Below are 230,686 nucleotides of genomic sequence, written 5' to 3' on the forward strand. Positions count from 1 at the left end.
CTGACTCCGTATGACCTCGGATAGCAACGCTACCGCGGCTTCCATACCGCGCATATTCGCCGGGCTGTGCAGGCGGGCAAGCTGATGCTCCAGCGCATCTTCACTATGGACGCCGCGGCCCAACAGGACGCGCTGGAGAATTTCGGGGGTAGAAGACGTAAAACGGCCAGAGGAAAAATCCACTGGCCGTCGTCGAATAATCGCGTTCATCGCATCCGGTCGCTCAGGTTCCTGGAGGGCCGGAATTACTCCGGCAGGCTACCCCCATTCTACCCGGACGCGGGCACCGCTCAAGCGGCGGTTAACCGAGTGCGTGAGAGATGAAATCGTGTACCGCAGAAAGTTCGTTTGGCAGGATTTGTAACCGCTCTTCCCGCTCCATCAGATCCGCCATATGGTGCGGCAATGGCACCTTGGTACCCGGCAGCGCCTTGTCGACGGCTTCGCTGAACTTGGCCGGGTGCGCGGTGGCCAGGCAAACCATGGGCTCAGCCTGGGATTTGCGCGCCTTGCGCGCCGCTTCCACGCCAATGGCGGTATGCGGATCGAGCAGGTACTCGGTGGATTCAAACACCTGGCGAATCACCTCAACCGTACGCTCATCACCCACGCGCTCGGAGGCAAACAGGGTACGCGCCTTCTCCAGAACACTTTCATCCAGCTTGAGCGGTGCACTGCGATCTGCCAGCAAACGGGCTACCGCCGCACCATCGCGACCATGCAGGTCAAACAACAGGCGCTCAAAGTTACTGGAAACCATAATGTCCATGCTTGGGGACAGGCTGTGCACCAATGGCTGCGGCGAGTGATCGTTGGCACTGATACAACGGTGCAGGATGTCATTCGCATTGGTAGCAATCACCAGCTGGTTAATCGGCAGCCCCATACCGCGCGCCAGATAACCGGCAAAAATATCGCCAAAGTTACCGGTGGGCACAGAGAAGTTGACCGCACGATGCGGTCCACCAAGGCTCAGCGCCGCGTGGAAGTAGTAGACGATCTGGGCCATGATCCGCGCCCAGTTAATCGAATTCACGGCTACCAGACGGCGACCGTCCGGCAGGAACGACTGGTCCGCGAAGCTCGCCTTCACCATGTTCTGGCAATCGTCAAAATTACCCTCTAGGGCAAGGTTGAACACATTATCTGAGAGCACCGAGGTCATCTGCTTGCGCTGTACCTCGGACACACGATTGTGCGGGTGCATGATGAAAATATCGATGTTTTCGCAGTGACGGCAACCCTCAATGGCCGCAGAACCGGTGTCACCGGAAGTCGCCCCGAGTACCACGACCTTTTCACCGCGCTTCTTCAACAGCAGATCAAACAGCTGACCAAGGAACTGCAGGGCAAAATCTTTGAACGCCAGGGTCGGCCCCTGAAACAGTTCCATCACCCATTCGTTGTGACCGGTCTGAATCAACGGGGCAATAGCGGAGTGACGGAAGCTGCTGTAGGCACGCTCAATCACGCCACGCATTTCCTCTTCACTCAGATCCTCGGAAACAAACGGCCACATAATGCGGAAGGCCAGTTCCTCATAGCTGAGACCAGCCATTTCCGCGATTTCCTCGCGGCTGAAGGTGGGCAATTTTTCCGGCACATACAGACCGCCATCACTGGCAAGACCAGTCAGAACGGTATCGGCAAAACTCAAGGACGGCGCGCGGCCGCGGGTACTGATAAATTTCACGGTAATTCGATTTGGCGTAATAGCTTAATGAATAGAGCACCGGCGAACGGAAAATCCTCTCGCCGGCGTTTGAGTTGTCGCGGCGGGGTTAGCCCAGCGGCTCTACGCGAATGCGCACCACAGGCCCCTGAATCGTATCCAGAGCCTCGATCTGGCTAACCGCTTCCTGCAGCTGGGCCTCACGTGCGCGACTGGTCAGCAACACCACCGGCACCAGCTCTTCGCCTTCTGCGGGCTCGTGCTGGATCAGCGCTTCAATACTGATGCCCTGCTCGCTACAGATGGTTGCCACTTTGGACATCACACCCGGCTTATCGAACGCGGATATGCGCATGTAGTAACTGGTTTCCGCGTCGTCCATGGACAGGACTTCATCCAGGTCACCCTGGCTTTCCTGGGTCACACCGGCGAGCGGTACACGCTGGTCGGGGCGCACATTCAGGGTACGCGCGACATCCACAATATCGGCAATCACCGCAGAGGCCGTCGCCTCGGCACCGGCACCGGCACCGTAATACAAGGTTGGGCCAACAGCGTCGCCATTGACCAGCACCGCATTCATTACCCCGTTTACATTGGCAATCAGGCGGCGCTCTGGAATAAGGGTTGGATGCACACGCAGCTCCACACCTTCACCGGTGCGACGCGCAATACCGAGATGCTTGATGCGGTAACCCAGCTCGTCGGCATACTGGATATCGTCCTTGGCGACGCCACTGATCCCCTCGGTGAATACCTTGTCGAACGCAAGCGGCATTCCAAAGGCGAGAGACGCCATAATCACCAGTTTGTGTGCCGCGTCGATACCTTCCACATCGAAGGTTGGGTCAGCCTCGGCGTAACCCAGTGCCTGCGCCTGGGATAAAGCCTCTTCAAAGCTGCGACCTTTCTCGCGCATTTCAGTCAGGATGTAGTTGCCGGTGCCGTTGATAATGCCCGCCAACCACTCAATACGGTTGCCGGCCAGACCTTCCCGCAGGGATTTGATAATGGGGATACCGCCTGCCACTGCGGCTTCGTAGGCGATGGTCACACCCTTGGCTGCGGCCGCAGCAAATAACTCGTTGCCGTGCTCGGCGATCAGTGCCTTGTTTGCGGTCACCACGTGTTTACCGTTGGCAATTGCGGTCAATACCAGCTCGCGGGCCACGGTAGTACCGCCGATCAGCTCCACCAGAACATCCACGTCCGGATTGTTGGCGACATCAAAAATTTCGCGGGAAACATTGATATTGCTGGTATCGCAATCCGGGTTATCCCGGCGTGCACCAACCTGCACGATCTCGACCGAGCGGCCACAACGTGCAGCGATTTCCGCGCTGTTGCGCGTCATAACATTGACTGTCCCGCCACCAACGGTGCCGAGACCGCAGATACCAATTTTCACTGCGGCAGGCGCAGGGGTATCTGAGGCGGATTCACGGCCCGCAAATGTAGAATTTTCTGAGACCTTGGTGGCTTCGTCGGCGAATGCGCTCACAACTTCCCTCCGCGCATGACTACTACCAACTACAAACTAGCTGGTACACAGCGCAATAACTGGCGTAAAAATCGAAAAAAGGTCGACAACCTTACTGAGATATGGGGGAAAATGTCAATTAAATTGCGCCAGGCGATCACTAAACCAGCAATCCGTTTAGACATTAGCCCACCTCGCGTCGCTAGACAGGAGAACCGGAAACTAAAAAGGGCCAGCAAAAGCTGGCCCTTCTCGCACCCTGAGGCAAACACCCCAAAGACTTCAATCGGAAACGATCCTAGCGGATCAGATACCCAGCGCTTTGGCCAGGGTTTCAGGCGGCACATAACCCGGCACTACGGTGCCGTCTTCCATCACGATGGTCGGGGTTCCGCGCACATCGATGGCTTCGTTACCAAGTTTGTACTGAGCGGCCACAGGGTTGTCGTTACACACCTTCAGCGGCACGTTTTTACGGTTTTTCAGATCGGTAAGAGTCTTGTTCGGGTCTTCCGCACACCAAGCCGTGGCCACCTTGCGGTAACCCACGGAATTGAGTCCTGCGCGCGGGAACGCCAAGTAGCGCACCTCAATGCCACGGCGATTCAGCTCGGGCACGTCGTCGTGCAGCTTGCGGCAGTATCCGCAATCTACGTCCGTAAACACATAAACATGGGCCTTGGTCTCACCCTTGGGTGAAAACACGATCATTTCACCCAGGTCCTGCGCGTCCATCACCTTAGCGCGATTCTTACCGCGACGCTGCTCGGAGATGTTAACCACACGCTGAGGAGTCACCTCAAACAGGTCGCCGGCAATAAAGTGACCGCCATCCTTGGATACAAATAAGACATTGCCGCCATTGACCTCCACCTCGTAGAGCCCCGGCATCGCACTCTCGCGCACCTCACCGAAATTGGCTCCTGGATTACCCGCAGTCAACTTGGCTTTAATCTGCTTCGCCACGGCGTCATCAACAGCAGTGGCAGACTGCGCCAGCAACAATGCGGCGGTGGCAGCCAATGCGGCGAGGGGCTTCAGTGGCTTGGCTAGAAAATTCATGATGGAGCTACTCCGGTGTTATTCGTCACGGTTAACCCGCGCCAGATCCTTTACTCTGACCATCCAGACGGGGGCAGGTTCCAGCCCAGTATGGCATTCAACCGATCAAACGTTATCGCTTTTATGGGCGTTTGACGCGTTTTACTACACAATCACCGCAAACGCCAATCCCTAGCAGAAGCCTCTACAGGAAAGTCAAAACAGCGGGCATAAAAAAACCGGAGCCAGGCTCCGGTTTTTTTTCGAACAAGAAAAACTTACTTAGCCAGTTTTTCTTTGATTCGAGCAGCTTTACCAGTCAGGTTGCGCAGGTAGTACAGCTTAGCCTGACGAACGTCACCGCGACGCTTCACAGAAATGCTGTCAACCAGCGGGCTGTGTGTCTGGAAGGTACGCTCAACGCCAACGCCGTGAGAAATTTTACGCACGGTGAAGGAAGAGTTCAGGCCGCGGTTACGCTTGCCGATCACAACACCTTCAAACGCCTGCAGACGCTCACGGTTACCTTCTTTTACTTTTACCTGAACAACGATGGTGTCGCCCGGTGCAAAAGCTGGCAGTTCGGATTTCAGCTGTTCTTGTTCCAGCTGCTGAATGATTTTGTTGGTCATTTGGAGTTCTCCAAAAGGGTTTTGTGTAGCCTCTCGGCTAGATCGCCGAATTACTCTCGCCTCACGGCGAATTCGACATTAATCCTGTGCATCCGGTGCAGATTCCTGGAGAAATTCCTCCAGCAATTGCGCCTGCTCCGGAGACAGCGCCAACGCTTCGAGCAAGTCTGGGCGGCGCTTCTGCGTCCGACCCAGCGCCTGCTTAAGGCGCCAGCGGCGAATCTTTTCATGGTTACCGGAGAGCAACACTTCCGGTACCGACCTGCCCGCAAATTCTTCCGGGCGGGTATAGTGCGGGCAATCCAACAAGCCCTGCGCGAAAGAGTCTTCCACCGCAGACAGGTTGTGCCCCAGCGCACCTGGAATCAACCGCGTAACCGCATCCACCAATACCATGGCTGCCAGTTCGCCGCCGCTCAGCACGTAATCACCGATCGACCATTCTTCATCGATCAGGGACTCGACTATGCGCTCATCAATCCCCTCGTAGCGACCGGCCAATAAAACCAGGTTGCCCGATTGGGAGAGCTGCTCCACACCCTGCTGATCCAACTGCCGCCCCTGCGGGGACAGGTAGATAGACCTGGCGGGTCCAGTCTCTTCAGCCCAACGACGCGCCTCACCCAAAGCCTGGGACAAAGGCTCGGCCAGCATCACCATGCCTGGACCACCACCGTAAGGGCGATCATCCACGGTGCGATGCCTGTCACTGGTGAAATCCCGTGGATTCCAGCAGCGAACCTCCAACAGACCGTCTTTTACTGCCCGACCGGTAATACCGTAATCAGTCAGTGCTGCGAACATCTCGGGGAAGATGCTCACCAGCGCTACGCGCTTGGCCGCCATCAGAACTCTGGGTCCCAATTGACGGTAATCACGCCGGCCTCGAGGTCGACCTCGGTGATGAACTCACCGGGAATGTACGGAATCAGGCGCTCTCGCCCGTCGTCACCCCCGCGCACCACCATCACATCATTGGCGCCTGTTTCCATCAGCCGAGCGACTTCACCGAAGCGAGTCTCCTGGCCTTCAAACGTACTTACCACCTGCAGCCCGTGTAACTGGTGCCAGTAGTACTCGCCATCATCCAGTTGTGGCATTTCACCACCGACGACCGCGATATCTCTCTGACAAAACTGCGCGGCGATATCCCGATCATCCACACCTTTGATGCGAATAATCAGCCCCTTGCCGTGACGCTTGCCAGCATCAATCTCAAGAGGCTGCCACTGAGAAACCCCCTTAGCGGGATTAGCGGCAGGATTTTGCAGCCACCAGCGCGAGTACTGCAGTATGTTTTCCATTGGCTCAGTATAGGAATGCACCTTCACCCAGCCACGGATTCCGTAAACCGAGGTAATGCGCCCTACTGTGACCAATTCTTCGCTATTTACCGAATGCTCAGCCACTGGCACACCCCGGAGTACAGATGATCAGGGATCAAAGAATCAGGCAGATTCTTTCAGCAGCTTGCTGACGCGGTCAGACAGCTGGGCGCCTTGGCCTACCCAGAACTCAACGCGATCACGGTCGATGCGCAGACGCTCTTCCTGACCACGTGCAACCGGGTTGAAGAAGCCAACACGCTCAATGAAACGACCGTCGCGAGATTTGCGGCTGTCGGTCACAGTCAGGTGATAAAACGGGCGCTTCTTCGCACCGCCACGAGCCAAACGAATGGTTACCATGTAGCTATCCTGTAGTTTCAACACTAACCGGTCAGAAAAGCTGACCGGAACATCCCGCCTCTCGGCGGTAATTCAGACACCACCGAAGCGGAAATCTGCTTTTAAATCAATGTTCAACGAGTCGGAGCCCGCTGAAAGGCGGCGTATTCTAATGTACACAACCGGGTTTGTATAGCGGCGAATCCGCTGCCAGCGCCAACTATTCTTGTGACGCCCACATCAGATCACTTTTTCTTGAAGCCCGGGGGCAGGCCACCCGGCAAACCGCCCATACCACCGGGCATTCCGCCGCCACCCATGCCGCCCATACCGGGCAAGCCACCGAGGCCGCGCATCAGCTTGCCCATGCCGCCGCCCTTGAGCTTCTTCATCATCTTGCCCATCTGCTTGTGTTGCTTGAGCAGGCGATTCAGATCCTGGATCTGAGTACCGGAACCCGCGGTGATGCGACGCTTGCGCGAGCCACTCAAAATATCCGGGTTGCGGCGCTCTTCCGGCGTCATGGAGCTGATAAGCGCATCCATACGGCCGAATTCTTTACCCATATCTGCCTGCTGTGCAGCCTGAGCGAGCCCCCCCATCCCGGGCATCTTGTCCATCAGCGCACCCAAGCCGCCCATATTCTGCATCTGCTGCAACTGGTCGCGCAGATCTTCCAGGTCGAAGCCCTTGCCCTTCTGAACCTTCTTGACCAGTTTTTCGGCTTTCGCCTTATCAATGGTCTGCTCGGCCTGCTCGATCAGGGACAGGATGTCACCCATACCGAGAATCCGGGAAGCGATACGGTCCGGGTGGAAGGTTTCCAGCGCGTCAGTTTTCTCACCAACACCAATGAATTTAATCGGCTTACCAGTCACGTGGCGTACAGACAGCGCCGCACCACCACGGGCGTCACCATCCGCTTTGGTCAGAATCACACCGGTCAGTGGCAGCGCGTCATTGAAGGCACTCGCGGTATTCACCGCATCCTGACCGATCATGGCGTCGATTACGAACAGAGTTTCCGCCGGGTCCAGGAAGTCGTGCAGTTCGCGAATCTCACCCATCAACTCTTCGTCGACGTGCAGGCGACCGGCAGTATCCACGATCAGCACATCGGCAAACTGCTTGCGCGCTGCGTCCATCGCTTGGCGGGCGATATCGACGGGCTTTTGCTCTGGCTGTGAGGGCTGGAAGATTGCGTCCACTTCGCCAGCGAGGGTTTCCAACTGCTTAATGGCCGCCGGACGGTACACGTCCGCACTCACCACCATCACCTTTTTCTTTTCCCGCTCCTGCAGGTATTTTGCGAGCTTGGCAACGCTGGTGGTTTTACCAGCCCCCTGCAGACCCGCCATCAGGATCACAGCCGGCGGTTTCACGGCGAGGTTCAGCGGGGTCGCCGCCTCACCCATTACCTTGACCAGCTCATCCTGTACGATTTTGACGAACTGCTGCCCAGGGTTCAGCGCCTTGCTGACCTTCTGACCCACAGCCGCGGCCCGCACCTGCTGTACGAATGCCTTGACCACCGGCAACGCCACATCCGCCTCCAACAGCGCCTTGCGCACCTCGCGCAGCGTGTCCCGGATATTGTCATCCGTTAGACGGGCTTTACCTGTGACTTTCTTCAGTGCCGACGATAATCGGTCGCTCAGGTTATCGAACATATCACCTTCTCAAATCGTATACGCCTCGGTACCGCGCGCGCCTTCTCATCACGCCTCACAACACATCGGAGGCGAGCAACTGGGTACCGGAACCCCAAAAACGCGGCAGTATAGCCCAGCCGGGCTTTCCAGCACAGGCGCGCTGTGACACACTGCCCGCCCAGACAAATAAAGAAACAGCAAAACGGACACACCCCAATGGCGGCATTCGCCCACTGGATGGCAATAGCACTTTATATCGCCACTACAGGTGTAGCGGCTGCCACCCTGTATCGACAACCGCAGAACGACAAACAGCCACTTTTACTGGGCCTGTTTGCAGGAGCCCTGATCGCCCACGGACTCTCTCTCAGCCATACCCTGCTGGCCAGCGATGGCTTTCGTTTCGACTTACTGGCGGTAATGTCGTTGATTACCTGGACGGTGGGACTGTTATTGCTCCTGTTGTCACTCCGTCACAAATTGACCCTACTGATTCTAGTGATCGCGCCACTCGCGGCCCTGGCACTCATCGGCGCCCAACACGCCTGGAGTGGCCCAACTCCCCGAGCGGAAATATCCCCCGGCATCGCCGCCCATGCGTTTTTCTCGATTGCCGCTTACTCGCTGCTGACCCTGGCGACACTTCAGGCCATCTACCTCTACTGGCTCAATCAGCAGCTGCACAACCACCGCCCCGGCGGTATCAGCCGTTTTTTGCCGCCACTGCAAACCATGGAGAGCCTGCTGTTTGGCCTGATCGCTTTCGGCCAGCTGCTGCTCACCGCCGCACTGATTACCGGTGCACTGTTCGTCGATGATCTATTCGGGCAGCAACTGGTACACAAAACCACCCTGTCCATCTTTGCCTGGATTCTGTATAGCATCCTGCTGTGGGGGCACTGGAAAAGAGGCTGGCGTGGCAACACCGCTGTGCGCTGGACCCTGTCGGCATTTGCCGTATTGATGCTGGCCTTTTTTGGCAGCAAGTTGGCGCTAGAAGTGTTTCTTCCCCAGCAGTAATCCACCCCGATTTACACCACCTGGGCCCGCACAGTTGCGGGCCCAGGCGTTCTGATTCAATATCGGCCTATTCCAATAGAAAGAGCTCTCCCTTGAACGACCTGCCGCCCGGCCTACTCTTTGCCCTGATAGGCCTGCTGATCATTATTTCCGCGTTTTTCTCCAGCTCCGAAACCAGCATGATGGCGCTCAATCGCTATCGCCTGCGACATCAGGCCAGAACCGGTCACCGCGGCGCCAAACGCGCCATGGAGCTTCTCGCCCGTCCGGACAAACTGATCGGGGTAATCCTGATCGGCAACAATATCGTCAACATTCTGGCGTCCGTCATTGCGGGAGCGGTATTTACCCGGCTCTACGGCGAAGCCGGAGTCTGGTACGCGACCGCCGCCCTCACCCTTGTGGTGCTCATTTTTGCTGAAGTCACCCCAAAAACCATCGCCGCACTGCACCCGGAGAAAATCGCCTTTCCCGCCAGCGTCATACTGCGCCCCCTTCTCTGGCTGCTCACCCCGCTGGTACGACTCGTCGGCAGTGTTTCCAACGGCTTGGCCCGTCTGGTCGGCGTAGAAGCGGGCAAAGAATCTGAGGCCGAGCACCTGGCACCGGAAGAGCTGCGCTCCGTCGTATTTGAATCCGGCGCACTGCTGCCCACCAAACACAAAGGTATGCTGCTCAACGTACTGGATCTGGATCAGGCGACCGTCGAGGACATCATGATCCCTCGCAACGAGGTCAAGGGAGTGGACCTTGACGACAGCGCCCAGGAAATCCTGCAGCAACTGGCCGAGAGCAGCTTTACCCGCCTGCCAGTTTACCGTGGCGACATCAACAAGATCGTCGGTATTCTGCACCTGCGCCGCGCCGCGCAGCTACTCCGCGACGGCCCGGAGAGACTGACTGCAGAAAGCCTCAAAACACACCTGATCGAACCCTACTTTGTACCGGAGGCCACCCCGCTGCCCACCCTGCTGATGAACTTTCAGAAGCGCAAGCATCGTATGGGGCTGGTGGTAGACGAGTACGGCGAGGTCATGGGTATCGTGACCCTGGAAGATCTGCTGGAAGAAATTGTCGGTGACTTTACCGCAAGCCCAGTGCCCAGCGATGATGAGGAAATCGTCGAGCAGGGTGATGGCTGGTACTTGGTAGACGGCGGTACATCCATTCGCGAGATCAACCGCACGCTGCACTGGGGACTACCGACCGACGGCCCCAAGACATTCAACGGCCTGATTATGGAGCACCTGGAAAGCATCCCGGAAGGCAATATCAGCCTTTACATCCAGGAGTATCTGATTGAGATCGTCGAAGTTTCCGACAAGATGATCACCAGCGCACGGGTCAAGAAAGAGCGCTAGATCAGCTCCAGCTGGCGTCTAACCGGCGCGAAGCTTTTTCTGTGCACAGGGGTTGCCCCCAGGCGCGCCAGCGCTTCCATATGCGCCTTGGTGGGGTAACCCTTGTGCCCTGCAAGCCCATACCCGGGATAGACGCGATCCAGCTCTACCATTTCACGGTCGCGGGTCACCTTGGCTAGAATCGACGCCGCAGCGATGGCCGCAACCCGGTCATCGCCTTTTACCACGGTATCGCACTGATAATGCCATTGCGGTTTGCGATTCCCATCCACCAGTACAAACTCTGGCTGCACTGATAACTTCTCAACCGCCCGCTTCATCGCCAGCAGGCTCGCATGTAAAATATTGAGCTGGTCAATTTCTTCGACCGTAGCGCGGGCGATAGCGAAGCTCATGGCTTTCCGCTGAATTTCTTCGAACAACCCCTCGCGCTTCTTCTCACTCAACTTCTTTGAGTCCGCAAGGCCCTCGATCGGGTTTTGCGGATCGAGAATCACCGCCGCCGCAACAACATCGCCAGCGAGCGGACCACGCCCAACTTCATCCACGCCGGCCAGCAGCGTGCCGGTGTAGGGAGAGACATAGGGAGGCAAAGGAGACTTGGGCATAACGAAAAAGAAACCGGACTTTAAAACTTATTTCTGCAGCAATGTGCACACGGCATCTGCCGCCTTTTCGGACGCATTGCGGCGCAATTCCTGATGCATCTCGCTGAACTCGCGACGCAAACGATCACCGAGCAACGGATCGTCAAAGTAATTCAGCACAGCGCCGCCCAGGGCCTCCGGCGTCGCGTCATCTTGCAGAATTTCTGGCACCAGCTCGCGCTGCGCCAGCAGGTTTGGTAGCGAAACCCAGGGCGTGTGCAACATACGGGAAAAAATGGCATAGGACAGTGTTGCCATTTTATAGGCCACGACCATGGGCTTGTTCATAAGCATGGTTTCGAGCGTCGCGGTACCCGACGCAATCAGTACCGCATCTGCAGCTGTGAGCGCTTGCTGGGAATTCCCATCGAGCACAGTCAGCGACAACTCGCTGGCCCCGGGCAACTCGGCAATCTGCTGCTCGAGCTGCTGTCGACGCTCGGGATTGGCGGCAGGCAACACAAACTTCAACGCAGGGCGCCGCTGCTGACACCAGATGGCCGCCTGCAGAAAAAGCGGCCCAAGCAAGCGCACTTCCCCACCGCGGCTTCCCGGCAACAAGGCAACCACCTGATCTTCCGGTGCAAACCCCAGAGACTGTCGAGCAGCTTCTACGTCGACTTCAAGCGGGATTTCATCGGCGAGTGGGTGCCCCACAAAACTCACCGGAACATCGTGCTCGCGGTAAAAGTCTGCCTCGAACGGCAGCAGCGTGAGCATATGATCCACAGCGCGGGCAATTTTCTTGATACGCCCGCGGCGCCATGCCCACACCGATGGGCTGACATAGTGCACCGTAGGAATACCGGCGCCGCGCAGCGCCTCTTCCAGGCCGAGATTGAAATCTGGGGAATCAATGCCGATAAAAACATCGGGAGGATTGGCGATGAAATGTTCACGCAGGGTGCGACGAATTTTGAGCAGCTCAGGCAGGCGCTTTAGCGGCTCCACCAGTCCCATCACCGACAATCGCTCCATGGGAAACAGTGATTCAGCACCCAGCGCCTGCATACGTGGCCCTGCGATACCGACAACCTCCAGGTTATCGAATCGCTTTTGCAGTGCCTGAATCAATCCAGCGCCGAGAATGTCTCCAGAAGCCTCACCGGCAAGCATGCCGACACGCAACGTTCCACCGTGCGGTTTTAAAGGCTTGTTACTCAACGGACAATCCCGCGGGTGGAATTTTGCAGGGAATCAATCCACGGCTGAATGGCCTCGGACTCCTGTCGCAGCTGCGCCAGCGACTCCAGCGCCTCGTCCGCGGTCAGCCCGCGGCGATAGACAATTTTGTAGGCTTTGTTGATCAGGGCGATGTCTTCACGACTGAATCCGCGGCGACGCAAACCTTCCGCATTAATGGTTTTCGCTTCAGCAGGATTGCCTGCAACCATCACGTAGGCCGGTACATCTTTACCGATACCAGCGCCCATCCCGGTAAATGCGTGCTCACCAATAGTGCAATGCTGGTGCACCAGGGTATAACCACTCAGGATGGCCCAATCGCGTACATACACGTGGCCCGCCAATGCAACGTTGTTTACCAGGATCGTGTTGTTACCGATCACACTGTCGTGACCAATATGCGCGTACGCCATCAGCAGGTTATCGTTGCCAATGGTAGTTTCCCCACGGTCCTGCACGGTCCCGCGATGAATGGTGACACCTTCGCGAATCACATTGTTATCGCCCATTACCAGGGTGGTTGGCTCGTCCCTGTATTTTTTATCCGGGGTATCCTGGCCGACACTGGAAAACTGGTAGATGCGGTTGTTTTTTCCCAGTTTGGTAGGGCCTGTCAGCACCACGTGGGAGGCGATCTCACAGCCATCGCCGATCTCCACATCGGGCCCAACGACGCTGTATGGGCCAATCTGCACGCCTTCTCCTATCACCGCCGAATCATCGACAATGGCAGTTGGGTGAATATTGGTCTGCATGCTGTGGCTTTCTCCTCACCGGCTCGATACTTGATCGACTGCACACCAGGTAACGAATATTTATCCGTACTCTGGCGCCAGAAACTACGGCGATACTTTACCCGCGAATCGCGAATATAAAAATCAATTTAGTCACATTGGAGCCAGCCCAAGCTGGCCATGGTCTGCGCTACTTCAGTAGATCGACGTGGATCGATTAAATTTTCTTCACCGCGCAAAGGATATTGGCGGACGCTGCAAGCTCACCATCTACGCTGGCTTTACCTGCGAACTTCCAGATGCCACGGCGCTCGGACACAACTTCCGACTCGAGCTGCAGACGATCGCCCGGTACAACCTGACGCTTGAAACGCACATTGTCGATACCTGCAAACAGGTACAAATAGCCGTCTTCCGGTTTCTGCCCCAGGGTTTTAAAGCCGAGAATACCGGATACCTGCGCCAATGCTTCAACGATCATCACACCTGGAAATATAGGTACCTCGGGGAAGTGGCCGTTAAACACCTCTTCGTTGATCGAGATATTTTTGTAACCCTTGATCGACTTCCCTTCTTCCAGTTCGACCACACGATCTACCAGTAGGAAAGGATAGCGGTGCGGAAGGTATTGACGAATTTCCTGTACGTCCATCATGGCGAATTGTCCCCAGAAACCACTTCGGGGCGCCAAACGCCCCGAAACTTCGAATGAATCTTGTGATAATGCCCAGCAAGCAGGTTTAACCTAATCCGGCGCCTGCTCCTGTTGCTTGAATGCTGTCTCCAACGCCTTCAGGCGTCGGGCCATTTGATCGAGTTGCCCATAGCGCACCGCATTGCGACGCCAGCTACGACTATCCATAAAGGGCGCACCACTGGAATAGGAGCCTGCCTCTTCAATAGATTTCGTAACAAGAGTACGTGCCGTCACATGGCTGCGATCCGCAATGGTGACGTGACCAACAATACCGACACCACCAGCAATGGTGCAGTGTTTGCCGATAATAGCGCTGCCCGCCACCGCCGAACATGCGGCCATGGCTGAGTAGTCACCAATCTGCACATTGTGCGCGATTTGCACCATATTGTCGATCTTGACACCGCGTCCAATCACCGTATTGCCAAGTGCTCCACGATCAATACAGGTACAAGCACCAATCTCCACTTCATCGGCAATTTCGACACTACCCAACTGATGGATCTTGGTCCACTGCCCATCGGCAGGGGCAAAACCGAAACCATCGCCCCCAATAACCGTGTTGCTGTGAACGGTACAGTTGGCACCAATCGCGCAACCATGGTAGACCACTACGTTGGGGAACAATCGGGTATTTGCACCGATTTCACTGCCTTCCCCTACGACACAGCCCGATCCAATGATCACACCCGATGCGATGTGAGTATTGGCCTCAATTACGGCCCCGGGGCCGATATACACATCGCCCCCGATGTCCGCAGTACTATCAATACTGGCGGAGGGATGGATACCCGCCGCGGGCGTGGGGGTTTGATCGTAAATCGCAGTCGCTTTCGCAAAAGCGAGATAGGGGTTGGGCACGATTAATGTGCTGACCGGACAAGCCTCTGCGTCTTTGGCGGAAACCAATACTGCAGAGGCCTTGGTATCTTCGAGGAAGCGACGGTAGTTGGCACTGGCAAGAAAGCTCACCTCGCCAGCAACCGCGTCTTGCAGGGTGTTCAACCCGGCAGGCACTTGCTCACTACTGGCGCCAGGCGCCAGGCGCAATTCTGCTCCCAGCACCTCAGCCAACTGCGCCAGAGTTGGCTGCTTGTTAGTCATCACTGAACCTTATTCGAAGCCGAAGAACGCTGTTTACTTGCCAGCGTTAAGACGCTTAACCAGCTCTTCGGTCAGGTTGGCGGACTTGCCTGCATATACCGCAGCGCTCGCGTCCAGCACCAGATCCAGTTTCTGCTCTTTGATCACCTCTTCCAATGCGGTCTTGGCTTTCGGCAACAGCTCTTTCTGCAGTTCCTGAACCGCTTGACCTTCCATCGCGCGCAGCTTTTTCACGGTAGTCTCGAAATCGGAGCGCTTGAAGTTAATTTTGCGTTGCTGCTCAGCTTTCTTCTCTTCAGACCAGGTAACGCCATTTTTCTGCGCATCTTCCGCCAGCTTCTGCATTTCCGCGCGGATGCTCTCGGCACCGTTCTGCAGCTGGGAGTACTCAGAGCTGGTTTTCAGCGCATTGATTTTGGAAGTCGCTTTTTCAGTGCTCATGATAGCAGCCTGGATATTTACCACAGCTACTTTGGTCTGTGCACTGGCGGCACCCGCGAACAACAGGCCGGCCAGCAAAATCGCACTTGCTTTAACAAATTTGAACACTTTCTTATTCTCCATCTTTCTTTAGATTTTCGGTTCCTTCCACAGGAGCCGTTTACGTCAGATAAACCACTTCGGGTAGCTGGGGCTCAACCCTAAACACTCCCGAAGCCAATTTCCAGTGGTTAGAAGCTATTACCCAGCGAGAACTGGAATACTTCCACATCGTCGTCTTCGTTCTGCTCAAGCGCCTTGGACAGGCTGAAAGTAAGCGGGCCGAAACCGGTGATCCAGGTCAGGCCCACACCAGCGGACACGTTCAAGTTTTCAACCGCAATGTCATAACAGTTCAACTGGGTCACCCCACAGCTGTTGCTAAACACGTTACCCGCATCAATAAAGAACGCGGACTGCATAGAGCGCTGATCCTTAACAAACGGAATTGGGAAGATCACCTCGGCACTACCTTCGACCAGAATGTTACCGCCGAAAGGCTGCGGGTTCCGGCCGGTAGAAGTCGTAACCAGCTCGCCAGTATTTTGGTCAAGCAGGTAACAATTCTTGGTGACATTACCCTCGGCATCTACAGCACACGCAGTGGTTGAATAGAACTCCGCGGGCGTGGAACGCGGCCCAAGAGTATTGCGCTCGAAACCGCGCACGGAGCCAAATCCACCGCCGTAGAAGTTTTCGAAGAACGGCAATTGCTCCAGATCACCATAGCCATCGGCGTAGCCGAGACGGGTGCGCAGGCGCAAGGTAAGACTTTTAGTCAGCGGGCGGAAATACTGACCGGTATATATAAATTTGTAGTACTCAAGATCACCACCAGGCAATGCCACCTCAACAGATGCACGCTGGGAGGCACCGCGGGTCGCCAGAATACCCCGGTTCAGGGTGGAGCGCGCATAAGAGCCCGTCACCGACCAGGTATCGAATTCATCACCGTACAGGTCTACAAAACCATCCAAGTCGGTGTTCAGCAGACTGTCATCCAGCGGCATACTGAGATCCAGCGCCACCCCATCCGCTACCGCCTGCTCCAATTCTTCCAATACAACACCCTGATCGGAGGCAAGAATATCACTATCAATGCCGCTAATAGGGCGTGGGCTATCGATAATCTCCTGTACGGAGTTACTACTTGTGCTCAGCTCGAGGTGGTTGAAACCAATATTCAAGCCAATGCGGGAAATTTCAGAGACCGGATAACCAAAGCTCAAGCCCGCACCATAGGTCGTGGTGTTGTAGCTCGACAGGTTAATTTCCGAGTAATCCCGCTCCTGATAAAAAATATTGAAACCACGGCTCACACCGTCAGGCGTGAAGTAAGGATCTGTGTAAGAGAAATTCAGTACCGACTGATAGGTGGAGGTGTTTATCGCAAAGCCCACGGACTTGCCTGTGCCCATCCAGTTGTTTTCCTGCACGTTGGCACCCAGCACCAGACCACTGCCCTGGGCATAACCAACTGTGCCGCCAATGGTACCCGAGGGCTGCTCTTCCACCGTATATTCCACATCGATCTGATCGGAGGTACCGGGCACTTCAGTGGTTTCTACCTGCACTTCCTTAAAGAAGCCAAGGCGTTCAAGGCGTACTTTGGACTGTTCAATGCGTGCGGATGAGGCAGAGGATGCTTCCATCTGACGCATCTCACGACGCAACACATCGTCCGACGTGCGTGTATTACCGCGGAAATTGATTCGGCGCACATAGGCGCGCTTGCCCGGATCAATAAAGAAGGTGACCTTTACGGTTTTATCTTCTTCATTCGCTTCCGGCATACCGTTCACCTCGGCGAAGGTATACCCCTCGTTACCCAGGCGCTTGGTAATGTAATCGGAGGTGGTGGTCATCAGCACTTGGGAAAAGGTCTGCCCCTTGCGCACCAGCAGCAAACGGCGAATTTCTTCTTCGGAAACGACCGGGTCGCCAGCCAGCTCCACTTCGGAAACCTTGTAAACATCACCCTCGCTGATGTTGACGGTGATAAAGACACTTTGCTTGTCCGGGCTCAGGGAAACCTGCGTGGAATCAATTTTGAATTCCAGATAACCGCGGTCAAGGTAATAAGACTCAAGACGCTCCAGGTCGCCGGTGAGCTTTTCGCGAGAGTATTTGTCGTCGCTGTTCAGCCAGGACAACCAGCCAGTGGTTTGCAGTTCAAAAATTTCCGCCAGCTCATCGTCGGAAAATGCGCGGTTACCAACGATATTGATATGCTTAATCGCGGCGACGGAGCCCTCGTCCACAATAACTTTCAGCTCAACCTGGTTGCGCGGCAGCTCTTTCACTTCCGTAGTTACGCTGGCGCCATAGCGGCCCTGGGCCACATACTGACGCTCAAGTTCCTGCGCCAAACCTTCCAAAGTCGCACGTTTAAAGATCTGTCCTTCCGCAAGACCGTTGTCATTCATGCCCTTAAGCAGGTCTTCGGTCTTGATCGCTTTGTTACCGGTAATCTCAATCTTTGAAATCGCCGGACGCTCACGCACAGTGATTACCAGGACGCCATTTTCGCGGCCGATCTGGATATCCTGAAAATACCCGGTGCGGAACAACGCGCGCGTGGCACTCTGAATCTCCACGCTCTCAATCTGATCACCGACTCGGACAGGCAAGGCCGCAAACACGGTACCCGCAGAGACACGCTGCAATCCCTCAACGCGAATATCGTTGACCTCAAACGACTGGGCGTAAGCGGCAATGGGCAGAGCTAGGCCGAGCGAAGCCGCTTTCAGGAAATTTTTCATCTACTAATTCCGAGTGTTTATTCGCAATTCCATGAGGGCGTAACGCCCAATTCACTGGGATCAAGGTCCCTATCAAGTCCACTCACCGCGAGGGCTAAAGTGGTGCCTGACCGTCTAGAAAGCCCAAAAAGAGGACCTTTGCCCTCAATGAGACCCGAGATACAGGCAAAAAATTCACTACAGACGCAAAATGTCGTTATAAAGCGCCAAAGCCATAATACCGAGCACCATGGCCATCCCCACTTGCAGGCCAATCATCTGCACTCTTTCCGAAACGGGCGATCCCTTAATCGCCTCAATACCGTAGTAGAGGAGATGACCGCCGTCGAGAACAGGAATCGGCAACAGGTTCAACACACCGAGACTGATACTCAACAGGGCAAGCAGCGACAGGAAAGACTGCCAGCCTGCGTCAGCAGAAGTGCCGGCCACTTTAGCAATGGTGATCGGACCGCTCAAGTTGCGGGTAGAAAGCTCGCCAAACAGTAGCTTTTTGAGGCTGTTCAGGGTAAATACCGTCTTGCTCCAGGTCTCTTCCAGGCCCTTGCTCAAGGCCCCCAAGACACCATAGTGATAGCGCCGCACCCGCTCCTCGGGCCAGGATGCCGCAACCGGCAAGACACCAATTCGGCCTATTTTTTCACCGCTATCTAGCGTGACTTCTTCTGGCGTAATCGAAACTGCCTGCTCGGCACCATCGCGCACCACCGTAACCATTACCTGCTGCTCCGGGCGCGCCTTGATATAGGAGGTCCACTCCTCCCAACCACTGAAATCGCGCCCGTCAGTGGCGATGATTTCATCACCAGCCTTCAAGCCACCTTTCGCAGCGGGACTGCCATCGACCACCTGGGCAAGCTGCATGCTGACTTCTGGGATCCACAGCTTTACGCCAACCTCGGCCAGGGGGTCGGCAACCTCCTGCCCCGCCAACCAGCGGTCAATATCCGCATACATGTGGTACTCAAGCGGAGAATCCGGATAGCGCACGGAAAACTTAATATGGCCTGAGTCCCCCAGGCGATTCGCCAAGCGCCAGTTCAGTGCCTGCCAGGTAGGAGTTGGCTGGTCGTCGATGGCGATGATTTCCTGGCCTTCTTCCAGTCCTGCGTACGCAGCTAGGCTCCCCTGCTCTACATCATCGACAATCGGGACAGGGCCAGAAGTGCCCCCCATAAACACACCCCAGAAGAGCACAATCGCCAGCAGGAAATTGGCAAGCGGGCCGGCAGCCGCAATCGCAATACGCTGCCAAACATTCTTGCGATTGAAGGCTCGGTCCAAATCCTCCGGGGCAACCGCACTTTCGCGCTCATCGAGAAACTTGACGTAACCACCCAGGGGAATTGCGGATACCGTGAACTCGGTGCCATGACGGTCATAACGCGACACAAGTCGCTTGCCAAAGCCAATCGAGAAGCGCAGTACTTTTACACCACACCAGCGCGCAACGATAAAGTGGCCAAACTCGTGAAAGCTCACCAGCACACCGAGAGCGACCAGCGCCCAGATTGCAGTCTGTAGAAAATCTAACATGGGGTCAGCTTACTATGATCTCGTTAATGGCTTACGCCCTTTATCTTATGCCTTACAGCCGGCCTACCGTTTCGCCATATCTCAGACGCCGCAGAGTTCTCCCAAAATCTGATGAGCCTGCGTACGCGCCTCCCGATCAGCCTGTTCGACTGTCTCAAGGTCTTTCAGTTCAACCACGACCGTGATCTCCATGACCTTTTCAATCAACTGTGCGATACCGGTAAATGGGAGCTCTCCCGCCAGGAAGGCCTCCACGGCCACTTCGTTGGCCGCATTGAGGATAGTGGGTGCACTCCCCCCCGCCAATATGGCTTCGCGCGCAAGACGCAGACACGGAAAGCGCGACTCATCTGGCGCCTCAAAGTCCAGCCGCCCGGCGCTGATCAGATCCAACGCGTTTACACCGCTTTCCACCCTCTGAGGGAATGCCAGCGCATGTGCGATTGGCGTACGCATGTCCGGGTTACCCATCTGCGCCAGCAAGGAGCCATCGCGGTACTGCACCATGGAGTGCACGATACTTTGCGGGTGCACGACTACCTGAATATCACTCGGCACAGCGTGAAACAGATAACAGGCCTCGATGAACTCCAGGCCTTTGTTCATCATGGTGGCGGAATCTACCGAAATTTTCCGCCCCATGGACCAGTTCGGGTGATTACAGGCCTCGTCTGGTGTAACCCGGTGCAAGCTCTCAGGGTCTGCAGTACGGAAAGGCCCGCCCGACCCTGTCAGCAGAATATGCTCTACACCGGCCTCGCTCAGGCTATCACAGGGGTATGGCAGACATTGAAAAATGGCGTTGTGCTCGCTGTCGATCGGTAGCAGCGATGCATCACTTTCAGCCAGAGCGGCCATAAAGACCGGGCCCGCCATTACCAGCGACTCTTTGTTCGCCAGCAGGACCTTTTTGCCCGCCTGCACGGCGGCAAGTGTTGGGCGCAAACCGGCGGCGCCGACAATAGCCGCCATCACAATCGCAACCTCGGGGTCTGACGCCACCTGACACAAGCCGTCGACGCCGCTCAACACCTCGGTAGCCAACTCCTCAGCCGCCAGAGTCGCGCGCAGCTGCGCAGCCTTACTTTCTTCAAGTACAACTGCGTAGCGTGGCGCAAAGCGCCGGCACTGCTGTGCCAGCTCTTCAATACGGTCACGCGCAGTCAGCGCATATACGGAATAACTTTCAGGGTGGCGGGCAAGCACATCCAGCGTACTCACCCCGATGGAACCGGTGGACCCGAGCACACAGACAGATTGTGGGGTCATGGTTTGCATGAAATCGAACTACCTCTGCGCCCAAGAAATTCAGAGATACTTGGGCAATTCGCTGGCGAGCGCCGCCATAGTGAAAACCGGTAACGCCGCCGTGAGGCTATCCAATCGGTCAAGAATACCGCCATGCCCCGGCAAAATTCGGCTGCTGTCCTTAATGCCGCGGTGACGCTTGAACATACTCTCGACCAGGTCACCAATAACGGAGGCAAGCGCCGTCACCAGTACACCGACAGTAAACAGCACTGTATTTTTGGTCGGCAGATCGAACGCCACCGACACACCCAACGCGAGAACCAGACAGGCCGCAAGCCCACCGAAAAAGCCTTCCCAGGATTTTCCCGGGCTCACTTCTCGCGCCAACTTATGCTTGCCGAACTTACGTCCGACAAAGTAGGCACCCACGTCGGCGGCAACCACAACGGCCACCACAAACAGCACCAGCCAGGCGCCATGTTCGAGCCCCTGCAAAATCACCACCGACAACCATGCCGGTACCAGTACTACCAGGCCAATAAACCCACGCGCCCAGCGGTTACCCCACAACATGGCACTGGCCGGATAGCCCTGTACCCACAGGAACGCCAGCGCCCACCAGCCACAGGCCACCGCCAGAATCTGGCGCGCGCGGTCGGTGTCGGGTGAGGAGAAGTCAAAATCGAATACATAATGTGCTGTGAGCACCAGCGCACCGCCCAAAGCGGCGAGAAACACGAACCGCAGTGCGCGATTCAAGTTGGATAAGTTGGCCCATTCCCAGCCACCGAGCAGAATAACGCCGGCAATCACAATGGAGAACCACTGCAGTGGCACGAAGAACAGCAGCCCCAGAAAAAGAGCAACCAACACCAGCGCGGTAATTATTCTTTGTTTTAGCACCGTTAAACCCTTAAAACCTTCTAATTTGCTAACCCGAATCCCCAAAACGGTCGGCCCCTGCGACTCAGGCCTGGGCTTCCAGCCCGTCTTCGCTGCGCCCACCGTAGCGGCGGTCACGCTGACGAAACGTATCCAGCGCCAAATCAAGCGCCTCAACGTCGAAATCCGGCCACAGCGTATCCGTAAAATAGAACTCGCTGTATGCCGCCTGCCACAAGATAAAGTTACTGATGCGCTGCTCACCGCTGGAGCGAATCACCAGGTCCACTGCTGGCAGATCCGACAACAGGATATGCTCGCCGAGCGACGCCTCATCGATAGAGTCCAGAGCACGCTCGCCTCTCGCCACTTCTTCAGCCAGCGCGCGCGCAGCCTGGGCGATATCCCACTGACCACCGTAATCTGCGGCAATCACCAGAGTACCGTTTTCACCATCTCGTGTAAGGCTTTCAGCCTCCACAATGGCGCGCTGCACGCGGGGAGAGAACCGGTCGCGGCGACCAATCACGCGCAACTGAACCCCCTGCTCCTGCATGCGCCGGGCTTCCCGGCGCAAGTAGGAGTGGAACAGGGTCATCAGCAACTCCACCTCTTTTGGTGGCCGCTGCCAGTTCTCACTGGAAAAGGCGAACAGCGTGAGCACCTCAATCTGGCGCTCCTTACAAGCCTCAATCAGATCTCGAATCCGCTCGACACCTGCTTTATGACCGGCGGAAGGTGACAGGCCACGGCGCGCCGCCCAGCGGCCGTTTCCATCCATAATGATGGCGACATGTCGCGGGCCCGCCTGCATATGTGTTGCCACACCAGTACCGCCGGCAGACATCAGATTTCCATCAAGTCTTTTTCTTTTGTTGCCAGTGCCTTTTCCACCTCGGCAACGTATTTGTCGGTCAGCTTCTGGATATCATCCGCTGCACGACGCTCGTCGTCCTCGGAGATTTCCTTATCCTTAACCAACGCCTTCACCTCTGCCAGCGCATCGCGACGGTTATTGCGGATGGACACGCGCGCGCTTTCCGCTTCACCTTTCGCCTGTTTGATGAAGTTTTTACGGGTTTCTTCGGTCAACATCGGCATCGGAATACGAATCACCGCACCGGCTGTAGCCGGGTTCAGGCCCAGATCAGACTTCATAATGGCCTTTTCAATGTCTGGAACCAGGTTTTTCTCCCAAGGTGTTACAGACAAGGTACGCGCATCTTCAACGGTAACGTTGGCAACCTGAGAAAGAGGTGTGTCAGATCCGTAGTACGACACGTGGATACCGTCGAGAATGCTCGGATGGGCACGGCCAGTACGGATTTTGTTGAAGTTGCTACCAAGCGCTTCGATGGCTTTCCCCATGCGCGCTTCAGCTTGTTTTTTGATATCGTCAATCACGATTCACTTCCTCTTCGATCAGTGTGCCCTCTTCACCACCCACAACGATATTGAGCAGTGCGCCGGTTTTATCCATGCGGAAGACCCGCACTGGCATATTGTGTTCGCGGCAGAGGCAGATTGCGGTTAGATCCATTACACCGAGCTTCTTGTCGAGAACCTCGTCATACGTCAGACGGTCATAGCGGGTAGCATCAGGCACCAGCACGGGGTCGGCAGAATAAACGCCATCCACTTTCGTGGCCTTCAAAACCATTTCCGCTTCAATTTCGATTCCGCGCAAGCAGGCAGCGGAATCCGTGGTAAAGAATGGGTTACCGGTGCCGGCGGCAAAAATCAGCACCTCACCCCGTTCCAGATAACGGATGGCTGCGCGGCGATCGTAGTGATCGACGATACCGCTCATCTGAATAGCAGACATCACGCGGGAGGAGATGTTGGAGCGCTCGAGCGCATCGCGCAGCGCCAGCGCGTTCATCACTGTGGCCAGCATACCCATGTGGTCACCAGTCACCCGATCGAGTCCGGCTGCATTCAGTGCAGCACCGCGGAACAGGTTACCGCCACCGACCACCAGACCGACTTGAACACCAATACCCACCAGCTGGCCAATTTCCAGGGCCATTTTGTCGAGCACTTTGGGGCTGATACCAAACCCCTGTTCGCCCATCAGCTCTTCTCCGCTGAGCTTTAACAGGATTCGCTTGTACTTGCGGTCTTTAATACCTGGCATCCCTTGTTCCTCAACTGTTACGGGCTAAATTCTGTGTTGAGACGCAACCGGAATTCCGATTCGCGCCCGCCGAACATTACAACAAATTCGGCGCTATACCTATGGCTACACCTATCTGGCCGGGCCCAAATAGCGAGTTTGCATCGCTTTCCTGCCCAATAGCTCAGATATTGAACAGAATTTTCCCCTGAGCCAGATACTACAGCGGGGTGCCCCGGAAGTATTCTAATGAACACACCGGGAGCACCCCGCTGGTACCGGCGACCCGGAGGTCACCGGCTGAGTCGAGCATCAAGAGCTGGATTTCACCTGAGCGGCTACTTCCGCTGCGAAATCCACTTCTTCCTTCTCGATACCTTCACCAACTTCGAAACGCAGGAAGCTGGATACGTCGCCACCAGCGTCTTTCGCCAACTTGGCTACAGTAACGTCAGGATTCTTAACAAAAGGCTGCTCTACCAAGCTGTTCTCTTTCAGGAACTTCTTGATACGACCACCCATCATCTTCTCTACGATCTCGGCAGGCTTGCCTTCCATATCCGGCTGAGCCTTGATGATGTCCTTCTCTTTCTCCAGCACGTCAGACGGCATATCTTCCGGCTTAACAACCTGCGGATTAACCGCAGTTACGTGCATGGCAATATCGCGCGCAGTTTCAACGTCGCCGCCGCTCAGAGCAACGATCGCAGCAATACGGTTGTTGGAGTGAACGTAAGCACCAACCACCGGCGCTTCCACCAGCTCGATACGACGCACACCGATGTTCTCGCCGATCTTCTGTACCAGCGCTTCACGAGCATTTTCCAGCTCACCTTCCATCAGCGCAGCAACGTCCGCCTGACGATCCGCGAATGCCTTATCAACCACTTTGGCAACGAATGCCTGGAAGTTTTCGTCGCGTGCAACGAAGTCAGTCTCGGAGTTTACTTCTACCAGAACACCGTAGCTGCCGCCTTCTGCAACTTTTGCAGCAACAACGCCGTCAGCAGCGGTTCGACCTGCTTTCTTAGCGGCCTTCAGGCCAGACGCCTTGCGCAGATCTTCAATCGCTTTTTCGATGTCACCATCGGCCGCGGTCAGTGCCTTTTTGCACTCCATCATCGGCAGCCCGGTGCGCTCGCGCAGTTCTTTTACCATTGACGCAGTAATCGCCATGATTCAATCCTCGGGTTCAGATTCAAATTCTTTGTTGGATTTGAAAAAAAGGGGCCGGATAGATGGCCCCTTTTCCCTGCAGCGTAACTAAAAACTGTTACACCGCCAGTAGCCTGCAGCGACAACCCCGAATTAGGAGTCCGCAGCCTGCTGATTGTCGTTAGCTTCTACGTATTCGCTCTGAGCAGCAGCGCCACCAGCTTCCGCAGTACCAGCCAGTACAGCGTCTGCTACCGCAGTGGTGTACAGCTTGATCGCGCGGATGGCGTCGTCGTTACCAGGGATTACGTAGTCAACACCTTCCGGGCTGCTGTTGGTATCAACGATACCGATAACAGGGATACCCAGCTTGTTGGCTTCTTGAATGGCGATACGCTCGTGCTCAACGTCGATCACGAACAGTACGTCCGGCAGACCACCCATGTCTTTGATACCACCGATGGAGCGCTCAAGCTTCTCCATGGTACGGGTGCGCATCAGAGCTTCTTTCTTGGTCAGCTTCTCGAAGGTACCGTCCTGAGACTGCGCTTCAAGATCGCGGAAACGCTTGATGGAAGCGCGAATGGTTTTGTAGTTGGTGAGCATACCACCCAGCCAGCGGTTGCTGACGTAAGGCTGACCTGCACGCTCGGCCTGCTCTTTGATGGACTTCTGCGCTGCGCGCTTGGTGCCAACAAAAAGGATCTTCTTCTTCTGTGCAGCCATGCCTTTGATGACTTGCAGAGCTTCGTTGAAGGCCGGAACAGTGTGCTCCAGGTTGATGATGTGAATCTTGTTGCGAGCACCAAAGATGTATTCACCCATCTTCGGGTTCCAGTAGCGAGTCTGGTGACCAAAATGGACACCAGCCTGCAGCATATCGCGCATGCTGACTTGCGGCATAATAAACCTCAAATTCAATAGCGGAGGCAGACGACCAGATTAAAAGGATCGAATGCTTCCCGGGTTTTATCCTCCATATACCCCATTTACCAATCCTTGAGAGCACGTTAGGTCACTCAAAGACACCCAGGTGAATGTGCCGGTATATGTGCGGCGTTTGTTAAGAGCAGCGAAACTCACCACTCTTTGTTTAGTTTCACTTCAGGCACTGCCCAAAGCGGCGCGCTTTATACCATATAACTGGGACAGCGGGAAGTGTGACTGGCGCCACAAAAGTGGCTACCAAGGTGTATCAGGTCACACGCACAATTAACGGCCACTGGGTCACCTAATGCCCCACACCTGTAATTCCGCTACAATATCGCGCCGCTTCTAGGCTGAACCTAGATCAGCCCGCCCTGTTGCAGCGCAACCCGAGTGGCCTGCGACAATGGAAGCACTAGGAAATATATGGTCGACGCCGCCCTATTTTAGCGTCGAACTGGCGCCAAAATTGCCACAAACTGCTACAAACACCCTGGAAAGATTCATGACCAATCCTGTAAAGACACCCGAACAAATCGCCAAAATGCGCACCGCCGGCCGCCTGGCTGCGGAAGTATTGGAGATGATCGGTGAATACGTGGTTCCGGGTGTCACCACAGAAGAGTTGGATCGCCGTTGTCATGACTACATCGTCAATGTGCAGGACGCCATCCCCGCCTGCCTCGGCTATCGCGGTTTCCCCAAGTCTATCTGCACCTCGGTCAACGAAGTGATCTGTCACGGCATCCCCTCAGACTCCAAGGTCCTGAAAAAGGGCGACATCATTAATATTGATGTCACGGTCATCAAAGACGGCTGGTATGGCGACACCTCCAAGATGTATTTCGTCGGTAAACCCGCAGCCCACGCCGAGCGCCTGGTCAAGGTGACTCAGGAGTGCCTGTACAAGGCCATCGAGATCGTAAAACCCGGCACGACTCTCGGGGACATTGGCCACGTGATCCAGCAACACGCAGAGAAAAATTATTACTCCGTGGTGAAAGACTTCTGCGGCCACGGTATCGGCGATGTGTTCCACGAAGACCCGCAAGTTCTGCACTACGGCAAGCCCGGTACCGGCCAGGTGCTGGAAGAAGGCATGACCTTTACCATCGAACCTATGATAAACGCCGGCAAGCCAGGCAGCCGCGTTTTGCGCGATGGCTGGACCGCTGTCACCGTCGACCGCCGCCTGTCCGCACAGTGGGAACACACCATGGCTGTAACCAGCGATGGCGTGGAAGTATTCACCGCGCGTAAAGAAGAGTCTTTTTGACGCAGCGGCACAGATTTTCCCCAAGGTAAGGCATCAACAGGGTTAAACGGATTCCTCGCACATGAACTCTCCGCAGCTGGCTGAAATACCGCACTTTGAAAAACCCCTGTTCTTTTTCGACCAGTCCCGCTTCCGGCGGGATCTCGCGGAGGGCGCACGCCCACTGCTGGAAATCTTCAAAGATGCGGTCGGCGCCGCGGACACCCATATGGCACGGCGCTTCCGTGAGGGCGAGGATGTCCGCACTCTGGTGTACGAGCGCGCGCTCTTCGTCGACTGTCTGCTGCATTACGCCTGGTACCAGTACCAGTGGCCCGAGACCATTAGCCTGCTCGCCGTAGGCGGTTATGGACGCGGCGAACTGCATCCTCGGTCGGACATTGACCTGCTGATCCTGACCACGGAAAAACCCAGCGCCACCGTCGTCGACAATATTGAACGGCTCGTGGCGTTCCTGTGGGATTTGAAACTCGATATCGGTCACTCCGTGCGAAGCATCGATGACTGCATCGAAATGGCGGAGGAAGATATTACCGTCGCCACCAATCTGATGGAGTGCCGCACGGTCGTCGGCAATCCGGCGCTACACGAAGCGCTGGCCAAGCGAATGACCCCGGAATGCCTGTGGCCCGCGGATAAATTCTTCAGCGCCAAATACGCCGAACAGCAAGCCCGCCACAGCAAGCAGCAGGGAGCCGAGTACAACCTCGAGCCCAACATCAAAAATGCCCCCGGCGGACTGCGGGATATCCAGACCATCAACTGGGTAGCCAAACGCTACTTCCAGGTACGCACCCTCAAACAACTTCAAGGTAAAGGCTTCTTCACCGAAGAAGAGTTCGCCATCCTGCAATCCGGCGAAGACTTCCTGTGGCGTGTGCGCTACGGCCTCCACCTGCTGGCGGGACGCCCCGAGGAGCGCCTGCTGTTCGATTACCAGCGCGAACTCGCCCGCGAATTTGGCTACAAGGACAACGACACCCACCTTGCGGTGGAGCAGTTCATGCACACCTACTACCGCATCGTGATGGCGCTGCGGGAACTGAACGATGTATTGCTGCAATTCCTGGACGAGGTAATCCTGCAGCGCGGCAAGCACCTGCCGGTTACGCCCATCAATGAGCGCTTCCAGCTACGTGGCAATACCATCGAAGCCGCGGTCACTCGCACCTTTACCGAATATCCTTCCGCGCTGCTGGAAATATTTGTGTTGATGGCGGAAAACCCGCAGATCGACGGTGTGCGTGCATCCACTATCCGCTTAATTCGCGAACATCGACACCTGATCGACGACCGCTTCCGCGCTGACCCGGTCAATGCACAACTATTTATGCAGCTGGTGCGCAGCCCTCGCGGCCTCTCCAAACAGCTCACACGGATGACACGCTACGGCATTCTCGGCCGCTACCTGCCAGAATTTGGCCGGGTCACCGGGCAAATGCAGCACGACCTGTTCCACATCTACACGGTCGACGCACATACACTGCAGGTCGTGCGCAACATGCGCAGCTTCCGCAGCAAAGAGGCCTGGGAAAAATTCCCCCTGGCCGCAGAGATACTCTCGCGCATGCGCAAACCCGAGCTGCTGTATATCGCGGGCCTCTACCACGATATTGCCAAAGGTCGCGGCGGCGACCACTCCAAACTGGGGGTCGCCGACGCAGACGCCTTCTGCCGCCGGCACGACCTCTCAGCGCGTGACCGACGCCTGGTGTGCTGGCTGGTAGAAAAGCACCTGCTGATGAGTGCGGTGTCGCAAAAGCAGGACATTACCGACCCGGAGGTGGTGCACAGTTTCGCCGCTGAAGTCGGCGATCGCGAACATCTGGACTACCTCTACGCGCTGACAGTTGCAGACATCAACGCGACAAATCCGGACCTGTGGAACAGCTGGCGCGCGAGCCTGATGCGCCAGCTCTACCAATACACCCAGCGCGCCCTGCGCCGCGGACTGGAAAACCCCATCGACCGCGACGAGATTTACGAAGAGACTCAGGCTCAGGCACGCAACATGCTGCGTGCCATGGGTATTCCAAGTAACTCCGTGGAAGACATCTGGTGTGAAATGGGTGAGGACTACTTCGTACGCGAAAGCGCCGACAGTATCACCTGGCACACCGCGGCGATTTATCAACTGCAAAAGGACCCGGAGCGGGACGAAGACAGCGATACCCTAGTCCTTACCCGCAACTCCGGCCCCGGCGAGCACGACGGTGCCACTGAAGTGTTTGTGTACACGCCCGACCGACCCAACGTATTTGCCGCTGTGGTAACCGGTCTGGACATGCTCAACCTGAACATTCACGACGCGCGCCTGTACAGCTCCGCCGCCGGCTACACACTGGACACTTTTTACGTGCTGGATGAATCGGGCCAGCCCCTGCTGGACGAACCCCATCGCCTCGAACAGATTCGCAACACCCTGCAGGAAGAGCTCAAGCTGGTAGAGGATTACTCCAAGGTCATCAAACGGCGAACACCCCGCCGCCTGAAAATGTTCCACCTGGCCAGCCAGGCCCACATTTCCACCGAGCCCGGCGACACCTACAGTACGCTCGAGATCACCAGCGCTGACCGACCCGGACTACTCGCGCGCATCGCGCGGATCTTCATTACCCATGATCTGCGCCTGCACAATGCGAAGATTTCCACCCTTGGTGAACGGGTGGAAGATATCTTCCACATCACCGACAGCGAGGACCAACCTCTGGCCGACAACGCGCTCATCGAAACGCTGCAACAGGCCATTTGTCAGGAACTGGATGCTCATCAGGCGACATTGCCACCGCAACCCTGAGGGTGGCGATGGCAAGGAACCGATCCGACGCCGGATCAGCAAGGAATTAGCTCTGTAAACAGACCGATAATATGAATCCAAACTTGTCCCAGCTGCAGCCATACCCATTCGCCAAACTTGCGAGGCTAAAAGAGGGTATCGAAGCCCCGGCCACGCTTGGCCATATCCCGTTGTCCATTGGTGAGCCCAAGCACACGCCCCCCGCCTTTGTTCGCGACGAGCTGATTGACAACCTGGCAACGCTGGCCAACTACCCGGTCACCAAGGGCTTGCCAGCATTGCGTGAAACCATTGCCAACTGGCTGCGCAACCGTTTCAAGCTTTCTTCCCTGAACGCAGAAACCGAGGTGATACCGGTAAACGGTACACGAGAGGCCCTGTTTGCCTTCGCCCAGGCGGTGGTAACGCCGGGTTCCAAGGTGCTGATGCCGAACCCCTTCTACCAGATATACGAAGGCGCCGCGTTTCTGGCCGGAGCCTCGCCCTATTTCATAAACTGCACGGCGGAAAACGCATTCAAACCAGACTTTGCTTCCGTACCCGAAAGTGTCTGGCAGGATTGCAGCCTGCTTTACCTGTGCACGCCCGGTAATCCAACCGGCGCCCTTCTGGCACTGGAGGATTTAAAGCAGCTTATTGCGCTCGCCGACCGCTATGACTTCATCATCGCATCCGACGAATGCTACTCAGAACTCTATTTCGATGAGGCAACCCCTCCCGCCGGCCTCCTGCAAGCTTGCGCGGAACTCGGGCGAGACGATTACCAGCGCTGTGTGGTATTCCACAGTCTGTCGAAACGCTCCAACCTGCCCGGCTTGCGCTCTGGTTTTGTCGCCGGCGATGGCAAGATTCTGGAGCAGTTCCTGCTGTACCGCACCTATCACGGCTGCGCCATGCCGGTGCCAACCCAATACGCCTCAATTGCCGCATGGCAAGACGAACAGCACGTAAAAGAAAATCGCGATCTGTATCGACAAAAGTTTGATGCAGTGCTGGATATTCTCGACGGTTGTATCGATGTACAAAAACCCCACGCCAGCTTTTACCTGTGGCCGCGTGTGGGCGACGGAGAGGCCTTCGCACGGGAGCTCTTCCGCCAACAACACATCACCGTGTTGCCCGGTGCCTACTTGGCCCGCGAGAGTAACGGGATAAACCCGGGGGCGGAATATGTCCGCATGGCACTGGTCGCCACCCTGGATGAATGTATTGAAGCGGCGCAACGCATCCGCACGTTTTGCCAGTAAGAAGCACCCATGAGCGATGTCATGACAGCCAAAAACCTGCTCAAACAAGAGCGCGTAGATTTTATTCTCCAGCGGCTGGAAGAGCTGTACCCGGAAACCCCGGTCCCTCTTGATCACTTCGATGCCTACTCCCTGCTGGTGGCGGTATTGCTCTCCGCCCAGTGCACCGATGAACGCGTAAACCAAATTACCCCCGCCCTGTGGGAGCTGGCAGACAATCCCTATGACATGGCCAAGGTGCCGGTCGAGAAAATACAGGCAGTCATTCGCCCCTGCGGTCTGTCGCCGCAAAAGTCCAAAGCGATCCAGAAACTGTCAGAAATTTTGGTCAACGAATATCACGGCCAGGTCCCGGAAAATATGGCCGCACTGGAGACGCTTCCCGGTGTAGGCCACAAAACTGCCAGCGTGGTGATGGCCCAATCCTTTGGGCACCCCGCATTCCCGGTAGACACCCACATTCACCGTCTAGCCCAGCGCTGGGGCCTGACCTCCGGCAAAAATGTGACGCAGACAGAGAAAGACCTGAAGCGGGTTTTCCCACGGGAAAAATGGAACAAGCTGCACCTGCAGATCATTTTTTACGGCCGCGAGTTCTGCTCCGCGCGCGGCTGCGACGGCACTGTGTGTGAAATTTGCACCACCTGCTATCCGTCGAGAAAACACCCCAAAAAAACCAAGAAGGCCTGATCCATCGGGTTCGGCGCGACAAACACAGGATTTGAAATGATTACCCTGTACGGCATTAAAAATTGTGACACCGTAAAGAAAGCCCGCAAATGGCTCGAGCAAAATGCAGTGGAATATCGCTTCCACGACTTCCGTGAAGACGGTATGAACACAGTACCCCTGACAAGCTGGCTGGAACAATTCGGCTGGGAGCAGGTACTGAATCGCCGCTCCACCAGCTGGCGTGCCTTAGATGATGCGCAGAAAGACGCTATGGATAACACCAGCGCAGCGGCTCTGGCAAACGAGACACCGACGTTAATCAAACGTCCGGTCCTCACCAAGGGCGGCGACATCCTGTTTGGCTTCAAGGCCGACACCTACGCCAGCATCGCCAAATAAGCGCATCGCACCTCATCCACAAAAAAATCAGACTCAGTACAAGGAAACTATCATGAGCAACGTGTACAGCATTGGCTTCGGCATTGGCACCTGCAACAGCAAGGACGAGTGGCTGGAAGTCTACTTCCCGCAGCCTCTGCTAAATCCGTCCGACGATATCGCCAAGGCGGTAACCAACACCCTCGATATCGAAGGCGGCAATGTCGCGATTGCTCTGGAAGAAGCGCAACTGCAGCCACTCGCAGAATGCCTGGCAAGTGCCGGTGCCAAGGAGCAGGCAGCTATTCTGCGTCAATTCGCCAGCAGCCAGCGCCCTCTGGTTGCGGTGGTACTGCACAGTGACGACGCCCCGCAGTCCGTGCCCGAGTCCTACCTGAAGCTGCACCTGCTGTCTCACCGACTGGTAAAGCCGCACGGCACCAAGCTGGACGGTATCTTCGGCCAGCTGGCCAACGTGGCCTGGACCAATCAGGGGGCAATCGATCTCGCAGAGCTTCCCCAGCGCCAACTGGAAGCGCGCGTCAAAGGCGAACTGCTGGAAGTTTCCTGCGTAGACAAGTTCCCGAAAATGACCAACTACGTGGTGCCGACTGGTGTACGCATCGCTCACACCGCACGCGTACGTCTGGGTGCTTACCTAGGTGAAGGCACCACCATCATGCACGAAGGTTTTGTAAACTTTAATGCGGGCACCGAAGGCCCGGGCATGATCGAAGGCCGTATTTCTGCCGGCGTATTCGTTGGTGCCGGCTCTGACCTCGGCGGCGGCAGCTCCACCATGGGCACCCTGTCCGGCGGCGGCAATATCGTGATCTCCCTGGGCGAAGGCTGTCTGCTCGGCGCCAACGCCGGCACCGGTATTCCACTGGGTGACCGCTGCACGATCGAGTCTGGCCTGTACATCACTTCCGGCACAAAGGTTGCCGTGCTCGATGACAAAGGCGAGGTTGCCGAATCAGTAAAAGCACGCGACCTCGCGGGCAAGTCTGACCTGCTGTTCCGTCGCAACTCAGCGACCGGTGCGGTTGAGTGCCTGACCAACAAAAGTGCCGTTGAGCTGAACGCGGAGTTGCACAGCAACTAATTTGTCTCGCTCTGGCTGCTGCCGGACCTCCCTCGGAGTGACGGCAGCCGCCCGCCCAAATACAGGAACAACGCTCCACATATCTCGGAGCTAGAAGCACCCTATGACCCCGACAGTACAATTAACCTGCGACCTGATTAGTCGCCGTTCAGTAACTCCCGAAGATGCCGGCTGCATGCAGCTCATGCTGGAACGCCTGGAAAAAATTGGCTTCAAAACCGAACACCTGCGCTTCGGTGATACCGACAACTTCTGGTCTGTGCGCGGCGAAGAAGGCCCACTATTTGCCTTCGCCGGCCACACCGACGTAGTCCCCACCGGTCCGGAAGAAAATTGGAAGATCCCGCCATTCGAGCCACAAATCGTCGACGGTATGCTCTACGGCCGTGGCGCCGCCGATATGAAAGGTTCTCTCGCCGCCATGGTAGTGGCCTGTGAAGAGTTTGTTGCCGCACACCCTGACCACAAAGGTCGCATCGCTTTATTGATTACCAGCGACGAAGAAGGCCCCGCAAAACACGGCACCGTGAAAGTGGTGGAGTGGCTGGAACAACGCAACGAGAAAATCGACTGGTGCCTGGTGGGCGAGCCATCCAGTACCGCGCTCGCCGGTGACGTTATCAAAAACGGCCGCCGCGGTTCGCTGGGTCTGGAGCTGACTGTGTTCGGTATTCAGGGCCATGTGGCCTACCCACACCTGGCAGAAAACCCGGTACACAAGCTGGCCCCAGCACTGGCAGAGCTCGCTGGCGAAGAGTGGGATCAGGGCAATGATTTCTTCCCGGCCACCAGTTTCCAGGTTTCCAATATCAACGGCGGCACCGGCGCTACCAACGTGATTCCTGGCGAAGTGAAGGTTGTTTGCAACTGGCGCTTTTCTACCGAAAACACCGCGGAAGAACTGGAAAGCCGCGCCCGCGCTATTTTCGATAAGCACGGGCTCAAATATGACGCCAACTTCAACCTGAGTGGACAGCCCTTCCTGACCGCCGCCGGTCCGCTGGTAGAATCCGCGCAGGCTGCGATTCGCAAAGTAACCGGGCGAGAAACCCAACTGTCTACTGCCGGCGGCACATCCGATGGCCGCTTTATTGCGCCAACGGGTGCACAGGTTGTGGAGCTGGGCCCAGTGAATGCCACCATCCACAAAGTGGATGAGTGCGTAAAAGCGGAAGATTTAGATCTGGTAAAAGATATGTACCGGGAAGTCTTGCGCGGCCTACTGGCCTGATTACAGTCGGCCCGGCAGGTTTAGAGACTTCGGCAAGAAGTTAATGCAACCTGCCGTGCCGCACGGTAGGTTCCGGCTCCGCATGACCGTCGTAGCCGTGAGCCATTACAAAGTAATACATCACCTGCTCCTCGCCATCCGCTTCGGCCATCAGGTCAAAAATCACTTCATCTTTATCGCCCGGAGTCATCCGAACGGCGGAAACCAGGTCCGGCTCAATAAACACCTCGCCGATGAGACGCTTGCCACGTACCAGCTGAACCAGCAGCGTGCGCGGATTTTCCTGGGTGAAACGCCAGTGGAAGTCATCGTGATCGTACATGATGACGTCCGGTGTACCGGCACGCAGAATACAGTTGCAGTGATCAGAGAGCCACGGCCAGAAATCTTGCAGTGCGAGCGTGCCGGAGTCAGATGGCTTCGCCATTTCGGAATGATCCATTGACCTGTCAGTCCTCGAGTTGGGCGACGCTCTCGGCACCACCCTCCAGATCAAACTCGACGGCAATCTGCTGACACCATTCATTCAGGCGCCCGCCGGTCAGCTCTTCCTGCTGATCCTCGTCAATGGCCAGCCCCATAAACAGCTTTTGCCCAGGGATTTCAGCCTTGGATGCTTCGAACTCATACCCTTCCGTAGACCAGTAGCCGATCACAGTGGCTCCGTTGGCAACGATGACATCGTGCAACATACCCATGGCATCCAGGAAATAGTCGCCGTAGCCAAACTGATCGCCAAGGCCAAACAGCGCTACAGTCTTACCGGAGAAGTCGATCTCCTGGACATCTTCCCAAAAGTCTTCCCAGTCAGACTGGATCTGGCCGAAATCCCAGGTTGGGATGCCCAGGATCAGCTGCGCGTAGTGGGCGATCTCCAACTGTGTGACATCCGCGATATCGTGGATGTCTACCCGGTCCTCTCCCAGGCGCGCGGCGATTCTCTGGGCCACCCCTTCGGTATTGCCCTCGTCGCTACCGTAAAACAGGCCGATCTTACTCACAGTGTCTCCTCAACTACTCAAAACCACCCTGCCGCTTGGGCGGGCGTCTATGGGGCGGGCATTTTCCCAACAATAGCCGGGTTCAGCAAGGCGCAGAGACAATCTTGGAGGCACATTCTCAGGCAAAAAAAAGCCCCTGCAAGACAGGGGCATCAGGATGAGGACTCCGCCGGCGGTTGGGGTTGTGGCCGGCAAGTCCAATGCTGGGGGACCGATAAGTCCAACAGCGAGAGAGTATGACTGACTGAAAACTGAGGGAGGCGAAGCGCTTAGTCTGACTGCTTGCTCGCACGACGCTCTTTGCGCTGCTCCCAGCGGGCTTTGCGTTCGGCCTTCATTTGCTCCATTTTGGCCTTCTGGTCATCCGTGAGAATCGCCTCGAACTGTTTGCGCATCTCGGCTCTGTGTTGCATCTTGCGGACTTCCAGCTCACCGAGCTTGGCGCCCAGGCCGTTCAGTGTGGCTTGATCTGCACCGGATTCGATGGCTTCTTTCAGTTGCTTGCGGACGTCGTGCATTGCCTTGCGATCCGCCTCGCGCGCCGCTTTACCCGCATCACGATTCGCCTTCACCTGCGCCTTCTGGCCTTCGGTCAGCTCCAGCTTTTCCGCCAGCCGCTCAAACATGCGCTCGTGGTGGTCGCCACCCTTGTGATGGCTTGCCTTGTGGTAGCCGTATCCTTTACCACCCTCAGGGAACGCCATGACCATTCCAGAGGTCGCCAGTGCGCTGCCGACAATCACAGTACCGGCCAGAGCTTTCCATTTGTTTATAACGAGATGTTTCATATTCGATTCCTCAAATTTCGCTGTGCTGTAAGGCAAACTTGGATTTCGGCTTAATCGGTTGGCCTGTGAGTTTGCGTGTTTCCCGAGTCGGTAGGTGCATACTAGGCTCGAGCAGTGTAAATAGGGGATAAAGCAGGTAAACATTTGTTAAGAACGGTAAAACACGGGATACCATTTCCCGACGAGCCCCGGCAGTATGCATATAATTCCTCCGGTAATTCAGCGCCCGCGCGCAAGTAAAGAGACACCGCCCCATGAGCCATATCCTGCTGGTCGACGACGATATTGAACTCACCGATCTACTCGAAGAGTTTCTGGTAGGTGAAGGGTTTCAGGTGACCGTCGCCAATGACGGCGGCAGCGGCCTGGAGCTGGCTCGCAGCGAGGCCTTTGACGCTCTGGTACTGGATGTGATGCTGCCCGTGCACAACGGTTTTGAGGTACTGCGCAAGCTGCGCGAGGATGCGAATAACCCGGGGCACTCCCTGCCGGTGGTAATGCTGACAGCAAAAGGCGACACCGTTGACCGCATCGTGGGTCTGGAAATGGGCGCCGACGACTACCTACCCAAACCCTGCAATCCACGTGAACTGGCGGCACGACTGCGTGCCATATTGCGGCGCGGGCGCGGGGGAGAAAAAGAAGCCAGTGACGATGTACTCAGCAGTGGACCTCTGCGCCTGCTGCCCCGAGAGCACCAGTGCCAGTGGAACGAACAACCGGTCAACCTGACCGGTGCGGAATTCTCAGTGCTCAAGGTATTAGTGGAAAATGCCGGCCAGGTTGTCAGCAAAGAAATTATCACCGAGCAGGCACTGGGACGAAAATTAATGCCCTACGACCGCTCGATCGATGTGCACGTCAGCAATATCCGCAAGAAGCTCAGCGAACAGGGAGCCAGCCGCGATCTAATCATCAATATCCGTGGAGCGGGATACATGCTCACCCGCTCCCAGGGTTAAACCATGCGCAGCCTGTTTGGACGAATCTTTTTCGGGGCCTGGTTGACCGCAGTCATTATGGTATTGGCTGCGGTTTACATCACCCATATCCGCGAATTTGGCGACCCCGCCCAGCAGGATCGCTGGGAAGGCGTTGAGCTATTCCGGGAAGTGACCCATAACCTGCGCATGACCCGCCGACATGGCACAGAGCACTTTGATCACTGGCTGGGACAACAACCGAAAGAGATCCAACAACGCATATATGCCATCGACGAGTTCGGCCAGGAAGTACTGCAGCGTCCCATCCCACGAAACATGGCCCCTCTTTTTGCCACCCTGAATTACCGTAACCGCGAAACCCGCGGACTCGTGGATAAAAAACCCAGTATCGGTTTTTTCGTGCAGCGACGTGGAGGCGAAACTCTGCGCGTGGTATTCATGGCAGGCAAAAGCAAAGAAGAGCTCGTACTGCGATTTATCCTGCGTAGCTTCTGGCCAATCCTGGTACTTGCCACGCTGGCTTCCGGAATCGCCTGCTATCTGCTGGCACGCTATCTGAGCAAGCCTCTCGACAACCTGCGCGTGGCAACACGGCGAGTGGCGGCGGGCGACCTCAGCTACCGCGTGACACCCTCGCTACACGGCCACGGCCGCGAACTGGGTGAGCTGGCAGCTGATTTCGACTCGATGACGGCACAACTGCAGGAGTCGATGGCCGAGCAGCGTCGGCTCATCAAGGATGTTTCCCACGAGTTACGCTCGCCGCTCGCACGCCTCCAGGTAGCGCTCGCCATTGCCCGGCAAAAACATGTCCAGGCCCTGGATCCAGAATTGGACAAAATAGGCAAAGCTGCGGACTACCTGGAAGACATCATTGCCGACATACTTTCCCTCCCTGTCAGTGGCGACAACCAACGTCCATTGGACGACGTGGTGGAAATCAACAGCCTACTCTCGGCCCTGTGCGACGAGCTCAAAGATGAGGCGCATCACAAGCAGGTCTTCATCAATCTGCATCTCGATGACACGGAGCTATTAGTAGCCACACGCGGCAGTTCGCTCACTGCTGCCCTCGAAAACATTCTGCGTAACGCCATTAAATACAGCCCCCAAGGTGGTCATGCCACGGTGACCGTAACCGGCATTCCGGCGAGAACAACTGCGCAGGCTAGCGACACCGCCGCGCAGGGCCACTGTCAAATTCAGGTCACCGACTCCGGCAATGGCGTGCCCGCATCCGAGCTGGAAGCGATCTTCCGCCCCTTTTATCGCACCGACGAGGCACGCAGTCGCGAGAGTGGAGGGTTTGGCTTGGGACTCGCCATCGCGCAGCGCACCGTGGCCCAGCATCAGGGTAATATTGAGGCATTCAATGCCGAGTACGGCGGCTTGACGGTGAAAATCACCCTGCCCACCTTAGACAGCGGTTTCTAAATACAGTCTCTGCCAGGAAAATATTCGCGTCAGACCATGACTGGCGAACCGCAATTCTAACCAGTACACTTTGTCGAGCTATTGGCCACCCGCACATCATCATACTTGCCACCGCCAGTCGCCGACACAGATACCTTGTTCCTATCCTATCGGGAGTCCGCCATGCGCTGGTTACTGTATCTTCTGATTTTCCTGGCCCTGCTGGTACTGGCCGGTTTTCTCTTCCCGCGCGAGGCGACTACTGAGCGCAGCGTGTATATCGCACAACCTCCGCAAGTGGTGTTCCCCTACCTGAACAACTTCCAGAACTTCAACAAATGGTCGCCCTGGTACCAGATCGACCCGAGCACCGAATACACCTATAGCGGAAGCCCCGAAGGTAAAGGCGCGGAGATGCACTGGAAAAGCGAGGACCCCAACGTGGGCAATGGTACCCAGACCATTACCGCCAGTGAGCCTTACTCCCGTATTGCGACCGACCTCGACTTCGGCGCTCAAGGACAAGCCAAAGCAGAGTTGACCCTCAAACCGCAGGGTAGCGGTACCAACGTTACTTGGTCATTCAGTTCCGACATGGGCGGCAGCCCCATTGCGCGCTGGATGGGACTGATGGTTTCAAGAATGGTGGGCGAGTCTTATGCCGAAGGACTCGACAAGCTCAAGGCGCTGGTGGAATCCGAGGCTAATGCGGGTGCTCCACCGGTAGACACTCGCGATGCGCTGCCGTCAGAGGGCAGCAATATTGAGCCGGAGGATATCGATCCGGGTATGCAAAACGAGATTATTGAGGGCGACGATGTTGAGTCCCCAGATAGTAGCGGCGACGAACTGGGAGAGCCGAAACAAGAGATTCAACCCTGATACTGTGCAAATTGCGGACTTAAAAACCAAAAAAGGCAGCCATTGGCTGCCTTTTTGTTTCTGTGAGCCTCGAATCACCGGCTCTTACGTTTGGGCGCACGCCCTCCCGCTGGCACAGGTGACTTGCGCAGCTTGCGGCGCTGACGCTGCAGAATCTCTTTCTCCGACTGAGTCAGTGAGCGCTGGCCAAGCTTCGGCAAACCCGCTGTAACACACAGGTCGTCGATTTCCTTGGGCTCCATTTCGATCCACTGGCCCACACGTACATGCGACGGAATAAACACGCTGCCGTAACGCACCCGCTTCAGGCGACTGACGCGCACACCCTGCGATTCCCACAAACGACGAACTTCGCGGTTACGCCCCTCCATCACGACACAGTAGAACCAGCGGTTGGTGCCTTCACCACCGCTTTCCACAATATCGGTAAAGCGCGCCTCTCCGTCATCCAGTGAAACACCTTTGGTAAGGCGCTTTTTCATGTCGTCATCCACGTCACCCTGAATGCGGACCAGGTACTCACGGTCAATGACCGATGACGGGTGCATCAATTTGTTGGCCAACTCACCACTGTTCGTGAACAGCAATAGACCACTGGTATTGAAGTCCAGACGCCCAACAGAAATCCAGCGCCCACTCTTCAGGCGCGGCAAGCGGTCGTACACCGTTGGACGGCCTTCCGGGTCGTGACGGGAGCAGATTTCTCCTGTGGGCTTGTTGTACAAAATCACGCGTACGCGGTTTTCATCGCCACCGGAGATGCGCTTGCCGTCGAATTCAATCTGATCGTCTTCGCTGACCCGCTCACCCAATCCGGCGACTTCGCCGTTTACGGTGACCCGGCCTGCCTCAATGGCTCGCTCCATCTCCCGGCGCGAACCCATGCCAGCCCTGGCCAATACTTTTTGCAGTTTTTCGCCCAATGGCGCTGCTTCATTACTCATGAATGGAGGTTTTCCGGGGATTGTTGTTCATCTTCATCCTGCGCGTCGCCTTCGGCAACACTCTGCAGATTCTCTTCCACCTGCGCATCTTGCTGCAGATCGTCTTCGTCGGGCACCTCTTCTGTAACTGACACCTCTGACAGATCCTGCTCTGCACTCTCCTCTTCCGCGGAAAGCACATTTTCGTCTGCTTCCGCCTCTTCAGGGTAGACCTCGCTGCCGTCCTCTGCGATTTCTACTTGTGAGGAAGCGGCTTCGTCAGCCGCAGCGAACAGGCCTTTACTTTGCGCACCCTCGTAGAACGTTGCTACGGCTTCTTCGTCGGTTTCTTCGCCAGAGTCTTCGTTGATGTTGTGATCGATGTCTTCGTCCGCAACCTCACCCACAATCTCGTCCGAGCTCTCATCCGCGTCTTGAGCGGTAGCTTCACCAGCCTCTTCCGCCACAGTCTCGTCTGCGACTTCCGTTTCTGCGGCATCTTCTGCGCCCGCCTCGGCAGCTTGCGCGTCACCCTCGGGGGCTTGCGCGCCATCACCCAAATCCAGCGCCGCGTTCAGGCTTTCAATATCACGAATTTCCGCCAGCGTCGGCAGATCGTCGAGGCTCTTCAAATTGAAGTAGTCGAGGAACTCCCGGGTGGTGGCGTACAGCGAGGGTTTACCAGGCACATCTCTCTGGCCCACAACCTTGATCCAGCCGCGCTCGGAGAGGCTTTTAACAATGTGCGAGCTTACCGCAACACCGCGGATTTCCTCGATGTCACCACGGGTAATTGGCTGCCGGTAGGCAATAATGGCGAGGGTCTCCAGAGTCGCACGAGAGTACTTCTGTGGCTTTTCCTCCCACAATTTGTTCACCCAGGGCGCGAGTTCCTCGGGCACCTGAAAGCGCCAACCACTAGCCACCTGCTTGAGCTCAAAACCGCGCTCGGCGCAGGTTTCGGCAATTTCTTCCAGCACCTGTTTAAGTTCCGACTTTTCAGGGCGCTCCCCTTCGTCAATCAGGGAGAGCAGTCGATCTTCCGACAGTGGCTGGCCCGCTGCCATCAGCGCGCCTTCCACGATCCGGCGCAATAATTCCGGGGCGATACTCATGTTATTCGCTTCACTCACTCTTCGCTGAACAGCGATATAGGACGTACTCGAGCTGTGCTGCTCGATTCTTGTTCCGGTTCGACATCACCACTGGCACCCGGGGTGTCTACAGGTTCCGATACCTGTGACGCGAACTCTTGTGCGTCGGCTTCGGAGGCAAACGAAAACTCATAGCTGTAGCGGCCGTCTTTGGTTTCCGCGCGGTTGTCCGCGGGGATTTCGGTTTCCAGTGCATCTTCAGTGTCTGCGCCAGCGCCAAACTCGGCTTCCGCCTCATCCACTTCTGGCTCAGTTCCATCGGCAGCCTCACCGCGGGCACGCACGTGGATAGGGCCGAAGGATTCATTCTGAACCAGCTCTACCAGGGATTCCTTCACCAGCTCCATAACGGCCAGGAAGGTAACTACCACCCCCAGTCGCCCCTCTTCCACCCGGAACAGGTTTACAAATGGAACAAACTGACGGTGTTTAATCGAATCCAGTACCTGCGTCATTCGCTCACGGGTGGACAGTTTTTCCTTTTCCACCTGGTGGCTTTCAAACATGTCCGCGCGACGCAACACGTCGGCCAGGGCCACCAATACCTCTTTCAGGTCAACCTCGGGTTCGGGTCGAGTCAGCTTACGATCCGGCGCACTGGCGCTAGCCTGATGGATATCACGACCCACACGGGGTAGCTCGTCGATATCCTCGGCGGCGGTCTTGAAACGCTCGTACTCCTGCAGACGGCGAATCAACGCGGCACGCGGATCTTCGCCCTCTTCCTCTTCCGCCTCTGGCGGACGCGGCAGCAGCATGCGGGACTTGATCTCCGCCAGCATCGCCGCCATCACCAGATACTCCGCGGCCAGCTCAAAGCGAATGGAGGACATCATCTCCACATAGCCCATGTACTGACGGGTAATTTCGGCCACGTTGATCTCGAGAATGTCGAGGTTCTGACGGCGAATAAGATACAAAAGCAGGTCGAGAGGCCCCTCAAAGGCCTCGAGAATGACTTCCAGTGCATCTGGCGGGATATACAGATCGCTGGGCAGATCGGTGAAGGCCTTGCCTTCCACCATGGCAAACGGCATCTCGCCCTGGCGCGGTCCAGCATCGGAAACGGCAGAATCCGTGTTCGCAGACTGCTCCGCAGAGGGTTCCTCAGACGACTCTTCGGAAATTTCCGTAGAGGGCTCTTTAGCTACTTGCGCTGAGGGCTCGGCAACGGGCTCAGACGCGACTGCAGGCGCCTCGGCGGCCTCACCCTCGACGGGGGCGACTTCTACCGTTTCTTGCATATCTTCAATAGACACTGTTTCACCGAACCCAGCTTGACCGACTAACTGACCACCTTTCGGACAGGCCAAACGAGCGATTATACATCAGTGTCAGCCGAGAATTTCATCTATTGCACCGCATCCCTGACGCACCAGTACTGGATCGTCGCCGGTGAGATCCACCACGGTCGTCGCCTCAAAGCCGCAGAAACCGCCATCGATCACTAGCTCCACCTGATGCTCGAGGGTATCGCGAATGTCGTAGGGGTCTGTCAGTGGCTGCTCTTCGCCCGGCATAATCAAGCTACAGCTCATCAGTGGCTCACCGAGTGTACTGACGAGTGCCTGCACAATGGGGTTATCTGGCACGCGCAAACCAATGGTCTTGCGTTTAGCATGAGCCAGGCGGCGGGGCACTTCGGACGTTGCCGGCATAATAAAGGTGTAGGGGCCGGGGGTATGGTTCTTCAACAGCCGGAACATTTGATTGTCCACCTTGGCATAAGAGGCGAGCTCGGAAAGATCGCGACACATCAGGGTGAAATTGTGATTCTTGTCCAGTTGACGCAGCGCGCGAATGCGCTCTACCGCCATTTTTTCTCCCAATCGACAGCCGATCGCATACGCGGAGTCCGTGGGGAACACGATAACACCGCCCGATAACACGATATCCGCGGCCTGATTGATCAGCCGCGCCTGCGGGTTCTCCGGATGAATCTGGAAGAATTGCGCCATTAATATCCCCTTTGCCAATGTGAACAGGGCGCTCCCTGCCCGAATACTATTTACTGGCGCCAGTTTGCCACAGATTCCAGACGGGCTCGACGTCCGCCGGCAGTCGTACGCAACCCAGTGCTCGCCAGGGCTGGTCAGGCTGGTGGAAATCGCTTCCCAACGAAGCGAGCAGAGGGCCTTCACCGTGGCTCGCCTGAACCAACAGCTGCAAAATTTCACGGGTCTGCACTGGGTTTTGCTGCCCACATACCACTTCCGCCGCAGTGCCACCTGCCTGCTGGAAATCGCGTAACAACGCCTGCAGGCGAGTGCGTGTCAGGCCGTACTTGAGCGGATGCGCCAGTACCGCCGCCCCACCCGCAGCCTCAATACTCGCGACCGTTTCCGCGAGATCCGGCCAAGGGACCATGACGTCACCGATCTTGCCAGCTCCCAAGTATCGCTTGAACGCCTTGGCCGTGTCCGTCACGTGCCCTTCCGCCACCATCCAGCGGGCAAAATGCGGACGACCGATTTCATCGCCGCTGGCCAGGCGTCGAGCCCCTTCAAACGCACCCACAAACCCCCGTTTTTCCAGTCGACACGCGATCTCCATCGCTCGCTCGCGGCGCAGCGCCGCGCGTACAGACACCGCTTCAACTAACGCTGCGGACATACAGTCAACATTCAACCCGACAATATGCACCACCCGTCGCCCCCAGCGTGCGGTAAACTCCACACCCGGCAACAGGGTAACCCCCTGCTCGGCCGCAGCTTCGGCGGCTTCCGCAATCCCGCTTACGGTATCGTGGTCGGTTAACGCCAACAGTGTCACACCAGCGGATTTGGCCCTCGACACCAGCGCCGAAGGACTTAAAATACCGTCTGACGCAGTGCTGTGGCAGTGCAGGTCGACCTGACCAGATATAGCATCGTCGGTCACAACAGATCGGGCAGTGTACATAGCAAGGTCCATACTTTTGCGATATCGGGTGGTCTCCTTCAAACGGAACCACCAACAACGGATGCTGTCACAGATAGTTGCAGGTTTGGAATCCTGCGCAGGCCATGTGGTGGCGAAGTAAGCGCCGCCGACCGACGGGTTTTCAGACCTGCCGGGTTAACCGGATTGCCGGTTTCAGGGATAAGGCCCCTCGAGGGGAAAGCAACTTCGCCACTGACAGCTGTATCGTCAGCCAGCGGGCATTATCACCGGAACAGAACATGACCGATAGTAAACAAGCGCACTCAGACACGACGAACGCTGTCACTCAGTCCCAAACTGCGGGCGAGACCTCTACGCAGCAAGCGCAGAAACCTGCACAAAAGGAAAGCCTGCTCGGCAACCTGCTGCTCAATATCGTGATCCCCACCCTGATTCTGACCAAGCTGTCTGGTGATGACTGGCTGGGCACCAAGTGGGCGATCGTCGTGGCACTGGCCTTCCCCCTCGTATATGGACTGCGTGACTTGCTGCGCTCCGGCAAGGTCAACTTCTTCTCCGCCCTGGGTGTCATCAGCATCCTGCTGACTGGCGGCATCAGCCTGCTGGAACTGGACGCCAAGTACATTGCCATTAAAGAGGCGGCTATTCCCGGCTTACTGGGTGTGGCCACGATCGTCAGCCTGTACACCCGCTGGCCGCTGGTGCGCACACTGATCTACAACGATCGCATTCTCGATACCGGCAAGATCGCCAATCGCCTTTCCGCGAAGGGTAATGAAACTGCCTTCGAGCGAACCCTGCAGCAAGCATCCTGGATGATTGCCGGTTCCTTTTTCCTTTCGTCCACGCTGAATTACATTTTGGCCGAAGTGCTTCTGCAAAGCCCTCCCGGTACCGAAGCGTTCAACGAGGAGCTGGGTAAAATGACCGCGCTCAGCTTCCCCGTGATCGCCCTGCCGGCCACCATTATCTTGATGCTGGTGCTGGTATTTCTGTTCCGCCGCATCGGCAAACTGACCGGGCTCTCACTGGAAGAAATTATGGTGCAGCAGTAAATAGGGCGAAGTGCCTGCCGCGCACTGTATACGGACCGATCAGCCACTCAACAACATAAAAAAACTAAGGAACACGACACAGCTTATGTGGTACGCAATTATCAGTCAGGATGTACAAAACAGCTTACCCTTGCGTAAAACCGCGCGCGCCGCGCATATAGCACGACTCACTGCGCTAAAAGACGAGGGACGTCTACTGATTGCCGGGCCACACCCCGCCATCGACAGCGAAGAGCCGGGCGAAGCCGGTTTTACTGGCAGCCTGGTGGTTGCCGAGTTTCCGTCGTTGGCTGATGCACAGAGCTGGGCCGACGACGACCCGTACATGAGTGCCGGCGTATACGCTTCGGTCACCGTTAAGCCCTACAAGCTGGTTTTGCCTTGAGCAAACCGGTTGAACCAAAACAAGATTCTTAAGTTCGATTTTTACTGGCCATGAAAAAACTGTTTACCACTGCCGTTACCGCAACCCTGATCGCCATCGCCGCCAGTCCAGCACTGGCCATTAGCTCCGAGCGCTATATTACCGACGAGCTGCACGTCCCGATGCGTTCCGGCCAAGGTAACGAATTCCGCATTCTGCACCGGGGTTTGCCCAGCGGTACCAAACTTACCCTGCTGCAAGATTCGCCGGACACAGGCTGGGCGCAAGTGCGCACACCCGGCGGTGAAGAGGGCTGGATACGCCGTCAGTATCTGGAGTCTGAGCCGGTGGCCAAAATTAAACTGGCACAAGCCGAGCAACGACTGCAGCACATCGAAAGTTTGCAGGGCGATCTCGGAGGTGAGGTACGTCGCCTGGAAGAGGACAACACCAAGCTATCCACCGCCCTCAAGATTGAGCAAGAGCGCGCCCAATCACTAGCCAAGGAATTAAAAGACCTGAAGGCTCTATCCTCGGACGCTGTTGCCCTTAACCAGCGTCACCAGAAACTGCTTAACCAACATGAGCTCCTGAAACAGAAACAGTCGATGGATCAGGCAGAAATCCAGCGCTTATCGTCCAGCGATTCGCACAAAACCTATATGTACGGAGCCTTCTCTGTAGCAATGGGTGCTTTCATCGCAATGATTGCCCCGCATTTGCGCCGCCGCAAGCGTCACTCCGAGTGGGCAAACTGATTCCACTTTCCCCTACACGCGAGTTCCCCTACACGCGAGGCTACGGGTAGAATCCCTAGTCGGCTCTCTGGGCCTGGTCACCGACCGGGCCTTTTTGTGTTCGCTAATGGAAGAGATTATGAAACGCCTTACGCCCTTTCGCGCCCTGCTCCACACCGTTCTCGCCACACTGTTACTGGGCCTCTCCAGCCTGGCTCTTGCGGTTACCAACAACCCGCGAGTGGAATTGCAAACGGACCTCGGCACCATTGAGCTGGTTCTGTACGCCGACAAGGCGCCCGTTACCGTGGAAAATTTCCTGAAGTACGTCGACAGTGGATTTTACGACGGCACCATTTTTCACCGTGTAATCCCCGGCTTTATGGCCCAGGGCGGCGGTTTCACCTTCGATTTCCAGGAAAAGCCCACCGACGACCCGATCAAGAATGAATCGGACAATGGGCTTTCCAATCAGCGCGGCACCATCGCCATGGCCCGTACCAGCGTTCCCGACAGCGCCACCTCCCAGTTCTTTATTAACCTGGTAGACAACAGCCGCCTCGACGGCAGCGCCGATAAACCCGGCTACACCGTATTTGGCAAGGTATTGCTGGGGATGGGTGTAGTACAGCAAATCGCCGCGGAACCGCGCGGGCAACACCGCGCACATCCCGACGCACCCAACATGGCGGTGCGTATACTGAAAGCGAAACGAAAAGATTCAGACAGCGGAGAAAACGCCCAGTGATTGCACTCAGCGTCAACCTGAACAAAATCGCCCTGATTCGCAATTCCCGCGAGGGGAACTATCCAGATGTGGTCTCTCATGGCCGCACCTGCCTGGACGCCGGTGCTCACGGCGTCACTGTGCACCCGCGCCCGGACCAACGCCACATTCGCCCCGATGATGTGCGAAACCTGGCCGCGCTGTGCGCCGCCCGCTCGGTAGAATTCAACGTAGAGGGTAACCCGTTCGCAGGCCCCATGGGCAGCTACCCAGGCCTGTTGCCGCTGGTCTTCGAAACCAAACCACAACAATGCACATTGGTGCCCGACAGTAACGATCAGCTTACCTCCGATCATGGCTTTGACCTCACCCGCGACGGCGAACGCCTGGTACCCATGATTCAGCAACTCAAAGACGCTGGCATCCGGGTTAGTCTGTTTATGGACCCGGACAAAAGTCAGATCAGCCTGGCCAAAGAAGTGGGCGCCGATCGTATTGAACTGTATACGGGTCCTTTCGCGGAGGCCGTCACCAACCAATCCGGTGAAGTTGAGAAGATCTTTGCCGAACACTGTGCCGCAGCGGAGCACGCACTCCACCTCGGGCTCGGTGTGAACGCCGGCCATGACCTGAACCTGATCAACCTGCGCCGCTATCGCACGCTGCCCGGCTTGCAAGAGGTATCTATTGGTCACGCATTGACGGTTGATGCCATCCAAATGGGCCTCGCGGATGCCACCGCTGCCTATGTGACCTGTCTGGCGGGTAATTAATTGCTATCCCTGAACGTTGTCGGTGCGGGTAAACTCGGACGCACACTGGCCGCTCTTTGGCACGAAAACAGCGTGTTCGAGATAGCCGGACTGTTCAACCGCAGCGCGGCAAACGCCCGCGAGGCCCAAGATTTTATCGGTGCGGGCACTGCCGTCTCAGACCTGAACAAGCTGCCCCCCGCACAAGTCTGGTTGCTGGCGGTACCGGACGATCAGATTGCAACCACTGCCGCAGACCTGGCGCCAATCATCGCGCAACATCACCCTCTGTCAGGCAAGTCCCCAATACTATTCCACTGTAGCGGCGCCCTCCCCGCTTCTGTGCTTGCCGCCAGTGGGGCAGATCTGCTCGCCAGCGCGCATCCGGTACACAGCTTTGCGGACCCCAAACGCTCGTTCACGGACCTTCCCGGCTCCACTGTGGCCCTGGAAGGCAATGAAGAAGTGATCGATGTGCTTGAGCCCGCTTTCACGGCATTGAGCTGCAACTGTATTCACCTGAGCCCATCACAAAAGGTGCTGTACCACACGGGCTCAGTAATGGCCTGTAACTATCTCACCGTACTTATGGATTTGAGCCTGCAGGTCTTTCAGGCCGCCGGTATCGATAACAAAAGTGCAATGGCGCTACTCGAACCTATTGTGGTGCAGACGGTAAACAACAATTTTGCATTGGGGCCGACCAAGGCCCTTACCGGCCCACTGGTGCGTGGCGACGTCGCCACGGTGGCGCGACAGACCCAAGCGTTACACCAGCTTGCAGAATCAAGTGGCACAACCGGTGCCGGTTCTGACACCACTTCTGGGGCCCAAGCCGTGACGCTCGTAGAACTGTATCGCGCACTCGGAAAAGCCGCATTACCTCTGGCGGAAAAAGCCGGCCTGAGCCAAGATGCACGCCGGCAACTGCAATCCATTTTTGACGAATCGTAACCGTGACCGACTCCCCCGAATACCTGAAAAAACGCGCATTCTTTGACAGTCTGCTCACCATCTATGGACGCAAGCCGGTGCTCGAAGCACTGGAGGACAGCAGCCTGCCCGTGCACAAGCTGCACCTGGCGGAAAGTAACCGCAAGGACCAGCTGATTTCCCGTATCGAGCAACTGGCCGAAGAACGCAATATTCAGGTCGCCCACTGGGACCGCAAAGGCCTGTCCCGCATTTCAAAAAATGCCAAGCAGGACCAGGGCGTAGCACTGGACTTGGCGCTACCGAAATACGGCAGTGCCGATACTTTCCTCAAAGAATGCCGAGGCAAACACTTTGAGTTACTCGCACTGGACGGCATCACCAATCCGCAAAACCTGGGCATGATTGTTCGCTCGGCGTGTGCAGGCGGCATCGATGGCATCTTGTTGCCGAAAAAAGGCTGTGCGCAAATAGACCCTCTGGTAATCAAGGCCAGTGTGGGCACTCTGTTTAAGACCCGTATTTTACGCTGTGACCAGCTGGCACCCGTGCTACAAAAATTCGCTGAACAGGGTGCGCGTGTCTGCGCACTTTCCTCACACGCACAAGATACCCTGGGTACGCTGGATACCAGTGCACCCACGGTCTTCGTGTTGGGCAACGAAACCCACGGCGTAAGCTCCGCCGTGGAAAAATCCTGCACGCACAAAATTCGAATCCCAATGAAGAACGACGTGGAAAGCCTGAATGTGGCAATCACCGCAGCGCTCATCAGTTTCCGTCATCAGTTCTGATACACCGCAATAGCACGCCTCACAACACTCCATAAACACTTGTCGCACCGAATTCGGCGCGACAAGCGCGCCTGCTACTCGATTCACATCTAGTCAACTTTTCGCACACCAAGACCGTAATTCGTCAAACAGTCGCGCAAAAGCCCGCCAATTACCGCCGTTACCCTGGCCGCCACATTGGCAAAGTCGTGGCTATCAACTAAAAGTAAGCACGGGAGTATAAATACGACACATAAACAGACCTCCCAATTTCGAGCAACAAGACCAGGGACCGAGTCTATGCCTTTCAAACTTTCGAGCAAGTGCCTCTCAGCACTAGCCACTCTGACCTTCGCCGCCAGTGCTGCCATGCCACTCTATGCGCAGGAAACCAGTTATATCGATGTAATGGGCGTGATGATCCGGGTGGACAAGGACCGCTATACAGAACGTCAGGGGGCCGGCACTCGCGCAACCTTTGGCTGGCAGACCAGCGGCAACTGGTTTACCGAAGTGCAATTGTTTGGGGTAAAGGTGGATCGGGACAGCAATTTAGCACTCTATCCGCAACTAGACACCACCCAGGTTGGCACCCCTACCGCGATTATTGATTCGACTAATTTCAACCCCGGGCTCGTGTCTGGAACAATGGGTGCTGCTACAAGCCCATACATTTACACCGACGCCCTCAAACCCTCCGGCGACCTGGAACTGTCAGGACTGGGCGTTGATGTGGTCTATCACTTCAGCGGACGCGAGGGGTACTCGCCTTTTGTACTCGCTGGTATTGGCGCATCAAATAACAATACCGAGTACGACTATGGCCCAAGAGAGACCAACGGCTTTCTGAACGTCGGCGCAGGTATTGTAAGTGGCGCACTCTCTTCCCGGGGTTTGAAAGTGCGCGCAGAAGTGCGCTACCTACGCGACTTTTTCGCCACCGATATGAGCGATTACCAGTTCGGTATCGGCATCAGTATTCCCTTGCGCTGCCCACCCGCGCCAGCACCCGCGGTGGCCTACATGCCACCCGCCGAGCCAGAGCAGGTTGTCGCGGTTGATCTGGACGACGATGGTGATGGCGTGCTCAACCAGAAAGATCGCTGCCCCAACACGCTACCCGGAGCAAGAGTGGACGAATATGGCTGCGTGATCGCCGACCAGACAATTACTCTGGAAAACATACAGTTTGAATTTAACTCGGCCACGTTAACGGCCCGCGCAGAAGCATCACTCGAAGCCGTGGTGCAATCCCTGCTCAGCCAACCGGATAGTCTTATCGAAGTTGCCGGTCACACCGACAGCCGCGGCAACGACGACTACAACCTACGCTTGTCTGCGCAGCGTGCTGAGTCGGTACGCCGCCATATGGTGTCACGTGGTGTGGATGCCACCCGCATATCGTCCAAGGGGTTTGGCGAGACCCAGCCAGTGGCATCGAACGCGACCGAATCTGGCCGTGCGCAAAACCGCCGCGTCGAACTGACCTTCCGCTGATCAGACCAATTTTCGCGCTTGGAGCCACATTCCAGGCGCGGAATTCTCTTGCTAGCACAATTGCCGACAGCTGCCGGCTTTTTTTATTCACAATCCACAGAATCTGTGGATATCTCTGTTAACAACACCCGGGAAAACGCCGCCAGCCCCCATGATCCGTTGTAACCAGTTTGTGAAGAAAATTTAACCAAATAAATTTTCTGCTTATAAATCAGTAAGTTACAAAAAACTTCAAAACAGGATTGACAAATTTCGTTCGTAACTATCTAGCCTCATTCGTTCACGTCCCGCTGTGGAAAGCTTTTCCCTCTAGCCCCAAAGGGCTAAAAGTTTTTGGCATTTAATTAGTTAACTGGCGAAAAGTAAGCGGCTTGCCCACTTACTGCACAGGCACCCAACACTGGTCAACCAGTGGACACCAAGCAAGAGCGTACAAGCGAAATTAGGCGCCGGGAGGGTACAGATTCCACCGCGTGGCGCTCATGCTAATGAGCGTCGGCAGAAATAAGTTGAGAGAAGAGATTGAGGGAAACTATCTGGAAAACGCGGCCAGCGGGTGGGTAGTGGTGATCCCCATTTGCACGCGCGCACCGGGCTCCGCTTGGACTTCGTGGCTGGTGCGTACCTTGAGCTGCACGCCGTCACCAACTTGCACCGCATACAGGCGCGAGCAGCCCTCGTAGCGCACCCAATCCACCACACCATTGCCAATTTCAGATGGCACCAGAGACAAATCATCTGGCCGCAACAGTAGATCAACCGCCCCACGGGCGTCATCGATCGGTATACCCGGTGCCGGGCCAAGTTCGGTGGTTACCTGGCGCCCATCGAGCACGCCCGGGAGAAAGCTTGCCTCCCCCAGAAATCGAGCGACAAAACGGCTGGCGGGTTCGGCGAAGCATTTCTCCGGAGAGTCCAGCTGCTCCAACTTGCCACCATTGAGAATTCCCACCCGGTCACCAATTGAAAGTGCCTCTTCCTGATCGTGGGTCACCCAGATCGCGGGGATACCTGCAGCTTTGAGCGCCTCGCGGATTTCCCAGCGCAGGCTGTCTTTCAGCGCCGCATCCAAGTTGGACAGCGGCTCATCGAGGAGAATAAACGCCGGCTGGTGCGCAATGGTTCGAGCCAGCGCGACGCGCTGCTTCTGCCCACCGGACAGGCTGGCGGGCTTGGCCTGACGGAACGCTTCCAACCCCAACAGCTTCAACCAGTGGTCTGCCAGCGAAGTGTCTTTCAGGCGAAAGCACACATTTTCCTGCACGGTGAGGTGGGGAAACAGAGCGAAATCCTGAAACACCATGCCGACATTGCGTTTCTCTGGCGGTACCGGGCGCTTGGGGGTTGAGCTCCAGTTACCCAGTGAAATCTCACCCTCGGTTACCGGGATCAAACCTGCCAGCGCCTGCAGAATGGTGGTTTTGCCGCAGCCGGTCGGGCCGACAAGCATCAACACCTCATCCTTTCCCAGGGCGAGATTGAGATTGTCCACCACGCGCGTGGAACCGTAATCAACAGACAGGTTGCGAACGTTCAGCATTATCGCGACTATTTTCCAGAAACTTCGAGTTCGGCCCGGCGCTCACCGGACAACATCAGCGCCAGCCCCAGTGCTGACATCAATACCAGTAACAGGCCGGGAATGGCTGCGCGGCCAAAATACCCCGCTTCGTATACACGCCACAAGTAGGTAGCCAGGGTTTCGAACCCGGTGGGCCCCAACATCAGCGTGGCGGGCAGCTCCCGCATAGCCTCAAGGAACACCAGTGCGGCGCCGGCAATCATACCGCGCATGGTCAGCGGTAACGTAACCCGCTGAAACGCTTCCCGGGGGCTGGCCCCCAGTACACGCGCTGCCTTTACCAGGCTTGAATCCAAACCCTCGGCGGTTGAGCGCACAGAACTAACCGCCAGCGGCAAGAATCGCAATACGTAACACAGCACCAGCAAACCCAGAGTCTGGTACAGAAACGGCAGCTTCAGGCCGACATACACCAGTGCGGTACCCATTACGATACCCGGCACACCAAATCCAAAGTACGTCACTCGCTCCATGATACGGCCCGCGCGACCGGCAATGGCCGCGTGCGCGACCGGAATCGCGAGCACCACCGCACATGCCGCAGCCAGGAACGAAGCGTGTACAGAGTTCCACGCATAGCGCAGGTCAAAACCAGCGTTGCCCTCGCGCGCAAGCCACACCGCGAAAATGGCGAGAGGCAACACTACCGCCAGCAGAATCACCGGGGAAACGGCCACACCAATCATCCAGCGCTGCCAGCTATTGGGCCAAAGCGTGAGGTGGCGGCCGGGTTTCTCACGGCTACCACGCACTCGGGATTCCAAAAACAGCACTAACCCGACAATTGCCAGCAGCTGTAACGACAGCATCGCCGCCTGGCTCAAACCAAATGCGTTGTACTCGACAAAGATCACCCTGGTGAAAGTATCCAGCCGCATAATCGCCGGCGTACCAAAATCAGACAGGGTATACAGGGCCACCAGTAATCCGCCGGCGGCAATTCCGGTGGCAACACGGGGCAACACCACCTTGAGCAGGCTCATTTCGAGAGACATGCCCAACGTGCGCGCCGCGTTCACCAGGCTCGCATCCAGGCTCAGTAGAGAAGCGCGGGTGGTCAGCATCACGAACGGGTAAGAGTAGAGAATCATTACCAGCGAGGCGCCGAGCAAACCGTCCATAGCAGGCAGCGGAATACCCAGCAAATTGTGAATTTCACCACCACGGCCAAACGCCGCATAGATGGTAAACGCACCGATATAACTGGGGATAGCGAGCGGTGCGGCGAGAATCACCAGCCACAACCTGCGCATGGGAAATTGCACGTAAGCGGTTACAAACGCCAATGGTACGCCGATCAGCACCGAGCCAAGTACGGTAAACACCATCAGCAGCAGTGTGTTGGTGAGAACGCGCAAGTTGTGCGCGTCAAAAAACTGCGCCTCGCTCGCCGCGAGGTCGAACAACACTCCGATGGGCAGGATAGCCAGCAACGCAATCAGCGCGGCCAGCGGATAGGACCGGGGCCAGTGGGTCATAACACCCCGGTACGACGCATCAGATTCAGGGTAGGACGCAAATCAGCCAGCTTGGTGAGATCCAGCTTGGGCGGAGAAATCTCACTCAGGGGAGGCAAGCCTTGCGGCGGCTGCACGCCATTGACGAGAGGAATCTCGTAGGCCTCACGCGCCAAGTAGGACTGCACTTCCCGCGTCAGCAAATAGCGGATGAAGTTGATCGGTAGATCCCCCTCGCTTAATGCCAGAATACCGGAGGCATTCACCAGGCAACCTGCGTCATTCTTGGTAAATGCCAAGTCTACATTCGCATCGGGTTTGCCGGCTTTCAGGCGCAGGGTGTAATAGTGGTTGGCAAAACCGATATCCACTTCGCCGCGCTCCACGCCCATTACCACGCCCAGCTCACCCGCATAGCTCTTGGCACGCTGGTTTACTCCGCGCAGCCAATCCGCCGTGGCTTTTTCGCCCTCAAGCAAACGCATGGCAGTGACAAAGGATTGGAAGGAGGCATAAGCCGGCGCCCAGCCAATAGAAAAATCGCTATCCGCCAGCGCCATAACACTGTCCGGAATTTGCGCGCGCGTCACCCGCTCGGTGTTGTATGGAATGGTGCGGATGCGGCCAGTCACCGGTGCCCATTGCGGGTACTGGAATCCCGGGCGCAATTCTTCGGTAATATCAGCCGGCAGTGGTCGCGCTAGTCCCGCATCGGCGACAAGGCCAATGGCTCCGGAGTCTACCGCCCAAAACACATCTGCCCGCCGCACGCCCGCTTTGGACTCGGCAACAATCGTATTGGCCAGCGCCGCAGTCACGCCGCGGCGGACCTGTAAATTAAACTTGGGGTTGCGCTTGCGAATAGCATCGAGGACGTTTTCGTAAAGGCCGCCCTCCCCCCGCCCCAGGTACAGGGTGAGATCCCCTTCCAAAGGCGGCAGTTGATCGACGGACACCGCATCCGGCCTTACACCTGCTACTTCAGATGCAAATGCAGGAAACGGCAGGGCCCCCAGGGCACCTGCCGCAGCAAAACTATTTAAACAGGCACTACGTAAAAAAGCTCTGCGCTGCACGGATAATCCTTAATCGAAAATTCACAAGCTCGGCAAGGGGCCATGAGCCCCCTGCGTTTCCGTGGTGGAAAGAATTGTCGCTTCTATTCTAATAGTGGCTTCTATGAAGACCTTAAAAAACGTCCTTGCGTTTTTTCTCTGCGGCAGCCACCAGGTCCTTCGCACGATCCAGTTTCGCTTGCATGGATTCAACCACCTTGCGCACATCATCAACACTGGACTTACCATCAATGGCCTGCGGCAAGGTTACGTTGAAGTCTTTTTCCAGGTCTTCCACCAGATCCGCATCCTGTTCGATCAGAACACCTTCAACACCTTCAAAGCGATGCAGGTAAGTGTCGTGAACGATACTGGTGGCGGCTTCCGGCAGTTTCTCTGCGTATTTGGCGACCACGCGATCCAGGCGGTGTTTAATGTCGTCCAGGGTCTCAGGCACCGTGCTGGGCTCGGCTTCAGTGGTTTGGACCTTGGCTACCAGTCCTTTTTCCTGATACTGGGAAGCCAACTTAACTGCGCCCAGCGCCTGCCAAAGGGCCTGATTCAGCTTGCTTTGCTCTTCACGCACTTTGGCAATCGGTGCGCCGGCATCAATTGCCTGTTTTACACCGAAAATACCCTGCCAGATATTGGCATATACCGGTACATAGCTGGTTTCGATGGCGGAGTGGAAATCAACCTCTTCCCAGTACTCGAGCATCGCATTGGTATTGGTGCCCTTTTGTCCTTTCTCTTCGTAAGTGTCGACGACAGCGCCAAACTTACCGACCAGCCAGTTCACTTCTTCGGAGTACTGCCCGAGGTGCGACTTCAGATCATTCACGTGATCGCCGATTTCCCCGTTCGCGGAAACCTGGCCGGCACCTAGCAGTGCCACAAGACCCAAAACCATGCCGAAATTGCGAGGCTGGCGGAAAAAAGATTTAGCTTGCATGAATTCCCACTCTCTTTTGCGTTTCTTTATTACAGACTGTGCGCAAATGATACTCATTATCAAAAACGGAATAAAGTAGTCCGAAGTAAAGACTCGGAGTTCAACCTACATCCGAGGCGCTGTTTGGAACACTCTTCTAACATTGCCGCCAGAAAACGGCGCATCGGATCAAACTGGTGCCATATCGGGCGCCCAACAGCGTGAATAGCGACGAGATACTATCAGTCCGAGCCGGCTTTTTCATCTTCACCAGCGCCGATCCGAGCCTCTACTGGGCCGAATTGGGCTAGATTCTCAGATGGAGACCGGCTGTACACCGCAAAGGAGCGGGGAGCTAACAGCAAAGAGCTGGTATAGTCTGTGTCCCGGCTCCCAGAGTCACACGACCAACAAGTATTAACTAGAGCGCGTCCGTTGATCACCAAGACCAAAGACAACTTGCGAATACTCGTCCGCGGTCTGCAGGTGCGCCTGGCTCGGCTGTTGCCGCGCCATGTCCCCATCGCGCTCAAGCTGGCACTGGTCATGACGCTTCTTCTGGTGGTGGGAATGACCGGCCTGGGCCTGGTCATTAGCGACAATCAAAATCAACTGATCCGCACCCAGCTGGACGAATTTGGCAACGCCATGGCGCTACAACTCGCCAAGCAGGCCAGCGAACCCATTCTCTCCGAGAATGGACTCAACCTGCAGATGCTCACCAGTAACCTGGGGCAAGAAGAAAAGATTCTGGGCGCCGCCATTTATTCCCACGACGGCCAACCGCTCTCTGGTACCGGACGCCTGCCGGACCTGGGCAAAACACTATTTGAATCCAGCACCGTGATCGCCCACCCGTGGTTTGGCGCGGATGAAAATGGCAACAGCGAGCGGCTAATCAGCTTTATCGCGCCCGCCACCTATCAGGGCGTTCGGGCCGGCTCGGTAGTTATTACCCTGTCTGCCTCGCTGATGGACCAGGCTGCGACCGAGGCCCGCAACGCCGTTATTTACGCCACACTGGCGATGACTCTGCTGGCCTCCCTTTTCTCCTACTGGCTCAGCCGCAGACTCTCCCTGCCGATTCACCATTTAATGAAGGCCACAGAGGCGATCGGCCGTGGCGACCTTGCCACGCGCATTGATCAGCGCCGCAATGATGAACTCGGCTACCTGTTCGAGGGCTTCAACAACATGGCCGCGGGATTGCTGAAGAAATCCCAGGTGGAGCAGGTATTTTCCCGCTACGTATCAAAAAGTGTCGCCGACAAGGTACTGGCCAACCTGGACGAAGTCCGCTTGGTGGACCGCCCCATCGAGGCAACCGTACTGTTTGCCGACATCAGCGGCTTCACCGCGATGTCGGAAAAGCTGGAACCGAGCCAGGTCTCTAGTCTACTTAACGAATACTTCTCTCATATTTCCCACGCCTGTGCGTTACACGGCGGTGTGGTCGATAAATTTATCGGCGACTGCGCCATGCTGGTGTTCGGCGTTGGCGAAGATGATTCAGACCACGCATTTAACGCGGTGAGCTGTGGTGTACTGATTCAGCAATTGGCGGCAGAGTTAAATGAGCAACGTGCTGCAGATGGCAAGCCAGGGGTGCACTTCCGTATCGGCATCAATTCCGGCACTATGCTGGCCGGTAATCTGGGTTCTGATGATCGGATGGAATACACCGTTGTCGGTGATGCGGTGAATCTGGCCTCTCGCCTGTGCAGTGAGGCCGAGCCCGATCAGGTCATTATTCGCGAGCAACTGCACGATAGCCTGCAACCCCGGATTGTGGCTCAAGCGGGCCAGTGTATTAAGATCCGCGGCAAATCGACACCGGTGCAAATCTACACCGTGGATGATCTATCTAAAGAAGGGAAATCGCAGCTGCGCAGTCATTTAAATACATTGCGCAACAGCTGTAACACACAGCAGGATGAAAAAAACGTCGCCCATGCTTAACCCGCGAATAACACTCAAGCGGTTATTCCTTCGCCTCTCGATAGCGGCACTACTCCCTGCCTGCAGCCTGGTACCGACCTCTCAACCAACACTCGAAAGTTTTCCTGCGGAAACCGCACAGCTCGTTCGCCAGCAATCGGCCGAGCTCGAACAGCTGCAAAGCCTCAACTCCCCTTCACCGTCTCAACAGACTCAAGAGCGACAATTGCGCCGCGCGCTGCAGCGTTTTGAACGAGAGGTATTGGAATCTGCAAGCCGGCTCGAGAAAAAAAATGAATGGTATCGCGCAGCTCAGCAGTTCGAAGGTGCTATCAGTGTCTTACCCAACAGTCCGGTGCTCACGGCCGCCTATGGTGAATTTCAAGAGCGCCGCAAACTGCGAGGAGAACGTGTCCGCATGGAAATCGCGATCCACCAGGGTGAGCAACTGTTAAAAGACATTGATGCATACAAACGCTTGCAACAACTGCAAGGGCGCGATGTATTGACCTGGGTGGAGCTAAAGAATTTCAACCGCAAGCGACGCGCCTCTGCCGAGGAACTGCAAAAGTACGCAGAACTGGCGTTACTGAGAAAAGATTACGGTTTGGCCCAGAGCGGCCTGAAAGTAGCCAAAGCCTTGTACAGCGACGATCTTGCACAAGATGATGAAAGCCAAGAACGGCTGGAACAAAACCTCGCCGAAGCCAACCGCCAACTGCGTAAGCGAAACCCTCGGCGTACAAAAGTAGTAGCACGCAAACCGTCGCCCCCCACAAAAGTGCAGCCCATCCCTACAGATGAGTTAGAGCGGACACTGGCTAACGGCGACCTCCCCAGCGCACGCCAACAGCTCACAGAGCTGGAACAACAGGCTCCTGATCACCCGCAACTTGAAGCTCTACAGGCACGCTTTGATTTCATGTTGAACGCACGGCTGGAGTCCGCTCTACAGCGGGGCAACGAGCTGTACAGTCAGGGGGACATCGAACAGGCACTGGCCGTATGGCGAGAGGCGCACAACTTCGCGCCAGAAAACATGGAGTTGCGCGGCAACATCAGCCGCGCGGAAAGAGTGCTGGAAAATCTGAGAGCGCTGACCACCCCCAACGGTGCCAAACCCTAATCGGCCCTGATCTTCCCTAACCTACCGAGCCAACACTAACCCGGGACCCGAAGGCCCCAGATTAATCGTTCAAGCCTTATTCCCACTCAATGGTGGCAGGCGGCTTGCTGGATACGTCGTAGGCCACGCGCGAGATATGCTCGATCTCGTTGATGATACGGTTGGAGACTTTCTCGATAAGCTCGTAAGGCAGGTGCGCCCAACGCGCGGTCATAAAGTCCACGGTTTCTACCGCACGCAGTGCAACCACGTACTCGTAGCGACGGCCATCACCAACCACACCCACAGATTTCACCGGCAGGAACACCACAAACGCCTGGCTGGTTTTGTGGTACCAATCGGCGTTGTGCAGCTCTTCAATGAAGATCGCGTCGGCTTCACGCAGGATATCCGCGTACTCTTTTTTTACTTCACCCAGGATACGCACACCCAGTCCCGGCCCCGGGAACGGATGACGGTAGACCATGTCATACGGCAGACCCAGTTCCAGGCCGATCTTGCGCACTTCATCTTTGAACAGCTCGCGCAGTGGCTCAACCAGCTCAAACGCCATATCTTCCGGCAAACCGCCCACATTGTGGTGCGACTTGATCACGTGCGCCTTCCCGGTTTTGGCGGCGGCAGATTCGATCACGTCCGGGTAAATGGTGCCCTGAGCAAGGAACTTCACATCCTTGAGCTTGGTGGCTTCCTTGTCGAAGATTTCGATAAAGGTATTGCCGATAATCTTGCGCTTGGCTTCCGGCTCATCCACACCGGCAAGGCGGGACAAAAATGCTTCTTCCGCATCGCTGCGAATCACACGTACGCCCATATTGTCGGCGAACATCTGCATAACCTGGTCGCCTTCGTTTTTACGCAGCAGGCCGTTATCCACGAATACACAGGTCAGCTGATCACCGATGGCTTTATGCAGCAGAGCCGCAACAACCGAACTGTCGACGCCGCCAGACAGGCCCAACAGCACTTTTGAATCGCCTACCTGCTCACGCACCTTGGCGATGGAGTCCTCGATAATATTTTCCGGCGTCCACAGCTTTTCACAGCCACACAGGCCGATTACGAAATGTTCGTAGATGCGGGTACCCTGCAGAGTGTGGGTAACTTCCGGGTGGAACTGCACACCGAAAAATTTTTTCTCCGCGTTGTACATGCCAGCAATCGGGCAGGATGGGGTCGATGCCATCAGCTCAAAGCCCTCCGGCATTTTTACCACTTTGTCACCGTGGCTCATCCACACGTCCAGCAGCGCGCTGCCGGCATCGTCCAGGTGATCTTTTATGTCGTGCAGCAGCGCAGACTCACCTTCCACTTTTACCTGCGCGTAACCAAATTCACGCACTTCACTGCCTTCCACAGCGCCACCCAACTGGTGTGCCATGGTTTGCATGCCGTAGCAAATTCCCAGTACCGGCACACCCAGCTCATACACCGCCTGCGGCGCACGCGGTGAGCCCTCTTCCGGTACCGACTCGGGGCCACCGGCGAGAATAACGCCCTTGGGGTTGTACTCGCGAATCTCTTCGTCGGTCATGTCGAACGCGCGAATCTCGGAGAAAACGCCCAGCTCACGCACACGACGGGCGATCAGCTGGGTGTACTGAGATCCAAAGTCGAGGATCAGAATTCGGCTGGAATGGATGTCTTGGCTCATGACTTACTCGTAACGGTTATATAAACGGCAAACGGACCTTGAGAGGTCCGTTTGCGGTTCACTTAAAGTGCACTTCTATTTTTCAGGACACAAAATTTGCGTACAGGACTTAACGTCCGCCTACCGGGTAGTTCGGCGCTTCCTTGGTAATCTGCACATCGTGTACATGGGATTCGCCCATGCCCGCAGCAGTTACCCGCACAAACTCAGGCTGGGTGCGCATAATTTCCATATCCAGACTGCCGGTATAGCCCATTGCGGAGCGCAGGCCACCCATCATCTGGTGCACGATCGCAGAAATCGGGCCTTTGTAAGGCACGCGACCTTCAATGCCTTCCGGTACCAGCTTTTCCGCGCCCTTGCTGGCGTCCTGGAAATAGCGGTCGGAAGAGCCCTGGGTACGCGACATCGCGCCGAGGGAACCCATACCACGGTATGACTTGTAGGTACGGCCTTGATACAGCTCAACTTCGCCCGGTGCCTCTTCGGTACCGGCGAACATGGAACCCATCATGACCGAATAAGCACCGGCAGCAATCGCCTTGGAAATATCGCCAGAGAAACGAATACCGCCGTCGGCGATCAGCGGCACACCGCTATCGGCAAGTGCGGCCGCTACTTCGGCAATCGCGGTCACCTGAGGAACACCGATACCGGTCACGATACGAGTGGTACAGATGGAACCGGGGCCAATGCCCACTTTCACCGCATCAGCGCCTGCTTCTACCAGAGCCTTCGCCGCTGCACCGGTGGCAATGTTGCCGCCGATTACGTCGACTTGCGGATGCATTTCCTTGATGCGACGTACGCGATCGATCACGTTTTTGCTGTGGCCGTGGGCAGTATCTACTACCAACACGTCAACACCGGCTTCCACCAGCGCCGCAACACGGTCATCGGTATCCGGGCTAGTGCCTACAGAGGCGCCTACACGCAGGCGGCCGTCGGCATCTTTACAGGAGTTCGGGTACTGCTCCGCCTTGTTGTAGTCGGTAACAGTAATCAGGCCGCGCAGCTGGAAATTGCTATTTACCACCAGCACCTTTTCGATGCGGTGTTTGTGTAGCAGTTCGCGTACTTCTTCCGGTGATGCGCCTTCGTCGCAGGTCACCAGACGCTCTTTCGGTGTCATGACCTGAGCGACGGGCAATTCCAGATTAGTCTGGAAGCGCACATCGCGGCTAGTCACGATACCTACCAAGTCACCCTTCTCCATAACCGGAACACCGGAAATGTTGTGGTGGCTGGTGAGCGCTATCAGTTCACGTAGAGTGGCGTCGGATTCGATGGTGATCGGATCCTTTACTACACCGGCTTCAAATTTTTTCACCGCGCGTACCGCCAGAGCCTGTTCTTCAATAGACATGCTCTTGTGAATAATGCCGATACCGCCTTCCTGGGCCAAAGCAATGGCCAGACGCGACTCGGTCACGGTATCCATAGCGGCGGACACCAGCGGAATATTCAGGGTGATGTTACGAGACAGTTTTGTCTTCAGGGAAACGTCTTTCGCCGTAACCTCGGAATATCCGGGCACAAGTAGGACGTCGTCAAAAGTGAGGGCTTCGCGTGCTATACGCAGAGATTCAGACATGGACACTCAAACCTCAAAGGAGCGGGAATGGGTATCGGCGCGATTATAGCCGCAACCTTCGCGGAAACAAAAGACTATTTACGCAGGAATGGCAAATCCCTTTACCTGGCGGCACATCCCTGCAATATTGGCCGCCCTGATGCCCCCAACAGAGACCGAAATGCTCAACAATCCGCCCGGCGCACCCAACCCGCTCCCCACAGACGGCCGTCCGGTCATGACCGTCAGCGAACTGAACCGGGAAGTGAAGCAGCTGCTAGAAGGCAGTGTCCCGCTGCTATGGGTAGGTGGTGAAATTTCTAATTTTGCCGCGCCGAGCTCGGGCCACTGGTATTTCACGCTGAAAGACGCACGCGCCCAGGTGCGCTGCGCCATGTTCCGTGGGCGCAACCGCAACGTGCGTTTCCAGCCCGGCAACGGACGCGAAGTTTTGGCCCGCGCGCGAGTGAGTCTGTATGAAGGGCGCGGCGAATTTCAGCTAATCATTGAGCATCTGGAAGAAGCAGGCTTCGGCGCACTGATGCGCCGACTGGAAGAACTGAAGGCCAAGTTACAGGCAGAGGGGCTGTTCGAGCTTACTCGGAAAAAGCCCCTGCCCTTCCTGCCTGCCACCATCGGAATCATCACCTCGCCTACCGGTGCCGCCGTGCGGGATATGATCCAGGTACTCGGTCGCCGCTACCCCGCAGCGACAGTCGAGCTAATCCCGGTAGCGGTCCAAGGCCAGGGTGCAGCCCAGCAGATTGCCAACGCGATCGCGCTCGCCGGGCGCCTGCAGCGACACGACCTGCTCATCGTGGGTCGCGGTGGCGGCTCATTGGAAGACCTGTGGGCATTCAATGAAGAAGTCGTCGCTCGCGCGCTAGCCGCTTGCCCAATACCGACTATCTCAGCAGTCGGTCATGAGACCGACAACACCATCGCGGACCTGGTAGCCGATGTACGTGCACCAACCCCTTCCGCCGCCGCGGAAGTTGCCAGCGCCAACGCCGCTACTTTGCTGGACACGACCGCGGCCATCAGCCGTCGGCTGAAACGCGCCATGCAGCAACAACTCCGCCATGTGGGCCAACGCCTTCAGATTACCCGCAACCGACTGCGCCATCCGCGCGAGCAGCTACATAACCGCGCTCAGCAACTGGACCACCTGGAGTTGCGCCTGAAAGCAGCAATGGATAATCAGGTAGAACGTCGCCAACAAATGCTTTCTTCCAGCTTGCGCGGCTTTGCGCGAGTTCACCCCGAACAGCAGATCTCAGCCGAGCGCCAGCGGATCGCGACCGCAACCCAAAATCTTCAACGCAGCTGCAAAGAACTGATTACGCGTCGACATGACCGCCTACAGCACGCTGCGGCAATGCTGAACAATGTCAGCCCGCTCTCAGTGCTTCAACGCGGTTACGCCATCAGCCGCAATGCTGACGGTGAGGTCATCAAGAGCGTCCAGCAAGTCACCCCGGGTGAGCAGGTTTCGGTCATTCTCGCGAGTGGCGAGTTCGAAGCCACGGTAGACACGATTCACCCAGCGCGGGAGTGAGGCCCCTCACCCCGCACGTGAAGTATCACGAGCGGCCGTTCGTGCCCCTAATTTCCGCACTTCCATTCCGCACCTTACTATTGTCAGCCTACTCCCTGAGAGGCCGTCGCCTGTGCCTGTTTGCCTTAGCCTTTCTTGTCGACCGAGCCCATCGAGGAATGCGCTTCTTACCCTCATCGCCGCGCTGATACTGTTTGTTGCGGGTTGCGAAAAGACGCGCAAATCTCCAGAACCCAAAGACGCAGCGCCAGAGCTCGAGAGCCAGGAAATCGTCGCTACCACGAGCGCTTACACAGAAACGGGAGATCTCGATGCGATTCGCAAACGCGGCTATATCCGTTTTGCGAATGTAACCGGCGGCTATCCTGAAATGCTGCCACGCGACAGTATTATCAACCAGCGCACGCGATTTCTCGCAAACGAGTTTGCCAAGCGATTGGGTGTGAAGCCCACGTGGATCATCGCGCGCAGCCCACAGGCCGCAATCGATATGATCGAGGCCGGAGAGGCTGATATCGTCGCCGACTACATCACCTTGAGCCTCGCTCAAGGTGATGCGGTTACCCTGAGCGTTCCCCTGACGCAAACCTATCGCGCTTTACTCTCCACCACAGATGGCCCAGATGTCTCGAACATCAACAAACTAAAAGGCTCCACCATCTACCTGTGGGAAGGCACCGCACACTTACAGTTTGGCAAGCAGCTGCAGAAGGACTACCCCGAGGCATTTGCCCGAATCCAAATTGACCCGACACCGGGCGACGACACCGACCACTTTCTCGATCAGATGGCCAGCTACCCAAACGCGGTTACTATCGGCAGCCTGGCCCTTGCGAATGAAGTAGCCAGTTATCGAAGTGATCTCAAGATCGGCCAGAAAGTTGGGGACGAAATCAACGTAAGCTGGGCGGTACGCGAAGCATCGCCGGACCTGCTAAACCGCCTCAATACGTTCCTCACTCGGCAACTGATCCAGGATACCGCAGACCGCGCTCCCAACTGGCGTGCGATCAAAAAATCCGGTGTCATTCGATTCGCGACCTATAACAAAGCGACCAGCTACTTCATCTGGCGCGGTGCGCTGATGGGGTTCGACTACGAACTCGCCAAACTCTTCGCCGACGAACACCACCTGCAGTTGAATGTCATCGTAGTACCCACTCATGAACCTCTTACCAAGTGGGTGGCAGAAGGACTGGCCGACTTTGCCGGTGCGTCAACCACGATTACAACCAAGCGCAAAGCCGAAGGTGTCGACTTTACCAATACACACTTTGAATCAGGCATTCGCGTTATCAGTAGCGAAAACGATAGCCCTATCGAAACCCTGGCAGATCTTAACGGCCGCACCCTGACAGTCAGGGCACACTCCATTTACATTGACACAGCCAAGCAACTGAGGGAACGCGGCATTGATGTCAAAGTCGAAGAGGCCCCGGAAGAAGTTTCCCAGGCGCAGATCATTAACGGTGTCGCCGAGGGCAAATACGATGCGACGCTGGAGGATACCCATCGAGTTGAGATACGGGCCGCCTACAACCCCAATTTACGCGTGGGTATTCAAGTGGAAGAACCGCTACCGCAGGGCTGGATGGTCATCAGGGGAAACCGCAGCCTACTCAGGAGACTGAATAGGTTCGTAAAAAAATACAAGAACGACCCCGAAGCCGACGCTATTTTTAAGCGCTACTTCCAGCCGAACGATGCTTTATTTAAAAAAGCTACTGCAAAAATCAAACCTGGCGAACCGCTTTCACCGTTTGACGAATTGGTAAAAGATGCCGCGCAAACCCATGACTTTGACTGGCGCATGATCGTCGCGCAGATGTGGGCCGAGAGCAGTTTCAACCCCAAAGCGGTATCGTCCACCGGCGCCCAGGGACTCATGCAGGTCATGCCCGGAACCGCCCGCGACATGGGATTTCCGCCACCGGTTTTCGAGCCTGAGAGAGGTATCGACGCCGGAGTAAAATATCTCAACTGGGTACGCGACCGCTTTGAAGAAAACCTACCGGCGACTGAAAGACTCTGGTTTACGCTGGCCTCTTACAACGCCGGCTTCGGTCACGTCCGCGACGCGCGCCGACTGGCGACCAAACTGGGACTAGACTCCGACAAGTGGTTCGACAATGTGGAAGTCGCCATACGTAAATTGTCAGAGCCGCGTTATTTCGAAAAGGCGCGGTACGGCTTTGTTCATGGGGATGAACCGGTAGCCTATGTACGCAAGATCAGTCACCTGTACCAATCGTATACACAAATCACCAGCGGTGACGTAAGCTGGCACCCGCCAATGAAAACGCCCCATCATTGGTTCGTCAGTCTCTTCAAACAGTCAGTACAATTTTGCCAATATGGCTGCTCGACTCCATCAACCGATGCGCTTCCGCCACATCAGCCAGTGGGAAACTAGCGGCGATCAGCGGGCGAATTTTACCCGCCTCAACCAACGGCCAGATCTGCTCACTTAAATCACTCGCGATCGCGGCCTTCACTTCTGGTGGCTGGGGCCGCAGCGTGGAACCGGTAAGGGTCAGGCGCTTCAGCATCACCGGCAGCATATTGACCTCAACTTTCGCGCCCTGCAGGAATGCGATATTCACGATGCGGCCGTCGCGCGCGGCACACTGGATATTGCGATCCACATAGTCGCCACCAACCATATCGAGAATGACGTCTGCACCTTTACCGTCAGTTGCCACTATTACCGCTTCCACGAAATCCTGCTCTCGGTAATTAATTGCGAGCTCCGCCCCAAGCTGCTCACAGGCAGTACACTTTTCCGCGCTACCCGCGGTGGCAATCACTCGTACGCCCAGGTTTACCGCAATTTGAATGGCGGTTGTTCCAATGCCCGACGATCCGCCATGCACCAGCAAAATTTCGCCTTCTCGCAAATTGGCACGATGTATCAGGTTGCTCCATACGGTAAAGAAGGTTTCCGGCAATGCCGCAGCCTCTGTATCACTCACTCCATTGGGTATCGGCAGGCACTGCCCTTCTGGTGCTACTGCGTATTCCGCATAACCTCCACCATTGGTGAGTGCGCATACTTGGTCACCGACTTTCCAGCGCTGCACACCCGCGCCAACGGAAATGACTTCCCCCGCCACTTCCAACCCGAGTACGGGCGAAGCACCTGGCGGAGGTGGATAGAATCCTGCGCGCTGCACGATATCCGGGCGGTTAACACCAGCGGCTGCGACGCGGATCAATACCTCGCCCTCCCCCGCCGCAGGCGCATCCCCCTGCGCGAGCACCATCTTCTCGGGGCCGCCATGTTCCGTCAGATCAATAAAACGCATGCACTTTCCTTACATTTCAAATAAAAAAAGCCCGGCAATGCCGGGCTTTTGACTTCAGGCTGATTACAGCTCGTAGGTCAGCTCCACCCCAATCACACGGCCCTTATTGAGCGGCGTAAAGCTGGCACCCACTCCACCGAGGGTGGCAGGCAACTGTGTATTGTTGCCCTCGGTGACCTCATCCAAGATGTTTTTGCCAAACATCGATACGCGATAGCTGCCGGAGTCCGGCACAAAGCCGAAGCTCAGATCCAGCATATCCGCTTCTGACAACATACCGAGGTTATTGTCAGTATACGGGGATGCATCACGATGGTTGAAGTTTATGCGTGAGGTGAGCACACCGAGGTTACCCAACTGCAAGTCGTGTACAACACCCACACCGTAAGTCCAAGGTGCGAGGCGCGGGATATCCAATCCCAGATCGATGGCGTCTACCACGCCGTCGCCGCTGATATCACCGCGCACGGAATCATACTCGCCATCCACATAACCAACGTTCATGGTGAACAGCAGGTTGTCGGTGGCCGCAGCCATGGCCTCAAACTCAGCACCCTGAATGGTTGCGTCAGCTGTGTTGCGAATGTACTGAACAACAGAAAAAACCGGGTCGGCCAGGTTTTCCTCACGCTGCATATCGTCGATGGTGTTGTGGAACAGTGCAAAGTTGGTGCGTACACGCCCATCAAACCAGTCGGCTTTACCACCGATTTCGAAGCTGGTCTGCTCTTCCTGATCAGTTGGGCCCGGCTGATACAGCAGGCCAGTGTTACGCATATTGTAACCACCACTGCGGAAGCCTTTGGTCCAGTAGCTATAGAGCTGGGCATTGTCCGCCAGGTTCCACTGCAGGCCGACCTTCGGGGTGAAGGCATTCCACTCTTCACTGTCGTTGAAATCGTATACCGCACAGCCGCCGAGCTGACACATGGTAGTCGCGGCCACAACTGGATTGATGGTTGCTACCTGAGCATCCTTTTCTTCCATTGAGTAGCGGCCACCCAATGTCAGAATCCAGTCTTCGTTGAGGTCAATATCCGCCTGAGCGAAGATACCCATGGCCTCATGATCCTGCAGGCCACCGCCGGTAATATCCAAACCGTTCAACGGCAACAGACGATTTTCAAAATACTCCAGATCCTGGCTAAACCAGTAAAGACCGGTGGTAATAGCAGTGGAGCCAAAGCGGCCGGCGTAGCGCAGTTCATTGGAGAGCTGGCTTTGGTCGACGCTGGTGTTGGCGTGGAAGGCGGTAATCGGCAGGGAGTCGATATCGCCGAGGCCAATTGCGCTGTATTCACGCCAGGCAAGAATATTGGTAATGGTACCGCTGCCGAACGCCACATCGTGATTGTATTCGGCAATCACCTGCGACCACTCGTCGTTTTGGAAACCCTCTTCGTTCTGGGCAATCTCAAACGAATCATCGCTGTTATCCCAGTCCGACACATCGATGCCAAACAGTCCGGGCAAGAGCGGTGCATCGGCACCCAGGTTTTGTGCTACTACACCGTCGGAATCCATTTTGCCGTGCTCCATGCGCACCAGCAGCTCCGAGGATTCACTCAGGTCAACGCTGAAACTCGGACGGATAAACCAACTCTGAGAGGCACCGGCGTTATCGTTGCCGGTAAAGACGTTCTCAAACCAGCCCTGATCATCGTTGTAATAAACGGTGACACGGCCGTTGACGGTGTCGGAAATCGCACCGTTTACATTGGCAGCCACTACCGTATCGAGGTTGTCGGTGGTGGAGACTTTGAACTTGCTGGAGAACTCTTCTGTTGGGCGCGCAGTCTTGATTACTACTGCACCACCGGTCACGTTGCGACCAAACAGCAGGCCCTGGGGCCCGCGCAGGACCTCAATGCCCTCGAGGTCAAACATGTCCGTCACAACCCCGGCGTTGATACCCATGTACATACCATCGACAAACACGCCGACAGTAGGGTCAATGGAGGGGATGGAACTGTTCACACCGAGGCCGCGCACGGTGAAGTTTGCGGTGTTCTTAACGGTACCGATATCGTCCAGCTGAACATTCGGCATTTTGAAAGCGAGGCTTTGCAGATCACGAGTCTGCAGAGCGTCCAGCTGATCGCCAGAATAGGCTGTAGCGGCTACGGGCACTTCCTGCAGCATTTCAGCCTCCGCACGCTTACGTGCAGTAACCTGGACTTCTTCCATTAACGTACTGACAGAACCTTCCGCTGCGGCAGCATGCACGCTACCCACACCACAAGCTAATGACAGAGCAGCCAGCGAGCAGGCCGAAGCCAGCACCAGGTTCTTGCTCTTGCCACTAGCAGTGTTCAGACGAAAGGAATTGGACGCGATACCGTCAGTTTGACTTCCCATGTTTTCTCTCCATTGCACTGAGTTATTTTTATGTAATTTGCAGCAACAGAACCACAGCGACCTCTCCAGAAACCACCGCTAGCAGAGGTCAGCAACCGTGCTCAAAATGGTCACACCTGAAAAACAAGCGCGGACAAACAAAAGACTACAAGAGGTTGGGCTATTGCAAAACCCCTAACATATCGAGAAATTCATTCTATCTATCGCAAAATTGGCAAATACAAAGTAACGGCAATCAGCCCAACAAAATGACCAGCTCGTCACGCGATTGACAGGACGAAAAACTGTTTCGTTATTTCTCCAATGTGCTGTTCAGGTAGCAACCTAAAAAAATATGAGTCTCTGGGTAACGTTTCCCAAAGTTCGCCCATCGCCGGCATCAATAGTAAAAATTACCTATGCGAATGCACAGTCGACTTCACAAAGCGCATCCCTTTGGCAGAATCGGCGAAAACATGCACCCGATGCAGATCAATGGGCCTTGTGCATTCAGGGACTTAGCCGCTCCACCTGCCACTCACCACCACCCAACGCGCGGTAAATGAGACGATCGTGCAGGCGAGATGCCCGCCCTTGCCAGAATTCCACAGCGTGGGGCACGATTCGGTAACCACCCCAGAACTCCGGCCGCGGCACTTCAGCGCCGTCGAACTTTTTCTCACATGCGGCGAACTGTTCCTCCAGCACCTCGCGCGAGACGATCGCATCACTTTGGTGTGAGGCCCATGCAGCAATCTGACTGTCGCGCGGACGGCTGGCAAAGTAGGCATCCGCCTCTGCATCCGCCAACTGCCGGGCTTCCCCGCGTACGATTACCTGGCGCTCTAGAAAATGCCAGGGGAACAGCAGCGAAACCTTCGGATTGGCAGTAATATCCCACGCCTTCTGACTTTTCAGATTGGTATAGAAAACAAAACCGGACTCGTCGAACCCTTTCAACAACACAATCCGCTGGGAAGGCTGCCCACTGGCATCAGCGGTACTCAGGCACATGGCACTGGGGTCGGAGATATCCGCCTTCACCGCCTCTTCAAGCCAATTGCGAAACTGGCTGATCGGGCCGTCTGCCAGATCGCCCCGCTCAAGGCCACCCTGCAAATATTCTCTACGCCACTGATCGATTTCCATCGCTGTCATGTCCTTTACAACTATTTACTGGATCAAGTTCTCTCTGGATCACTTGGTACAAAAAACTCTGGCAAGTGTACGCTGTTTGTAAAGCCATCCCCACTCACACTACGCCCAGCCTATTCTCAAGCTATCAGAGGAGCACATACCGGCATTACTTCGCCACGGGTGACCACCGGAGCCGCTTTTTACAAATATCCTGCCGCCAAAGGTGCCCTTTCTCAATTTTCCTGCGTTTTTTGCCACTGGGAAGCAGACTCTGCGGACGCTTGCGGACCGCTCGGCGCGAGACTAGGCTCGCTGCATTCGATAGCGATTCCGGGGACCGGTTGCCCAGTTAAAAACTGTTTAATCACGACTAACACACGCTATCAAAGCACCTGCAATACAAGTAAAGAAGAACAGGAAAAAAGAATGTCTTCCGCTGCTTCACAAACTACTTCTTCGCCATCAACTGCTCAGCAGCCCTTGCCCAGTTGTGCCCAGGTACTGATGTACCTGCTTCGCCAATATGACGTAGACACAGTATTTGGAATCCCCGGTGTGCACACCATCGAACTATACCGAGGTCTCCCGGGCAGTGGCCTGATCCATATCACGCCGCGTCATGAACAAGGTGCCGCATTTATGGCCGACGGCTATGCACGTGCGAGCGGCAAGCCCGGTGTATGTTTTCTGATCACGGGCCCCGGGGTAACCAACGCCGCCACAGCCATGGCACAGGCGTTTTCCGACTCTATCCCGATGCTCGTGATCAGTGCGGTAAACCGCCGCGAGGACCTCGGTACCGGCCGCGGCCGCCTGCACGAGTTGCCGCGCCAACAAGACGTAACCCGCGGCTTCTGTGTCTGGCAGCACGCGGTGACGAGCGCGGAGCAGTTACCAGAGACCCTGGCGCGCGCGTTTCAGGTCATGCACGCCCCGCGCCCAGGCCCGGTGCATATCGAGATCCCCATCGACCTGTTCCCTGCCCCCATGCAGCGTCCTCTCGCGGACTATCGCGCGGTAGCGCCGACGGCATTACCTGCAGCCGCCGCCGATACTGTAGCAACAGCAGCCAAATGGCTTGGCGCTGCGAAAAACCCGGTTATCCTGCTTGGCGGTGGTGCCCAGGAAGCGGGTAAAGAGGCCACCGCGCTGACAGAGAAATTGGCAGCACCGGTATTCCAGTCCCTCGCCGCCAAAGGCATCGTGGATGAACGCCACCCGCTATGTGGTGGCGCCAACCTGAGCTTCTCCAATGTGCGCGAGCGTATCGAAAATGCGGATGTGGTACTGGCAGTTGCGACGGAACTGGCGGAGACCGACCGCAACCTGGTACGGGATAACTATGCCTTCAACGGTAAAGTGATTCGCGTGGATCTGGACCCGGCCCAGCTGGTATGCAACGCCAACCCAGACCTGGCCATCTGCGCCGACGCGAAAGCAACCCTGGAACAATTGCTGGACGCTTTGCCGACAAAGGACAACACAAAAGCGCAACAGCAAACCGCTACGGAGGTAGAAGAACTGCTGCGCGGCTGCCGCAACGAATGGTGGCCGGGATCCGAAGGCCGCTACCCCTGGGTGCAGGCGCTGCGTGATGCACTGCCGGAAAACGGTATTTTTGTTACCGACTCCACCCAGCTCGCGTATAACACCAACCACGCTCTGCGCCTGTTCCAGCCACGCAGCCACATCACCTGCACCACTGGCTACGGCACCCTGGGCTTTGCCCTGCCCGCCGCAATCGGCGCTGCGCTGGCCAGCCCGCGTCCGGTGATCGGCTTGATTGGTGACGGTGGCATCATGTTTACTCTGGGAGAACTGGCCGCCGCCGTTGAGCAGAAGCTGTCACTGCCGATACTGGTATGGAACAACAGTGGCTACGGCGAAATCCGCGATTTTATGGATGAGGCTGCGGTTGAACAGGAAGGCGTCAACCTGCACGCGCCGGACTTTGTCGGCCTCGCACGTTCCTTTGGCGCGGAAGGCTGTCGCATCGATAGCCCGGAACAACTGAGCGAAGCGGTAGCCGATGCCTTTGCGCGCAAGGGACCGACGCTGATCGAGATTACTGCACCGTCCTGACGGCGGGCACGCAGAAAAATTCAGGGATTTACTAGGACTGCGAACACAACATGACAGATCTGAAAGCATTACCGACTCAAAAACTCTACATCAATGGCGAGTGGCGCGATTCAGAGGGTGGCAGCCTGCACCCGGTGATCAACCCGGCCACCGAAGAGACCCTGTGCGAAGTCATCCAGGGCTCCATGGAAGATGTGGACGACGCCGTAGCGGCAGCCAAAGCTGCGTTTAAAGAATGGCGCCACAGCCGCGCGGCCAAACGCCAGGCACTGATGCATGCCATTGCCGACGGCATGGAAGCACGCAAGCAGGATCTGGTTGCCGCGGTTTCCGAGGCACTGGGTTGCCCGGCGCATATCGCCGAATGGCTGCACGTGGATGGTCCCATTTACTCCATGCGCTATTACGCGGATCGCGCCGCGTTGATGGAGGAAACCGAAAAAGCCGCGCACTCAGTGGTAATGAAAGATCCCGTGGGTGTATGCGGGTTTATCACCCCGTGGAACTACCCCCTGCATCAGTTCGTGGGCAAGGTAGCCCCCGCGCTGGCCGCCGGCTGCGCCATGATCCAGAAGCCATCAGAGATGACGCCGCTGCAGGATTACGTGATGGCAGAAATCATCGACGCCGCGGGCGTGCCGGCCGGTGTATTCAACCTGGTGCCCGGTGCTGGCCCCATCGTGGGCGCGGCCTTGTCCAGCCACGTGGATATCGACATGGTCTCGTTTACCGGCTCCACCCGTGCCGGTATCGAAGTGGCGAAAAGTGCCGCGCCGACCGTGAAGCGTGTTACTCAGGAATTGGGCGGCAAATCGCCGTTCATCATCACTCCCGACGCCGACCTGGAGGCCGCGGTGCGCTGGGGCTGTGAGGATGTATTCATCAACACCGGGCAGACCTGTACCGCATTGACCCGCATGCTGGTCCCCGCGGAACGCTATGAAGAAGCGGTTGCCATTGCCAAGCAGGTCGCGGAAGAAGTCGCGATCGGCACCGGCGAAAATGCCTTTATGGGCCCGCTGTCCTCTTCCCGCCAGCGAGAGATTGTGCGCGGCTATATCGACAAGGGCATCGCCGAAGGCGCCCGCCTGGTGACCGGAGGCAGCGAAGCACCGGAAGGTCTGGCGCAAGGCTTTTACGTGAAGCCCACCGTCTTTGCCGATGTGAACAACGACATGGCAATCGCCCGCGAAGAGATCTTCGGCCCGGTGACCTGCATGATCCCGTACAAGGACATGGATGAAGCCATCGCCATCGCCAACGATTCCGAATACGGGCTCTCCAGCGGCGTATGGGCCAAGGACGCGGAAGCGGCAATGCCGGTGGTGCGACGCCTCGAAGCCGGCCTGTGCTTCGTCAACGGCGGCGAGTTCAACTACGACGCGCCATTTGGCGGTGTGAAGCGTTCCGGCAATGGCCGCGAATTTGGCAATGCCGGCCTGGACGAGTTTATTGAACTGAAATCCGTGCAGCTGCCCGCATAAAAATCTGCAGGCGCCCAGACAGTGGCGACGTGGTTGACGAGTCGCAATCACGTCGCTATCTTTGCCCCCGAACATCAAGAGAGTGGCTGACGCCAACGCCAACCTGCCTACCGGGGCAAGGTGGTTTCTCTTCGCAGCAATGCACTTGTGCAGGGCTGTGTAGGGGATGGGGCTGTCGCTGGAACATTTAGGTTTCAGCACTGCAATCCAACCGGGATGCGATTTCTTTACTGACGAATCGCCGCTTCCGCCGTCAGCCCTCCAGAACTTTTGGAGGGAACATGTCCGAATTCAAGCTTACCAGTACCGACGTTATCGAAATCCAGATTGCCTCCCAGCGCTGCCGCACTGCAGTCCGGGCGGTCAAACGCAGTGATCGACAACTGCTGTGGCAATTGCTGTTCGACACAACGGAAGAGGCGCTGGCCTTCGCTACCCATTGCCGCGCCAGCGAAACGCCCGTCACGGCCCACAAGGCCTGTGAACTGGCGGTATAAACACGACTGAATACAGCGCTGGGGAGAATCGTCATCAATGACTCCCCGGCCTACACTTACGGCTATTCACGCGCGCCGATTTACCGCGGCTATTCACTCGCGAGTCACATGCGAGATGTCCACGTGCGTGACGCTGCGGCCGTTAATTGGGAAGACCTCCCCGAAAAATAGCCCTACTGCCAAAAGCACAACAGGAGCCAATAACAACGTCATGTCCAAGCCCGAGCAATTTTTCCAGCACCTGCGCGACGAACTGAAGCAGATTGAGGCCGACGGTCTCTACAAGCGCGAGCGCATCATCACCTCTCAGCAAAGCGCCGAGATTCAGGTAAACAATGACTCCCAGGTACTGAACTTCTGCGCCAACAACTATTTGGGGCTGGCCAATGACCCGCAGTTGATCCAGGCAGCCAAAGAAGGGCTCGACCAGTACGGCTTCGGCATGGCCTCCGTGCGCTTTATCTGCGGCACCCAGGACATCCACAAAGCGCTGGAGTCCCGCCTGTCTGAATTCCTGCAGACCGAAGACACCATCCTCTACACCTCCTGCTTCGATGCCAATGGCGGTTTGTTTGAAACAATACTCGGCCCGGACGATGCCATCATCTCCGACGCCCTGAACCACGCCTCCATTATCGACGGTGTGCGCCTATGCAAGGCCAAGCGCTTCCGCTACGCCAATAACGATCTGAACGATCTGGAAGAGCAGCTGAAAGCGGCCGACGCTGCTGGCGCCAAAACCAAGCTGATCGCCACCGATGGCGTCTTCTCCATGGACGGTGTAATCGCCGACCTGAAAGGCATCTGCGACCTGGCCGACAAATACAATGCCCTGGTGATGGTGGACGACTCCCACGCCGTCGGCTTCCTCGGCCAGCACGGCCGTGGCACCCATGAATACTGCGATGTTGTCGAACGCGTCGACATCATTACCGGTACGCTCGGCAAGGCACTGGGCGGTGCGTCCGGTGGTTTCACTTCTGGCCGCAAAGAGATCATTGACCTGCTGCGCCAGCGCTCACGCCCTTACCTGTTCTCCAACTCCGTTGCCCCCGCCATCGTCACCGCATCCCTCAAGGTGCTGGACATGCTGGTGGAAGGTGGCGAGCTGCGGGAAAAGGTGCAGGCGAACTCCGAGTACTTCCGCAAGCGCATGAGCGAAGCCGGCTTCACCCTCGCCGGCGCCGACCACGCGATCATTCCAGTAATGATTGGCGACGCCGCACTGGCCCAGAAAATGGCCGACAAGATGCTGGAGAAAGGCATCTATGTGGTGGGCTTCTTCTACCCGGTAGTCCCCAAAGGCCAGGCACGTATCCGCACCCAGATGTCTGCCGCGCACACCCGCGAGCAACTGGACCGCTGCATCGATGCCTTTATCGAAGTCGGCAAAGAGCTGGAAATTATTTGAGCTGGGAGTTTTGAGTCGAATTATGAAAGCACTATCCAAGCTCAAGTCCGAACCCGGCATCTGGATGACCGATGTCGACGTGCCGGAACCGGGGCACAACGACCTGCTGATTAAAATCCGCAAGACCGCAATTTGCGGCACCGACATGCACATCTACAACTGGGACGAATGGTCGCAAAAAACCATTCCGGTACCCATGGTAGTGGGCCACGAATATGTGGGTGAAGTAGTCGGTATGGGGCAGGAAGTCGCCGGCTTTAACGTGGGCGACCGCGTTTCCGGCGAAGGCCACATTACCTGTGGCCACTGCCGCAACTGTCGCGCCGGCCGACGCCACCTGTGCCGCAACACCTACGGTGTTGGCGTGGACCGTCAGGGCGCGTTTGCCGAATACTTGGTAATCCCTGCGCTGAATGCGTTCAAGATTCCCGACAATATTTCCGATGAACTGGCATCGATCTTCGACCCATTTGGCAACGCGGTACATACCGCACTGTCATTTGATCTGGTGGGCGAAGACGTACTGATCACCGGCGCCGGCCCGATCGGCATCATGGCCGCGGCGGTGGCCCGCCACGTGGGTGCCCGTCACGTGGTGGTGACCGATATCAACGATTATCGCCTGGAGCTGGCGGCAAAGATGGGCGCAACCCGCACCGTCAACGTCAGCAAGGAAAACCTGCCGGATGTGATAAAAGACATCGGTATGACCGAAGGATTCGACGTGGGCCTGGAAATGTCCGGCGTCGCCGTTGCCTTCCGCGATATGCTGTCGGCAATGAACCACGGCGGCAAGATTGCGATGCTGGGTATTCCCCCGGGCGAAATGGCCATCGACTGGAGCCAGGTGATTTTTAAAGGCCTGGTGTTAAAAGGTATTTATGGCCGGGAGATGTTCGAGACCTGGTACAAGATGGCGAGCCTGATTCAATCGGGACTCGACCTGTCACCCATCATTACCCACCAGTTTTCCGTGGATCAGTTCCAGCAGGGCTTTGACACCATGGGCTCCGGGGAGTCCGGTAAAGTCATTCTCAACTGGTCATAGTCGCACGCGTGTTTTACGGGAGAGGTATCCTCTCCCGTATTACCCACCCATGCTAAACCCATCGCAATTACCCTAATTAAGATACTAACGATGAGCCGACTGCCGGTACGTTGTTGGTGAAAGGCCCGTCACTTTTTTGAAGGTCCGCGAGAAATACAGCGGGTCCTCAAAGCCCAGCTGAAACGAAATCTCACCAATGCTCAGCTCTGAGCTATCCAACAGAAAACAGGCATGCTCGACCTTCAGATGAGTGAAATGCTGAAGTGGCGCGTAGCCGGTCAGCTCTTTATATTTTCTCGCAAAATGGTATTTGGACAGGTTGCACACTGAAGCCAGCGTTTCCAGAGTGAGCGGCAAATCAATATTGTCGAGCATATAGGTATGCACGACCTCATAATCGAAATTTTTCTGAACGCGTTCCCGCCTCTTTCGCAAGCGAGCCAGCAGTGTAAGAATCTGGCGTAACTGATTTGCTGCGTGAACAAAAGCGGTTTTGCCATAGCCGGTGCGCGCAATACTAAGTAGTGATTTAAAACTGGATTGCAATGCCGGGTCAGCAATACCTTTCAGCACCGAAGTTTCACTATTCAGGCCAACGTGTTGAAAGAAAACATCGGCTAAAGCACCACGGAAATGGCACCAGTAAATAGTCCAGGGGGCATCCCCGTCAGCGCTATATTGATGCGCCAACCCCGGTGGCAATATCAGCACATCACCGCGGCCAATCCCCCCATCGAATGCACCTGCACTCAGGTGACCCGCGCCACTATCACAATACAACAACAGATAATCATCGTGGCTGGCGCGACGCATTGAATGTCCCTTCGCCGAAGGATAGTAACCCAATGCCGTGGGGTAGCACTCACGCGTGAGCGGGTTCTCGCTCAAGTGATCGAGAATAAATTTGGGGGCGAGATAGCGCAGTCCGCTACTGGGTAGGGGCCAGGAAGATGGTTCGCTCATAGGTATCCATTCTAAACCCGCCGGCGCAATTTCAGCAATATCGTCCATGCATGCCGCAATTTCGTCAATGGTAGCGAGGACTGATCACAGTAAAGTTTACTGATTAAGCGCAATCGTCCTTCCCAAGGCTTCCCGCTCAATCACAGGCACAATTGAAAGAACAGCAGTAAACCGTAATGCCTAGAGCGCAAAGCTGACGGATGGGAGAACACACTACCGACGCAACTAGGGCAGCAACCATGACCACACAAGTACCGATGCTGATCAATGGCGAGTTCATTGAGAGTCAATCCTCAGACAAGCAAGATGTGATAAACCCGGCCACACAAGCGGTACTGGCCCATGTCCCCTTTTCCACCCCCGAGGAAATCGATCAGGCCGTTGCCGGAGCCAAAGCCGCTTTTCAGGAGTGGCGCAACACGCCCGTGCCAAAGCGCGCGCGCCTAATGCTCGAGTATCAGCACCTACTCAAGGCACATCAACGCGAAATTGCAGAGATTCTCGCTGAAGACAACGGCAAGAACCTCGAAGATGCCATGGGTGATGTGTGGCGCGGCATCGAGGTCGTGGAGCATGCATGCAATATTCCAACGCTACTGATGGGCGAAACTGTCGAGAATGTCGCCTCAGGTGTGGATACCTATAGCCTGGTACAGCCACTGGGCGTCACCCTGGGTATCACCCCATTTAACTTTCCGGCAATGATTCCCCTGTGGATGTTCCCGATGGCGGTGGCCTGCGGCAACGCAATGATCCTGAAGCCCTCAGAGCAGGTCCCCCTGGCCACCGTGCGCCTTCTGGAACTGTTCCAGCAAGCCGGCGCGCCTGCAGGTATCGTACAGATGATTCACGGCGGCAAGGAACAGGTCGACCAGTTGATCAATCACCCAGATATCGTGGCCTCCTCATTCGTAGGTTCCGTTCCGGTTGCCGAACATGTGTACCGCTCCACCACCAACCTCCTGAAGCGATCCCAATGTTTCGCCGGTGCGAAAAACCATATGGTGGTTATGCCGGATGCCGATAAAGAAACCGTTATGAATACCCTTGTCGGCTCCACCGTTGGTGCCGCCGGGCAGAGATGCATGGCCATCAGTGTGATTGTGTTTGTCGGCGATACGATCGAATGGGCTGGGGAGCTGGCAGATCGCCTGAAGCGCATACGTCCAGGCGTGTGGAATGACCCCGAAGCGGCCTTTGGCCCCCTTGTCAGCAAGACTGCGACACAGCGAGTAAAGGGACTGATTCAATCCGGGATCGACCAGGGAGCAACCTGTGTCATCGATGGTCGCGATATCAAAGTCGAGGGCTATCCCGACGGTAACTGGGTTGGTCCGACCCTGTTTACCGACGTCACCACAGACATGGATATTTACCGGGAAGAAATTTTCGGCCCCGTGGTTTGCTGTATCAATGCCGATGATCTCGATGACGCATTACGGATTGTGAACAACAGCCCCTATGGTAATGGCACCTCCATCTTTACTACCTCCGGGGTAAACGCGCGTCGCTACCAGCATGAGGTAGAAGTGGGTCAGGTGGGTGTAAATATTCCAATTCCAGTACCCCTGCCCTTCTTCTCATTCACCGGCTGGAAAAAATCGTTTATGGGCGATCTGCATGCCTATGGCAAACAAGCGGTGCGCTTCTACAGCGAGACCAAGACGGTAACCACCGCATGGAAGGAGACTCGAGTCTCTGCACCAAATATGAGTATCGCACTCAAGTAAACCAACCTTTCGTCTAGCGTCGCGCGCAGGGACTCCCGCGCGCTTAACGCCGTGAGCAACGAGACTCCCATGAACTACGAACTCAATGAAGATCAGATTGCGTTCCAGGAAACTGCGCGCAAGTTTGCGGAAACCTCCATGGCACCACACGCGGCGAGGTGGGACGCAGAACATATTTTTCCTACCGAATTATTTGTCGAAGCCGGCGCATTGGGATTCATGTCCCTCTATGTGCCGGAAGAGGATGGGGGCATTGGCCTGTGCCGACTGGATAGCACACTGGTAATTGAAGAGCTGGCAACGGGATGTACCTCCACCGCCGCCTATATCAGTATCCATAATATGGCACTGAACATGCTTGCCCGCTATGGCAGTGCCGCACTCAAGGCCTATTGGTGCGAGGCCCTCGCTTCCGGGCAACGGCTTGCGAGCTACTGCCTGACAGAGCCGGGCTCTGGGTCTGATGCCGCATCCCTGTCCACTCGAGCCGACCGGGATGGGGATCAATACATTATCAATGGCAGCAAGTGCTTTATTTCCGGCGCAGGTGACACCGACCTGCTAATCACCATGGTACGCACCGGTGAACCGGGTCCCCGCGGCATCACCTGTGTAGCCATTCCCGCCGACACTGCCGGGATTCACTACGGCAAAGCCGAAGAAAAAATGGGCTGGAACAGCCAGCCTACCCGAACCGTCACGTTCGAAAACGTAAAAGTGCCGGTTGAAAACCGGCTCGCCGAGGAGGGACAGGGATTCAAACTGGCAATGGAAGCCCTCGATGGAGGTCGAATTAATATCGCAGCCTGTTCGGTAGGCGCAGCCAGAGCTTCTGTGGAACTCTCCAGCGCCTACGTGCAAGAGCGCAAACAGTTCGATCGCCCTGTCGCTGACTTCCAGAACACGCAATTCAAGCTTGCCGACATGGCCACCCAGCTGGTTGCGTCACGGCAAATGATCCGACTGGCCGCCGCCAAGCTGGACCAGGGCTCACCCGATCGCGCGAGCTTTTGTGCGATGGCCAAGCGGTTTGCAACCGATACCTGTTTCTCCATTTGTGATGAAGCGATCCAACTCCACGGTGGCTACGGCTACATCCGCGAGTACCCGATCGAGCGCTACTTTCGGGATACACGAGTACACAGGATTCTTGAAGGCACTAACGAGATCATGCGCTTGGTCATTGCGCGACAACTGTTATCCGAGCGACGCGGTACCTTGATTGAATAGCCTCTGCGAATGTTTTACCGCTCACAGGAAAGCAAACGAGTAAATAGGGAATACATGATGAAAGCAATCAGTCCGACCGAAAAGCTGCTGGTCGAGGTGCGTGATCACTTTGCAGTCCTGACGATCAACAACCCGCCCGCCAACACCTGGGATAGGGAAAGCCTCGCGGGGCTCAAAACGATCATTCACCGTCTAGATAACATGCGCGACATCACGGCTCTCGTAATCCACGGTCAAGGAGAAAAGTTCTTCTCAGCCGGTGCGGACCTGAAGCAGTTTGCTTCCGGAGACAAGGTGACAGCTGCTGAAGTCGCGCGACTGTTCGGGGAGGCCTTTGAAGCACTGGCGCAATTTGAAGGGGTAGCGATTGCTGCGGTGAACGGCTATGCCATGGGCGGTGGACTCGAGTGCGCCCTCGCCTGTGACATTCGCATCTTCGAAGCACATGCCCAGGCAGCGCTGCCCGAAGCTAAGGTCGGGCTACTGCCCTGTGCCGGGGGTACCCAACGCCTGAGCTGGCTCGTCGGCGAAGGCTGGACCTCCCGTTTAATCCTGTGTGGCGAACGCATCAGTGCAGACACAGCAGAAAAAATAGGGCTCGCTCAGGAAATCGTCCCGAAAGGGCAGGCCCTGGAACAGGCGATCTTGCTGGCAACGCAAGTCGTCCAGCAGAGTCCGGATGCGATCCGCAGCTGTAAAAGCTTGATGATACAAGCTCGCGAACATGCGATTTCAGCGGGTTTGAAATCCGAGCGCACGCATTTTGTCGACCTTATCGGCGAACAAAACCAGCTCGAAGGCACCAACGCGTTTCTCGAAAAGCGCAGTCCAGTCTGGCAATAGAACAAAAGCACGACCATAAACTACTCATGGAAGACGTATGAACGAAGAGATCATCGCAGAGGTCCGGCCAGCTCAGGGCGGCGCTATTGGTATCCTCACTCTGAATGCCAGCCAGAGGTTAAACAGCTTGTCACTGGACATGGTACGGGCACTGTCCAAACAACTGCGCGCGTGGCAAACAGACGACTCCATTGCTGCGGTATTCCTGCAGGGCGCCGGTGAAAAAGCATTGTGTGCAGGGGGAGATGTACAAAAGCTCTACCGCTCAGCGGTGGCGGCAAACGGTGGGCCCAACACCTACGCAGAAACGTTCTTTCACGAAGAGTATCGCCTGGACTATTTGATCCACACGTTTGGCAAACCGGTCATTTGTTGGGGACATGGCATCGTCATGGGCGGGGGACTCGGCCTGATGGCCGGTGCCAGCCATAAGATAGGCACCGAGCGCACACGTATTGCCATGCCGGAAATTACCATCGGCCTCTACCCTGACGTTGGCGGCAGCTACTTTCTCAACCGCATGCCCCACCAAATCGGCCTGTTTCTGGGGCTCACGGCAACTTCGCTGAACCTCACCGATGCCCTGTTTGTCGGCCTCGTGGACTACACGGCGCCGTCACAGAAGCGCGAAGAAATACTCGCGCAATTGTGTAGCCAAGTTTGGCTCCCCGGTACAGAAGAGAAGATTAATCATGCAATCGCGAGCGAGATCGTATCGGCCTACCAACTCGACACAATGCCCCCAGGCCAATTGCAACCTTATTGCCAGCAAATTGAGAGTGCCTGTAGTGAGGACACGCTCACCAATATAATCAACGCCATCTTGGATTTACCTGACGATGCTCCATGGCTGCAAAAAGCCAAGGCCGCACTCAGGGCCGGATCGCCACTGTCGGCGAGACTGATTCACGAACAACTGCAGCGCTGCGCAGACATGTCCCTCGCCGAGGTTTTCAGGGCAGAGTTGCTGCTCTCCACCCACGCGGTGCGTCAACCGGACCTTGCCGAGGGTGTACGAGCACTACTCATCGACAAAGACAACAAGCCCCGATGGCAATTCGACAGTATCGAGCAGATCCCACAAACACTGATCGAAACCTGCTTCACACCACCCTGGGCAAGAAATCCCCTTTCAGATCTGTAACCGCATCCTCAAGAGGAAACAGCAATGACGACGATCGCATTTATCGGACTGGGTAATATGGGCGGCCCTATGGCAGCGAACCTTGTAGCAGCAGGGCACGACGTTCGAGTGTTTGACCTGTCAGATACCGCCATGCAATCCCTGGTTAAACTTGGCGCAAAGGCCGCAAAGAGCCCGTTCGACGCCGCTGAAAATGCCCAGGTAGTGATCTCCATGTTACCCGCGGGGCAACATGTGGCAGGCCTGTATCTGGGCGACGACCGTGCAGCGGGACTGCTCGATACCATAAACACGGATTGCCTGGTATTGGATTGCTCAACCATCGATGTTGATACGGTCCGAAGGGTACAACAGAAGGCCGGCGAACGCGGGCTACAGTTCCTCGATGCGCCCGTTTCCGGCGGTGTCGCTGCAGCTCAAGCTGGCACACTCACATTTATGTGCGGTGGCGAAAAAACCGGGTTCGAACAGGCAAAATCTGTTTTGTCTGCAATGGGTCAGAATATCTTCCATGCTGGTAGCCACGGCGCAGGACAAGTTGCCAAAATGTGCAACAACATGTTGCTTGCCATTCATATGATTGGCACCAGCGAAGCGCTGAAGATGGGGGCAAATAGCGGGCTGGACCCAAGTATTCTCTCCGAGATTATGCTGAAGAGTTCCGGGCGCAACTGGTCTCTGGAGCTGTACAACCCCTATCCGGGCGTCATGGATAGCCCGGCATCACGAGGCTACCAACCAGGCTTTATGGTGGACCTTATGACCAAGGATCTGGGGCTTGCGATTGCCAACGCCAAGGAAACCAACAGCAAGGTTCCGCTGGGGCAGCACGCCGAGGCGCTCTATCGCGAAAAACAATTGGCAGGTGATGGCAAGAAAGATTTCTCCAGTATTCTGGAAATCCTAGAGCACGCCTGATACCCCAAAAAGCATTTCAGGTAGTAAATACGCAACTCAGTATGCTTCCAATGGATTAAAAAAAGGGCTCTTAATCGAGCCCTATAAACCCAACACAAATTTGGAAACAATGTTGCGCTGAACTTCCTGCGACCCGCCAAAAATGGAGGCGGCGCGATTGTTCAGGTATCTCGGGACGATAGAGCTGATATAGTCTGGCCGTTCGTCGCTGCCATCTTCGACAGGATCCATTGCAATGCCCTGGTATCCGATCACTTCAACTGCCAGCTCATTAACCGCCTGCTCAATACGGGTATAGGTGAGCTTCATCACCGACGACTCCGGTCCCGGCGTCCCCCCACTACTGAGTGACGATAAAATACGCAGCTCGATTATTTCCAACGCCTTCAAATCAATATCTATTCTCGCCACTTTACGCCCAATCGACCCGGAACGATCGAACCCCGGGGTAGACTTTTGCACATCGGCAATGAGGCCTTTCAGCTGATTCAGCTCGTGGCGAATTCGGTCACCACTGAAACCACCGCCCCGCTCAAACTCAAGAAGATATTTGGCATAAGTCCACCCCTTGTTTTCCTCGCCAATGCGGTTGGACTGCGGAACCCGTACATTATCGAAGAAGACCTGGTTCACCTCATGGTCACCCGCCATGGTGATAATCGGGTCAACGGTAATTCCGGGGGTGCGCATATCCACCAGCAGGAAGCTGATACCGTGCTGAGGCTTGCATTGACTATCGGTACGAACCAGACAAAAAATATGATCCGCAAGGTGCGCATGTGTTGTCCAGATCTTGGAGCCGTTCAGGAGGTAATCGTCGCCATCGGCCTCAGCCTTCAGCTTCAGACTGGCCAGATCAGACCCAGCACCCGGTTCGGAGTACCCCTGGCACCAGTAGTGTTCACCGTTCAGCATCTTGGGCAGGTATTCCGCCTTTTGCGCCTCCGAGCCAAATGCCATGATGACAGGCGCGAGCATGAGTAGGCCAAGAGGAATCAGCATCGGTGCACCTGCGTGGTAGCACTCTTTACTAAAGAGGTACTTCTGGGTCGCCGTCCACCCGGTGCCACCATGCTCTACCGGCCATTGCGGTACCGCCCAGCCTTTTTCTGCCAGAATCCCCTGCCACTCCAGTGCAATGTCCTTGTCTACGAAAACACCACTACCATTGCGCGTCGCTTCGACAATGTGTGCCGGCAAATTTTCCTGCAAAAATGCACGTACTTCCTGCTGAAATACCAGCTCTTCCTGGCTAAACGATAGGTCCATACTCACCGTTCCCTATGATTGATTCTCTAACGGCCCACTCTGATCTGTCTGCGAGCAACATCTACTGTGAAATAGGATCCATCGCCCAACAGATACCTCTACGAAGCAGTTCATAGAACTCTTCGGTTCGCCAGGCGCCCTCCTCGGGTTCAGGATACTCCTCAATCGCCGGCTGCATATCGTATTTGCCACGGCAATGGCCTAGCGTGAGATACAAAACCTGTCCCTCGCCGTAGGGGTGGATATAGAGTACCGGCTGTATATCATCCTCTTTCACCCAGTCGTTGCTAGTGAAATTTTCAACCGGGTCATTCCAGTGGGTATGCAGTAAAGTCTGGTATTCGCCGTGAAATTTACTCAGGTACAGTTCGTCATCGACCTTGAATGATGGAATGCCCTTCACCAGGGGGTGTTCAGGCTCCGTAGCCTTCACCTCATATTCGTGAATCGGCGGGTGCGCCATAAACTGGCTGCCGAGCATTTGCATAAAGGGAACATTGTCTTCCGGGCAATCGACAGTGAAATCACCATCGTTCACGAGAAAACGGAGAATCGAGTTGGTACCGTGCAACGCGAACCATTTTTTCCCCGAGCGGACGTACTCACATAAGCGTGTGGTTTGCTCTGGAGTCGGGATCACATCACAGGTGTAGGTAATGATGAAATCAGATTCGCAGATTGCATCAATATCACTGTAATCAGCGCCCACCTTGACCTTGACTCTGGGCTGCTCTGCAAGCAGCTTCAATAATTCAACGCGCGCGTGGTCAATATTGTGGTATTTACCACCGGCAACGAGATAGACATCAATACGATCACTTTTACCCATAGCGCCCTCCGGTCATTCGCGAAGAAAGTAACGGGACGCAATCGTCCTTGCGCCCCGTGTGACACAGCCACTGCTTCAGATTACAGCTGTACCCGTTTGGTAAAGCCGCCATCAGCTACCAGATTTACACCGGTGATGAGACTCGCTGCCGGACTTGCCAGGAAAGTCACCGCATTGGCAATCTCCTCAGGACTGCCCATACGACCCTGTGGAATTTGCGCCAGAGTTCCTTCATACAGGTCCGTCATATTTTCTTTGATGAAATCCCAGGCTCCCCCCTCGACAAATACAGGACCGGGGGACACACAATTCACGCGTACACCCTGCTCTGCAACGGCTTGGCTCAATTGCTTACCGTAAATTACCAGAGCCCCCTTCAGCGCGTTATAGGGCTGCGGCCCCATAAAGGTCTCGACACCGGCGGTACTCGCGATAATTACGATAGAAGCTGCTTTGGAATGCTCGAGGAAAGGCATCGCCGCTTCTACGCCACGGGTTGTACCAAGGACATCGACATTCAGATTATTGATCCAGCCCTCATCCCCCATGTTGCCGCCGCCAGCACTTACATTGGGTACGAAGATATCGATACCGCCGAGCTCATCCCCAGCACTCGCCACCCATGACTGATAGGCATCTTTGTCAGCAACATCCACCACCGCACCGATGACTTTGACACCCTTTCCACTCAGTGCCTTTACCGCCGTATCAACTTCTTCTTGATTTCTGGAGCATATGGCGAGGTCAACACCTTCGTTGGCCAATTGTTCTGCTATCGCACGCCCGATACCGCGGGTTGCACCTGTAATGACTGCCTTTTTTCCGGAAAGCCCGAGATCCATAACAATCTCCTAGTGTGTTGGTAGCTGCCCGGTTAGATAGGGAGTCCTTACCGGGGCAGTGTTGTTGGTTATTTAGCGACCATCTAACAGCAGGGTAACAAACCTGAAAATTAAAAACAATCAGTGTTGACTGTTTGTTTTTGCTTGGATAGGCTGTCTGTAAGAATTGAGATTCAGGCGCTCTACCAGTGATGGCAGTGATCGAAAGGCGCTTTGCATCTCCCTGTCAGCCGTACATAACAGCCACGTAAACCATTGGGATACCACTATGAAAGCAGCGGTGTTTAAAGAGGTTGGCCAGCCATTGAGCGTTGAAACCGTTGAGGATCCAACGCCCTCCTCCGGCGAACTGGTTATGAAGGTCGCTTACTGCGGCGTTTGTGGCACAGATCTCCACGCCACCCGCGAAGGCTTGACCACAGCCTGCTGCGGACAAATCCTCGGGCATGAGTTTGTCGGTGAGATTGCCGAGGTAGGTAAACACGCTGAGGGTAATTGGGCGGTTGGCGACCGGGTTTGCTCAATACCGTTTATCGGTTGTGGGAAGTGTGCAGCCTGTGCAACCGGGCAATTCTTCCAGTGCGAGGAAAAGAAGATATCTGGCGTAAATGATCAGGGCGGCTTTGCCGAATATGTCACCGCTGGCGCACGCGAAACCATCCTCATCCCAGACAGTCTGGACCTCAAAACCGCAGCCCTGATTGAGCCGCTGGCTGTCGGGCTGCACGCAGTACGTGTCGCCAATCTAAAAGCCGGCGACCGAGTACTGATCACCGGCGCAGGCCCCATTGGGCTCACGGTCGCGCTTTGGGCCAAATTCTTTGGGGCTCGGGACGTTGTTGTCAGTGAGCTTGCCGAGTCCCGTGCAGAACTGGCTAAGAAGATGGGAGCCAATCACGTGGTTCAACCGGACGTCAGTGCCGGTGCCATGGGGCTGCTCGAGCAATTTAGTGACCTTACTGGTTCAGCACCGGACATCATTTTTGAATGCGTCGGCGCTCCCGGCCTGCTGCAGCAGTGTATGGAAATTGCCCCTTATGGCGGCAAGATTGTACCGGTGGGGGTATGTGAGCAACCGGACAACATCATGCCCTTCCTGGGCCTGGTCAAAGAACTCAACCTGCAATTCGCCATCGCCTACACCAAGGACGACTTTGAGACATCAATCGCCATGCTCGCAGAACGACGCATTGATATCGAGCCAATGATTACCGATGTGGTGAGTCTCGATGACTTACCCGGTGTTTTTGAGGCGCTGAGAACGCCAACGCACCAATGCAAGGTGCTTACGCAAATCAGCCAGTAGCCTTACGGACTTTATCGCACCCCTGAATGCCTCGAGGAGGCCAGGTTTGGGCCCACACATGTGGGCCCTTTTTTTGTTGCTTTGTGTGGCATTGCGCAACTAAGCAACTAAGTGGTTGCTATCAGTTCTTCCTGCACGCGCGCACTGGAACGTACCAATGCCCGCTTCGGCCCACAACTCCGTTTTCTGGTGCTTACTGGAGTATTAACAACTTCCCGGAGAGGCACTGCAACAAACGAAGCACGCACCCGCTCTGTAGGCACCTCACCGTATGCGGTGGTACGTTGCTCTGGTGCTCGCCCCATACGTTGAATCAGCGCTTCCATACAGGTGGGTGTCTTTTCCTGCCCGTGCGCCGCCCCGGCAGAACGGGTAATGGTTTCGTTCATCAGGGTTCCCCCCAAATCATTGGCACCACTATTGAGGCAAGCGGCAATCCCCGCCTCGCCCATTTTTACCCAAGACGTCTGAATATTGACGATGGAACCGTGCAAGGCCAGCCGGGCAACCGCATGCATCAGCAGGGTTTCCCTGAACGTCGGTCCCATCCTTGCCCTTCCCTTCAGATAAATCGGCGATTCCTGGGCCACAAACGGCAGGGGAACAAATTCAGTAAAACCGCCGGTACGCGACTGAACATCACGCACACGCAACAGGTGACGAGCCCAGTGAATCGGGCGGTCAACATGACCAAACATAATTGTGGCGGTGGTCCGGAGCCCCACTTCGTGGGCTGTTTCAATCACTTCAAGCCATTCGCTGGTGTTCAATTTGTCCGCACAAATTATCTGGCGCACTTCATCGTCCAACACTTCCGCCGCAGTGCCTGGCAGACTACTTAAACCCGCACCCTTTAACGCCTGTAGAAACTCCCGTACAGGAACCCCCACGGTCTTCGCACCTTGCCATACCTCAAGTGGGGAGAATGCATGGACATGCATACCCGGTGTCGCTGACTTAATCGCCTTCAGAATAGCCAGATAGGTTTCACCGGTATAATCCGGGTGAATACCGCCCTGCATACATACCTCGGTCGCCCCGCGCTCCCACGCCTCTGTAGATCTCCGCTGGATTTCTTCCAGCGATAAGTCATAGGGAAGACCACGTAAGTTCTCACTCAATTTTCCTTTGGAAAACGCGCAAAACTGACACTTGAAATAGCAGATGTTGGTGTAGTTAATATTTCGGTTCACCACATACCGAACCGTATCACCGTTCACCGCTTGGCGCAGACGGTTTGCCTCCGCGCAAACAAAAGACACTTCTGGCCCCCGCGCCAAAAATAACCGCTCTACTTCTCGCTCTGACAGAGTCTCACCACGACACGCCTTGGCCACGATCGATTTTAGTGTTTCGCTCACACACTGGTCGTCGCTCACATCGCTCAGGGCACGCAACGCAGTCGCAGGGGCACCCGTACTCTGCCCAGAGACCCAGTCATCAGTTCGAGGGTAACCGTCACTGTCCAGCATCTTCAAAATTGGCTGCTGTAGTGCCGCGTCCAACCATTCTGGCCCCGCGAGCGCATATTCTGGATAGATGGTAAGACGCTGCTGAAGAAACTTGCCACAGAGTGCTGACTCGCGTGCCAGTTTCTCCACGTGCGGCCACGGTGCCTCGGGATTGACGAAATCCGGGGTAACAGGAGAAACACCACCCCAATCGTTGATTCCTGCATCAATCAATCTGGGCAACACACCAGGACTTAGATTTGGCGGAGCCTGAATACTCATCTCCGCGCCAAATATGATCCTTGCCACGGCAATGGTCCACACCAGATCCTCGAGATCTGGCTCCGGCGCCTCGGCCATCTTGGTGCCCGGTTTCGCACGGAAATTCTGAATAATCACTTCCTGAATATGGCCATAGCGTGCATGCACTTCGCGTATCGCCAGTAACGACTCGATCCGCTCCCGCCGAGTTTCACCAATCCCAATCAGGATGCCGGTGGTAAAAGGTACCTTGGCCTCACCTGCGAGACGCAACGTTTCCAGGCGGCGTTCAGGTTGCTTGTCGGGAGAGCCATAATGCGGCATGCCCTTTTCACACAATCGCGAGGATACCGACTCCAACATAATGCCCATGGAAGCAGACACCGGGCGCAACATCTCGATTTCAGCACGATCCATACACCCCGCATTGATATGCGGTAATACTCCGGTATGTTCGATAACCTGCCCCGCCACATGCGCGACATATTCCAGCGTGGACTTGAAGCCCATTTCCTCCAAAGTCCGTTGCGCCACACTGTAACGATCTTCCGGACGCTCTCCGAGTGTAAACAAAGCTTCTCGACAGCCCATTGCCTCCGCGTCACGAACGGACGCTAACACCTCACCAACCGACATATACGGAGAATCAATCTTGTTCGGTGTCTGGGCGAAAGTGCAGTAGTGACAGACATCACGACACAATTGCGTCAAAGGAATAAATACTTTGCGTGAATAAGTCACCAGATTGCGATAATGACTATCACGCAGCTTCCGCGCTTGCTGCATGAGCGCAGCAGTATCACTGTACTCGGCAAGTGCGAGCGCCTGCTCATCTGAGGGTAAAGCCGCATCCGAATTGAAAGTCGCCATTGATACTCCTGTCATCAGCTCACCCTGTAATACTGCTCGTCCAAATCCTGCGTAACCGCCGCACTGCTGCCGCGCAGCCGCGCAGCAATCCCAGCAGCATGTAAATAATGCATCGTATTCACCGCCCGATCGTCACCCGCAATCCGCAGTAGCGCTTGCAGATCTTCAGGAGTATCGATATCCCGCGAGGCACCCGGTAAGGAGATCGCTTGCAACTGCAGACCTGCACGAAAAGCGGATTTGGAATGCGCAGCAAAGCTATTGCTGCCATAGAAAAAGGTCATATCAGCATCGGTTGGGCAGATCAAACAGTTGGTGCCGAGTGCCAGCTTGTCGGGGGCTATCGTCACCACAGAGGACTGGCCTTCCTGGCAGTGCGTATCCAGTAGTTCGCTCACTTCTGCATGCGTGATCAAAGGCAGGTCGCCATGCAAGACCATCACCTGCTTGATACCGCGAAGCGCAAGAGTCCGAATACCGGCATATACCGCTTCATTGAGCCCGACTACAGCCAGACTCGACTCGCTCAGGAAGTCGGCATCGAACCGACTGGCAAGGTCACGTGCCGCAAAATCCTGCCCAACGACGAGTACCCCTTTAATTCCCTGGTGTGACTGTAGGACGGTCAACACATCACTGACCATTGCCCGAAATAGCCCACGACGTTCGCCCGGCGCAAGTACTCCAGACAACCGTTGCTTGGCCTCACTAAATCGCTTCAGGGGTAGCAATGCCCACATAACGGAATCCCCTACACCACAAGATCTTGTCGCGCGAAGCACGTGGCATATTGAATAACTTGATCCGCCAGCTCGATCCGATCTTGCAGCGACTGCATCACCGTCGGAGTTACTAACGTATCGATACCCATTGCCTGGATCGCATAGGATTCGCTCGCATCAGCGTCGTCGAGCACGAAGCAATCGAGAACATCCCCATAGTACTTCGCCACTGCCGTTGCAGAGGTTGGCATAGAAAGTTCTTGCATCATTTTTGCCGTCGGACCTTTAATGGCTCGTCCTCCGACGATAGGGGAAACGGCTATAATCGGCGCGTGACATTTAGAAAGTGCTTCTCGCACACCATTCAAAGCCAGTAATGGCTCGACGCTAACAAACGGATTAGAAGGACAAATAACAACGCCAGCAAGACTCTCGTCGCGCAACAGAGACAGAAACTCCGGATGCGCCGCAGCGACATCCACGCCCGCAAAACGAAATCCACTGACTTTCGGTTCGCAGCGTTCCTTAACAAAGTACTGCTGGAAACCAATTTCGCCGCGCTCAGTCACGACCATGGTTCGGACCGGATCGTCAGACATCGGCAAAACCCTGGCCGAAACCCCCAGCTGACGGCACAAATAAGCCGTCGCTTCTGAAAGACTTTTTCCCGAAGTCCGTAATTGCGTACGAATAAGATGTGTTGCAAGGTCCTGGTCGCCCAATTGGAACCAGGTGTCGCCACCAAGCCGTTCCAGAGCAGCAAGATTCGTCCAGGATTCGCCGGAAATTCCCCAGCCCCTTTCCTGATCATTGATGCCAGCCAGGGTGTACATCACCGTATCCAGGTCAGGAGAAATACTGAGACCCAGGTGCTCAAAATCGTCGGCCGTATTGGTTACCACTGTAAGCTGATGAGCCGATAAGCAATGACTAAGCCCCAACGCCAACTTAGCGCCACCAACCCCTCCGGAGAGAGCGAGGATTTTCTTACCTTTAGGAAGCAACTGCATATACTCCTGCATATCGACTAACGAAATAAGTCTTGGCTACGCTCTCGAATTAAGCTGCCAGACCCCAGTTCGGCCTGAGGCAAATTAGCCCCGCGAATCAGTACTGCCGGGACCGCTTCCGCGGCCTGCCCCATCAAAAACGAGGCGGCCGCAGCCAACTCGTCGGCGACGGCCACGGTCGTCGTCTCCAGCGCCCTGCCGAAAAGATCGTTCCTACCCACTAAATCCATAACGGGCTGCAGACCAGCAGTGCCAATCGCAAATCCAATAGTGCCGTTCCGCCACGCCCTGCCGGCGCTATCGTTCATAATGACCGCAACTTCTACCCCAGATGCAGCGCGGAGATTGCTTCGCAAGGCGGCTGCGCTGCGATCCGGGTCTTCCGGCAGTAGTAAAACGCGCTCATCCGCTAGATTGGACTCAATATTGGACTGGTCTATGCCTGCATTAGCGTGCACATAGCCAAGACGGTGCTCGACGATGATAGCCCCCGGCCGGTGCCTGAGAACTTCAACGGATTCGTCCAGAATGAGTTGTACCAGGCGAGGATCTTTATCGGTCTTATCAGCCAACTTGCGGGCTTCCGGTGTGATCTGTACCTGATTCAGATAGGCGTAGCGGTTTTCCGCTTTCGAAAATACTTTCTGTGCAAGGACCAGAACATCCCCATCTACCAGGGAGATATCCGCAAGACGGAGAGATCGCCGGACAAGCACTGCCAAGTCATCCCCCGGTTCTACCAGAGGAAAATCGGGCAAGGCAATCAGTTCCATTCGCTGCACCATAGTGAAGACTCCGTCCTAAAAACTAGGCTTCAACACCAGTAACGCGTACACCAGCGTGCGATTTGTACTGTTTATTGATAAAAATCAATACAGACGTCATTGCTTCAACTGCGGCGGCGTTATTAATTGGCCCGGCATGGAGCCCACGCATTCCTACCGCATTTGCCAACTCAATGACCTTTGCGCGCGCTTCTTTGCTATTGCCACAAACGAGCGCATCGCAATCAAGGTCGTCGCCTTCCTGCAAATGAATCGCTGGCACGTTCTGAAAGGCAGATACAACGTGAACTTCGTCACCAAGGAGGGTCTGAGCGATCTGGCCGGCAGAGCCTTGCTCAGGGAGTTGCACACGCGCAACCTTCGGGGGAACCAGTGGCACCGTAACATCAACGAGGATTTTTCCCTGTAGCGAATGCTTCAGAGGCTCCAGGGTACTGGAATGATGGCTAAACGGTACAGTAAGCACGACTACCTCACCCTTTGAGGCAGCTTCGGAATTGTCCATGGCTTCGACAGATGGGCTACTCACACCCCGCTGCTGCAAGATGTCCCGCAGGTCATCCACCGCGGTAGCAGCCTTCTCGGCAGTACGAGACCCGATAATGACTTTGTAACCGGCTTGTAGCCAGCGACGCGCCAACCCGGTTCCCAGTGCTCCAGTCCCACCAATAATGGCTATTACAGGTTTTTGCTCACTCATCGTCATTCCTATTAACTCTGCATTCGCAGCGTCTTTCGAATTGACCTCCAGAGCTTACAACGATTACCACACGCTCATTTCGAAACGCTGTGACTGCGCAACAACCTAGAAAGTAATATTTATTTCCTTCAAAGGTATCAGATTAAATTAAAACAATCACTCAAAAAATCAGGGGGCATTAAGCCCCCCAAAAGCTACATCTCAGGTCAAAAAAGTCACGCTCAAAAATTACTCTGCGGTATTGATGTTATAGACCCGGGTATAGTGCTCACCATTCCCATTAATACTGGCCGCATAGTAGTTATTAAACATTGCATGCAAGGTCGTTTCAGTGACATTAACGAACTGCGTCCAGTTGGATCCATCGTTAACATTGGTCATCTTCAGGCGCATATTGTGCATAGGGAATGTTGTTCCACGCACACCGGCATTTAGCCACTTAGGATCCTCAAAGGTCCAGGCACTGTCGTTTACCATACTGAGAACGCCGCCGGTACAACCCGGCGCATTGTAGGCCACGGTCTTATTGACCCGAACGCCATCACGAATCGCAAGCAATTCCCGCGTATTGTCAGCGGTACACTCATTGTTCAACCAAAGTCCGTTCAGGCCCGCGTAGTCAATGCGCTCACGAATAAACAGCCCTCTGGGCTCTGGGTCGCCCTCTTCCGCGTTTGCCAACTGATCGCCTTCAATTGCAATAACATCTTCCGCAATGGTGCCGTCAGGCTTCGTATAAGTGACATTATGCGATAGGTATCCTCGTGAATTAGTGAACGAACTACCGACAGCCATCTCCCAGGAGAGACCGTGACCTGGGTTCTTAACCCGTTCCGTATCAAACACCTCACAGTTGGCGTCGCTGTAGTACTTAACCAGCAAATCCATGCGCTTGCCCTTGGCAAACGTCAAATTCACTATCTGTGACTTACCGTTATTAAGTGTGTGACAAGGACCATCCCACTGACCGTTATATCTATTTCCAACATTTCGAGTGGTGGCAAAGGTTTCGATAAATGCCTTCAGGTCTGCTTTATCTTGAGCATTGAAGTAGCAACCGAATTCATGGCCTTGATTGGAAAACTGAGTATCGGGCTGAGTTGCATCACTGACACGACCATCTGCACAAGTGAATAGTTCATTGAGGCCGCGAACAGAACCATTGTGGAGTAGTCGTTCATTATCCCACATTGAAATGAAACGGGGAGACTTAACTTGCCTGGTATAAATACCGGTCTCACCGGCAGGGAAGCGATCACGTATGGGAGCGATATTAGTCTCCCAACCGCCTATACCACCAAACAAAGCATCATCCCAATATAGATCCATAATATTGGCATGACCGTCTTCCACTTCGATCTCAGCATGATCATATGGACGACTGGTTTCCCCACCCGGTCCGTTATGACAACTGGCACATTGGTTATCAAAGATCGACTCCCCCCTCTTCGCGCTAACCAGGTCGAAGGTCCGATCCACAGGAAGATTAGGCTCTTCAAATGATTCGATATATCGCACTATCGGCATATAGCGATATTCATTTACCCAATAATTATACTCAGCACGTGAACCGGGATTGTCGATATCACTTGGAGTAAGTGTAATGAATGAACGTACAAAATTTATCAAGTCAAACGAACCGCCATGCCAACCAAGACCCGCTTGATACTCGAATCCATGTTGTTTCTGAACATTCACATCCGAAACGACATTAGGTAAGTTGAGAATACGAGTAATCGTGAACTGTCCATCGTCCTGCATTGGAGGAACAAGGAAGTCCATCACTCCCGACCACGTCGCCCAACCTTGCCTCTGTTGATCTAAGGTGGAGGCTATTGACGCCCGATCTTCCGCAGTAGAACCCTCATTTAGTTCTGCATCCAGGGCAAACCACTCGTCCACAGCACCCGGCGTTGCGCGTGCGGCAGCAACAGGCGCTGACAATTCAACCTGCACTTCCGGTATTACATAAGCATTCAATAGTGATTCGGCAACCTCATCCGTCCCACCTACCAAATTCGGCGCTTGAAATAGAAAAGCGTATGGAAGCTGACCTTGAGCGGCGATCATCTTCGCATAGTCGTAACGCGTGTTACCGATGCCGACGGCAAAATTTTCGTCTCCCATCTTACTGAAGTGGCATGCCGCACACGTAAAGGCATATACGGGCACGGATGACCCGAAATCACCAGAACTAGAAGCAATACCAACTGGCATTTGCTTGCTACCAATATCGGGGTTATATGGAGATGGAGGAATCGCCGCTACAGGGTTAGGATCTTCATACATCCCATAGTTTTCGAAGCCTGGACCAAAATACTCTTCGAAGTTACGCAGCATAAAGTGCATCATCGATTTGGGTGGACCAGTAGTATCGAAGGTCTCGTAAAAGTATTGATACTTACCACATTTGAGCAAGGTAGCTTCATCATAGGTATCCACAAAGTTATCTACGATGTACTGCTCTTGCTCGGAGAGTACAGCCATGCTTGTTTCTAAATCACTTAGCTGGCTCAAGATAGCGTCATTATCTATGAGGTACTGATCCAGATCAGATTGGTACTGATCGCATGCGGCTTTCGTCGCGTCGTACTCAATTACGGTAGCCAGATCCGGTCCGACGTCATTAGTTACACCGTTATATGACTGATAGCCAGGTAAAGGCTGTGCCTGACTGCCTGTGGCAATTGATAGCGACACTATCGCTAATAGGAGTAGTGTATTTCTAATTATCATTCTCTCATCCTTTATTATGTTGTGTTTCTAGCTTGAATCTAAATGCATCTACTGCCCTTACTGCTTTACTACCTACTACTATGAAAACCGCTCCCACCAACGTGGGAGCACTACAAAATCCCCCACCGAGGCGGGAGCGTATTACTTAGAAATCTGCGGCAAATGCGACACCGTAGTGCCGTGGAGGGGTGTATTGACCAAAGTTGGATACGGGCGGAATCAGGATCACCCGCGCATAGCGCTCATCGGTGAGGTTGCGGCCATAAAGGCTAACCTCATACTTCTCGTCGATATTGAGACCAAGACTCAGATTGTGGAATGCTGTCGTATCCACCAATCCGAGCGGATCATTACCGAAGATCGTTTGATACTCATCGCGCCAGCGATAATTGTAATTTGCGGTGAAGGCACCAAAGCTGAGATCCCGAACGTAATCCGCACCGATACCCAGAGTCTTCTCTGGTGCATTGCGGATCACGAGACCGGAGTTGTCGGTCGCAATACCATCGCCACTAATATCTGCGAAGAACTCGTTATATTCCGTATCCAGCAGCCCCACATTCATAAACAGGCTGAGATTTGCGGTAACCACTGCGGTCAGTTCAACTTCAAGTCCCTGGATATCCACGTCAGATGCATTTCTCACCACAGTGCTAACGGACCCGGTTGAGTCAGGAACAATCACATCTTCCTGCTTATCGGAATAGTCGCTGACAAATGCGGTCGCATTGAGACGCACACGGTTGTTCAGCCACTCGCTCTTAACGCCCGCTTCCAATGTATCCACATATTCTGGGTCATAGGACTGCATTCCGTAGACATCTTGGGTTCGCGCAAAGAAACCACCGCTCTTAAAGCCTTTTGCATAGGATCCAAACAACATAACGTCCGGATTGAGTGCATATTGAAGGGCGATGCGCGGAGAGAATTCATTCCAGTCGTCTTTCATGGCGGTAATCGGGCCGGCCGGGACGACTACCATATCGGCAGGCACATAAGTTAGCTCACCGCTGCTACCGCGGAATGACTTCTCTTCTTGGGTATATCGCCCACCGAGATTTAGTATCAACGCGTCTGTCAGCTGCCAGTCGACACTGGCAAATAGCGAATAGGCAGTATTGTCTCCTTCACCGGTCAGATCCTGAGAAATGTCACCCGGATTGTCACCGACACCGAAGAAGTACCACATATCGTAGCTTTCCTGCGTCTGCCAGTAGTCCGACTCCCAGTAATACACACCGGCTGTCAGGTTAATGCTATCGGTCAGATCACCGTTGATTCGGAACTCCTGGCTCGTTTGAGAGTACCGATGGGCGGCCTCGACATGCAGGAACGGGTTGCGATTCGCATCGTATTCCACGCGAAAATCTTCTTCGCGGTCCACGTGCCCGGTGATAGCGGTCATCTGCCAGTCGCTAACCATCCAGTTCATCGTCAGGTTCGCGTAGTCGTTTGTGACGGTGGATGTATTCGGCGCATTTACCGAACTTTTTCCCTCGCCACTTTCGTCGTCAAACTCCATGCACCCGGAACCGAATGGCACATCGGCCACAGGAATGCCAGGTACGGCTCCCCCCAACGTCGACCAGCAGGCAATACTGTCGGTAGTTCGACTGAAGTTAGACCAGGCACCCACTTCGGAATAATCCTCAAGGCGCTCAAGTGTCAACGCCACGTCGAATGCCTCAGTGACATCGTATGCAAATGTTGCCCCTAGCTGTTGATAGTCGACGTCACCCAGGTCTTCGTTGATGATATTGTTTTCCACATATCCATCGTGTTCGGTCTTGTTTGAGTAGATTTTGACACCACCACTCTCACCGACAGGCGCATTTAATACGGCACTGATTTCCCGCTTATCCCAGTCACCTGCACCCACTTTCACGCGCGCGCCCCATTCTTTGGTGGGTGCGGTACGGATCACGTTTACGGCACCGGCAATGGTATTCTTGCCAAACAAGGTTCCCTGTGGCCCCCGCAAGACTTCGACACGCTCGATGTCGAAGTTGTGCAACAGCTGTCCAGCGGCAACCCCAAGGTAAACACCATCGAGAATCACACCGGCCGGGGGATCCAGACTCTTGTCTGTTTCCTGAAAGCTAATACCGCGAATGGAAATAGATGCGCCATTGTTTCCCGGTATTTGGTCAATGGAGACATTGGGTACATAGTCCTGGACATCCTGCAGGCTTTGGACTGCGGGGTTATCCAGTTGAGTAGAAATTGCGGTAACCGAAACCGGTACATCCTGCATGGATTCAGCGCGTTTTCGGGCAGTAACTGTAACTTCTTCAAGCGCTATTTTTTCCTCTTGCGCAAACGCTGCACTCGAAAAACCTGACACCACAGAAATAGAACCCACTGCGGCCACGGCAGCCGCAATCTTATTCATTTTTATCATGGATTTCTCCGTAGAAATTTCGTAATCCCGAAACGCCCGATCTGCCGAACACCTTGCCCCCGGCATTCAGATATTGCTGTTTTCAGCCTGAGCAGACGAAACGATTTTCATTGATTACCACTGAACCACCTTCACCAAAATACCATTCATGCACACAAAACAATCAGGATGTACGGTTTATAATATAGCCATATCTATTTTTGTTGCAATACAAATTGCTAGCGTATTTCACAAGCGAGTTGTGCGGAAACTGGGGCTTAATTTGGATGTGAAAAAGATGGCCGAATCAAAGAGATTCGGTAGTAGCTAGTGGATTAATTTATTGGTTTACCAAAACTTCCCTACCCCCATCTCGAGTGCAACTATTTCTCGAGGATGCGAAAAAGGTGTAGAAAGCTGGTAAAAAGAAAGCGTGGGTGAAGAACTTCCAGAGATTAGAAAGTCCTTCACCGCATCGACCAGAGCGCTCTAGAAATCAGCAGTAAACTGCAGTCCGTATGTGCGAGGAGCGTTGTACATACCCATCTGGGAGAGCCCGCCGATCTTCACCAAACGTGCGTAGCGTTCGTTCGTCAAATTTCGGCCATAGAGACTGATCTGATAGGACTCGTCGATCGTGAGATTTGTGCTCAGGCTATGCAGCCCCATCGAGTCAATATGCCCGCGAGGATCATTGAAGAACTCGCTCTCATATTCATCGGACCAGCGGTAGCTATAGTTCACTGACAACTCGCCAAGTGGCGTTTCACGATAATAATCGAAACCTGCACCGAAAGTACTATCCGGAGTATTGCGTAGTTTCAAGTAAGTGTTATCGGTCGGAATCGCGCCTTCACCCGGGAATGCCTCACCATCAACATCCGCAAAGAACTCATTGTATTCAGCATCTAGAATACCGGCCATCATGTAGATGCTCAGGTCGGTAGTAAGTGCCGCCTGCAGCTCGAGCTCTAGCCCTGAAATTTCCACATCACCGGCGTTACGTACAATCGTATTTACCTGGCCACCTTCTTCCGGAACAAGAATCTCTTCCTGCTTGTCCGTGTAGTCGGTCATAAATGCGGTCGCGTTGAAGCGAACACGGCTATCAAGCCATTCGCTCTTGAGACCGGCTTCATACGTATCGACATACTCTGGGTCAAATGATGCAATCGCTGCGACATTTTGCGTTCGAGCAAAGAAGCCACCGCTCTTGAATCCTTTGGCATAGGACGCAAAGGTCATTACATCATCAGTCAGGTTGTATTGCAGGGCGATACGCGGAGAAAACTCGTTCCAATCATCCGCCAAATTGCGTACAGGTCCAGGGGGAACAAACCCCTGCCCCAGAATTTGAGAATCCCAACCACCGGCTCCGCCGGTAAAACTCTTCTCTTCCCAGGTATATCGACCACCAAGGTTCAACGAGAGATCGTCCGTTAGCGCCCAGTCCAAGCTAGCGAATAGCGCACTGGCTTCACTGTCAACGGAGCCATCGAGATTTGCACTCACATCGTCAATGGGGAGTGGGAAAGGCACCACGCCGCCCATACCATCAGGGATAGCAAAGCCGGGACCAAAGCCTAGGTAGTACCACATATTGAAGCTATCCTGATGCTGCCTCGCATCGGACTCGAAATAGTAGACACCAGCGGTAAGGTTTACATTTTCGTTGAACTGGCCGTTGATGCGCAGCTCCTGGCTCAACTGAGAGTATTCATGGCCACCCGTAACCGTCAGAAGCTGTACCGGGCTCGAATCCCACTCATAGTTGTACGCTTCCTGACGGTCCTGATAACCGGTGACAGACGTCAACTGCCAATCGCCCAGACCCCAGTTCATGGTCAGCGTTACGAAGTCTTCCTCGATCGCACCAGTGTTCGGGCCATTTGTGGATACACGATCCTCATCGCTTCCCTGGTCCATACTCATACATCCGGAACCAAACTCAGGGTTGGTAGGATCCGCGGGTATATCCACAATACCAGGAATAAACAGGCCACCTACACTGACCAGGCAAGCAATACTGTCATCTGCATTGAAGTTCGAGAATGCGCCACGCTCGGAATCATCATCAATTCGATCATAAGAGAACAATACGTCGAAGTTCTCTGTCACATCGAACGCGACAGCGACGCCCAACTTGAGAGAGTCCAACCCCCCAGCATCTTTGCCGGTGGTGGTATTTTTCCAGTAACCGTCACTTTGTTTTTTGTTAACAGAAAGCTTGAGACCACCAGATTCGGTAAGCGGTGTATTTACTATCGCCTTGGTTTCCAGAAGACCGAAGTCGCCGACTCCCAATTGAAGCTTCGCGCCATACTCTTTGGTCGGCTTTGAGCGAATAACGTTCACCGCGCCGCCAGTCGTATTCTTACCAAACAGGGTCCCCTGGGGACCACGCAAAACCTCAACCCGCTCCAGATCAAAGCTGTCCATCAGTTGGCCAGCGGTGGTGCCCATAAACACGCCGTCCACGATCACGCCGACCGGGGCTTCCATACTCTTATCGGGATCCTGATGGCTAATACCACGGATGGAAATTGCAGCACCATTGGCACTCGCAGGACCAAAGTCGAAATTCACATTAGGGGAGTAATTATTGATATCTTGCAGACTTTTCACTGCCGCATTTTTCAGCTGTGTCGAGATCGCGGTAACCGAGACCGCAACATCCTGCAGGGATTCTGTCCGCTTGCGTGCGGTAACCGTAACTTCCTCGAGAGCAACCTTCTCTTCTTGAGCATGCCCCAAAAGTGGCATCGCCATGAGGGTGGACACTGAGCCTGCCAAAGCCATCCCAGCGGTAATCTTGTTTAGTTTCCTTGTAGCGCGCATTTGTCTCTCCCATCGCTTTTCGTGGTTCCCCACCGGGTTGCAGTCCTTCCCTTGGGAAGATCAGCCCCTTGACCCCGGTGGCACTTGAACAACTCGATATTGGTCAGCGGTTTAATTTTTATGCTGTGTAACCAATATCAGCCCTACCACAAAACAATCAGGACGTACTGTTTATGCTATACAGCGAATTGGTCCCATGGCAAGCGGCTTTTTACTTTAATTTCAAGAAAAATGGTCTGGCGCAAAGTCCGGTGCGCAAAAAAACAACCACGGCATGTGAATAAAATATTACCAATGCGTGCCCATCCATTTGATTTTTATCAAGATTTTATTGCGCGTTGAGCGTAAACAGTGAAGGAAGCAGAGGCACACCACGCGCTGGAAATTAAGACGATTCTTCCCACATAAGAGAAGAAAAAATCCAGGATTTGGATGATAGGAAAAGAAAATTCTCTCGAGATGAAATGAGGGGGGATAGAACTGTGCTTTCGTAGAGTAGGAAATGACCCTTCAACCTGTGACACTTGATCTATAGAAAGATCGCGCCTCTAAAGAATCTCGCAAAATCTCACAAATAGAGCGAATGGACTCTCAAATAATCAAAAGTCCTTTCTAAGTAGCGCTCACGTTGAAACCGCTATCTTGAATAAGCCGAGAGCACTCAAAGACTTACCGTAGATCCGGGTTCTTTTCGAATGCAGGCAGCTCACTATCCACTGGGGACCAATGCGCAGCAGAAGAGCTCCAACAACTGGTGCCCACCTGCACCCAACTGCTATCGTCGAGTGAACCTGCTTTGATGAATGTGACCGTATCCAGCTCCTCGACATTGCTGAGAACCTGAGACCCACAGGTCGGACAAAAGCCCCGCGACACATGGGAGCCGTCCGTGCCTTCTGTGGTATAGCTGTTGAGACTACCACGCTTGGTCAAAGCTTCTGAGGAGATAAGGACAATCGTCACTTTGCCGCTACCACTCACTCTTTGACAGTCTTTGCAGTGGCAATGCAGCGCCGTTAACACATGCTCCCGCGGAAATTCGTAACGAATCTCTCCACAAAGACATCCGCCTTTCACAATACTTGTCATAACTAACTACTCCATTGTCGTTTACGACTAATCCAGGACCTCTTTAAACCGGAAACTACTCTTTCGAGCTAAGGGCAACAGCTATACGGCGCAAAGCTTCATCTTCTTATTTGCTAACCGTTTAATGTCAAACCGTTCATCCAATTTGCATGGAATCCATTCGGCACCCGCGACGGGATATACACCTTTGCAATGGGACCACTACCCACATTCCCTGCGCTCAGTATGGCAAGATAACGTCCCTCTTTAGGATGATTAACATACGTCATCAGATAACCATCCTCTTCGTTCTCGCTGTCTGGATTAGGGATATGTACCGGTTCCCCAGCATTCGCACCCGCACCGTAGTCCCAGAGCGTAGATTTACCAGTATCCATATCGTATGCAATTGTGCCGTTATAGCCATGATTAGGACTTTCACCCCACGCCTCGGTAGCCGCGGCAGCAAAGCCATAACGATAGGGCTGTCCACATCGACGATCATCAGATCGAGAAAATTCGCAGTAGGTAGCCCCCACCTTCTCATCCGTCACTGCACCAGACTTCAGGTCCAGTGTCAGTCTGTGCATATTCCGCATCTGTGATTCGACACCTGTACCCAAATCATTGGATACCGGCATGCTCTTCATCCACACATAGTCAATGTAGAGCTTTTGCCCACTCTGGAAACCATTACAGAAATGCCAGCTGAAGAACGTTGGCGCCTCGAACCACTGCGGCTCTCCGCCATCTCGATGGACTACAAATATTCGGGTGGCCCGGTCGCCTTCCCAGACGAACGGATTTTTGCCTTTCATCGCCGCTTCGATATCCGGAAACGCTGGCGCGAAAAATCCGACGATATAGTCCCCACAAATTTGCATATCGTGGACCATTGCGCGGCGGTGCATACCGTGTATGGGAATGGAGCGCTTGTGTGCCCCAGACTTGTCGAATATTTGGACGGTGAAATACGGAGGCGTAAAGGTTTGTGTATTCGAGATAAGCTCGCCGGTCCGGCCGCAGATTTTTGGATGCGCTGTTAACCCTTCACCGGCTGTCAACAAACCATCATAGTTATATTCATCTGCAGAAGAGAGGTCTGGACTCATGATATGAGGAAACCCCGCCTCAAACAGCGCAAACAGCTTGCCTCCATGAAGGAGAACATTGGTATTTGCTGGGTTTTTCATCGGGCTGGGTGAGCCTCCGGCAGCAATGGTCTCTTCATCTACAGGGAATGGCTTCCCGTGACTCCCCCAACAGGCACGTTTCAACTGTTCTTCGACTTTAAACCACTGTGTTCTCACCCAGCGATTGCGATAATGCACGCGGCCATCCTTAAAATAGACCGCATGGATCATGCCGTCGCCATCCACTGGATACACGTAGTGATCTGGCTGCCAGGCAACGTTTGGACCATTTCGCATGAAGGCACCGGTAATATTCTCCGGGAGTTTACCCTCAACTCGCAGCCCGCCTTCCCCCTCATCAAATGTTGACTCTTCCAAAACAGGGGCATAATTCCCCTGTAGGTAGGGAAAACGTGAAAGATCCATCTCCGGCCGTGTAACCATCGCTAAACTCCTAACTTATCCTTTTTTTAAAGTCGCCTTACCACGAGTAGCGCCAACACTCTGCGTACACTTCCTCTATAGGGCCGCAGATACCTCTGTGTTGGTTACGCGTTCCATCGCACGCGCAAACAAATCCAAATTACCCTTTGATCCAAATACCTCAAGGCGTGATTTCAAAATTTTCCACTCTCCACCAATTCGCTGATAGGAATTGGTGTACTCACCGATCACGGTAATAACATCTTCGGGCCCGGCCACCGGCATCGATGCATCGGGAAAAATAATATGGTCTGCGACCATATAGGCTTTACAGCTTGGTAACTCGCCCGACACATCTACGCGAAAATTTGTAATTACGTGGTGCGTTAGGTCAAACCCACCGATGTTGTGGCGCAACCGGTCAACCCACTCATCCGCATTCTTGGGCTTATCTGGCGAAACTGTTGGATCAACGGCGGGGCCATAATCAAGATACAGTTCATCGGCAAAGCAGCGCCGTACCTTTTGCCAGTTTTTTCGATCAAGTCCTTCGGCGTAAGCGTAGTAACTGGCACGAAACGAAGACTCTAACTCGAGCAAATCAGTTTCATTCATTGGTTAATCTCTGAGAAGCGGACGCGTAGATCTAGTTATACTTTTGGAACCATACCCTCGGTAATGGTCACCGTATTATCGACCACCATTTCTGCTCCATTGACAGATACCGACTCATCTGAGGAGAGGAAAAGCACCATATTAGCTACATCCATTGGATCGCCAACCCAGCTTTTCTTCATCTGCGCAGCAGTTACGGGATCGTGCTCAAGAACGATGTTGTACATCGTATCGAGCATTGGTGTGGACATATTGCCAGGATGGATAGAATTACAGCGAACGCCATAACCAGCCTGAGCACTTAAACAGGCGACTGACTTAGTCATGCCTCGAATAGCACTCTTGGACGCGGCATAAGCAAAAATTGCTGGCCCGCCCTGGATGCTCGCAGTGGAGCACATATTGATGATTGACCCCCGCCCTTGCGTTTTCATCACACGAAGGGCGTGCTTACACCCGAAAAATGTACCGTCGGTGCCCACCGCGTTGACTTTGCGCCATAGCGATTCAGTCGTCTGCTCAATCGTGGCCAGCTCGGCAATACCGGCGCAATTGAGAAGAATATCCAACGATCCGTAGTCCGAAACTACGTCATCGACCAGAGTCTCCCAAGCGGATTCACTCGTGACGTCCAGTTTTACAAACGCTGCACCATCGATCTTTGCTGCTTCAACCTCTCCGCGTGCAACGTCGATATCCGCCATAATCACCGAGGCACCCTCTTCAGCCAACCGCTTCGCTGATGCGAGCCCCAAGCCAGATGCAGCACCCGTGATAATCGCTACCTTACTATCTACACGTCCCATGAAGTAACTGAGCCTCGTATTATTTTAATTTATTAAGACTTCCTGAAAGTTTGTACCACATATAAAAATTTTGCGCATCGAATCACGATAAGACGTTGAACAGCCGTGATTGCTTGTTGGTTGCATATTTCGCGCAGTTCCACAAAGGTCGAAATTTACGCCAAACAAATATCGAATCACTCAGCTTCTCAAGAACCGCCCTATGCCAGGGAACATCTACGCCGGTATTAGAGGATATTTCGCGAATACCGCACATATCTCTTTCGATACTCATACCGGCAAACATCCTGTCATCAGACCTGATGAAAGTGTGCTCTTACCGTAAGTAGCACGCTTGCATTCCCTATGTTTGATCTGTACCTTATCAGATAAACAGTCAATGTGTACTGTTTTTTAACGCATTTGAATCAGAAGGAAAGATTCACTGTATAGAACATCGGGCCAGATCGCCCATGACGGTAAAGTCGCATATGTCACGAATTTCAGCTTGCAATGAAAATATGACTAGCCATTTCGATCTAACACAGCTCTAACAGCAACAGCATATTTCGGTGAAGTAACTGTAGATTGGTAAAATAAGCAGGAGAGAAAACCCCATGAGTGATAGCCATGTAAAAAACTATGATGACGTGACTATGTATGGGCTTACCAACGATAGAGAAGAGGCACTCCTACGTAAGCAAAACGAATTAACGTTTATCTGGACCAATAAGGCCGGACATGGCATGGGCGTAACCATGAGCTATATATGGCGCAATGGCCGTATCTGGTGTACCGCTACCGCCCAACGCGCACGTATGAAAGCCCTCGCAAGAGATAATCGTTGCAGTGTTGTCATTTCAAGCGCCGGTACAGACATCGACGTCAGCCAGTCCATTACCTTTAAGGGCCACGCGATATTGCACACTGACCAGGAGACGAAAGACTGGTTCTACCCTGACTTTGCCCGGCACACCAATAACCCGGCTCCAACACCCGATTTGTTTGTGCAGTTTCTGGATACACCAGAGCGCATCATTATCGAAGTCGTTCCCGAGAAAACCATTTCATTTGATGGTGGCTCCATGCGAGACAAAACCTCCGATGCGATTAATAGCGAAGCATTGCAACCAGAACAATAGAATCATCACGAATTACTCTGCACCGCCCGCCTGACGGGCGGTGCCTACTCGCAGGCCTGCCTGAGGATGCTCACATGGAGCATCCTCCTTTTTTGCCCCCTCCCTTTACCCGCCACGCTTGATCCAGATCAAGAAGCAGATAAAAACAAACCGTCACGCTTGTTTTTATTTAGATTCCCCTGCTAATATCATGAGACACGTTGAAACACAGAATTAGACGCTTTCTTGTACCGCATCATGCTTGGACAATAACGAGGAAAAGCACATGACTGAGGCAACCCTAGAAGATCCACAATCTTTGGCTGAAATGCCGTTGTTTGACTCCGAGACACTCAAGTGCCCGTATCACTTTGACAAAACCCTGCGTGAGAAGGCACCCGTCTACCAGGACCCGTCTTCCGGTATCTATATCGTCTCAACCTATGAACTCGTACGTGAGGCACACAAAAAGCCTGATGTATTTACCAATGATTTTGCCCTTGCCCAAGGTGCGGACAAAGCAATAGATGAGGATGTTGCGGCGGCAATGGCCAATACATATGACCTCGGCAAAGGGACTCTACTTACGATTGACGATCCACAGCATAAGATCTACCGCGATGAGCTCAGAGATTTCTTCCTGGCCAAGAACTTGGCCAAATACCGACCATGGATAAGTGAATTCACCGATCAACTCATCCGTGACCTTCCAAAAGGACAGGCTTTTAACTTCATTGAGAAGTTCACACGTCCACTGCCGCTTTCAGTCATTATGCACGTGCTTGGCATGCCTCTCGAGATGCGTGATCTCGCGTTCAAATGGACGGTGGATAACGTTACTGTATTCTCTCAGTTGGGCGACAAAGAAACCCTGCTAAACGCTCACGCCGGTCTAAAAGATGAATATGAGTGGTTCGTTGAGGCACTTGACGAACGCAGAAAGCACCCGCAGGACGATCTGTTGACACGCGTAGCCCACGCAACCTACGAGGGCCGTCCTCTTACGATCGAAGAGCAGCTATCCCACTGTACCCAGTTCATGGTTGCCGGTAATGAAACGACCACGGCGACCCTCGCAGAAGGCATGCGTCAGCTGTGTATGCATCCCGAACAGCAAAAGATGGTGCGTGATGATCCATCACTCATCCCAGCACTCGTGGAGGAATCGCTGCGGATTGCATCTCCTACTTCCAATATGTGGCGAGTCTGTAAGGCGGATTACACCCTTGGCGATGTCACGATCCCAGCTGGCAGCATGGTGCTACTAAAATACTTCTCGTCGAATCATGACGAGAAGATGTTTGCGAACCCGCAACAATTCGACTTGACCAGAAAGAACGTCAATCGTCATATAGCCTTTGGTTTCGGTTCACATGTCTGCATCGGTCAACATCTTTCCAAGCTGGAAATGATCATTGCCTGGGAGAAACTCCTAGAAAGTAGCAGTAATTTCCGTCTTGCTTGTCCGGCGGATAAACTCGAGTATATGCCTCACCTTCTTCTCCGAGGCTTGGAAGAGATTCCAGTTATCATCGATCCTTAACCCAGACAGAGGCCATTACGCGGAGTTCATATTCATTTACCGTATTGCAACAAAAAACAGGCGCTAATCGCGCCTGTTTTTTTGCTTCTCCAAATTGGTGAACGTGAAGGGGTATTCCCGAATATTCAGGACGATGTCCCTGGAATGGTTCCTTCATGTGATGATTTCGCAATACTATCCCCATCAAACTTGATCGTCTTCTCTGGAATCAACTCGATAATCACCCGTAATGGGGTATCCAGGTGCGCAATCGCCGCCTCTTCAGTAGGTGCGGGATAAGGCGAGATGATCTTCGCCATCGCGGGATAGAACCAATCCTTGGTGGCTTGATCTTCGTGAATCTTTACCCGTCCCTTATAAGTCACGGTTTTACCCGGCCCCATATCAGTACCCATACTCGATATCACTACGGATGCGCGCGGGTCCCTGCGCAGAGCCTTGACCCGCGGTCTCTGGCTAGTGGCCGTAACCCAGATGGAGCCATTCTTGGCGATGTAATTCATAATCACCCCAAGACCATGCCCCTCTCTATTGGTCCAGATAAAATTACATTCAATCTGCTTAGTTAGTAGTTCGTTCTCCCGCTCCTCGGATAAACCATAGATCGTTACGTCTTCATAACCCTGCATATCGTTGGACATATCCGCCCTCCCATAAAGATTATTCGATTTGTTATTAAGCCTGGCTCCCACAAACGGTAGCCGAAACCACTAGAGACGCGGCAAATGGCCCATTTGTTGCCCGCCGGAGAGGTCCATCAATTGACCATTCACAAAACCGGAGCGCGATTCATCGGCCAGATACAATGCTGCCTCTGCAATGTCATCGACGGTACCCATACGTCCTGCAGGCGTATCGGCGACAAAGGCATCAATCAACGGTTCTACACCAAAGAAGGGAGCAGTCATATCAGTCTCGATCAAACCGGCAGCAATGGAGTTGAAACGAATTTTCTTCGCCGCATATTCAACAGCCGCAACTTTCAGCGCGTAGTCAATACCCGATCGAGCACCCGCGTATACCGCCATTTCCGGGCCGGGAATCCTTGCCGTGAGGGAGGAAATAGTCACCACTGAGCCACCGTGATTCATTGCCTTGGCAGCCCACTTGAAAAATAGCAGTGCACCAATAAAACTAATTTCCAAGGTCGGACGAATCTGCTCCGCAGTGAGATCATCGATCAATCCCGCGGCGTGAATTCCTGCAGAATTAACCGCAATATCCACGTTACCGTACTCTTTTAACGCAGTATCAAACAGCCCCTGAATCTGATCTTCATCCGTGATATCACAGGCAACTGCCAGACCACCAATCTCACTCGCCAGCGATTCCAATGGTTCCTGCCTCCTAGCGGCGACAACAACGTTCGCACCCTCAGCCGCCAGCCGACGAGCAATCGCAGAGCCAAAGTTTTGTGTGCCGGAGGCACCGATTACAACCGCAGTCTTTCCGGTTAACGTTCCCATTTTGTCATCCCTTGAAAAATTATGGTTTAGCCTAAAAACATATCGGCAATTTCTTTACGGAGAATATCTTTCTTTACTTTTCCACTAGGAGTTCTGGGCAAGTCCTCAACAATCTCTACATGCTCAGGAATTTTTTGTTTCGCCAATGCAGCTCTATCGGCAAACGCCGCTATCCGTGGGAGATCGAGCTTGTGGTCACCGGAAACCGGAATCACGAATGCACACACACCCTCACCGAGCCTGTAGTGCGGCATGGCAACAACTGCCGCCTCCCTAATCTGAGGATGGTCATGTAATACATCCTCAATTTCTTTTGCGCTCAAATTCTCACCACCGCGGATAATGATGTCCTTCTTTCGATCGGTGATCAGAATCGCGTTGTCTTCTGTTCGCATACCGATATCGCCCGTATAGAAAAAGCCATCCTTGTCGTGTGCTTCCCGGTCCTGTTCCGGGTCTGCATAGCCGAGCATCATGCCTGCACCACGGGCGGTGATCTCCCCATCGATACCTATCGGTACTTCATTGCCTTCATCGTCGACAATCTTTACCTCGTACCCATAGATCATACCGTCCGTTTCCGCCGCGAGGCTTTGCTCTCCGTCCTTAACAAACCCCTGCGTAATAACTGGGGTTTCCGTACTGCCATAGACGCGGAATGCACGACAATTCTCTAGTTCTTCATAGCACCGGTGGATAACCTGAGGGGGCACAGCGGCACCGCCACAGGCGAAAAGTCGCATCGTCGGTAAGCGGGTTTTGTGGCGCTTTGCCGCTGCCAGCAGTTCTACCAGGAAAGGGGTGGCACCTACACTAGCTGAGGCGCCGACACGCTGGATATATTCGACGGCTGCGTCCGCATCCCAGCGAGCCATCAATGCCGATTTCACCGGGGAGATAAATGGCAATACCATACCGGAGCCATAGCCCGTAATATGCGTGACAGGTGAAGGCATCAACATAATGTCGCCTTCACTGAGCCCCCAACAATCCACGGAGTTCTGGATGACCCGGGCCAATGTATTGTGGCTGTGCAGTACGGCCTTCGGAGTTCCGGTGGTTCCAGATGTATATAGGATCGTCTTCACCGAGCTGGGATCGACATCCGGCAAGCTATCGAAATCTGCGGGAGGGTTGTCCAATAGATCTTCGAACCGAAGAGTATCTTCATAACTTCCCTCGGCGCGTGCCGTGACTACATATTTGAGGTCGGGAAGCTCTGGCCGCAGGGAGGCAATCATCGAAGGAAATTCCAAACTACGAATTTTTTCGGGAATAAATATCAGCTTTGTCCCGGCATCTTTGAGAATAAAGCGCAGCTCACGGTCCCGGTATATCGGAATCACAGGATTGACGATGAGTCCCATTGCCGACGCAGCGATGTCCAGAACCACCGACTCACGCCAATTTGGCAATTGGAAGCTAATCACGTCGCCCTGCACGAGACCGAGTGTTCTTAGACCTGTGATCAGACGCCTGGCTTGTAACGCGACGGAGCCGTAGGTTATCGGGGCTTCATTTTCCAGGTAAATCGCCACATCGTCCGGTGTGGAAGCGGCCTTCTCCCACGCACCATCTGAAATGGTAGTGTTTGACCAATACTGCTCGTCGCGCTGAATACGCGCTTTTGTCAGGGGATTAATCATCGTTATGGTCCCTCGCTGAGTAAGTCAATCCAGATGTAACTACGACAGCCCTTGCTTAGAGCCCTGATAGTAAATGACCACCATCCACGGTGATGGATGAGCCTGTCATTAGTGAACCAGCATCAGATGCCAGTAGAAGTAGCGGCCCATTTAGCTCACTAAGCTCTCCCGTACGGCGCATCGGAATACGGTTTACCAATGCCTGTCCGTCCTTTGTTTTCAGCCATTCACTAATCAATGGAGTACTGAAGTACCCAGGACAGATGGCATTCACACGAATGTTGTGCTCAGCCAGTTCCAGTGCGGCCGCCTTAGTAAACTGAACCACTGCGGCTTTAGCGGATGCATAACTACTGAGCATCTTTTGCAGGCGGTTGGCGGTAATTGAGGCGATATTGACGATGCTGCCGCCCATGTCAGCTGCAACCAGGCGATTAGCGGCTTCCCGTGAGACAAAAGCAACACCGTTGAGATTGGTATTCAGTACGTCGTTCCAATCACTATCAGTAGCTTCGAGCAGCAACTGCGCAATCGAAATGCCTGCGTTGTTGATGACCACCGTAACCGTGCCGAACTGCTGTTCAACCTGATCAAATGCAGCGCGTATACTCGCCGAATCAGTCACATCCATAGTGACCGCCATCGCCTCACCACCGCGGTCAACAATTGCATCGCGCGCAGATTCCAGCAAGTCAGTTCGACGAGCGGCTAGTGCGACTTTCGCACCGGCGTCGGCTAACACCTGCGCGAAGTGCAAGCCAAAGCCACTCGACGCGCCGGTAACCAGGGCGACCTTTCCTTCGAGAGAAAAGGGTTCCAGTAATTTATTCATAAACTTGTCCCCTAATTGGTCGCGTAGCTATTTGGCCTGCAGATACTTGTCCAGCGTTTGGTGGAAGTGCCTGATTCGCACCTCCTGATAATTACCCAGAGTTACCGCACCTTTCTTTGATGCCTTCAATCCTTTCTGCACTTGCGGAAGGTTCGCACCATCTTGATTAAAAACATTGGCAAATCCCGCACCCATGACCTCTGCCGCTTCACTAAACGGCTGATCGATACCAAGACGGAATGTCGGCGCATCCGCAGGTGAATCGGTTCCTTGCGGATAGCGGGTCAACAGGAAAATTTCCATGATGCAACTGTCGACATCATCACCATTCGGCCGATGCCGATAAGTAATAACGGTGCCGTTGCCAGCCCATGGCGCAAAGTTCGGGAATAGCAGGTAGAGCGTCGAGTCCATCAGCTCTGACATGGTAGTGCGACCAGCAAAGTCCTCTCCGGCCTGCTCGTTTGCTACCGGAAGGTTAAGTGCTGCATACATCTCGCGCGCAGTCTGCCCCGGTGCGAGTTGTGGGCGGTCAGGTACGCCGATCAGCTCCATCATTGCGTCCAGCGACTGCTGCTCGGTAAATTGCTCTGCATGGCTGGGGTTGGCTACACCATACGCACTGATGGTTCTACTGACATGGTCTCCCCAGATGTCATACTGGGAATTATCAATACCCTGGAATGACATCAATTGCGGATGTGTTGCGATCGCGTGATAGGATTCGATAAACGCTTCAAGTGCGACTTTCCAATTACAGGCAATCACTTTTTCGATATGTAGTGAGACAAAACGCTGTTCGTGCTTCCACTGATCCATGTGGTTAGGAAGGACTTCCATATACTCCCTAAGCGATGGAGCATCTTCGTCCATATTGATAAACACCCATCCACCCCAGGTGTCGACCTTCACCTCATGGAGTTTGCTGTTCTCCTTGGTAACATGTGGGAAATCCCACTGACAGGGTGCCCCAAGAAACTCACCTTCGAGATCCCAGGACCAGCCATGGTAGGGGCAACGAAGATTGTCGCTATTTCCAGCGCCACGCTTCAGCACCCTACCGCGATGCAGACAGGAGTTGTGGAACGCTTTTAGTGCACCAGACTCAGTACGTGTCAGCAGAATGGAGTCATTAACAATGTCGTAGACAAAATAGTCCCCAGGTTTGCGCAAGCGGTTCTCCCGACATGCGATCTGCCAGGACTTGCGCCAGACTTTCTCCACTTCGAGATCAAAGAAATCTTTAGAGGTATAGCGCTCGACAGCGAGATCTTCCGATCCCAAGTAGGTCTCGGTACTCTCCCGCAGCGCATCTGGTACATTAACCGTTTCCCGCTTCAGTAAGTCCTGGAAGGACTCAGAAGGACTGCGGGCAATAATATCTTCTGGGCTCAGTTCCACTTGTTCTGACATGGCTATGCCTCTTCTTCTTGTTGTTGCTACCTAGCGTTGCAAAATTGTTACTGCACTAATACCCGGGGCCCCGTATACATGTGTGTAACCGACCTTGGGGGTATTGGGAACCTGACGTTCACCTGCCTCTCCGCGGAGCTGTACACAAGTCTCATAGACCTGACGCAAGCCAGTTGCACCGATAGGCTCACCATTTGCCAGGCAGCCACCATCGGTATTGATGGGGAGCTTTCCTTCGATGCCGGTTTCGCCGGCTTGGATCAGTACCTCTTGCTCGCCGTGTTCACAGAAGCCGTTCTCTGCCATGTGCATCACTTCCGCACCAGATTCGGTATCCTGTAGCTGTAGCACATCAATATCTTGCGGACCCACCCCGGCAGCTTCGAACGCAGCCCGCGACGCATCAACAGTGGGCCCGTCTACCTGCTTAAGGGCCTGAGACGGTGCAAATACTTCAAATGAGCCATAGCGTCGCGACCGCACCGCCGCCGATTTGAGATATATGGGTTTATCGGTGTAACGACGGGCGGTATCAGCTCGGCACAGAACGAGTGCAACGCCACCTTCTCCGGGGGCGCAAAACATAAATTTGGTAAGGGGGTGGCTAATCATCGGAGAGTCACTAATAACATCCAGCGGAATCTCTTCGCGACGCCAGGCATTCGGGTTCTTTGCACCATTGGAAAATGCTTTTTGTGCAACCTTCGCCAAGGTATTACTGCTGATTCCGTAGGCATTCATATACCGTTGGATTTTCATGGCGAAAAACTGGGTTGTCATCATCAAGCCCACTTCGCCATACCATTCCCCGATACCCATTTGTTTGGGGTCCGCGTTGAAGGCACCGCGCTCATGCTTGTCGAAGCCAGTCACCATACCGATGTCGTATTCGCCAGATTTGATCGCATTGAAAGCAGAGATCAACGCGCTGCCGCCGGTGGCACAACCGTTGGCAACATTGATAAATGGCAAGCCGGTTAAACCAAGTTCATTCACCAACGCATCGGCGCTGCCGGCGCTGGCGCTGCCACCAAAACCAAACTGCATGTCTTTCCATTCGACACCAGCATCCTTCAAGGCCAAACGCGCGGCGTACGCCCCCTGCTGAAGGCCACTTAAGCCCGCAGTCCGACCAAATGGGTGTATCCCGATTCCAACAATTGCAACGTCCATCACTTCCCCCTATTCCAGGTATTCCTGAGTCGCTAGCGCCATTTCAAGCGCTGCCCAGAAATACATTCACCTGACTGATAACGGCCTATTCGCAGCCAAATGGCGGTCATTCAACAGCCTTAAACGCAAAGCTCATGACTGGGTTTCCCGACTCATCGTGTCGGAACGTTTCCACCACGAGTTCCATTTCCATCCCGATCTTGAGTTTCTCGGGGCTATTTTCGAGAAGCCGGCTCTCTACGCAGACCGCGCCAGGTAATTCGATGTAACCGACACCGTAGGGCGTAAACGTCTCCGGAGTTTCGTCAGAAAGATATGGCTTTTTTGGCATAAACCCCTGGATAGTCCAGGTCCAGAGGGTTCCTTTTCGCGGTAACTCCTCGACCTGCACGTCCACACTGCCACACGCAGGACAACTGGGCTTTTGTGGAAACTCAGCGATATTGCATTGCTGGCAGCGACTGCCCAGCAACGCAGGCTCTTTCGAAGGCCAGGTAAAAAGCCCTTCGGCAATTGGGGTATTTTTGTACATTACCGTCTCCCTAGTGATGAATCGCACGGTCATACGCATCGAGGACGGCTTCATGCATGGCCTCCGACATGGTCGGATGGGCAAATACCGTTTCCATCAGCTCTTCTTCCGTCGTTTCCATTTTGCGGGCAATGACATAACCCTGTATCAATTCAGTAACATCTGCCCCGATCATATGGGCGCCGACTAGCTCGCCGGTGTCGGCGTCGAATACGGTTTTAACAAAGCCTTCCATATCGCCCATGGCCTGGGCCTTTCCAAGATTACCAAGGTCAAATTTTCCGACGCGTACGGAAATCCCCTGCGCTCGTGCCTGAGATTCCGTCAAACCGACACTCGCGATCTGTGGCGAGCTGTATATGCAGGACGGTACGGATAGAGGATCGAGAGGTTCCAGATTGTCTGTGAGCGCAATCTTCTCCACGCAGGTAACGGCTTCATGACTCGCTTTGTGCGCCAACAGCGGCGGTGCGGTCATATCCCCGATGGCATAAATACCTTCGACCGAGGTTTGCGACCACTCATCAACCACGACCTGCCCGTTTTGCATGGCCACGCCTTGTGCTTCCAATCCAAGGCCGCGGGTATTTGCGATAATGCCAGCCGCCACAATCACCCGGTCAAACACCGCGTTGTGGGCGTTGCCTGCACCATCTTGCCAGGTTGCGTGCGCGCGTCCGTCTTTGACCTCGACATTCTGAACGCGTGCGCCGAGAGAAAATTGGACACCGCGCCTTTTGAACGAGCGCATCGCCAAGCGGGAGATCTCTTCATCTTCCTGAGGCAAGATTCGATCAGCCACTTCAAGCAACGTGACGTCGCTGCCAAAAGTGTTATAGAAGCTGGCAAATTCAATGCCGATTGCTCCTGCACCGATGATTAGCAAGGATTCCGGCACCACTTTGGGCGTCATCGCCTCACGGGCGGTCCAGACTAGCTCGCTATCCGTTGCCACTCCCGGAATCATCTTGGGACTGGCTCCAGTTGCCAGAATAATGTGGGGTGCAGTAATCGTGGCAACAGCAGCGCCATGAGCACTAACGCTGACGGCATCGTGCGCAATCAGACTGCCAAAGCCTTCAAAGACATGGACACCATTCTTATCCATGAGATAGCCAATACCCTGACTAAGACGATCGGCGGTACTGCGGCTTCTTTGCACAATTTTTTCGATATCAAAGCCGGGCTCCTTGATCGTCAACCCGTAGTCATCCGCATTTTTCATCTGCTGATAGACTTCGGCACTTTTCAACAAGCTCTTGGTAGGAATACATCCCCAATTCAAGCAGGTACCACCGAGGTTCTGGCTCTCCACCAGAGCCACCCGCATGCCTAATTGCGCAGCACGAATCGCGGCTACATACCCACCCGGCCCGGCACCCACCACAACTAGATCGAATGATTGCTTATCACTTTTTCTCTCTGCCACAGTTGCACCCTTAAACCAGCATGGAAGCGGGGTTTTCTAAAAACCCTTTAACCGACTGAAGGAATTTCGCAGCCAATGCGCCATCAATTACACGATGATCGCACGAGAGCGAGACCGTCATCATCGTGGCGGAGGCCAGCTTTCCATCGCGCGCTACGGCCTTCTCTTTGCCTGCACCTACTGCAAGAATTGCCGCCTGAGGTGCATTGATGATTGCATCGAAGTGATCGACACCGAACATCCCCAGATTGGACACACTGAATGTACCCCCTTGCAATTCGTCGATAGCCAGTGCTCCAGAATGCGCACGATGTGCCAGGTCGCGCGACTCTTCAGAAATCTGAAGCAGGGTCTTAGAGCACGCATTACGAATCACAGGCGTTACCAACCCGCCATCAAGCGCAACAGCAACCGAGATATCTGCACGCTCGAATGCACGGACGGTGTCACCGGCATACTGGACATTGACTTCAGGCACCCGCTTGAGCGCACTGGCACAGGCTTTGATCACAAAGTCATTCACCGAAATGTCATGACCGAGTTCGCCATTCATGTATTTTCTCTGGGCCAGTAAGCTGTCAATATCAATTTCGACATTCACACGGTAGTGAGGAATGGTTTGCTTCGCCTCACTCAGTCGTGCCGCGATTGCCATGCGCATCCTGCTGACTTTCTGCACGCTGAAGTCAGATGCTCCACTTAATAAACGCGCAGCGTTTTCTACATCTTCCTTGGTAACGCGATTCCTGCGTCCGGTCGGTACGATGTCATTCAGATTGAGGGCCAGCTTTTTCGCAAGCCTGCGCGCCACCGGCGTCGCTGCAATACGGGAATCGTCCGGTGAAGAGACCACTTTCTGTGAAGTCTCGAAACCCCTTTCGACGGGTGCCGTGACACTGATCCCTGCAGCCTTCTCCACATCCCACTTGGAAACACGGCCGTTTCTTCCGGTAGGGTTCACATTGTGTAGATTGATGTTGTGTGCCCTGGCAATTCGCCGCGCCACGGAAGATGCGTTCACGGTTGTGTCATCAGGCCCGTCAGACAATGCCATCTCACTCTGTTCGACGACAGGGGGCTCTGTGGTTGTCGGCGGGGCCGCATTCTCGGTAGACATAGCTTGTGGAACTTGCGAATTGCTGTCGTCGCCAGAAACTAACGATGGCACCAGTGCGGCTGCATCCGGCTCAAAGTTCGCGACAAATGCATCGATTTCCGCATCCGTAACTTCCCCCTGTGCAACAACCCCAAGTAGCATTGCTACTCGGTGAATTTCACCGGGTTGTGCAACGATACGCACGAGCGTGCCATTACAGGTACTTTCCGCGGTATTGATGATTTTTGATGTTTCGATATCGACGACTTCATCGCCGACAGCGACCTCATCTCCCTCATCAACACGCCACTCGGTAATCTCGCCCTCTTCCATGGACATACCCCACTTGGGGACTGTCAGGGCCTTTAAATTGCTCATGACGCATACTCCAGTACTTGCCGAACGGCCGCCTCAATGTCTGCTTCCTGCGGAATCCAGGCATCTTCGAGGTTAGGCGCAAACGGAACCGGAGCATGTGCGGCGGTGACTTTCTTGATCGGGGCACGCAAACTACCAAACGCTTTCTCGGCAACGATGCTGGAAATATCGGAGGCCATCCCACAACGTGGCGTCATCTCGTCCACAACAACCAGTCGGCCGGTCATTTCGACACTTTCGAGGATCGCTTCCTCATCCAACGGTGACGTGGTACGTGGGTCAATCACGTCACAGGTAATACCTTCCGCCTCGAGCCGATCCGCCACAGCAAGGACTTTGTGCATTGGGTTGGAAATTGCCACGATGGTCAGGTCACTACCTTCGCGGTAATACTTAGCCTCACCGAAGGGCACGGTGTACATCTCGTCCGGCACTTCGCAGCTGGTGTCGTAGAGGATTTTGTCCTCGACAAAGATTACGCAGTCATCATCCTGAATCGCCTGAAGCATCAAGCCTTTGGCATCATAAGCATTGGTAGGGCACACAACCTTCAACCCGGGCACCATGGTCACCATCTGGGTGAGGTTCTGGGAATGCTGTGCACCGGCTCGCCAGCCTGCACCAGTGGTACAACGAATCACCATTGGGCACTTGGCCTTGCCGCCAAACATGTAATGGAATTTGGCAGCCTGGTTATATATTTGATCGAAGCAAACACCGAAAAAGTCCATAAACATCAATTCAGCGACGGGGCGCAAGCCAGTTTGTGCAGCCCCCGCTGCTGCGCCGATAATTGCGGACTCGGTAATTGGGGTATCGATTACTCGCGATTCACCATAAGTGGGTAATAAACCCTTGGTTACCCCCATCACACCGCCATAGGCGTCCCGTGATCCATCACACCCTGCGCCGCCGGACACTTCCTCACCCAGTACAATAACGCTGGAATCTTCGGCCATGGCCTGATGCAATGCTTCGTTGATTGCTTCTCTATATGTTTTAACGGGCATGAGAACTCCAAATTTATTCTTGTGAAGGGACTTTTATCAAAGTGCCTTTTGATTCATTAATACGCCGAGCTGTAAACATTCATGAGCAACTCGTCGTCGCCCGGCGCTGGAGCCGCGAGAGCTGCCTCCGTTACTTCGTTGATGTAGCTGCCGATTTCCTCATCAATGGCATCCAGCTCTTTGGCATTGGCCAACTTCTTCTTGACCGCGGCCTTGCGAGCAATTTCGAGACAATCTTGCTCTTTCATCAGACGCTCAATCTCACCGTCGCCCCTATACGCTTGAGGGTCCCCCTCGAAGTGGCCCTTGAATCGCGGCACACTGGCCTCGATGGTCACCGGGCCCTTACCCTGCCGACAGTGCTCTACAACCTGCTTGCAAAGCTCATAGACGGCAAACAAATCAGTCCCATCTACCTTGTAAGCGGGCATACCAAAGCCCTGAGCGCGACTGGCGATATCTTTTGAACCGACCGCATAGCTCGCATGAGTGCCTTCGCCGTATCCGTTATTTTCAAACAAAAAAATGGTCGGCAATTTCAAAACAACTGCGAGGTTCATTGCTTCAAAGGTTGTTCCCTGGTTCGAGGAACCATCACCACCAAACGCAACACCTACCCTATCGGTACCCAGTGTCTTGGCGGACAGCGCCGCGCCGACAATAATGGGCGGGCCGCCGCCAACAATCGCATTCGCACCAAGCATGCCTTTGTCAAAATCGGCGATATGCATTGAGCCACCCTTGCCGTCACACAAACCACCCTGCTTGGCCATAATCTCTTTCATCATTCCGCCCACATCGCCACCCTTGGCAATGCAATGGCCATGGCCGCGATGGGTACTGATTACGTAGTCATCATCGTCCAATAAGAGGCACAGCCCCGCGGCAACAGCTTCCTGGCCGGAATACAGGTGAAGAAACCCGGGGATATTGCCTTTCATAAACTGTTCGCTGATTTTGTCTTCAAAATCGCGAATGGTGCGCATGGTCCGATAGGCCTTCAGGAACTGCTGCTTACTCATCCCTTTTGTGGATGCCTTGGGTTTTGTGATTTCTTGAGTATCTATGGACATTTTCTGCCTCGATTTATTGGTACCGGTAACAACAGTTCTGGAGATTGGTTAAAGACCCTGGTCCTACAGCGTTAACCCCTGCATCCAGTTCGCGTGAAAGCCATTGGGGACTCGACTAGGTATGTGAATTTTGGCCACTGGACCGGAGGAAAAATCTCCAGCCGGCAGAATAGAGAGGAACTGCCCCTCTCCGGGGTTGTAGACAAAGCACATCAGCCACCCATCTTTTTCGTTTTCAGAATCGGGATTGGCGACATACACCGGCTCTCCCGCATTCGCCTCGGAGCCGTATTCATGTAGAACCGTCTCACCGGTGTTGAAGTCGTAACGCCCGGTGCAGTTGTAGCCGTGCGCATCCCCCCAACTTCGATTGCTCGATGCGGCGAACCCATAGCGATACGACTTACCCATACGACGCTCGTCTACCCGAGAGAACTCACAAAAAACATCAGAGAATTGTTCATTCGTGACACTTCTGGTCTTGGTATCGAGTTCCATCCGGTACATACGTCGCGGTTGCTTTTCCACACCCGTGCCCTGTGTCTGGGTAAACGGCATGGAGTTGATCCACACATAATCGATGATGATCTTTCCACCCTTCTCGAAGCCATTGCAGAAGTGCCAGCTAAAGAATGCCTCTGTCTCATAGGTGACAATGTCTTCGGAGCCGTTTCGTGGAATTACAAAGATCTTGGTGCCCTTCTCTGGCTCCCAAGAGAACGGATCTTCTCCACGCATCGCCCGTGCCATGTCGTGGAACGCGGGCGCATAGAAGATCACGACGTAGTTTTCAGTAATCTGCAGATCATGGATGATGCCCTTGCGCGTAAACGGGACTTCGATGGTTTTTTTATGCTGCGCGTTTTTATCGAACATCTGGACCCAGTAATTCGCGCTGTCCCAACGTTGCGTACAGCTAATCAGATCGCCAGTGGCAGGACAGATTTTGGGATGCGCAGTCAGTGCATCGCCAGGCTGCAGTGCGCCGTCATAGTCGTAGAGCCCAACGGTAGAGAGATCACTGTTCAGGAGGTGCGGGAAGCCACCCTCCCACATCGCAAGAAGCTTACCGCCGTGATACAGAATATTTGTGTTGGCTGTATTGCGTACCGGATTGGGCTCACCGCCCGCCTCGATCACTTCTTCAGGGACAGGAAGCATCTTTCCGACACTTCCATATAGCGTGCGGTTGAACTGACGCTCAGTTTGCAGATGACTGGTTTCGACCCACCGATTTTTATAGGCCGCTTTACCATCCTGTAGGTAGACCGCATGGATCATGCCATCGCCGTCTAAGGGATAAACATAGTGATTTGGCTGAAAAGCCGAATTGGGGCCATCTCGCATAAAGGCTCCCAAAAGATTCTTGGGAATCTGCCCTTCGACTTTAAGCTCGTCAGGCCCGAAATCCTTTTCTTCCGTCACTGGGGCGTAGTTGCCCTGCAAGTAGGGAGAGATGCTTAGATCCATGGGATCGCCCTCGAAACGCACTGTGAGTTCGTGAGGCCGCCGCGGATACATCAATGAGTGGCCTGCGGTTTCAGTAGATACTATCAGCCCTCTTCAAAATAAAACAGTCCCGCCTGTTTATTTTTTTTCACATGCCAGATAGAGTCGATTGAAAGCACGTTGAGAGACAAAGTCGGGAAGGTGAGAGATGCAGGATGTAACAAAAAGTCACAACGATTTGGCGGAAGAAATCACATTGCGCAACCTGATGGCACAGTACTGCGACGCAGTCACCCGCAATGATTCTAGCCGCTGGATCAACTGCTGGAGTCAGGATGCCCAGTGGAATCTCCTCGGCAATACCGTGTCCGGCAAAGAGGCTATTCTGACCCTGTTCCAGCAAATGATGACGGGGTTTGAATTTGCCCTGATGATCCCAAGCACCTGTCAGTTTGAGGTAAACGGGGATTCGGCAACGGGTTACTGGTACCTTCAGGAGTTCACACGGGATAGTAACGGGAATGGCAGTAGCCTGTTCAGCCGGTATGAGGACCGCTATATCAAGCAAGAGGGAAACTGGAAATTCAAGCGGAGAAGTTACCAGATACTGTACAGCGGTGAAGCGCTATTTACCGGTGCTTTCCACCCTACCAAAGCACTCAGCGAGCCACCAAACAATACCGATGACGTTGAAGCCACATCCGAAAACGCCAACCTCTGAAATAAAATGGGCAGAACCTGCAGGTTCTGGCCAGAAAGTGCTGCAGCACCAGGCGAAGTGTCACTATGCGTGACGGTAACTGTTAAACGGACTCCTCAGGGATCCGTGTTATCAATTTTCCCTGGTTGGAGCCGTCAAACAGCTTTAAGAAAGTGGGGAGAATATTGTCGAGATCATCAACAATCTCCTCCCGATACTGAAGCTTTCCAGCCATCAACCACTCTGCGAGCTGCTCAATGCCCTCAGCAAAACGGTCAACGTAATCGATTACCACAAACCCCTGTACCTTCAAACTCTTGGCAACCATTTGCCAAAGATTTCGCGGTCCGGGTGCATCGGCTTCGTTGTACGTCGAAATCCATCCACATACAGCAATACGCGCATGCTTATTCATGCACATTAAGGCCGCATCCAGGATGTCACCACCCACGTTGTCAAAATAGATATCCACGCCTTGTGGGCAGGCGCCCCTGATCGCCGCTTCCAGATCACCACAGGTCTTGTAATTGATCGCGTCGTCAAAGCCGAGCTCGTCGGTAATCCATGCACACTTGTCATCGGACCCGGCAATACCAACCACACGACAACCTTTCAGCTTGGCTATCTGCCCTACGGTCGAGCCAACGGCCCCTGCGGCAGCGCTTACCAACACTGTCTCTCCAGCTTGTGGCTTACCTACGTCGAGCAACCCAAAATAGGCGGTCAATCCCGTTGGTCCAATAATCCCGAGAAAGCTGCTTAATGGGATTCCGGCAGACTCGTCCAATCTAGTCACCGCTGCCGCCTGGGCAGTGGTGTAGCGCTCCCAGGCACCCACCGCTAAAACTACATCGCCTTCCGACAATTGCTCGCTATTCGACTTCACTACCCGACCAATCACCGAGCTTCGAATCGGCTCGCCAATCTCGATTGGCTCAATGTAATTACTGAGATCACTCATCCAGCCCCTGATTGCCGGGTCGAGCGAGATGTACATATTGCGGATAACGACTTCGCCCTGTTCCGGCTCACACAGCGGAACATCACGGAACGGAACTTCCTCCGAGGTGGGTTCCGCCGCAGGTCGGGACGCGAGATAGAACTGTCGGTTGATCATGTCTTGCATAAAAGAAATGGCCTTTCAGGGTGCTCCCACAAATACTCGTCAGACTTTGCAGGTCTCCACGCATCATCGATTGCCGGGATACGCCTCACCCGCCGCACAACAACGCTTCGAACGGGCGCAACACGCCCGGCTTTCATTGCAATATAAACCCACTCAAAAAAACAGTCAAACCTGATTGTTTGACATTGGTAAGTTTGATACGTTTACCGACAGACAACAGATGACTGCCAAATACACGAGCGGAAGGCAGCATGAAGGATAAAGATATGACGGTACTGATTAACGGATACGTCGACATCAAGGCCGAGGATCGCACCAAAGCCTTGTCAGCCGCAGCAACACTAATCAAAGAAACACGCTTGCAAAAAGGCTGCCAGCATTACGTATGGTCGGCCGACCATACGTCGGATACTCGCGTTTACGTATACGAAAAGTGGGATACCACAGAAGACTTGGTGGCGCATCTCGCCGGCCCATACTACGCGCAGATGCTCGGCATACTGGGAAGTTTCGAGATACTCGACACCGCAGTTTCCAAATACAAGATTGCCATCGAAGAGCCTGTTTATGATCCGGAGGGCAACCCGCGCGGCGACTTCTTTACGGTTTAGTTATCCCCGGATCACGCTTCATCACCAATAATAAAATTCAGGGTTAAATATCATGGCTGAAACGCAAGGCGACAAAAAGATCAAAACCTACTGCCGATTCTGTCACGCGACCTGCCCCATGGAAGTTACAGTGAGAGACAATAAAGTCATTTCGCTGCGGCCCGATACCGATAATGAAGTCTTTGGTGGATATACTTGCCTGAAAGGCCGGCAGATGCCGGAACAGCTCTATTTACCCGAGAGAATACTCAGTTCGCTGAGGAAAAACGCGGACGGTACGCGGAGTGAAATCCGCACACAACAGGCGCTCGACGAGATCGCCAGCAAACTTCGGGAGATCCGCGATAAGTATGGCCCTCGCAGTATTGCCAGCTATAACGGTACCGTATCTTTTCAAAACTCCGCGACGCACCCGGTGGCCAAGGCCTGGCATGTCGCGCTGGATTCTCCCTCTTACTACACCAGTATCACCATCGATCAGCCGGCCAAAGTAGGCATTGGCCAGGCACGCATGGGTTTCTGGGCCGGCGGAAACCATACATGGCGGGATTCCAACGTTGCATTGATTATCGGCAACAATACCCTGGTCTCGCATTTTTCTATTCCGGGTGGCATTCCCTCTTTCAGTCCCAGCAGTGCACTGAGGGAAGGAAAGAAACGCGGCATGAAAATTATCTGCGTGGACCCTCGTCGCACGGAGGTTGCCGCTCGCTCAGATATCCACTTACAGATCAAACCCGGGCAAGACGCCATCCTGCTGGCCGGCCTTCTGCATATCATTCTTGAAGAAAACCTCCACGACAGCGAATTCTGCGAGGAGAATATTGAAAACCTGACACCGTTCAAGCAGAGCCTTGCCCGCTTTACGCCAGACTATGTTGCCGAGCGTGCAGGGCTCAATAAAGATGACATTATTGCCGCTGCGCGCATGTTTGCTGCAGGCCCCAAGGGTTCAGCAACCACAGGTACTGGCCCAGAGATGGGCCCCTACCCGAATCTGGTGCAGCATCTTACTCAGGCCCTCAATGCAATCTGTGGGCGCCACTACCGCGCCGGTGAAAAACTGCCAAACCCAGGTGTACTGTCACCACCGTTTCCGCGCTTGGCACAGGCGGTACCCCCTCAACCAGAATGGCTCACAGGGATACGCAGCCGTGTATCCGACGATATTGGTGAGGTCACCGTACTGACGGCGAATGGACCGCTGAAAGAGATGCCCACAGCCATCTGCGCTGACGAAATTTTGATGGAGGGCGAAGGACAAATTAAGGCGCTCATCTGCATCGGCGGGAATCCATTGCTGGCCTGGCCCGGGCAGGAAAAGGCGCACAAGGCACTGAAAAATCTCGACCTGCTGATCTGCCTCGATTACAAGCTCTCTGCCACGGCGGAAATGGCGGACTATGTCATTGGCTCGAAGCTCTGCCTTGAACGCGACGATCTCACCGTACTTACCGATATCTGGTACGAGCAACCCTATAGCCACTACACCAAATCGGTTGTCGAGGCCGAGGGCGATGTCATCGAGGAGTGGGAGCTATTCTGGCAGCTCGGCAAACGCCTTGGGCTCAGTCTCAATGTAAATGAGCAACCACTGGACATGGTCAACAAGCCATCAAAATATGACATTCTGGAAAAAATGACCTCGGGCTCAAGAGTGCCCCTAGAGGAGATATACGGGCGCGACGGCGGCCATGTATTCGACGCTCCAGATGTCATTGTTCAGCCCGCAGACCCTGCAACCAAAGGCTTGCTGAATCTGTTCCCCGCAGGACTGGACGAAGAACTAGAAGGCGCAGCTTCCGATGCAGATCGCAGCGTTATGGAAGCACAGCAACATCCCTATCTACTGGTCAGCCGGCGCATGAAAAACACCTTCAACTCCACAGGCCCGGAGTTGAGCTTCCTTGCATCAAAGGGGACGACAAACCCGGCATATATGAATCCCGATGACTTAACGGCAATGAACATCGAGGATGGCGAAATTATTTTTATTCGCTCTGAGCGCGGTGAAATACCGGGCGTAGTGCAAAGCAGCCCGGATATTCGCAAGGGCGTCATTTCCATGGCCCATTGCTGGGGGGGCGCTCCAGGCGGTGCCGGCGATGACAAGGTGCGTGAAATTGGAGCCAATACCAATAGGCTCATTCACAACCTGGACAATCCCGCAAAGTATTCCGGCATGGCGCAACAAAGTGCCATAGCAGTAACCGTCCGCAAGGTGGACGAGCCGGACTAACCGCAATACGACAACGCAAACGGTGTGAACGCGAACGAAAGGAATGTGTTTTGCGCGCACCGAGTACCAAGTTTTGAGTCGATCGCTTTAAAGACTTCCATCCAACTACTTTTGCCGACACCGCGAGGAATACCATGTTAACCCTCTCCAACCCTTCACTACTCCGCTCCCAGCTCTACATCAATGGTGAATGGGTTCATGCCGACAATGAAACGACTTTTTCAGTGTATAACCCGGCAACGCGGGAAAAAATTATCGACCTGCCCAACGCCGGTGCCACAGAAGCCCATCGTGCAATTCAAGCAGCCGATAAAGCCCTTGCGAGCTGGAAGCAGGTGGTGGCAAAGGAAAGGGCTACTGTGCTCAAGCGCTGGTTCCAGCTGATCATGGATAATCAGGAAGATTTGGCCAGGCTGATGACCGCAGAGCAAGGCAAGCCACTGGCCGAGTCCCGTGCGGAAGTTGCCTATGGCGCGTCGTTCGTCGAGTGGTTTGCGGAAGAAGGCCGTCGGGTCTATGGCGATACCATAGCGGCAAACAACCCCAATCAACGTATTGTGACTCTGAAACAACCTGTGGGCGTGGTTGCAGCAATTACGCCCTGGAACTTCCCGATCGCCATGATCACGCGCAAAGTAGCCCCCGCTCTTGCTGTGGGCTGCACCATCGTACTGAAACCTGCAACCGAAACGCCCCTGTGTGCGCTGGCACTGGCAAAACTGGGGGAAGAAGCGGGTATACCTGCGGGCGCATTCAGTGTGGTTGCCGGTAACAAGGCACGGGAGATCGGCGGCGCAATGACGAGTAGCCCCACCGTGCGCAAACTCACCTTTACCGGCTCCACCGAAATCGGCAAGACGCTGATGGAGCAATGTGCTGGAACCATCAAAAAAACCTCGATGGAGCTCGGTGGCAATGCACCATTTATTGTGTTTGATGATGCGGATCTGGACGCTGCCGTACAAGGGTTGATGGCATCCAAGTTCCGCAATGCCGGCCAGACCTGTGTCTGCGCAAACCGGATACTGGTGCAAGAATCCGTGTACGACGCCTTTGTGGACAAGTTCGTCACCGCGGTCAGTGCGTTAAAGGTCGGCGACGGCAGTACAGAAGGCGTCACCATTGGCCCGCTCATCAATGACGACGCCTATACCAAAGTCAGCGCCATTGTTCGTCAGGCGACCAACAATGGTGCGGAGGCGTTGATTGGCGGCAGTGGCAAGGGGCTGGATAAGAACTTCTTCCCGCCCACTGTCCTGGCGAATGTCGACCGCTCCATGGACGTGTATAGCGAGGAGATCTTTGGCCCCGTTGCACCGGTGTTTAAATTCAAGACGGAAGAAGAGGCAATCCGTATTGGCAACGATACTCCATTCGGGTTATCGGCCTATTTCTATGCTCGAGATATCGGTCGTATCTGGCGCGTATCAGAGGGCCTCGACTACGGTATTGTCGGCATCAATGAGGGCATCATCTCCACCGAAGTTGCACCTTTTGGCGGTGTAAAAGAGTCCGGTATTGGACGTGAGGGATCCAAGTACGGGATCGATGATTACCTGGAAATTAAGTACCTGTGTATGGGCGGAGTAAGCCAATAACTATCTCGTGTGCAAGAGAACTCAGTCCAGGTAAACGGCAAACGGGACTGAATCGCGCATTCTTGGTCATCCCGCATCTCGCGTCCGCTGGGGCCTGGCCTTCCTTTTGCAGCACATTTCCTTATAATTGCGCCGTACTGACTAAGTAAAACAGTACCAACTGTTTTTAAAAATGCAGCAGGAAACGAAAACGTAATGAGTGAAGTAAAGGCACGTAAATCTGACGCCGAAGGCGAAGTCAGCTGGCAATCGAAGAAGAGTGCCATGACCCGTGACCGTATTCTGGAGGCCGCCATTGATTGCTTTATCAATTTGGGATACGCCAACGTCACCACCGCCAAAGTTGCCGATGCCGCGGGCGTTTCCCGTGGCGCCATGCTGCACCACTTCCCCTCAAAAACAGAACTCATTCAGGCTGCGGTAGAGTATCTCCACCGCAAGCTACTGGATGATTACACTCAACGTGTAGCAAAGATTCCGAAGAAGCTGAAAGGCAAGGAGCGCAGACGTGCGGGGCTGGATGCGTACTGGGAGCACCTGACCGGCGATCTGTTTGTTGTCTACCATGAACTGTGTGTGGCCGGACGCACCGACGAAGAATTGAATTCCATACTGGAGCGCGCAACTGCGCGTTTCGAAGAACACGTACACGAGTCCAATCACGAATTATTCGAAGAGTGGAACGAGCGTGGTGACTTGTACTTCCTGGCCATGGACCTGACCAAGTTTATGATGGAAGGTATGGCCGTCGGCCAGTGGGGCAAGAACAAGAACAAACGAATCAATCGCTTGCTCGATTACCTGGGAGACCGCTTGGAAGAGATTTTTTCCGATGACGGCCCTACGGCAATTTCCCAGCACTCTTCAAAAATGAAAGCGAAAAACTAAAAAAAGCCACCTTCGGGTGGCTTTTTTGTGCCCTACTTTGACGCCTAATTCCTCAAATTAAGCACAACGAACGGACTCATGCAGAAAGGTCACAATACTTTTCCAAGTGATACTGCTCATCACCATACAGCATTGCCAGTAATAGCAGCCGCTTGAAGTGGTGGCCAACATTGAGTTCGTCGGTCATCCCGATACCGCCATGCAACTGTATCGCCTCCTGTGAGATGGAACGTCCGGCCTCAGCGAGCTTCACCTTGAGTGCCGCGCACGCTTTCTCCGCCTGATCACTCCCCTCATCCACAAGAATTGCCGCATGTAACAGCAGAGAGCGTGTCTCCTCCACCTTCAGGAACATATCTGCCATGCGGTGTTGCAGCGCCTGGAACTTACCGATCGGCTGACCAAACTGCTCACGCGTCTTGGTGTACTCCACGGTTGCATCGAGCAATACTTGCATGGAGCCCAGAGCCTCCCCGCCCATGGCGACGATCGTCTTTTGCAGTACCGATTCAATATAAGTCTCACCCAGCCCCTGCTTGCCCAGCAGCTGCCCTGTGCCTAACTCGACATGCGTAAAATGCACATGCGCACCGCGACTACCGTCCACCGCAGAAAAGGGTTCCCTAGTCACCCCTTCCTGATGGGCGTCGACGATAAACAGGCTAACCCCATCCGTCGTTGCCGCCGTCACGATAAAGTAATCTGCACAATGGCCATTCAATACTGCGAGCTTGCTGCCGCTCAGCATGTAACCGCCCTTCACCACAGAAGCGCGCGTCGAGATACGATGCATCTCATAACCACCGGTTTCTTCTGCGAATGCAAAGGCCCACTGTGACTGGCCGGTAATAATATCCCCGACATATCGGTCCTGCTGTGCGCTACTGCCGGCAACTTGTAGGAAGCCCCCACAGGTCACTGCGGTGGTAAGAAATGGTTCCCTGAGCAGACCCTTACCCATCTCCTCCGACATCACCATCAGGTCAACCGCACCGCCTCCAAAGCCTCCCAGGGCCTCACTGAAGGGCATGGCCAGCCAACCCAAATCAGCAAACTGCTGCCAGTATTCCGGATCGAACCCCTGCGCGGATTTACTAACCTGCCGATGGCGTTCTACACCGCCATTTTCACGTACGAATTTTTCGACACTATCGCGCAACATCGTTTGCTCTTCAGACAGAGAAAAGTCCATATTGCATCCACTCCAACGAATGTCTGTTCACTTATATCAGCGTGCGTGTTACCCAACTTTAAAAAAACTCAATATTTCAATGGGTTACGCCACCACTCCAGTCAACTCCGCGTGTGCGACACGCGGCTCAGTACCGCCTTCGATGATCGTAGCAAACCACCACCCCTAAAACAATCCGTCCATCCTGTTTTATTTGGGTGTATATTGCCTTAGACTCGGTCATAGACGAAGAGCTTCAACGTTATTAGGCTGAACTCGGGTGAATACTGCGGTGCGATCCGCACGAGTAAAGGACACAATAATGAATGCAATCATCCCATCAGACACTCAGGCGGGTTTAGAACTGACTACCCGCTTGGAGGCACAACGAGCGGCTTTCTTGGCAGAGGGCCACGTCTCGGCAGAAGTTCGTATCAACCGCATCAACAGGGCCATTGCCCAATTGCAGAAATACCAGGACCAAATTGCGGATGCACTGAATAGTGACTTCGGCCACCGCTCAACGCAACACAGCAAACTTATGGATGTGGCGGCGGGTATCGGCCCACTGGTCCACGCGCGGAAACATTTAAAAAAGTGGATGCGCGCGGAAAAGCGCAGCACCCTCTTCCCGCTGAATTTATTTGGTGCGCGCTCCCGTATTGAATTCCAACCACTGGGTGTGGTCGGCATTATCAGCCCGTGGAATTTCCCGGTGAATCTCACCTTCGCACCACTGGCCCAAGTGCTAGCAGCGGGAAATCGCGCAATGATCAAACCCTCGGAGTTCACTCCGGCAACTTCCGAGCTATTAAAGCGGATGGTGGAAGAAGTGTTTGACCCAAGCGAAATTTCGGTCATCACGGGTGGCCCGGAAATTGGTCAGACATTTAGCAGTCTCGCGTTTGATCACCTGATTTTTACCGGCGCCACCTCGATTGCCAAACACGTCATGACGGCCGCCGCACAGAACCTGGTTCCGGTAACGCTGGAGTTGGGAGGAAAGTCACCAGTGGTTGTCGGTGAGTCTGCAGATATCAACCTTGTTTGCAACCGGGTTATGTGGGGAAAGACCACAAACGCCGGACAAATATGTCTGGCACCGGACTACTGCTTTGTCCCAGAAAGGGCGCTCAATCAATATATCGAAGGCTTGAAAGCTTCGACAGTCAAAATGTTCCCCTCTCTTCTGAGCAACAGCGACTATACGTCGGTAATTAACCAGCGCCACTTCGACCGCCTGACAAATTACCTGGCCGATGCCAAAGCGAAAGGGGCCACGATTATTGAACTCAATCCGGCCCACGAAACATTCGAGGGTCAGCCTCACCACAAAATTCCTCCCATGCTATTGCTCGACTGTACCGATGACATGCTGGTGATGCAGGAAGAAATTTTTGGTCCATTGATGCCGATTAAGACCTACCGGAATATCGACGAAGTAATCAGTTATGTAAACAGTAAGCCCCGTCCGCTGGGGCTGTATTACTTTGGTGATGATAAACAGGAAGAGCGCGCATTGCTGGACCGTACAACGTCTGGAGGTGTGACGATTAACGACGTGATTATGCACGTTTCGCAGGAGGATCTGCCCTTTGGCGGTGTCGGGCCCAGCGGTATGGGCGCGTACCACGGTTTCGAAGGATTCAAGACGTTTAGCCATACCAAATCCATTTTCAGCCAGTCCAAAATGGACATTAACGGCATGACGGGGATGAACCCGCCGTTTAATGAGAAGACCGATAAAACCATCAAGCAAATGCTCAAAGGCTAAAGGTAGTAACGCAATGACAGACTACAAAACCTGGGAATGCCTGGTATGCGGTTGGGTATACGACGAGGCAAACGGCTGGCCGGAAGACGGTATTGCACCCGGCACGCGCTGGGAAGATATACCGAATGATTGGCTGTGTCCGGACTGCGGCGTGGGAAAAGCGGATTTTGAGATGGTCGAAGTCGCAGTGCCCACCGCTGAATCGCAGCCCAACACAAGCGAGGCCGAAGCCAAAGCCGAAAAAGCGCAGGAAGAACCCTACAAACTTTGGGAGTGCCTGGTGTGCGGCTGGTTTTATGATGAAGCCAAAGGGTGGCCTGAGGATGGCATCGCACCCGGTACGCGCTGGGAAGATATCTCGGATGACTGGCTCTGCCCTGAATGTGGGGTCGGCAAGCAGGACTTCGAGATGCAGGTGGTAGGTACATCCACAGCTTCGCCTGCGAATGACGAATCACCTGTTACCGCCGATAGCGCCACAGGCGCTGCTCCCATTGTCATTATTGGCTCCGGACTTGCCGGCTACACCCTGGTAAAAGAACTGCGCAAACTCGATCAACAGACTCCCGTCGTGATACTGACCGCAGACGATGGAAGGTTTTACTCAAAGCCCCTGCTCTCCACCGGCTTCCACAAACAAAAGACGGCCGATGATCTGGCCACCGCAACAGCAGTAGAGATGGCCAACGAGTATCAAATTGAAGTCAGAACGATGTCCGAAGTGACCGCGATTGATACAGCCGGGCAATGTGTAGAACTCGATAGCCAGAAACTGCCCTATAGCAAACTCGTGCTCGCAAACGGCGCAGCCTGTATCGACGCGCCGCTAACAGGCAACGGCCTGGAGCATGTGCATTCGGTCAATGACCTGACGGACTATGCGCGTTTCCACACTGCCATGAAGGGCGTACAGAAAGTACTGATCATCGGGGCAGGACTTATTGGCAGTGAATATGCCAATGATCTGGTGCAGTCAGGATATAAAGTCGACGTCGTCGACCCGATGCCAAACGTCCTTTCGAGCTTACTTCCCGCGACGGCTGCCAATTCAGTGCAGGCTGCGCTGGAAGAAGCTGGTGTAACCTTCCACTTCAAAACCGTCGTCAACACCGTCAAGCGGAGCAAGGGCTCCCATGCGGTGGTCGCCCAGCTCGACAATGGCGATGCTATCGAGGCCGATATCGTTCTTTCTGCAATCGGCGTACGTCCCCGCACAGATCTAGCTGCGGCGGCCGGCTTGCAAACTAATCGCGGCATCCTGGTGGATCGCAACTTGAAGACCAGTGCAGACAACGTATACGCACTGGGCGACTGCGCAGAGGTCGATGGCCATGTCCTTTTCTATGTAGCACCGCTGATGGCCTCGGCGCGCGCACTGGCCAGAACACTTACCGGTGAGACCACTGCGGTCAAGTATGGCACCTTGCCGATTACGATCAAAACAACCCTCTACCCGGTAGTAACCAATCCGCCACCCCGTGATTGCGAAGGTGAATGGACCATTGAGCAAACCACCGTCCATGGCGTAAGGGCGGTGTTCCGGGATACTGACGGAAAAGTTGGCGGATTTGCCCTAACCGGGCAATGCGTCACGGAGCGCGAGGCGCTCGTCCAGGAAACGCCACCGGTAATGGCATAAACCAAATCGCTCAAAAAGCACAATATCCACAAGCCAGTGCAGACATTCATTGGGGAATTAGCGGTTTATGGCAGAAATCATCCTGATCCGACATGGCCAGGCTTCTTTTGGGGCAGACAATTATGATCGTTTAAGTACTCTCGGGCGGCAACAGTCGATCTTGCTCGGACAACACTTGAAGGACCACGGCCAAACATTCGATCGCCTCATCTGCGGCACAATGGTGCGACATACAGAGACCGCCGACGGTATTCTGCAGGGGCTTGGGCAAGCTGTCCCTATAGAGTCCACAGCACTACTCAACGAATACCGCTTTCAAGGCCTGTTGGGCCAATTAAAGGCGCAGTACCCGGCCCGTTGGGTTGATACCGGGGATGCACGTCGAGACTACTACCACAACATGAAGCTGGCCCTGACTTACTGGATGCAGGGCGCAATTCAAAGAGATGGAAAAGACAGCTGGCGATCATTCCGTCAGCGCGTGAGAGAGGGGTTCAATTTTGCCTGTGGCCAAGGTGCTCGGCGCACACTACTGGTGTCCTCTGGTGGCCCAATCGCGGTGATACTCGCCAGTGTATTGGGCCTGGATGACAAGCGTCTTCGGAACCTGACCCTACAGGTAAAGAACACCAGCACCAGCCGACTGCTCTATTCCCGCAGCGATTCGGAGCCTGCCATCAGGACGCTTCCTTCAGCTGGTACACCACCTGACACACCACCCGGCACGCCACCTGACGTATCACCCGATCGATTCACCCTCGATGGCTTCAATGACGTGGGCCATCTGCTCAGCGTCGAACAACCACACAATGTCACCTTTGCCTGATAAGAAAATCGTGGCGATGCTCGATGGAGACTGGAATGCACACTTTTAGTGAAAAATCTTTACGCCTTCAGGCCGAACTCAGCGCTTTCATGGATGAATACATTTATCCCAATGAGAAAGCCTATGCCGAGCAACTCCATCAGGCAGAGAATCGCTTTGCGCCTCTGCCCCTTATGGATAGCCTAAAGGAAAAAGCGAAATCCAAAGGTCTGTGGAATTTGTTTGTACCGGAAAGCCACAACCAGCATTGCAATCACGGTGGACTCAATAACTACGACTATGCACCACTGGCAGAAATGATGGGCCGTGTTACCTGGTCGCCGGAGGTATTTAATTGCAATGCGCCGGACACCGGGAATATGGAAGTATTAATGAACTACGCTTCCGCCGAGCAGCAATCCCAATGGCTCCCACCGCTCCTGAACGGTGAGATTCGCTCTTCTTACGCCATGACCGAACCACAAGTTGCGTCGAGCGATGCAACGAATATTGAATTACGTATTGAAAAACAAGGCGACAACTGGGTACTGAATGGCCGCAAGTGGTTTATTACCGGGGCCATGTATGAACGGACCAAGCTGTTTATCGTCATGGGGAAATCCGACCCGGAAAATCCCAACCGGCACAAGCAGCAAACCCAAGTTCTGGTACCGAAAGATACTCATGGAATCCAGCTTATTCGTCCACTGACAACTCTTGGTTATGACGACGCCCCCATAGGCCACGCAGAGATTGTCTTCGACAACGTACGTGTACCGCTGAACAATGTGTTGCTGGGTGAAGGTCGCGGCTTTGAAATTGCCCAGGGCCGACTGGGGCCGGGTCGTATGCATCACTGCATGCGTTTGATCGGCGCTGCGCAGCGGTCCCTGGAACTTGCCTGCCAGCGCGCAGCCTCTCGCACAACGTTCGGCCGACCACTCAGCAAACACCAATCTGTGCGCGAGGATATATCCAAAAGCTTTTCCGAAATCGAAATGGCCCGTCTGCTGGTATTGAAAACCAGCCACAAGATGGATCAGCACGGCGTGCCAGCGAGCGTCGACATGATTGCGGCGACAAAAACCACTGTTCCACGACTGGTCCAAAATATTATCGATCGCTGTATGCAGATCCATGGCGCCGGAGGCCTGACAGAAGATTACTTTATGGCGGAAGCATTTAACTACGCACGCTGGTGTCGTCAGGCTGACGGGCCCGATCAGGTTCACCAGATGGCATTGGGTAAAAAAGTTATCGACCGATTTTCTGATGTGCAGGCCCCACAACCGGAGCAAGTGTCATGAATGCGGCCGCACTGGATCTCAAAACCGATCGTTTGGCAAATTACCTGGAACAACATGTCCCCGGCTTTCAGGGGCCTCTGACCGCCAGCAAGTTTGCCGGTGGTCAATCAAACCCGACCTTTCTGATCCAGGCCAAAAGCGGCAAATATGTTTTGCGTCGCAAACCACCTGGTACGCTATTGAAGTCCGCCCACGCTGTCGACCGCGAGTACCGCGTTATGTCTGCTCTGGCAGATACCTGGGTTCCTGTCGCGCGGGTTTATCACCTGTGCGAAGACGAACAAGTTATTGGCAGCATGTTTTACCTGATGGAATACATCGACGGCCGCGTGATGTGGGATCCCGGCCTACCAGAACTTGCGCCGAGCCAGCGTGCTGCCATTTATGCCGAAATGAATCGCGTACTGGCCGCCCTGCACTCCGTGAATATTGATCGGGTCGGCCTCGCGGACTACGGAAAACCCGGCAATTACTTCGAGCGGCAAATAGGGCGCTGGACCAAACAATATCGGGCAAGCGAAACCGAAACCATTCCAGCCATGGAAGCATTAATGCAGTGGTTGCCAGCCAATCTTCCCGAGGACGACGGGCAGGTCGCATTGGTCCACGGTGACTTCCGCCTCGATAATATGATGTTTCATCCCACAGAGCCCCGCGTCCTGGCGCTGGTGGACTGGGAGCTTTCCACATTGGGCCATCCATTTGCCGATCTGGCCTATCAATGTATGCAACTGCGCATGGACAGCCGGGGCGTCATGCCCGGACTTGGAGGGCTGGACCGGGCAGATCTGGGCATTCCGTCAGAGACAGCGTATGTCCGCGAATACTGTGCAAACCGTGGCATTCACAGTATCCCCAACTGGAATTTTTATCTGGCCTTCAGCTTCTTCCGATTCGCGGCGATTTTGCAGGGTGTAAAGCGACGCGCTATCGATGGTAATGCCTCCAGCGAGCGCGCTGTGCAGCTAGGGTCGCTGGTGAAGCCCCTCGCCGATATGGCAATCGAACTGCTCTAGTTTTCCCCAACTTACCAAGTGGAACATGTAAAGCATGACAACCTTGAAAGTACACCCCGAGTTAGCACAAACCGTCCGTTTTATCCCCACGCTGCCGTTCCACCGCACATGGTTTGTTAAAGCGCTGCAGTCACTGCAGCGTATCTGGCCTTCAGCCAAAGGGGCGGAGGGCATCACCATTGAGACCCACCTGCTATCCAATGCGAGTATTCGGGTCTACCAACCCACAAATACACCCGCCCGTGCGGCAGTGCTATGGATGCATGGTGGTGGGTTAGTTTCCGGACGGGCGGCTCAAGACGATGCATTATGCTCGGCTTATGCGAGGGAACTGGGGCTGGTCGTCGTCTCGGTGGACTATCGCCTTGCGCCAGCTCAACCATTTCCTGCGGCACTGAATGATTGTCATGAAGCCTGGCAATGGCTGCTTGCCTCTGCCGATCGCCTGGGTATCGACCCTGCGCGTATTGCGCTATCCGGGCAAAGTGCCGGCGGAGGGCTGGCCGCTAGCCTGGCCCAAAGATTAACCGATGAGAAAGGAGCCACGCCTGCGTGCGTTGCACTGTTTTGTCCGATGCTGGACGACCGCACTTCCACGAAATTCGAGCTTGACCAGCTAAACCACAAAATCTGGAATAACCGCAGTAATCGCGCCTGCTGGTCGGCATACCTGCAGCACCCTGCTGGAGGTAATCAGACAGCTCTTTACGCGGTACCCGCAAGGCGGGAAGACCTGTCAGACTTGCCACCAACCTGGATTGGTATTGGGGATATCGATCTGTTTTACCAGGAGTGCCTGACCTACGCGCAGCGGCTCAGCCAAGCCAATGTAGATAGCACGCTGTATGTCGTATCCGGGGCGCCACACGCCTTTGAAACCATTGCGCCTCGTGCAGAGGTGACGCGAAAACTCTTTGCGGCAAACTTTCGGTTTCTCCAGCAATCGTTACAGCTGCCGGTTACAGAGTAAAAGGATCACCGGCTACTATAAGCCTCACACCGTCATCATCGATGTCAGCCGATGATTAATCGTCGCTTGCGCCTCCGACATCATGCGCTCAATCAATACCTGGCAGGTGGGGATATCATGAATCAATCCCATTACCATGCCTACGGTCCAGATTCCGTCATTGATATCGCCGCCTTCGATGCAGCGCTCGCGTCCGCGCTCACCAGAAACCAGAGGGCGCAAGTCGGTAAAATCCGTTTCCCCCGGCTTCGCCTCAATACTCAGTACTTCCTGCGAAATCGGGTTACTGAATACTCGGCAGGTATTGTTTAACGAGCGAAACATCAGCGTCGTCTGTCGCTCATCAGCCTCTACCATCGCCTGCTTCATATTTTCGTGCACAGGCGCCTCTTGCGTGGCCACAAACCGGCTGCCCATATTCACCCCCTCAGCGCCCAGAGCGAGCGCTGCAGCCAGTTGCGAGCCGGTACCAATTCCACCCGAGGCAACCATCGGTATCGTCAATTTGGCGTAGGCCGCGGGGAGTAAAACGAGATTGGTAACGTCATCCTCACCTGGGTGACCGGCACATTCAAAGCCATCGACACTCACCGCATCGCAGCCAACTTTCTCTGCCTTAATGGCATGACGAACGGAGGTGCACTTGTGAATCACCTTGATTCCCGCCGCCTTGAAGGCCGGCATAAACGGTTCCGGGCTTCGACCGGCAGTTTCCACAATCTTCACACCGCCATCGATAATCGCCTGTGCATACTCAGCATAGGGCGGCGAGTTGATCGCCGGCAAGATGGTGAGATTCACACCAAAGGGTTTGTCCGTCATCGAGCGGCAGCGGGCTATTTCCTCCAGTAACGCCTCCGGGGAGGGCTGGGTCAGGGCGGTCAGCATACCAAGCCCACCCGCATTGGAAACAGCAGAGGCCAGCTCGGCACGCCCTACCCACATCATGCCGCCCTGGATAATCGGGTACTGAATAGCAAACAGCTCGGTAATTCTCGTTTTCATCACTGCGGTTTCCATATTCTGGATTAATGACACCGGCCATCGCCAAACGTATTACCTACCCTGAAACTTTGCCGCCCTCTTTTCGAGGAATGCCTGAGCCCCTTCTTTAAAGTCTTCACTGCGATAATGGATGTTCTGGATTTGCGCTTCGCGCTCCATGGTCTGCGCGAGGGTTGCGGTGCTCGCCTCGCGCAATAATTGCTTGCTGTATTGCAGAGTCAACGGCGCCAAATCTGTCAGTGAACGCGCCCAGCCCAGCGCTTCTTCCTGCAGGTGCTGCGCGTCCACTACACAGTTGGCGACCCCGTAGTGCACACATTGCTCTGCAGACAGGCGCTGGGAGAAAGCAATCATTTCGAAGGCCTTCTTGTTTCCGAGGTTTCTGGAAAGGAACCAATGTGTTCCCCCATCCGGAATCAAGCTGATCGCACCAAAAGCGGAATACAAAAACGCGTCCTCCGCCATTACCATCAGGTCACAGGCCATGGCGATGGCAGCACCAATACCGGCAGCCGCACCATTGATCGCACTCATAAAGGGTTTGGGGGACTCTGTAATCGCCTGAATTATCGGGTGATATTCAGTGCGTAACTGGTGCGTGATAAAGCCATCTTTGTCAGAATCTGGATACGCCTCGACGAGGTCAGCCCCTGCGCAGAATCCTTTTCCTGCTCCGGTGAGCAGTACCACCCTTACATTGTTATCGTTATTTGCTTCACGTATCGCCGCGTAGAGTTCTGCACGCATCTGTGCTGTGAGCGCGTTGCGCGCCTGAGGGCGATTCAGAGTAATAATCGCCACCTGTTCATCCGTGCGATAACTGACCGTTTCATAATCACTCATTGCTACCTACCCCACCTGCTTATTGTTGTTGTATTGAGAGGCCGGTTTTCAGGTACAAATACCTGCAGCCCTCAACGTCGAGATTTGTTCCGCACTGTAGCCAAGTGTCGCCAGCACTTCCTCCGTATCCTCGCCCGGGCGGCGCTGCCCATGCTGGACTACCGATGGTGTTCTGCTGAAGCGTGGCGCGGGTGCAGGCTGCTTGAAGCCATCGACCTCCACATAGGCATCTCTCACCTGATTGTGTGGATGTGTCGGTGCCTCCTCCAGTGTCAAAACCGGCGCAAAGCAGGCATCCGTCCCCTCCAGGAGTTCACACCATTCACGTTGGGTCTTGCTGCGAAACACCTCTGAGAAAGCCGCTGCAGAGTCATTCCAGCTGGCCAGTTCATACTGGGTGTCGGCGCTGTAGATATCTGGGTCGAGTCCTGCACGGTGCACGAGCTCGGCATAAAACTGAGGTTCAATGGCGCCGAGAGCGATGTAACGCCCATCACTGGTTTCATAGGTATCGTAAAAGAAAGCACCACCATCCAGTAGGTTGACGCCTCGTTCACTAGGGTCCCAGGACCCGGCAGCAGAAAAACTGTGACACATCCACATTAGATTGGCGGTACCATCGACCATTGCAGCATCGACCACCTGCCCCTTACCGGACTGTTTCGCTTCAAGTAATGCGCCCAGAACGCCGGCTACTAAAAACATGCTGCCACCGCCAAAATCACCCACCAGATTCAGTGGAACCACCGGCTTTTCGCCGGGGCGACCAATCGCGTACAGGGCTCCAGTCAGCGCTATGTAGTTCAGGTCATGACCAGCAGTCTGCGACAGTGGGCCCGTTTGCCCCCAACCGGTCATACGGCCATATACCAACGCGGAATTTCTTTCTGCACAGTCTTCTGGGCCCAACCCGAGCTTTTCGGCCACCCCCGGCCTGAATCCCTCTAGCAAAACATCTGCGCGCTCGACCAATCGCAACAGGGCTTCACGTCCCTCCTCACTTTTCAGGTTGAGGATGATCGATTTCTTGCCGCGTGCGCTCATGTCATGGGAGTAAATGGGATCGCGCTGCGGCCCGCGCTCTACCCGAATAACCTCGGCCCCCATATCAGCCAGTAACATGGCCGCCATCGGGCAAGGCCCCATACCAGCCAATTCGATAACGGTATATCCGCTCAATACACCCATAACCCTACAACTCCGCCGGGAATCCAAAGTGAATGAAATAATGGCAAGAGGCCTGGCCGAGCGACAATTGCGCCTGTCGCAAAGACATTGCTTTAGCCGCTATTTAGGCTGCATGCGTACCGCCGCATCCATCCGAATACATTCACCGTTGATGTAATCGTTATCCACGATGTGTGCAGAGAGTTTGGCTATTTCACTGGTTTTACCCAAGCGCTGTGGATATACGGTAGAGGCCTCGAGCGCTTTGTAATACGACTCTTCAATCGTCTCGAACAAAGGGGTATGAATCAGCCCGGGCACAATGGTATTCACTCGAATACCGTAAGGGGCCAGTTCCCGAGCCATGGGCAAAGTCATACCAACAATGGCACCCTTGGTGGCACTGTAAGCGACTTGACCGATCTGCCCCTCATAGGCAGCCACAGAAGCCGTGTTGATAATCACACCCCGTGCGCCGTCTGAATTTACCGGCTCATTCTCCGCCATCTTTTCGGCTGCGAGACGAGCCACATTGAATGTGCCCACTTGATTGACCATCACCACCTTCATATACAGTGCGATGGGATGCGGCCCCTTTTTACCAAACGTCTTGCAGGCCGGACCAATACCCGCGTAGTTATTCACAATGTGCAACGCACCAAAGCGCTCAACCACGGCATCGATCGCACCCTGCACCGAGGATTCATCGGTCACATCGACCTTGAAGAAGGCGATCCTGTCACCCACTTCCGCGCCCAATTCATCGACCAGAGCACTGCCCGCCTCTTCATTCACATCAAAAATCGCCACGTTGGCACCGTCTGCGGCATAACGCTCTACGGTTGCGGCTCCCAGACCAGAAGCGCCCCCCGTGACGATTGCGGTTTTCCCCTGAATATCCATCATCTGCTCCTCTTGTTAAGTGCAGTTCGGTACCTCAAGCTAAAAAAGCCGCAGTAAAAAGTTACGGCATGTCTCGATCAATAAACGGGACCGCCTCATTCCTGTAGAGATCGCGCCCAATAATCAATTTCATTACCTCTGAGGTACCGGCATAGATTCGGGTCACCCTGGCGTCGGTATACAGGCGCGAAATCGGGTATTCATCCATATAGCCGGCCCCGCCGTGCAGCTGAACGCCCTCATCGACCACCTTGCAGAGTAACTCGGTGGTTAATAGCTTGGCCTTGGCCGCATCTTCTGCGGTCAACTGGCCCTGCCTATGGACATTTACGCAGTGGTCTACATAGACCTGCTGCATATCAAGCTCGGCACGCAAGTCAGCGAGTTTGAACTGGGTGTTCTGGAAGTCACCCAGGCTGCGCTTGAACAACTTGCGATCACGCGTGAATTCCAGGGTTACATCAAAGGCTTTCTGGGCCATTGCGAGACTGCCCACCGCCGCAATCAAACGCTCCTCTGCGAGGCCTTCCATCAGATAAATAAATCCACTGGATGAATCCCCCAAAACGTTTTCCTTCGGAACAATAACGTTTTCAAAAAACAGTTCCGCGGTGTCCTGAGCTTTTTGTCCCATCTTTTTAAGCATGGCGCCTCGATGGAACCCCTCCGCGCCGCGCTCGACCAGAAACAGACCGATCTTGCGCGGATCATTGGTCGGATCCGTTTTCGCCGCAACGATCACCAGATCCGCATTGATTCCATTGGAGATATAGGTCTTGTTGCCGTTAAGCAGGAAATGGTCTCCATGATCGATGGCTGTCGCACGCATGCCAGCGAGGTCACTGCCCGCATCTGGCTCGGTCATGGCGATTGCCAGAATAGTTTCGCCACTAACACACTTTGGCAAGAATCGTTTTTGCTGCTCTTCGCTTCCAAAACGTGTCAGGTAAGGACCAATTAGCCGGCTGTGCAGGGTACTTCCCCAGTCCCCGGTGAGCGCGTACTGGTTCTCCTCAAGTATGATTTGTTCGAACCGAAAGTCATCGTCTCCGAGGCCGCCAAAGACCTCATCAGGCCAGACCATCAGGAAGCCCTGTTCGCCAGCCTTGCGAAAAGCCTCGCGATCCACGATGCCTTGCTCTCGCCACGTTTCCATATTCGGGACAATTTCCTGCTGCAAAAACTTGCGATAGGCGTCCCGGAACATCATTTGTTCTGCGGTGAAGTCACGTTTCAGCATTTCGGCATAACTCCTTTGAATCAGTTCAGTAAATCAAATCGTGTCACTCGAAACTGGCGCCAGAACGCACCTTTTCTCGCAGAATTTCTGGTGCAGAGAAGCGCTCTCCATACCGTGCTGCCAACTCTTCACAACGTATCAGCAGTGCTTTAGGACCGACCTCTCCGGCATACTCATAGGTATTCGCCACTTGCAAAAAACCGCCAGTCCATGCTGGGGCACCGATACCCATCAATGAGCCAACATTGCCGTCCGCTACGGTACGCAATACGCCCTCCTGCAAACACTTGAGGCTTTCAACTATCTGTCTAAACAGGATTCGGTCTTTAATATCCTCCCGCGACATTTCAATCTCAGGATTAAAGTAGAGCTCGTACAAGCGCGGCCAGATTTTCTTGCTCCCGTCCGCTGCATATTCGTAATAGCCACCACCGTGGTGGCGGCCGCCGCGACCAAACTCACTGATCATCCACTCTGACACTGCAGCATTGCAGCTGTTATCGCCGAGGGAATTCAGCACACCCATTTTTTCGTGGGTTTCAGCAACCTTACGCGTAAGTTCCTGACTCACCTCATCCTGTACAGCCAGTGGTCCCACCGGCATGCCCACCTGTTTTGCCAGGGCATCGATCAAGACAGGGTTTAAACCTTCCACCAACAAACGCGCGCCTTCATCCATAAAGGTGCCGAAGACACGAGAAGTGAAGAAACCGAGTGAGTCATTCACAACGATGGGGGTTTTGCCGATCTGACGCGCAAAATCGAAAGCTCTCGCCAACGTTCCATCACTGGTTTTTTCGCCACAGATAATTTCGATCAATGGCATCTTGTCGACAGGGGAGAAAAAGTGAATGCCTATGAAATTCTCCGGAGACTCGCTCGCATCTGACAGCAGAGTAATCGGGAGCGTCGATGTGTTGGTTGCCAGCACCCCATCCTTGGCCAGAAACTGTTCAACGTCCCGGGTAACCTGATTTTTCAGGGTAATATCTTCAAAGACCGCCTCAACGATCAGATCACACCCCTGCAGAGCAGCGTACTCGGTAGTGGCACTGATACGCGCAAGAATTACCTCTTTGTCCTGCTCCGACATGCGGCCCCGCTGGATTTGCCTATCCAGTACTTTCGCGCTGTAGGCCTTGCCCTTTTCTGCCGCTTCCATACTGGTATCCACGAGCACCACCTGAATACCCGCCTTCGCGGCTGCATAGGCGATGCCCTGCCCCATCATGCCGGCTCCGAGAATGCCGAGCTTGGTCACATGCGTGCGTTCGATATCCGCCGGACGACTGATACCGCTATTGATGCTGTTGAGCTGGAAGAAACTGGAGGTAATGATGTTCTTCGCTTGCGGCGTGGTAACCAAATACGCGAGTCCACGGGATTCAATACGTAGTGCAGTATCGAAGTCCACTGATACGGTATCGCCACTCACCGCCAAAATTCGCTCTGGTGCAGGCAGGAGGCCGCGAGTCTTTTGATAGGTCGCGGCAGGCGCAACCGCCAGTAAATTGGTGATCGCCGGACTCCATTTATCCCCTCCTGGAATTTTGTGCCCTTTCACGTCCCAGGGCTGCGCCCAGGCGACAGGGTTTTCCTTAATCCACTGCTTGGCCGCAGGGATCAGGTCTTCAATCGAATCCACCAGTTGATCGACATAACCAACTTCCTGAGCCTGTGACGGTTTCAGTCGTTTGCCTTCCATCAAGAATGGCAGGGCCTTTTGCAGTCCAAGCATATGTATGGATCGCACGATACCACCGGCACCCGGCAATAAACCCAGAGTCACTTCAGGGAAACCAACCACCGCTTTGGGACCATTGAATGCAATACGTCGGTTACAGGCGAGACACAACTCAAACCCTCCACCGAGCGCCGCACCATTGATCGCCGCGACCACCGGCACCTCGAGTTTTTCGAGGCGACGGAGCGGTGCTTTGATGTTTTCCTCGATCACACGAAATTGATGTTCCTCACCACCTTTGGGGACCGTGCATAGCTCCTTCAGGTCACCGCCGGCGAAAAACGTGGATTTCGCGGAAGCAAAGACAACCCCGGTAAGCCCCTCTTCGGCTTCCAGCTTTTGTGGAATCACTGCCATGGCCTGGCGATACTGCTCATTCATCGCATTGACCGGGCCATCCATGTCCATGGTAATGGTCACAATGCCATCAGCGTCTTTTTGATAGACAAAGCCGTGAATGTTTTCACTCATGATTTGTTACCTTGCTCTTTTTTGCCCGCAATCCAATGAGGCTGCGATAGGCTTCGATTAAACGCGTTCAATGATGGTTGCAATTCCCTGTCCGCCGCCCACACAGAGGGCAACCAGTGCCCGCTTGAGATCGCGACGTTCCAGTTCATCCAGAATGGTGCTGACCAGCATTGCGCCAGTTGCACCGAGGGGGTGTCCCATGGCTATGGCACCGCCGTTGACGTTGGTCACATCATGGGAAATGTCGAGGTCCTGCATAAATCGCAGTGCGACGGAGGCAAACGCCTCATTGATTTCAAAGAGATCGATATCCGCAGTGGTCATGCCCGCTTTCGCCAGGACTTTTTTCGCTGCAGGTCCGGGCCCTACCAACATGATGGTAGGGTCGGTCGCCAGAACCGCAGTCGCCACGATCCGGCCCCGCGGGGTAAGGCCGAGATCCTTGCCCGCTTTTTCTGAGCCAATCAAAACTGCGGCCGCACCATCGACAATGCCAGAGGAGTTGCCCGGTGTATGGACGTGATTGATGGATGGAATATCCGGATACTTGCGCAGCATCAGGTCGTCAAACCCGAGCGCGCCCATCGCTTCAAATGAAGGCCGCAATTTGCCCAGTACCTCCATAGTGGAGTTGGGCTTGATAAACTCATCTCTATCCAGGATGGTCATCCCATTTAGATCTTTCACTGGCACAACCGAGTGATCGAAATAGCCATTCTGTTGCGCGTGAGCCGCGCGCTGCTGAGAACTGAGAGCAAACGCATCTACGTCTTCACGGCTCCAGCCCTCTAGCGTCGCGATGGTATCGGCACCGATCCCCTGAGGCACGGCACCGGTCGCGATATTAATTTCCGGATCGTTCAACCAGGCACCGCCGGCGGCTCCCATGGGTACCCGTGACATGGACTCCACACCACCGGCCACAACCAGCTCCTCCCATCCAGAGGCGATCTTCATAGCGGCAAGGTTCACTGCTTCCAAACCAGAAGCGCAGAACCGATCCAGCTGCACACCGGCAACACTCTCGTCCCACTCAGCGTACTGAACAATGGTTTTGGCAATGTCGCCACCTTGTTCGCCAACCGGTGAGACGCACCCCATCACCACATCATCCACGTAAGCGGTATCCAGGTCGTGACGCTGCTGTAACTCGCGGAGTAAGCCCGAGCCAAGCGCTACCGACTTCACTTCATGAAGCGACCCATCTTTCTTGCCTTTACCCCTGGGGGTACGAATTGCATCGAAGACATATGCAGTATTTTGTGCCATTGGGAGACCCCTGCCTGATCAAATTAAAAGACGACACACACGTAATAATGTACGTTTTATGCATTTTTACTTGCACGAAACCGCCAAAACAATGACCATGGCGGACAAAAATAGACATTTTAATCCCGCAGGGGCTGAAGAAGTCTGCCAGTCAGCAAAGGGAATAAATACGCGCCAGATAATGAGGCCCAACGGCTATGCGGGATATTTCTGTTCACGTTTGCTTTGTAAAAGCGGTACTCAAGAAGGCTACAGAACAAGGCTATGATGTCGAGCGACTCCTGCGCCGCAGCCGAATTTCTCCACGGCTATTGGAGCAGAGCCAGGCTCGGGTGAGCGCAGAGCAGTATGCCAAGCTACAAACGGTCACCATGCGTGAAATGGGTGATGAGATGCTGGGCTATTGCCCACAGCCCTTCAGGCTCGGCCAGTGGTCAGCTCTTTGTCACTGGCTGATCCAGTGCAGAACGCTGGGCCAGGCAATGAAACGATTTTGTCTGTTTTACGACATCCTGAACCAGAATTTGGCGCCGCGGCTATTTGTCGAAGATGATCGAGCTATCATTGAGATAAGGCAGGTATCGGACGGCACGCCTTCCCTGGATCCCTATGTCTATGAGCTCTTCTGCTTCTCTCTACACCGGCAATTCTGCTGGTTGACGCAGCAAAACCTACCACTGACCGACGCATCCGTTCCTTACCCACAGCCAGAATACAGTGATGAATATCGACCGCTATTTGCCGGGGCGCCGGTCGAATACGATGCGAATGTTTGCCGTCTAGCGTTCGACCGGCGATTGCTGGAAAAACCAGTCAAGCAAACCCCTCAGAGTCTCGCAGACTTTTTGCGCAAGCCACTGTATAACACTCTGGTAAACAGTTTTCGCAGTAAAAGCTGGAGCCAGAAGATCAAAGATGTGATTGGAGATGACTTAAGCGCAATGCCGACCTTCGCAGAAATTGCTACACATCTCGGGTTGAACCCAAAACAACTTCGACGACAATTGAATGATGAAGGGCTGAATTACAGCGGCTTAAAAGTCCAGATCCGGCGCGATCAGGCCATCTACCACCTGTCCAGGCAACGCACGTCGATCGAAGAGATCGCTTTCTTAACGGGTTTTTCAGAAGCCAGTGCCTTTATTCGCGCCTTCCGAAGCTGGACTGGAGTAACGCCGCTAACGTATCGAAAGGATCTTTCATAAGAGCACATCGCACAGGAGCACCTCTCTTCGAAAGGCCACACGTGAAAGGCCACAGGTGAAAAGCCAAAGGTGAAAGGCAACTTGGGAAAAGATAAGACCAATCCACATCCAGCCTCTTTTGTCGGATAGCTCATCTACAATATCCAACGAGGTTATAGGTTTCCGACAAAGAGTTGCGGCCGCTCATGAGATTCGGGCCGTATATGATTACGCTTGCACAAGGAGATGATGTAATGCTGAGAGTGATCGCCCTACTGGTATTCGCGCTGATACTACTCGCCCTCGCCGCCCGTCTGTTTTACGACAACAAAGATAAAAATGAAACCGGCTGCATAGAGCCGATAAGGTTCTATCAAATATCGTAGAGCGCGTTTAAACACCCAGTTTCTTGATCAGGCGCGAACTGGTCGTGCCCTGTACCAGCAGGGAGAACAGCACTACACCAAATACCATCGACTGCACTGTCCACCAGTACGGCAGCTCCGTGGGCAGTGACAGCACCAGCGCCACCGCAATCACGCCACGCAACCCGCCCCAGCTTAAAATCATGCGCCAGGAATTGGGAATTGGCGGCCCCACAAAGCGCGCAAACGGCGATACCAAAAATACCGAGACCGTGCGCGCCACCAGCGCAGCCGCAATCGCAATAATGATTGCCAGCCATTGATGAGTAAACATTTCAAACGTAATCACCAGTCCCATGATCACGAAGATCAGCGCATTGAAAAACAGCCCCAGCCACTCCCAGGTGGGTTCCGCATGACTCAGATAGGTGTCCTGCTGCTCGCGCAAACAGGAGCGCGCAATAATGGCACACACCATTACCGAAAGAATGCCGGACACGCCAACCACATGCTCCGCCAAGTAGAAGCTGCCGAATGCCGCCAACACCAGCACCATCAGCGCAGCACCGGCGGACTTCAAAAACAGAATCACAATGGCGGTCAGCAAGCCGCAGATGGTGCCCACCGCCAAACCACCGATAAACACGGTAAGGAAATACAGGGAAAAACTCGCAAATCCGGACAGCGGCTCGCCGGTGGCCACGGTCCCTTCCATCACACTGTGGCTAGCAACACCCAGCGCGAATGAGAACAACACAATGGCCGCAGCATCGTTAAACAGGCTCTCCCCTTCTACCAGCGTCAGCAACTGGTCATCGGCACCACTATCGCGCAAACGCGCCACCACGCAGACAGGATCTGTGGCCGCAAGAATGGCGCCTGTGAGGAAGGCCGCAATCCAGGGGAAACCCGTGGGATGATGAATGCCGTAGTAAACCAGCACCGCGGTAATCAAACAGCAAATCAGCACACCGACGGTTGCCAACAACAGGATCGGCCCCAGCCATCGAATCAGGATAATCGGGTCGATCTTCCATGCAGACTCAAAGATCAACACCGGCAAAATGACGAAAAACACCAGCTGATGCAGATTCTCCGCACGCAGGCCGGTGTCGTAATTGAAAATGGGCAGGAGCATACCGGCGACCACGCCGGCAATCAGGCAACCGAGTGTGCTGTCGCGCTTTAAGACACGGGCGATACCCAAACCCGCGACGGCGGCAAACGCCATATACAGGCCCTGGCCAACCAGAGTAACAACGCCTTCCATGGCTGTTCGCTCCTTGTTACTGATCTCTCTATTGGGCTGCCTGCTGAGCTGTCTGTTGAGCTTTCTATTGCTCCCGGCGATCGGTCGCAATCACCGAGCGGGATTCCGCCAGCGAGGCAAGGGTAGTCAGTGGCACCGCGACGCCGCGCTCACCAATGACCTCCAGATGTGAACGCCGCAACTGGCGCGGCTCCGGTACGCCGCAAGAGTGCGCAATAGTCCCCACTTCGTAATCCAGGTTACGCGCGTAATGGTAGACGCGCTCCGCCTTGTCCATTGGGTCCAGCCCCTGCTGCAAATCCGGATTGTGGGTGGTAACGCCCGTGGGGCAGGTATTTTTATTGCACTGCATCGCCTGAATACAGCCCAGTGCAAACATAAATCCGCGCCCACAATTCACAAAATCCGCGCCCATGGCCAGCGCCCAGGCCACCACCGACGGTGTTAGCAGCTTGCCCGCACAGATAATCTTGATCCGTTCCCGCAGCCCGTAATCTTCAACCAGGTCCACCACCATCGGCAGGCTGCGATTCAAGGGTAGCCCCATGTAATCCATCAGGCTCTGCGGCGCAGCGCCGCTGCCACCATCGGCGCTGTCGATATTGATAAAGTCTGGCGCACTGTCGATGCCCCGGCGCAAAATCGCCTCAAACAAATCGTGCAGCCAGTCGCTGGTACCTATCACGCATTTTATGCCCGTGGGTTTACCCGTCACCTCGCGGATGTGATTGATCATATCCAGCAAGCTATCCACATCGCGGATTTCCGGGTGCCCGTTAGGACTGATGGAATCCTCGCCCACCGGGATACCCCGCACATGGGCGATTTCCGGTGTCACCTTCACGCCGGGCAAAATCCCGCCCTTGCCGGGCTTGGCACCCTGGGACAGTTTCAGCTCGAACATCTTCACCTGTTCATGGTCGGCGACCTTGCGCAGCTTATCGTCGTCCAGGTTACCTTCCGTATCGCGAACGCCGTACTTGGCGGTACCCACCTGAAACACGATGTCGCAGCCCCCGACCAAATGGTGCGGAGACAAGCCCCCTTCCCCGGTGTTAAGCCAGATACCCGCCTTGGCGGCACCTTTGGATAACGCCGTTACCGCCGGGACCGACAGCGCGCCGAAGCTCATGCCCGAGATATTAAAGATGGAGCGGGTGGTATAGGGGGTGCGTGCCACGCCCTCCCCCAGAGTGATTTCCCGCGCCGGCACCGCGTCTTTGGCCAGCGTGGGAAACGGGTGATTCAGGAATACGATATCGCCGGGCTGGTTCAGCGGGCGGGTAGAACCAAACGCGAGGGTGGAATCCACATTCTTTGCCGCACGATACACCCAGCTGCGCTGGGCGCGGTTAAACGGCATCTCCTCCCGGTCGAGCGCAAAGAAGTACTGGCGGAAAAACTCCCCCAGATGCTCAAACTGGTAACGGAAGCGGCCCAGGACCGGGAAGTTGCGCCGGATCGCCTGCTTGGTCTGGCTGACATCCGCCAGATACAGGTACACCAGATACAGCACCAGCACCACCAGCCCGAAGGCGAACAGCATGGCAAATATCTGCAGCACCTTGACCGCAAACGCATAGATGGCGGCGACCGCTTGAAGATCCATTCCCTAATCCCTGCACTGTTTTTGTTATTGAGTACTAGTCACCAGTACATACGGAGAGTACTGACCGGTCATTGTATGACCTCCCGCGCGCCCTTGCACGGTGCGCTTGCGCCCCCCTTCGTACAACAATAAACTGTATATCCATACAGATCACATTCATTACCAGACCCGATCCAGAAGCACGTGGCCAACGATTCCTCCAGTAACCCTACCCGCCCACTCAAGGGCCGCGGTGCCGTCAGCAATCTGGCCGGGCGCTTTGTAGATCAGGTTAGCAGCCGCGAGAGTGACGGTTGGGAGACGACCCTGGAGCCGCTGGAACGTATCGAAACCGTCGCCATAGAGGAAAAGGCGCGCTCGATCATCGCCACCAACCAATCCCCGGATCTCCCGTTCAGCCAATCCATCAACCCCTACCGCGGCTGCGAACACGGCTGTATCTACTGCTATGCGCGCCCGGCGCATGCCTATATGGACTTGTCCCCGGGGCTGGATTTCGAGACGCAGCTGTTTTTCAAGCCGAACGCCACCGAGCTTCTACAGCAAGCACTGCGCAAGCCCAAGTATCAGTGCAGCCCCATTGCCCTGGGGACCAACACCGACCCCTACCAGCCGCTGGAAAAAGACAAGCAAATCACCCGCCGGATTCTGCAAACCCTGCAAGAGCACCAGCACCCGGTAACCATCGTCACCAAGGGCCAGCTGATCCTGCGCGACCTGCCCATCCTCGCCGAAATGGCGCAGGACAATTTGGCGCACGTCGCCATCAGTGTGACCACGCTGGACAACGAATTGAAACGCCGCCTGGAACCCCGTACCGCAGGCCCCAATGCACGGCTGCGTATGATTGAGGCCCTGAGCAGCGCGGGTATTCCCACCGCCGTGATGGCAGCCCCGATTATTCCCGCTCTGAACGACGCCGAGCTGGAACAGATACTGACCCGGGCGCACGCGGCCGGTGCCATCCACGCGGCCTACATCCTGCTGCGCCTCCCGTTTGAAGTAGCCCCACTGTTCCGACAATGGCTGCAGGAGCACTATCCAGAGCGCGCACAACACGTCATGAGCATTGTGCAGCAGAGCCGCGGCGGTAAGGATTACCAGAGTGAATTCGGCAGCCGCCAGCGGGGTAACGGCGTGTTCGCCCAGTTACTGCAGCAGCGATTTAAGATAACCTGTCGCAAACTAGGCCTGAATGAGCGGAAGCTCAATCTCGATTGCAACAAGTTCACCCTGCCCCCGCAATCCGGGGATCAACACAGCCTGTTTTAAGGCCTGCGTCCAAGCAGGAAATATACGAGTAGGAATCTTTTTTGTCTGGCTGGTTTGTCTATCTCATTCGCACCAACCGCGACACCCTGTATACCGGGGTCACGCGCGATGTGGAGCGACGCTTTGAGGAACACAGCAGTGGTGGCCCCAAAGCGGCCAAGGCCCTGCGTGGGCGCGGACCGCTGAGCCTCGAATTTCAGTGCGCCATGCGCAGTAAGTCCGATGCACTGAAACTGGAAGTGGAAATCAAACGCTGGCCGAAGTCGCGAAAAGAACAACTGATTCGTCGCGGGCCGCCCTTTCTGGCTGAGTATCTGGGTAAGGACTATCAGGGTGTTGCGCAAGTGGATTAAGGAAGGCGTTCAGGCACGATCGATCAGAGAAACTTCATCTCTGTAAGCCAGCGCAGCGCATCTTCCCGCCACTGGTCAGAGTCTTCCCCTTGGGGCTTAACGCCAAATCCATGTCCGCCCGATTCATACAGAAGCAGGTCAACCTTCACACCCGCTTGAGCAAGTTCGCGTTTGTATACTTGTGAATAATGTACTGGGTTCACCGAATCGTCCTTCGCATGCACCAAAAGCGTCGGCGGAATATCCGCTGAAATCACAATATCAGAGTTCAATTCCTGCGCCGCGAGCGCTTTGGGCTTTTTATTCTTGTGCTCCATCGTCATATGCCCGGGATAAACTGCAACCACAAAGTCTGGCCGACTACTTACCAAGTCAGCCTGATCGATAAGAGAATAAGCACGACGCTTGAATGCAGTACTGGCAAGCACAGCGAGGTTACCACCGGCTGAAAAGCCCATAACGCCAATTCTGTTGGGATCGATAGCGTACTTTGATGCGTTTCGGCGGAGATAGGAAACCGCTCGCTGCGCATCCTGTAACGCCATAGGTACTGCCGGCGTATCGTGCCTCTTGGCCAGCGCATTCCAACTACACCCCGAATTTGGCACACGATACTTAAGCACGATACAGGTGGCGCCGGCATTATTCAGCCATGCACATACCGCCTCACCATTGGCTCCAAGCGTACTTCTGCTACCGATTGCCACACCCTTATAGCCACCACCGGGCAAAACGATTACCGCAGGCCTTTTCGACTTTGCTTGCTTGGCTGGGTACACCAGCAAGCTGGGATGCGTAATTACCAAGTGCGGATTGCTTTTCGCAAAGCTATCTAGGGAGATTAAAGCTATCCCGTCCTGAAGAACCTCTGCATCCTGCGGCCACAAAAAAGCCTCTTCTACGAGGCTCGATGACTTCAATACGTCGGGATAAGCGCTGCCTACCTTATTCCGCGCCTCTACTGGCCAATCGGCAAACACACTTTCTGTACCTGCCGTTAATGAGAGCGGATAGAAGCTCGCCAACACACCGGCAATCACCCTGCGTAAACTGGGATTCATCAGACGAAGATCCGGTTTTTCCATAACAATGGGAATCCTAGCGAAAGGATAATGGCCGCTTAGTAGACAATCATTTCTGCAGAAGCAGCGCTATTTGCTCTCCGCTCATTAGTGCGATCGTCCAGATGACCAACACTAATAGCAGTACCAAGGTAGCAAGTAATCCGCCCTTTAATCCGCGGCTGCGGAAAAAGTAATAAGGCAATGCGATAAGCCCGAACCCGATAATGCAAATATTCAAAAAGATATTGCGCTTGTACTTTCGTAGATTTGAATCCCGGACATACCAAGCAAACCCCACGAAAGCGATCGCCAGAGAGAACCACAAGGAAGTGGGCGGAAAGCCCACTCCAGGGTAGAAGTACTGGCTCGCGAAGCCATCCAACACGCCAATCACAATCAAACACAGTAACGCGATAGTTATACTCATAGGGCCTATCCGAGTGTTCTTTGGTTTGCCGCTACTCCAAGATCCGGCAATCAATCCATCCAGTGCCCGTTCATACCCAAGGGCTTAAAGCAGTCCGGCACGCATCCTGTCCTCATCCACAAAGAGCGCGATCAAAGAATACTGTGTGAATGCGCTACTGGTGGACAAGTGCTCCTTACACCAGAATCTGACATTCTCCTTATAGGCTTCAACTGCCAATTCTCGCTGAGAATCAGACGCCAGTTTTCGACTCAGACCGGCGAAGTGACATCTGACCACAACCGGAGAATCCAGCTGTTTGGCATCATCCGTAACCGAAAGCATAAGCGTCGAACTGGCGGCGTCCCATCCAATTAAAAAGAAGCGGGATTCATCCTTAACGTTTTTGTCCAGAAAGCTAAGAGCGTAATCAAGGGCCTCTATCATATCGGTATTCAGCGAGTGCTCTTCCTCCGCCTCACTCGCCGACGAGAACACCTCAAACTCAACACCATCGCCAAGCAAACCGTCGTTGCCGCCCGCTACAAGGCTCTTGTCCCACGTCAGTCCCATCATTACTCCTAATCAAATCCACCGCCAGGCGCCGCCAGAAAAACCTTAGCCACCCGCAAAACTACTAATATCCCATCACCTTCAAACTGAGGTATGGAACAATAAAAAATGCTACCGTAACGATCTTGAAGTTCGCCAGGAAACTAAAGTATGCCTCGGAGAGCTTCGCATCCCCAAGGTCAAACATACTGCCATGGACGGATTTGATGAAGTTTTTCATCAGATACACCATGCCTGTGGCCAGTAGCAGATAGCCAATATTGAGCAGCGAGGCCCAACCGAGAATCGTTGTTACCTGAGATAGAGTGATCATTTTTCATCCTCGTATATTTGACGCGAAACGAAACCACTGAAATACCACTGCTCATAGAGTGTAAGGGTAATCACTGAAGTCACGGAAAGCTATATTCCAGACCGAAGCGTCGCAGGTACTCTGACATAGGAGGAAGACCAAGCTCCGCGCGACGCTCGTCGACGCCTTCTTGATCTTCTATCGGCCAAAGTTCGAGCGCACCATCTTCACCAGAGGTAACTTGTGTTCCGTACAGCTGCTTTTTTCCTTCGCCCATTAAGATCCTATCTTCGAGTAACGCAAGCGATGCCCCGGAAAAATCACCATTCGCTACCGCCGCACGGACAAGTCCAATATAACGCTGCTGGTAAGCCAGATCAGCATGCTGCAACACCAGAAATGCTCCCTGCGTTGCTTTATCTCCCACCTTACTGCGCTTAGGCCAACCATGCTCATCTATAATCTTTTCCAACTGCGCGAGATTCTCAACATCCACTTTGTACTGACGTTGCCAAAGAGCCCGCAGCTCTTCTGAGTCCATCCCGTACTTCCTTACAACCTCTTGCAATTTTGCACGGTGCTTTTGATCCGCCTCATACATAGCGAGGAGTTTATCTTTTAAGGGCTCACCTTCAGAAGCAATACTAACTGTGACGAAAGACAAATAGGAAAAGAACAGTAAAGATAGAACTTTGAATATGACTCGAAACATCATCCCCCCGAAATACGTGAATTTTCAGCTCAGAATGGTCTAAAAATATAGCGTATGCTTGAAAATGTTTTACTTCCAATTAACTCGCGCGACAGGGATACCCAATGCTATGCACGAACAGCCGCAAACTCCAAGATAGTTTTTGGCATGCTATAGCGATCTATCGTCTTTTCTTCAAGGAACGAGATATCCCACTTCTTTTTGAAAAGCCTACGTAAGTCAGATTTATCGAAGAAACGCTTAGACTGATTATTTACACTGAAGAAGTTCGATTCAAGCTTAGGGTAACCAGTTGCTCCGTAGTTGATATCATTTTTCGAGTTCACTCGGCCTAACAACATACCACCAGGCGTCAATACCCTGTATATTTCGGATATTATCTCTTCAGTTTTACTCCATCCAAAGTAATGTAAACAAAGACTTGCTACGACCACATCAAAGCTATTCGATTCATAGGGCAAGGGCTCACTATGATCCAGCTCTTCAATTTTTAACAGATCATTTTTCACCAAATCGGTCGCTTTCAGATTACTCGAAATAGACCTAAGAATTTGCGTATCTATACCGGTACCTGCACCCAGCTCTAGAACTGACCTCCCCCTCACCTCTTTTGCCCAGCTGTCCAGCCAGTTGTAGTCAGATTTCATACTAAATTCAGTGCATAACGCCGCCGGCAGGGGCAGCTTGCCTTGTGCGCGTTTTGCGCAATAATGGGAGCGTAGCGACCTGCGCAAAATGTGCACAATGTAAGCTGTCCCGCGGAGGGCCGCAGGCCCGGAGCAAATTGCCCGGCCTTGTTAACTCAAATACCCGTGTAAGGTGAACATACCAAATAGCATAACGCCCCACCCCAAAATTGCTATAACCGCACTTTTCATTCTTGACGCGAGATCATCAAACACCATGCCAGAAAAAGCGACATGGAATTGCGTGGCGGCATATCCAAAACCTATTTCAAACAGCGAGCGCATGTAAGGTGACCGCATACACGATTCACAATCATATCTTTCTATGTGCGTGAACAAATAGACCGTACTTCCTATCATCACCGCAGTTGCAAATAATTCAACAATCCCAAAATCTTGCTTAACCTGGGCCCATGACAGGCCAAATTCCTTGATATAGATAAATAGCCCTACAAAGAATGGCCCGAATAACGCAAGGATTTCGTTCATGTAAATGAGTTAACATTTTAATCGTAGTCCCAAAGACTACTATCTCATGCCTACTATTCCTAGCGACATTCAAGGTAACTTCTTAGCTAAAGCCTATATAACTCAAACACTTAGCCGCTCGATCTCAGTCACAGCTGTTTTGCAAAAGTGATCATCACGACTACTATCCCCGATTTGCCCAATCGCTCTAACTTATTGAATTGAATAGTCTTTTAGAAGAACGCGCATATCTCGCTGGAGATAGTAGTCGTAACGACCGAAATACCGAATCTATATTGGTCATATTTGGATTAGTAATAGCGTGACTGACAATTGAAATTAGCTGCTCCACACACGGATATTCAAATGGTCACCAGGGAATGACGCATCCATCATAATTAAAGAACTGGCCGCTACTTTCCGCGCTGGCATTAAGGAGCAGACTTTTTATACCAGTAACGCTTTCCTCAGTAGATATCAGCGCATTGGGGCCACCCATTTCGGTTTTAACCCAGCCCGGGTGCAGGGCAACAACCTTGATCCCCTGCTCTTTTAGGTCGATCGCAAGGCTCTTTACTACCTGGTTCAGCGCAGTCTTGGAGGAGCGGTACATGTAACCGCCGCCTGACTGGTTATCGGCAATACTGCCTACCTTACTGCTCAATATTCCAACAACTTTATTTTGGCCAGCCGCCAGATTGGGGTAGAAGGCCTCGGCAAGTTTGTAGGGGGCGATGGTGTTGATTTCGAGCACCTTGCGCCACTCATCCACATCGACATGGCCGAAGGTCACGCCTTTCGGCCCGTAGTAGCCGGCGTTGCTCACCAGAATATCCAGTGCGCGCCCTTGCAGGCTCTGCGCCAGGTCTGCTAACTGCGCATAGTCAGTAACATCTAGCGTGTGCACTTCCAGGTTTGCATAGGATTCGTTCAGCTCGCTCAGCTCCCACGCCGCAGACGGGTTGCGGCAGGTAGCGATCACTTTCCAACCATCTTTGGCAAATTGCCGGGCCATTTCGAGGCCTATGCCGCGGTTACAACCGGTGATGAGAATCGTGCCAGACATGTTGACTCCTGTGGTGGTATTCTTGCCCGGTTCGATAATAGCAACTGCAAATGTTATGTATTACTCGCTTGGCGATTTGATCTGGATTTTTTTACTGGCACTGCCCGCCTGGTATTTTTGGGCTGGTATGGCGGCCAAGGACCGGGTGCGCAAGATTGTTAAGGATCACTGTATGAAAACCGGCGTTCAGCTGCTGGATGATACGGTGATGCTGGACCGCACACGTATCAAGCGCGACCGCCACGGCCAACTGCGCATTCAGCGCCGTTACGAATTCGAATTCACCTCGACCGGCGAGCGCCGTTACGAGGGTTTTGCGGTACTGCACGGCCAGCGTATTACCCAGATCCAGCTCTCGCCCTTTCACCTCGACTAATCCTCGAGCCGGTGAAAAAACAAACAAGAGAACCCCATGCAATCACTCAAGAAAGGTATCTACCGGCACTACAAGGGCAATCTGTACCACCTGATGGAAATTGCCACCCACAGTGAAACCGGGGAACAACTGGCTATTTACCGCGCTCTGTATGATGACTTTGGTGTGTGGGCGCGTCCCCTGGCCATGTTTGCAGAAACCGTAACCAAAGACGGTAAGACATTCCCGCGCTTTGCCCTGGAAAAGCCGCTTGATTGACTTCGGTATTGCGGCCCTCGCCAAATAAAGACAATAAGGACTCTCGGTGAACAACAAACAAATCCTGATTTACGGCGCCTACGGATACACCGGCGAACTCATCGCCCGTCAGGCCGTGGCCAAAGGGCTGAAGCCTATTCTTGCCGGCCGCAGTGCCGCCAAGCTGCAACCGCTGGCAAACGAGCTGAGCCTGCCCGCCATTGCGGCCTCTCTGGACGATGAGGAAGCCCTGGCACACGCGCTGAAGGATGTTGCCGTCGTGATCCACTGTGCCGGCCCCTTCTCCGCCACCGCCGAACCCATGATGCGCGCCTGCATTGCCAATGGCACGCACTACCAGGACATCACCGGCGAAATGTCTGTGTATCAGATGGCCCACGGGATGGACGCCGAGGCGCGTGACGCTGGCGTGGTGCTGTGCCCGGGCACCGGCTTTGATGTCATTCCCACCGATTGCCTGGCGGCGGCGCTGCATAAAGAAATGAACAGTGCCACCCACCTGACTCTGGGGTTTGACTCGGATTCAGGCCTCAGCCCGGGTACCGCCAAGACCTCGATCGAAAGCCTCGGCGTGGGCGGTGCGGTGCGTCGCAATGGCAAGATCGAGGTAACGCCTCATGGCGAGCTGACCCGCAAGATCAATTTCGGGCGTGGAGAGAAGTTCGCCGTTGCCATCCCCTGGGGTGATGTGGCTACCGCCTACTATTCCACCGAGATCCCGAATATCGAGGTGTATATCCCTATGAGCCCGCGCCGGGCCAAGAAAATGCAGAAGCTGAACGCATTCCGCTGGCTGCTGCGTATGAAGTGGGTACAGAACTGGATGAAGGGCAAGGTAGACGAGAAGGTCCGCGGCCCCAGCGAGTCACAGCGCTCCCAGCAACAGACCTGGGTGTGGGGCGAAGTCCGCAACGACCGCCGCGGCGAGCGTCGGGTGGGCCGCGTGGTCACCGCCAACGGGTACGACGTTACCGTGCATGGGTCACTGGCGGTACTGGAGCATCTGCTGAGCTACACCGGTAACGGAGGTTATTTCACCCCTTCGAAACTGTGTGGCCACGAACTGGTCGAGAAGCTACCAGGCTCCGGCGCGATCAAAATGTCCATCGACTAGATCTGTACCTACGGCGCCACCACTCGCGTGGCGCCCTCTCTTCCCTCCTCACCAAAACGCCACCAACGATTGTAGATTTCACAGACCTGACACATTTTGTTCAAGTCTGCGCAACATAGGCTTCGTACTTTTACCGTATGCGAAGCTTACCTATCACCCTAAAAACCGTCGATGTGTCGCTGGTCCTGCGTATGGCAGAGCGCGCGGCGCGACCGGCATCCCGTAGAAATTACCTGCTGCTGTCCCGCTCCGCGGACGGCTGGCTCTATCTGGCATCGCCGCTGCTAGTGGCGATTGTGAGCCTGCAAGCGGCGCTGCAGTTCCTTACGGTCTGCGGTGCGGCCTTCGTCATAGAGCGCTCACTCTACTGGACAATCAAAAACACCACCCGCCGTAACCGGCCCCCGGAATCGATTCCCGGTCTGCGATCCATTGTTATTGCCAACGACCGCTTCAGCCTGCCATCGGGCCACACCTCCGGTGCCTTCCTGTTTGTGACCATGCTGGCCCAGTGCCTGCACCCATTATGGGCCCTTGGCTACCTCTGGGCCGGTGGAGTAGGCACTTCCCGTGTCGGACTGGGCGTACATTACCCGACCGATGTGTTTGCCGGTGCACTGCTCGGTACCGGTGTGGGACTTACGGTCGCCGGATCACTGCTATAAGTGCCGCGCGCCACGTTTGACCAACCAAGCACAAGACACCTCAAAACACTGCATACCATCGCAATTCCTATCGGAGAAGCAATTTGAAAATTCTGTACGGCGTTCAAGGTACTGGTAACGGCCATATTTCACGGGCCCGGGCCATGGCGGAGGCCTTCCAGCAGTTTCCGGAATTGGAAGTTCAATGGCTGTTCTCTGGCCGCCCACCGGAGAAGCTTTTCGCGATGGACGCTTTTGGTGATTACTGGTGGCGTGAAGGGCTCACCTTCGTGCATAAGGAAGGCAAGATCGATCAGCTCGCCACCGCCAGGCAACTGGATTTACGCAAGCTGCTGAAAGACATTCGCGAGCTCCCAGTAAACGATTTTGATCTGGTTATCAGTGACTTTGAGCCGGTCACTGCCTGGGCGGCGAAAAAGCGCAAGTGCCCAAGTATCGGATTGGGGCACCAGTATGCTTTTGATCACGCCATTCCTGCCCCCGCCTTTGGCTGGTTGCCCCGCGCCATTATGAAACTGTTTGCTCCGGTGCCCCTGGGCCTCGGCATGCACTGGTACCATTTTGGCCAGCCGATCTTGCCGCCTATTGCCCACGCCCATGAAGGGGCCGTACCGGCAGAGCAAGACCATGTACTAGTGTATCTGCCGTTTGAACATGCACTGCCGCTGTTACAAGAACTGAAGCAATTGCCGCAGAAATTTATTGTCTACGGTCTACCTACCGATCTACCCAAAGCCGACAACATCACTCTTAAGGCGCCCTCGATAGAAGGGTTCCGCCACGATGTCGCCACGGCGCGTGCGATTATCTGTAACAGTGGTTTTGAATTGATTGCCGAGACCCTGACGCTGGGTAAACCAATTTTGACCCGGCCGCTCAAGGGCCAGTTTGAGCAAGAGGCCAACGCGATGGCCCTGCAAGAACTGCAACTGGCCAGGGTGGTAAAACATATCGATGCGCTCACTATTGGTCGTTGGCTGGAAGAGCAACCAAGAGGCGTACGTATCGATTGGCCAGATGTGGCGCACGCTATCGTGCAGTGGATTTCAGAAGGCCGCTCTGACACACCACAAGAGTTGTCCAAACGATTGTGGAAGGGTGTGGTTCCAGGGCAGCGCCGTGCCGAAACAGAAGTGCAAGGCAGCAGTGCAGCGGTGGACGCGGACAATGTCAAAGGTGTGGAAGATGTGGAAGGTATCGAGGGCAGTGAAGGCACCTGAGCAGGTGCCCCTGTTGTCGCACAACGCGGCTTAACGCTGGTTGCGCACTTGTTCCCGTTGCAGGCGCGCAACGGCTTCCCGCATTGTCGTCACCCAGTAGCGCTCCGGATTGGCCGCCAGGTGTTGCAGAAGTGCACGGTGGTCTTCCTCGGCAACCGAGATATAGTCCCCACCCACACCGTGAAACAAAAAGCCCACAAGGCTGTGGTTTTCACGAGCTGCTTCCGCCACGGCAATTAATTGGTCCGCACTTTTCTCTGCACCATCAAACGAGGCTATTCGGTAAAAGTCTTTGTTGTCCGGATAGTGCTGCCCGTCGACGGAAAATAACCGCGCGGCGCTTACCAGTTTTTTCAGCTCCGGGACCACATCCTCACCTCCCGCGGTCATATCACCACAGGGGTAGGCAAAGGTACGCTTGTCCTCACCGTCGATGGCTTTGAGCATGGTATTGGTGGCCTGCACCTCATCCACAAATTGCGTGAGGGTGTACTTGTCCAGATCCTGCCATGGTTGCACCCAACTACGGTTAGCCACCGATTTGCGGCACGGATGGTACAGCATATGGTTGCCGAGTTCGTGGCCGTTTTGCGCGGCACGGCGCCACTCGTGCTGACGCATACGTACCGAGGGGCGCGCACCGCTCAGATAAAAAGTACCGGGCAGTTTGTATTTGTCGAGCTGCGGGATGGCCACGTCCAGGTGTGAATCGAGCGCATCATCGTAGGACAGCACCACGGCAACTTCCGCACCGCCGGGCCAGGGGGAAGCAGCCCCAGAACCGGCCTGAGAAACCGGCACCAAAAGTACTGCGCAGCACGAGACAACAATGGGAAAAGCGACTAAAAGTAGCTGCCGAGAAGCCTTCCATGACCGTTTCAAGAACATACAAACTTCCTGTTTGTTTTATTTTGACTGAACGGGTTAAAGCGTGACCCGCAAGGTGAGCCCACCGAGATCCATATCGGCAGCGTCCGACGGCGAGGCGATGGCAATACTGCCGTGGTAACTCTCCACGATATCAACAACCACGGCAAGTCCAATGCCCTGCCCCTGTTGCTGTTCATCGGCCCGCACACCGCGCTGAACCACCTGTTGCCACTGTTCTTCGCTAAGACCCGGACCGTTATCGGCAATAGTGATTTCCAGACCGCGGCGGTCGTCGGTGTTCTTCGCGCTGACCAGCAGTTTGCCACCGCCATACTTGTAACCGTTGTCGAGAAGGTTACCCAGCATTTCCATCAGGTCCCCTTCATCGCCATAAAACAGTACGGAAGGATCGCACAACAGTTCCGCATCGATGGTTTTATCCCGGTAGACTTTATCCAGTGCTGCGAGAATTTTCTCTGCCATGGGCTGTACCGCCACGCCGCGCAAGATGGACTTGGGCGACGTCGCCACCGCGCGCTTCAGCTGGTAACTGATAATCCCGTCCATGCGCTCCACCTGCTCCGCAAGCGCTTGCTGTGCGGCCTGCGGGTTGCCGGCCACATCCATGCCTTTCAGCACCGCCAGTGGCGTTTTTAAACTATGCGCGAGGTCGCCCAGCGTATGGCGGGTTTTCTCCCGCTGGCGACGCTCATTTTCTATCAGCAGGTTCAGGTTATCGGTCAGGGGCACGAGTTCTTTGGGGAATTTGCCCTGCAGGGTATCGGCACCCCCACGCTGCATGTTTTTCAGCGCACTGGTCACTTGGCGCAGTGGCGCCAGCCCCCAATGCAACACGAGGAGCTGCACCGCGATCAGTGCCAGCGCGCCGATACCCAACCAGCGCCACAGGGTGGTGTTGAATTGATACACCTGCGCCTGCAGCGGCCCGGCGTCTTCCAGCACCACAAAGGTAAATTGCAGCTCGTTATCCAGCCCCCAGGCGATTCCCTGGCGAAAGCTGCTGTAGGGCACGGTCGAGTCCGGCAGCTGAATTTCCGCAAACACCTGCTGGCCCTGGCGCAGTGGCAACGGCAGCGGTAATTCGGAAAAGTTTGGCAGGCTAAGTGCCGAGGGGGAACGCCAGATAACCCGGCCGCGGGCATCCATCACCGCACCGATCAAACCGGAATCCGGCTGGTTGAAGCGCGGCTCCGGCAGGTTCAGGGGCAACAGCAGGTTGTCACCGTCCGGTTCGGCCACCGCCAGCAGCGTATAGATATGCAACTGCAGCTCACGCGCCTTGGCCTCATCCAGGGAGGTACGGTAGGCCTTTTCCAGCACACCGGAAAGCACCACCAGAAAAACCAGTAGTACCAGAGTGGCCATCAACGAAAGACGGCCAGACAGGGAGTGTATCCAGCCCAAGAGGAACTGGCGGATATCAGAGAGACGATTCAGCAAGGTAATCAGCTCACCGGGCTAAAACGGTAACCGCGCCCACGCAGGGTTTCGATGGGCTTTATCCCACCTGCAGCATCCAGTTTCTTACGCAGGCGACCGATAAATACTTCAATCACGTTACTGTCGCGATCACAGTCCTGCTCGTAGATATGTTCGGTGAGTGTGGTTTTCGATACCACCTCATCCGGATGCAGCATCAGGTATTCGAGTACCTTGTACTCAAACGATGTCAGGTCCAGCTCGCTGTCGGAAACCTTCACCCGCTGGGCACTGGTGTCCAGCTCGATGGGGCCGGCACTGATGACAGGGGAAGAAAAACCCGCGGAGCGCCGCACCAGTGCGTTCAACCGGGCCAGCAACTCTTCGGTATGGAAGGGTTTGGTCAGGTAATCGTCACCACCGGCCTCCAGGCCGCGCACCCGCTCCTGCCAGTGGCCGCGAGCCGTGAGAATCAGGATGGGGAAATGCCGCGATTCCTTGCGCAGGGTTTCAATAACCTGGATACCATCAATTTTCGGCAGACCCAGATCCATGATCGCTACGTCATAGGGGTATTCGCGCCCCAGATATAATGCTTCTTCGCCATCAGGCGCTTCGTCGACGGTGTACCCCCCCTTGCGCAGGGAAGCCGCCAGCTGTTCACGCAACGCGTGTTCATCTTCTACCAGCAGTGCGCGCATGGCGTGTCCTCAGTAATGCATTTTTCGTTATGGCGTTAGCGAGAAATTCTTCCGCTCTGTCGATCCACGAACACTACATAGACCTGACTTTTGTCAGAAAGTCCCTTCACGCGGAACATACTTTTGCCTTTGCGCTGTACTTCGCTGATCGCCAGGATCTTGCCACCAAAGCGTCGTTTCACCAGGGCCGCGGCCTCATTTTTGGAAATGCCTTTGTTCTGCACCCGCACCGTGGCCAGCGGCTGTACATTCAGGTGTCGCACTTTCGCAACCTGCGGTACCGCCTGTGACATTTCTCGCGATACAGCCGATGCCGCAGACACCGGCGCGCTCACCAGTGTCGCCAGTATTAAGCAAGCCAATACGGCAAACGGTACAAGTTTCATCCCTGCGAAGTTGATGGATACGGCCCCTTTCACTTGCTGTGCGGCTTGTGGACCTCGAGTGACTTTCACTGCTCTGCTCCTGTCGATTCCATAGCGCCGGTGGATGAATAACAATCAGACGTTGATCACAGTACCGGCGTGACGTCTACACGAACCCGAATTCTATCTCCAGGATGGTGGTTAGTGCGAATCAGATATTCCTGGCCGTTGTAGCGGTAGTTAACGTCGTAGCCAATCAACTCCCGGCGCGTGCTCACTTCTTCGACAACCTGACAGCGCTGCTGGGTGCCGTACTGGACCGGCGCCTGACTGCGACTGATGGCATTGCCGATGACAGCGCCTACTGCAGCGCCCGCAACCATGCCCGCGGCCTTGTTACCGTTATGGTGCCGGTGATAGCGACGGTGGTGGCGATGATAGCGCTTGTGGTGCTTGTGCCCCTTGCTTACATTGCGTCCCACCGCAGCGCCTACGAGGCCGCCGATGATGGCACCGGCCGGAGAAGGCTGCTGATAGGTGACAGTCTGGTCCCAGCACTGGGTTCTGGGCTCGACGACATTCACGTCATTATAGATAGGCGTCACTGCGGTGACCGGGGCATAGTCATAACCGTCCTGTCCTGTATGCGGACCGGGGTAATAGCCACTATCACCCGCGCTGGCGCGGACACTCACCACCACAAGAACCACGGTGAGACTAACCAGTGCCAGCTGCTGTAACCACTTGTTTGTTAATGCCATGTTGCGTACTCCCTAGACCTGAGCGGTGGTGCTCTGGCGTGACTCTATTCTGAATCTGGTCACTACCAGGCATCTTTGTTTGGCCAACAATTCGACCGATGGGAGTACTTTAAAAGGTGCTGACTGAATCGATCCTGAACTGAAATAAAAAAGCGGGGCCTCTTGCCCCGCTTGTATTGGTCCCGCTTATTATTGGTCCCTTCTGCATCAGCCCCGCTTCTGCCGTTTGCCACCGCGCTGTTTGAAGCGCTGGCGCTGCTCTGGCGTCATGTTGTGCCAGCGGTCCCGCAAACGGCGCTGTCGCTCTGGCGGCAACTGCTTGAAGCGTTCGCGCGCCTCACGGATTTTCTTGCGCTCTTCCGGCGGCAATTTTTTAAAGCGGTCGTAGGCCTCGCGCAGCTTCTGGCGCTGCTCGGGCTTCAAACGCTGCCAGCGGCCAAATTCCTGGCGGGCCTGCTGTCGCTCCTGGGTACTCATGCCCGCCCAGCGCGCCGCGCCCTCTCGCAGGCGGGTGCGTTGCTCAGTGGTGAACTGGTCCCAGCGGCCTTCAAAGCGCTGCAGTAATTGGCGCTCGCTGTCACTCAAGTCCTTCCACGCGGCCGGGTCGGCCCAGGCGCTACCGGCAAAGGAGGCCAACAACAGCAGCGCGAAGCCGATTTTCCGCAGAGTGCCGGAAACGGGGTTCGATGTGTGTTTGGCTGTGGCGTTACTCATTTCGCTCACCCTGCTCACCCTGCTCACTTTGTTCACTTTGCTCTCTCTGCTCACGACCTTCGCCCAAATCGACCACCTCTGGCCTGGGCGGGGCAGGCTCCTTTTCCAACACGCCTTCCACATCGCTCGGGGCGATGAATTCACCGGTATCGTCGGTCCAATCCGACAGGAATAACAAAAAGTCTTCATCCAGGGGTTCGTTGGCAAACGCAAACGGCAACATCACCAGCTGAACCGGTAGAGTCCACGCCAGAATCCGCTTTGAAGTGCGGCGCCTGCCACCCCCCGACTCAGGACGAGTGGCCATCCAGCGCCTCCTCTGCCAGCCACTGGTAAAATTCCACGTCTTCGATCATGTCCAGCTCGGCGTCTTCGTTCAGAATCCACGCATCGGCCAGCATATCTACCGGCTCACCCTGGGAGCTGGAACGCTCCTGCCCGACAAACAGTGCCACCGTGAGCACCGCTGCGGCACCGGCCAGCCCCGTGGGTAACCAAAGCATCCAGCCTGGCCGCGAAGTATCAGCCGCACCATCTAGTGCTGCAGAGCGCGCACGACGCAGGCGCGACAGGGTTTCGCCGTCGAGCGATTGCTCGCGGCGCTCCATGGCTGCGCGCGCACCTGCCGCTAATTCGGCATCGTTGTGCTCGCTCGATTCAGCCTTGGGCTTGTCTTGTGGCGACGTCATCGCACTTCCTCCAATTGTCCACGCAGGGCAGCCAGCGCCCGGGACAGGTGGGTCTTCACACTACCGCTACTGCAGGACATGGCAGCAGCGGTTTCCGAGATATCAAAGCCTTCGACACAGCGCAACATAAATGCCTGCTGCTGCCGCGGGGGCAAGCGACCGACGGCGGACTCAATTGCGTCCAGAGCACGCTCGGAAAACACACCTTGCTCTGGCCTCGGGCCACTCTGGTCTTCCAGTGCGCCCGGGTCAAACACATCGTCCGACTCCTCATCGCCGCGGGTAAATTTCTCCCGCAGAAGCTGCCAGCGCGAGACGGTCTTGTGCCGGCGGTGCCAATCGGTAATTCGGTTATTGAGAATGGTAAAAAACAGCGGGCGCCACTGTTCCCGCTGTTTGTGGCTGTAATTGCGCACCAGCGCGAACATAGCATCCTGCACAATATCCAGCGCATCGTCACGGTTCCCCACCGCCATAGCGGCCATGGAGAAGGCTCGCTTCTCTACCGAGGCTAAAAATTGTTCCATGCGGCGTGCAGCGGCCCCTTGCCTGGAGACCCTGCGTGCAAAGGCCTATTCTGAAAGCTTGTTATTATCATGCGATTGCGGTGCGGCCCGCGCTACCCCCGGGCCGCAATGTCTAGTCTCCGAGTTGCTTTAGCTACCCACCCTTGCGCTGCGACGGTCCATCCGGCGGTCCACCTTCTGCCCCTTGCGATCGAGCTTATGGTCGACGCGCTCGCCTTTGCGATCCAGACGGTTGTTGATGCGATCCCCTTTCTTATCGAGGTGCGCCGCGCGTTTTTCTTTGCCGTTGGCTGCCGCGCGTTCGGACTTACGGTCTAGCCGGTTGTTTATCCGGTCACCCTTGTTGTCCAGGCGGTTCTCAATGCGATCGCCCTTGTTGTCCAGGCGCTGTTCGATGCGATCCCCTTTGTTATCCAGGTACTCCGCGCGGCGGTCGCTGGCATCTGCTGCTGCGACGCTGGAAAGCGCGGCGGTCACGGTCAGGAGGACGATCTGTTGCTTGATCCGTTTCATCGATGGTTCCCTATTTTGATCAGTAATCAGTGATCAGTAATCAGTGGTCGGTAAGTAAATGCCAGGTGGAAACGTCGTTACGCACCTGTGTCGTTCACTTATCAAAACGTGCAAGACCGCAATTGGTTGACACATCGATGAAATTTTCTGTTTAGCGGGCCTCCGCAACCTCCACGCTGGGCCCCAGCCAGCGCTGGGTGAGGGTACCCGCGGTCATGGCGCCATTCACATTCAACGCGGTGCGCGCCATATCGATCAGCGGCTCGACGGAGATCAATAGTGCGGCAATCTGAACCGGCAGGCCCATGGTCGGCAGTACCACCAGCGCCGCAAAGGTCGCCCCGCCGCCCACGCCCGCGATACCGAAGGAGCTGATCACAATGACGGCGATCAGCGAGGTGAGCCACACCGGGTCAAACACATTGATCCCCATGGGCACCGCCACCATCACCGCCAACATGGCCGGGTAAATACCCGCGCAACCGTTCTGGCCAATGGTGGCACCAAAGGACGCGGAAAAGTTGGCAATGGCCGGGGAGTTGCCGAGCTTGTCGATCTGGGTTTCCACATTGAGCGGAATGGTCGCAGCACTGGAGCGGGAGCTGAAGGCAAACACCAGCACCGGCAGCACGGTGGCGAAATAGTGCAGTGGACTAATGCCGTTGATCATCAGCAAGAGCGCATGCACCACAAACATCAGCGCAATCGCCACAAAGGAAGCAAGCACAAAGTTGAACAGGTTAAAGATGTCCGTCCAGCTGGACTTGGCCACCAGCGCTGTCACCAGCGCCATAACGCCGTAGGGGGTAAACGCCATGATCAGGCGCACCAGCTTCATGATCCAGGCCTGCGCCACGGTAACAAAACGTTCGATAGCAGCGCCCTGCTCCGGATTCTCCCGGCGCACCGCCAGCGCGGCAAGCCCCATCAATACCGCGAAAATCACCACCGCGATCACCGAGGTATCGCGTTGGCCGGCGAGGTCCGCAAAGATATTGCGGGAAATAAACGAGGTAAGGATTTCGGGAATACTGAGGTCCGTCACGCGCCCCATGCGTTCATTCAGCACATCCACACGCGCGGCTTCTCGGGAGCCTTCTACCAGCCCCTCCGCAGTCAGGCCGAACAGGTGCGCGATCACCACACCGATAAACGCGGCAATTGCGGTGGTGCCGAGGAGGACCACCAGCACCGACCCACTGATTTTGCCGAGCGAGGCGGTATTGCTCACTTTGACCACCGCAGCGAGGATCGAGATCAACACCAGCGGCATCACCAGCAGGTGAAGCAGATTCACGTAGCCATTGCCAATCAGGCCGACCCAGTCGAGCACCCAGGGTGTGTTAACGCCCCAGCCCTCCGCCAGGTGCATCAGGCCACCCAGCAACACCCCCAACAGCAGCCCGGCAAACACCGCCGGGGCCAGCGAATTGCGGCTGTGGTGCCAGCGCGCCAGGGGCCAGAGTAAGAACAGGTAGAAGGCCAGCAGTAGAAATGCACTCAATTGCATTTATTTTGAGTCCCAGATTGCGAATTTAAGGAAAATAGTTTGCGCGCATCCTAACAGCCGGCGCGTATGTCCCTTAAAGACGCTTTGGTTATACGGGTAGAAGCAAGCGTCTGACACGCGCCGGCCTATGCTCGCGCCCTGCTCCGCCCTTACTCTGATAGGTAGGGCTGGATAGCTTCCATTAGGGATTCTGCGGTTTGCGGGCCGATTAACGTCCGCTGCCACTGGCCGTGACGATCGATAATAAAGGTGGAAGGCAGCACCTGTGGCACCGCCTGACCCCAGCGGCCTTCCGGGGCATCCGCCAATAGCGGGAAAGCGATACCGAATTTGTCCGCTTGCCGCTGTATTTCTTCTTTTGGCGGCTGATCAAAATTTATCCCGAGCACCAGCACCTGGTCTTGGTGCTCGCCGTAGAAGGTGTTTAGTTCAGGTATCTCTTCGCGACAGGGCGCACACCACTCCGCCCAGTAGTTCACCAGCAGGACTTTTCCCGAGGTATCCAGCGGTTTGCCGTGTAAATCGGCTAAGCCACCGGAGCCCGCACCACACCCTGTGGCCAGTGCGAGCACTGCGATAAGCAGGAAAAGAGCGCGGAACCGCTCAAGACTTGGCTGTTTTACTCGACGACTTGCCGCTGCGCGCATTGCGGCCACTCCCTTTACTGACCGATTTATTATCTGGGACCTCTTCCCCGGCTACGACGGCAGGGGTCAAACTGGTATCCACGCTCTTTTCCACAACCTCTTGCGACATCGACTCGCGAAATAGGTCGCCGAGGCTCCTGGAAAGGTGCTCGCGGGAAAAGTCTCTCGCCTCACGGAAGCGCGCTTCCACCTCGCGGTACCAGGGGCGTACTTCCAACTCGCGGTGGCCGCTCTCTGGCACCGGTGCCGGGTGCAGCCAATCCAGCATTTGCTGCAGGGTCACGGAATCCAGGTCGCGCACCAATACGAACTCATTGCGATCGGTTTGTCCGATCACCTGGTTGTCCTGCAGTACCTCGCGAATGCGCCGCCACTGGGCCGGGCGAATACCCGCGCGTGAAATATCCTGCTCGCGGATGGTCTGTCCCTGTTGATAGTTACAGAAGAACTTCCACAAAATAGACAGGGTTGCCACCAAGTCGGAGTAATTTCGCCCCTGAGCCGCCGCGTGGTAGGCGGATAGTGTGCGTACCAGCACACATCCTGCCAGTACGATCATCCACATCAGATAGATCCACAACAGGAACAGCGGTACGAAGGCAAAGGCACCGTAAATCGCCTGAACAGAACTGCGCGCGACGATGGCACCAAACAGATACTTGGCCAGCTCAAACGCAAAAGCAGTGAGCACACCACCGACAAGGCCATGACGCAGCGGCACGCGGCAATTAGGCACCGCTACAAACAGCAGGGTGAAGGCGATAGCGGTAAACACCCAGGGCAGCACCCGCAGGACTACCGGCAATACGCCGAGGCTGTCGTTGTGCGCGAGCACTTTCTGCGAGAACAAATAGGTGGTGGCGGCCATGCCGGCACCGAGCAAGATCGGCCCGAGGCTCAGAATTGCCCAGTAGAGTAAAAAGCTGGAAACGCCGCGGCGGCCCTTGGGAATATCCCAGATCGCATTAAATGTGGTCTCGATGTTTTTCAGCAAAAAACCCGCGGTCAGCAACAGAATGCCAATACCGACACCGGTAAGGCGCTGAGCCTGAGTGGAAAAACTATCGATGTACTCCTGCACTTCGCGCCCACTTTCCGGCACAAAATGAGAAAAGATCTGATGCTGGATTTTGCTTTCCAGACCCGCAAAGTCTGGAAACAGTGACAGCATGGCATAACTCACGGTCACCAGGGGAACGATCGCGAACAGCGTCATATAAGTGAGTGCTGCGGCATTCTGCCGGCAGTTCTTTTCATTGAACACGGTCCACAAAGAGGTAAAAAAGCGACGCCAGCGGTGCACCATTTCAGTCATGGGTCTTCTCAATTTGTTATAGCTCTTGTCATACGACTCCCCACACCACTTGCCAAATCCGCTCTCGCTTACCTTGTGATACAAGTGGCTTCGCGCCATTTTCTCGTGAATGGAGCGTATAAATCTGTGCAATTTGTCTAAAAAGTACGCCATACCTCAGCGTAGACGACCAACTGCAGGCTGTTAGAATACGCCAAACCTTAACAGGATACGCTTTCAATGTGGACGATCTACCATAACCCTCGCTGTTCAAAATCTCGCCAAACTCTGCAGTTGCTGCAGGAAAACAATATCGAACCGGAAATCGTACTCTATCTGGAGACCCCGCCAGATGCGGCCAGCCTGAAAACAATTCTCGGCAAGCTGGATATCGCTCCGCGCGATCTACTGCGCAAGGGCGAGGATGCCTATAAGGAACTGAACCTGAAAGACACCAGCCATAGCGATGACGACTTGATCGACGCCATGGTGAGTCACCCCAAGCTGATCGAGCGTCCTATCGTGATCAAGGGTGACAAGGCCGTGCTTGGTCGCCCGCCAGAAAATGTGCTGGAGCTGATCTAGTGGCTTCTGCGAATCAAGCGCCTTACATCCTGGTCCTTTATTACAGTCGCAGCGGCGCCACGGCAAAAATGGCCGCGGAACTGGCGCGCGGCATCGAAGAACACGGCCTGGAAGCGCGACTGCGCACGGTACCCGCGGTCTCTCCGGATACTGAGGCTTCCCAAGCTCCGGTGCCCGACAGCGGTGCGCCCTACTGTACCGCCGACGACCTGCGCGATTGTGCCGGCCTGCTGCTGGGCAGCCCCACACGCTTCGGCAATATGGCGGCGCCCTTGCGCTACTTCCTGGACCAGACCAGCGACATGTGGCTCGACGGCAGCCTGTGCGGCAAACCCGCCGCAGTGTTTACTTCCACCGGCAGCCTGCACGGCGGCCAGGAAACCACCCTGCTGTCGATGATGTTGCCACTGATGCACCACGGTATGCTCATCGCTGGTATCCCCTATTCTGAAGGTGCCTTGATGCACACCTCGACCGGTGGAACACCGTACGGCGCCTCCCACTGGGCAGGCAGCGCAGAGGACGGTCTGAGTGCCGACGAGATAACCCTGTGCCGGGCACTTGGGAAACGTATTGCCGATCTGGCGAGCCGACTGGGAGAACACCGTGGCTAAAGAGAAGAAACCAAGCAAGCCCATCGACGAGGCGCTGGTGGCCCGCAAACTGGCATTCGCACGCAAATTAAACTGGGTGTGCTATGCCGGGCTGCTGCTGTTGTTCGCGGTGTGGAACCTGTTCCTGGGTGGCTCATTTAAATGGTGGTTACTGCAGACGGTACCGCTGCTGCTGGTATTGCCCGGCCTGCTCAAGCAACGCCAACGCAGCTATTTATGGCTGTGTTTTATCCTCCTGCTCTATATTACCGCCGGAATCGTCGACGTAATGATGCCTACACGCGGCTGGCAGCATGGCGCGCTGACCGCCCTCAGCCTTATCCTATTTATATCTTCAATGATGACCAGTCGCTGGCAAGTGCAGTTACACAACGCACGCACCCACGTCAGTTTGTAATCCAAAGAAGAAACACAACAGACCGTTCAACAAGGAGTTTCAGGTTTGACCGACTCAACACGCAGCCGCGGGTTTATCCGCCGCTTCTTTGGCGCCATTGGCGGAGCCATCACCTGGCTGCGCCGGGTGGTTACCAACCTAATCTTCCTGCTGCTACTTCTGTTTATCGGCGCCGCCATCTTTGGTGGTGAAGAGCGCATTACCGTGCCTCAGGGTGGCGCGTTAAAAGTGGCACCCAGTGGTTTTCTGGTAGATGAACTCAGCCAGCCAGGCGGCCTGCCGGGCTTTTTTGGCGGCCCCTCCGCGCCGCAAGAGACACGGGTAAAAGACCTGGTCGATGCCATAGATCACGCGGCCGGCGACAGCCGGATTTCTGCTTTGGTACTGGAACTCGACAGCCTCGCCGGCGCCAGCTTGAGCAAGCTCGAAGAAGTGGGCGAAGCGGTACAGCGCTTCAAGGCGAGCGACAAGCCGGTTTATGCCATCGGTGACAACTTCACCCAGGGCCAGTACTTCCTCGCCAGCCATGCGGACAAGGTGTACATGAACCCGATGGGCTCGCTACTCATTACTGGTTTCGGCAGCTACCGCAGCTACGTAAAGAGCGCGCTCGACAAGCTAAAGATCAACTTCCACGTATTCCGCGTGGGCGATTACAAAGACGCTATCGAGCCCTATATCCGCGATGATATGTCGCCCGCCTCGCGCGAGAACAAGGCGCGCTGGCTCAACCGCTTGTGGAACGAATACACCGAACAGGTTACCGGCCTGCGCAATTTGCCGCCCAGCGCCGTCGATAACTATATTGCCGATTTGCCGGAAAACCTGCGCGCCGAAGGCGGTAGCTGGGCCAAGGCTGCATTGGCAAATCAATTCGTCGACAAGCTCCTCACCCGCCGCGCGGCCGTCGCCGAGTTGCAGGAAGTGGTTGGGGAAGCCAAGGAAGATACATCCCAATACCGCGGTATTCATGCGCAGGATTACCTGCGCCACATGAAGATGACCAACCTGCCGGACCCGCGCCAACCGAAAGATAAAATCGCCCTGATCAGTGCCGCCGGCGCTATCGTCGATGGCGATGCACCGGCCGGACAGATCGGCAGTGCCAGCCTCGGCAAGCTGATTGCCAAGGCCCGCGACAAGAACGTCAAAGCGCTGGTTCTGCGTATCGACAGCCCTGGCGGATCGGCATTCGCATCGGAAGCGATTCGCCAGGAACTGCTCGCCACCCGCGAAGCGGGAATCCCGGTAGTGATTTCCATGGGCAGTGTTGCGGCCTCCGGCGGTTACTGGATCGCGGCCGGCGGGGATCGTATCTGGGCATCGCCTTCAACGATCACCGGTTCCATTGGTGTGTTTGGGGCCTTCCCCACCTTCGAAGATTCACTGGAACACCTCGGCATCTACAACGACGGTGTTGGCACGACCGCACTGGCAGGCACCATGCGCCTCGACCGGCCGCTGCCTGAGGCCGCCGCCGATATCCTGCAGCAGGGCGTCAACCATACCTACGCGCAGTTCCTACAGCTGGTTGCCGAGGCCCGCAACAGCACCCCCGAGGAAATTCACAAGATCGCCCAGGGACAAGTGTGGACAGGCCGTGCGGCTCTGGAACTTGGACTGGTGGATGACCTCGGCAACCTCAAGGATGCCATTGCCGACGCAGCACAACTGGCCGAGATCGATAAGTACGATGTGATGGAGATCCAGCGCGAGTTGAGCCCCAGCGAAAAGCTGATGCGTGCGCTGGCAGAAAATGTCGATGCCCAGGTGTCTGCGAGTATCGAGCGTAACCTGCCGCTGGGTGCCTGGTTCAGTAGCCTGCAACCGGCATTGCAGCCGTTCACTGAACTGAAGTCATTCAAGGATCCGCGTGCGCTGTACCTACGCTGTATGGGCTGCGTTGCGCCTTAAAAGGGTTCTAACACATCCTGAACAAAACCGTGGTGGTGTTTATCGCCACCATGGTTTCCTCTCCCGCCCCCACTCCCCGCCCCTCTAACGAAGCCACGAGCGTTAAAGCTCTCAAGGCAATTTTCCAGAACGTCGGCCATGTCACTTCCTGCCGACCTGCTGATTGATAGTATTCGCGCCATATTTGGCAAATTTCGAAATGCGGATACTAGGTCATGAAACTACTCTCCTCCGTTCTCGTCGCACTGCTCTGCGGCAGCCTGCCGGTGGCACTGCACGCCGAGCCACCGGAAGGCAAAGGCTGGAAGAAGCATCACAAGCACAAAAAGCACAGCTACAAGGAAGAGTACTGGGAAGGAAACTGCAAGATTGAGCGCAAGTGGAAGCGTAACGGCGATTACAAGGAAGAGCGTACCTGTAAAAACCCTGATCGCTATGCCCACCACCACGGTCATCGCGATGCTGCACGTGTGATCATTCTGCCCCCATGGTTCGACCAGCGCGCTCCTGAGCCCGAATACCGTCCGGAATGGCGCCCAACCACCCACACCTCCGTGTCGCGCTGTAACAGCGATCAAGTGGGCAGCGTACTGGGTGGACTGATCGGCGGCGTTATTGGTCACCAGATCGGCGATGGCCGCGGCAACACGGCAGCCACCATTGGCGGTGCCATTGCCGGGGTATTGATCGGTGGCGAAGTGGGCCGGCGGATGGACCAGCGCAACCAGGCGTGTGTGGCGCAAGCGCTGGAATTTGCCCCTGAAGGCGAGCGAATCACCTGGCAAAACACCCAGGGCAATGAGAACTACGCAGTAATCCCCGGTAGCGTCGAAATGCGTGGCGATCAGTACTGCCGTTCCTACACCGCCGAGTTCTTTTCGAACGACGCATCCGACAGCACTCGCGGCACCGCCTGCCGTCAGGCGGACGGTACCTGGGTCCGCTCTATTTGATTCCCACAGCGGCCCGCTAATATCGGAAATACAAAATGGGTACCCCATCTAAGTGGGGCACCCATTTTTTTCGTCTTCACGAGGGCTAGTAGCTCGCCTCCCAATTCTCTTTTTTGGCGCCAGTTTATCCCTTGTTTATGCAGGGTTCACACTAGTCAGCGCGCGATTCCTCTACGCCCCTACAAGCCTCCCTACTCCCCTCCGCGGAGGGATTACCCGCAGCATGACACCTGTGTAGCTTGAGCACGCTCACACCAAAATGGTGCAGCAGAGAAGTATGCAGTTCAGGCCTCGGCCCGAAAACCTACGCATAACAATCGGGCCGATCACTCGATAATCAAAATAAACTGGTGATCAGCATGAAAACCATAAAAGCGATGATGGGATCACTGATGCTTGCGGCTTTTTGCAGCGCAGTCAGTGCCAATACTCCGAGGACGGCCTTCGTCCACCTGTTCGAATGGCAATGGGATGACATTGCCGCAGAGTGCGAGAATGTACTTGGCCCTAAGGGGTTTTCTGCGGTGCAGGTATCCCCCCCACAAAAATCCATTGGCGGCAGCCAGTGGTGGACCCGTTACCAGCCGGTGAGTTACCAGATTGAGGGTCGCTCCGGCAGCCGTGCGCAATTTCAAAATATGGTTAACCGCTGCAAGGCGGTTGGTGTGGATATTTATGTAGACGCAGTAATAAACCATATGGCGGCCTGGGATAGATACTTTCCGGAAGTACCCTACGGCCCCAACGACTTCCACAACTGTACGTCCGACATAAACTATGGAGACGCCTGGTCGATTCAGAATTGCGACCTTGTTGGCCTGAATGACCTGAAAACCGGATCGAACTATGTGCAGCAGAAAATTGCCGACTACCTGAATGACCTGACCAACCTCGGCGTGGCCGGTTTCCGTATTGATGCCGCCAAGCATATGCCGGCATCGGATATTAACGGGATCAAAAACCGTTTGACCGGTAACCCATATATTTTCCAAGAAGTGATCGGTGCCGGTGGAGAACCTGTGCAACCGTCCCATTACAACTGGATCGGAGATGTAACGGAATTCAACTTCACCAATACAATGGGGCACTACTTCAAGCTGCGAGCGCCGCTGAAAGAGATCAGCAATATCGGCAACTGGCAAGGCTGGCTCCCGAGTTCCGATGCGGTCGTGTTTGTTGCCAACCACGATAACCAGCGCCAGAACACTGAAAACACCATTACCCATAAAGACGGAAACAACGCCAACAAAATGGCTCATGTCTTTATGCTGGGCTGGCCGTATGGTTACCCGAAGGTAATGTCGAGCTATGACTGGCACCACCATGACCAGGGCCCGCCATCACATGGCGCAAGCAGTTGTAGCAACGGCTGGTTATGTGAACACCGCGACCGCGAGATCGCCAACATGGTGGGCTTTCGGAACCATACCGTTGCGCACTGGGGTATCACCAATTACTGGGACAATGGCAATCACCAACTCGCATGGGGCCGTGGCGGACTCGGCTTCGTAGTCGTGAACATGGAGGGGAGTGACCTCAACCGCAGTTTCCAGACGGGCATGCCGGCAGGAGAGTACTGCGACATCATTCATGGGGACTTTGATGCGGCCAATGGATCCTGCAGCGGCCCTACCATCACCGTGGACACCAGTGGTAACGCCAACTTTAGCGTTTACTATCGCAACGCGTCTGCAATTCATGTGGGGGCGCGCGTGGGCGATGTATGCACCGATTGCACTGGTTCAAGTGGAGGGTCTTCCTCTGGAAGTGGTTCTGGAAGTGGCTCGAGCGGTGGCAGCAGTTCAGGTGGCAGCCCTGTTGAGACTGCGTTCACCTGCCATAACGGCTACACATACTGGGGGCAAAGTGTGTATGTGGTTGGGAATCTCGATGAGCTTGGCAACTGGGATCCCGCCAATGCGCAAAAACTTGACCCCAACAGCTACCCGACCTGGAACGGTTCAATCAATTTGCCCACTAACCAGTCAGTGGAGTGGAAATGCCTGAAGCGTGAGGAACAGAACCCCAACGCCGGTATCGAGTGGCAAAGTGGTTCCAACAACACCTTTACCTCGGGGCAAAACTCGACTCCCTCTGCGAGCTTTTAGTAGGGGATAGCGTGTAGCTTTCGACAGGCGCAACCTTGAGCACCTCCCCCAACGGGACAGTGCCAAGGTTGCGCCTCTTTTATCAACATCTACTCATGCCCCCTTCTGGTGCCAAACGAATTTCCTCCCTATTCCACCCCACCAACTTGGTGCAAAGATCCTTATACACCGGGCAGTTTTCTAACAACTAAGAAAAATACGCGCCAATCACCTGCTCTGAAGCGGTGCAATCCCTCATTTTTCAGGTGGCTGGCACTATTTTTGGATTATCAAAATAGAAGGCACGCTTTTACGTGTCGATAATAAGCGCAAAAGATTGGAAGCGAATGAGCAAACCAGAGAGAGCACACACCCAGTGGCTGGTCGCCAGTGACCTCGACGGCACCCTGCTGGACCACTTTACCTACTCTCACCAACCAGCCGATGCCGCACTGCAACATCTGGAAAACGCAAACATCCCTGTGATTCTCAACAGCAGTAAAACGCGCGACGAGATGCTGACGCTGCGCGGCACACTGCACAACCACCATCCGTTTATCGTAGAAAACGGTTCCGCGATTTTTATTCCGTCTGGTTACTTCCCGCAAAAACCCGAGTCTGCACAGGAGGAATCCGGCTACTGGGTTCTGGAGCCAGGAGCTCGCCGCCAGTCTATCCTCGACTTTCTGGCGCAGGACCGCGAACACCACGGTGCCCCCTACTTAAATTTCGCCGCCGCCAGTACCGATGCAATCGTCGCGGCAACCGGGTTAAGTCACGCACAGGCCGAGCAGGCAAATTCCCGCCATTATTCGGAACCGCTACTGTGGCAGGGTACGGAACAAGAAAAAGCGGCGTTTATCAACCGCGTTGAGGCCGCCGGCTTAGCCACGCTCCAGGGCGGACGCTTTCTGCACGTGCTCGGCCAGACAGACAAGGGACATGCAACGCAGTTACTGCAACGAATTTATCAACAGCACAGCGATCACCCCTGCAAATTGATCGGCAGTGGTGACGGCCCCAACGACCTGGACATGCTCAAGGTTGCCGACATTGCCATCATTGTGCGCTCGCCAACCCATGCCCCGCCCACGCTCGAAGACCACCCGTTTCTGGCCGTCACACAAAATACCGGCCCGCAAGGATGGGCGGATGCAATCCAGAAGCTTCTCGCAACAGAATTTAAAACTGCACAATAACAGGAAAATACTGTGACCGATTTTTTTCAAAATGGCGATATCACAACCCTGCACAATCTTTCCAATCGCAGCCTGGAAGATATGGAGGCGGATCTTATTCGCTTTGCGAAGCACCGCCCCATGTCGCTGTTGCTGCCGTCGCTCTACTCTGAACTGGAGGGCGAGGCACTCCCAAAAATTCTCAAAATTCTGGCCGAGGTTCCCTACCTTTCCGAGATTGTTATTGGCCTCGACCGCGCCGATGAATCCCAGTACCGCGACGCACTGAAGCAGTTCAGTATCCTGCCACAACACGTACGGGTACTGTGGAACGATGGCCCGCGCCTGCGCCAGTTGGATGCGCAGTTGCAGCGCGACGGCCTCGCCCCGCAAGATGCCGGCAAGGGGCGTAATGTGTGGTACTGCCTTGGATATATTCTCGCCTCCGGCCGCGGTGAAGCCGTGGCCCTGCACGATTGCGATATTGTGACCTATGACCGCGAGATGCTGGCTCGCCTGTTCTACCCGGTGGCCAATCCACAGTTCAACTACGAATTCTGCAAAGGCTATTACTCTCGCATCGCCAACGGAAAATTAAATGGCCGTGTGTGTCGTCTGCTGGTGACCCCACTGATTCGCACCCTGAAAAAGATTTACGGCCACACCAAGTATCTGGAGTACATGGATAGTTTCCGTTACTCCCTCGCCGGCGAGTTTTCCTTCCGCCGCGACGTGATCAACGACCTGCGCATTCCCAGTGACTGGGGACTGGAAATCGGTGTGCTTTCGGAGATGTATCGCAACTACTCCACCAACCGCCTGTGTCAGGTAGACATTGCGCACGCCTACGACCACAAGCATCAGGATGTGTCCTTCGACGATGAGCACTGCGGGCTTTCCAAAATGTCCATCGATATCGCGAAATCTTTCTTCCGCAAACTGGCCACCCAGGGCACTGTGTTCTCTTCGGAAACCTTCCGCAGTATCAAAGCCACCTACTTCCGCATTGCACTGGACTTCGTGGAAACCTATCGCAACGACGCCATAATTAATGGTCTGAATTTTGATATACACAAGGAAGAGCAGACCGTTGAGCTATTCGCGAGCAACCTAGTGAAAGCGGGACAGGCATTCCTGGAAAACCCGATGGAAACGCCGTTTATTCCCAGCTGGAACCGAATCACCAGTGCGGAACCAGGATTCCTCGACCAGCTCAAGCAAGCGGTGGAAGCCGACTACGAAGAGTACAACGTTTGACCTTCGCACTATTTTCAGACTTGTAGATATCCGGGGGAAACCGTGAATCAATCAACTGCACACCTGCCAATTAAAGAAGTATTGCACCAGAAGGTGATGGACCACCTCACGTTTATCTACCCGGAACTCGATATTGAACCCATTGCGCAGAACCTGATTCGGACCATGCGTCTGGACGAGGACTGCCAAAGCCCGCTCGCGCATAAAAACCTCTGGGACCAGACCGACATTGCGGTAATCACCTACGGCAACAGTATTCTGAGCGACAACCAGCCGCCTCTGAAAACACTGCACCACTTCTTACAAGCGCATTTCCCAATGCTGATCAACACGGTGCACATACTGCCATTCTTCCCCTATTCCAGTGATGACGGCTTTGCAGTATCCGCCTACAAGCAGGTAGACCCGCCGCTGGGCGACTGGAGCGATATCCTGCGCATCAGTGCCGATTTTCACCTGATGGCGGATCTTGTTATCAATCACTGCTCCGCCCAGCACGAATGGTTCACCAACTACCAGAAAGGGAAAAGCCCGGGTCGCGATTTTTTTGTCGAAGTAGACCCGAAAGAAGACCTCAGCAAAGTGGTACGCCCCCGGGTCACGCCGCTGCTTCGTGCAACTAGCACACCGCGAGGTACGCAACATGTGTGGTGTACGTTTGGCCACGACCAGATAGACCTCAACTTCGCCAATCCCAAGGTACTGGCGAAAATAGTCGATATTATCCGGCTGTATCTCGACATGGGTGTGCGTATCTTCCGCCTGGATGCGGTTGCCTTTATCTGGAAAATTCTTGGCACCAATTGCCTGAACCTGGAAGAAACCCACGAGATCGTGCGCTTGCTGCGCACGCTAATTGAGCACGCCGACCCCAACGCGGTCATCATTACCGAAACCAATATTCCCAATCGGGAAAACCTGTCCTACTTCGGTAACGCCAACGAAGCGCACTGTATCTACAACTTTTCCCTGCCCCCATTACTGGTGAATTCACTGGTTACCGGTAACTGTCGCTATCTGAAAAACTGGCTAATGAGTATGCCACCCGCGCAGAACGGCACGACGTATTTCAACTTTATTGCGTCGCACGATGGTATTGGCCTGCGGCCGGTAGAGGGATTGCTGGACGATAGCGAGCAAGAAGCGCTGATTCAGACGATGGAAAACTTCGGTGGGCAGATATCCTGGCGTGCGCTGGATGATGGCAGTAACAAGCCTTACGAAATCAATATCTCACTGTTTGACGCCCTGAAAGGTACGACCGCAGGGGAAGATGACTGGCAGTTAGAGCGCTTTGTGTGCGCCCACGCGATTATGCTGGCGCTGGAAGGAATACCGGCGTTTTACCTGCACAGTCTAGTGGGTACCACGAACGACTACGAGCGGATGAAAGAGCACGGTCACAACCGCGCCATCAACCGCCGCCAGTGGCAGGAGCAGGAACTCAACGAGCGCTTGGCGGACCCTGAGAGCCACCATCACAAGGTATTCCACAAGCTGCGCCGGTTAATCAAACTGCGCCGCGAACAGCCGGCCTTTCACCCCAATGCCACGCAGTTCACCCTGCACCTGGGAGACCATGTGTTTGCCTTCTGGCGCCAGAGCCTTGACCGCAGGCAGAGTATTTTCTGCCTGAATAACATTTCCGATCAGCCACAAACGGTATCGCTGAACGCGATCAACCTGATTGGCACGGACACGTGGAAAGACCTGGTGAGCGATGCCACCTTCGATGACATGCTTGCGAGTATTACCCTCGATCCTTATCAGACGCTCTGGATCAGCAACCGCTGGTAGTCAGGTTTACCACGTCAATCATCAGCGCCCTGCGGCTGCCGGATATCCAGCTGACGCAGGGCGCCACTGATCCATACCAGCACAAACGCCAGCAGGCTGAAGATACCGGCCCACAACAACGTGGTGAGTGGTGCGGTAAATTCACTGATCACGCCGGCGAGCAGTGCTCCAATCGCTGCAGAGCCGAACAGGGAAAATTGGTAGATCGAAATTATCCGACTGCGCACCTGCTCCGGTGCCAAAACCTGGACAATGGATTTACCCAGTGCTGCCGAGGCCGCGGCCACCGCGCCCCAACAGGCACACAGCAACGCAAGGCCAAACGCGGTCGGCCCAAAACTGATCGCGATCAACAGCGCGGCGCTGTAAAGCAGGCACATCAGGACACCGCGGCCGGGATGGTCCCCCTGCCCACGTCGCAACATCACGACGGTTGCCGTCACCGTGCCCGCAATAAATGCAATTTGCAGCCAGGCATAGTAGCTTGCGCCCCGCTCGTAACTTTCCGCCAGCAATGGCAGCACCACCAGAAATACACCGATATGCACCAGCCCATTAAAGCCAACCAACAATACCAATTCGAAAATTGCGCGGCTCTTGCGCACCTCCGCAAAGCCCTCCAGCAAGGCCCGCGGTAATTTTTTGGCAGGGTTCACCGATGGGGCGCCGCCGCGACGCAGGGAAATAAAAAAGCCTGCGGCGCACAGCAATACCGCAACCTGAATCAGCAACAGGGTTTCCGCTCCCCAACTGTCAAACCGACTGGCCAGCAGCATGCCCACCGCTTGCCCACCATACTGCGCCAACATCATCCAGGTCACCAGGTGCTGTACCTGATTCTCCTGCAGCTTTCCTCCCGCAGGCGGTTGCTGGGCACCCCGTTGCACCAGTGTTTCCCGCGCCGGCTGCAAAAACGCTGTACACACTCCCAGGCTCACGCCGTACATCAGCAACAACGCCAGGCTGGGAATAGAGTGCATCAGGTAGTAGGCGAGCACCGCGTGACACAGTGCCAAGCCAATACAGGAGAGCGCCGCGACCCGCGCCGCGTCGACACGGTCCGCCAGCGCACCGCCGAACAGCAAAAATATCAGGTTGGGGAGTAACACCGAAGCCTGTACCCAGCTCAACTGCAGAGCAGGCAACTCGGCCAGCGATACCGCAATCCACGGCAGCAAAACCACCTGCAGGCCGGTGGCAAGCGAGGTGCCACTGAAGCCAAGCAGAAAGGTTCGCAGTCGAGCCGCCAGTGCGGGAAAAGTCATCTCAGAATCCGGAAAACAGTCACTCGCTGCCCGCGATTTCCAGCAGCAACGATTGAGCAACAGATACAGAAGCCCGGGATACAGAAGCCCGGGATATAAAAGTGCCGCAAAAAATAGCGGGCTATTGTCCCACAGATTGATGTGATGCGGGGGCTGCGCCCAACTTGGCCAACTGGCGGAGCGGCCAGAATCCACGCACCAATCGACGCAGTTGCTTTAGGGCATCGGCACTGTCGCTATAAGCCGCCCTTTCAAAGGCTGCGGTAATACGTACAGCCATCGGGCCGAGCGCCGGTAGCTCGCGTTCGATACGGCGCGCAAAATCGCCCGGCGCCTCTCCGGAGCGGCGTGGTAAACCCGCGCGGGCCATGCGCTGGCAGAATCGCAGATAGGCGCGGCTGGCCGGGGGCAGCGCTGGGCCGCGTGCGGACAGGTTGAGCCAGATCAGCAGCCCCAGCAGCCCTACAGCAATCGGTATACCGAGAAACATCGCCATACGCAGTGGAGAAATTTCGCCAAGCCAGCGCTTCAACAACCCCTGCTGACGGTCCGCGTCAAAACTCACTACCGTCTGATACCAGCGGTAATTAATCATGTCCCACTGCAGCCGCAGGCGGTTTACAAAACCGATCTTATGCAGGGGCAGCAAGGCATCCTGCATAAACTCTTCCGCAACGGCACTTTGCAGGCCATCGCGAATACGCTCTGGCGCTACCGCCGCGGTGGGATCGACCCGCACCCACCCGCGTTCGGGCAACCAGATTTCCGCCCAGGCATGGGCGTCATACTGGCGCACCAGCAGATACTCCTCCTGTTCCACCCATTCGCCCCCCTGATACCCGGCGACGACCCGCGCAGGCACCCCCGCGGCGCGCATGGTAAACACGTAGCTGTTGGCGAAATGCTCGCAAAATCCCTGCTGCGTATCGAACATGAACTCATCAACCGTATCTTTACCCAGGGCGGGTGGCTTCAGTGTGTAGGTGAAGCTGCGGTTGTAGTGTGCTAACAGAGACTGCGAGATGGCCAGTGAATCCATGCCTTCTCGCCGCCGGGCCTCTGCCCAGGCGCGAGCCTGCGGATTTCCGGATTCAGGTAATTGCAAATGGCGGCGTTCTTCCGCAGGTGTCAGGCGCGCTCCGGCAGGGGCACTCTCCCGCGGCCAGGAGCGAACGTCGTAGGCGAGCCGGCTGGCAACTGGCATGCGATAAACCAGCGTATCGTCCCCGGTCGAACGCACCCCACGTGTATCGGAATCAGAAATCGCCAGCGCGAATAACCATGGGTTATGACTGGCCTCCTGAATCACCTGATAGCGATAGCGCGGGCCCACCGCGGGCAACCTGCCGTCGCTCTCCTGACTGCTCTGCGAACTGTTAAACCGCCGGCCAAACCAGCGGTTACCGGTAACCCCGGGCTCACTCCAGCGCCGGCCATCAAAGTGGGTATACACTAACCCGCGCCAATAGCGCTGCTCTGGCGGAGGCACAGAACCATCGAAGGAAATACGCAATGCGGGCTTGTCGGATTTTGACAGCCGACTGAAGTCCCCGGGGCTCATGGAATCGCTGATCCCCGTGGAAGCGGCAGAGGTATTATTCGGCACCGCCCAAAGCGGCCCCAGGCGCGGCATCACCACAAACAGAATCAACATCACCGGTACTGCCTGCGCCAGTATCTTTACCGATAACCCGAACGCCCTCCCGACCCGGGCACTACCGCTGCCCTGCTGGGCTACCAGTGCGGCGGTAATCACCACCAGGCACAGCACGCCATACAACGCGTACGGAATGGTCTGCTCAAACACAAACAGGGTGGCGGCGAGGAAGTAGGCCAACATCAAACTGAGCACCGCATCCCGGCGGCTCAGTAACTCGATGTTCTTCAGGGTAAAGGAAACCGCCAGCAAAGCGACCATCGGCTCAAGCGCAAACCAGCGCCGGTAAGTCAGTGCTAACCCGGCTACGGCCAGGGTGACCGCCAGCAGCTTGATTGCGCGCCCGGGCACTGCACGGCGCCCGCGAAAGACTTCAACCCGCCATAAAACTGCGAGAAACCAGGCAAAAACAAGCCAGCTCGGCAGATGTACAAAATGCGGCAACAGGACGACGAACTGCGCGGCAAAAACCCACAACAGGCTCTCGCGCGGCAACAAGGTGCGAAACTGGCCGGAAACCTCCGTCACGATGACACTCCGTGTACCGGGAATAATGCCAACAAGGTAAGTGCCTGCTGACGGTGTGCAGCGCCGATCGCGGGCGTTAAGGTCCGCCCCGGAATGCGCAGGCCGTAAGCAACTTGCGCGCGCTCCGCGTCCAACACCCAGGCACACAGATTGCTGAGGCGGGTCTCCAACTCGCGCCCGGCCAGCAAATCCCAATCCAACCACAAGCGGGCATCACTACCAGAGGCATATTCTTTGCTGTACAGATCGCGCCCGCCGGCAAATTGTTTCCACGCAACGTGACGCAGTGAATCGCCGGCCTGATAGCTCTTCAGCCCAGCGAAATCGTCACCACCTGCGGAGTGGGTTTTCTCCTGTTCGCCTTCGCCAACACTCGCGCCCCAGGGCAATGGCCCAGCGGATCTCGGTTGCGGATACACCAGAAACTCGACTTCCAGGTCCACCCAACTCCAGCACTTGAAGAGTCCGGCGGGAAAGCGACTCTCCACGCGAATCCGCGGTGCGCGCACTTTGCCTCGCCGTACCAGAGGGAGTTCGAGAGTCACTTCCACAGGCTCGCTACCCGTAATGTCTACCAGTGCCCCCTCTTCCGGCGGCCAGCACACGCGCACTCGTTCATGAGAGCGCTTACCGGTTTTCTCCAGCACAATTTTGGCACGGCCGAAATCACCCGCGAACGCGGGCTCCACCTCGTGCAGGCGCAGCTTGAGTCCCGACAGGTTGGCAAAGGTGTGCACCGGCAATATTACAAACACCCCCACCAGCATAAATACCAGCGCGAGCACCAGGTTGTTTTCGTAATTGGTGCCCAGCAGCCAAAGCAAAATAATCAGCAGTAGGAAACCCATACCGGCGGCAGTAGGTAGCACAAACAGTTTGCGATGATTGAGAGTAACTGTCGGCGCAGCTGGCAAGCGACGATTCAGCCAGCGCAGCCAACGCTGCTGCAGCAGCCCGCCAGCTTTACTGTTATCGCTTAACGCTTGGAAGGAAATTTTTTCGAGCACTGGCCGGCCCCTCACTCGCCTTAGGCAGCGATGATGTCCACTTGGTGCATCATGCGCTCGACCAGTTGCGCGCCATCCCCACCATCCGTTTGCAGGCGATGACCCGCTACGGCGGGAAGAACCGCCTGTAAATCCTCCGGCAGGATATGGCCGCGGTTGTGGATCAGCGCCCACGCGCGGGCGGCATGCAGTAAAGCCAAGGCTCCGCGGGGAGACAGGCCCACGCCGCACTCGGCGCTCTGGCGTGTGTGCTGCACCAGACGCTCCAGATAATCGAGCAGCGAGTCGGAGGCTTTGACCTGGTGCACCAATCCCTGCAGCTTGCGCAACCCTTCACTGTTGATACGTGGCGTCATTTGCGCCAGCTGCGCACGCGGGTCGGCCCCCTTGAACAGGGCACGCTCGGCCTCGCGGGTGGGATAGCCCAAACTGATACGCATCAGAAAGCGGTCCAGCTGGGATTCCGGCAGAACAAAGGTGCCGGACTGTTGCAGCGGGTTCTGGGTGGCGATAACAAAGAAGGGGTCGGGCAACGGTCGGGTCTCGCCATCCACGCTGACCTGACGCTCCTCCATGGCCTCCAGTAACGCGCTCTGGGTCTTGGGAGAGCTGCGGTTGATCTCATCGGCCAGCAGCAGCTGGCTGAACACCGGTCCCTCATGGAAACGGAATTGCCCGGTCTCACGCTCGAAAATGCTGATGCCGATAATATCCGCCGGCAGCATGTCGCTGGTGAACTGGACCCGCTTGTAAGAGAGTCCAAGTACCCTCCCCAGAGCGTGTGCCAGGGTGGTTTTGCCCATGCCGGGTAAATCTTCGATCAGCAAGTGACCACGTGCCAACAGGCAGGCCAGCGCCAGTTTTACCTGATGCTCCTTACCCAGAAGAACCTTACCGATATCCTCGACGATGGCGGAAATGATTTTTTGCACGGCAAATCCATTACTGCTCGGTTTATCTCTTAGCCATTAATGATAGGCCCCGCACCCGGCGGGGCCCTTCACAATGTCTCATTTCACGCCATTGTGGCTCTTTTATGCCCGCTAGACCAGTGCCGACAAACCCCGCGCCAGATCGGCTTTCAGGTCCTCAACATTCTCCAGGCCGACAGAGACCCGGATCAGGTTTTCGGTAATACCGGCCTTCTCCTTGTCCTCGTCACTCAGGCGACCGTGCGTGGTGGTGGCCGGGTGCACAATGGTGCTTTTGGCATCGCCGAGGTTGGCGGTCACCGAGAAGATCTTGCAGGCGTCGACCACTTTCCAGGCAGCCTCACGGCCCCCGGGCACGGTAAAGCTAAACACTGCGCCAAATCCAGACTGCTGTGCCGCGGCCAGCTGGTGATTCGGATGACTCGGCAGGCCCACATAATTGACCTTCTCTACTTGTACATGCTCATTCAGCCACCAGGCGATATCCAGCGCACTAGTGCAGTGCGCGCGCATCCGCAGGCTGAGGGTCTCCAAGCCCTTGAGGAACACCCAGGCGTTAAACGGGCTCAGGCTGGGGCCGCAGGTGCGCAGGAAGATCACCACTTCATCCATCAACTCCTGCTTGCCCACGACGACGCCACCCAGGCAGCGGCCCTGCCCGTCCAGGAACTTGGTGGCGGAATGCACCACAATGTCCGCACCCAGATCCAGCGGGCGCTGCAGCGCCGGGGTGCAAAAGCAGTTATCCACCACCAGCTGCGCCCCAGCACTGTGGGCCAGGTCAGCCATGGCACGGATATCCGCAACCTCGCACAGCGGGTTTGACGGCGTCTCCATAAACAGCAACTTGGTATCGCCATCTAAAGCATCCTGCCAGGCTTGGAAGTCGGTCAGTTCCACAAAGCTGACCTTGACCCCAAACTTCACCATGTAACGGGTAAACAGCGCAGTAGTTGTACCGAACACACTGCGCGAACAGATCACTTTGTCGCCACTTTTCAGCGTGGCCATGCACAGGCTCAGGATCGCGGCCATACCGCTGGAGGTAGCGACAGCCGCCTCCCCGCCTTCCAACGCGGCAATGCGCTCTTCGAACATGCGCACGGTGGGGTTGGTGTAGCGCGAGTAGACATTGCCGGGGGAATCCCCGGAGAAACGCGCGGCGGCCTCTGCCGCAGAGGGAAAGACGTAACTGGAAGTGGTGTAAATAGGCTCGGCGTGCTCGCCTTCCGCCGACCGGCTCTGGCCCGCTCTTACTGCCAGTGTTTCCAGTGCGTAGCCGTCGTCTTCAAACATGGGGTATCCGTCCCGGGTGTAGAAATTATCGTAAACGGTAATCTTACCCCAAGAGACGAGCGTGCGTGGAGCACTGCTTTCGCGTCGTGTAAAAACAAAAAGGCCCACCAATTGGTGGGCCTTCTCTGTGCGAAAAATAACGTGGACCGCTTATAGCGCGCTCTCGTTACCACCTTTGGCGGTATCGTTGCGCGCTGCGTGCAGGCTATCCAGGTATTCCTCGGTTACATCACCGGTGATGTACTTGCCGTCAAACACCGCGCAATCAAACTCTTTGATTTCGCTGTTGCCATCGGCAGAGGAAACGATCAGCTCATCCAGGTCCTGATAAATCAGCCAGTCTGCACCGATCTCTTCACACACTTCTTCCGTGGTGCGGTTGTGCGCAACCAGCTCGGTGGCAGACGGCATATCAATACCGTACACATTGGGGTACTTAACCGCCGGCGCTGCGGACGCAAAATACACTTTTGCCGCTCCGGCCTCGCGGGCCATCTGGATGATCTGCTTACAGGTAGTACCACGCACAATCGAGTCATCCACCAGCAATACATTTTTGCCGCGGAACTCCAACGCGATCGGGTTCAGCTTCTGGCGTACAGACTTCTTACGCTGTTTCTGCCCCGGCATGATAAAGGTTCGGCCGATATAACGGTTCTTCACCATACCCTCACGGAACTTCACGCCCAGACGGTGTGCCACCATCTGGCCCGCGGAACGGGAGGAGTCCGGAATCGGAATAACCACATCAATATCGTGGTCCGGGCGCTCGCGCAGGATTTTTTCTGCCAGGTGCTCGCCCTGACGCAAGCGTGCCTTGTGCACAGAAACACCATCCATGATGGAGTCCGGGCGGGCAAAATAAACGTGTTCGAAAATGCACGGACGCAGCTGCGGGTTTTCCGCACACTGCTCGGAGTGCACGGTGCCGTCCAGCTCGATATAGATACATTCGCCCGGCGCCACATCGCGCACCAGGGAGTAGCCGAGCACGTCCAGCGCGACCGACTCGGAGGCCACCATATATTCGGTGCCCTGCTCGGTCTCGCGCTTGCCGTATACCAGCGGGCGGATACCGTTGGGATCGCGGAAGGCGACAACGCCGTAGCCAACGATCATCGCCACACAGGCGTAACCACCGCTCACACGCTTATGCACGGCGCGCATCGCGGTAAAAATATCTTCGGCTTTTGGCTGAAGCTTGTGCTGCTTGTGCAGCTCGTGGGCGAACACGTTGAGCAGGACTTCAGAGTCTGAATCGGTATTGATATGGCGCAGGTCCTGCTGGAAGATCTGCTCCTTCACCTCTTTCACATTGGTGAGGTTGCCATTGTGAGCCATGGCAATACCGTAAGGGGAATTCACGTAGAACGGCTGAGCCAGCGCAGGGCCCGAGCTACCCGCAGTGGGATAGCGCACATGGCCGATACCGAAGTTACCAGTAAGACGCTGCATGTGGCGCGCGCGAAACACGTCGCGCACCAAGCCATTCGCCTTTTGCTGGTTCAGACGGTCGCCGTCACAGGTGACGATGCCGGCGGCGTCTTGGCCCCGGTGCTGCAACAGGGTAAGGGCGTCATACAACTGCAGATTGACGTCACTCTTACCGACGATTCCAACGATGCCACACATACTTCAGATAACCCCAGTCATTTTGAAATGGTCTCGGTGATCCAGCGCCGCCTCCTGCAGCCCATCGATCAGTCAAATTGCGCTGCGAAGAAGTCCTTGATCGCACCGGCCGCTTCGCGTGCGCGATCTTCAAATTCAAGAAAATTCGGTATTAACGCCGACTGCTGCCACCAGCTGTCCTGATCCACCGGTGCCAGTGCCGGAGCAAAGATCAACAGTGCCATCACAACGATGCAACCGCGGAACAGCCCAAATACCATGCCCAGCACCCGGTCGGTCCCCGAAAGCCCAGTGGCTTCCACAAACGCAGACAAAAACATATTCAGGCCCGCGCCTGCCAATAGGGTGACAATAAAGAGTATGGAAAAGGCCGCGATGACCTGTAGTGAAGGCGTATCGACGAGGTTGGAAAGCAACGGGGCCAGCTGGTCACGAAACATCATGGCCACGACAAAGGCCGCTACCCAAGTGAGCAGCGACAGGACTTCGCGCACAAAGCCTCGGCTTAAGCCGATAAGCGTCGAGATGGCAATGATTGCCAGAATGGTCCAGTCAGCCCAGTTCATTCAACCCTACCTGCTACGCGGCGGCTGCCGCGAAGAGCGCGCATTCTAACTTACCGACCCGGGCCAGTGAAGCCATTCGCCGAACCACTTCACAAACGGAGATCTTAAGGTCCCGCCACAAGCACCAGTATCAGGCGCGATAGCGCAGGATAAGAGTCTGGGTTTTCAGCAGTTTATCCAGCTTCTGCTTGTCTGACTGCGCGTCCACCCGACTCAGTTTGGGGCCCACAAACACACGCACCAGTCGCCCCTTGGGGGTATCGACCGCGCGGGTATAGGCTCGGAAGCCGGCATCCATCAGCTGGTTGCGCACCCGGTCAGCGCTCGCCACCTCTTTATAAGCACCAACCTGCACAACCCAACCCTCGGGCAAGCCCTGGTCATCCAGCTGGGTCTCTTCTGCCGGCATCTGCAGTTCGGGTGCGGGCTCAGGCTTGGTTTCCGGTTTGGCCGGCTCGGCTTTCGCCACCGCGTCCGAGGTTTTCTCAGACTTCGAGCTCGCGGTGCCATCGGGGGAAGAAGATACCGACTCCGGGGCAGGCCCGGCCTGCTCCACATAATCTGGCTGGAAAACTTCGTTTACCGGCGGCGCCGGCTCGACATTTTCCACCGGTTGCGGTTCGGCAATGGTGATGGGGGTAATATCCGGTGGCGCCGGGATCTGACTGGTGACATCAATGTAGCGCGCCCCTTCCCGGTCAAACAGGCTCGGCAGGAAGATGACCGCCAACGCCGCCAGCACCAATGCACCGACAATGCGCTGCTTTACCCCGTCGTTCAGACGACGCGGCGCTCCCTCTGGGCATTGAGAAAAAGAATCGGATTCGCTGTCCCGGCCGGCCATTTCGTTGCTCTCTTGTCACTGCTCTGGGCTATTTTGCTCACTTGAGCGGCTGAATTGCTGACAAAACCTCTGCAACGGTAAAGAAAGAACCGAATACAAGCAACCTGTCTTCGCCTCCCAGGGCAGCAACGGCCAGCTCAAGCTGCTCCGCCACAGGTTTGCCCACCTCTTCCACCTGCCCCACTGCAACACCGGCAGCCGCGAGCCCCGCGCGAACTTGCTCTGAATCCGCGGCCCGGGGGTTATCCGGCAAAAGTGCCGGATACCAGTAGTCCACCAGGCCTTTTAACGGAGCAACAAGCCCATCCAGGTCCTTATCCGCCATCACCGCCACCAATGCGACGGTGCGGCCGGCAACCGGGTGACGAGCCAGCCAGCGAGCCAGGTATTCCGCCGCCGCAGGGTTGTGCCCAACATCCAGCAACACCTCGCGCTCCTTGTAGCGGATCGCCTGGCAGCGCCCGGGCATTTGCAGTGCGGCGAGGACATCACATACCTGCTCCGCGCCGGGCAACTCGCCGGCCAGCGCCAAAGCGGTGATCGCGGCGGCCACGCTGGATGGAGGCAAGTGCAGCTCTGGCAACCCAATGCGCAGCTCCGGTTCCGCGTTTAGCAGATACTCACCTTCGATCAACGAAAACTGATGGCCGATAAAAAAGCTATCGCATCCCAACTCCCGGGATGCATCCACCACCGATGCCGGCGGCTGCGGATCCGCACACACAAACGTCTTGCCTGCGCGCAAGATCCCCGCTTTCTCGCGGCCAATTACCTCGCGGTCATTGCCGAGCCAGGCTTCGTGATCCACCGCCACGCTGGTAATCACCGATATATCCGCATCCACCAGGTTCACCGCGTCCAGCCTGCCACCAAGCCCGACTTCCAACAGTGCAAACTCCACATCCGCGCGCTTGAACAACCACAAGCCAGCCAGAGTGGTGAACTCAAAATAGGTCAGGCTGATATCGCCGCGCGCCGCGTCTACCGCCTCGAAGGCCTCAATGAGTTGCGCATCGCCGACCTCTTCACCATTCACCCGAATGCGTTCATTGAAACGCAATAGGTGCGGCGAACTGTAGGCGCCTACCGAATGATTACCGGCGCACAACAGTGCCTCCATGGTGCGCACACAACTGCCCTTGCCATTGGTCCCTCCCACGGTAATTACGCGCCGCGCCGGCGTCTGCACGTCGAGCGCGCGGGCCACAGCGGAGACACGTTCAAGACCAAGTTCAATTTCGGTGGGGTGTAGCTGTTCCAGGCGAGCAAGCCAGGATTGGAGATCACTCATGAATGCACCAAACGTTCGTCAGAACGCGAATTCTATTCAGGAAAGCCCAGAGAGAACAGGCAATAACAAGCCGAATTGGGGGGGCGATTGAAAATAGCGAAAGGACGACGGGGAAAAACAGGGTCGAAAAGAAAAGAGTATGAAGGGAGCGACGGCCCCGCCCACAGAACAGGAGCGGGACCGCAAAGGCTCTAATTGTTGGTCAGCTTGCTTAACAAACGACCAACGGTATTGCGCATATCTTTACGCGGAATAATCATATCGATGGCGCCGTGCTCCAGCAGGAACTCTGCGCGCTGGAAGCCTTTCGGCAGCTTCTGGCGGATGGTCTGCTCGATGATATTCGGGCCGGCAAATCCGGCGCGCGCACCAGGCTCCGCCGCATTGATATCACCCAGCAGTGCCAGAGAGGCAGAAACGCCGCCGTAAACCGGGTCAGTCATGACTGAGATGTACGGCACTCCGGCCATACGCATTTTCTCAAGCACCGCAGAAGTCTTCGCCATCTGCATCAGCGAGATCAATGCCTCCTGCATGCGGGCACCACCAGTCGCCGAAAAGCACACTAGCGGAATGTTCTCTTCCAGCGCACGCTGGGCTGCACGGGTGAACTTCTCGCCCACTACATAACCCATAGAACCGCCGTGGAACGCAAACTCGAACGCAACGGCAACCACCGGCTTGCCTTCGAGTAACCCCTGCATAGCTACCAGCGCATCTTTCTCGCCGGTCGCCTTCTGGGCCTGGGTCAGGCGGTCTTTGTATTTTTTGACATCCTTGAACTTCAGGCGATCCACCGGCTCGACATCCGTCGCCAGCTCTTCCCGGTGTTCATTATCCAGGAACATGTCCAGACGGCGGCGCGCGCCGATGCGGAAGTGGTGATCGCACTTCGGACACACATCCAGATTGCGCTCCAACTCCGGCAGATACAGGGTGGAATCGCACTTTACGCACTTTTTCCAAACGCCTTCGGGTACCTTGCTGGCACCGGGACGACGTTCAGCGCGAATGACGGAGGGAACAATTTTTTCTAACCAGCTCATTCTGTTTCCAAATCCAATGCTTGCAGGATTGAGTCGCCGGGCTTCGACCCCTTGCGAAGTAGAAGTCAGATTATATGACCGGCGATTCTAAAACCGCGAATTAAACCACTTTCAGAAAGATTGCTCTTGGCCAGATAAGCCGCCTATTCGGGCTTTCTGGCCAACCTCAGCTGGCGCCGCAATCACCTCACTACGGAGCCCCTTGCAGAGCAAGGTGCGCTCGCCAGTTAACTCAACTATCTAATTCAACTATCCAACACAGAGCGCATTTCGCCCACAATGGCGCCCACGCGGTCCTTGGCGGCGGCAGCGTCGGCAGATTCACCCACTGCAGATACCAATACACTGCCGACCACCGCGCCGTCTCCATCGGCACTCACCGCTTTTGCGGAGGCGCCATCCTTGATACCGAAGCCCACACACAGGGGCAAATCGGTGAAGCGACGGATACGGGTCAGATTCTCATGCACGGAATCGAGGTCCAGGTGACCGGCACCGGTCACACCCTTGAGCGATACATAGTAGACAAAGCCGCTGGCCAGCTCGGTAATCTCGGCAATCCGCTCATCGCTGGTCGTAGGCGTCAGCAAAAAGATATTGCGCAGATCGCGGGCTCTCAACAATTCATTCAGCGGCACCGCCTCTTCCGCCGGCAGGTCCACGGTCAGCGCGCCGTCACCGCCAGCGGCCTGGAGCGCATCCGCAAACACTTCCGCACCCATTTTTTCAATGGGATTGGCATAGCCCATCAAGATTACCGGGGTGTCGGCATCCTTGGTGCGGAACTCCTCAATCAGTGCCAGACACTTGCGCAGCGAGGCCTTGTGCTCGAGTGCGCGCTCGTGCCCCTTCTGAATCACCGGCCCTTCGGCCATCGGGTCTGAAAACGGAACCCCCAGTTCAATCAGGTCAGAGCCACTGGCAACCAGCTGATGCATCAGGTCAACGGTATTTTCCAGGCCGCCATCGCCGGCGACAATATAGGTAACCAGCGCCTTGCGGCCTTCGCTGCGCAGCTTGGCAAAGCGACGATCGATTCGATTATTTAATGTAGTCACGACCGGGTTCCTTAAACTTCAATGCCGTCGATAGCGGCAACGGTGAAAATATCCTTGTCACCGCGGCCGGAAAGGTTCACAACAATATTCTGATCCGGGCGCATGGTAGCGGCCAGTTTCAGCGCATAAGCTACCGCGTGACTGGACTCCAACGCCGGCAAAATGCCCTCGGTACGAGTCAGCTGACGGAACGCTGCCAGGGCTTCATCGTCATTCGCCGCCACATAGTCGACACGGCCAATATCACGTAACCAGGCGTGCTCGGGACCTACTCCCGGGTAATCCAGTCCAGCAGATACCGAGTGGGTCTCGATAATCTGCCCATCATCATCTTCCATCAGGTAAGTGCGGTTGCCGTGCAGTACACCGGGCACACCATCATTCAGCGGCGCGGCATGACGACCGGTTTCCACGCCGTCACCGCCGGCCTCTACGCCGTACATTTTTACAGGTTCGTCAGTCAGGAACGGATGGAACAGGCCAATGGCATTGGAGCCACCGCCCACGCAAGCCACCAGTGCATCTGGCAGCTGACCGAATTGCTCCAGACTTTGACGGCGTGCTTCGCGACCGATAATGGAATTAAAATCGCGCACCAACTGCGGGTAAGGGTGTGGCCCGGCCACGGTACCAATGATGTAAAAGGTATCGTCCACATTGGTGACCCAATCGCGCATCGCCTCGTTCATGGCGTCTTTCAGGGTCTTGGAACCGGACTCGACAGGAATGACTTCTGCCCCAAGCAATTTCATCCGGTACACATTCGGCGACTGACGCTTAACGTCTTCCGCGCCCATGTACACCGCACACTTGAGCCCCAGGCGCGCCGCAACCGTTGCAGTTGCCACACCGTGCTGACCGGCACCGGTTTCGGCAATCACCCGGCCCTTGCCACTGTGCTTGGCGAGCAGCGCCTGACCAACGGTATTGTTCACCTTGTGCGCGCCGGTATGGTTGAGATCTTCACGCTTCAGCCAGATACGGGCACCGCCGGCGGCTTCGGTAAGACGCTCCGCCAGATACAAGGGCGAAGGGCGGCCAACGTAGTGGGCCAGGTCGTAATCAAATGCGGCTTGAAAATCCGGATCGTTTTTCAGGCGCTCATACATTTCCCGCAATTCATCGAGAGCGCTGATGAGAGTCTCGGAGACGAAACGTCCACCGAACTCACCAAAGTGCCCGCGGGCATCCGGGTAGGCCCCAAAATCGATGGGTGAACTGGGTTTACTCACGGCTCAAACTCCTTGAATCAATGCATTACTGGACGCGCCGCTGGTAGCGGCAGCGCGAGCTGCGCGAACAAATTCGCGCACCTTATCTGGATCTTTACGGCCCGGTGCGGCTTCCACGCCACCGCTCACGTCGACCGCATCGGGAACTGCTGCGCTGATCGCCTGCGTCACGTTTGCCGGGTTCAACCCTCCGGCAAGGATCACCTGGCGGTCGTTGCGCTCGCGCCCCTGGGGCACACGCTGCCAGTCAAAGGTGTCACCGGTACCGCCGGGAACGCCTTTGCGGTAGGCATCCAGCAGGTAACCGCGCGCATCCGGATAGGCCGACATGGCCTCACTGGGGTTCAGCTCTGGTTTCATACGCAGGGCTTTGATATACGGACGATGAAACTGCCGACAATAGGCGGCGGTTTCATTGCCATGGAACTGCAGCAGATTCAGCGGGACTTGTGCGAGCACCTGCTCTACTTCCTGTGGATGGGCATCCACAAACAACCCGGTCAAGACGACAAAAGGCGTTACGGCACGGGCAATTTCCGCTGCCTGCTCGAGGGATACGTGGCGGGGGCTGGGCGGGTAAAACACCATACCGAGCGCATCGGCGCCGGCATCGACAGCCAGGCGAGCGTCTTCGACACTGGTAATACCGCAGATCTTTACGCGCATAATCCTTACATCGCTATACCTGCCAGACTGGCGCTCTGTCGGACGCCGCTGCGCCCACAACAGAAATCATCATACGACGATCGCCATACATCCCGGGCGCTGGCAGTAGAAGAATTCGGAGAGCAGGCGATACTAGCAGATCACCGGGCGCGACGAAATGCGCACGCACCCGGCCGCCCCGCAAAAGCAGCTAATGGGTACCGATACTGCCAAATGGCAGGGGCACCAATAACGGCCCCGGCGCGACTTCCGGCAGGGTAAATTCCGGCGGATACTGGACATCCACCAGATAGAGTCCATGGGGCGGCGCAGTGACGCTGGCGGCGGTACGATCGCGCGCATCCAGCACCTGCTGCACCCATTCCGGCGAACGATCGCCACGCCCTACCGCCATCAAAACCCCGGCGATGTTGCGCACCATGTGGTGCAAAAACGCGGTGGCACTCACTTCCAGCACTATCAGCTGCCCTACCCGGCCAATATCCAGGCGGGTAAGCCGCCGTACTGGCGAGCGCGCCTGACACTGCGCGGCGCGGAAGCTGCTGAAGTCGTGCTCGCCAATCAGGTAGCGAGCCCCCTCGCGCATGGCCTCCAGGTCCAGCGTGCGCTCGGTCCAGGTCACTTCGCTGGCAGCCTGCGCCGAACGCGTAGGCGCGCTGTGGATCAAATAGCGATAGCTGCGACTGCGGGCGGAAAAGCGGGCGTGGAATTGTGCGGGCACTTCCTGGGCCCAGTGCACGCGCACATCAAACGGCATCTGCGTATTGACCCCCTGCACCCAGGCCTTAAGCGGGCGCTGGGCGGTGGTATCAAAATGCACAACCTGACTGGACGCGTGCACCCCGGCATCGGTACGCCCAGCGCACACCAGTGTCACCGGTTCTGCCGCGACCTTAGACATGGCCTTCTCCAGGGTTTCCTGCACCGTCAACGGGTCGTGTTTTTGCTTTTGAAAGCCGCGCAGGCGAGTACCACAGTACTCCACGCCCAAGGCAATACGACGCAAACCTTCCGGTAATGATTCCCCTGGAGGCACCTCACCATTCGGTTTGTATTGGTAAATCTTGTTCTTCATAGGACGAATTTTACACGGCCCCAGAAAAAAGAAGACCCCGCAAAAGCGGGGTCAAAGTGTTGTTGCTGTAGACAGCGTGAATTGGTTAGTGCGGAGCGCGCAATCAGCCCATGCGCTCGAGCATTTCCTTGGCGCGCTGCTGGTGCTCACCGGCACTCTCGTCAACCACTTCACCAAGGATTTCGCGGGCACCTTCTTTGTCACCCATATCCAGATAGGCCTGTGCCAACTCGAGCTTGGTGCTCACTTCGTCACTACCTTCGAGCAGGTTCAGCTCGGAGTCCAGGTCGCCCTCCAGATCGAAACTGAGATCTGACAGGTCCTCAGCGGTATCCGCTGCTGGCTGGGCACTTGCAGGCGCTTGCACCGCGGCAGGCTCCTCGGCCACTGCAGGCGCTTCCATCACCGCCAGGTCGAGATCCAAATCCGCCGCCGGTGAATCTACGGCCGGGGTTTCGGCCACTGCCGCAACGGGCTCGTCAGATGCGCCAGCCAGATCGGCATCTCCCAGGTCAATGTCACCCAGATCAATACTGTCCAGATCCAGGCTTCCCAAATCATCTTCAAGGTTAAGACCCAGGTCGTCAGCGGCAGCGTCATTTGACGGCTGATCACTGCCCTCCATCGGGCTCAGGTCCAGATCGAAGTCGAGGCCGGCATCGTCTGAATTACTGGCAGCAACCGCGGCCGCTTCTTGAGCGACAGGCTCGCTGCTTTCTGGTGAAGCGTCCAGCCCAGCGTCCAGATCCAGGCTATCCAGATCCAGCTCACCGTCATTCATCAACTCATCCAGCGCGAAATCTTCGGTCGCAGGAGCCGATTCAGCCGATTCAAGCGTCAGGTCCGCACCGGATCCGGCTTCCAGATCGTCGCCACCCAGGTCCAGGGAATCGAGGTCGAGATCAAATTCTTGCTCTGGAGATTGCGCTTCCGGCGCAGTGTCCAGCTCCAGGCCATCCAGATCCGCAACAGGCTGCTCAGTATCTGCTGCGGTAAAGTCGTCACCCAGATCCAGATCGAGAGAGAACTCGTCTTCTGCAGTGTTTGCTTCAGCACCAGCGTCGCCCAAATCCAGCGACAGGTCGTCGAGGGAACCGATATCGTCGCTCTCCACTTCAGCAGGGGCTGCAGTGCTCGCTGCAGAATCACTGCCGGAGAATTCGTCGAGATCATCAAAGCTTGCTTCGAAGCTATCCAGATCAGAACCCAGATCATCCAGCTGCGCAGCCTCCAGGGACTCGCTGGAGAAATCTGTCTCCGGCGCTTCAAAAGGACCGATACCGGCAATGGTTTCGCGCAGGCGGGCCGCACGATCCGCTACCGGGCCATCGCTGTAGCCCAGCAGCTGACGGTAGTGATCGTCAAACTGGTTGCCGTCTTGCTGGTGCGCGTACACCTCCAGCAACATCAGGCGCGCATCGACATTCTCAGGCGCGCCTTTGAGGCCAGTCAAAAGCTTGGCTTCCGCTTCCTGATACTGACCGAGGGACAGGTGGATTTCTGCTTCTGCCACCGGATCGTCAGTCTCTACTTCGCCCAACTGATCCAGGTCGAAATTGTCGTTCGCTTCGAGCTCTTCAACCGCCACCAGAGTGTCATCTTCGAAGGACTCACTCGGCGCTTCCGCCAGCGCGCGCTCAGCAGCCATCTCAGCCTCAACCTGACGGATGGCCTCTTCTTCTTCCTTGCGACGACGCCAGGTGAAGAAGCCAAACAGCGCGGCCAACAAGGCACCAGCGCCAATGCCGATCCACTGAATATTCTCCATCAGGGTATCGACCAGGCTCGGTTCAGGGCGGGTCTGCACCACCACGCGATTGCGACTAGCATCCGCCTCTGCGGCAGGTGCAACTTCCGGAGTGGCTTCGACTTCCGTCGCTTCCTCGCTGGTAGCCTCAAACTCGCTGGCTTCTAACTCGGTACCTTCGACTTCGCTATCTGCAAACGCTGAGCTTTCTTCGCCAGCAATATCCAGTGCCTCACCGTCGATTTCAGCCGATTCAAAGGTTTCCGCTTCAGCTTCCAGCGCGTCATTGGTCTGTGTGGCCGCAGCCTGCACCGCCTGCAACTCATCGTTGGAGACTTCAACCAGGCGCTCCATGGTATCGATCTGTTCGTTCAGCTCACCGATACGCTCTTCCAGTTCGGCGCCTTCGAGGCGGGACTTATCGAGCTCTTCTTCGGTAACCGCGAGCTCGCCTTCCAGCGCATCGCTTTCATTGCTACCACTGCCGGAACCGGACAACACGGACTCGTTGTCACCCGGTGCGCCCAGAGACACTCGGCCTTCCAGGGCGTCACTCTCGTAGGTTTCTTCGACGGTTGCACGGGCATCCAGCGGGGCACCGGTAACATCGGCATCGGCGACACGATCACGCCAGGCGTCATTCTGGGTAGCAACCTGAGAAACCGCTTCGGAGCGCGTTACACCGCGCACTTCGTCTGCGGTGGGCAGACGCAGGACCGCGCCTTTCTTCAGCAGGTTGATGTTGTTGTTGATAAACGCCTCAGGGTTCAGGCGCTGGATGGCCAACATGGTCTGCTGAACAGATAGGTCGCGAGACTCACGACTATCGCGGGCGATTTCCCACAGGGTCTTGTTGGCTTCCACAGGACCGTAGACGCGGCTACCGCTCTCGGTGGACGTCTGCGGCTCAATGTATTCTTCTGCCGGCTCTTCAAAAATCGGCTGCTGTACCTGCTCTTCCACGGTTTCTTCAACCGCCGATACCGGGGCGGTCTGCTCCGCCGGCACCACAGGCTCTGGAGTGCGCTCAACGGTCGGCTGGATCGGGCGCTGGACCGGAGCGTTATTCCGCTGCACCTGCTGGCGCTCGCGCTCTGCAGCGCGGACAGGCTGGGATGCGGTGTTGGTGGAGAACGCCGGCAGATCCATCAGCAGGGTGTACTCCCGCAGCAGACGGCCACTGGGCCAGCGGGTTTCTACCAGGAAGTTCAGGAAGGGTTCGCGAATCGGAGACCGGCTGGTGATACGCACCATCGGCTGGCCGCTGGAATAATCGACATCAAAGCGGATGCCATCTAGGGAATAGCCTCGCTCAACGCCTGCGCGCTCAAAATCTTCCAGGCTCGCCAGGCGAACCTTGATTTCATTTTCACCCAGGCCGCGGGTTTGCAGCAGCTTGATTTCTGCATCGAGCGGCTGATTCAGAGTGGAGTTTACCTTGATCTCACCGAGACCAAGTGCCAGAGCCCCATTGCCACCCAGTGCGCTGACCAGACCCACCGCAAGTGCCAGCTTTTGCACACGCATATCCGATTCCCTTTATTTTTAGAATCACACCAGCACCTGATCACTTTTTATCCACAAAGCCCGCTTCAAAAAAAGCGTTACTTCGCAGACATTTGTCAGGCCCGGCTTGTGCTAATTTTTTGCACAAAATTTATTCAACAAGAGCCGGTGATCAAACACCAGACTCCACGCTTTGGCGACGATGCGCCCCCCGAAAAAGACTTAACCCTTCCGGATTTCCACTTAACCTTCCCCACAACACCCCCAAGTGTTATGGATTCCTGAAAGGCACAAAGTTAAGAAGAAACCTTCAGAAAGGCCGCTAAGTATTAAATATCAATGGGTTTTTAGCAACAAGTGGACAATTTGTACACAGTTAATTGCGACGTCTTTACGCAAATTGTCGGATGCCGCACAAAATACAACCTGTCGCGGATTGATCAGGCCAGTGCGCAGGCGCCCCAACAAGGTGCTCTCGCTGCCAACCGCATCCTGTGCCGACGGGCGCTCTCGCATCTCCAGGCGAGCCCCGTTGGCGAGCAAACCGCGTACCGTGGCCAATTCCTGCTGTTCTTTCAGCTGCACGCTGATATTCGCCAGCTGCCCATGAAACACCGACGCGGTGTTAATCGACGCATCCAGGGCGACGTCATCCCCCAGTAAGCGGCGCAATTCCAGCACCAGTGCCAACTCACTGAAACCGTGGCCGCTTTCCAATTGTGCCTCAGCGGAGCTCAGCAGGTTGAAGGCAAGGCGCTGACCGCTGACCTCATCCACTTCTGGCTCCTGCCCGTTGAACAAGCGTGCCGTCTGGGCGGCGGCGGCATCCACGCTGGCCTTGCCAAGGGCGGACACCGGCTGGTTCAGAACCACCTCTACCGATTGCAGCTGGGACTTCAGTGGAAACAGCGCTTCAGCCAGCATGGCCGCGCCCGCGCCCGGTAACGCAATCACCCTGCGGTCCTGCTCTTCGCGCTGGTTAAGTTCTGCACTATTCAGCAATGGGTGAATAAGCGCGACACTTTCATCGCCACGGGTAAGGCCCGCAGCATCCACTACCCAAGCGCCCGCCTGCTCGGCCTGCGCCAGCGCCGCGGTTGCGGTGTCACCACCGGTCAGCAACAACAGCACCTGCTGTGCAGAGAATGCGAAGTCTTTCAGCGGTGTCACCGGCACACTGCGATTGGCAAACACCTGCGGGTCCACTTCGGATTCATCGTCGATCACCAGTTTGAGCTGGTCCGGGGTGACGGTCTTGCGCTCCTCCAGGATCTCCAGCAGCGCATCAAACGGCGCGCTGCCAACACCTACGATCACCAGTTCCCGGGTGGACTCTGTCATATCTGGACCTATTTCGAGTTTGCGAATTATGCATCTGTGAAAAGCAACGGTTGCTTTTCAGGCAGGTCGACCACTAAAGCAGCAGCCTGAAATTGCGGGGGATTATACTCACGGAGAGTCAGGGGGGAAGCCGCCCCGGAGCTGGGGCGGCAATTAGAACAAAAAACAGCCTGGGGCGTGTTACAGCTTGCCCATCAGGATAAGCAGCACACGGCGCAGCGGCTCGGCAGCACCCCAAAGCAACTGATCGCCGACGGTGAACGCATTCAGGTATTCACCACCCATGCTCAGCTTGCGCAGACGGCCAACCGGGATATCCAGCTTGCCGGTTACCGCAGTCGGGGTCAGCTCCTGCACAGTGACTTCGCGATCATTGGGAACCACCTTAACCCAATCATTGGCGGTGCCGATCAGCTGTTCGATTTCTGCCAGCGGCAGATCTTTCTTCAGCTTCACGGTAAACGCCTGGCTGTGGCAGCGCATGGCGCCGATCCGTACACAGGTGCCATCCACCGGCACATCGGCGCTAGTACCGAGGATTTTGTTGGCCTCAACTTGTGCCTTCCACTCTTCGCGGCTCTGGCCGGATTCCATCGGGGTATCAATCCACGGCAGCAGGCTGCCGGCGAGCGGTGCACCAAATTCGCTGGTGGGGAATTCCGCACTGCGCATGTTTTCCGCAACCTTGCGATCGATCTCGAGAATTGCGCTTGACGGGTCAGCCAACTCGTTGGCAACACCATCGCGAATACTGCCCATCTGGGAAATCAGCTCACGCATATTCTTGGCGCCAGCGCCACTCGCGGCCTGGTAGGTCTGAGCGGTGATCCACTCCACCAAACCTTCGCGGAACAAACCGCCCAGTGCCATCAGCATCAGGCTCACGGTGCAGTTACCGCCAATAAAATTCTTCACGCCGGACTCAATACCCTGGTCAATCACATCGCGGTTAACCGGGTCCAGTACGATGATCGCATCATCGTCCATGCGCAGGCTGGAGGCGGCATCGATCCAGTAGCCTTGCCAACCCTGCTCGCGTAATTTTCCAAACACTTCCTTGGTGTAGTCACCACCCTGACAGCTGACAATCGCGTCCAGCTCGGCCAGTGCATCCAGATCGTAGGCGTTTTTGAGGGGAGCGACTTCCTTGCCAATTTCCGGCGCTTTACCACCGGCATTGGATGTGGAGAAAAATACCGGCTCAGCAATATGTGCGAAGTCGTTTTCTTCCAGCATGCGCCCCATCAAAACCGAGCCGACCATACCGCGCCAGCCTACGAAACCTACCTTGTTCATTGTTAAACCCTGAGAATCTATGTATTTCCTAATCCCGGTGCGCGCATACCAGGCTGACCTGGCATAAACGCACCGGAATCATGTCCGTTCAAGCGACGCGTTACAGCGCCGCCACTACTGCCGCACCCATTTCTGCGGTAGAGACTTTCTTCGTGCCTTCGGTGTGGATATCCCCTGTACGCAGCCCCTGATCCAGCACCTTGCTTACCGCTGCCTCAATGGCATCGGCGGCTTCGCCCATGTTCAGGGAGTAACGCAGCATCATGGCCGCAGACAGGATGGTCGCCAGCGGATTGGCAATACCCTGCCCAGCGATATCCGGTGCGCTGCCATGACAGGGTTCGTACAGACCAAACCCGGTTTCGTTCATGGACGCAGAAGGCAGCATGCCAATGGAGCCAGTCAGCATGGCGGCGGCATCCGACAAAATATCGCCAAACATATTGCCGGTCACCATCACATCAAACTGCTTGGGTGCGCGCACCAGCTGCATCGCTGCGTTATCCACGTACATGTGGGACAGTTCAACCTCCGGGTACTCTGGCGCGAGGCGATCCAGTACTTCGCGCCATAGCACGGTAACTTCCAGTACGTTGGCCTTATCCACAGAACACAGTTTGCCGCCGCGTTTTTTCGCCGCTTCAAACGCTGTGCGTGCAATGCGCTCGATTTCAGACTCTTTGTAGACGTAGGTGTTAAAGCCCTGCTTTTCACCATTTTCCAGCGTCTGGATACCGCGCGGTTCACCGAAGTAAATACCGCCGGTGAGCTCGCGTACGATCAGAATATCGAGACCGGAAACCACTTCCGGCTTCAGCGAAGATGCCTCAGCCAATTGCGGGTAAAGAATGGCCGGACGCAAGTTCGCGTACAGGCCCAGTCCGCTGCGAATTTTTAGCAGCCCGCGCTCTGGGCGAATGGCGCGCTCCAGTGTGTCCCACTTGGGACCACCTACCGCACCCAGCAGCACCGCGTCGCACTCGCCCGCCTTGGCCAGCTCAGCGTCGGTCAGCGGTTCACCGTGGGCATCGATCGACGCCCCACCAATCAAACCCTCACTGAATTCCAGATCGAGTGAGAATTTTTCGTCCGCGGTTTTCAATACCGCAACCGCCTGCTCGATAATTTCCGGGCCAATACCATCGCCCGGAAGAATCATGACTTTCTTGCTCATTTATCTTCCTAAAATTCCACTTAATCCGCTTACTTCACAGCGTCGAACAACCACGGCGCCTGTTCGCGGCGCTTGGCTTCGTATTCACGGATATCGTCCGCATCTTCGAGCGTCAAGCCGATGTCATCCAGACCATTTAACAGGCAGTGTTTGCGGAAGGTATCCACTTCAAACGCGAGGGTTTCACCGCTGGGCTTGATCACGACCTGCGCCTCCAGGTCCACGACCAGCTCATAGCCCTCTTCTTCGTACATTTCTGCAAACAGCTGATCGACAATTTCCTCTTCCAGCACGATCGGTAAAAGGCCGTTCTTGAAGCAGTTGTTGAAGAAAATGTCGGCAAAACTCGGCGCGATGATCGCGCGAAAACCGTGGCCATCCAGTGCCCAGGGCGCGTGTTCACGGCTCGAACCACAACCGAAATTCTTGCGCGCGAGCAGCACTGACGCACCCTGGTAACGCGGGTGGTTCAGCGGAAAATCCGGATTAATCGGGCGCTTGCTGTGGTCCTGACCCGGCTGGCCTTCATCCAGATAACGCAGCTCATCGAACAGGTTCGGGCCGAAACCGGAACGCTTGATCGACTTCAGAAACTGCTTCGGAATAATCAAATCCGTATCCACATTGGCGCGATCCATCGGAGCGGCTACACCTTTGTGCTTGGTAAATGCCCTCATTACGCGGCCTCCTGCATGTCACGTACATCAACAAAGTGGCCGGCAATTGCCGCTGCCGCAGCCATGCTCGGACTGACCAGATGGGTACGACCACCGTAGCCCTGGCGCCCTTCGAAGTTGCGGTTAGAAGTGGACGCGCAGTGTTCGCCCGCACCGAGTTTGTCGGCATTCATGGCCAGGCACATGGAGCAGGAAGGCTCGCGCCACTCGAAGCCCGCTTCGATAAAGACCTTGTCCAGGCCCTCTTTTTCCGCCTGCGCTTTTACCGCCTGAGAACCGGGAACCACCAAGACCTGCTTGACGCTCTCGGCTTTTTTGCGGCCCTTTGCCACCACTGCAGCGGCGCGCAAATCTTCAATACGGGAGTTGGTGCAGGAACCGATAAACACGCGATCCAACTGGATATCGGTAATTTTCTGACCGCCTTCCAGCCCCATATATTCCAGTGCGCGTTCGATGCCCGCTTTTTTGGTCGCATCATTTTCATCGGCCGGACTCGGTACCAGTGCGCTGACCGGTACCACCATTTCCGGAGAGGTACCCCAGCTGACCTGCGGCTCGATCTCTTCAGCTTGCAGCTCGACAACCGCATCAAAGTGCGCACCGTCATCGGAGTGCAAACGGCTCCAGTTATCTACCGCTAACTTCCACATCTCACCTTTTGGCGCGTAAGGTTTGTCTTTTACGTATTCCAGAGTGACGTCGTCCACCGCAACCATACCCGCGCGGGCACCGGCTTCGATCGCCATGTTGCACACGGTCATACGACCTTCCATAGACAGGGAGCGAATCGCGGAACCGCCAAATTCAATCGCATAACCGGTGCCACCAGCGGTACCGATCTTGCCGATAATGGCCAGTACCACGTCTTTTGCGGTAACACCCGGACCGAGTTCCCCGTCCACACGCACCAGCATGTTTTTCATTTTCTTCTGGATCAGACACTGGGTGGCCATTACGTGCTCCACCTCAGAGGTACCGATACCGTGCGCCAACGCACCAAGCGCGCCGTGGGTAGAGGTGTGGGAGTCACCACATACGACGGTCATACCCGGCAGAGTCGCGCCAGTCTCGGGACCGATCACATGCACAATGCCCTGACCGGGATCATTGATGCCGAATTCAACGATACCGAAGTCTTCGCAGTTCTCATTCAGTGTCTTCACCTGAATGCGGGAAACTTCGTCGACAATGCCTTCGATACCGCCAGCGCGCTCTTCCACGTGGGACGGCACATTGTGGTCCGGTGTTGCGACGACGGAATCGGTGCGCCAGGGCTTGCGGCCGGCAAGGCGCAGGCCTTCAAACGCTTGTGGTGAGGTCACTTCGTGAATCAGGTGACGGTCGATATAAATCAGTGCGGTGCCGTCGTCGCGGCTCTTGACCAAATGGTCTTCCCAGAGCTTGTCGTACAACGTCTGTTTTTTATTCTGTGGGTGGCCCATAGCCCCATCTCCTCTATGGATAACATGCTCGAGTCTACGAGGGGCATTGAATAACATCAATTTATATTTATTATATGGCGCATTCACTTTTGGAATACTCCGGCAGGTAACGAGAGAAGATTTATGGAAATTCAGTGGCTTAGAGCCTTTCTCGCGATCTCGGAACAGGGATCCGTGTCGGAAGCGGCAGAGCATCTGCACCTGACCCAGCCCGCAGTGAGCAAACGACTGGCCTCGCTGGAGCAACAACTGGGCTCCCCCCTGTTTGATCGCATCGGCCGTAAATTGCAGCTCACCAATGCCGGCCGCGCGCTGCTACCGCGCGCGCGCCACATTTTGAATGAAGTGAGTGATGCCGAGCGCGAACTGCGCAGTCTTGGGGAGACCATCGGTGGCAGCCTGCGCATCGCCACCAGCCACCACGTGGGCCTGCATCACCTGCCCCCGGTGCTGCGCGACTTCAGCAACCGCTACCCGGACGTGGCCCTGGATATTGATTTTGTCGATTCGGAGCAGGCCTACGAGGCCCTGATGGCGGGCGAGTATGAATTGGCGGTGGTGACCCTGGCACTCAAGGACTACCCAAGCCTCAACGCACAGATTATCTGGCCCGACCCCTGCGTGGTGGTGGCCGCCCCCGACCACCCGCTGGCACAGATGCCCGAGCTGAATCTGGCGGCACTGGCCCAGTACCCGGCGATTCTTCCGGATATGAACACCTATACCGGGCGCCTGATCAAGCGGGAGTTCGACGCCCATGGGCTCAAGCTCACCGCCAAACTGGCCACCAATTTCCTGGAAACCATCAAGATGATGGCCGGTGTCGGCCTCGGCTGGAGCGTGCTGCCCAAAACCCTGGTGGACAGCAGCCTTGCGGAACTGCCTATGCCGCAGCTCACCATCCAGCGTAATTTGGGCATCATCTACCATCGCAATCGCACCCTGAGTAACGCCGCCAATGCGTTGCAGCAGTTGCTGGTAAAGGAGGCCCGCGGGCTCTGATCGGGGCCAGCAGGCAAATCCCGGCGAGCCACTCCGCATTAGCGCAAACTCGGAACGCCAAGTAGCCCGCAAAACCGCAGCAAACAGGACACTGGTGACTTCTGATTCAGGGAAATTTTATAAAAACCCTGTAGAATCCGCCGCATAATTCAACGGGAGCGACCAAAAATGAAAAAAATCACCCTGGCCCTATGCGCGGCCCTGGCTTCTGCCAGCGCCAGTGCCGATACCATCCTCGGTTTTGACGCCACTGCCGGCGCTTGGAAACCCTCCTACACCGGCGCAGTTGGTGTGGACAGCTACAACGTGGACGAGTTTTCCCTGGCGGAAGACAACGCCACCTTCCTGCAGGTTGCGCTGGAGCACCCGATTCCGGTAATTCCGAATATCCTGCTCGCGCACAGTAAGATCGAAACCAGCGGCATGGCCATGCTGAGTGAAGATGTCACCTTCGCCGATGAAACCTTTACCGTTGGCTCTGACGTCACCTCCGATATCAACCTGACCCATACCGACGCCACCCTGTACTACGAGATTCTCGACAACTGGGTGAACCTGGACCTGGGTCTAACTGCTCGCCAATACAGCGGCGAGCTGACCGTAGCTGCCGAGACCCTGTCTGAGAACATCGAACTGTCTGGCGTGCTGCCAATGGTTTACGGTGTTGCCCGTTTCGACCTGCCCTTCACCGGTTGGTCCATCATTGCCCAGGGTAACGGCACCAGCTACAAAGGCGACAGCCATACCGATTTGACGGCCAAAGTGCGCTGGGACTTTGTTCCTGCCATCGACTTCGCCATCGAAGCTGGCTACCGCGTAATGAGCCTGGATGTGCAGGAACTGGACGCTTTCCAGAGCGACCTGGAAATCAAAGGCCCTTACATCGGCCTAAACCTGCACCTGTAATTCCTGCCAAACAGGCATTACAGGCAGACACAAAAAAGGCGGGGCGCTTTTGGCGCTCCGCCTTTTTTATTAATTGGATCTCGTGTTGATCAGGCAGACTCACCTGCCGGGATCGTTAGATCAAACTTTACATCGCCATTCTGAGCGCGCTGACGCATTACATGATCCACCAGTACCAGCGCCATCATCGCTTCCGCAATGGGCGTTGCGCGAATACCAACACAGGGATCGTGGCGACCTTTGGTAACCACCTCGATGGAGTTGCCGTTGATGTCCAGGCTCTTACCCGGAATGCGCAGGCTGGAGGTGGGCTTCAACGCAATGTGCGCGATCAGCTCCTGACCGCTTGAGATTCCCCCCAATACACCGCCGGCATGATTGGACTGGAAACCGTCTTCGGTAATTTCGTCCCGGTGTTCGGTACCCTTCTGTTCCACCGACGCAAAACCGGCCCCGATCTCCACACCTTTAACGGCATTGATACTCATCAGTGCATGGGCCAGATCTGCATCCAGGCGATCAAAAATCGGCTCGCCAAGGCCCGCCGGTACACCGCTGGCATGTACAGAAATGCGCGCACCAATGGAGTTACCCTCCTTGATCAGGGCCTGCATGTACTCTTCCATCTCCGGCACCTTGTCCGTATCCGGGCAGAAGAACGGGTTTTCGTTCACCTGCGACCAGTCGAGCTTATCCACTTTGATCGGCCCCAGTTGCGACAGGTAACCGCGCACCTCAATGCCGAACTGCTGCTTCAACCACTTTTTGGCAATAGCTCCCGCGGCCACGCGCATGGCGGTTTCGCGCGCGGAAGAGCGGCCACCACCGCGATAGTCGCGCAGACCAAACTTGGCCCAGTAGGTGTAATCAGCATGGGCCGGGCGAATCTGCTCGGAGATATTGGCGTAGTCTTTGGAGCGCTGGTCGGTATTTTCGATCAACAAACCAATCGGCGTACCGGTGGTCTTGCCCTCAAATACGCCCGAGAGGATTTTCACCTGATCCGCTTCGCGGCGCTGGGTGGTGTAACGGGAGGTGCCGGGCTTGCGGCGGTCCAGCTCCAACTGAATTTCTTCTGCACTGATCTCCAGTCCCGGAGGGCAGCCATCCACAATGCAGCCCAGCGCGGGGCCGTGGCTCTCGCCAAAAGTGGTGACACAGAACAGCTTGCCAAATGTATTGCCCGACATACCCGGAATTCCCTACCCCAGTGATTTATTCGATGAAAGCCGCGCATTATAGAGGAATCTGTGACGCGGCGCTTTCCAGTACTGCAATTAGGCTGCTAGCGCCCTATTTTGCCGCGCCCTCTTCAAACATCTCCCGACAAGCCAGCAGGTCTTCACGCGTCAGCACGAATACCCCATGGCCACCATCTTCCAGCTCCGGCCAGAAAAATGGCACACGCGGATACGCCGCTTCCAGTGCCTCCCAGCTGTTGCCTACCTCACACACCAGAATGCCCTCTGGCTGCAGGTAGTCCGGGGCCTCTAGCAGCAGGCGCCGGGTAAAATCCAGGCCGTCGTCGCCGGAACCCAGCGCCAGGCCGGGCTCGGCGTGATACTCCGCCGGCATTTCCGCCAAGTCCCGCGCATCCACATAAGGAGGGTTGCTTACAATCAGGTCATAACTGCAGCCCTTCAACCCGGCAAACAGATCCGACCGCACCGCGCGCACTTCATCATTCAGCTGATGGCGGTTGATATTGATCTGCGCAACGTCGATGGCATCCTGCGAAATATCGCTCAGATCCACCCGCGCGCCGGGAAAGGTATCCGCGCAGGCGATCCCGATGCAGCCACTGCCGCAGCACAAGTCGAGTATCGCCAGCGGTTCCTGCTGCAGCCAGGGCTCGAAGCGGTGGCGGATCAACTCACCAATTGGCGAGCGGGGCACCAGAACCCGCTCGTCCACGTAAAACGGCAAATCGCAAAACCAAGCCTCATTGGTCAGATAGGGCGCGGGCACTCGGGCATTGGCGCGCTTCTCCAGCACCGCCATCACCTGCTGGCGCTCTTTCATGGTCAGGCGCGCAGAGAGGATTTCCGGCTTGCTATCCATCGGCAGGTGCAGGGCGTGCGTGACCAACAGGACAGCTTCATCCCAAGCATTGTCGGTACCGTGACCAAACCACAGCTCTGCTTCATTGAAGCGGCTAGCGCCCCAGCGGATAAAGTCCAGAACGGTCTGCAATTCATGCAAATCGGACTCCCGTTTCTCTATCATTAGCGATATTCCTCTATGTTTCACGCTTTACTACGGTGTGACAAAGGCTTAGGGTAGCGCCCCCAAGATCTCCGGAGTCAGTCTCCGGAATCAGCCTTCGGAGAGACTACCCCACCGGCAAACCGGTGATCGAACGCCCGACTTTTTGCGTATCAAGGCGGTTCGGGCGAGACGTTGGAAGCATATTGATGAAAGAACATTACGCACACATCATTGAAGCCATTGGCGAAGATCTGCAGCGCCCGGGGCTGCTCGACACCCCCAAGCGCGCCGCCAAAGCCATGCAGTATCTTACCCGCGGCTACCAGCAAACCGTAGAAGAGGTCGTCAACGACGCGCTGTTCCCATCGGACTGCAGCGAAATGGTGCTGGTGAAAGATATTGAACTCTACTCCATGTGTGAACACCACTTGCTGCCGTTTATCGGCAAGGCACACGTTGCTTATATTCCTGATGGCAAAGTGCTCGGTCTGTCCAAAGTGGCGCGCATTGTAGACATGTTTGCCCGTCGTTTGCAGATTCAGGAACAACTGACCGTACAAATTGCGGAAACCGTACGTCAGGTAACCGGGGCTGCAGGTGTTGGCGTTATCGTTGAAGCCAAGCACATGTGCATGATGATGCGCGGCGTGGAAAAGCAGAATTCGGTAATGAAAACTTCCGCCATGCTCGGCTCTTTCCGCAGTGAGCAGGCAACCCGCAACGAATTTTTGTCTTTGATTCGTTAATTTTCAGGGCCTGTAATTCGTAAGCGAGTTAGACGGTTCCTATAAAGAGGAGAGCCCGGTAATGCCGCATCTAGTGATTGAATATTCGCAAAAACTGGAAGACAGCATTTCCATTCCCGCCCTGGTCAGCAACGGTCAGCAGGCCATGAATGACACCGGACTCTTCAACGCCGGCGCGATCAAAACCCGCGCCGTTCCCTTCCGGGAATTCGTACTGGGAAAAAGCCATGAAGGCTCCAGCAATCTGTTTATTCACGCGGAAGTGCGCATCCTTGAGGGGCGTACCAGCGAACAGAAAGAAGCCCTGAGCGCCGCCATCTTCAATTATCTATGCGAAGCGGCACCCGAGGTTCCGGAAATTTCCGTGGAAGTGCGGGACATGCAAAAGGCGAGCTACTCCAAGCGCGTGCCTTTCTAGATCACTTGAGGCGAAGCGCCTACCCTTCCCCACGTAGAAATGGCTCGAACCAGTGGGCAATCTCTTCCCCGCTGCCTTCCATATGCAGGTGATGACCACCGGCAAACTCACGCAGCTCAATACTCGGCACCTGTTCCGCAAGCGGTCGGATACGCTCAAGCATTCCCTGAATCCCCTCTTTTCCCAGCGCCAGCCGAATTGGCATGGTGGCGCGCGCGAGAAAGGCGCGTACTTGCGGCTCGTTGAGCTTGGCCACCGAAGCCGCCATTAATTGCGGGTCATTGCTCCAGGTAAAACCGCCCTCGCACGGACGGATACCGCGCTCCACCAGTGCGCGCGCCGCATCGTCGCTCAACTTGAACAGGCCGTTCTTTCGCGCATTCACCGCAACATCAATGGACTCAAATACGCGACTCTTGCGGTCGCGATAACGCGCGCGCTGCTCGATACCTTTGCGCAGGGTCTCCGGTGCTTCCTCATCCGTTGTCGGCGGTGGCACCAGGCCATCGATCAGAGCCAGGCGCCGCACCCGCTCGGGAAAAGTGGCCGCCGCAATGGTGCCAATTACCGCGCCGCGGGAATGCGCCAGCATGGAAAACTTCTCCCAACCCAACGCATCCGCAGTCGCCATCACATCTTCGATTTCTGTCCAGATGGTGTAATTCGCATCTTTGTGGCGATGGTAACTCTGACCGTGCCCGGCGAGATCGATAGCCACAACATTGAGGCTGTGTAGAAAAGGCGCCATTGCGTCAAAGCTGGCGCAGTTGTCCAGCCAGCCGTGTAACGCCAATACCGGTACACCCGCCGGGTTCCCCCACTGCCGAGCGGCAATGGCATTGCCCTGAACGTCCAGAACAACTTCCCTGGGTGGAGTAAAGTCGGGAGTAATTTGGGAGGATAAAGCGCTCATAAAAAACCAATGCCAGCGTTCGAATACGCCATGCTGACAGCCCCTAACCACCACCACAATGGCAGCAGGGTTCACGAGTTATGACCGATTGCTTGTATTAAGGGGCTGGACTAAGGGCTTTGACTAAGAAATTGGCATCAGGGCTTGTGCTGCAACCACTCGAGTTCTGCGCAATCCCACGCCCAGACATCCGCAGACAGACAAGCGAGAGTCGAAGTCCCCATAGGGAGTTCTTCCGCACTGCCGCAGAGCCGATTAACTAGAGTGCCCACCAGTGGCTGGTGGCTGACCAGCAACACCGGGAAGTCTTTCTCATCCACTTCCGCCAGTGCATCCAGAACCGCCTGAGCCGGGGTATCGCCGGTCAAGACCTCGTTGATCTCCACCGGCAAATCAAAGATGTCCGCAACAATCTTCGCTGTCTGGCGGGTACGCACGAACGGACTCGCCCAGATAGTCTTTACCTGTGCGAGCTCTGAGGCGCGCTCCTTGCATACCGCGGCGACCTGTTCGCGACCGTCCTCGGTAAGGGCGCGGGTCTCGTCACTTTTACTAATGGGTTCTGCCCGCCCGTGGCGCATAACAAACAACAGCACTAACTTCTCCCAATCATTGCCGGTGAGTTCACCGTATACGGAGCCCTACTTTTCGTCGGCGCTGTTTTCCTTGCGATGCGCGTTGGCAGCGTCTTTGGCAGCGGTATCGGCCGCTGAATCGCTATCTGCCCCCAGCTGGATCACCGGCTCATCAGCCTCTGCCGCTTGGCCTTCTGACGACGCAGTGCTGGCTTTCGTGCGTGTTTTCGGCTTTTTAGCCTCGGTCGCGGTGACGGTTTTCTCCTCAGCGTCAGCCGGGACCTCATCGCTCTCGGTACTTGCATCGGCCTCTGCATCTGCCACCGCAATTACCTCGCCATCGATTTCCTCGGCGCTCTCATAGGTGGAAAGATCTTCTTCCTCGGACTCCGGCCACTCCGAGAAGGGAAACGGTTTCTCTTCCGTGTTGTAGATCAGGAATTGCAGGGTCTGGTAGATATAGGAAGAAATCTGGTCACCGAGGCGGCGCAGGTTGTCATTCGCTTTGCCGCTGACAATGGCAAACAGGAATTGGGCAATCACTACCGCCAGCATGACAAAGCCGGCAATTTCCAGCAGTACCGCGAAAAGCACCATATAGATCAGGCGCAACCACTGATTGGTAGAGGTCAGGTTTTGTTTCAGTTCTTCATTGCTCATTTGGCGATCACCAGTCCTTTGTTGGGCACCAGAAATGGGAGAAGCCGGCCCCTGCCGGCATTGGATTCAGCGGTTTGCGTTCCGCTTTTCCGGGCTCAGCGGTTCAAGAACCCTCAATATAGCCCGGATTTCTATCTGAGCTGCAGATCAGGACTGCGGCCACTCGGAAAACGGAAACGGCTTTTCTTCCGTGTTGTAAATCAGGAATTGCAGCGTCTGGTAGATATACGAAGCAATCTGCTCACCCATGCGACGCAGATTTTCGTTCGGGCCACCGGAAACAATGGCAAACAGGAACTGCAATACGATGGTCGCCAGCATCACCACACCGGCAATTTCCAGCAGTATCACAAACAGCACCATAAACAGCAGACGCGTCCAGTGGTCCGCAGAGGTCAAATTCTGCTTCAGTTGTTCGTTATTCATTCACCGCCCCCAATTCAAAAAAAGGTAAATCAGGATTTGGCCGAATAGGCCACATCAAAGGTTTGCGCCCCGGACATCAGCTCACGGATCACCGTTGGTATCGGGGTACCTTCAAATAATATGGCGTGAATTGCAGAAACCAAGGGCATGTATACCCCTAATTCGTCGGCTTTGGCCTTAATGAGACGAACGGTGTTGACCCCTTCCGCCACCTGGCCGATTTCGGTAACCGCCTCATCCAGCTTCTTGCCCTTACCCACCAAGTAACCCACGCGGTAGTTACGGCTCAAGTCCGAGGAGCAGGTAAGAATCAGATCGCCCACTCCGGCGAGCCCGATAAAGGTCATTGGATCGGCGCCAACTGCCTCGGCGAAGCGCATCATTTCCGCCAGCGCCCTCGTGATCAGCAAACTGGTGGTATTTTGTCCGCGCCCCAGGGCCACGGCCATACCGGTGACAATCGCGTAAATGTTCTTCAGCGCTCCCGCCAGCTCCACGCCAAACACGTCGTTACTGGAGTAGACGCGGAAAGTTTCCGAGTGCAGAACCTTTTGAATGGTTGCGCACAATGTCTCGTCTTCGCTGGCAATCACGGTTGCGGTGTAGTGGCCGGCGACAATTTCCTTGGCGAAGTTGGGTCCACTCAGCACCCCCACACGCATGCCCTCGGCCTCCTCTTTCAGGATGTCGCTCATCAGGTGGAAGCTATCGTGCTCCACCCCTTTGGTCAGGGAGATCAACATGGTGCCCGGGTCGAGCATGGGCGCCGCGCGGTTTACGACTTCGCGGAAGGATTGACTGGGGATGGCGACAAACACGATCTGGCAGCCGCGCACCGCCTGCTCCAGGTCGGCGGTGATCTGCAGGTCCGAGTGCAGTGGCACGCCCGGCAGATACCTCTTGTTTTCGCGCTCGGCCATACAGGTGGCTGCCCGCTCCGGGTCACGCATCCACTGCCGGGTGTCGTGGCCGTTACCCGCCACAATATTAGCGACGGCCGTGCCAAAGCTACCCCCACCAAGAATGGCGATGGGTAAACGGGATTCCGGGGCGCTCGAGGATACGTCTGTTTGAGTCATAACGCTCTGTAGTTTTTGCTATTCAGCGGGGGATTATACGGAGCCGGGTGCCAGCACCCAATGGCCATTTGGAGTTTTCAGCAGTTTTGCCAAGTTCACCGACAAATGCTGTCCAATCGCTGCCAAATCGCGCAAAAAAACAACACGAAGAATATAGTCCAGGTCGGCCGTGTGCGATGGTACGAACGGCGGGATCGGCTTGTTACTCCCGGCAAAACACACATGCAAAAAAGGCCGGCGGGGAGCACCCCGCCGGCCTTCCTGCAAGAACGATCAGCCACCTGTTAGCGGTTGAGCTCCAGCAGCAGAGTGTTCAGACGACGCACATAATCTGCCGGATCTACCAGCTGATTGCCCGCCGCCAGATTGGCCTGATCCATCAGGATATTGGTGAGGTCCGCAAAGCGGTCCTCATCCTGCTCCTGATCCAGACGCTGCACCAGCGGGTGGCTCGGGTTCACCTCAAATACCGGCTTGGCATCTGGCAGCGCCTGGCCGGCCTGCTCGAGGATACGGCGCATCTGCAGACCCATATCATTGTCACTGGCCACCAGACACGCCGGCGAATCCACCAAACGTGTAGTCGCGCGTACATCTTCCACGCGCTCTTTCAGCACGTCCTTGACGCGCTCAACCAGAGCGCCGGCATCTTTCTCGGCCTTCTCGCGCTCCGCCTTGTCGTCTTCATTCTCAGCTTCGCCCAGATCCAGCGCGCCTTTGGCCACATCCTGGAACGGCTTGCCGTCAAATTCCTGCATATGGCCAACAAACCACTCATCTACCTGGTCGGTCAGCAGCAGTACTTCGATACCCTTCTTGCGGAAGACTTCCAGATAAGGGGAGGACTTGGCAGTGGCAAAATTGTCCGCACACACGTAGTAGATGTTCTTCTGACCATCCTGCATGCGACCCACATAGTCTTCCAGAGACTGATCCTGCTTGGTGTCATCGGTGTGGGTAGTGGAGAAGCGCAGCAGCTTGGCGATTTTCTCTTTGTTGGAGAAGTCTTCCGCCGGCCCTTCTTTCATTACAGAACCAAACAGATCCCAGAACTTCTGGTATTCGTCGGCATCTTTCTTCGACAGTTTGTCCAGCATGTCGAGCACACGCTTGGTCAGTGCGCTCTTGATCGCGTCGGTGTTCTGGTCCTTCTGCAGGATTTCACGGGAGACGTTCAGCGGCAGGTCGTTGGAATCCAGTACACCTTTTACAAAACGCAGGTACAGCGGCAGGAACTGCTCGGCGTCGTCCATGATGAAGGTGCGCTGTACGTACAGCTTCAGGCCGCGAGCGGCGTCACGCTGGTACAGGTCGAATGGCGCACGCGCAGGGATGTACAACAGGCTGGTGTAATCCAGCTTGCCTTCCACACGGTTGTGACTCCAGGTGAGCGGGTCATCAAAGTCGTGGGAAATGTGCTTGTAGAACTCCTTGTACTCCTCGGACTTCACCTCGGAGCGCGGACGGGTCCACAGGGCCTGGGCAGCGTTCACCGCTTCAAATTCCGGCGCCTTTTCCTCCGGCTCTTCGCCCTCTGCGGCAGGCGCCTCTTCTTTCAGCATCTCTACCGGAATAGCGATGTGATCGGAGTATTTCTTGATGATGGAGCGCAGGCGCCAGCCATCGGCAAATTCTATGGCATCGTCTTTCAGATGCAGCACAACACGGGTACCGCGATCCGGCCACTCGACATTCTCCACGGAGTACTCGGCCTCGCCGCTGCACTCCCAGTGCACGCCCTGGCTGGCATCGGCGCCGGCGCGACGGGTGAAGACATCCACCTTGTCGGCAACGATAAACGCCGAGTAGAAGCCCACACCGAACTGGCCGATCAGGTGTGCATCCTTCTTCTGGTCGCCGGTCAGGTTCTGCATAAAGTTGGCAGTACCGGAGCGCGCGATGGTACCCAGGTTTTCGATCACCTCGTCGCGGCTCATGCCAATGCCGTTATCGGAGATGGTCAGCGTGCCGGCGTCTTTGTCGAACTCGATGCGAATACGCAGGTCCGGGTCTTCCGCCAGCAATGAAGGGCTGGAGAGGGCCTCAAAGCGCAGCTTGTCTGCGGCATCGGAGGCATTGGAAACCAGCTCGCGTAGGAAAATCTCCTTATTGGAGTACAGCGAGTGGATCATCAGGTGCAGTAACTGCTTGGCTTCTGTCTGGAAACCGTGGCTCTCTTTATGCGCCGCAACAGTCATGGAACGGTTCTCCCCTTGTTCAATTCAACTACAGACAAATCGTCGTCAAGGGGAGGAATATTGGGACGGATGCGGGCAATTCAAGCGTGAACTGAACACCCGCAACGAGAAACGTTAGACAAGCACCAACTGATTATTTTTTCGACGCTGCCGCGGTCGCCTGTACCAGCTTGCCGTGGCCGGTGATATCGGCAATGAAATTGGCGGTGAGATCCGAAATTACCCGGGATTCCGCGTTCATCAGGATGACGATACCGACCTTGCGTTTTTCCGAGTAGGCAATGGCTGCACGGAAACCTGCGACCCAGCCACCGTGAAACACGATTCGATCATCGCCCACGGTATACAGACGCCAGCCCAACCCGTAACCCGCATGATCGATGTAGTCCCTCCAGATGCGGTGGCGCAAGTGGCGGCGGGTTTCCACCCGCTCGGTGGTGAGGTCGGCAATGACCTCGGGTGGCAGTACATCCGGGTAAGCACCCAATTGCGCCTTAAGCCACTGCCCCATATCGCTGATACTGGCGTTCACTCCGGCCGCGGGCGCCGCCAGGTAATACTCTTTCTCTACCTTCACTGGGCGCCACCCTTTACCGGTCTGGACATGGGGGGCCGCGCGATTACTGGCCGCCATAAAGCTTTCCCAGCCCAGGGAGGCGTCTTCCATCTTCAGGGGGACAAAGAAGCGTTGCTTCAATTGCCGGCCGTAGGGGACACCCGTTGCCTTGTGAATTACGTCTTCGATCAGGCTGAACAGCACGTTCTGGTAGCCATAACACTTGCCCGGGGCGCAGTGCGGATCGATGGTGGAAAACATCGGCAGAATTTTCGACAGAGGACGGTTGTCCTCCAGATAGTTGTCGTAGGCGTTTGGCGTCAGGCCGGAGGAGTGGCTCAGGAGGTGCTGCACCTGCAACTGCATGGAGAGCGCGGGGGTTTTAAAGCGCAGCTCCGGCACATAGCGCACCACCTTATCGCCCCAATTGAACTTGTTCTCATGCTCGAGAAGCGCCGCCATACTGCCGGCAAACGTTTTGGATACCGAGGCAAGACGGAACACCGTGTGTGATGTGATCTTCTCCTGCTTCCCCTTGACCCGCACGCCGTAGGTATCCATGGCCACGACCTTATCGTGGTCTACGATCACATAGGCGCCGCCAGGGATCCCACTCTTCTTCATCAACTGGCGGAAATAACGATCGAACTCCCGCGCGCTGGCCTCAACACTTTTCGATGAAGCGGCAGAGGCGGACTTGGCACCTCGTACGGGCTCGGCAAGCGCGTGCCCGGCAGGCGTCGCCAGTATCAATGCGGCAACCAGCGAAAGCCACAGGCCTCGCGCGCCGCTCAAGATTCTGTGAAAAATGCCTTGATACACCTTGAATTACACCATGTGCCGTACTGCAATCCGCAGCGATTCCTCGCTACCCGGCCATATCGACCTAGCAAGTGATTGGCCCCAAAATTTGTGGGGGTACTCGTACTAAGACTAGCAGCCCGCTAAAAAATTCTTTAACCAGAAACATTCAGTCAAAGATTCTTCACAGCCAAAATGACCCGGTAGGTCACTCATTTAGCAGAGGCCGGATACCGCGATCAAAGTGGAACAAGCGCACATGTTAGCGTTTTTTCCACCTTTATGTGATTCACGGGAACAACGGGCACAAAAAAACCGCCTGAAGGCGGTTTTTTTACCGGGAGGGATGCACGTCCCTCCCCGCGCGAACAATGACTTACAGCTTGTCAGAGTTCTCGCTCAGGTAGGCTGCAACGCCAGATGGAGACGCGTCCATGCCCTTGTCGCCTTCCTGCCAGCCAGCCGGACATACTTCGCCGTGCTCCTGGTGGAACGCCAGAGCGTCAACCATACGCAGCATTTCGTCTACGTTACGGCCCAGCGGCAGGTCGTTTACCACCTGGTGACGAACAACACCTTCTTCGTCGATCAGGAAGGAACCACGGAAAGCAACGCCAGCATCCGCTTCAACGTCGTATGCCTGGCAGATTTCGTGCTTAACGTCAGCAACCAGCGCGTATTTAACCTGACCGATACCACCATCGTTGATATCGGTATTACGCCATGCGTTGTGAGAGAACTGGGAATCGATGGAAACACCGATTACCTCAACGCCGCGCTTCTTGAACTCTTCAAAGCGGTGGTCAAAGGCGATCAGCTCGGAAGGACACACGAAGGTGAAGTCCAGCGGGTAAAAGAAGATAACCGCTTTCTTACCCTTGATGGTTTCTGCCAGGTTGAACTCGTCAACGATTTCGCCGTTGCCCAGTACTGCAGCCGCTGTGAAATCCGGAGCGGGCTTGCCTACTAATACAGCCATGAAAATCTCCTCAATGAGATAAATAATGGATTGTAGAAACGGTCACTTTATAACCAATGACTATAGAGTGACAAAAGATCGATAGGGGGCCGCTATGATACACAGGGGCTTATGGCAGTCCCATTAATTTTTTATATGGCGGCAATAGCAGACGCCACCTATCAGTCAGCAGCAAAAACACCCGCCCTCCATCCGTTGACCGAGAAGCCACCAACTGACCCTACAGTTCATATAAAGAGCAGCTAGAATAATGATTGATCGATAGCAAAATCTTATTGACACTTATTCTCATTAACAATAAGATCTCTTTATCGATAAACAGTAGATCGAATTTGCACCAGGTTTCCCGATGTACATCTGTATTTGTAAAGGCATCACCGACAGTCAGATTAAAGACGCGGTCCACGATGGCTCCACCTCCATTAAAGCCCTGCGCCGCCAACTGGGCGTCTCCTCCCAATGTGGACGCTGTGCGGAACTGACCAAGGAAATCATCGACGAGACCATGTCTGCTGGCATGCCCGCCGAAGCGAACGGCGCACTGTTCTACTCCGCCGGCTAATCAGCTGCACCGTCATATGCGTGCGCGCAAGTTACAAGTCAAAAGTAACGCGCGCACGTCGGCTTCTTTGTCCCTCTGCCCTGCATTGCATCCCTACTCCACGCCACCCCACCCGCCTACCCTTACTCGCCTACCCTTAAAAGACGAGATTTCAAGCGTGGGGAAACCGCAACATCATGAAACAGCGGCTGCTATATATCGCTAGCAGACTTCGAACCAGCTTTTGGCTCATCCCCACCTTGATGATGACGGCGGCCATTTTCCTCGCCCTGTTGTTTACCGCAATCGACAATACCTATGAGGCAGGCCATTTGCCCGGGCTCAGCTGGCTGCGTCTGCATGACCCCAGCAGTGCCCGCGCATTGCTCACCGTTATCGCCACCTCTACCATTAGCGTCGCGGGTACCGTGTTCTCAATCACCATGGTCGCCCTGACCCTCGCCTCCAACCAATTTGGCCCGCGCCTGGTGCGCAATTTCATGCGCGACCGCGGCACACAGGTCTCTCTGGGTATCTTCCTCTCAACCTTCGTTTACGCACTGATGGTTATCCGGGTACTTGGCGCTGAGACCGAGCGAACCCAGCCCACCCTCTCGGTCAGTTTCGCACTGTTCCTTGCACTGGGGTGTATTGCCTATCTGATCTACTTCATTCACAACGTGGCGCAGTCGATCCAAATCGACAACATTACCTTTCACATCAACCGGGAATTTCGCTCGGCACTGGACACCATCTACCCGGCGGAAGAGTGCCGTGCCCCGGCCGCCAGCCGCGAAGACCTGAGAGAGCTGCCGCAGAACAAAGACAGCACCTGCGTACGCACAAACAAGGAGGGCTATGTTCAGCTTATTGACCGGCAGGCATTGATCGACTGGGCACGCGAGAACAATTGCTGCGTTCAGTTGCAGAGCCACCCCGGCACCTTTCTCTATCACTGGGGCGTTATGGCGCAGGTTTCTGATCCGCCGCGGCATTTGGATAGTCAGGAGATCGCCAGGGCAATACAAGGGGCATTCACCCTCGGGGCACAGCCCACCGCGGGGCAAGACATAATTTTTTCTATTCGTCAGATGTCGCAGGTCGCAGTAAGGGCCTTATCCCCGGGTATCAATGATCCATTTACGGCATACACGTGCATCGACCGCTTAATGGATGGCATCGGCGTGATTCTCCAGCGGCCCCCACTCCCCAACTGCTTTTACGATCAGGACGGTCATCTGCGGCTCATCGTCAGCGAGCTCGATTTATCTCACGTGCTTGCCGCCGCACTCGACGAAATACTGGAATACGGACGCACCAGCGGCGTGGTGATGCGACACCTGTGCGGTGGACTAATTGAACTTTCCGAGATTTGCTGCCGACGGGAGGATCGCCAGGCACTTTACGGCCTAATGCTGCGTTTGAAAGAGGATTGTGCCATCAGTCTCGAGGACAGGTTCGATATTGACGCGATACAGAAGCATTTATCAAAAATGCGCAAATTGCTGGAGTAACACGCAACTGCGCCGAACATTTCTAGCGGTAACCGCTCCTAACTAGCTTTTTATCTTGCCTCTTCTTTTCACATCAAAACTTGCCAACCTCTCCCTTCACCTGCTCGATTTCCCGATTCAAGAAGAAACCGACGATAGTGCGAATCGCAACCAGCACTCCAAGAAACACTAGATCGTCCAGCGTGTGACTTACCACCGTGTGTAACAAGTCAGAAATAATCAGCAGCTCTAGCGCAAACACCAGCTTGATACCGAGATCACAGCGCGCCATCTGTAGCGCAAACATGCGTTCCGCGTGCGATCCGGTTCTGGATGCGCGCAAGACCTCATAAACCGCGACGACAAAGCCCCACACCATAATCAATGAAGCCGTAGCTTCTATGACAAAGACAGCTCCCGCGAGAAAGGTATGGAAGTATTGCTCCATAACGTCGCTACCCTCAAAGCCCCTTTGTGCGATTAAACCAGACCAGCATCGGTTCCCAACTCTGCCATTACCGCCCCCGCGTATGCGAGCCAGCCAATGATGTTCGGGTTCATTTCGCGCTCATTGACTCTATTGCCCTTCGGCGGACATGTCTTTTTATGTGTACTTAGACGTCAATATGCATAGCTGAAAGATGGTTCGTGGCGGGGGAAAATAAAATCACTGTAGTGTAGTCGATACCCTCGTACGGACTCGCAGTAGGCAGAAGCCGCTGATATTAAGTAGGAATCGTTTTCGTTTACCTTTACGGCTAAATTTGCTTTTAAGCCTTTATATATAGTCCCTGCGTAATTTCGCACTCAGCCTTGACTTGCCGCATTCTGCCCATCAAACTCGACCGCAATTCGCTCGGGGTTCAATGATTTTTATCAATCCAGCCCCTCGAGCGGAAATCGGGACAATAAAATTAAGTGAGGGCTCCCCTGCCCCAAGTAAACGAGTTATCGCTTGAGCAGGAAGCCGCAGGAAACAACATGGAGCTAACGCAATGAAAGGCGATCCAAAAGTCATCGAACACCTGAACAAAGCTCTCGGCAACGAGCTGATTGCGATCAATCAGTATTTCCTGCATTCCCGCATGTTCAAGGACTGGGGTCTGAAAGAGCTGGCGGATAAGGAATATCACGAATCCATCGACGAGATGAAACACGCCGACTGGCTGATCGAGCGGATTCTCTTCCTTGAAGGCATTCCCAACCTGCAACACCTGGGCAAACTGCTCATTGGTGAAAACACTGAAGAAATGCTGAAGTGTGACCTGCAGCTGGAGAAAAAAGCGATCCCGGATTTGCGTGACGGCATCGCCTACTGCGAGTCTATCCGTGACTACGGCAGCCGCGAATTGCTGCAGCGCATCCTCGACTCCGAAGAAGAGCATGTGGACTGGCTGGAAACTCAGCTTAGCCTGATCGACAAGGTCGGCCTGCAAAACTATCTGCAGACTCAGATGGAAAAAGCTTCCGACGAGTAAGCGTCGCTGCGCGGTTGCTGCCTACTAGTTACTACCTACTAGGTAGGGCCTGCTAGAGAGCAGCGCGCATCCCGATGTTTGCAGACATAAAAAAACCGCGGTCAATGCCGCGGTTTTTTTATGGGCCGTACGAACGGAAAAGTGCAATCACTCGCCCTGTTCGGCGCTGCCTGCGGCCTCTTCAATCAACGTCTTGAGTTCGCCGTTTTCATGCATTTCCATGATGATGTCGCAGCCGCCCACCAGCTCCTGCTTAACCCACAGCTGCGGGAAAGTCGGCCAATTGGCGTACTTCGGCAGTTCCTGGCGAATATCCGGGTTCGCCAAAATATCCACATAGGCAAAACGCTGGCCACACGCCATGATCGCCTGGGAAGCGCGCATAGAGAAGCCGCACTGTGGCGCATTGGGGCTGCCCTTCATATAAAGCAGGATGTCGTTATCGGCGATCTGCTTTTTGATATTTTCCAGAGTATCCATAGTGGAAGCTAACCTCGGCTGAAAAGTCGGTTGGAAATACGAGTGACCCCGGCTTCTGCGGTGTCGATCCGTCAACGAAAGCGCGCATTGTACCCGATTCCGATTCGATTCCCATCCGCGGCCTGCGTGAAGCTATGGGCCTCTGTTACCGGGCTCCGGCTGTGCTAGTATTGCCGGTTTCCCGGGAAAATTGCGGTCAGAAAACGCAAAAGACGCATTTTCTGCGGTTTTCCCATTGTTCGGGGCCGGCGGATACCGGCCCACGCTTTGAGACCCACCCACAGAGGAGATATACGGTGGCCACTCCCGCACTGATGCAAAACTACGGTAACAGAACCCTGACCCTGGTCAGAGGCGAAGGCAACTACGTGTGGGATGACAATGGCCGACGATATCTCGACGCCCTCTCCGGAATTGCCGTATGCGGTCTCGGCCACTGCCATCCGGCGGTCACCCAGGCCATTCAGGAGCAGGCCAACACCCTGTTGCACGTTTCCAACCTGTACAACATTCCCCCGCAAGAACAGCTGGCGGAAAAACTGGTGACCCAGTCGGGCATGGACAACGTATTCTTTTCCAATTCCGGTGCCGAGGCCAACGAGGCAGCCATCAAATTGGCGCGCAAGCTGGGCAACCAGCGCGGCCTCGCCTGCCCGAAAATTGTGGTTACCGAGGGGGCTTTCCACGGCCGTACCCTGGCAACGCTGACCGCCACTGGCAATCCAAAGGTACAAGAGGGCTTTGCTCCCCTGCCCGAGGGTTTTTTACGTGTTCCTTATAATGACGTCGCCGCCATCGAGAAGCTGGCCGCGGAGCACGAAGATATCGTAGCGATTCTGGTAGAACCGGTGCAGGGCGAGGGCGGTATCCGCATCCCGGATGCGGACTATCTGGCGCGCCTGCGCGCACTCTGCGACAACCAGAACTGGCTGCTGATGCTGGATGAAATCCAGACCGCTAATGGCCGCAGCGGCAAGCTGTTCGCCTACCAGTATATCGACGGCCTGCTGCCAGACGTGGTCACCACCGCCAAGGGGCTCGGTAACGGTGTACCCATCGGTGCCTGCCTCGCCCGCGGCGAAGCCGCAGCACTCTTTAGCGCGGGCACCCACGGCTCCACCTTCGGTGGCAATCCGCTGGCCTGCCGCGCCGGCCTCGCCGTTCTGGAAACACTGGAAAGCGAGTGGCTGATAGAAAGAGCAGCCAGCCTCGGCACCCAGCTAGTGGATCAACTGAAAGCGGAGCTTGCCGGCTGCGCCCATGTTGTGGATATTCGCGGCCTGGGCCTGTTAATCGGCATTGAGCTGGATCGCCCCTGCGCCGAGCTGGTCGATCTGGCCCGTGAACAGGGGTTGCTGATCAACGTTACCGCTGGCAATGTACTGCGCCTGCTCCCACCACTCACCCTGAGTGATGAAGAGTGCGGCCAGATCGCCACCACCGTCGCCGCACTGGTGCGGGAATTCGCCCAACAGGCCGCCTGAATTCGGAGGAAACCAACATGGCAGTCAGACATTTTCTCACCCTCCTCGACCTGAGCCGGGATGAACTGCGCGCAGTTATCGAGCGCGCCATCGAAGTAAAAGCCCTGCGCAACCAGGGTGTCAGCAGCGAACCGTTTCGCGACAAAGTACTGGGGATGATTTTTGAAAAGTCCTCAACCCGTACCCGCGTATCGTTTGAAGCGGGCATGGCGCAGATGGGCGGCAGTGCACTGTTCCTGTCACCGCGCGACACCCAGCTGGGCCGCGGCGAACCGATTGAAGACAGCGCGCGCGTGATTTCGCGCATGGTGGATATGGTGATGATCCGCACCTTCGGTCACAACGTGCTGGAGCGCTTCGCGGAATACAGCAAGGTACCGGTGATCAACGCCCTGTCCGACAGCTACCACCCCTGCCAGCTGCTCGCGGACCTGCAAACCTATGTGGAGCACCGCGGTAGCCCGGAAGGCAAGGCCGTGGCCTGGGTTGGTGACGGCAACAACATGTGCCACTCCTACATTAATGCCGCATTGATGTACGACTTTGAGCTGCGCATCGCCTGCCCCGAGGGTTACGACCCGGACGAATCCATTGTCGCCCGCGCCAAAGACCGGGTAAAAATTGTACGCACACCGCAAGAAGCAGTGAGCGGCGCCGATTGGGTAGCCACCGACGTATGGGCCTCCATGGGCCAGGAGACCGAGCAGCAAATTCGCCTAAACGCTTTCGAAGGTTACCTCGTCGATCACGAACTGATGAGCCACGCCAATAGCGATGCAGTCTTCATGCACTGCTTGCCCGCACACCGCGGTGAAGAAGTGAGCGGAGAGCTACTGGAAGACGAGAAGATCTCAGTGGTATGGGACGAAGCGGAAAACCGTTTGCACGCACAAAAGGCGCTGATGGAATTCCTGCAGGAGAACAGCAACGGCTGATCGCTTTTCGATCACCTTTTAATCCTGCATACCGAAGGGCGCCAGAATATTCTGGCGCCCTTTTTTGTAGCAGCTTATAGCGCCTTGCGGGTGCTCATTTTTCGTACGCACCGCTGTGCAAAGAGCTCCCCTCTCATGCACAATTTTTATCCACAAATTGCATCCCAGACAGCTGATAACTCGAAAGGGCCAAAGGTCAACAATGGCGCTAAAATCGACCTAACAGTGTCGGTTTGATCACACAATGTGCAACCTCGGGCGGTTATTGCCGGGCTTAATTTAAGACCCGATTACTATTAAAAAATATTCTTAAAACACCCGCCCCGCGCAATCCGCTGATCACTTTTTATACCCGGCCAGTAATGGCGGGCGCTAGCGGCAGGAAAAATCCACCGCCGCACCAGCTACCCACAAATTATCCACAAGTAACTCCAGAGTTATCCGCCTTGAATTACCCCCCCAACCGCATTATCTTGTTGCTCATTCGAGGTCGAACCCCAACATATTGGGTTTAGGTACCAGGCCAACCCCAAATTACCCTTGGGAAAACGTCGCCAGGCACTTTCAGCAACCACAATATCTTGTGTTCGACCTCTTTCGCACCAACTAGTTGGCACAGCAGGTTGTCCGTTTTAGGCGCCCTCTTCTGGGCAAAACGCGACACCTGGGCAATGCGCTCAGGCCAATCGCAGTTTCAAAGATGTACCCCGCAAGAGTTATCCGAGCGAAGCCTGTTCTTCGCCACAACTACTTGTGCCTGCGGAATCATTTTGGTTCCTCAAGAGACTGCGCTGGCTAATAAATAAGCGCCTGTTAAGCGCGATGTAAAAGCACTTAACAGAGAAGCACTAGCGGTTGCGTAAAGAGTTAAGGCCACAAGCCGAACTTGTATAAATCAAAGCAAAAACCAAAAGCAGTCGACCACGACACGCACGCACAATTTACGGAGAATTTCATGCACACAGAGACAGGGCGCCCCCAGTCTGAGCCAAACGGCACCACCAAGGAATCGGTAACAGACCAGGCCAGCAGCAATACTTCACTGGCTGCCACTGCCCCCGGTCAGATCCGTGTTATCAAGCGCAACGGTACCGTGGTGCCGTACGCCGACAGCAAAATCTCTGTAGCCGTCACCAAGGCGTTCCTCGCCGTAGAAGGTGGCACTGCCGCCGCCTCCAGCCGTATCCACGAGCGCGTGGCCGATCTGGTTTCCCACATCAGCGCAACCTTCAAGCGTCGCATGCCTTCCGGCGGCACCATCCATATTGAAGAGATTCAGGACCAGGTTGAGCTGGAACTGATGCGCGCCGGCGAACACAAAATCGCGCGCGACTACGTTCTGTACCGTGAAGAGCACGCGCGTCTGCGTGCCGAGAAAGAAAAAGAGAAAGCAGCGGCACCGGAAGCGGCTGCCGACATGCACCCGAGCATTCGCGTAAAAGTTGAAGACGGCAGTAAAGAAGGCAAGCTGGTACCGCTGGACATGGAGCGCCTGCGCACCATCGTACGCGAAGCCTGCGAAGGCCTGACCGACGTCGACGGCGACCTGATCCTCGGCGAAGCACTGAAGAACCTGTACGACGGTGTTTCCGAAACCGACATCAATACCGCGCTGGTAATCACCGCGCGTACCCTGGTTGAGCAAGAGCCCAACTACACCTACGCCACCGCCTTCCTGCTGCTAGACAAACTGCGCTCCGAAGCCCTGCGCTTCCTGGGCGTTGCCGAGTCCGCTACCCAGCAAGAAATGGAAAGCCTGTACAAGCCGGCACTGGCTGCGTACGTGGAAAAAGGAATTGAACTGGAACTGCTGGATCCGGCACTGGCCAGCTTCGACCTGGAAAAACTGGGTGAAGCGATCAAGCCCGAGTGCGATCACCAGTTCACCTACCTCGGCCTGCAGACCCTGTACGACCGCTACTTCATCCACAGCGATGAAATCCGCTTCGAACTGCCGCAGATTTTCTTCATGCGTGTTGCCATGGGCCTCGCCATTAATGAAGAAGACCCGAACGCCCGCGCGATCGAGTTCTACAACCTGCTGAGCTCCTTCGACTACATGAGCTCCACGCCGACCCTGTTTAACGCCGGTACCCTGCGCCCGCAGCTGTCCTCCTGCTACCTGACTACCGTGCCAGACGACCTGCACGGCATCTACGGTGCGATCCAGGACAACGCCATGCTGTCCAAATGGGCCGGCGGCCTGGGTAACGACTGGACCCCAGTGCGCTCCCTCGGTTCCTACATTAAAGGTACCAACGGTAAGTCTCAGGGCGTTGTACCGTTCCTGAAGGTAGCGAACGACACCGCGGTTGCGGTAAACCAGGGTGGCAAGCGTAAGGGCGCAGTTTGTGCGTACCTGGAAACCTGGCACCTGGACATCGAAGAATTCCTCGAGCTACGCAAGAACACCGGTGACGACCGTCGCCGCACCCACGACATGAACACCGCCAACTGGGTGCCAGACCTGTTCATGAAGCGTGTGTTTGAAGACAAAGAGTGGACCCTGTTCTCTCCGGCAGACACCCCGGACCTGCACGACCTGTTCGGTGACA

208 protein-coding genes, 1 pseudogene and 1 riboswitch (2 of these 210 cut by a window edge) are annotated in these 230,686 nt (G+C 55.3%); of the genes and pseudogenes, 76 read left to right on the plus strand and 133 right to left on the minus strand.

The window, feature by feature from the left end:
• From recJ to ffh, 9 genes are all read right to left on the minus strand, one after another.
• Positions 1-210, minus strand: the start of a protein-coding gene (gene recJ, locus Mag101_RS10665; protein ID WP_198039971.1) for a single-stranded-DNA-specific exonuclease RecJ. The gene continues 1,521 nt to the left of window position 1, outside the view; 210 of the gene's 1,731 nt are visible here — the first part of the coding sequence; it begins with the start codon at positions 208-210; its stop codon lies beyond the left edge, outside the window.
• A 91-nt stretch (positions 211-301) separates the two neighbouring features.
• The gene (thrC, locus tag Mag101_RS10670) at positions 302-1,693 is read right to left on the minus strand and encodes a threonine synthase (RefSeq protein ID WP_077404575.1); all 1,392 of its coding nucleotides are present in this window, start codon (positions 1,691-1,693) and stop codon (positions 302-304) included.
• An 88-nt stretch (positions 1,694-1,781) separates the two neighbouring features.
• Complete coding sequence (locus Mag101_RS10675) at positions 1,782-3,026, minus strand: homoserine dehydrogenase (protein ID WP_418287768.1); 1,245 nt, start codon at positions 3,024-3,026, stop codon at positions 1,782-1,784.
• Between the two features lie 432 nt (positions 3,027-3,458).
• Positions 3,459-4,214: a DsbC family protein gene (locus tag Mag101_RS10680; protein ID WP_077404578.1), complete on the minus strand. Its 756-nt coding sequence runs from the start codon at positions 4,212-4,214 to the stop codon at positions 3,459-3,461.
• A gap of 257 nt (positions 4,215-4,471) precedes the next feature.
• Positions 4,472-4,825, minus strand: a complete 354-nt coding sequence (gene rplS / locus Mag101_RS10685) for a 50S ribosomal protein L19 (protein WP_077404581.1) — start codon at positions 4,823-4,825, stop codon at positions 4,472-4,474.
• Between the two features lie 78 nt (positions 4,826-4,903).
• Positions 4,904-5,671 carry a tRNA (guanosine(37)-N1)-methyltransferase TrmD gene (trmD, locus tag Mag101_RS10690; protein WP_077404584.1) on the minus strand — a complete coding sequence of 256 codons (768 nt, stop codon included), beginning with the start codon at positions 5,669-5,671 and terminating at the stop codon, positions 4,904-4,906.
• Positions 5,671-6,234, minus strand: coding sequence for a ribosome maturation factor RimM (gene rimM, locus Mag101_RS10695; RefSeq protein ID WP_077404587.1), 564 nt, complete (start codon positions 6,232-6,234; stop codon positions 5,671-5,673). Before rimM ends, trmD begins: the two co-directional genes overlap by 1 nt.
• Positions 6,235-6,273: 39 nt before the next feature.
• The gene (rpsP, locus tag Mag101_RS10700) at positions 6,274-6,513 is read right to left on the minus strand and encodes a 30S ribosomal protein S16 (RefSeq protein WP_077404590.1); all 240 of its coding nucleotides are present in this window, start codon (positions 6,511-6,513) and stop codon (positions 6,274-6,276) included.
• Positions 6,514-6,737: 224 nt separating this feature from the next.
• Positions 6,738-8,162: a signal recognition particle protein gene (ffh, locus tag Mag101_RS10705; RefSeq protein WP_077404592.1), complete on the minus strand. Its 1,425-nt coding sequence runs from the start codon at positions 8,160-8,162 to the stop codon at positions 6,738-6,740.
• A gap of 198 nt (positions 8,163-8,360) precedes the next feature.
• On the opposite strand from ffh, the gene Mag101_RS10710 reads away from it, so the two are divergent.
• Together Mag101_RS10710 and Mag101_RS10715 are read left to right on the plus strand one after the other, a co-directional pair.
• Entirely contained in the window at positions 8,361-9,164 is an 804-nt protein-coding gene (locus Mag101_RS10710) for a cytochrome C assembly family protein (RefSeq protein ID WP_077404595.1), read from the plus strand.
• Positions 9,165-9,256: 92 nt separating this feature from the next.
• Positions 9,257-10,525, plus strand: a complete 1,269-nt coding sequence (locus Mag101_RS10715) for an HlyC/CorC family transporter (protein ID WP_077404598.1) — start codon at positions 9,257-9,259, stop codon at positions 10,523-10,525.
• On the opposite strand, the gene rnhB is transcribed toward Mag101_RS10715, so the two are convergent.
• From rnhB to rpsB, 15 genes are all read right to left on the minus strand, one after another.
• Positions 10,522-11,133 (minus strand): ribonuclease HII, encoded by a 612-nt coding sequence (rnhB, locus tag Mag101_RS10720; protein WP_077404601.1) that lies wholly within the window; start codon positions 11,131-11,133, stop codon positions 10,522-10,524. The two genes, Mag101_RS10715 and rnhB, sit on opposite strands and share 4 nt — an antisense overlap.
• 27 nt (positions 11,134-11,160) lie before the next feature.
• Positions 11,161-12,288 (minus strand): lipid-A-disaccharide synthase, encoded by a 1,128-nt coding sequence (gene lpxB / locus Mag101_RS10725; protein WP_077404603.1) that lies wholly within the window; start codon positions 12,286-12,288, stop codon positions 11,161-11,163.
• 44 nt (positions 12,289-12,332) lie between these two features.
• Positions 12,333-13,112 (minus strand): acyl-ACP--UDP-N-acetylglucosamine O-acyltransferase, encoded by a 780-nt coding sequence (lpxA, locus tag Mag101_RS10730; RefSeq protein WP_077404606.1) that lies wholly within the window; start codon positions 13,110-13,112, stop codon positions 12,333-12,335.
• A gap of 196 nt (positions 13,113-13,308) precedes the next feature.
• Positions 13,309-13,746, minus strand: a complete 438-nt coding sequence (gene fabZ / locus Mag101_RS10735) for a 3-hydroxyacyl-ACP dehydratase FabZ (protein ID WP_077404609.1) — start codon at positions 13,744-13,746, stop codon at positions 13,309-13,311.
• 90 nt (positions 13,747-13,836) lie between these two features.
• Entirely contained in the window at positions 13,837-14,892 is a 1,056-nt protein-coding gene (gene lpxD, locus Mag101_RS10740) for a UDP-3-O-(3-hydroxymyristoyl)glucosamine N-acyltransferase (RefSeq protein WP_077404612.1), read from the minus strand.
• Positions 14,893-14,925: 33 nt separating this feature from the next.
• Positions 14,926-15,441: an OmpH family outer membrane protein gene (locus Mag101_RS10745; RefSeq protein WP_232324992.1), complete on the minus strand. Its 516-nt coding sequence runs from the start codon at positions 15,439-15,441 to the stop codon at positions 14,926-14,928.
• Between the two features lie 122 nt (positions 15,442-15,563).
• A complete protein-coding gene (gene bamA, locus Mag101_RS10750) occupies positions 15,564-18,134 on the minus strand; it encodes an outer membrane protein assembly factor BamA (RefSeq protein WP_077404618.1) in 2,571 nt (856 codons plus the stop codon).
• 177 nt (positions 18,135-18,311) lie between these two features.
• Positions 18,312-19,670: an RIP metalloprotease RseP gene (gene rseP / locus Mag101_RS10755; protein WP_077404621.1), complete on the minus strand. Its 1,359-nt coding sequence runs from the start codon at positions 19,668-19,670 to the stop codon at positions 18,312-18,314.
• A gap of 81 nt (positions 19,671-19,751) precedes the next feature.
• Positions 19,752-20,948 carry a 1-deoxy-D-xylulose-5-phosphate reductoisomerase gene (ispC, locus tag Mag101_RS10760; RefSeq protein WP_198039972.1) on the minus strand — a complete coding sequence of 399 codons (1,197 nt, stop codon included), beginning with the start codon at positions 20,946-20,948 and terminating at the stop codon, positions 19,752-19,754.
• Between the two features lie 30 nt (positions 20,949-20,978).
• On the minus strand, positions 20,979-21,824 hold the full coding sequence (locus Mag101_RS10765; RefSeq protein WP_077404624.1) for a phosphatidate cytidylyltransferase: 846 nt from the start codon (positions 21,822-21,824) through the stop codon (positions 20,979-20,981).
• A gap of 64 nt (positions 21,825-21,888) precedes the next feature.
• Positions 21,889-22,650, minus strand: coding sequence for a polyprenyl diphosphate synthase (gene uppS, locus Mag101_RS10770; protein WP_077404627.1), 762 nt, complete (start codon positions 22,648-22,650; stop codon positions 21,889-21,891).
• The gene (gene frr, locus Mag101_RS10775; protein WP_077404630.1) at positions 22,650-23,207 is read right to left on the minus strand and encodes a ribosome recycling factor; all 558 of its coding nucleotides are present in this window, start codon (positions 23,205-23,207) and stop codon (positions 22,650-22,652) included. Before frr ends, uppS begins: the two co-directional genes overlap by 1 nt.
• A complete protein-coding gene (gene pyrH / locus Mag101_RS10780; RefSeq protein WP_010132959.1) occupies positions 23,200-23,940 on the minus strand; it encodes a UMP kinase in 741 nt (246 codons plus the stop codon). The genes frr and pyrH overlap by 8 nt, the downstream gene beginning before the upstream one ends.
• A gap of 291 nt (positions 23,941-24,231) precedes the next feature.
• Positions 24,232-25,095 carry a translation elongation factor Ts gene (gene tsf, locus Mag101_RS10785; protein ID WP_077404633.1) on the minus strand — a complete coding sequence of 288 codons (864 nt, stop codon included), beginning with the start codon at positions 25,093-25,095 and terminating at the stop codon, positions 24,232-24,234.
• A 132-nt stretch (positions 25,096-25,227) separates the two neighbouring features.
• Positions 25,228-25,977, minus strand: a complete 750-nt coding sequence (gene rpsB / locus Mag101_RS10790) for a 30S ribosomal protein S2 (protein WP_077404636.1) — start codon at positions 25,975-25,977, stop codon at positions 25,228-25,230.
• Between the two features lie 529 nt (positions 25,978-26,506).
• Between rpsB and map the strand changes: the two genes are divergently transcribed.
• From map to dapE, 7 genes are all read left to right on the plus strand, one after another.
• Positions 26,507-27,277 carry a type I methionyl aminopeptidase gene (gene map, locus Mag101_RS10795; RefSeq protein ID WP_077404638.1) on the plus strand — a complete coding sequence of 257 codons (771 nt, stop codon included), beginning with the start codon at positions 26,507-26,509 and terminating at the stop codon, positions 27,275-27,277.
• 61 nt (positions 27,278-27,338) lie between these two features.
• Positions 27,339-30,074 (plus strand): [protein-PII] uridylyltransferase, encoded by a 2,736-nt coding sequence (locus Mag101_RS10800; RefSeq protein WP_077404641.1) that lies wholly within the window; start codon positions 27,339-27,341, stop codon positions 30,072-30,074.
• A gap of 71 nt (positions 30,075-30,145) precedes the next feature.
• A complete protein-coding gene (gene dapC / locus Mag101_RS10805; protein WP_077404644.1) occupies positions 30,146-31,321 on the plus strand; it encodes a succinyldiaminopimelate transaminase in 1,176 nt (391 codons plus the stop codon).
• A gap of 9 nt (positions 31,322-31,330) precedes the next feature.
• Complete coding sequence (gene nth, locus Mag101_RS10810; protein WP_198039973.1) at positions 31,331-32,011, plus strand: endonuclease III; 681 nt, start codon at positions 31,331-31,333, stop codon at positions 32,009-32,011.
• A gap of 36 nt (positions 32,012-32,047) precedes the next feature.
• Entirely contained in the window at positions 32,048-32,392 is a 345-nt protein-coding gene (locus tag Mag101_RS10815; protein ID WP_077404648.1) for an ArsC family reductase, read from the plus strand.
• A 52-nt stretch (positions 32,393-32,444) separates the two neighbouring features.
• On the plus strand, positions 32,445-33,476 hold the full coding sequence (dapD, locus tag Mag101_RS10820) for a 2,3,4,5-tetrahydropyridine-2,6-dicarboxylate N-succinyltransferase (protein ID WP_077404651.1): 1,032 nt from the start codon (positions 32,445-32,447) through the stop codon (positions 33,474-33,476).
• A 103-nt stretch (positions 33,477-33,579) separates the two neighbouring features.
• Complete coding sequence (gene dapE / locus Mag101_RS10825) at positions 33,580-34,707, plus strand: succinyl-diaminopimelate desuccinylase (protein ID WP_077404654.1); 1,128 nt, start codon at positions 33,580-33,582, stop codon at positions 34,705-34,707.
• 40 nt (positions 34,708-34,747) lie between these two features.
• Here the strand turns inward: dapE and Mag101_RS10830 are convergent, their stop codons facing one another.
• The 3 genes from Mag101_RS10830 to Mag101_RS10840 form a co-directional block, all read right to left on the minus strand.
• On the minus strand, positions 34,748-35,149 hold the full coding sequence (locus tag Mag101_RS10830; RefSeq protein WP_077404657.1) for a hypothetical protein: 402 nt from the start codon (positions 35,147-35,149) through the stop codon (positions 34,748-34,750).
• A gap of 7 nt (positions 35,150-35,156) precedes the next feature.
• On the minus strand, positions 35,157-35,708 hold the full coding sequence (gene fldB, locus Mag101_RS10835; RefSeq protein ID WP_077404660.1) for a flavodoxin FldB: 552 nt from the start codon (positions 35,706-35,708) through the stop codon (positions 35,157-35,159).
• 269 nt (positions 35,709-35,977) lie between these two features.
• Entirely contained in the window at positions 35,978-36,496 is a 519-nt protein-coding gene (locus Mag101_RS10840; protein ID WP_198039974.1) for a Spy/CpxP family protein refolding chaperone, read from the minus strand.
• Between the two features lie 254 nt (positions 36,497-36,750).
• Between Mag101_RS10840 and Mag101_RS10845 the strand changes: the two genes are divergently transcribed.
• The 3 genes from Mag101_RS10845 to Mag101_RS10855 all read left to right on the plus strand — a co-directional run bounded on the left by Mag101_RS10845 (position 36,751) and on the right by Mag101_RS10855 (position 39,735).
• Positions 36,751-37,458, plus strand: a complete 708-nt coding sequence (locus tag Mag101_RS10845; protein ID WP_077404665.1) for a response regulator transcription factor — start codon at positions 36,751-36,753, stop codon at positions 37,456-37,458.
• A 3-nt stretch (positions 37,459-37,461) separates the two neighbouring features.
• The gene (locus tag Mag101_RS10850) at positions 37,462-38,874 is read left to right on the plus strand and encodes an ATP-binding protein (RefSeq protein ID WP_077404668.1); all 1,413 of its coding nucleotides are present in this window, start codon (positions 37,462-37,464) and stop codon (positions 38,872-38,874) included.
• 162 nt (positions 38,875-39,036) lie between these two features.
• Complete coding sequence (locus Mag101_RS10855) at positions 39,037-39,735, plus strand: SRPBCC family protein (RefSeq protein WP_077404671.1); 699 nt, start codon at positions 39,037-39,039, stop codon at positions 39,733-39,735.
• 74 nt (positions 39,736-39,809) lie between these two features.
• Here the strand turns inward: Mag101_RS10855 and rluB are convergent, their stop codons facing one another.
• The 5 genes and pseudogenes from rluB to Mag101_RS10880 all read right to left on the minus strand — a co-directional run bounded on the left by rluB (position 39,810) and on the right by Mag101_RS10880 (position 44,713).
• On the minus strand, positions 39,810-40,679 hold the full coding sequence (gene rluB, locus Mag101_RS10860) for a 23S rRNA pseudouridine(2605) synthase RluB (protein WP_077404674.1): 870 nt from the start codon (positions 40,677-40,679) through the stop codon (positions 39,810-39,812).
• Positions 40,676-41,773, minus strand: coding sequence for an SMC-Scp complex subunit ScpB (gene scpB, locus Mag101_RS10865; RefSeq protein ID WP_077404677.1), 1,098 nt, complete (start codon positions 41,771-41,773; stop codon positions 40,676-40,678). Before scpB ends, rluB begins: the two co-directional genes overlap by 4 nt.
• 305 nt (positions 41,774-42,078) lie before the next feature.
• Positions 42,079-43,056 (minus strand): annotated as a pseudogene (locus Mag101_RS10870) (segregation and condensation protein A); the annotation flags it as partial.
• Between the two features lie 90 nt (positions 43,057-43,146).
• On the minus strand, positions 43,147-43,770 hold the full coding sequence (locus Mag101_RS10875) for an L-threonylcarbamoyladenylate synthase (RefSeq protein WP_077404680.1): 624 nt from the start codon (positions 43,768-43,770) through the stop codon (positions 43,147-43,149).
• 46 nt (positions 43,771-43,816) lie between these two features.
• Positions 43,817-44,713 carry a PHP domain-containing protein gene (locus Mag101_RS10880; protein ID WP_077404683.1) on the minus strand — a complete coding sequence of 299 codons (897 nt, stop codon included), beginning with the start codon at positions 44,711-44,713 and terminating at the stop codon, positions 43,817-43,819.
• 260 nt (positions 44,714-44,973) lie between these two features.
• Between Mag101_RS10880 and Mag101_RS10885 the strand changes: the two genes are divergently transcribed.
• From Mag101_RS10885 to Mag101_RS10920, 8 genes are all read left to right on the plus strand, one after another.
• The gene (locus tag Mag101_RS10885; protein WP_232324993.1) at positions 44,974-45,750 is read left to right on the plus strand and encodes a VC0807 family protein; all 777 of its coding nucleotides are present in this window, start codon (positions 44,974-44,976) and stop codon (positions 45,748-45,750) included.
• A gap of 85 nt (positions 45,751-45,835) precedes the next feature.
• Positions 45,836-46,135 (plus strand): YciI family protein, encoded by a 300-nt coding sequence (locus Mag101_RS10890; protein ID WP_077404686.1) that lies wholly within the window; start codon positions 45,836-45,838, stop codon positions 46,133-46,135.
• Positions 46,136-46,185: 50 nt separating this feature from the next.
• Positions 46,186-46,872, plus strand: coding sequence for a TIGR04211 family SH3 domain-containing protein (locus Mag101_RS10895; RefSeq protein ID WP_077404689.1), 687 nt, complete (start codon positions 46,186-46,188; stop codon positions 46,870-46,872).
• A 118-nt stretch (positions 46,873-46,990) separates the two neighbouring features.
• Positions 46,991-47,599 (plus strand): peptidylprolyl isomerase, encoded by a 609-nt coding sequence (locus Mag101_RS10900; RefSeq protein ID WP_077404692.1) that lies wholly within the window; start codon positions 46,991-46,993, stop codon positions 47,597-47,599.
• Positions 47,596-48,351 carry a pyridoxine 5'-phosphate synthase gene (locus Mag101_RS10905; protein ID WP_077404695.1) on the plus strand — a complete coding sequence of 252 codons (756 nt, stop codon included), beginning with the start codon at positions 47,596-47,598 and terminating at the stop codon, positions 48,349-48,351. Before Mag101_RS10900 ends, Mag101_RS10905 begins: the two co-directional genes overlap by 4 nt.
• A complete protein-coding gene (locus tag Mag101_RS10910) occupies positions 48,352-49,284 on the plus strand; it encodes a Rossmann-like and DUF2520 domain-containing protein (RefSeq protein WP_077404698.1) in 933 nt (310 codons plus the stop codon).
• Positions 49,285-49,286: 2 nt separating this feature from the next.
• Entirely contained in the window at positions 49,287-50,057 is a 771-nt protein-coding gene (locus Mag101_RS10915) for a TrmH family RNA methyltransferase (RefSeq protein ID WP_077404701.1), read from the plus strand.
• A gap of 279 nt (positions 50,058-50,336) precedes the next feature.
• Positions 50,337-51,533 carry an OmpA family protein gene (locus tag Mag101_RS10920; RefSeq protein ID WP_077404705.1) on the plus strand — a complete coding sequence of 399 codons (1,197 nt, stop codon included), beginning with the start codon at positions 50,337-50,339 and terminating at the stop codon, positions 51,531-51,533.
• Positions 51,534-52,065: 532 nt separating this feature from the next.
• Here the strand turns inward: Mag101_RS10920 and Mag101_RS10925 are convergent.
• The 4 genes from Mag101_RS10925 to Mag101_RS10940 all read right to left on the minus strand — a co-directional run bounded on the left by Mag101_RS10925 (position 52,066) and on the right by Mag101_RS10940 (position 56,579).
• Positions 52,066-53,073 carry an ABC transporter ATP-binding protein gene (locus Mag101_RS10925; RefSeq protein WP_077404708.1) on the minus strand — a complete coding sequence of 336 codons (1,008 nt, stop codon included), beginning with the start codon at positions 53,071-53,073 and terminating at the stop codon, positions 52,066-52,068.
• An 8-nt stretch (positions 53,074-53,081) separates the two neighbouring features.
• Positions 53,082-54,593: an ABC transporter permease gene (locus tag Mag101_RS10930; protein ID WP_077404711.1), complete on the minus strand. Its 1,512-nt coding sequence runs from the start codon at positions 54,591-54,593 to the stop codon at positions 53,082-53,084.
• Entirely contained in the window at positions 54,590-55,648 is a 1,059-nt protein-coding gene (locus Mag101_RS10935; RefSeq protein WP_077404714.1) for an ABC transporter substrate-binding protein, read from the minus strand. Before Mag101_RS10935 ends, Mag101_RS10930 begins: the two co-directional genes overlap by 4 nt.
• A gap of 112 nt (positions 55,649-55,760) precedes the next feature.
• Complete coding sequence (locus Mag101_RS10940; protein WP_157520312.1) at positions 55,761-56,579, minus strand: hypothetical protein; 819 nt, start codon at positions 56,577-56,579, stop codon at positions 55,761-55,763.
• Between the two features lie 414 nt (positions 56,580-56,993).
• Between Mag101_RS10940 and Mag101_RS10945 the strand changes: the two genes are divergently transcribed.
• Together Mag101_RS10945 and Mag101_RS10950 are read left to right on the plus strand one after the other, a co-directional pair.
• Positions 56,994-58,517 (plus strand): adenylate/guanylate cyclase domain-containing protein, encoded by a 1,524-nt coding sequence (locus Mag101_RS10945; protein ID WP_077404717.1) that lies wholly within the window; start codon positions 56,994-56,996, stop codon positions 58,515-58,517.
• Entirely contained in the window at positions 58,510-59,622 is a 1,113-nt protein-coding gene (locus Mag101_RS10950) for a hypothetical protein (protein ID WP_157520315.1), read from the plus strand. The genes Mag101_RS10945 and Mag101_RS10950 overlap by 8 nt, the downstream gene beginning before the upstream one ends.
• 76 nt (positions 59,623-59,698) lie before the next feature.
• On the opposite strand, the gene guaA is transcribed toward Mag101_RS10950, so the two are convergent.
• Together guaA and guaB are read right to left on the minus strand one after the other, a co-directional pair.
• Positions 59,699-61,276, minus strand: coding sequence for a glutamine-hydrolyzing GMP synthase (gene guaA / locus Mag101_RS10955; RefSeq protein WP_077404723.1), 1,578 nt, complete (start codon positions 61,274-61,276; stop codon positions 59,699-59,701).
• Between the two features lie 109 nt (positions 61,277-61,385).
• Positions 61,386-62,870: an IMP dehydrogenase gene (gene guaB, locus Mag101_RS10960; protein WP_077404726.1), complete on the minus strand. Its 1,485-nt coding sequence runs from the start codon at positions 62,868-62,870 to the stop codon at positions 61,386-61,388.
• 160 nt (positions 62,871-63,030) lie between these two features.
• Between guaB and xseA the strand changes: the two genes are divergently transcribed.
• Positions 63,031-64,407, plus strand: a complete 1,377-nt coding sequence (xseA, locus tag Mag101_RS10965; protein ID WP_077408255.1) for an exodeoxyribonuclease VII large subunit — start codon at positions 63,031-63,033, stop codon at positions 64,405-64,407.
• 112 nt (positions 64,408-64,519) lie between these two features.
• Positions 64,520-66,820, plus strand: a complete 2,301-nt coding sequence (locus Mag101_RS10970) for a transglycosylase SLT domain-containing protein (RefSeq protein ID WP_077404729.1) — start codon at positions 64,520-64,522, stop codon at positions 66,818-66,820.
• On the opposite strand, the gene Mag101_RS10975 is transcribed toward Mag101_RS10970, so the two are convergent.
• From Mag101_RS10975 to pdxH, 3 genes are all read right to left on the minus strand, one after another.
• On the minus strand, positions 66,735-67,712 hold the full coding sequence (locus tag Mag101_RS10975; RefSeq protein ID WP_077404731.1) for an NAD(P)H-quinone oxidoreductase: 978 nt from the start codon (positions 67,710-67,712) through the stop codon (positions 66,735-66,737). The genes Mag101_RS10970 and Mag101_RS10975 overlap by 86 nt on opposite strands.
• A gap of 63 nt (positions 67,713-67,775) precedes the next feature.
• Positions 67,776-70,070, minus strand: a complete 2,295-nt coding sequence (locus Mag101_RS10980) for a TonB-dependent receptor (RefSeq protein WP_077404733.1) — start codon at positions 70,068-70,070, stop codon at positions 67,776-67,778.
• Positions 70,071-70,559: 489 nt separating this feature from the next.
• Positions 70,560-71,198: a pyridoxamine 5'-phosphate oxidase gene (gene pdxH, locus Mag101_RS10985; protein ID WP_077408257.1), complete on the minus strand. Its 639-nt coding sequence runs from the start codon at positions 71,196-71,198 to the stop codon at positions 70,560-70,562.
• A 414-nt stretch (positions 71,199-71,612) separates the two neighbouring features.
• Between pdxH and Mag101_RS10990 the strand changes: the two genes are divergently transcribed.
• The 5 genes from Mag101_RS10990 (at position 71,613) to tdh (ending at position 77,708) form a co-directional block, all read left to right on the plus strand.
• The gene (locus tag Mag101_RS10990; protein ID WP_077404735.1) at positions 71,613-73,268 is read left to right on the plus strand and encodes a 5-guanidino-2-oxopentanoate decarboxylase; all 1,656 of its coding nucleotides are present in this window, start codon (positions 71,613-71,615) and stop codon (positions 73,266-73,268) included.
• 50 nt (positions 73,269-73,318) lie between these two features.
• Entirely contained in the window at positions 73,319-74,752 is a 1,434-nt protein-coding gene (locus tag Mag101_RS10995) for an aldehyde dehydrogenase family protein (protein ID WP_077404738.1), read from the plus strand.
• Positions 74,753-74,818: 66 nt separating this feature from the next.
• A riboswitch (SAM-I-IV-variant riboswitch) is annotated at positions 74,819-74,950 on the plus strand.
• Positions 74,951-75,033: 83 nt separating this feature from the next.
• The gene (locus Mag101_RS11000; protein WP_077404741.1) at positions 75,034-75,249 is read left to right on the plus strand and encodes a hypothetical protein; all 216 of its coding nucleotides are present in this window, start codon (positions 75,034-75,036) and stop codon (positions 75,247-75,249) included.
• A 211-nt stretch (positions 75,250-75,460) separates the two neighbouring features.
• Complete coding sequence (locus tag Mag101_RS11005) at positions 75,461-76,660, plus strand: glycine C-acetyltransferase (protein ID WP_077404744.1); 1,200 nt, start codon at positions 75,461-75,463, stop codon at positions 76,658-76,660.
• Positions 76,661-76,682: 22 nt separating this feature from the next.
• The gene (gene tdh / locus Mag101_RS11010; protein ID WP_077404747.1) at positions 76,683-77,708 is read left to right on the plus strand and encodes an L-threonine 3-dehydrogenase; all 1,026 of its coding nucleotides are present in this window, start codon (positions 76,683-76,685) and stop codon (positions 77,706-77,708) included.
• A gap of 84 nt (positions 77,709-77,792) precedes the next feature.
• Here tdh and Mag101_RS11015 read toward each other — a convergent pair whose 3' ends face one another.
• On the minus strand, positions 77,793-78,719 hold the full coding sequence (locus Mag101_RS11015) for an AraC family transcriptional regulator (protein ID WP_077404750.1): 927 nt from the start codon (positions 78,717-78,719) through the stop codon (positions 77,793-77,795).
• Positions 78,720-78,910: 191 nt separating this feature from the next.
• Here Mag101_RS11015 and Mag101_RS11020 point away from each other — a divergent pair, with 191 nt between their 5' ends.
• From Mag101_RS11020 to mmsB, 5 genes are all read left to right on the plus strand, one after another.
• Positions 78,911-80,401: a CoA-acylating methylmalonate-semialdehyde dehydrogenase gene (locus Mag101_RS11020; protein WP_077404753.1), complete on the plus strand. Its 1,491-nt coding sequence runs from the start codon at positions 78,911-78,913 to the stop codon at positions 80,399-80,401.
• Between the two features lie 69 nt (positions 80,402-80,470).
• Positions 80,471-81,631: an acyl-CoA dehydrogenase family protein gene (locus Mag101_RS11025; protein ID WP_077404756.1), complete on the plus strand. Its 1,161-nt coding sequence runs from the start codon at positions 80,471-80,473 to the stop codon at positions 81,629-81,631.
• Between the two features lie 54 nt (positions 81,632-81,685).
• Positions 81,686-82,474 (plus strand): enoyl-CoA hydratase, encoded by a 789-nt coding sequence (locus Mag101_RS11030; protein ID WP_077404759.1) that lies wholly within the window; start codon positions 81,686-81,688, stop codon positions 82,472-82,474.
• Between the two features lie 37 nt (positions 82,475-82,511).
• A complete protein-coding gene (locus tag Mag101_RS11035; protein ID WP_077404761.1) occupies positions 82,512-83,618 on the plus strand; it encodes an enoyl-CoA hydratase/isomerase family protein in 1,107 nt (368 codons plus the stop codon).
• A 24-nt stretch (positions 83,619-83,642) separates the two neighbouring features.
• Complete coding sequence (mmsB, locus tag Mag101_RS11040) at positions 83,643-84,536, plus strand: 3-hydroxyisobutyrate dehydrogenase (protein WP_077404764.1); 894 nt, start codon at positions 83,643-83,645, stop codon at positions 84,534-84,536.
• An 81-nt stretch (positions 84,537-84,617) separates the two neighbouring features.
• On the opposite strand, the gene Mag101_RS11045 is transcribed toward mmsB, so the two are convergent.
• The 3 genes from Mag101_RS11045 to Mag101_RS11055 form a co-directional block, all read right to left on the minus strand.
• Positions 84,618-85,805: an acyl-CoA dehydrogenase family protein gene (locus Mag101_RS11045; protein ID WP_077404767.1), complete on the minus strand. Its 1,188-nt coding sequence runs from the start codon at positions 85,803-85,805 to the stop codon at positions 84,618-84,620.
• 61 nt (positions 85,806-85,866) lie between these two features.
• Positions 85,867-86,634 carry a ThuA domain-containing protein gene (locus tag Mag101_RS11050; RefSeq protein WP_077404770.1) on the minus strand — a complete coding sequence of 256 codons (768 nt, stop codon included), beginning with the start codon at positions 86,632-86,634 and terminating at the stop codon, positions 85,867-85,869.
• Between the two features lie 80 nt (positions 86,635-86,714).
• Positions 86,715-87,476: an SDR family NAD(P)-dependent oxidoreductase gene (locus tag Mag101_RS11055; RefSeq protein ID WP_077404773.1), complete on the minus strand. Its 762-nt coding sequence runs from the start codon at positions 87,474-87,476 to the stop codon at positions 86,715-86,717.
• 268 nt (positions 87,477-87,744) lie between these two features.
• On the opposite strand from Mag101_RS11055, the gene Mag101_RS11060 reads away from it, so the two are divergent.
• Positions 87,745-88,782, plus strand: a complete 1,038-nt coding sequence (locus Mag101_RS11060; protein WP_077404776.1) for a zinc-binding dehydrogenase — start codon at positions 87,745-87,747, stop codon at positions 88,780-88,782.
• 107 nt (positions 88,783-88,889) lie between these two features.
• Here the strand turns inward: Mag101_RS11060 and cofH are convergent, their stop codons facing one another.
• From cofH to Mag101_RS11120, 12 genes are all read right to left on the minus strand, one after another.
• Positions 88,890-91,364 carry a 5-amino-6-(D-ribitylamino)uracil--L-tyrosine 4-hydroxyphenyl transferase CofH gene (gene cofH, locus Mag101_RS11065; protein WP_232324994.1) on the minus strand — a complete coding sequence of 825 codons (2,475 nt, stop codon included), beginning with the start codon at positions 91,362-91,364 and terminating at the stop codon, positions 88,890-88,892.
• Positions 91,365-91,378: 14 nt separating this feature from the next.
• Positions 91,379-92,104 (minus strand): 2-phospho-L-lactate guanylyltransferase, encoded by a 726-nt coding sequence (gene cofC / locus Mag101_RS11070; RefSeq protein WP_077404782.1) that lies wholly within the window; start codon positions 92,102-92,104, stop codon positions 91,379-91,381.
• An 11-nt stretch (positions 92,105-92,115) separates the two neighbouring features.
• A complete protein-coding gene (gene cofD / locus Mag101_RS11075) occupies positions 92,116-93,096 on the minus strand; it encodes a 2-phospho-L-lactate transferase (RefSeq protein WP_157520318.1) in 981 nt (326 codons plus the stop codon).
• Between the two features lie 17 nt (positions 93,097-93,113).
• Entirely contained in the window at positions 93,114-93,869 is a 756-nt protein-coding gene (gene cofE / locus Mag101_RS11080; protein WP_232324995.1) for a coenzyme F420-0:L-glutamate ligase, read from the minus strand.
• 34 nt (positions 93,870-93,903) lie between these two features.
• Positions 93,904-94,581 (minus strand): NADPH-dependent F420 reductase, encoded by a 678-nt coding sequence (gene npdG / locus Mag101_RS11085; protein WP_077404792.1) that lies wholly within the window; start codon positions 94,579-94,581, stop codon positions 93,904-93,906.
• A gap of 228 nt (positions 94,582-94,809) precedes the next feature.
• Positions 94,810-97,317 (minus strand): hypothetical protein, encoded by a 2,508-nt coding sequence (locus Mag101_RS11090; RefSeq protein ID WP_077404795.1) that lies wholly within the window; start codon positions 97,315-97,317, stop codon positions 94,810-94,812.
• Positions 97,318-97,462: 145 nt separating this feature from the next.
• Positions 97,463-99,718: a TonB-dependent receptor gene (locus Mag101_RS11095; protein WP_198039975.1), complete on the minus strand. Its 2,256-nt coding sequence runs from the start codon at positions 99,716-99,718 to the stop codon at positions 97,463-97,465.
• A 468-nt stretch (positions 99,719-100,186) separates the two neighbouring features.
• A complete protein-coding gene (locus Mag101_RS11100) occupies positions 100,187-102,466 on the minus strand; it encodes a TonB-dependent receptor (protein ID WP_198039976.1) in 2,280 nt (759 codons plus the stop codon).
• A gap of 738 nt (positions 102,467-103,204) precedes the next feature.
• Positions 103,205-103,624 carry a GFA family protein gene (locus tag Mag101_RS11105; protein WP_232324996.1) on the minus strand — a complete coding sequence of 140 codons (420 nt, stop codon included), beginning with the start codon at positions 103,622-103,624 and terminating at the stop codon, positions 103,205-103,207.
• Between the two features lie 113 nt (positions 103,625-103,737).
• Positions 103,738-105,180, minus strand: coding sequence for a carotenoid oxygenase family protein (locus tag Mag101_RS11110; RefSeq protein ID WP_077404804.1), 1,443 nt, complete (start codon positions 105,178-105,180; stop codon positions 103,738-103,740).
• Between the two features lie 75 nt (positions 105,181-105,255).
• A complete protein-coding gene (locus Mag101_RS11115) occupies positions 105,256-105,774 on the minus strand; it encodes a nuclear transport factor 2 family protein (RefSeq protein ID WP_077404807.1) in 519 nt (172 codons plus the stop codon).
• 35 nt (positions 105,775-105,809) lie between these two features.
• Complete coding sequence (locus tag Mag101_RS11120; RefSeq protein ID WP_077404809.1) at positions 105,810-106,580, minus strand: SDR family oxidoreductase; 771 nt, start codon at positions 106,578-106,580, stop codon at positions 105,810-105,812.
• 596 nt (positions 106,581-107,176) lie between these two features.
• Here Mag101_RS11120 and Mag101_RS11125 point away from each other — a divergent pair.
• Together Mag101_RS11125 and Mag101_RS11130 are read left to right on the plus strand one after the other, a co-directional pair.
• Positions 107,177-107,701, plus strand: coding sequence for a hypothetical protein (locus Mag101_RS11125; protein WP_077404812.1), 525 nt, complete (start codon positions 107,177-107,179; stop codon positions 107,699-107,701).
• Positions 107,702-107,966: 265 nt separating this feature from the next.
• A complete protein-coding gene (locus tag Mag101_RS11130; RefSeq protein ID WP_077404815.1) occupies positions 107,967-109,223 on the plus strand; it encodes a cytochrome P450 in 1,257 nt (418 codons plus the stop codon).
• Positions 109,224-109,348: 125 nt separating this feature from the next.
• On the opposite strand, the gene Mag101_RS11135 is transcribed toward Mag101_RS11130, so the two are convergent.
• The 12 genes from Mag101_RS11135 to Mag101_RS11190 form a co-directional block, all read right to left on the minus strand.
• Complete coding sequence (locus tag Mag101_RS11135) at positions 109,349-109,864, minus strand: pyridoxamine 5'-phosphate oxidase family protein (protein ID WP_232324997.1); 516 nt, start codon at positions 109,862-109,864, stop codon at positions 109,349-109,351.
• Between the two features lie 69 nt (positions 109,865-109,933).
• Positions 109,934-110,689 carry an SDR family NAD(P)-dependent oxidoreductase gene (locus tag Mag101_RS11140; RefSeq protein WP_077404818.1) on the minus strand — a complete coding sequence of 252 codons (756 nt, stop codon included), beginning with the start codon at positions 110,687-110,689 and terminating at the stop codon, positions 109,934-109,936.
• A gap of 26 nt (positions 110,690-110,715) precedes the next feature.
• The gene (locus Mag101_RS11145) at positions 110,716-112,335 is read right to left on the minus strand and encodes an AMP-binding protein (RefSeq protein ID WP_077404820.1); all 1,620 of its coding nucleotides are present in this window, start codon (positions 112,333-112,335) and stop codon (positions 110,716-110,718) included.
• Positions 112,336-112,390: 55 nt separating this feature from the next.
• Positions 112,391-113,167, minus strand: coding sequence for an SDR family NAD(P)-dependent oxidoreductase (locus Mag101_RS11150; RefSeq protein WP_077404823.1), 777 nt, complete (start codon positions 113,165-113,167; stop codon positions 112,391-112,393).
• A 27-nt stretch (positions 113,168-113,194) separates the two neighbouring features.
• Positions 113,195-114,580 carry an aromatic ring-hydroxylating oxygenase subunit alpha gene (locus Mag101_RS11155; RefSeq protein ID WP_077404826.1) on the minus strand — a complete coding sequence of 462 codons (1,386 nt, stop codon included), beginning with the start codon at positions 114,578-114,580 and terminating at the stop codon, positions 113,195-113,197.
• A gap of 30 nt (positions 114,581-114,610) precedes the next feature.
• The gene (locus tag Mag101_RS11160; RefSeq protein WP_077404828.1) at positions 114,611-115,753 is read right to left on the minus strand and encodes a thiolase family protein; all 1,143 of its coding nucleotides are present in this window, start codon (positions 115,751-115,753) and stop codon (positions 114,611-114,613) included.
• 106 nt (positions 115,754-115,859) lie between these two features.
• Positions 115,860-116,285: a Zn-ribbon domain-containing OB-fold protein gene (locus Mag101_RS11165; RefSeq protein WP_077404831.1), complete on the minus strand. Its 426-nt coding sequence runs from the start codon at positions 116,283-116,285 to the stop codon at positions 115,860-115,862.
• 10 nt (positions 116,286-116,295) lie between these two features.
• Positions 116,296-117,714: a dihydrolipoyl dehydrogenase gene (lpdA, locus tag Mag101_RS11170; RefSeq protein ID WP_077404834.1), complete on the minus strand. Its 1,419-nt coding sequence runs from the start codon at positions 117,712-117,714 to the stop codon at positions 116,296-116,298.
• 10 nt (positions 117,715-117,724) lie between these two features.
• Positions 117,725-119,188 (minus strand): dihydrolipoamide acetyltransferase family protein, encoded by a 1,464-nt coding sequence (locus Mag101_RS11175; protein WP_077404837.1) that lies wholly within the window; start codon positions 119,186-119,188, stop codon positions 117,725-117,727.
• A complete protein-coding gene (locus tag Mag101_RS11180) occupies positions 119,185-120,198 on the minus strand; it encodes an alpha-ketoacid dehydrogenase subunit beta (RefSeq protein WP_077404840.1) in 1,014 nt (337 codons plus the stop codon). The genes Mag101_RS11175 and Mag101_RS11180 overlap by 4 nt, the downstream gene beginning before the upstream one ends.
• Positions 120,199-120,254: 56 nt before the next feature.
• Positions 120,255-121,220, minus strand: a complete 966-nt coding sequence (locus Mag101_RS11185; RefSeq protein WP_077404843.1) for a thiamine pyrophosphate-dependent dehydrogenase E1 component subunit alpha — start codon at positions 121,218-121,220, stop codon at positions 120,255-120,257.
• Between the two features lie 114 nt (positions 121,221-121,334).
• Positions 121,335-122,741: a carotenoid oxygenase family protein gene (locus Mag101_RS11190; RefSeq protein ID WP_198039977.1), complete on the minus strand. Its 1,407-nt coding sequence runs from the start codon at positions 122,739-122,741 to the stop codon at positions 121,335-121,337.
• A gap of 187 nt (positions 122,742-122,928) precedes the next feature.
• On the opposite strand from Mag101_RS11190, the gene Mag101_RS11195 reads away from it, so the two are divergent.
• On the plus strand, positions 122,929-123,441 hold the full coding sequence (locus Mag101_RS11195; RefSeq protein WP_077404850.1) for a nuclear transport factor 2 family protein: 513 nt from the start codon (positions 122,929-122,931) through the stop codon (positions 123,439-123,441).
• 82 nt (positions 123,442-123,523) lie between these two features.
• Here Mag101_RS11195 and Mag101_RS11200 read toward each other — a convergent pair whose 3' ends face one another.
• Positions 123,524-124,546 carry an NADP-dependent oxidoreductase gene (locus Mag101_RS11200; protein ID WP_077404853.1) on the minus strand — a complete coding sequence of 341 codons (1,023 nt, stop codon included), beginning with the start codon at positions 124,544-124,546 and terminating at the stop codon, positions 123,524-123,526.
• A gap of 251 nt (positions 124,547-124,797) precedes the next feature.
• Here Mag101_RS11200 and Mag101_RS11205 point away from each other — a divergent pair, with 251 nt between their 5' ends.
• From Mag101_RS11205 to Mag101_RS11220, 4 genes are all read left to right on the plus strand, one after another.
• Positions 124,798-125,157, plus strand: coding sequence for a putative quinol monooxygenase (locus tag Mag101_RS11205; protein ID WP_232324998.1), 360 nt, complete (start codon positions 124,798-124,800; stop codon positions 125,155-125,157).
• Positions 125,158-125,209: 52 nt separating this feature from the next.
• Positions 125,210-127,396, plus strand: a complete 2,187-nt coding sequence (locus Mag101_RS11210) for a molybdopterin-containing oxidoreductase family protein (RefSeq protein WP_077404855.1) — start codon at positions 125,210-125,212, stop codon at positions 127,394-127,396.
• 134 nt (positions 127,397-127,530) lie between these two features.
• The gene (locus tag Mag101_RS11215; RefSeq protein WP_077404858.1) at positions 127,531-128,994 is read left to right on the plus strand and encodes an NAD-dependent succinate-semialdehyde dehydrogenase; all 1,464 of its coding nucleotides are present in this window, start codon (positions 127,531-127,533) and stop codon (positions 128,992-128,994) included.
• Positions 128,995-129,189: 195 nt separating this feature from the next.
• Positions 129,190-129,882, plus strand: a complete 693-nt coding sequence (locus tag Mag101_RS11220) for a TetR/AcrR family transcriptional regulator (protein ID WP_077404861.1) — start codon at positions 129,190-129,192, stop codon at positions 129,880-129,882.
• Positions 129,883-129,958: 76 nt separating this feature from the next.
• Here the strand turns inward: Mag101_RS11220 and Mag101_RS11225 are convergent, their stop codons facing one another.
• A complete protein-coding gene (locus Mag101_RS11225; RefSeq protein ID WP_077404864.1) occupies positions 129,959-131,074 on the minus strand; it encodes an acyl-CoA dehydrogenase family protein in 1,116 nt (371 codons plus the stop codon).
• Between the two features lie 301 nt (positions 131,075-131,375).
• Here Mag101_RS11225 and Mag101_RS11230 point away from each other — a divergent pair, with 301 nt between their 5' ends.
• The 6 genes from Mag101_RS11230 (at position 131,376) to Mag101_RS11255 (ending at position 138,564) form a co-directional block, all read left to right on the plus strand.
• On the plus strand, positions 131,376-132,827 hold the full coding sequence (locus tag Mag101_RS11230; RefSeq protein WP_077404867.1) for a coniferyl aldehyde dehydrogenase: 1,452 nt from the start codon (positions 131,376-131,378) through the stop codon (positions 132,825-132,827).
• 13 nt (positions 132,828-132,840) lie between these two features.
• Complete coding sequence (locus tag Mag101_RS11235) at positions 132,841-134,466, plus strand: FAD-dependent oxidoreductase (protein ID WP_077404870.1); 1,626 nt, start codon at positions 132,841-132,843, stop codon at positions 134,464-134,466.
• Between the two features lie 67 nt (positions 134,467-134,533).
• Positions 134,534-135,292 carry a histidine phosphatase family protein gene (locus Mag101_RS11240; RefSeq protein WP_077404872.1) on the plus strand — a complete coding sequence of 253 codons (759 nt, stop codon included), beginning with the start codon at positions 134,534-134,536 and terminating at the stop codon, positions 135,290-135,292.
• Positions 135,293-135,327: 35 nt separating this feature from the next.
• Positions 135,328-136,578, plus strand: coding sequence for an acyl-CoA dehydrogenase family protein (locus Mag101_RS11245; RefSeq protein WP_077404875.1), 1,251 nt, complete (start codon positions 135,328-135,330; stop codon positions 136,576-136,578).
• Positions 136,575-137,594: a phosphotransferase gene (locus tag Mag101_RS11250; RefSeq protein WP_077404878.1), complete on the plus strand. Its 1,020-nt coding sequence runs from the start codon at positions 136,575-136,577 to the stop codon at positions 137,592-137,594. The genes Mag101_RS11245 and Mag101_RS11250 overlap by 4 nt, the downstream gene beginning before the upstream one ends.
• Before the next feature lie 34 nt (positions 137,595-137,628).
• Positions 137,629-138,564, plus strand: a complete 936-nt coding sequence (locus tag Mag101_RS11255) for an alpha/beta hydrolase (RefSeq protein ID WP_077404880.1) — start codon at positions 137,629-137,631, stop codon at positions 138,562-138,564.
• A 24-nt stretch (positions 138,565-138,588) separates the two neighbouring features.
• On the opposite strand, the gene Mag101_RS11260 is transcribed toward Mag101_RS11255, so the two are convergent.
• The 7 genes from Mag101_RS11260 to Mag101_RS11290 all read right to left on the minus strand — a co-directional run bounded on the left by Mag101_RS11260 (position 138,589) and on the right by Mag101_RS11290 (position 147,206).
• Positions 138,589-139,569, minus strand: a complete 981-nt coding sequence (locus tag Mag101_RS11260) for an NAD(P)H-dependent flavin oxidoreductase (RefSeq protein ID WP_077408265.1) — start codon at positions 139,567-139,569, stop codon at positions 138,589-138,591.
• 51 nt (positions 139,570-139,620) lie between these two features.
• Positions 139,621-140,412 (minus strand): enoyl-CoA hydratase/isomerase family protein, encoded by a 792-nt coding sequence (locus Mag101_RS11265; RefSeq protein ID WP_077404883.1) that lies wholly within the window; start codon positions 140,410-140,412, stop codon positions 139,621-139,623.
• Positions 140,413-140,460: 48 nt separating this feature from the next.
• Complete coding sequence (locus Mag101_RS11270; RefSeq protein ID WP_077404886.1) at positions 140,461-141,600, minus strand: CaiB/BaiF CoA transferase family protein; 1,140 nt, start codon at positions 141,598-141,600, stop codon at positions 140,461-140,463.
• A 99-nt stretch (positions 141,601-141,699) separates the two neighbouring features.
• On the minus strand, positions 141,700-142,482 hold the full coding sequence (locus Mag101_RS11275) for an SDR family NAD(P)-dependent oxidoreductase (protein ID WP_077404889.1): 783 nt from the start codon (positions 142,480-142,482) through the stop codon (positions 141,700-141,702).
• 61 nt (positions 142,483-142,543) lie between these two features.
• A complete protein-coding gene (locus Mag101_RS11280) occupies positions 142,544-143,722 on the minus strand; it encodes an acyl-CoA dehydrogenase family protein (protein WP_077404892.1) in 1,179 nt (392 codons plus the stop codon).
• A gap of 43 nt (positions 143,723-143,765) precedes the next feature.
• The gene (locus Mag101_RS11285; RefSeq protein ID WP_077404895.1) at positions 143,766-145,937 is read right to left on the minus strand and encodes a 3-hydroxyacyl-CoA dehydrogenase NAD-binding domain-containing protein; all 2,172 of its coding nucleotides are present in this window, start codon (positions 145,935-145,937) and stop codon (positions 143,766-143,768) included.
• Positions 145,938-145,994: 57 nt separating this feature from the next.
• The gene (locus Mag101_RS11290; RefSeq protein WP_077404898.1) at positions 145,995-147,206 is read right to left on the minus strand and encodes an acetyl-CoA C-acetyltransferase; all 1,212 of its coding nucleotides are present in this window, start codon (positions 147,204-147,206) and stop codon (positions 145,995-145,997) included.
• Between the two features lie 197 nt (positions 147,207-147,403).
• Here Mag101_RS11290 and Mag101_RS11295 point away from each other — a divergent pair, with 197 nt between their 5' ends.
• Together Mag101_RS11295 and Mag101_RS18235 are read left to right on the plus strand one after the other, a co-directional pair.
• Entirely contained in the window at positions 147,404-148,411 is a 1,008-nt protein-coding gene (locus Mag101_RS11295) for an AraC family transcriptional regulator (RefSeq protein ID WP_077404900.1), read from the plus strand.
• A 233-nt stretch (positions 148,412-148,644) separates the two neighbouring features.
• Positions 148,645-148,776 carry a hypothetical protein gene (locus Mag101_RS18235; RefSeq protein WP_257787923.1) on the plus strand — a complete coding sequence of 44 codons (132 nt, stop codon included), beginning with the start codon at positions 148,645-148,647 and terminating at the stop codon, positions 148,774-148,776.
• A gap of 7 nt (positions 148,777-148,783) precedes the next feature.
• Here Mag101_RS18235 and Mag101_RS11305 read toward each other — a convergent pair whose 3' ends face one another.
• A complete protein-coding gene (locus Mag101_RS11305; protein WP_077404906.1) occupies positions 148,784-150,025 on the minus strand; it encodes a cation:proton antiporter in 1,242 nt (413 codons plus the stop codon).
• 64 nt (positions 150,026-150,089) lie between these two features.
• Entirely contained in the window at positions 150,090-151,634 is a 1,545-nt protein-coding gene (locus Mag101_RS11310; RefSeq protein WP_077404909.1) for an FMN-binding glutamate synthase family protein, read from the minus strand.
• Positions 151,635-151,817: 183 nt separating this feature from the next.
• Between Mag101_RS11310 and Mag101_RS11315 the strand changes: the two genes are divergently transcribed.
• Both Mag101_RS11315 and Mag101_RS11320 read left to right on the plus strand, forming a co-directional pair.
• A complete protein-coding gene (locus Mag101_RS11315) occupies positions 151,818-152,906 on the plus strand; it encodes a PA0069 family radical SAM protein (protein ID WP_077404912.1) in 1,089 nt (362 codons plus the stop codon).
• 41 nt (positions 152,907-152,947) lie between these two features.
• Positions 152,948-153,259: a GIY-YIG nuclease family protein gene (locus Mag101_RS11320; RefSeq protein WP_077404917.1), complete on the plus strand. Its 312-nt coding sequence runs from the start codon at positions 152,948-152,950 to the stop codon at positions 153,257-153,259.
• A 23-nt stretch (positions 153,260-153,282) separates the two neighbouring features.
• Here Mag101_RS11320 and Mag101_RS11325 read toward each other — a convergent pair whose 3' ends face one another.
• The 8 genes from Mag101_RS11325 to Mag101_RS11360 all read right to left on the minus strand — a co-directional run bounded on the left by Mag101_RS11325 (position 153,283) and on the right by Mag101_RS11360 (position 158,526).
• Positions 153,283-154,344: an alpha/beta hydrolase gene (locus tag Mag101_RS11325; RefSeq protein WP_077404920.1), complete on the minus strand. Its 1,062-nt coding sequence runs from the start codon at positions 154,342-154,344 to the stop codon at positions 153,283-153,285.
• 46 nt (positions 154,345-154,390) lie between these two features.
• Positions 154,391-154,750 (minus strand): hypothetical protein, encoded by a 360-nt coding sequence (locus Mag101_RS11330; protein WP_077404923.1) that lies wholly within the window; start codon positions 154,748-154,750, stop codon positions 154,391-154,393.
• 84 nt (positions 154,751-154,834) lie between these two features.
• Positions 154,835-155,305, minus strand: coding sequence for a hypothetical protein (locus Mag101_RS11335; RefSeq protein ID WP_198039978.1), 471 nt, complete (start codon positions 155,303-155,305; stop codon positions 154,835-154,837).
• 61 nt (positions 155,306-155,366) lie between these two features.
• The gene (locus Mag101_RS11340; RefSeq protein WP_077404930.1) at positions 155,367-155,615 is read right to left on the minus strand and encodes a DUF6868 family protein; all 249 of its coding nucleotides are present in this window, start codon (positions 155,613-155,615) and stop codon (positions 155,367-155,369) included.
• Between the two features lie 79 nt (positions 155,616-155,694).
• The gene (locus Mag101_RS11345) at positions 155,695-156,306 is read right to left on the minus strand and encodes a DUF6624 domain-containing protein (protein WP_157520324.1); all 612 of its coding nucleotides are present in this window, start codon (positions 156,304-156,306) and stop codon (positions 155,695-155,697) included.
• Between the two features lie 107 nt (positions 156,307-156,413).
• Positions 156,414-156,953: a class I SAM-dependent methyltransferase gene (locus Mag101_RS11350; RefSeq protein WP_077404936.1), complete on the minus strand. Its 540-nt coding sequence runs from the start codon at positions 156,951-156,953 to the stop codon at positions 156,414-156,416.
• A 150-nt stretch (positions 156,954-157,103) separates the two neighbouring features.
• A complete protein-coding gene (locus Mag101_RS11355) occupies positions 157,104-157,481 on the minus strand; it encodes a hypothetical protein (RefSeq protein WP_077404939.1) in 378 nt (125 codons plus the stop codon).
• Between the two features lie 349 nt (positions 157,482-157,830).
• The gene (locus tag Mag101_RS11360; RefSeq protein ID WP_077404943.1) at positions 157,831-158,526 is read right to left on the minus strand and encodes an SDR family oxidoreductase; all 696 of its coding nucleotides are present in this window, start codon (positions 158,524-158,526) and stop codon (positions 157,831-157,833) included.
• A 55-nt stretch (positions 158,527-158,581) separates the two neighbouring features.
• Here Mag101_RS11360 and Mag101_RS11365 point away from each other — a divergent pair, with 55 nt between their 5' ends.
• The 5 genes from Mag101_RS11365 to Mag101_RS11385 all read left to right on the plus strand — a co-directional run bounded on the left by Mag101_RS11365 (position 158,582) and on the right by Mag101_RS11385 (position 162,159).
• Positions 158,582-158,902, plus strand: a complete 321-nt coding sequence (locus Mag101_RS11365) for a DUF3301 domain-containing protein (RefSeq protein WP_232324999.1) — start codon at positions 158,582-158,584, stop codon at positions 158,900-158,902.
• Between the two features lie 36 nt (positions 158,903-158,938).
• The gene (locus Mag101_RS11370; protein WP_010133025.1) at positions 158,939-159,160 is read left to right on the plus strand and encodes a DUF1653 domain-containing protein; all 222 of its coding nucleotides are present in this window, start codon (positions 158,939-158,941) and stop codon (positions 159,158-159,160) included.
• Between the two features lie 46 nt (positions 159,161-159,206).
• Complete coding sequence (locus Mag101_RS11375; protein WP_077404949.1) at positions 159,207-160,274, plus strand: saccharopine dehydrogenase family protein; 1,068 nt, start codon at positions 159,207-159,209, stop codon at positions 160,272-160,274.
• Positions 160,275-160,411: 137 nt separating this feature from the next.
• Entirely contained in the window at positions 160,412-160,939 is a 528-nt protein-coding gene (locus Mag101_RS11380) for a phosphatase PAP2 family protein (RefSeq protein WP_077404952.1), read from the plus strand.
• Positions 160,940-161,022: 83 nt separating this feature from the next.
• Positions 161,023-162,159, plus strand: a complete 1,137-nt coding sequence (locus Mag101_RS11385) for an MJ1255/VC2487 family glycosyltransferase (RefSeq protein ID WP_077404955.1) — start codon at positions 161,023-161,025, stop codon at positions 162,157-162,159.
• A 30-nt stretch (positions 162,160-162,189) separates the two neighbouring features.
• On the opposite strand, the gene Mag101_RS11390 is transcribed toward Mag101_RS11385, so the two are convergent.
• The 13 genes from Mag101_RS11390 to Mag101_RS11445 form a co-directional block, all read right to left on the minus strand.
• Positions 162,190-162,960 (minus strand): polysaccharide deacetylase family protein, encoded by a 771-nt coding sequence (locus Mag101_RS11390; protein ID WP_198039979.1) that lies wholly within the window; start codon positions 162,958-162,960, stop codon positions 162,190-162,192.
• Positions 162,961-163,083: 123 nt separating this feature from the next.
• The gene (locus tag Mag101_RS11395) at positions 163,084-164,490 is read right to left on the minus strand and encodes an ATP-binding protein (RefSeq protein WP_077404961.1); all 1,407 of its coding nucleotides are present in this window, start codon (positions 164,488-164,490) and stop codon (positions 163,084-163,086) included.
• Positions 164,491-164,495: 5 nt separating this feature from the next.
• On the minus strand, positions 164,496-165,170 hold the full coding sequence (locus Mag101_RS11400) for a response regulator transcription factor (RefSeq protein WP_077404964.1): 675 nt from the start codon (positions 165,168-165,170) through the stop codon (positions 164,496-164,498).
• A 35-nt stretch (positions 165,171-165,205) separates the two neighbouring features.
• Entirely contained in the window at positions 165,206-165,625 is a 420-nt protein-coding gene (locus tag Mag101_RS11405) for a PepSY domain-containing protein (protein ID WP_077404967.1), read from the minus strand.
• 56 nt (positions 165,626-165,681) lie between these two features.
• Complete coding sequence (locus Mag101_RS11410) at positions 165,682-166,296, minus strand: glycine zipper 2TM domain-containing protein (RefSeq protein ID WP_077404970.1); 615 nt, start codon at positions 166,294-166,296, stop codon at positions 165,682-165,684.
• 207 nt (positions 166,297-166,503) lie between these two features.
• Positions 166,504-167,010 (minus strand): DUF3106 domain-containing protein, encoded by a 507-nt coding sequence (locus tag Mag101_RS11415; RefSeq protein WP_198039980.1) that lies wholly within the window; start codon positions 167,008-167,010, stop codon positions 166,504-166,506.
• Positions 167,003-167,317: a hypothetical protein gene (locus Mag101_RS18010; RefSeq protein ID WP_198039981.1), complete on the minus strand. Its 315-nt coding sequence runs from the start codon at positions 167,315-167,317 to the stop codon at positions 167,003-167,005. Before Mag101_RS18010 ends, Mag101_RS11415 begins: the two co-directional genes overlap by 8 nt.
• Positions 167,301-167,699, minus strand: a complete 399-nt coding sequence (locus Mag101_RS11420) for a hypothetical protein (RefSeq protein ID WP_077404975.1) — start codon at positions 167,697-167,699, stop codon at positions 167,301-167,303. Before Mag101_RS11420 ends, Mag101_RS18010 begins: the two co-directional genes overlap by 17 nt.
• Positions 167,696-168,226 (minus strand): RNA polymerase sigma factor, encoded by a 531-nt coding sequence (locus tag Mag101_RS11425; RefSeq protein WP_077404977.1) that lies wholly within the window; start codon positions 168,224-168,226, stop codon positions 167,696-167,698. The genes Mag101_RS11420 and Mag101_RS11425 overlap by 4 nt, the downstream gene beginning before the upstream one ends.
• A gap of 129 nt (positions 168,227-168,355) precedes the next feature.
• Positions 168,356-168,739, minus strand: coding sequence for a hypothetical protein (locus Mag101_RS11430; RefSeq protein WP_077404980.1), 384 nt, complete (start codon positions 168,737-168,739; stop codon positions 168,356-168,358).
• 151 nt (positions 168,740-168,890) lie between these two features.
• On the minus strand, positions 168,891-170,249 hold the full coding sequence (locus Mag101_RS11435; RefSeq protein WP_077404983.1) for an L-cystine transporter: 1,359 nt from the start codon (positions 170,247-170,249) through the stop codon (positions 168,891-168,893).
• Between the two features lie 149 nt (positions 170,250-170,398).
• On the minus strand, positions 170,399-170,896 hold the full coding sequence (locus tag Mag101_RS11440) for a TlpA family protein disulfide reductase (RefSeq protein ID WP_077404986.1): 498 nt from the start codon (positions 170,894-170,896) through the stop codon (positions 170,399-170,401).
• Positions 170,853-172,211 (minus strand): YihY family inner membrane protein, encoded by a 1,359-nt coding sequence (locus tag Mag101_RS11445; protein WP_077404990.1) that lies wholly within the window; start codon positions 172,209-172,211, stop codon positions 170,853-170,855. The genes Mag101_RS11440 and Mag101_RS11445 overlap by 44 nt, the downstream gene beginning before the upstream one ends.
• Before the next feature lie 219 nt (positions 172,212-172,430).
• Between Mag101_RS11445 and arsC the strand changes: the two genes are divergently transcribed.
• From arsC to Mag101_RS11490, 9 genes are all read left to right on the plus strand, one after another.
• On the plus strand, positions 172,431-172,775 hold the full coding sequence (gene arsC, locus Mag101_RS11450; protein ID WP_077404993.1) for an arsenate reductase (glutaredoxin): 345 nt from the start codon (positions 172,431-172,433) through the stop codon (positions 172,773-172,775).
• A gap of 68 nt (positions 172,776-172,843) precedes the next feature.
• Positions 172,844-173,389, plus strand: a complete 546-nt coding sequence (gene wrbA / locus Mag101_RS11455) for an NAD(P)H:quinone oxidoreductase (protein ID WP_232325210.1) — start codon at positions 172,844-172,846, stop codon at positions 173,387-173,389.
• Positions 173,382-173,786: a DUF2069 domain-containing protein gene (locus tag Mag101_RS11460; RefSeq protein WP_077405000.1), complete on the plus strand. Its 405-nt coding sequence runs from the start codon at positions 173,382-173,384 to the stop codon at positions 173,784-173,786. Before wrbA ends, Mag101_RS11460 begins: the two co-directional genes overlap by 8 nt.
• A 45-nt stretch (positions 173,787-173,831) precedes the next feature.
• Complete coding sequence (sppA, locus tag Mag101_RS11465) at positions 173,832-175,700, plus strand: signal peptide peptidase SppA (RefSeq protein ID WP_077405003.1); 1,869 nt, start codon at positions 173,832-173,834, stop codon at positions 175,698-175,700.
• 215 nt (positions 175,701-175,915) lie between these two features.
• Complete coding sequence (locus Mag101_RS11470; RefSeq protein WP_077405006.1) at positions 175,916-176,653, plus strand: glycine zipper 2TM domain-containing protein; 738 nt, start codon at positions 175,916-175,918, stop codon at positions 176,651-176,653.
• A 359-nt stretch (positions 176,654-177,012) separates the two neighbouring features.
• On the plus strand, positions 177,013-178,761 hold the full coding sequence (locus Mag101_RS11475) for a carbohydrate-binding module family 20 domain-containing protein (protein WP_077405009.1): 1,749 nt from the start codon (positions 177,013-177,015) through the stop codon (positions 178,759-178,761).
• 326 nt (positions 178,762-179,087) lie between these two features.
• Entirely contained in the window at positions 179,088-179,939 is an 852-nt protein-coding gene (locus tag Mag101_RS11480; RefSeq protein ID WP_077405012.1) for an HAD-IIB family hydrolase, read from the plus strand.
• Positions 179,940-179,951: 12 nt separating this feature from the next.
• Positions 179,952-181,175, plus strand: coding sequence for a glycosyl transferase (locus Mag101_RS11485; RefSeq protein ID WP_077405015.1), 1,224 nt, complete (start codon positions 179,952-179,954; stop codon positions 181,173-181,175).
• A 96-nt stretch (positions 181,176-181,271) separates the two neighbouring features.
• Entirely contained in the window at positions 181,272-182,972 is a 1,701-nt protein-coding gene (locus Mag101_RS11490) for a sugar phosphorylase (RefSeq protein WP_077408267.1), read from the plus strand.
• A gap of 14 nt (positions 182,973-182,986) precedes the next feature.
• On the opposite strand, the gene Mag101_RS11495 is transcribed toward Mag101_RS11490, so the two are convergent.
• The 20 genes from Mag101_RS11495 to leuC all read right to left on the minus strand — a co-directional run bounded on the left by Mag101_RS11495 (position 182,987) and on the right by leuC (position 208,253).
• The gene (locus Mag101_RS11495) at positions 182,987-184,237 is read right to left on the minus strand and encodes an MFS transporter (RefSeq protein WP_077405018.1); all 1,251 of its coding nucleotides are present in this window, start codon (positions 184,235-184,237) and stop codon (positions 182,987-182,989) included.
• A gap of 121 nt (positions 184,238-184,358) precedes the next feature.
• The gene (locus tag Mag101_RS11500; RefSeq protein WP_077405021.1) at positions 184,359-186,422 is read right to left on the minus strand and encodes a transglutaminase TgpA family protein; all 2,064 of its coding nucleotides are present in this window, start codon (positions 186,420-186,422) and stop codon (positions 184,359-184,361) included.
• Positions 186,419-187,429: a DUF58 domain-containing protein gene (locus Mag101_RS11505; protein WP_077405024.1), complete on the minus strand. Its 1,011-nt coding sequence runs from the start codon at positions 187,427-187,429 to the stop codon at positions 186,419-186,421. Before Mag101_RS11505 ends, Mag101_RS11500 begins: the two co-directional genes overlap by 4 nt.
• A 20-nt stretch (positions 187,430-187,449) precedes the next feature.
• Positions 187,450-188,361 (minus strand): AAA family ATPase, encoded by a 912-nt coding sequence (locus Mag101_RS11510; RefSeq protein ID WP_077405027.1) that lies wholly within the window; start codon positions 188,359-188,361, stop codon positions 187,450-187,452.
• Between the two features lie 111 nt (positions 188,362-188,472).
• Positions 188,473-189,657 (minus strand): O-succinylhomoserine sulfhydrylase, encoded by a 1,185-nt coding sequence (locus tag Mag101_RS11515; RefSeq protein WP_077405030.1) that lies wholly within the window; start codon positions 189,655-189,657, stop codon positions 188,473-188,475.
• A gap of 150 nt (positions 189,658-189,807) precedes the next feature.
• Positions 189,808-191,289 (minus strand): amidophosphoribosyltransferase, encoded by a 1,482-nt coding sequence (gene purF, locus Mag101_RS11520; protein WP_077405033.1) that lies wholly within the window; start codon positions 191,287-191,289, stop codon positions 189,808-189,810.
• 68 nt (positions 191,290-191,357) lie between these two features.
• Positions 191,358-191,855: a CvpA family protein gene (locus Mag101_RS11525; RefSeq protein ID WP_077405036.1), complete on the minus strand. Its 498-nt coding sequence runs from the start codon at positions 191,853-191,855 to the stop codon at positions 191,358-191,360.
• Between the two features lie 130 nt (positions 191,856-191,985).
• The gene (locus tag Mag101_RS11530; protein ID WP_077405040.1) at positions 191,986-192,699 is read right to left on the minus strand and encodes an SPOR domain-containing protein; all 714 of its coding nucleotides are present in this window, start codon (positions 192,697-192,699) and stop codon (positions 191,986-191,988) included.
• A 37-nt stretch (positions 192,700-192,736) separates the two neighbouring features.
• The gene (gene folC, locus Mag101_RS11535; protein WP_077405043.1) at positions 192,737-193,990 is read right to left on the minus strand and encodes a bifunctional tetrahydrofolate synthase/dihydrofolate synthase; all 1,254 of its coding nucleotides are present in this window, start codon (positions 193,988-193,990) and stop codon (positions 192,737-192,739) included.
• A gap of 191 nt (positions 193,991-194,181) precedes the next feature.
• On the minus strand, positions 194,182-195,036 hold the full coding sequence (gene accD, locus Mag101_RS11540) for an acetyl-CoA carboxylase, carboxyltransferase subunit beta (RefSeq protein WP_077405046.1): 855 nt from the start codon (positions 195,034-195,036) through the stop codon (positions 194,182-194,184).
• A gap of 245 nt (positions 195,037-195,281) precedes the next feature.
• On the minus strand, positions 195,282-196,094 hold the full coding sequence (trpA, locus tag Mag101_RS11545) for a tryptophan synthase subunit alpha (RefSeq protein ID WP_077405049.1): 813 nt from the start codon (positions 196,092-196,094) through the stop codon (positions 195,282-195,284).
• Positions 196,095-196,105: 11 nt separating this feature from the next.
• Positions 196,106-197,326 carry a tryptophan synthase subunit beta gene (gene trpB, locus Mag101_RS11550; RefSeq protein WP_077405052.1) on the minus strand — a complete coding sequence of 407 codons (1,221 nt, stop codon included), beginning with the start codon at positions 197,324-197,326 and terminating at the stop codon, positions 196,106-196,108.
• Between the two features lie 3 nt (positions 197,327-197,329).
• Entirely contained in the window at positions 197,330-197,992 is a 663-nt protein-coding gene (locus tag Mag101_RS11555) for a phosphoribosylanthranilate isomerase (protein WP_077405055.1), read from the minus strand.
• Between the two features lie 190 nt (positions 197,993-198,182).
• Complete coding sequence (gene truA / locus Mag101_RS11560) at positions 198,183-199,067, minus strand: tRNA pseudouridine(38-40) synthase TruA (RefSeq protein ID WP_077405058.1); 885 nt, start codon at positions 199,065-199,067, stop codon at positions 198,183-198,185.
• Positions 199,068-199,170: 103 nt separating this feature from the next.
• A complete protein-coding gene (locus Mag101_RS11565; RefSeq protein ID WP_077405061.1) occupies positions 199,171-202,341 on the minus strand; it encodes a FimV/HubP family polar landmark protein in 3,171 nt (1,056 codons plus the stop codon).
• A 315-nt stretch (positions 202,342-202,656) separates the two neighbouring features.
• A complete protein-coding gene (locus Mag101_RS11570; RefSeq protein ID WP_077405064.1) occupies positions 202,657-203,661 on the minus strand; it encodes an aspartate-semialdehyde dehydrogenase in 1,005 nt (334 codons plus the stop codon).
• A gap of 180 nt (positions 203,662-203,841) precedes the next feature.
• Positions 203,842-204,957, minus strand: a complete 1,116-nt coding sequence (asd, locus tag Mag101_RS11575; protein ID WP_077405068.1) for an aspartate-semialdehyde dehydrogenase — start codon at positions 204,955-204,957, stop codon at positions 203,842-203,844.
• A 100-nt stretch (positions 204,958-205,057) separates the two neighbouring features.
• The gene (leuB, locus tag Mag101_RS11580) at positions 205,058-206,131 is read right to left on the minus strand and encodes a 3-isopropylmalate dehydrogenase (protein ID WP_077405072.1); all 1,074 of its coding nucleotides are present in this window, start codon (positions 206,129-206,131) and stop codon (positions 205,058-205,060) included.
• A 29-nt stretch (positions 206,132-206,160) separates the two neighbouring features.
• Complete coding sequence (leuD, locus tag Mag101_RS11585; RefSeq protein WP_077405075.1) at positions 206,161-206,808, minus strand: 3-isopropylmalate dehydratase small subunit; 648 nt, start codon at positions 206,806-206,808, stop codon at positions 206,161-206,163.
• The gene (leuC, locus tag Mag101_RS11590; RefSeq protein WP_077405077.1) at positions 206,808-208,253 is read right to left on the minus strand and encodes a 3-isopropylmalate dehydratase large subunit; all 1,446 of its coding nucleotides are present in this window, start codon (positions 208,251-208,253) and stop codon (positions 206,808-206,810) included. The genes leuD and leuC overlap by 1 nt, the downstream gene beginning before the upstream one ends.
• A 123-nt stretch (positions 208,254-208,376) precedes the next feature.
• Between leuC and Mag101_RS11595 the strand changes: the two genes are divergently transcribed.
• The gene (locus tag Mag101_RS11595) at positions 208,377-209,255 is read left to right on the plus strand and encodes a LysR family transcriptional regulator (protein WP_077405080.1); all 879 of its coding nucleotides are present in this window, start codon (positions 208,377-208,379) and stop codon (positions 209,253-209,255) included.
• A 168-nt stretch (positions 209,256-209,423) separates the two neighbouring features.
• Positions 209,424-210,161 (plus strand): TIGR04219 family outer membrane beta-barrel protein, encoded by a 738-nt coding sequence (locus tag Mag101_RS11600; protein WP_077405083.1) that lies wholly within the window; start codon positions 209,424-209,426, stop codon positions 210,159-210,161.
• A gap of 89 nt (positions 210,162-210,250) precedes the next feature.
• On the opposite strand, the gene aroC is transcribed toward Mag101_RS11600, so the two are convergent.
• Together aroC and prmB are read right to left on the minus strand one after the other, a co-directional pair.
• Entirely contained in the window at positions 210,251-211,351 is a 1,101-nt protein-coding gene (gene aroC, locus Mag101_RS11605) for a chorismate synthase (protein WP_077405086.1), read from the minus strand.
• Between the two features lie 103 nt (positions 211,352-211,454).
• Positions 211,455-212,387, minus strand: a complete 933-nt coding sequence (prmB, locus tag Mag101_RS11610) for a 50S ribosomal protein L3 N(5)-glutamine methyltransferase (RefSeq protein ID WP_077405089.1) — start codon at positions 212,385-212,387, stop codon at positions 211,455-211,457.
• A 188-nt stretch (positions 212,388-212,575) separates the two neighbouring features.
• Between prmB and folE the strand changes: the two genes are divergently transcribed.
• Together folE and Mag101_RS11620 are read left to right on the plus strand one after the other, a co-directional pair.
• Positions 212,576-213,115, plus strand: a complete 540-nt coding sequence (gene folE / locus Mag101_RS11615) for a GTP cyclohydrolase I FolE (protein WP_077405091.1) — start codon at positions 212,576-212,578, stop codon at positions 213,113-213,115.
• Between the two features lie 61 nt (positions 213,116-213,176).
• Entirely contained in the window at positions 213,177-213,533 is a 357-nt protein-coding gene (locus tag Mag101_RS11620) for a 5-carboxymethyl-2-hydroxymuconate Delta-isomerase (RefSeq protein WP_077405093.1), read from the plus strand.
• 19 nt (positions 213,534-213,552) lie between these two features.
• Here Mag101_RS11620 and Mag101_RS11625 read toward each other — a convergent pair whose 3' ends face one another.
• The 8 genes from Mag101_RS11625 to Mag101_RS11665 all read right to left on the minus strand — a co-directional run bounded on the left by Mag101_RS11625 (position 213,553) and on the right by Mag101_RS11665 (position 221,720).
• Positions 213,553-214,446 carry an alpha/beta fold hydrolase gene (locus tag Mag101_RS11625; RefSeq protein WP_232325000.1) on the minus strand — a complete coding sequence of 298 codons (894 nt, stop codon included), beginning with the start codon at positions 214,444-214,446 and terminating at the stop codon, positions 213,553-213,555.
• Between the two features lie 137 nt (positions 214,447-214,583).
• Complete coding sequence (gene sixA, locus Mag101_RS11630) at positions 214,584-215,042, minus strand: phosphohistidine phosphatase SixA (RefSeq protein ID WP_077405099.1); 459 nt, start codon at positions 215,040-215,042, stop codon at positions 214,584-214,586.
• 45 nt (positions 215,043-215,087) lie between these two features.
• Positions 215,088-215,681 (minus strand): DUF4389 domain-containing protein, encoded by a 594-nt coding sequence (locus tag Mag101_RS11635; protein ID WP_077405102.1) that lies wholly within the window; start codon positions 215,679-215,681, stop codon positions 215,088-215,090.
• Positions 215,682-215,828: 147 nt separating this feature from the next.
• Positions 215,829-216,107 (minus strand): DUF4389 domain-containing protein, encoded by a 279-nt coding sequence (locus Mag101_RS11640; protein WP_077405105.1) that lies wholly within the window; start codon positions 216,105-216,107, stop codon positions 215,829-215,831.
• Positions 216,108-216,136: 29 nt separating this feature from the next.
• Positions 216,137-217,186: an NAD(P)H-dependent glycerol-3-phosphate dehydrogenase gene (locus Mag101_RS11645; RefSeq protein ID WP_077405107.1), complete on the minus strand. Its 1,050-nt coding sequence runs from the start codon at positions 217,184-217,186 to the stop codon at positions 216,137-216,139.
• A gap of 284 nt (positions 217,187-217,470) precedes the next feature.
• Positions 217,471-219,384: a molecular chaperone HtpG gene (htpG, locus tag Mag101_RS11655; RefSeq protein ID WP_077405113.1), complete on the minus strand. Its 1,914-nt coding sequence runs from the start codon at positions 219,382-219,384 to the stop codon at positions 217,471-217,473.
• A 133-nt stretch (positions 219,385-219,517) separates the two neighbouring features.
• Entirely contained in the window at positions 219,518-220,735 is a 1,218-nt protein-coding gene (locus Mag101_RS11660) for a serine hydrolase domain-containing protein (RefSeq protein ID WP_077405116.1), read from the minus strand.
• 382 nt (positions 220,736-221,117) lie between these two features.
• Positions 221,118-221,720 (minus strand): peroxiredoxin, encoded by a 603-nt coding sequence (locus Mag101_RS11665; RefSeq protein ID WP_077405119.1) that lies wholly within the window; start codon positions 221,718-221,720, stop codon positions 221,118-221,120.
• Between the two features lie 349 nt (positions 221,721-222,069).
• Between Mag101_RS11665 and Mag101_RS11670 the strand changes: the two genes are divergently transcribed.
• Together Mag101_RS11670 and Mag101_RS11675 are read left to right on the plus strand one after the other, a co-directional pair.
• Positions 222,070-222,282: a bacterioferritin-associated ferredoxin gene (locus Mag101_RS11670; protein WP_077405122.1), complete on the plus strand. Its 213-nt coding sequence runs from the start codon at positions 222,070-222,072 to the stop codon at positions 222,280-222,282.
• Positions 222,283-222,458: 176 nt separating this feature from the next.
• Entirely contained in the window at positions 222,459-223,775 is a 1,317-nt protein-coding gene (locus tag Mag101_RS11675; RefSeq protein WP_077405125.1) for a DUF2254 domain-containing protein, read from the plus strand.
• A gap of 73 nt (positions 223,776-223,848) precedes the next feature.
• Here the strand turns inward: Mag101_RS11675 and Mag101_RS11680 are convergent, their stop codons facing one another.
• A complete protein-coding gene (locus tag Mag101_RS11680) occupies positions 223,849-224,202 on the minus strand; it encodes a DUF1622 domain-containing protein (RefSeq protein WP_077405128.1) in 354 nt (117 codons plus the stop codon).
• 547 nt (positions 224,203-224,749) lie between these two features.
• Here Mag101_RS11680 and bfr point away from each other — a divergent pair.
• The gene (gene bfr / locus Mag101_RS11685; RefSeq protein ID WP_010133094.1) at positions 224,750-225,232 is read left to right on the plus strand and encodes a bacterioferritin; all 483 of its coding nucleotides are present in this window, start codon (positions 224,750-224,752) and stop codon (positions 225,230-225,232) included.
• Between the two features lie 147 nt (positions 225,233-225,379).
• Here the strand turns inward: bfr and grxD are convergent, their stop codons facing one another.
• Complete coding sequence (gene grxD, locus Mag101_RS11690) at positions 225,380-225,712, minus strand: Grx4 family monothiol glutaredoxin (RefSeq protein ID WP_077405131.1); 333 nt, start codon at positions 225,710-225,712, stop codon at positions 225,380-225,382.
• Positions 225,713-226,008: 296 nt separating this feature from the next.
• On the opposite strand from grxD, the gene Mag101_RS11695 reads away from it, so the two are divergent.
• The 3 genes from Mag101_RS11695 to Mag101_RS11705 all read left to right on the plus strand — a co-directional run.
• On the plus strand, positions 226,009-227,196 hold the full coding sequence (locus Mag101_RS11695) for an aspartate aminotransferase family protein (protein WP_077405134.1): 1,188 nt from the start codon (positions 226,009-226,011) through the stop codon (positions 227,194-227,196).
• A 17-nt stretch (positions 227,197-227,213) separates the two neighbouring features.
• The gene (gene argF / locus Mag101_RS11700) at positions 227,214-228,131 is read left to right on the plus strand and encodes an ornithine carbamoyltransferase (protein ID WP_077405137.1); all 918 of its coding nucleotides are present in this window, start codon (positions 227,214-227,216) and stop codon (positions 228,129-228,131) included.
• Between the two features lie 955 nt (positions 228,132-229,086).
• Positions 229,087-230,686 carry the 5' portion of a ribonucleoside-diphosphate reductase subunit alpha gene (locus Mag101_RS11705; protein ID WP_077405140.1) on the plus strand. The gene runs 1,364 nt beyond the window's last position, so 1,600 of the gene's 2,964 nt are visible here — the first part of the coding sequence; it begins with the start codon at positions 229,087-229,089; its stop codon lies beyond the right edge, outside the window.

This window comes from Microbulbifer agarilyticus (assembly GCF_001999945.1).
GTDB classification, from domain to species: Bacteria; Pseudomonadota; Gammaproteobacteria; order Pseudomonadales; family Cellvibrionaceae; genus Microbulbifer; species Microbulbifer agarilyticus_A.

Excerpts from the sequence above, each read along its gene's own strand:
- Mag101_RS10675 (WP_418287768.1), bottom strand. The coding sequence starts at position 3,026 with ATGACGCGCAACAGCGCGGAAATCGCTGCACGTTGTGGCCGCTCGGTC.
- Mag101_RS11620 (WP_077405093.1), top strand. The coding sequence starts at position 213,177 with ATGCCGCATCTAGTGATTGAATATTCGCAAAAACTGGAAGACAGCATT.
- Mag101_RS11445 (WP_077404990.1), bottom strand. The coding sequence starts at position 172,211 with ATGACTGAAATGGTGCACCGCTGGCGTCGCTTTTTTACCTCTTTGTGG.
- Mag101_RS10925 (WP_077404708.1), bottom strand. The coding sequence starts at position 53,073 with ATGCTGAACGTTCGCAACCTGTCTGTTGATTACGGTTCCACGCGCGTG.
- Mag101_RS10975 (WP_077404731.1), bottom strand. The coding sequence starts at position 67,712 with ATGCGTTTTATTGATCTGACGGAACATGGCGGCCCCGAGAAGATGGTG.
- Mag101_RS11565 (WP_077405061.1), bottom strand. The coding sequence starts at position 202,341 with ATGCGTGTGCAAAAGCTGGCACTTGCGGTGGGTCTGGTCAGCGCACTG.
- rnhB (WP_077404601.1), bottom strand. The coding sequence starts at position 11,133 with ATGCCCAAGTCTCCTTTGCCTCCCTATGTCTCTCCCTACACCGGCACG.
- cofE (WP_232324995.1), bottom strand. The coding sequence starts at position 93,869 with ATGGAACTGATTGCCTTGCCCGATTTTCCTCTGGTAGAACCGGGGGAT.
- Mag101_RS11435 (WP_077404983.1), bottom strand. The coding sequence starts at position 170,249 with ATGCAATTGAGTGCATTTCTACTGCTGGCCTTCTACCTGTTCTTACTC.
- Mag101_RS11675 (WP_077405125.1), top strand. The coding sequence starts at position 222,459 with ATGAAACAGCGGCTGCTATATATCGCTAGCAGACTTCGAACCAGCTTT.
- Mag101_RS11645 (WP_077405107.1), bottom strand. The coding sequence starts at position 217,186 with ATGACTCAAACAGACGTATCCTCGAGCGCCCCGGAATCCCGTTTACCC.
- Mag101_RS11205 (WP_232324998.1), top strand. The coding sequence starts at position 124,798 with ATGAAGGATAAAGATATGACGGTACTGATTAACGGATACGTCGACATC.
- Mag101_RS11380 (WP_077404952.1), top strand. The coding sequence starts at position 160,412 with ATGCGAAGCTTACCTATCACCCTAAAAACCGTCGATGTGTCGCTGGTC.
- Mag101_RS10840 (WP_198039974.1), bottom strand. The coding sequence starts at position 36,496 with ATGAAACATCTCGTTATAAACAAATGGAAAGCTCTGGCCGGTACTGTG.
- Mag101_RS10990 (WP_077404735.1), top strand. The coding sequence starts at position 71,613 with ATGTCTTCCGCTGCTTCACAAACTACTTCTTCGCCATCAACTGCTCAG.
- Mag101_RS11415 (WP_198039980.1), bottom strand. The coding sequence starts at position 167,010 with ATGAGTAACGCCACAGCCAAACACACATCGAACCCCGTTTCCGGCACT.
- Mag101_RS11370 (WP_010133025.1), top strand. The coding sequence starts at position 158,939 with ATGCAATCACTCAAGAAAGGTATCTACCGGCACTACAAGGGCAATCTG.
- npdG (WP_077404792.1), bottom strand. The coding sequence starts at position 94,581 with ATGAGTGAGCAAAAACCTGTAATAGCCATTATTGGTGGGACTGGAGCA.
- Mag101_RS11665 (WP_077405119.1), bottom strand. The coding sequence starts at position 221,720 with ATGGCTGTATTAGTAGGCAAGCCCGCTCCGGATTTCACAGCGGCTGCA.
- Mag101_RS10980 (WP_077404733.1), bottom strand. The coding sequence starts at position 70,070 with ATGGGAAGTCAAACTGACGGTATCGCGTCCAATTCCTTTCGTCTGAAC.
- dapE (WP_077404654.1), top strand. The coding sequence starts at position 33,580 with ATGACCCCGACAGTACAATTAACCTGCGACCTGATTAGTCGCCGTTCA.
- Mag101_RS11440 (WP_077404986.1), bottom strand. The coding sequence starts at position 170,896 with ATGCGCGCAGCGGCAAGTCGTCGAGTAAAACAGCCAAGTCTTGAGCGG.
- Mag101_RS11350 (WP_077404936.1), bottom strand. The coding sequence starts at position 156,953 with ATGAAATCTGACTACAACTGGCTGGACAGCTGGGCAAAAGAGGTGAGG.
- Mag101_RS10930 (WP_077404711.1), bottom strand. The coding sequence starts at position 54,593 with ATGACCCACTGGCCCCGGTCCTATCCGCTGGCCGCGCTGATTGCGTTG.
- Mag101_RS11555 (WP_077405055.1), bottom strand. The coding sequence starts at position 197,992 with ATGCGCGTAAAGATCTGCGGTATTACCAGTGTCGAAGACGCTCGCCTG.
- Mag101_RS10880 (WP_077404683.1), bottom strand. The coding sequence starts at position 44,713 with ATGTACACTGCCCGATCTGTTGTGACCGACGATGCTATATCTGGTCAG.
- accD (WP_077405046.1), bottom strand. The coding sequence starts at position 195,036 with ATGAGCTGGTTAGAAAAAATTGTTCCCTCCGTCATTCGCGCTGAACGT.
- Mag101_RS11255 (WP_077404880.1), top strand. The coding sequence starts at position 137,629 with ATGACAACCTTGAAAGTACACCCCGAGTTAGCACAAACCGTCCGTTTT.
- mmsB (WP_077404764.1), top strand. The coding sequence starts at position 83,643 with ATGACGACGATCGCATTTATCGGACTGGGTAATATGGGCGGCCCTATG.
- folC (WP_077405043.1), bottom strand. The coding sequence starts at position 193,990 with ATGAGTGATCTCCAATCCTGGCTTGCTCGCCTGGAACAGCTACACCCC.
- Mag101_RS11035 (WP_077404761.1), top strand. The coding sequence starts at position 82,512 with ATGAACGAAGAGATCATCGCAGAGGTCCGGCCAGCTCAGGGCGGCGCT.
- Mag101_RS11600 (WP_077405083.1), top strand. The coding sequence starts at position 209,424 with ATGAAAAAAATCACCCTGGCCCTATGCGCGGCCCTGGCTTCTGCCAGC.
- tsf (WP_077404633.1), bottom strand. The coding sequence starts at position 25,095 with ATGGCGATTACTGCGTCAATGGTAAAAGAACTGCGCGAGCGCACCGGG.
- Mag101_RS11230 (WP_077404867.1), top strand. The coding sequence starts at position 131,376 with ATGAATGCAATCATCCCATCAGACACTCAGGCGGGTTTAGAACTGACT.
- Mag101_RS11525 (WP_077405036.1), bottom strand. The coding sequence starts at position 191,855 with ATGAACTGGGCTGACTGGACCATTCTGGCAATCATTGCCATCTCGACG.
- Mag101_RS10885 (WP_232324993.1), top strand. The coding sequence starts at position 44,974 with ATGACCGATAGTAAACAAGCGCACTCAGACACGACGAACGCTGTCACT.
- Mag101_RS11105 (WP_232324996.1), bottom strand. The coding sequence starts at position 103,624 with ATGACAAGTATTGTGAAAGGCGGATGTCTTTGTGGAGAGATTCGTTAC.
- dapC (WP_077404644.1), top strand. The coding sequence starts at position 30,146 with ATGAATCCAAACTTGTCCCAGCTGCAGCCATACCCATTCGCCAAACTT.
- Mag101_RS11175 (WP_077404837.1), bottom strand. The coding sequence starts at position 119,188 with ATGAGCAATTTAAAGGCCCTGACAGTCCCCAAGTGGGGTATGTCCATG.
- Mag101_RS11425 (WP_077404977.1), bottom strand. The coding sequence starts at position 168,226 with ATGGAACAATTTTTAGCCTCGGTAGAGAAGCGAGCCTTCTCCATGGCC.
- Mag101_RS11330 (WP_077404923.1), bottom strand. The coding sequence starts at position 154,750 with ATGAGTATAACTATCGCGTTACTGTGTTTGATTGTGATTGGCGTGTTG.
- Mag101_RS11245 (WP_077404875.1), top strand. The coding sequence starts at position 135,328 with ATGCACACTTTTAGTGAAAAATCTTTACGCCTTCAGGCCGAACTCAGC.
- Mag101_RS11340 (WP_077404930.1), bottom strand. The coding sequence starts at position 155,615 with ATGATCACTCTATCTCAGGTAACAACGATTCTCGGTTGGGCCTCGCTG.
- Mag101_RS11030 (WP_077404759.1), top strand. The coding sequence starts at position 81,686 with ATGATGAAAGCAATCAGTCCGACCGAAAAGCTGCTGGTCGAGGTGCGT.
- Mag101_RS10800 (WP_077404641.1), top strand. The coding sequence starts at position 27,339 with ATGAACTCTCCGCAGCTGGCTGAAATACCGCACTTTGAAAAACCCCTG.
- htpG (WP_077405113.1), bottom strand. The coding sequence starts at position 219,384 with ATGACTGTTGCGGCGCATAAAGAGAGCCACGGTTTCCAGACAGAAGCC.
- xseA (WP_077408255.1), top strand. The coding sequence starts at position 63,031 with ATGCTCAACAATCCGCCCGGCGCACCCAACCCGCTCCCCACAGACGGC.
- Mag101_RS11130 (WP_077404815.1), top strand. The coding sequence starts at position 107,967 with ATGACTGAGGCAACCCTAGAAGATCCACAATCTTTGGCTGAAATGCCG.
- nth (WP_198039973.1), top strand. The coding sequence starts at position 31,331 with ATGAGCGATGTCATGACAGCCAAAAACCTGCTCAAACAAGAGCGCGTA.
- Mag101_RS11570 (WP_077405064.1), bottom strand. The coding sequence starts at position 203,661 with ATGACAGAGTCCACCCGGGAACTGGTGATCGTAGGTGTTGGCAGCGCG.
- Mag101_RS18010 (WP_198039981.1), bottom strand. The coding sequence starts at position 167,317 with ATGGCCACTCGTCCTGAGTCGGGGGGTGGCAGGCGCCGCACTTCAAAG.
- rpsB (WP_077404636.1), bottom strand. The coding sequence starts at position 25,977 with ATGCCGCAAGTCAGCATGCGCGATATGCTGCAGGCTGGTGTCCATTTT.
- Mag101_RS11250 (WP_077404878.1), top strand. The coding sequence starts at position 136,575 with ATGAATGCGGCCGCACTGGATCTCAAAACCGATCGTTTGGCAAATTAC.
- purF (WP_077405033.1), bottom strand. The coding sequence starts at position 191,289 with ATGTGTGGCATCGTTGGAATCGTCGGTAAGAGTGACGTCAATCTGCAG.
- Mag101_RS11185 (WP_077404843.1), bottom strand. The coding sequence starts at position 121,220 with ATGAGTAAGCAGCAGTTCCTGAAGGCCTATCGGACCATGCGCACCATT.
- Mag101_RS11015 (WP_077404750.1), bottom strand. The coding sequence starts at position 78,719 with ATGGACGATATTGCTGAAATTGCGCCGGCGGGTTTAGAATGGATACCT.
- uppS (WP_077404627.1), bottom strand. The coding sequence starts at position 22,650 with ATGTCTGCCGGCGGTACTGGTGTGGCAACACATATGCAGGCGGGCCCG.
- Mag101_RS11310 (WP_077404909.1), bottom strand. The coding sequence starts at position 151,634 with ATGGATCTTCAAGCGGTCGCCGCCATCTATGCGTTTGCGGTCAAGGTG.
- folE (WP_077405091.1), top strand. The coding sequence starts at position 212,576 with ATGAAAGAACATTACGCACACATCATTGAAGCCATTGGCGAAGATCTG.
- Mag101_RS18235 (WP_257787923.1), top strand. The coding sequence starts at position 148,645 with ATGCTGAGAGTGATCGCCCTACTGGTATTCGCGCTGATACTACTCGCC.
- Mag101_RS11135 (WP_232324997.1), bottom strand. The coding sequence starts at position 109,864 with ATGTCCAACGATATGCAGGGTTATGAAGACGTAACGATCTATGGTTTA.
- rluB (WP_077404674.1), bottom strand. The coding sequence starts at position 40,679 with ATGAGTAATGAAGCAGCGCCATTGGGCGAAAAACTGCAAAAAGTATTG.
- Mag101_RS11240 (WP_077404872.1), top strand. The coding sequence starts at position 134,534 with ATGGCAGAAATCATCCTGATCCGACATGGCCAGGCTTCTTTTGGGGCA.
- Mag101_RS11095 (WP_198039975.1), bottom strand. The coding sequence starts at position 99,718 with ATGATAAAAATGAATAAGATTGCGGCTGCCGTGGCCGCAGTGGGTTCT.
- Mag101_RS11635 (WP_077405102.1), bottom strand. The coding sequence starts at position 215,681 with ATGAGCAATGAAGAACTGAAACAAAACCTGACCTCTACCAATCAGTGG.
- Mag101_RS11335 (WP_198039978.1), bottom strand. The coding sequence starts at position 155,305 with ATGATGGGACTGACGTGGGACAAGAGCCTTGTAGCGGGCGGCAACGAC.
- Mag101_RS11220 (WP_077404861.1), top strand. The coding sequence starts at position 129,190 with ATGAGTGAAGTAAAGGCACGTAAATCTGACGCCGAAGGCGAAGTCAGC.
- Mag101_RS11480 (WP_077405012.1), top strand. The coding sequence starts at position 179,088 with ATGAGCAAACCAGAGAGAGCACACACCCAGTGGCTGGTCGCCAGTGAC.
- Mag101_RS11005 (WP_077404744.1), top strand. The coding sequence starts at position 75,461 with ATGTCCAAGCCCGAGCAATTTTTCCAGCACCTGCGCGACGAACTGAAG.
- Mag101_RS11345 (WP_157520324.1), bottom strand. The coding sequence starts at position 156,306 with ATGTTTCGAGTCATATTCAAAGTTCTATCTTTACTGTTCTTTTCCTAT.
- rseP (WP_077404621.1), bottom strand. The coding sequence starts at position 19,670 with ATGTTAGATTTTCTACAGACTGCAATCTGGGCGCTGGTCGCTCTCGGT.
- Mag101_RS11180 (WP_077404840.1), bottom strand. The coding sequence starts at position 120,198 with ATGCCCGTTAAAACATATAGAGAAGCAATCAACGAAGCATTGCATCAG.
- cofD (WP_157520318.1), bottom strand. The coding sequence starts at position 93,096 with ATGCAGTTGCTTCCTAAAGGTAAGAAAATCCTCGCTCTCTCCGGAGGG.
- Mag101_RS11060 (WP_077404776.1), top strand. The coding sequence starts at position 87,745 with ATGAAAGCAGCGGTGTTTAAAGAGGTTGGCCAGCCATTGAGCGTTGAA.
- Mag101_RS11190 (WP_198039977.1), bottom strand. The coding sequence starts at position 122,741 with ATGGATCTAAGCATCTCTCCCTACTTGCAGGGCAACTACGCCCCAGTG.
- ispC (WP_198039972.1), bottom strand. The coding sequence starts at position 20,948 with ATGCAAACCATGACCCCACAATCTGTCTGTGTGCTCGGGTCCACCGGT.
- cofH (WP_232324994.1), bottom strand. The coding sequence starts at position 91,364 with ATGGCGACTTTCAATTCGGATGCGGCTTTACCCTCAGATGAGCAGGCG.
- lpxB (WP_077404603.1), bottom strand. The coding sequence starts at position 12,288 with ATGCTTGCCGGTGAGGCTTCTGGAGACATTCTCGGCGCTGGATTGATT.
- rpsP (WP_077404590.1), bottom strand. The coding sequence starts at position 6,513 with ATGGTAACCATTCGTTTGGCTCGTGGCGGTGCGAAGAAGCGCCCGTTT.
- Mag101_RS10890 (WP_077404686.1), top strand. The coding sequence starts at position 45,836 with ATGTGGTACGCAATTATCAGTCAGGATGTACAAAACAGCTTACCCTTG.
- Mag101_RS11420 (WP_077404975.1), bottom strand. The coding sequence starts at position 167,699 with ATGACGTCGCCACAAGACAAGCCCAAGGCTGAATCGAGCGAGCACAAC.
- Mag101_RS11115 (WP_077404807.1), bottom strand. The coding sequence starts at position 105,774 with ATGAATGAAACTGATTTGCTCGAGTTAGAGTCTTCGTTTCGTGCCAGT.
- Mag101_RS11295 (WP_077404900.1), top strand. The coding sequence starts at position 147,404 with ATGCGGGATATTTCTGTTCACGTTTGCTTTGTAAAAGCGGTACTCAAG.
- Mag101_RS11595 (WP_077405080.1), top strand. The coding sequence starts at position 208,377 with ATGGAAATTCAGTGGCTTAGAGCCTTTCTCGCGATCTCGGAACAGGGA.
- pyrH (WP_010132959.1), bottom strand. The coding sequence starts at position 23,940 with ATGCCAGGTATTAAAGACCGCAAGTACAAGCGAATCCTGTTAAAGCTC.
- Mag101_RS11120 (WP_077404809.1), bottom strand. The coding sequence starts at position 106,580 with ATGGGACGTGTAGATAGTAAGGTAGCGATTATCACGGGTGCTGCATCT.
- Mag101_RS10680 (WP_077404578.1), bottom strand. The coding sequence starts at position 4,214 with ATGAATTTTCTAGCCAAGCCACTGAAGCCCCTCGCCGCATTGGCTGCC.
- Mag101_RS11140 (WP_077404818.1), bottom strand. The coding sequence starts at position 110,689 with ATGGGAACGTTAACCGGAAAGACTGCGGTTGTAATCGGTGCCTCCGGC.
- scpB (WP_077404677.1), bottom strand. The coding sequence starts at position 41,773 with ATGAGTATCGCCCCGGAATTATTGCGCCGGATCGTGGAAGGCGCGCTG.
- guaA (WP_077404723.1), bottom strand. The coding sequence starts at position 61,276 with ATGAGCCAAGACATCCATTCCAGCCGAATTCTGATCCTCGACTTTGGA.
- Mag101_RS11475 (WP_077405009.1), top strand. The coding sequence starts at position 177,013 with ATGAAAACCATAAAAGCGATGATGGGATCACTGATGCTTGCGGCTTTT.
- trmD (WP_077404584.1), bottom strand. The coding sequence starts at position 5,671 with ATGGCGGCCAAGCGCGTAGCGCTGGTGAGCATCTTCCCCGAGATGTTC.
- pdxH (WP_077408257.1), bottom strand. The coding sequence starts at position 71,198 with ATGGAAATCGATCAGTGGCGTAGAGAATATTTGCAGGGTGGCCTTGAG.
- Mag101_RS11430 (WP_077404980.1), bottom strand. The coding sequence starts at position 168,739 with ATGAAACGGATCAAGCAACAGATCGTCCTCCTGACCGTGACCGCCGCG.
- ffh (WP_077404592.1), bottom strand. The coding sequence starts at position 8,162 with ATGTTCGATAACCTGAGCGACCGATTATCGTCGGCACTGAAGAAAGTC.
- aroC (WP_077405086.1), bottom strand. The coding sequence starts at position 211,351 with ATGTCGGGCAATACATTTGGCAAGCTGTTCTGTGTCACCACTTTTGGC.
- map (WP_077404638.1), top strand. The coding sequence starts at position 26,507 with ATGACCAATCCTGTAAAGACACCCGAACAAATCGCCAAAATGCGCACC.
- Mag101_RS11270 (WP_077404886.1), bottom strand. The coding sequence starts at position 141,600 with ATGGGTGTATTGAGCGGATATACCGTTATCGAATTGGCTGGTATGGGG.
- Mag101_RS11045 (WP_077404767.1), bottom strand. The coding sequence starts at position 85,805 with ATGGACCTATCGTTTAGCCAGGAAGAGCTGGTATTTCAGCAGGAAGTA.
- lpxD (WP_077404612.1), bottom strand. The coding sequence starts at position 14,892 with ATGACTAACAAGCAGCCAACTCTGGCGCAGTTGGCTGAGGTGCTGGGA.
- Mag101_RS11400 (WP_077404964.1), bottom strand. The coding sequence starts at position 165,170 with ATGCGCGCACTGCTGGTAGAAGATGAACACGCGTTGCGTGAACAGCTG.
- Mag101_RS11290 (WP_077404898.1), bottom strand. The coding sequence starts at position 147,206 with ATGGCACAAAATACTGCATATGTCTTCGATGCAATTCGTACCCCCAGG.
- lpxA (WP_077404606.1), bottom strand. The coding sequence starts at position 13,112 with ATGCAGACCAATATTCACCCAACTGCCATTGTCGATGATTCGGCGGTG.
- Mag101_RS11365 (WP_232324999.1), top strand. The coding sequence starts at position 158,582 with ATGTATTACTCGCTTGGCGATTTGATCTGGATTTTTTTACTGGCACTG.
- Mag101_RS11125 (WP_077404812.1), top strand. The coding sequence starts at position 107,177 with ATGAGTGATAGCCATGTAAAAAACTATGATGACGTGACTATGTATGGG.
- Mag101_RS10855 (WP_077404671.1), top strand. The coding sequence starts at position 39,037 with ATGCGCTGGTTACTGTATCTTCTGATTTTCCTGGCCCTGCTGGTACTG.
- Mag101_RS11210 (WP_077404855.1), top strand. The coding sequence starts at position 125,210 with ATGGCTGAAACGCAAGGCGACAAAAAGATCAAAACCTACTGCCGATTC.
- Mag101_RS11680 (WP_077405128.1), bottom strand. The coding sequence starts at position 224,202 with ATGGAGCAATACTTCCATACCTTTCTCGCGGGAGCTGTCTTTGTCATA.
- Mag101_RS11265 (WP_077404883.1), bottom strand. The coding sequence starts at position 140,412 with ATGAGTGATTATGAAACGGTCAGTTATCGCACGGATGAACAGGTGGCG.
- prmB (WP_077405089.1), bottom strand. The coding sequence starts at position 212,387 with ATGATAGAGAAACGGGAGTCCGATTTGCATGAATTGCAGACCGTTCTG.
- Mag101_RS10845 (WP_077404665.1), top strand. The coding sequence starts at position 36,751 with ATGAGCCATATCCTGCTGGTCGACGACGATATTGAACTCACCGATCTA.
- Mag101_RS10950 (WP_157520315.1), top strand. The coding sequence starts at position 58,510 with ATGCTTAACCCGCGAATAACACTCAAGCGGTTATTCCTTCGCCTCTCG.
- Mag101_RS11025 (WP_077404756.1), top strand. The coding sequence starts at position 80,471 with ATGAACTACGAACTCAATGAAGATCAGATTGCGTTCCAGGAAACTGCG.
- fabZ (WP_077404609.1), bottom strand. The coding sequence starts at position 13,746 with ATGATGGACGTACAGGAAATTCGTCAATACCTTCCGCACCGCTATCCT.
- Mag101_RS11280 (WP_077404892.1), bottom strand. The coding sequence starts at position 143,722 with ATGCTGAAACGTGACTTCACCGCAGAACAAATGATGTTCCGGGACGCC.
- Mag101_RS11235 (WP_077404870.1), top strand. The coding sequence starts at position 132,841 with ATGACAGACTACAAAACCTGGGAATGCCTGGTATGCGGTTGGGTATAC.
- Mag101_RS11260 (WP_077408265.1), bottom strand. The coding sequence starts at position 139,569 with ATGAAAACGAGAATTACCGAGCTGTTTGCTATTCAGTACCCGATTATC.
- Mag101_RS10920 (WP_077404705.1), top strand. The coding sequence starts at position 50,337 with ATGCCTTTCAAACTTTCGAGCAAGTGCCTCTCAGCACTAGCCACTCTG.
- asd (WP_077405068.1), bottom strand. The coding sequence starts at position 204,957 with ATGAACAAGGTAGGTTTCGTAGGCTGGCGCGGTATGGTCGGCTCGGTT.
- Mag101_RS11355 (WP_077404939.1), bottom strand. The coding sequence starts at position 157,481 with ATGAACGAAATCCTTGCGTTATTCGGGCCATTCTTTGTAGGGCTATTT.
- Mag101_RS10710 (WP_077404595.1), top strand. The coding sequence starts at position 8,361 with ATGGCGGCATTCGCCCACTGGATGGCAATAGCACTTTATATCGCCACT.
- Mag101_RS11020 (WP_077404753.1), top strand. The coding sequence starts at position 78,911 with ATGACCACACAAGTACCGATGCTGATCAATGGCGAGTTCATTGAGAGT.
- bamA (WP_077404618.1), bottom strand. The coding sequence starts at position 18,134 with ATGAAAAATTTCCTGAAAGCGGCTTCGCTCGGCCTAGCTCTGCCCATT.
- tdh (WP_077404747.1), top strand. The coding sequence starts at position 76,683 with ATGAAAGCACTATCCAAGCTCAAGTCCGAACCCGGCATCTGGATGACC.
- Mag101_RS11165 (WP_077404831.1), bottom strand. The coding sequence starts at position 116,285 with ATGTACAAAAATACCCCAATTGCCGAAGGGCTTTTTACCTGGCCTTCG.
- Mag101_RS11325 (WP_077404920.1), bottom strand. The coding sequence starts at position 154,344 with ATGGAAAAACCGGATCTTCGTCTGATGAATCCCAGTTTACGCAGGGTG.
- Mag101_RS10995 (WP_077404738.1), top strand. The coding sequence starts at position 73,319 with ATGACAGATCTGAAAGCATTACCGACTCAAAAACTCTACATCAATGGC.
- rplS (WP_077404581.1), bottom strand. The coding sequence starts at position 4,825 with ATGACCAACAAAATCATTCAGCAGCTGGAACAAGAACAGCTGAAATCC.
- truA (WP_077405058.1), bottom strand. The coding sequence starts at position 199,067 with ATGAAGAACAAGATTTACCAATACAAACCGAATGGTGAGGTGCCTCCA.
- Mag101_RS11100 (WP_198039976.1), bottom strand. The coding sequence starts at position 102,466 with ATGGCGATGCCACTTTTGGGGCATGCTCAAGAAGAGAAGGTTGCTCTC.
- Mag101_RS11055 (WP_077404773.1), bottom strand. The coding sequence starts at position 87,476 with ATGGATCTCGGGCTTTCCGGAAAAAAGGCAGTCATTACAGGTGCAACC.
- Mag101_RS11225 (WP_077404864.1), bottom strand. The coding sequence starts at position 131,074 with ATGGACTTTTCTCTGTCTGAAGAGCAAACGATGTTGCGCGATAGTGTC.
- argF (WP_077405137.1), top strand. The coding sequence starts at position 227,214 with ATGGCAGTCAGACATTTTCTCACCCTCCTCGACCTGAGCCGGGATGAA.
- cofC (WP_077404782.1), bottom strand. The coding sequence starts at position 92,104 with ATGTGGGCATTGCTACCCCTGAAGCGATTTAGTGAGGCCAAGCAACGG.
- leuC (WP_077405077.1), bottom strand. The coding sequence starts at position 208,253 with ATGGGCCACCCACAGAATAAAAAACAGACGTTGTACGACAAGCTCTGG.
- Mag101_RS11670 (WP_077405122.1), top strand. The coding sequence starts at position 222,070 with ATGTACATCTGTATTTGTAAAGGCATCACCGACAGTCAGATTAAAGAC.
- Mag101_RS11410 (WP_077404970.1), bottom strand. The coding sequence starts at position 166,296 with ATGGCATTAACAAACAAGTGGTTACAGCAGCTGGCACTGGTTAGTCTC.
- Mag101_RS10815 (WP_077404648.1), top strand. The coding sequence starts at position 32,048 with ATGATTACCCTGTACGGCATTAAAAATTGTGACACCGTAAAGAAAGCC.
- Mag101_RS10900 (WP_077404692.1), top strand. The coding sequence starts at position 46,991 with ATGAAACGCCTTACGCCCTTTCGCGCCCTGCTCCACACCGTTCTCGCC.
- Mag101_RS11640 (WP_077405105.1), bottom strand. The coding sequence starts at position 216,107 with ATGAATAACGAACAACTGAAGCAGAATTTGACCTCTGCGGACCACTGG.
- leuD (WP_077405075.1), bottom strand. The coding sequence starts at position 206,808 with ATGAGGGCATTTACCAAGCACAAAGGTGTAGCCGCTCCGATGGATCGC.
- Mag101_RS11195 (WP_077404850.1), top strand. The coding sequence starts at position 122,929 with ATGCAGGATGTAACAAAAAGTCACAACGATTTGGCGGAAGAAATCACA.
- Mag101_RS11050 (WP_077404770.1), bottom strand. The coding sequence starts at position 86,634 with ATGGGTAAAAGTGATCGTATTGATGTCTATCTCGTTGCCGGTGGTAAA.
- Mag101_RS11275 (WP_077404889.1), bottom strand. The coding sequence starts at position 142,482 with ATGGATATTCAGGGGAAAACCGCAATCGTCACGGGGGGCGCTTCTGGT.
- Mag101_RS11285 (WP_077404895.1), bottom strand. The coding sequence starts at position 145,937 with ATGAGTGAAAACATTCACGGCTTTGTCTATCAAAAAGACGCTGATGGC.
- Mag101_RS11495 (WP_077405018.1), bottom strand. The coding sequence starts at position 184,237 with ATGACTTTTCCCGCACTGGCGGCTCGACTGCGAACCTTTCTGCTTGGC.
- Mag101_RS10875 (WP_077404680.1), bottom strand. The coding sequence starts at position 43,770 with ATGGCGCAATTCTTCCAGATTCATCCGGAGAACCCGCAGGCGCGGCTG.
- Mag101_RS11470 (WP_077405006.1), top strand. The coding sequence starts at position 175,916 with ATGAAACTACTCTCCTCCGTTCTCGTCGCACTGCTCTGCGGCAGCCTG.
- Mag101_RS11200 (WP_077404853.1), bottom strand. The coding sequence starts at position 124,546 with ATGCAAGACATGATCAACCGACAGTTCTATCTCGCGTCCCGACCTGCG.
- Mag101_RS10830 (WP_077404657.1), bottom strand. The coding sequence starts at position 35,149 with ATGGATCATTCCGAAATGGCGAAGCCATCTGACTCCGGCACGCTCGCA.
- Mag101_RS11145 (WP_077404820.1), bottom strand. The coding sequence starts at position 112,335 with ATGATTAATCCCCTGACAAAAGCGCGTATTCAGCGCGACGAGCAGTAT.
- Mag101_RS11515 (WP_077405030.1), bottom strand. The coding sequence starts at position 189,657 with ATGTTTGAAGACGACGGCTACGCACTGGAAACACTGGCAGTAAGAGCG.
- dapD (WP_077404651.1), top strand. The coding sequence starts at position 32,445 with ATGAGCAACGTGTACAGCATTGGCTTCGGCATTGGCACCTGCAACAGC.
- Mag101_RS11360 (WP_077404943.1), bottom strand. The coding sequence starts at position 158,526 with ATGTCTGGCACGATTCTCATCACCGGTTGTAACCGCGGCATAGGCCTC.
- guaB (WP_077404726.1), bottom strand. The coding sequence starts at position 62,870 with ATGTCTGAATCTCTGCGTATAGCACGCGAAGCCCTCACTTTTGACGAC.
- Mag101_RS11160 (WP_077404828.1), bottom strand. The coding sequence starts at position 115,753 with ATGGACGTTGCAATTGTTGGAATCGGGATACACCCATTTGGTCGGACT.
- Mag101_RS11000 (WP_077404741.1), top strand. The coding sequence starts at position 75,034 with ATGTCCGAATTCAAGCTTACCAGTACCGACGTTATCGAAATCCAGATT.
- Mag101_RS11625 (WP_232325000.1), bottom strand. The coding sequence starts at position 214,446 with ATGAGCGCTTTATCCTCCCAAATTACTCCCGACTTTACTCCACCCAGG.
- wrbA (WP_232325210.1), top strand. The coding sequence starts at position 172,844 with ATGGCCGCGGAACTGGCGCGCGGCATCGAAGAACACGGCCTGGAAGCG.
- Mag101_RS11150 (WP_077404823.1), bottom strand. The coding sequence starts at position 113,167 with ATGAATAAATTACTGGAACCCTTTTCTCTCGAAGGAAAGGTCGCCCTG.
- bfr (WP_010133094.1), top strand. The coding sequence starts at position 224,750 with ATGAAAGGCGATCCAAAAGTCATCGAACACCTGAACAAAGCTCTCGGC.
- Mag101_RS11110 (WP_077404804.1), bottom strand. The coding sequence starts at position 105,180 with ATGGTTACACGGCCGGAGATGGATCTTTCACGTTTTCCCTACCTACAG.
- Mag101_RS11530 (WP_077405040.1), bottom strand. The coding sequence starts at position 192,699 with ATGGCCGGCCGGGACAGCGAATCCGATTCTTTTTCTCAATGCCCAGAG.
- Mag101_RS10940 (WP_157520312.1), bottom strand. The coding sequence starts at position 56,579 with ATGCAAGCTAAATCTTTTTTCCGCCAGCCTCGCAATTTCGGCATGGTT.
- Mag101_RS11155 (WP_077404826.1), bottom strand. The coding sequence starts at position 114,580 with ATGTCAGAACAAGTGGAACTGAGCCCAGAAGATATTATTGCCCGCAGT.
- arsC (WP_077404993.1), top strand. The coding sequence starts at position 172,431 with ATGTGGACGATCTACCATAACCCTCGCTGTTCAAAATCTCGCCAAACT.
- leuB (WP_077405072.1), bottom strand. The coding sequence starts at position 206,131 with ATGAGCAAGAAAGTCATGATTCTTCCGGGCGATGGTATTGGCCCGGAA.
- Mag101_RS11490 (WP_077408267.1), top strand. The coding sequence starts at position 181,272 with ATGGACCACCTCACGTTTATCTACCCGGAACTCGATATTGAACCCATT.
- Mag101_RS11215 (WP_077404858.1), top strand. The coding sequence starts at position 127,531 with ATGTTAACCCTCTCCAACCCTTCACTACTCCGCTCCCAGCTCTACATC.
- Mag101_RS11090 (WP_077404795.1), bottom strand. The coding sequence starts at position 97,317 with ATGATAATTAGAAATACACTACTCCTATTAGCGATAGTGTCGCTATCA.
- Mag101_RS10895 (WP_077404689.1), top strand. The coding sequence starts at position 46,186 with ATGAAAAAACTGTTTACCACTGCCGTTACCGCAACCCTGATCGCCATC.
- Mag101_RS10850 (WP_077404668.1), top strand. The coding sequence starts at position 37,462 with ATGCGCAGCCTGTTTGGACGAATCTTTTTCGGGGCCTGGTTGACCGCA.
- Mag101_RS11305 (WP_077404906.1), bottom strand. The coding sequence starts at position 150,025 with ATGGAAGGCGTTGTTACTCTGGTTGGCCAGGGCCTGTATATGGCGTTT.
- grxD (WP_077405131.1), bottom strand. The coding sequence starts at position 225,712 with ATGGATACTCTGGAAAATATCAAAAAGCAGATCGCCGATAACGACATC.